Here is a 230,686-nt window from a genome sequence, read left to right as displayed (position 1 = left end):
GCGGCGTAGGCGCACGGTTTCGATGAGCGCGCCCGACCGCGCGCCGAACTCGCGACGCACCCGCTCCAGATCGCGCAGAAGCGTCGCCGGGGTCAACTCCAGCCGGTCCACCTCGGCCAGCGCGGCATTACCCGCCGCGCTGCCGAGGAAGGCGACATCCTCGCGGCCGAAGGAATAGCCCACTACTTCAGCGGCCCGGTTATTTGGCTGCGGAGCCCGGCTTCACACCGGTGATCATGGCGTTGTAGAAGAACCGACGCGGCACCACCCGGCGCATGACGTTCTCGTCCAGCCAGCTCAGCCGCAGCCACGCGCGGTACATCGCCATCCGGTAGCCCATGGTCAGCTTCTCGTCCGGCACGGCCGCCTCGAAGGTGCGCACCGGCCAGCCCCACAACGCCGCGGCGAACTCCTCGGTGCTCGCCTTGACCTCGGCGGCGCCCGCGCGACGAGCCATCGCCTCGAGCTCGCTGGGATCGAAGGTGTGCAGGTCCACGACCGCCTCCAGCGCCGCGGCGCGCGAGGATTCGTCCAATTCGGCCTGCGGACGCCGCCACCCCGACAGTGCGGGCAGCTTGGTCACGGTGGTGGTGGCCTTCCAGGTGATGCGGCCCAGCCAGCGAGCGTAGAAATTGCCCGCAGTGGTCGGTTCACCGGCGAAAACGAAACGCCCACCCGGCTTGAGCACGCGCAGGCACTCCTTGACCGCCAACTCCACATCCGGGATGTGGTGCAGCACCGCGTGGCCGACGACGAGGTCGAAGGTGTCGTCCTCGTACGGGATGGTCTCGGCGTCGGCCACCCGACCGTCGACATCGAGCCCGAGGTGCTCGGCATTGCGCAGTGCGACTTTCACCATGCCCGGCGACAGGTCGGTGACCGAACCGGACTTCGCGACGCCGCCCTGCATGAGGTTCAGCAGGAAGAAGCCGGTACCACAGCCCAGTTCCAGCGCACGCGCGTACGGCAGCGGCGCGGGACCGACCGCGGCGTCGAACCGGCCGCGGGCATAGTCGATACAGCGCTCGTCATACGAAATCGACCATTTGTCGTCATAGGTCTCGGCTTCCCAGTCGTGGTAGAGCACCTGGGCGAGCTTCGTATCCTTCAGCGCAGCTTCGACCTCGGCCTCAGTGGCATGCGGGTTCGGCGCCGGGTCATCGGGGTGGACCGTCATGGTGGGCAAGCCTAGCCAACCCGCCGCCGCGCGTCTGCAGCGGACCAGTGAGTACGGCCTAATTTCGGATTGCCACCCGTCCCCCGAGACTCGTTCTGGTTCTGAACCTGCCCGATGATCTACCGACCCGCCGCCGCGATCACTGGATGCGTCCATCGAGCTGCGGTTCGAGCGGCGCTCGTGATCGTTGAACGACGCCGGAGCCGCACGGCCCAGGCGACAGGAACGTGTTCCCGTTTATGGTCTCCGGTAACGCTCAGAACCGGGCGCGAGCCGTTCGGACCGTGTCAGCGCCCGACGAATGCCGCCGAACCTGGACCGTCGGCCAGGTATGACTCGGTGCCGATGCGGCGGTCCTCGGTGCCGAACAGCGCGGTCCATTCGGTGCGGGCTCGGTCGAGGCCGTGCGGGCCTGCTTCGAAGACCGCCTTGGCGGCAGCGAGGGCGCGGGCGGGGCCGTCGGTGAACTGCTCGGCCCAGCGCATGGCGGCGGTGTAGACGTCGTCGGGGGCGACGACCTCATCGACCAAGCCGAGGGTGCGCGCCTCGTCGGGTCCGACGAAGCGGCCGGTATAGACGAGATCCTTGGCGGGACCCGGACCGATCAGCAATGCCAGGCGGCGGATGCCCGCGAGCGGAATGAGACCCGCCTTGATCTGGGGCAGACCGAGTTTGACATTGTCACCGATGACGCGTCGGTCGGCGGCGAGGGCCAGCTCCAGACCCCCGCCGAGGCAGTAGCCGCTGATCGCGGCGACGGTGGGCTGAGGCACCTTGGCCAGGCAGCCGAGCGCAGCCTGCAGATCCGCGGCCATCGCGTCGGCCTGGTCCTGGGTGCGGCCGGAGAGTTCGGCGAGATCGTCACCCGCCGAGAAGACCCGCTCGTCGCCGTAGACGACCAGCGCCGCGACCCCGGGATGCGCGGCGACGACCGCGGCCGCCTCGGCTACCTCCAGCACCACCTGCGCATTCAACAGGTTCAGCGGCGGGCGATCGATCCGGAGGACGGCGACGCCGCGCACAGCGGAATCCTCGGGCAGCTCAAGGGTGACGAATTCGGCCATGGCAGGAAACCTACTGCCTCACGGCCGCACGGATCCCTTGAGCCTGCTGGCATCCGGAAGATCGGCGAAGTACCGCTGGTTGTTCGGGAATTCGAGCACCTGCTGCCCGTCGGGGCCGGAGAGCACCGGCATGATCGGTTCGACCACCTTGTCGAGGGCCAGAATCTCCGCGGTGGAACCGAATTCGCCGATGGCGTCCAGCTGCGCCCAGGTCGGCGGCAACAGAATGTCGGTGCCTGCGCGCCAGCGTGCCAGCGCCTCCGCCGCGGTGCGCCACTGCACCTCGGCCGCCTCCGAGGTCGCGCCGTCGGCCAACTGCCCATGCGGCAGCACCGCGACGAAGAACCGGGTGTCATAACGCCGCGGCTCGATCACCGGGGTGATCCAATTCGCCCACGGCCGAAGCAGGTCCGCGCGCAGCACCAACTTCTCCTCGGCGAGGAACGCCGCGAGTGATACCTCGCGCCGCTCCAGTCTGCCTCGGGCATCGTGGTAACCGGTGGTGTCGGAGACGACGGTATCGGCGGTCGGACCGGCCAGCAGCACACCGCATTCCTCGAAGGTTTCGCGCACGGCGGCGGCGACCAGCGCCTTGGCCCGTGGTTCGGTGGTGCCGAATTTCTCGGCCCACCAAGCGGGTTCGGGTCCGGCCCACTCGATATCGGCGGTCCCGTCCGAGGGGTCGACCCCGCCGCCCGGGAAAACGGTCATACCGGCGGCGAAGGCCATCGCCCCGACCCGGCGCTGCAGGAACACCTCCGGCCCGGCGGCACCGTCGCGCACCAACATCACCGTCGACGCATCCTTGGGCGACGGCATTGTCGGCGAGTCGGCCTGCGCGTTTGTCTCACTCACCCCTGCACCCTAACGCTCGCTTGTTTTACGGCGTAATCCCACACCCCACCGGCCCGCTGCTCGGTCACCCCGTCGACGAAGGTAGTCACAAGGCGGCTCGGCGATTCTGCGGGACCGCCGTATCACTACGCTCGGCGGATCGTCAGCGGGAGCGGTGCCGACCGAGGCGACGGGCGCGACGGGCGAAGTAGCGTCCGTCGACGCGGTCGAGTGCGATCGACTGACGGAAGGCCTCGCTCAGGTTCTCCGAGGTCAGCACGTCGGGCAGCAAACCCTGCGCGACCACCGCACCCTCGTTCAGCAGCAGACCGTGGGTGAACCCCGGCGGAATCTCCTCGACATGGTGGGTCACCAGCACTGTCGCGGGCGAATCGGGATCCGCGGCCAGATCGCCGAGGCGTTCCACCAATTCCTCACGCCCGCCGAGATCCAAACCGGCGGCGGGCTCATCGAGCAGCAGCAGCTCCGGATCGGTCATCATCGCGCGGGCGATCAGGACCCGCTTGCGCTCACCCTCGGACAGTGTCCCGTAGGTGCGATCGGAAAGATGTTCGGCGCCCAGGCTCTCCAGCATGTCGATCGCGCGGTCGGTATCGACATCGTCGTAGCGCTCCCGCCAGCGGCCGAGCACCGCATAGCCCGCGGAGACCACCAGATCGCTGACCTTCTCGTCGCGCGGAATCCGGCTGGCCACCGCGGCCGAGGACAATCCGATGCGCGGGCGTAGCTCGCTGACATCGGTTTTGCCGATCACCTCACCGAGCAGATGGGCAATGCCCGAGGTCGGATGCACTTCAGCGGCGGCCATGCGGAGCAGCGAGGTCTTGCCCGCGCCGTTGGGTCCGAGGACCACCCAGCGTTCGTCGAGCTCGACCTGCCAGGTGACCGGGCCGACGAGGGTGTGACCCGAGCGTCGGATGGTCACGTCGGTGAAATCAATGAGCAGATCGGGATCCGGTTGCGGCACGGGCTCCATCTTGGCTCAAATGTGCTGCGTTCGTACGACCGGCCCATGCCGGTCGGCACGACGGGGCCGCTCGACCGTGCGGCGACGCGAGGACGCGGACGGCGCGCGCACCGCACCCGGCGGATTGTTCGGGGGCTCATCGGTGGAGCGGAACATCCGCGCGACGATCAGGGCCAATGGAATCGAGCACCCTACCCAAACGGCGAGTATCACCAACAGCGTCGTCATCATCATGGCCTCCGGCGAGTTGCGTGCGGGCGGTCCTGTTCCGTCGAACGTACCCAGATCGGCCCTGGGCGAATCCCCTAACGCCGAACAGCGAAATATCTACGAAATGCAATCGATTGTGGAGCCTGGAATGTGAATCGTGTGCGAGGCGATTCACCGCGGCGGATCAGTGGATCAGTCTTGTCCGGAGTGTCCGGGTACCGCGATCACCGTTATCGAGCCCGGCGCGACCTCGGTGAAACCGGCATCGCGCACTGCGACGGCATTGCCGCGAGACACCTGCTCGCACAGTGCCGCCCAGTGCTCCGGTCCGGATTCGCGTACCGCGCAGCGGAACTCGCGCTCCGACCACAACCGGGCCTGGTCCACCGTGAGCGCACCGGCGAGCAACATGCTGGCGTGACCGACCTGTGCGGCGGCCTTGCCGAGGGTCATACCGAGCTTCGCGTTCACCCACAGCACCGGCAGTTCGGGATCCACGGGCCCGGGATCGTCGTGCTCGAGGTCGGTGCCATTGATCTGCAGTCGATTGATCCGCGGATCAATCGCGCCCACCGGCCCTGGCACGAATGCCCGCGCCTGCGCACCGTCCACCTCGACAGTCACTCCGTCGACCTCGTTGGCGGCCAGCCATTGTGCACCGCGCGCCCGCCGCGCCACCTTGCGGATCCGCGAGCGCTTCCAGGCCAGGAACCGTTGCGCCCACTCCCCCTCGGGCCCGACCCGCTCGTCCAGGCACAGCGCCACCGTGGCCGCCGCTGCGGCCGCCAGCAGCGCACTGCGCTGCGGCGGGTCGGCCTTGGGGATGTGCAGCACCATCTGCATGGCCTGCACCAAGGCGGGATCCGCTGGATCGCCGAGACCGCCGTAGCCGCGCGCCAGTTCCGCGTGCCGGATGCGGAAACCCTCGATGCCCGTGGACAATTCGGTCTCCGCCGTACCACCGTCCCGAACTCCGGCGGTGCTCTCCGGGATACTCGACATCACTCCACCTCGATCGTCAACGACAACTCCCGTGCGGACGGCGACACCGGCCTCGCCGCACGTCCTCGAGTGCAAGCTTCGTAACGCCCGCCGCATTCCCGCGACGTGGCTCAGGTGCCGATGAGTGGCACGCGGCGGATGCCGCCATCACGGGCATCAGCGGCCTCCACCTCGTCTCGGGTGACGCCGAGGATGAACAGCACCGCGTCGAGATAGGGGTGGGACAGGGCCGCATCGGCGACCTCGCGCAGCGCGGGCTTGGCGTTGAAGGCGACGCCGAGTCCGGCCGCATTGAGCATATCGATGTCATTGGCGCCGTCCCCGACGGCGACGGTCTGCTCCATCGGCACCCCCGCCTCCGCCGCGAACTTCCGCAGCGCGGTGGCCTTGAACGCCCGGTCGACGATCTCGCCGACCACTCGGCCGGTCAACTTGCCGTCCTCGACCTCGAGGGTGTTGGCCTGGACGAAGTCCAGCTCCAGTTCATGCGCGAGCGGCTCGATCACCTGACGGAATCCGCCCGACACCACGCCACATCGGAATCCGATGCGCCGCAGCGTCCGAATCGTGGTGCGCGCACCAGGGGTCAGTTCGATCCGGTCGGCGACCTCCTCGATCACCGACTCGTCCAGGCCCTGCAGGGTCGCCACCCGCTGGCGCAGCGATTCGGCGAAGTCGATCTCGCCGCGCATGGCCGCCTCGGTAACCTCACGGACCTGATCCTCCACCCCGGCGTGCGCGGCCAACATCTCGATGACCTCGCCCTGGATCAGTGTCGAGTCGACGTCGAAGACGATGAGCCGCTTGGCCCGCCGAGCCAGCCCGGCCCGTTCCACCGCGACATCCACCTGTTCGGCGACGGCTACCTCGGCCAGCGCTGTGCGCAGTCGGGCATCCGAATCGGGTCCGGTATCGGTCGCGGTGACCGAGAGCTCCATACCGGTCACCGGGTAGTCGGCGATGCCGCGGATGGTGTCGATATTGGCGCCGAGCGCGGCGAGCTGACGTGAGACCGCACTGAAGGCGCGCGCGGTCACCGGGGCGCCGAGGATGACCACCGCGTGGGTGGACATCGGCTGCCTGCCGATCTGCGCGCCGACCTCCACGTCGACGTGCATGCCGACGGTGTTCATCGCCTCTTCGAGCTCATCCTGCAGCGCCTCGGGATCGCTCGGGCAGGTGACCAGCACGCCGAGGGTCAGTCGGCCGCGGATGACCACCTGCTCCACATCCAGCAGGCTCACGTGGTGCCGCGACATCGCCGCGAGCAGCACGGACGTCACACCGGGCCGGTCGGGTCCGGTGACGGTGACGAGGACGGTGGTGTCGGCCAACTGAGGTGCTCCAAAGTTAGTTGAGTGCCGAGGCTGTGCTGGACCCCGATGTCGCAACACTTCGGTCGATGTTCCGCTGCACAAACGAGTGTGCACCCGCTGATGACCAGCAGGTGCACACTCGTCGATCGAAACGCTAGTGCTTTGCCAAGGCGCCTTCATGCACCTCGGTGGCATGTTTGCCCGAGCCCCAGCCCACGTGCGCCTCGGCCCGCATTCGCTCGACCATATGCGGGTAGTGCAGCTCGAAAGCGGGACGCTCGGACCGGATCCGCGGCAACTCGTAGAAGTTGTGCCGCGGCGGCGGGCAGGAGGTGGCCCATTCCAGCGAATTGCCGTAACCCCACGGATCGTCCACGGTGACGACCTCACCGTAGCGGTAACTCTTGAAGACGTTCCAGATGAACGGCAGCATCGACGCGCCGAGGATGAAAGCACCGATCGTGGAAATGGTATTCAGCGTGGTGAATCCGTCAGAGGGCAGGTAGTCGGCGTAACGACGCGGCATACCCTCGGCGCCCAGCCAATGCTGCACCAGGAAGGTGGTGTGGAAGCCGACGAAGGTGGTCCAGAAGTGCCACTTGCCGAGGCGCTCGTCCATCATGCGGCCGGTCATCTTCGGGAACCAGAAGTAGATACCGGCGTAGGTGGCGAACACGATTGTGCCGAAGAGCACGTAGTGGAAGTGCGCCACGACGAAGTACGAGTCGGTGACCTGGAAGTCCAGCGGCGGCGAGGCCAGGATGACACCCGACAGACCACCGAAGAGGAAGGTGACGAGGAAGCCGATCGAGAACAGCATGGGCGTTTCGAAGGTCAGCTGGCCGCGCCACATGGTGCCGATCCAGTTGAAGAACTTCACACCGGTCGGGACCGCGATCAGGAAGGTCATGAACGAGAAGTAGGGCAGCAGCACGGCGCCGGTGGCGTACATGTGGTGCGCCCACACCGCGATCGACAGCGCCGCGATACCGAGGGTCGCGTAGACCAGCGTGGTGTAACCGAAGATCGGCTTACGCGAGAAGACCGGGAAGATTTCGGACACGATGCCGAAGAACGGCAGCGCGATGATGTACACCTCGGGGTGGCCGAAGAACCAGAACAGGTGCTGGTAGAGCAGGATGCCGCCGGTGGCCGGGTCGTAGATGTGGCCGCCGAGGTGGCGGTCGTAGGCCAGGCCGAACAGCGCGGCGGTCAGCAGCGGGAAGGCAAGCAGCACGAGGACGCTGGTGACGGCGATATTCCAGGTGAAGATCGGCATCCGGAACATGGTCATACCCGGCGCACGCAGGCAGACGACGGTGGTCAGCATGTTGACGCCACCGAGGATGGTGCCCAGACCCGAAACCGCGAGGCCCAGGATCCAGAGGTCGGTGCCGACGCCAGGCGAATGCAGGATGTCGGTCAGCGGCACGTACGCCGTCCAGCCGAAGTCCGCGGCGCCGCCGGGGGTGATGAAGCCCGCGGTCGCCATGGTCGCGCCGAATGCGTACAGCCAGTAGCTGAAGGCGTTCAGTCGCGGGAAGGCGACGTCGGGGGCGCCGATCTGCAGCGGCAGAATGATGTTGGCGAAGCCGAACACGATCGCGGTCGCGTAGAACAGCAGCATGATCGTGCCGTGCATGGTGAACAGTTGGTTGAACTGCTCCGTAGACAGGAACTGCAGACCGGGACGGGCCAGCTCACCACGCATCAGCAGGGCCATCAGACCACCGATGAGGAAGAACGCCATCGAGGTGGTCAGGTACATGACACCGAGGACCTTGGGGTCGGTGGTGGTGACCATCTTGACGATGAACGAGCCCTTCGGCCCGGTCCGAGCCGGATACGGCCGAGTCGCTTCCAACTGAGGGACTGGCTTTGGCTCTACGGCAGTCACTGATCCTCCTGAAAGGTGCCTTTAGGTCGCTCCGCAGGCTCCGCTGCTCGCATCCGTCCCACTACCGGGAGCAGACGAGGAGTTCGCTTGCGCTCCTGAGATCGTAAACGTTGCTGCCGCAGCATTCCGCACGGGTCCTACTCTGTGTCGTATTTCGTCGTCCGGTCCAGTTGCCCGCACAACTAGCCGACCTTTTGGTTGTGACCTGCAAGCAGTCACTACCGATGACTTTCCAGAGCGGCCGACGTCTCAATCGGTGACAGTGTTCCACCCGTGCTATCTCCGAGGAGACCATTCATGACCGCACCGAAGATCGGCGACCCCTGCTGGGTCGACCTCTACACCTCTGATCCCGATCGGGCCATCGACTTCTACGGCCGGCTGTTCGGCTGGACCGCCGAGCGCGCGGGCGAGGAGTTCGGCGGCTATATCACCTTCCGCAAGGACGGCAAGGCCGTCGCGGGCGGCATGGGCAAGACGGCCGACAGTGCCGAAGGACCCGATCAATGGACCGTGTACCTCGCCGCACCCGATGCCAAGGCCACCGCCGACGCGGCCGTCGCACACGGCGGCGCGGTCGTCGTGGCGCCGATGGATGTCGGCGATCTCGGCGCAATGGCGGTGCTCGGTGATGTCGGCGGCGCCGGCGTCGGCATTTGGCAGGCGGGCGAATTCAGCGGTTTCGAGAGCATCGGCACGGTCTCGGGCGGCGCGTGGAGCGACCATGCGGGCACCCCGTCCTGGTTCGAACTGCACACCCGCGACTACGCGGGCTCACTCGCCTTCTACCGCGACGTCTTCGGCTGGAGCGATACCTTCACCATCGCCGACACTCCGGAGTTCCGCTACACCACCATTCATGCCACCACCCCGATGCTCGGCGGTGTCATGGACGCCTCCGCCTTCCTGCCCGAGGGGGTACCGGCGGGTTGGACCGTTTATTTCGGCGCCGATGATGTCGACGCGGCCGCGGCCGCGGTTGTCGAGTTGGGCGGTACGGTGCTGTCCCCGCCGGAGGACACACCGTACGGCCGGATGGCTCAGGTCGCCGATCCCACCGGTGCTCGGTTCAGCATCGGTGGCAATGCCGACGTCAAGTGAGCCAGGGGCGGCCGACCGCGCGGAATCATCTGTCCGATAGCGAGATTCCGTGCGGTCACGGCCGAATGTCCGGACGTGACGGGTGCGCCATGGTGGCCTCGCGTCCCGGACCCCGTGGCACGCGGTACCCTCACCCGCATGCCGGTGAGCGCCCTTGTTCGCACCCGAAACCGCACCCCTGACGACTGCTTGCCGGTCGCTGGAAGCCGATACGGCACCGCCTGGAATCGCGTGGTCCGGCACCGGGGGACCGCGGTCGCCCTACTCTGCGCCGCACTGCTCGTCGCGGGCTGCAGTCAGCAGGACGACGCCAGTTCGATCGTGCGCACCACGACGAATATCGCGGGTGCCGGCGTGGTCGGACTGGACCGCGACACCTCGCAGGCGTGCCCGTTGCCGAGCGCGCCCGATCCGTCGAGCGGCAAGACCCGCACCGTCACTCACGCCGCGGGTACCTCCGAGGTGCCCGCCGATCCGCAGCGCGTTGTGGTGCTGTCCACCTCGGCACTGGACGCCACCTGCGCGGTCGGTCTGTGGGAGCGCGTGGTCGGCGCGGCCCCGATCGACGGACCGCGCCCGCAACCGACGTATCTCGGATACGGCGTGCTGAAGATTACCGCGGTCGGTTCGGCCGCACAGCCCGATCTCGGACAGATCACCGCCCTGCATCCCGATCTCATCATCGGCGATACGTCCGCTGGCCCAGGCGGTTTCGCCGCACTGCAGGCGATCGCACCCACCGTGCTCGCCGATCCCGGTAGCGGCTGGCAAGCCGAATTCACCACGCTCGCAGCGGGTCTCGGCCGCCGCGGAGCCGCGGCCACCGCATTGGAGAACTACCGCGCCGAGGCCAAGGAAACGGGTAATGCGCTGGCCGCCAGCCAGACTCAGGCCTCGGTGGTCCGCTTCACCGCCGATCGGAATCAGGTCCAGGGCAGTAACAGCTTCGCGGGCCAGATCCTCGCCGACGTGGGTGTGCAACGCCCGACCATGCAGCGCGGTACCTCCTTCGACGTGACCGAACAAGACCTGATCAAGGCCGAGGGCGACATCATCTATGTCATCTTCGCTGGCGAGTCGGGCGAGCAGCACGGCAAGACGGTGCTGCGCGGCGATGCCTGGAAGGACCTCGGCGCCGCCACCGATAAGCGGGTCTTCGCGGTCGAGGACACCATTTGGCACGGCAACGGCCTCACCGCGGCCCGCGCCCTGCTCGCCGATCTGCGCGGCAGCCTCAACGGGTTCGTCACCGACTGAGGCTCTGTTATTGGCCGCGCGGGCGCGGCGGGTTCGCGGCCCCCTTGGTCTCGCGTCCGAGCCGTCGAGACTCGCGCCTTCGGCGCATCGCTTCGACGACTCGGACGCGAGACGGGCCGCGAACGGTCGCTCGTAAGACTCGCTCCGTGGTGGTCGCTGATGGACGGATCATTCGGCACTGGATGTATACCGGCCCAGCGGTCGAGACTCGTGCCTGCGGCGCATCGCTTCGACAACTCGCACACGAGACGGCCGCGAACGGGTCGCTCACAAGACTCGCTCCGTGATGGTCGCTGATGGACGGATCATTCGGCACTGGATGTATACCGGCCCAGCGGTCGAGACTCGTGCCTGCGGCGCATCGCTTCGACAACTCGCACACGAGACGGCCACAAACCCCCCGCTCACAAGACTCGCTCCGTGATCGTTGCGAGTAGCTTCGTCGGTCCGATCAAGCGCACACACCTTGGGTGGGTATTCGATCACCCTCGGTGTGCGCCGACCAGCGCTTGGGTAGCTGTCGCCAATCCCTCCCGACAGCGAGATTAGAGAGGTACCTAGAGCACCTCCGACAGAACCTGCGAGGGACACACAATGAGCACACTGATCGAATCGCCCGCCGACAACGTCATCCAGATGCAGCTGCGCCTGCGGACCGTGGTCAAGTTCGATCGGAATGCGGTCTCCACCAACTCCGGGGCGCTCGCCGATGTCGAGGCCGATCGCTGGGCGAACCGGCTGGCCCGGGTGCTGATCGCCCGCGGCGCGGCCGCGAACACACGGATCGCACTGGCGATCGAGCCCGAGATCGAAGCGACGGTTGCCGCATCCGCTGTCGTGAAGCTCGGCGCCACTCCGATAACGCTGGCCGACGATGCGGCCGCGGTTCCCGGCGCACACCTCGGCGTCACCACCAAGGCCCGCCGTCCCGAGCTCACCGACACCATCGACTGGCTGATCCTGGACGACCGCTCGACGCTGCAGCGCTACCTGGTCAGCTCGGACGCACCGATCACCGATGCCGATCGGCTGGCTGCACGCAAGTCCGCCTGACCTGGTATTCAGCCTGCGCGCCCGAACCGGCAGAGTTCGGGCGCGCAGCGGCGTGCGCGACCGGCCCGGAGGCGGTAGCGCAGCGTAACCACGCAGGGACTCGGGAGCGCCGCGGATCGAACAACAGTGTTGTGAATACGCCTCGGTGGGCTCGGCACCAGTCCAAAATGAACTTGCTACTACGCGACGGTCGGGACCAGCGGTGCAAAACCGCGCCAGACGTCAGAACGCAGGTGTGCTGATGCATCAACCATCTTCTTCGAACGCCGAGACAGATACCGCAGCGCCCGACAGCGCGTTCCCGCTGTCGGCAGCCCAGCGCGGCATCTGGTTCGCCCAGCACATCGCGGGCGATACGCCCATCTCGATCGCGCAGTACGTCGAACTGGTCGGCGCACTCGATCTCGATACCCTCGCCGAAGCCGCCCGCCGGACCGGACGTGAACTCGGGACCGGATACATCCGGCTGCTCGATATCGACGGTCAGCCGTACCAGTTCGTCGACACCACCCTGGTCGACGAAATCACCCTCATCGACCTGCGCGATCAGCCCGATCCGGAGGCGGCGGCGCATGCCTGGATGCGCAAGGAGTATTCCGCGCCGCTCGATCTGACGCGCGACCGGTTGGTCGCGGTGGTCATGCTGCGGCTGGCCGAGGACCGCTGGTTCTGGTATTCGCGCATGCACCACATCGTGTTGGACGGCATGGGCGCGCTGGCCCTGGTGCAGCGCACCGGCGAGCTCTATAACGCGGTCATCGAGGGCCGGGAGCCACCCGTATCCAAGGCCGAACCGCTGCGGAAGATCGTCGATGCCGATCTGGCGTACCGCAGCTCGGACCGATTCGCGGCGGACCGCGAGTACTGGCGCGAACATCTGGCCGGGATGGCCGATCCGGTCAATCTCGCGGGTCGCGCGGCCGATGTCGACGCGCATCCGAACCGGGTCTCGGGTGCGCTGCCCGCCGAAACGGCCGAATTGCTCGATGCCGTTGCGAAGGCGGCGGGCTCGGGTGCCGCGCCGACCATCGTCGCCGCGTTCGGGGCCTATCTCGCCGCGATGACCGGTGCGCCCGAAGTCGTACTGAGCCTTCCGGTCTCGGCGCGCACCACGGCAGCGCTGCGCCGCTCCGGCGGCATGGTCGCCAATGTCGTTCCGCTGCGTCTGACTTTGACACCCACCACCACCGTCGGCGATGTGATCCGAGCCGCGCAAAGCGAGCTGACCGGGGCGCTGCGCAGGCAGCGCTACCGGCAAGAGGATATTGTCCGCGATCTCGGCTGGTCGATGGACGAGGCGGTGTCCTTCGGTCCTGCCGTCAATTTGATGATGGTGGACACCAGGATTCAGCTCGGCTCGGTCACCGGACGTCTGCACGTGCTGACCTCCGGGTTGATCGATGATCTGTTCGTCAACCTGTATCCGGGGGTGGGCGGGGAGAGCACCCACATCGATCTGCAGGGCAACGGGAACCTTTACAGCACAGATGAGTTGGCGGCACACCATGCCCGCTTCTTGATGTTCCTGCACGGGTTCCTCGCCGCAGGTCCGGATGCGCCGCTCGCTACCGTCCGGGTCATCTCCGCGGACGAGCAGGATCGACTGGTACCCGCACACGGACCCGCGGCAGTAGCACCGCGCACACTTCCCGAAATCATCGCGGGTGGTGCGGCACTCGCCCCGGAGGCGATGGCGCTGCTGTGCGGCGATACCCATATGACCTACCGTCAGGTCGACGAATACACCAACCGCCTGGCCCGCGTACTGATCGCCGCGGGCGCCGGACCCGAACGCACCGTGGCGATTTCGATTCCGCGCTCGGCCGAATCGGTCCTCGCGACGCTCGCGGTGGCGAAATCCGGAGCGGCATTCGTCCCCATCGACCCCACCTATCCCGCCGATCGGATCGAGCATATGGTCGGCGACAGCGGTGTCGTCGCGGGTGTAACCGTGCACGCAGCGCGAAAGTCACTGCCGGACCGGGTGAATTGGCTGGTGCTCGACGATGACGCGACCGGCGACGCCGTGGACGCGCAGGATTCGGCGGCGATCACCGATGCCGAACGCCACCGGCCGGTGCACCTGGATCAGATCGCGTACATCATCTACACCTCCGGATCGACGGGGCTGCCCAAGGGTGTGCTCGTATCGCATCGCGGCCTGGCGAATCTGGTCACCGGTTCCGGCGCCGGATTCGGTGTCACTGCCGATTCCGTAGTCGCACATGCGGTTTCGCCCAGTTTCGATATCTCGGTCGAGGAGATCTTCGTCACCTTCGCGGCGGGTGCGACACTCGCCGTTGTGCCGCCGTCGGCGTATGCGGGCGAGGAGATGGCGGAAGTCCTGCGCGCGCATCGGGTCACCCATCTCAATGTCACGCCGACGGTGGTGGGATCGCTGGATCCGGCGGCGCTGCCGGATCTGCACACGATCATCGTCGGTGGGGATGCGTGCCCGCCGGAACTGGCCGCCACCTGGTCCGGGCGGGTGCTGTTGAACGGCTACGGGCCCACCGAAACCACCGTCACCGTGACCTTGAGCGGACCACTGAGCCCCGGCGGGCCGGTCACCATCGGCAGAATCGTACGAGGCGTCACCGCAGTCGTGCTCGACCCGTGGTTGCGGCCGGTCGCGCGCGGCGCGGTCGGTGAGCTGTACCTCGCCGGCGCGGGCGTCGCGCGCGGCTATCACCAGCGCAACGGACTGACCGCCAGCCGTTTCGTCGCCAACCCGTACGCACCGGGCGAGCGGATGTACCGCACCGGCGATCTCGTGCGCTGGACCGCACATGACGAACTGGAGTACCAGGGCCGCAGCGACTTCCAGGTCAAGGTCCGCGGGTTCCGCATCGAACTCGGCGAGATCGATGCTGCACTGCAACGGCATCCGGATGTCGACTTCGCACTTACCATCGGCGCCGAGACCGCCACCGGTGCGACCGCGCTGGTGGCATACGTTCTGGCCGAGCCAGGCACCGAGATTCACCCCGAGGCGCTGAAAGCCGCTGCCGGTGAAACACTTCCGGCCTACATGGTCCCCTCGGTCATCATGGTGCTCGACAGCATTCCGCTGACGCCGCTCGGCAAGGTGGACCGCAGGGCACTGCCCGCACCGGATTTCAGCGTCCGAACCGTCGTGAGCCGGCCTCCGTCGACGCCGCGCGAGGAGGCGCTGGCCGCCTTGTTCGCCGACGTTCTCGGACTCGATACGGTCGGTGTCGACGAGAGCTTCTTCGCACTCGGCGGCGACAGCATCATCTCCATTCAGCTGGTATCGCGCGCGAAGGCCGCCGGGATCGGCTTCAGCGCACGAGATGTATTCGAGCGCAAAACCGTTGCCGCGCTGGCGGCGATCGCGACCGAGGTGCGGGCGCAAACGGTGACCGAACTGCCCGGTGGCGGGGTCGGACCCGTGGAGCTCACACCGATCGTGCACGCCATGGTGGAGCAGGGGCCGACCTGGGACCGCTTCGGTCAGGCCGTTTTGATCGGTCTGCCAGGGGGTTTCGACCGCGACCAGCTCAGCGCCGCGGTCCGAGCGCTCATCGACCATCACGATGTACTGCGCTCCACCCTGCGGCACACCGAACAAGGCTGGGAATGGGTTGTCGCCGAGCCGGGTTCGATCGATACTGACCGCTTGGTCGATGTAGTCACCGCCGACGCCGACCCGGACGACACCTACGATCGCGAATTGCAGCAAGCGGCGGATCTGCTCGATCCCGAGGCGGGCGTCCTCGCACGCTTCGTGCTGATCGAGCGGGCGGGGGCCGATCCACTGTGCTGGTTGGTGCTGCATCATCTGGTGACCGACGGCGTCTCCTGGCGAATTCTGCTGCCCGACCTGGCGATCGCGGCAGCGGGCGGCGCCCTCGCGCCCGTCGGCACCTCCTTCCGGCGGTGGGCACACGGCCAGGCGGAGCAGGCGGCCGAACGGACCGCCGAACTGCCACTGTGGCAACGAATTCTGGCCACCCCGGATCCGATCATCGGCTCGGCGGCGCAGGATCCCGCAGTCGACGTCGTTGCGTCCATGGGTCAGTGCCGGACCACCGTTGCCCCGGATATCGCGAACACCGTACTGGCCAGCCTGCCGGACCAATTCCATTGCGGCGCAGACGATGTACTGCTCGCCGGACTCGCCCTTGCGATGCGCCGCTGGCGTGATCGCGGCACGGCGCTGCTCACCCTGGAAGGCCACGGCCGCTCCGAGACGATCCTGCCCGGTGCCGATATCGCCCGCACGGTCGGCTGGTTCACCAGCATCTATCCGGTGGCCCTCGATGTGAGCGGCATCGACATCGACGACGCCTTCGCCGGTGGTGACGCGGCGGGCACCGCGATCAAGACGATCAAGGAGCAACTGCGGGCGGTGCCGGATAAGGGCATCGGCTACGGCATGCTGCGCTATCAGCATCCGCAGACCGCGGCCGCCCTGGCGGATGCGCCGATTCCGCAACTCAGCTTCAACTATCTCGGCCGCGCGCTCACCGGCGGGCACGCGGGAGCCTGGCTGCCACAGCGTTTCGCGGCGACGCACAACGAGTCGGCGCCGCTCGCCGCGGTCGTCGATATCAACGCCGTGCTCACCGATATCGGCCTGGAAGTCACCTGGGCCTATGCCTCGCGGCTGCTCGACGAAGCGGATGTCCGCGAACTCGCCGAGCTGTGGTCGCAGGCACTGCGGGCACTCGCGACATATGCCAGCACGCCGGGCGCGGGCGGACGCACCCCGTCCGACTTCGAACTCATCGCGGTGTCGCAACAACAGATCGAGAGCTGGGAAGACGCCTACCCGAATCTCGCCGACGTCTGGCCGCTTTCGCCGCTGCAATACGGCCTGCTCTTCCACGCGCTCTACGACTCCGATACCGCCGACGGCTACACCGTCCAATCACTGCTCACCCTGGCGGGCACCGTCGACGCCGCCCGATTGCGCAGTGCGGCACAAGCTTTGCTGGAACGGCACGAGAATCTGCGCGTCGCTTTCGTCGAGACCGACGACGGTCCGCGCCAGCTCGTCCTCGCCGATGCCGAAATCCGTTGGCACGATGTGGATCTCACCGATATCGCCGATGCCGCAGAACGCGACCGCGAACTGGACCGCCTGATCGCCCTCGATGCCCGCACCCGATTCGAACTCGCCCGCCCACCGCTGGTCCGCTTCACCCTCATCCGCACCGCGGCCGATACCTATCGGCTGGTCATGACCAATCACCATCTGGTGCTCGACGGCTGGTCGACGCCGCTGCTGGTGCGCGAACTGCTGACGCTCTACGTCATGGCGGGCGATACCTCCGTACTGCCGCCCGCGCACTCGTACCGGGAGTTCCTGACGTGGCTCGACGAGCAGGACAACGACGCCTCACTCGCGGCCTGGACGCAGTCGCTGGCTGGCGTGGATACGCCCACGCGCGCGGTGCCGACGCTGGCCGGGATCGAATCGACCGAGACCGGGATGATCTCGCACGACCTGACCCGCGCGACGGTCGAGCGGCTGGAGGCCACGGCCCGCGAATCCGGCGCGACGGTGAATACGATGGTGCAGGCCGGATGGGCAATGCTGCTCGCCATGCTGACCGGGCGCACGGATGTGATGTTCGGCGGCACGGTATCCGGTAGGCCACCGGAGCTGCCCGGCGTCGAAGAGATGGTCGGGCTGTTCATCAATACGCTCCCGGTGCGGATTCAGCTCGACCCCGCAGAGAAGATCGCCGACCTGCTGGCCCGCATCCAGGCCGAGCAGGCGCGCCTGATGGATCACCAGCATGTCGGACTGGCCGCCATCCACCGGGCCGTCGGCCTCGCCGAACTCTTCGACACGCTCACCGTATTCGAGTCCTATCCGATCGACCGGGAGGCGCTGTCGCAGGCGCTCGATATCGCGGGCATGCGGGTACTCGATATCGAGGGCACCGACGCGACGCCCTACCCGTTGAACCTCATGGTCATTCCGCTGCGCGGCGACGACGGGCACGACACGCTGCGCATCACCTTGAAATTCATGGCCGACCAGCTCGATCCCACTGCGGCACAACCACTGCTGGATCGCTTCGTCCGGCTGCTGACCCAACTCGCCGACAATCCGAATGCCCTTGTCTCCCAGTTGCAATACTGCGATGACTCCGAACTCGCCACCCTACTTCCGGTGCGCGGCGCGGAATCGGTTCCGCCGCAGACACTTCCGGAACTGCTCTCGGCGGGCGCGCGCATCGATCCGGATGCCATCGCGATCACCGCGGGCGATCTCTCCATGAGCTACGGCGAACTCGACGCCTGGTCCAACCGCTTCGCCCGGGTACTGCTCGGGCGCGGTGTCGGCCGGGAGATCTTCGTCGTGCTCGCACTCACCCGATCACTGGAATCTGTGGTGGCCGTCTGGGCGCTCGCCAAGACCGGTGCGGCCTTCGCACCGCTGGATCCGAGCTATCCGGTGGACCGGATCGAGCACATGCTCACCGATTCCAAGGCCCCGATCGGGGTGACGGTTACCGCGACCGGTGAAACGCTGCCCGGCAGCATCGACTGGCTACTGCTCGACGACCTGAACACGATTCGACGGGTCATGCTCGTCTCCGACGCACCCATCACCGACGAAGAGCGCGGCGGCCCCATCGATCTCGACCAGACCGCCTATCTGATCTACACCTCGGGTTCCACCGGTAAGCCGAAGGCCGTCCTGCTCAGCCACCGCGGCATCGCGAATGTGACCACCTCTCAGCGGGAGACCCTCGACCTCGATCCCACGATCAGTGCGCTGCAGGTCGCTTCGCCGAGTTTCGACGCATCGGTCTTCGAGCTGCTGATGGCGCATTCGGCGGGTGGTCGCCTGGTGGTGTCGCCGCCGGATGTCTACGGCGGCAGCGATCTCGAGGATCTGCTGCGCAGCGAACGGGTCACCCATGCCATCATCACGCCGTCGGCGCTGGCCACCATGGAACCGACCGACCTCCCCGACCTGCGTGTGCTCTCGGTCGGGGGCGAGGCCGCAACCCCCGAACTGATCGACCGCTGGGCGCTCGAGCGGCGGATGGTGAATCTGTACGGCCCCACCGAATTCAGCATCTGGGCGACCGGCGCCGACCTGCTGCCGGGTGAACCGGTCAGCATCGGTGGGCCGATCCGCGGTACCTCGAATCTGGTGCTCGACACCTGGCTGCGCCCGGTTCCGGTGGGCATCGCGGGTGAGCTGTACCTGGCCGGTCCCGGGCTGGCCCGCGGCTACTTCAATCGGTTCGAGATGACCGCGGCACGTTTCATCGCGAATCCGTACGGCCCGGCCGGGGAAAGGATGTATCGAACCGGCGATATGGTCCGCTGGATGATCGGAGCGAACGATACGCTCGAACTGGAGTACCTGGGCCGCAGCGACTTCCAGGTCAAGATCCGTGGGCTGCGTATCGAACTCGGCGAGATCGATGCGGTGCTCTCCCACGACGAGCAGGTCGAATACGCGGTGACCATCGGCCTACCGGGACCGGCTGGCGCGACCGTGCTGGTCTCCTATGTGCTGCCCACCGCGGGCACCGAACTGGACACCGAGCGGCTGCGGGTTCAGGTGGCGGCCGAACTGCCCGGCTATATGGTGCCCGGCTATCTCGTCGTGCTCGACGAGATTCCGCTCACGCCGGTCGGCAAGCTGGATCGCAAAGCCCTTCCGGTGCCGGACTTCTCGGCCGAGCAACGACCGTATCTCGCCCCGCGCACATCCGTCGAACGAGCCGTCGCCGAGGTATTCGCCGACGTACTCGGCAGTGAACAGGTGAGCGTCGATCAGTCGTTCTTCGAACTCGGCGGCAACTCGCTCAGCGCCACCAAGGTTGTCGCACGGATCAATTCGGCCCTCGGCTCGACCATCGCGCTGCGCGATCTGTTCGATGCGCCCACCGTCGCGCTGCTGTCCGCGCGGGTGATCCCGGCCACGGACGGCAAACCGGGCCGGTTCGCCCTGGCACCACGGATCAGGCCGGACCGAATTCCATTGTCCCCGGCCCAGCAACGTATGTGGGTGCTCAATCGAATGGATCCGACCTCATCCGCCTACAACATCGCGGTCGCTTTGCGACTCACCGGCGACCTGGATATCGATGCGATGCGCCGGGCGATGGCCGATGTGATCGGCAGACACGAGAGCTTGCGCACGCTGTATCCGGTCGACGCCGAGGGGCCACGCCAGGTGGTCGTCGGCGCGGAGGTGGCCGCGCCGACCATGCCGGTGCTCGACACCGAAGACGGTGCGCCATTGCGTGCTCGGATCAACGAGCTGGCAGCCACGGGATTCGATCTCGCCACCGAACCGCCGGTGCGGGTCGGACTGTTCCGGATCGTGGCACCGGGCGCTGCCGCATCGAGCTATTCCGCCAGCGGTGTGCCGGAGGCGGCGGATCACTCCGCCGGGATCGCTCCGGTCCACTCGAGCCCGTCCGTTGGCGTCCCACCGGTGTCATCGAGTGCCTCCGCGCGGTTGGCTCCGGTGTCTTCCAGCTACACCGCCACGGATGCGTCGGTCTCGGATTCCGTCGTCGCGATATCGGATGCCGCCGGTGACACACCGGCCGACGTGCACGTCGTCGTGCTCGTGGTGCACCACATCAGCGCCGATGGCGCCTCGATGGCCCCACTGGCGGCCGATCTGGTTGCCGCGTACTCCGAGCGAACCAGCGGGGCCGACACGGCCCGGGTGCCGCTCGGCGTGCAATACGCCGACTTCGCCCTCTGGCATCGGGAACTGCTCGGCAACGAATCAGATCCGGAATCGATGGCGGCACACCAGATCCGGTACTGGACCGACACTCTCGTCGGTGCACCGGATCTACTGGAGTTGCCCGCCGACCGCCCGCGCCCAGCCGTACAGTCGATGCGCAGCGCCGACGTCGATTTCACCCTCGACGCGCCATTGCACAGCGCCATCGTCGAATTCGCGGCCGCGAACAATGTGAGCGTATTCATGGTCGTGCACGCCGCGCTCGCGGTGCTGCTTGCGCGGCTCGGCGGCACCGACGATGTCGTGATCGGCACGCCGGTCGCCGGTCGCGGCGAGGAAGCACTCGATGAACTCGTCGGCATGTTCGTCAACACCCTCGCGCTGCGCACCCCGGTCGACCCGGGGACCGGGTTCCGTCAGTTCCTCGCTACCGTGCGGGCCGCGGATCTGGATGCGTTCGGCAATACCGACGTGCCCTTCGAGCGACTCGTCCAGGTGCTCAACCCCACCCGGTCGACCGCGCACCACCCGATCTTCCAGGTATCGCTGTCACTGCAGAACTTCGTCGAACCGGTCCTGGAACTGCCCGGATTGCGGTTCGAGATCGAGGATTTCGATCGCGGTGCCTCGCAGTTCGACCTGACGCTCGATTTGCGTGAGCGTTTCAGCGCCGACGGCCCCGACGGTGTCGACGGCGTAGTGACCTATGCGACAGATCTTTTCGATGCGAGCACGGTGGCGACCTTCGCCGCGCGGTGGCGTCGCGTGCTCGCCGCGGTCGTCTCGGATATCGATCTGCGCCTCGCCGATATCGATATTCTCGACGAATCCGAACGCGCACAGCTGGTTCCGGTACGTGGCCCGCGGACCGTGGGGACGACGACGCTCGCCCGAACACTCGCCGCATCCGCCATGTCGTATCCGGACCGCCCGGCAGTGGTCGCCGACGGTCGAACGACGACCTACCGAGAGCTCGACGCCCAGTCGAACCAGCTGGCCCGACTCCTGCTCGAGGCCGACATCGGCCCGGAAACCGTAGTCGCACTCGGTCTTCCCCGCTCCGCGGAACTGCTCACCGGCATGTGGGCCGCCGCGAAGGTCGGCGCGGCATTCCTGCCGGTCGATCCGAAACATCCGGTGGATCGAATCGATCACATGCTCACGGATTCGGGTGCACGGGTCGGACTCACACTCAGCGCCTATCGGCCGTTGCTGCCCGACAGCACCGAATGGCTGGTCCTCGACGACGCCGCATTCAGTGCACGCCAGCAGGCGGCAAGTGATACGGCCCTGTCACCGAAGCCGATCCGTCCCGACAACGCGGCCTGGATGATCTACACCTCCGGTTCCACCGGAACACCGAAGGGCGTTACCGTCTCCCATCGCGGCATCGCCGATCTCATCGCGGCACAACGGGAGTCACTCGGTGTCGACGCCGACTCCCGGGTATTGCAGGTCGCCTCACCGAGTTTCGATGCATCGATCTTCGAGGCGCTCATGGCATTCGGATCCGGTGGCGCGTCGGTGGTCGCACCGCCGGAGGTCTTCGGCGGCACCGCACTCGCCGAACTGATCGCCGCCGAACAGGTCACACATATGGTGATCACGCCGTCGGCCTTGGCCACGATCGATCCCGCCGAGGTGTCGAGTGTGCGGGTGCTCTCGGTCGCGGGCGAGGCAGTCGGCGCCGAACTTGTCGAGCGCTGGTGCACCGACCGGATCATGGTGAATCTGTACGGTCCCACCGAATTCACCATCTGGACAACCGGTTCCGCGCCGCTGGTCGCGAGCACACCGGTCACCATCGGTGCGCCCATTCGCGGCGCCGCCGTACTGGTCCTCGACGACCGGCTGCGCCCGGTGCCCGTCGGCGTCGCCGGCGAGCTGTACCTCGCCGGACCCGCACTCGGCCGCTGCTATCACGCCCGGCCGAGCCTGACCGCGGCGCGGTTCATGGCCAACCCCTTCGGCGAGCCCGGCGAAGTCATGTATCGCACGGGCGATCTGGTGCGCTGGACCCGCGCGACCAGGCACGACCTGGAGCTGGAGTACATCGGCCGTACCGACTTCCAGGTCAAGGTGCGCGGCCAGCGCATCGAACTGGGTGAGATCGATGCAGTGCTCGGCCGCGCGGACGGGGTCGACTTCGCCGTGACGCTCGGCGTTCCCGGTCCCACCGGATCGACCGCGCTGGCGGCCTATCTCGTCCACAAGCCCGGTGCCGAACTCGATATCGCGCGCGTGCGCGCGGCCGCCGCCGATGCCCTGCCCGCGTATATGGTGCCCGCCGCCTTCGTCATTCTCGATGCCATTCCACTCAACGCCGTCGGCAAGCTCGACCGAAAAGCCCTGCCGGAACCCGTATTCGTCGTCGAGGAGACCGAATACCGCGCGCCTTCGACAGCGACCGAGGAAGTCTTGGCGCAGATCTACGCCGAACTCCTCCACCGCGAGAAGGTCGGCGTCGATGATTCGTTCTTCGCGCTCGGCGGCGACAGCATTCTCGCGATCCAGCTGGTATCTCGCGCGAAACTGCGCGGCATCCACTGCACGCCGCTGCAGATCTTCGAACATCGCACCGTGGCCGCGTTGGCCGCCGCCGTCGATGCCGCTGGCGCGGTCGTCACACTCGATGAACTGCCCGGCGGTGGTATCGGCGAACTGCCGCTCACCCCGAATGTGCACCATCTGGTCGACCGTGGCGGTAACTTCGACCGCTGCGCGCAGACCGCGGTGCTGGAACTTCCGGTCGGTATCGAGCGCGGCCAGCTGGTCGCCACCCTCGCCGCGGTGGTCGACCGGCACGACGTGCTGCGCTCGCGGCTGTGGCAGGCCGAGGACGGCTGGCAATTTCGGATCGACGAACCCGGCTCGGTCGACGTCGACGCGCTGGTGCACCGCATCGAATTCGATGCCGCTGCCGACTCACTCGATCTGCGCGAATACGCCGTGACCGAGTTGGATTCCGCGGCGGACCGGCTCTCCCTCGCGAATGGCATTGTGCTGCAGTGTGTCTGGCTCGATCCGGTCGGCGATGCCGGGGCCAGAACGAGATCGGGCCGTCTGCTCGTGGTGGTGCACCGGCTCGCCATCGACACCGCGTCCTGGCGAATTCTGGTGCAGGACTTGATCGCCGCATGGGCGCAGGTGTCGGTCGGGAGTACACCGGTGCTGGCCGAGAACGGCACGTCGATGCGCCGGTGGTCCTACGCCCTCGTCGAGGACGCGCAGACCGACCGCCGTATCACCGAACTCGACCATTGGCACCGGGTGATCTCCGGTCCCGATCCGCTGGTCGGCTCCCGCGAACTCGATCCGGCGATCGACCGGGCGCACACACTGCGCTCGGTCGAACTCGAACTCTCCGCCGAGCCAACCGCGGCGCTGCTCACCACCCTGCCTCGGCTGCTGCACGGCGCTGGCACCGATACCCTGCTCGCCACGTTGGCCTTGGCGCTGGTTCGGTGGCGCGCAGGCCGGAATGTGGACGAACTGACGGCCGTGCTGCGCTTGGCAGACGATCGCAGACCGGGGAACGCGATTCCGGGCGCCGACCTGAATCGGACTCTGGGCTGGCTCACCCCCGTCTATCCGGTGCGGCTGGATCTGGCCGAGATCGATATCGACGACGCCTGCGCGGGTGGCGCGGCCATGGGCGCGGCGCTGCGCGCGATCAAACATCAGCTGCTGGAGGTACCGGACCGGGGCATCGGATTCGGCGAGCTGCGCTACCTCAATGATGCCGTGGTAGAACAGCTTCCATCCCGACCGCCGGGCCAGATCAGCTTCGAATACCTGGGTCGGCGCTCGGCTGGCGATATTCCGGCCGGACTCGAAGGGCTCGGCTGGTCGCCCACCGACGAATTCGGTGAGCTGCGCGCCGATGAGTACCCCGACGTCCCGGTCACATCCGCTATCGAGGTGACCGCCGTCGTCATCGACGATCGGTTGCACGCGAATCTCCGCTTCCCCGAAACACTCCTGGGCCGCGCCGAGGTCGCCGAGTTGGCGACCCTATGGGCCGATGTACTCGGTGCGGCAGCCCATTTCGCGCAGACTCCCGCGGCGCAGCGGGCCGCCGCGGACGAAACCGCGGCCTTGGCCGCGCAGGCAGCGGCACGCGAAACTACCACCGCCCCAGCTGGACTCGGCCTCGACGTGCTGCTTGCGATCCGACTCGGCGGCAGCGATCCGGCACTGTTCTGTATCCACTCTTCCTCCGGCATGTCGTGGAGCTACCTGGGATTGGCGGAGCGGCTGCGACCGGGGCGCCCGATCTACGGTCTGCAAGCACCGGATCTCAGTGGCCGCGAACCGTCGCCGCGCTCCATCGAGGAATTCGCCGACCGGTACATTCGCGAAATCCGCGCTGTCCAGCCGACCGGGCCGTACCACCTGCTCGGCTGGTCCTTCGGCGGTATCATCGCCCACGCGATGGCGGCGAAACTGCAGGCGGCGGGCGAAACCGTCGGCGTCGTAGCGCTCTTGGACACCGACCACGCCGATATCGATAGCGACACCATCGAACGGCTCTCCGCGGGCGCCTTTGTCAATACCTTCGGCTCGATCTTCGGCATCGACGATATCCCCGCCGAGGCGACCGCGCAGGAAGCGGCCGACCTCATCGAGGCCCGGTTGGGTATGGAGTTCATCGATGCCGAGATCATCGAGCGCATGGCGGGTTCCTACAACGCGGCCGCGAGTACCCGCACCGGATACCACCGCCCGGTCTACGACGGCGACCTGCTCTATTTCAGCGCCACCGTCGACACCTCCGATATGGTCGGCCCGGACGGCTGGCGTCCCTATGCCACCGGCCGCGTCATCAACCACGACATCGAACTGACCCACAACGAACTGACCTCACCCCACGCGCTCTCGATCATCGCACCCGTCCTGGACGACCAATTGAGAACCGCCACAACCGATTGAACGCCGTATCCGAATCAATCGAATTGCCGCCCGAAGACCGATCGACCAGAATTCGAATCGGTGCCTCGTGCCGACTTCTACAACCGGCTGGCGTTATTCGATGCCCACAGCGATTTAAAGAACTGGAATACCAGGATCACGGGCAGGATGAATGCTTTGAAGACGAGGAAATAGGTGCCGCCTTCGAAGAAGAAGGCCAGGTAGAAGCCGTATCCGAAAAATAGGACGCCGACGATCGCGTCGAATGCGCGCATGCCCGCGCTCTGCGTCTTGAAGTAACTCATGGCGATCAACGCGATTCCGCTGACGAGCAGCAGAATCACGTACCACGAGAACAACGGGTCGGCACTGAAATCCAGGTTCATGGATATCCCCAATCATGTACGGAAACAACAGAGTTGGGTGATACCCCCGATGAGAACCCCCCGAACTGCGATGAAGAATGCCACAGCGGGGGAATCCACGCAAACGATAGGCGGAGACACCACTCACAGCGCATACATAGCCAGCCCCCATACGGCCCCTAGCCCCCATCCATAACGTCACCGTGGACAGAGCAATCCCGACAACGGTAAGGACAACGCAGTGAGCGCACATCCCGCACACCGCGGCGACGGCGAGGTACACGAACACGATCTCGGCCTCGCCCACGACTTGAAGGTGATGTCACGCCGCCGCGCCCTGTACTTCTTCGGCGCCGCGGGGGCGGCGACTGTCGCGGCGGGCTGCTCGTCGGCGCCGACCACCAGCGCGAACACCACCGCGCAGCAGACGAGCACCGCACCGAGCAGCACGGTCACCGCCGCACCACCCGAGACCGCGGGCCCCTACCCGGGCGACGGCTCCAACGGCCCCAATGTACTGATCGAATCCGGCGTGGTCCGATCCGATATCACCACCAGCTTCGGCTCGTATTCCGGTGTCGCACAGGGTGTTCCGATGACGCTGAAGCTCTCGTTGCGCGACCTCGCGAACAGCGGCGCCGCGGCCGAGGGCATGGCCGTATACATATGGCACTGTGACCGCTCGGGCGAATACTCGCTCTACGGCAAGGGCATCACCGACCAGAACTACTTGCGCGGCGTCCAGGTCGCCGATGCCAAGGGCGAGGTGAGCTTCACTTCGATCTTCCCGGCCTGCTATTCCGGCCGCTGGCCGCATATCCACTTCGAGGTCTACGACTCGCTGAGCACCGCCGTCGCCGGGCAGAACGCACGACTCACCTCACAGATCGCACTGCCGCAGGACGCCTGCAACACCGTTTTCGCCGCCGACTCCGGATACGCGCAGAGCATCAGCAACCTGTCCCAGATTTCGCTGTCCTCGGACAATGTCTTCGGTGACGGCTGGGACGCCGAAATGGCCACCGTCACAGGCACTCCGGCCTCGGGTATGGCCGTATCGATCACCGTCGGCGTTGCGGAGAAGTCACAGAACACCCAGTCCGGCGGCGGTGCCGGGATGCCGCCGAGCCAGGGCGGCACCGGCGGGCCGGGCGGACCACCTCCGCGCGCTGAGTGAGCAAGCGCTCGGCCCCCGTTCCGTACCTGACGGATCGGGGGCCGATAACGCGAAACCCATTGCGCAACTATACGTTTTCGGATGCTATCTGCCGCGCCAGCGCCCAGATGATCACCACATCGAGGGCAATCATGACCAACGACCAGAACGGGTAGATCGGCGCGAACACGAAGTTGTCCAGGAGGCTGATCGAGGCCATCACGATGCCCGCCAGATAGCCCCACTTCTGTCCGGTGACAATGGCGATGCCCGCGATGATGATCAGCACCGCGATGATCAGGTGGACCCATCCCCACGTCGCGACGTTGACCTGGAAGACCTGGTCTTCGGTCAGCACGAAGAAATTTCGCTTGCCAATGGCCGCGACGGCGGCGAGCAGATGCAGAATGCCGGTGATCAGGATCAGAACGCCCGCGAAGATCGTCATGTCATTGAGCGCGGGTCCGGTCTTCGCCGGGCCGGAACTGGTCATAACACACACTCCTTCCGAAACGCGTGGTAATCGACGGCCCCAAGGTAACCCCCAGCATGCTCGAAACGACGGAGCGCATCGGCGGGTCACTTGGCCAGACTGGCCTCCGGTTCGGGAGCCGCCACCGCACGGGGTCGGGCCAGCGCACCCGGCCACCAGATCCGATCGCCGATATCCAGGGTCAGGGCGGTGACCAGGATCGAACGCACGATCACCGTATCGAGCAGCACGCCGACCGCGATGACAATGCCCATCTCGGCGAAGGTCACCACCGGCAGCGTCGAGAAGACCGCGAAGGTGCCCGCCAGCACCAGTCCGGCCGAGGTGATCACCCCGCCGGTGGCGGCCAGGCCGATGAGCGCGCCCGCCTTGGTGCGATGCTTGTCCGCCTCCTCGTGCACCCGCGACATCAGGAAGATGTTGTAGTCGATGCCCAGCGCCACCAGGAAGACGAACGCCAGCAGCGGCAGTCCCGCGTCGGCACCCTGGAATCCGGCCAGATCGAAGATCCAGCGGCTGAGCCCGAGCGCGGCGAAGTATGACAGCACCACGGTCGCGGTGAGCAGAATCGGCGCGAGCACCGCGCGCAGCAGCACCATCAGGATCGCCATCACGATGACGAGCACCACCGGCACAATGATCCGATTGTCGTGTGCCACAGCGCGTTTGATATCCAATACGACGGCAGTCTGGCCGCCGACCCTGGCTTGCGGATCCACCGCGTGCACGGCGGCACGCACCCGATCGATGGTGGCGTCGGCGGCCCTGCTGTCCGGCGGATCCGAGAGCGTGCCCTCCAGATAGACCAGATCGTCGTTGCTGATCGGCCGCGTCGGCGCGGTAATGCCCGGTGTCGATCCCAATGCCGCTGCGACGGCATCGGCATGGGCGGAGGTAGCGACGACCATGACCGGCGTACCGGTACCCGCTTCGAAATGTCGTTCCAGCACTTCGGTTCCGGTGACCGCATCGGAGGAGCCGACGAAGGCGTCTTTATTCGCGATGCCGTTCGCCTCCAACCCGGCGACGCCGAGCGCGAGCGCGCCCAGTGCCAGTGCCGTGCCGATCCAGACGGTGCGCGGGCGTCGGTTGATCGCGAATCCGACGCGCGCCCAGATACCGGATTCGGTCTCGTTGACAGTGCCGAAGTTCGGGTGACGCGGCCAGAATATCCACCGGTCGACGATCACCAGCAGCGCGGGCAGCAGCGTCGACATCGCCAGCAGCGCCACCGCGATCCCGATGGCGCAGACCGGCCCGATGCCCTTGGTGGAGTTCATCTCCGCCACCAACAGTGCCAGCATCGACACGATCACAGTGGAGCCGCTGGCCAGGACGGCGGGCCCGGCGCGGTGCAGTGCGACCGCCATCGCCTCGTGTCTATCGGGATGGCGGCGCAGTTCCTCTCGATAGCGCGCCACCAGCAGCAGTGCATAGTCGGTGCCCGCGCCGAAGACCAGCACGGTGAGGATGGCCTGGCTCTGCGCATTGACCGTCAGCCCCAGTTTGGTCGCGCCGAATACCGCCGCCTGCGAAATCGCCAATGCGAAGCCGACGGTGAGCAACGGCAGCGCCCACAGCATCGGACCATAGGTGGCCAGCAGGATGACGATGACGACCGCGGCGGCCGCGTACAGCAGCAAACCATCGATACCCTTGAACGCCTTGCCGAATTCGGCCGCGTAACCGGCCGGTCCGGTGGCGTAGAAGGACAATCCGTCGGGTCGCTCGCCCGCCGCGTCATTGATCGCGCCGACCACATTCATCAGTCGGCTCCAGCCCTCGGACCCCATCGAGATCGGCACCAGAATCTCCAGCGCCTGACCGTCCCTGGACGGAATCGGGCCGAGCACCTTATCGGCCACCACATGCTCGATCTGCCGGAACCGGGTGGCGTCGGCGCCGACCGCGAGCCGGTCGGCGTCGGTGACCCCGCTGCTGCGCTCGTACACCAGCACCACCGGCACCTGGTCGCTATTGCCGAACTTCTCGGCCAGCTTGAACGCCTGCGTGGATTCGGCACTGTCGGGCAGCCAGGTGACATTGTCGTTCTTCTGCGCGCCGGTGAGCTTTCCGGCGAAGGTGCCGAGTGCGAGCAGCGCGATGATCCACACGCCGAGCACCACCCATTTGCTCCGGCGGCCACACGGCATGCGCGAAAGTCTGCCGAGCAGATCGGTCATATCCGGATCGGTCGGTGCGGACATCGGGTCCCCTCGGTCACCACACTGTGCTAGCGACCTGCTAGCAGGCGCTAGCGGCTGGCACCGATGCTACTGCCGGGTTCTGACATCCGCGAGCGAAAATGTGACGCTGCGCCCACTCCGCACGGTAGCCGACCGGGCCGGGTTCACAGCGGGACTCCCCCAGCGGCGACAGCAATCCCGATACCGGCGCGAGGACCACGGTGTCCTCGGCGAACCCGGCCTCGGCGTGCCGATCGGCAAACGGTCGGCGACCACGATGGCGGCGCCGGTATCGATGCGCGGATTTCGCGCCGCGTGCCGCACAATGGGTGCCGCACGCGGTGGTCACCGGCCTTTCTGCGCCATGGTGACAGATACCGCTGCGACACAAGGTGTTGTGCTGCATGGACTTGTCACCCCCAAGGAGTAGTGTTCAGGGGTAGGCAATTCCGTGACGGCAGCGTGCTCGGGAAGGGTGTGGAGGCAGGATGAAACTGATCGATCGGGTGTCGGCGATCAACTGGAATCGGGTGCCCGACGAGAAGGATGCCGAGGTCTGGGATCGCCTGACCGGCAACTTCTGGCTGCCCGAGAAGGTGCCGGTGTCCAACGATATTCCGTCGTGGAACACCCTCACCACCGATGAGAAGCAATTGACCATGCGGGTATTCACTGGCCTGACGCTGCTGGACACCATCCAGGGCACGGTCGGCGCGGTGAGCCTGATCCCGGATGCCGTGACTCCGCATGAGGAGGCGGTGCTCACCAATATCGCGTTCATGGAGTCGGTGCACGCCAAGAGCTACAGCTCGATCTTTTCGACACTCTGCTCCACCCGCGAGATAGATGACGCGTTCCGCTGGTCGGAGGAAAACCGAAATCTGCAGCGCAAGGCCGAGATCGTGCTCGAGTACTACCGCGGCGACGATCCGCTCAAGCGCAAGGTGGCCTCCACCCTGCTGGAGAGCTTCCTGTTCTACTCCGGCTTCTACCTGCCGATGTACTGGTCCTCGCGAGCCAAGCTCACCAACACCGCCGATCTGATCCGCCTGATCATCCGTGACGAGGCGGTGCACGGGTACTACATCGGCTACAAGTACCAGAAGGGTCTGGAACTGCTCGGCCAGGCCGAACGCGACGACCTCAAGAACTACACCTTCGAGCTGCTTTTCGAGCTCTACGACAACGAGGTCGAATACACCCAGGACCTCTACGACGAGGTCGGCCTCACCGAGGACGTCAAGAAGTTCCTGCGCTACAACGCCAACAAGGCCCTGATGAACCTCGGCTACGAAGGCCTGTTCCCCAAGGACGAAACCGACGTCAACCCGGCCATCCTCTCGGCACTGTCCCCCAACGCCGACGAAAACCACGACTTCTTCTCCGGCTCCGGCTCCAGCTACGTCATCGGCAAGGCCGTCAACACCGAAGACGAAGACTGGGAGTTCTGACGCCCGCCACAACGAAATCCGGCTCGATCCCCAGATCGAGCCGGATTTCTCATATCTCGAACTACTTGTCGCCCTTGGGCTCCCGCAGAATCCGCAGGATCTGAGCGACATCGGACTTCAGGGTCCCGACATCAGACTCCAGCGATCCCAGTCGACCATCCATCACATCTTGATGCGACGCCACGTTGCCGATGTCGACACTCATCGAGATCAGGCGCGACGCAACCGATCTCCCATCCAGATCGCCGATACTCGCACGAACGTCGGCCATGCCGAGGTGCAGCGCGGCTAGTTGCTCGTGGATTTGCGTCACCGTCACAGTATCCCGGGTGATCTGGTGATCTCGCCAGAGTTCGAGTTCATATACCCGCTGCCCAAGAGATTTCTCGTTGCCACTCATAGGTCGAGCCCTCCCCTTGTCCGCCGCAATATCGAAAGCGTGTTCGACAATAGCGGTCGGCTCTGACAACGGCTGCACTTTGAGCCCGCGGCAGCGGACACGCCGAACGGCGCGCCGCTGGTGCTTCGCGATCAGATGCCGAGGACGAGTTTGGCGGTGGTGAAGTAGATGATGAGGCCGGTGGCGTCGACCAAGGTGGTCACCATGGGTGCGGAGACGACCGCCGGGTCGATGCGGAAGCGCTTGGCCAGCAAGGGCATGGTGCCGCCGATGGTGGCGGCCCAGCCGCAGATGATGACCAGGGTGATGCCGACGACCAGGGCGGTGCCCGGATCGACGAACAGCGCACCGATGGCAACGCCAGCGGTGGCCAGCATGGTGCCGAGTACCAGGCCGACGCGGCATTCGCGCCAGATCACCGTGAACAGGTCCGAGCCGCGCACCTCCCCGACGGCGAGTGCGCGTACACAGGCGGTCGCCGCTTGGGCGCCCGCATTGCCGCCCGCGCCGATGAGCAGCGGGATGAACAGCGCCAGGTGCGCCGCCTGCTGCAGAGTGCCCTCGAAGAAATCGGTGACACTGACCGTCAAAGTGGCCGCGAACAGCAACAGCAGCAACCACAGCGCACGGTAGCGGGCCAGCTGGAAGACCTTGGCCGCCATGTAGTGGCCCTCCCACGGCGCGGAGCCCGCCTGCTTGGCGACATCCTCGCTATCGGCGGCCTCGATGACCTCGACCGCATCATCGATGGTGAGCAACCCGACGAGCCGGTCCTCACTGTCGACAACCGGCAGGTTGATGACATTGGTCTCGCGCATCAGCCGCGCCGCCTGCTCCGCGGAGTCGGTGGCACGCACGAACGTCGGTTCGGTGACGACCAGATCCGACACCATGGTGTCGGGCCGGCTCAGCACCAGTTCGCGCAATTCGACAATGCCGGTGAGGCGGCGGCCGGAGTCGACGACGGGCAGCGTGTACACCGTCTCGGCATTGATGCCTTTGATCCGCACCGTCTGCAACGCGTCGGGGACGCTCAAATTACGGGGCAGCGCAACGACTTCCGGCGTCATATAGAGCCCGACCGAGCCCTCCGGATAGCCGAGCAACGCCGCGGTCATCCGCCGTTCGCGCGCGCTCAGTCCGGCCAGCACCTTCTTGGCGACCTTGGCGGGTGCCTCGCGCAGCATCCTGGCCCGGTCGTCGGGGTCCATGCCCTCGACCAGCTCGCGGAAGCTCTGATCGCGCAGACCCTCCAGAATCTGTTGCTGGTCAACGGGTTCGAGCTCCTCGAAGACGGCGAGCGCCAGATCCTTGTCGAGCAGACGGAAGGCAACGCCAGCCTGGACGGCGTCCATGCGTGCGAGTTCGTCCGCGATGACATGCGGCGGATGGTCGTCGAGCCAGTCGAGCGCGGCGTCGACACGATGGGTATCCGCGACGTCGCGCAGGGATGCGGACAGCGTCGGACGTGCTTCGATGAGATCGGTCTGCGACATGGGAGGTCCTCAGCACATAACGGCGAGTAAGGCGGTGAATCGAAAACGAAGTAACACCGCGGGCACCAACCCGAAGACCGGCGATCAGGGGAAGCTATTGCTCCCGAGAGCTGACGACAGTACGAAGGGCGGCGCCGCGCGGCCTTCGACTGGGAGGTTCGCTGCGCATGGCAACCCCACCTCCTTCTCGTCACTGCGTGGTCCACACCAGCGCAGATCTACCGTATGCGCCGCCAGGACAAGGCGAAACGCAAAGCTTCCTCGTGCAGGATACACGCGCATCGGGGGGCGATCACATTCGAAGAGCGTAAGGATCGGCGACAATTCGGCCAACAATGGCCCGGATCACATCCGATCGATTCCGATGTCAGGAACCGAATGTCGCGGCGACGGCGACCTCGACCTCGGACCAGGTCGCGGTATGCCGCACCCAGTCCGGTACGTCCGCGCCCTGTACACCGAAAAGATAGCGGTTGGGCACCACATCTCGCAGCGCCCGGTGCACGTCGAGCCGGTCGTCGATCATATGCGTGATCCCCAACTCGGCGCAGTGGATCGCCTTGTCCGCACGCTTGCGGCAGAACCGCACGTTGTCGCTCGGTACCCCGGTCCGCTGGTAGAACCCTTGGTGGTCGAGCCACTGCAGGGTCCGTTCCTGAACGCGAGGGCCGCATTTGGAGATCACCCAGGCCTGCCCGTCGAACCGTGCGACCAGGCGGGCCAATACTTCGAACGCACCGTCCGTCGGCGGCGTGGCCAATGCCGCTTCGATGCCGCCGGAGAGAAAGACCGTATCGTCGCCGCCGTCCGGCAGGGCGGCCCCCTGAATGACTCGACCGAAATCCACCCCGAGTCGAGGTTGTCCATAACTATTCATCACTATCGTGATCCAGCTTGACCCGAATTCTGTTCCGGCGCCAGCGATTTTCGGCTCGCGCTGGCTCACCCGGCGCATCGAGCGGTGTCCGCCGCACTGCATACTGGGTCCGAAGATGTGTAGAGCCTGTGTGGCGTGCACAGACTGGGTAGGGGGAATCCGCAAATGTATCCGGGCAATTCGTCGACCAACGGTCACCACGACGCCGCGCCGCACCTGAGTGCACAGCGAACCGCTCCGCCCAGCCCCGCATATTCGGCGATCGGCGATCCGGAGGACACGCGGGGTCGGGAGCTCCCGGGTAACGGACCGGTGGCAGGTATCGAAGCACCGGCATCGAAGGCCCGATTCGAACGCGACCCGAACGGGAAGCTGCGCTACACCGACTCCACGCAAAGGCCCGCCGACGATACGTTTCTGACTGTCGGCAGGCGTAACCCGGACGGTTCCATCGAAGAGTCCGGCGGCTACGCAGCAGTTGGCTTCCTCATCGACTTGATTCTGCATATCGGTATCGGCACGGGCGTGTGGCTGGCCCTCGACCAGTACGCCCACCAGCCACAACGTGCAGTTTTCCTGGGCGTACTCGCCGGGGTCACGGCGTCGTTCGTGCATCGGGTCTGCATTCAGCGGATCAGCCAGACCACTCTCGGCAAGGCGATCTTCGGGCTCCGGACCACACACCGCGACGGCTCCTCGGTGACGCTGTGGGAATTGGTCGTGCAGTGGTTCACCGGAGCGTTCGCCGTCATCGTCACCCCACTGTCCTTCCTGGGCTGACACACCTACCAGTTCGGCGCAGGCAGCGCGGAACGGTTGCCCGCAAGCCGCGGACACGGAACAGTGGAGGCGGGTAGTGGCTCCGGCCGGGCGTCCCCCGCGGCGTTCGGCCGGAATCGTGCTGCCGCCACACCGCGGCTGAGATCCCGTCCTGGAGCAGTTCGCGGCCAGGTTCGGGTATATACGTGAAGGAGAGATCTGTGCGCTTCGGCATCTTCATTCCGCAGGGTTGGCGGCTCGATCTGGTCGGTATCGAACCGGCGGCGCAGTGGGGGGCGATGCGCGATCTGGCCCAGCGGATCGATAGTGGCGATACCTGGGAGTCGCTCTGGGTGTACGACCACTTCCACACGGTGCCGGTGCCGACCGAGGAGGCCACGCATGAGGCCTGGACATTGATGGCGGCGTTCGCGGCCAGTACCTCGCGGGTGCGGTTGGGGCAGATGTGTACCGCGATCAGCTACCGCAATCCGGCCTATCTGGCGAAGGTCGCGGCCACCACGGATCTGATCTCGGGCGGCCGGGTCGAGATGGGCATCGGCGGCGGCTGGTACGAGCACGAATGGCGCGCTTACGGTTACGGATTCCCGTCGGCGGGTGAGCGGCTCGGCCGCCTCGACGAAGGTGTGCAGATCTTCAAACAGGCGTGGACCGAAGGCAAGGCCACCCTCGACGGCAAGTACTACCAGGTCGACGGTGCCATCGTGCGCCCACTTCCATTGCAAGAGGGCGGAATTCCGCTGTGGATCGCGGGCGGCGGCGAGAAGAAGACACTGCGGATCGCGGCGAAATACGCGCAGTACACCAATTTCAGCGGTGTTCCGGACGAGTTCACCCGCAAGTCGGAAATCCTGCGCGCCCACTGCGCCGACGTCGGAACCGATTTCGAGGCCATCGTGCGCTCATCGAACTTCAACACGGTGATCGCATCCACGCAAGCCGAAGTGGAAGAACGTCTTTCGACGTTGCAGGCCAAGCTGGCCGCCGTCATCGGCGACGACCGGGCCAAGGCCTTCATCGACGGTATGTTCCGTTCCTCCGCCACCGTCGGCACTCCCGAGCAGGTCATCGAAAACCTCACGAAGGTGCGCGATCTCGGCCTCGGCTATGCCATCTTCAACTTCCCCGAGGCCGCCTACGATACGACCGGAATCGAACTCTTCGAGCGCGAAGTAGCCCCCGCCCTACACTGACCCCCGTTCGCCCCCTCGTCCGCGGGCTGTCGCAGTCAGCCAGTCCGAGCGCCCCGACATCTATACAACTCTAGTCAGGCGGTATGCGCCCGGAAAGCCGAAAGGGGCGGCCTCCGATGGAGACCGCCCCTTTTCGGAAACGACTACAGCATGCAGCTGACGCAACCCTCGACTTCGGTTCCCTCCAAAGCCATTTGGCGCAACCGAATGTAGTACAGCGTCTTGATGCCCTTGCGCCACGCGTAGATCTGCGCGCGGTTCAGGTCGCGAGTGGTCGCGGTGTCCTTGAAGAACAGCGTCAGCGACAGGCCCTGGTCCACGTGCTGGGTGGCGGCGGCGTAGGTGTCGATGATCTTCTCGTAGCCGATTTCGTAGGCGTCGTCGTAGTACTCGAGGTTGTCGTTGTCGAGGTAGGGCGCCGGGTAGTAGACGCGGCCGATCTTGCCTTCCTTGCGGATCTCGATCTTCGACGCCACCGGGTGGATCGAGCTGGTGGAGTGGTTGATGTAGGAGATCGAGCCGGTCGGCGGGACGGCCTGCAGGTTCTGGTTGTAGATCCCGTGCTCCATGACCGAGGCCTCGAGCTGACGCCAATCGTCCTGGGTCGGAATGTGCACGCCCGCATCGGCGAACAGCTGCGCGACCCTCTCGGTCTTCGGCTCCCACGCCTGTTCGGTGTACTTGTCGAAGTACTCACCGGAGGCGTACTTGGATTCGGGGAAGCCGCCGAAATAGCTGCCGCGTTCCTTCGCGATCAGGTTCGAGGCCCGAATCGCGTGGTACACCACGGTGTAGAAGTAGATATTGGTGAAGTCGATACCCTCTTCGGACCCGTAGTGGACCCGCTCGCGGGCCAGGTACCCGTGCAGGTTCATCTGGCCGAGGCCGATCGCATGGGATTCGTTATTGCCCTGTTCGATCGAGGGCACCGAGTAGATGTGCGTCTGATCCGAGACCGCGGTCAGAGCCCGGATCGCCACCTCGATGGTCCGCGCGAAATCGGGTGAATCCATCGTCTTGGCGATATTCAGCGATCCGAGGTTGCACGAAATGTCCTTGCCCACCTCGGCATAGGACAGATCGTCGTTGAACAGCGACGGCGTCGACACCTGCAGGATCTCCGAGCACAGATTCGAGTGCGTGATCTTGCCCGCGATCGGGTTGGCCCGGTTCACCGTGTCCTCGAACATGATGTAGGGGTAGCCGGATTCGAACTGCAGCTCGGCGATGGTCTGGAAGAACTCGCGCGCCTTGATCTTCGACTTGCGGATCCGCTTGTCGTCGACCATCTCGTAGTACTTCTCGGTGACATCGATATCGGCGAACGGCTTGCCGTAGATGCGCTCCACGTCATACGGCGAGAAGAGGTACATATCCTCGTTCTTCTTCGCCAGCTCGAAGGTGATATCCGGGATCACGACGCCCAAGGACAGGGTCTTGATGCGGATCTTCTCATCCGCGTTCTCCCGCTTGGTATCCAGGAACCGGTAGATATCGGGATGGTGCGCGTGCAGGTACACCGCGCCCGCGCCCTGCCGCGCGCCGAGCTGGTTGGCGTAGGAGAACGAATCCTCGAGCAGCTTCATGATCGGGATGACGCCCGAGCTCTGGTTCTCGATCTTCTTGATCGGCGCACCGTGCTCACGAATATTGCTGAGCAGCAACGCGACACCGCCACCGCGCTTGGACAGCTGCAGTGCGGAGTTGATGGAGCGTCCGATGGACTCCATATTGTCCTCGATGCGCAGCAGGAAGCACGACACCGGCTCACCGCGCTGCTTCTTGCCCGAGTTGAGGAAGGTCGGGGTGGCGGGTTGGAAACGGCCGTCGATGATTTCGTCGACCAGCTTGCCCGCGAGTACCTCGTCACCGGCCGCGAGGGTCAGCGCGACCATGACAACGCGGTCCTCGAACCGCTCCAGGTAGCGCTTCCCGTCGAAGGTCTTCAGCGTGTACGAGGTGTAGTACTTGAACGCGCCGAGGAAGGTCGGGAACCGGAACTTCTTGGCGTAGGCCTGCTGGAACAGCGACTTGATGACGGGACGGCTGTACTGGTCGAGAACCTCTGCCTCGTAATAGTTCTCGTCGACCAGGTAGTCCAGCTTCTCGTCGAGGTTGTGGAAGAAGACGGTGTTCTGGTTGACATGCTGCAGGAAGTACTGGTGCGCGGCCTCGCGGTCCTTGTCGAACTGGATCTTGCCGTCGGCGCCGTACAGGTTCAGCATCGCGTTGAGGGCGTGGTAGTCCATCACCTCGCCCGCATCGGCGGAACGGACCGGGGGCTGCTCTAAGCGAGCCGTTTTGCCGGTCGGTGCTGTCGTTGCTGTTGCCAAAACAATCCCAATCCCTCTCGGACGCGTTCGACGTCCTCAGCGGTTCCCATGAGTTCGAAGCGATATAGGTAAGGCACCCCGCACTTGCGCGAGATCACCTCGCCCGCATAGCAATAGGTATCGCCGAAGTTCGTGTTTCCCGCCGCGACGACACCGCGCAGCAGCGCGCGGTTGTGCGGATCGTTGAGGAACTTGGCGACCTGCCGTGGCACGAAATCCTTATCGGATCTATTTCCCCCCAGGACGTGCCGACCGCCCCCGTAGGTGGGGACGATCAGCACGTACGGTTCGTCTACGCGCAGCGAGTCAGCGGTGTGCAGTGGTATGCGAGTCGCCGGGAGTCCCAGCTTCTCGACGAAGCGGTGCGTATTCTCCGAGGCACTGGAGAAGTAGACCAGCGCTGTCCCTGTAGACATGGCTACCTCCTCCCCTTCCCATCGGATGCACCGGAAAGCTGGAAGCGATCAGGCCGCCACGGTCGCGAGTGACTTGATCCGGTCGGGCCGGAAGCCGGACCAGTGGTCCTCACCGGCGACGACGACCGGCGCCTGCAGGTAACCCAGTGCCATGACGTAGTCGCGGGCATCGTCGTTCTCGGAGATATCGATGACTTCGTAGTCCACCCCGGCCTTGTCGAGCGCCTTGTAGGTGGCATTGCACTGGACGCAAGCGGGCTTGGTGTACACGGTGATGGTCATTGATGTCCCTCTCTCCTATGCCTGATCCACAGCCTGTGATCCGTATGCTGATCGTTTCGAGCGACCGGCAAGCGGTCGCTGGCGATGCGTGATCCGACCTACGCTGCGCAAACTCCTGGATCCGTCCTGAAATCCCTGCTCAGCCACTCGGGGCCGAAGCCGATCTCATTCCCGTCTTCCAGTACGGAAGACACTACACCTAGTGGCCGACAGATTCATCCAACACGACATGTTGCGAGTCACAAAGATGAAATTCCCAAGCGGTAAGTACCTGGACGCTCGATTCGCAACCCGACACGACAGTGGCGCAGATCACAATTTCGCACCATAGCGCCCTTTCAGCAAACTTCCTTCGGCGAACGAAAAAGGGGCCGCCCCCGACTCCGCGAACGGAGCCGGGGGCGGCCCTCCGATCAGGACTCGACGCTCAGGCGGACACCAGTTTGCCGGTCGCCTGGACCAGTTCGTGCACGGTGGCGCCGAGCTGGGTCAGCGCCTCGGCATCCTCGCGCGGATGCGCCTGCGCGAACCGTTCACCGAATCCGGCGAAGTGCAGGTGCGCGCCGTCGACGACCCGAGCGCCCGCGACGCCGAGCGCCTTGACCACATCGCCGTGCGCCCACTTGCCCGCGTTCTGGCTGATCGAACCGCTCACCACCGCAACCGGACGATCCGCGAGCGCACCGACGCCGTACGGCCGCGAGGCCCAGTCGATGGCGTTCTTCAGCACCGCGGGGATGCTGCCGTTGTATTCAGGCGTAACCAGCAGCAGTCCATCGGACTGGGCGACCGCGTCGCGCAGCGCCTGCGCGGCGGCGGGTACGGAGCCGGGTACGTCGAGGTCTTCGTTATAGAACGGGATATCGGCGAGGCCCTCGTAGATGGCGATCTCGACACCATCGGGCGCGGTCTGCACCGCGGCCTCGGCGAGCTGGCGATTGATCGAAGCGGCGCGAAGGCTGCCAACAAGAGCAAGGATCCGGGTCTGGCTCATGACAACTCCTGGTGTACTGAATGTGGTGTCCGAACTTCTGCCTACACTAACCGGACCATAGTCCGATTCCATTCCCGGGAGAACCGCGAGAGGCCTGTGAGCTACAGCACATCCATGCCGGACGGAATGATGCCCGAGCGGCCATTGCTCGGCGTCGGCGCGCCCCTGCCCGGCAGCACCGAACGCGCGGACGCGGCGCGCAACCGCCAACTACTCCTGGACGCGGCGCAGCAGCTGGTGCGTGAGCAAGGCGTGGACAGCCTGACCATGGACGCGCTCGCCAAGCGCGCCGGTGTCGGCAAGGGCACCGTCTTCCGCCGGTTCGGCAGCAGGTCAGGGCTGCTGCGCGCACTCTTGGATCACGCCGAGCGAAAGTTCCAGGAAGAGTTCATGTTCGGACCGCCGCCGCTGGGACCGGGTGCGGCGCCGGTGGATCGGCTCGTCGCCTTCGGCCGGGCCCGGCTACTCGATATCGAGGTCGCGGGCGAACTGCACCGCGCCGCGGAAATCGGCGAGGCCAGCGACCGCTATACCGGCCCGCCCTACGGCCTGCTCCGCGCGCACGTGACGATGCTGCTGCGGCAGGTACCGGTCGATGGCGATGTAGTACTGATCGCCGATGGACTGCTCGGCTTGCTCGGCGCCGCGCTGGTGATGCATCAGATGCATGTCCTCGGCTACGACCGCTGTCAGATCGGCGACAACTGGGAGGCCTTCGTTCGGCGGGTTGTCACCCCGTCGCGCCCAGTAGAGTGAGGCGTCATGGGGAACCTGCGTGAACAGATCATCGCCGAGTTGGGCGTCCAGTCGAATATCGAACCGAAGGTCGAAGTGCGGCGGCGGATCGATTTCCTCAAGGACTATCTGAGCGCAAGTCCAGCCCAGGGTTTCGTCCTCGGCATCAGCGGCGGCCAGGACAGCGCGCTGACCGGCCGACTGTGCCAGCTCGCCGCCGAGGAACTGCGCGCCGACGGCGCCGATGCCACCTTCATCGCGGTACGACTGCCCTATGGCGTACAGGCCGACGAAGTCGACGCCCGGATCGCGTTGCGGTTCATCCAGCCCGACCGCTCGGTGGTGGTGAATATCCGTCCCGGCGCCAATGCCGTTGCCGCCGAGGTGGCCTCGGCGCTGCACGTGGATAAGCTGCGCGACTTCGTACGCGGCAATGTCAAGGCCCGCGAACGCATGGTGATCCAATATGCCATCGCCGGTCAGGAGAACATGCTCGTCGTCGGCACCGACCATGCCGCCGAGGCGGTCACCGGCTTCTTCACCAAATTCGGCGACGGCGGCGTCGACATCACCCCGCTGACCGGACTCACCAAACGCCAAGGCGCGGCACTGCTGCAGGAGCTCGGCGCACCGTCGAGCATCTGGTCGAAGGTCCCCACCGCCGACCTCGAGGACGACCGCCCGGCACTGCCCGACGAGGAGGCATTGGGCCTGCGGTACAGCGAGATCGATGACTACTTGGAGGGCAAGGACGTCACGCCCGAGGTCGCCGAGAAGCTCGAAACGATCTTCGTGAACACCCGACACAAGCGCACCGTCCCGGTCACCCCGCTCGACACCTGGTGGCGCTGAGCCTGTTACCGGCCGAGCCCCCGGCCTACTTCACGTCCGCTTCCTCGATCAGCCTGCGGTGCAGTTCCTTGGTCATCGCATGAATGGACTTCGTCAGCTCCAGATCGCTCTTGAGCTGTAACTCCTGTTCGGTGAAGTCGTGGTCGGCCTTGATCTGCTGGAACTGCGCCTGCCGGTTCTGGCCGATCATCACAAAGGTCGACAGGAAGATCGCCTCCAACGAGACGACCAACGTGAGAGTCGGCCATGGACTCCGCTCCAACCACAGCATCCAGACCGCGAACAGCCCCGCATGGATGTACACGAACTGCATCGACCCGGCGAATCTGGTGATCTGGTCGGCGAGCCGCAACTGGAAGCTGGCCGCCCGCATCTCCTGCTGTTTCAGAACCGCAGGATGCAGCGACAACATCGGCGCCTTGATCATGACTCGGCCTCCTCCAACTGGCACAACGAAACCCGTTGGCGCACTGATGCTAACGCCCTCCCCCGCCCCGCCGACGCCCGTGACGTGTCCCAACCGGCTCGACTACGCACAAGCCGGCACGCCCGCCCCCGACGGTAGTCAAATGGTCGCACGGAGAACTCCCCTGAACCGCCTTATGACTCCGTCGCCATCCGGCCGCATGGGGGGTCAGCCGCCGGCGAAGGGGGGTAGGACGTCGACTCGGGGGGTGAGGGTGGCCGAGGGGTCGCGGGTGAGTTCGTCGCCGATCAGGTAGGCGCAGACTCGGAGCATCTTGTCCAGGTCGGGGCCGTAGGAGGCGGCGAGGGTGGTGCGCAGATCGGCGACCGTGGCATCGGCCGGGAATTCCAGGGTTTCCCGGTCCTTGCCGACGGCGTCGGCGATGGCTGCGAAGTAGCGGATCTCAACCACCGATGGCTCCCATCGTGCGTTCCGGGGGTACGAAACCCTCGGCGTCGATACCGTGCCCCGCCCACTTGTTCCACATGGCGCCGCGCCAGATGGTGGCGATCTCGTCGTCGTCGGCGCCTGCGCGCAGTGCCTGACGCACGTCGAATTCTTCATCGCTGAACAGACACGAACGCAGCATGCCGTCGGCGGTGAGCCGGGTCCGGTCGCAGGTATCGCAGAACTTGCGGGTCACCGTCGCGATGATGCCGACCGTCGCCGGACCGCCGTCGACGACCCACTTCTCCGCCGGAGCCGACGGATCGGACCGGCCTGCCTCGGTGAGGGTGAAACGCGTACCGAGGACATCGAGCAATTCCGCCGCGGTCACCATATTGGCGCGGGCCCATTCATGATCGGCGTCCAGCGGCATCTCCTCGATGAACCGCAGCTCGCAGCCTTCGTCCAGACACCACCGCAGCAGCTCCGACGCACCGGCGAGGGTGTCGCGCATCAGCACCGCGTTGATCTTGATCGGCGCCAGCCCGGCGTCTCTGGCCGCGCGGATGCCCGCGAAGACCGATTCGAGTCGGTCGCGGCGGGTCAGGCGGGCGAAGCCGAGCCGATCCACGGTATCCAGCGAGACATTCACCCGACTCAGCCCGGCGGCCGCGAGCGCGTTGACCCGATGGGCGAGTCCGACACCATTGGTCGTCATCGACAGCGGAACCTCGGGCACCCGCTCGTGGCAGCCCGCGATGATCCGCTCGAGATCGCGGCGCATCAGCGGTTCGCCGCCGGTGAACCTGACCTCGCGCACCCCCAACTCCCGCACCGCGAGCGCGACCAGCCGCACGATTTCCTCGACGGTCAACAGTTCGTCGTGCGGGATCGGCGGCAGGCCCTCCTCGGGCATGCAGTAGGTGCAGCGCAGCGAGCACTTCTCGGTGATCGATACGCGCAGATCGCGTGCGGTCCGCCCGAATCGATCCACCAGGTACGGCGTGTCGGGGCGTCCGTCGAGCGAGGGCAGCCTGGACCGCACGGCGGGAATCCCCATCTCGACCAGTGTCACACATCCATTATGACCGGTCGGCACGCTGGGCCCATGGGCAGACCGCACCATCGTGGCCTCACAAACTCCGAGTTCGGCAGGTGAGCGTTCGTGCGAAACGACAGGAGAACTCGCTACCGATCGGCGATTAGGCTGACCGCATGACCTCGCGCCACACCACCTCCGGTGGCCACCGACCGGGCCGCGCCGCGGCCCGGTCCGCCGACGCGTACCGCGACACCATCGAAGCACTGCTGCGACCGTTGGCACCGCGACCGGTCGAATCCGTCGCGGTGCCCGCGGCGCTGGGCCGACAGTTGGCCGAGGACATCCACGCCCCGGTGGACCTGCCGGTGTTCCGCAATTCGGCGATGGACGGATACGCGGTGCGTGCCGAATCGGTCGTGCTCACGCCGGTGACGCTGCCGCTGGCCGGTGTGGTCGCAGCGGGCGCAGCAGGACAAACCCCGCTACGGGCGGGCTACGCGATGAAGGTGATGACCGGTGCGCCCATTCCGCCCGGCGCCGATTGCGTGGTGCCGGTGGAGGATGTGCACAGCGACGGCGCGACGGTGACCGTCGAGCGGGGCCGCACCGCGGGCGAATTCGTGCGCGAACCTGGCACCGATGTGCGCACCGGCGAGTTGCTGGCGCGGGCGGGCACCACGGTCGCCCCGCGCCACATTGCCGCGCTCGCCGCGGTCGGGCTCCCGACGGTGCGGGTATGCCAGCCGATTCGCGCGGCGGTGATCACCACCGGTGACGAACTCGTCCCCGCCGGAACGCCATTGCGCCCCGGGCAGATCTACAACTCCAACGGCATCGCCCTCGCGGCCGCGCTCACCGCCAACGGCGTCACCGTCGTCTCGGTCGAGCACAGCACCGACGATCCCTCGGTATTCCGCGAATTACTTTCCGCCGCAACGGAATCCGCCGATATCGTCTTCACTTCCGGCGGGGTGTCCAAGGGCGACTTCGAGGTGGTCAAGGATGTGCTGCGGCCGATGGGCGGGGAATTCGGCTCGGTCGCGATACAACCCGGTGGGCCGCAGGGACTCACCGTCGTCAACGGTGTGCCGGTACTGAGCTTTCCGGGAAATCCGGTGAGCACCATGGTGTCCTTCGAGGTGTTCGCCCGGCCGATACTGCGCCGCCTGGCCGGGCTGCCCGAGGTCGAGATCTACGAAGTGCCGCTGCGCAATGCGGTGCGCTCGCCCGAGGGGCGACGTCAATTCCTCCGCGGACGGCTGGTCCGCGACGATAGCGTCGCGCCCGGATTGCACCGGAACCCGGAAGCCGTCGAGGTCGTCTCTGGACCCGGTTCCCATCTCATCGCAGGCATGGCCTGGGCGGATGTGCTGATCGATGTGCCAGCGGAGGTCGCCGCGCTGCCCGTCGGCGCGGCTGTGCGAGTGTGGTTGCTATGAGTGAGTTGTCCCATGTCGACCAGGAGGGTCGCGCCCGCATGGTCGATGTGAGCGCGAAATCCGACACCACCCGGATCGCGGTCGCGGCCGGTGAGCTGCGGACCACGGCCGAGGTGATCGCACTGGTACGGGCCGACGATATGCCGAAGGCCGATGTGCTCGCCACCGCCCGGATCGCCGGTATCGCGGGCGCGAAGAAGACCTCCGAGCTCATTCCCCTGTGCCATCAGCTGGCGCTGTCCTCGGTGAAGATCGAATTCGGGTTCACCGACACCGCGATCACGATCGAGGCGAGCGCAAAGACCAAGGGCCCCACCGGCGTCGAGATGGAGGCGCTCACCGCGGTCGCGGTGGCGGGACTCACCTTGCACGACATGGTGAAGGCGGTCGACCCGGCCGCGACGCTCAATGCCGTCCGGCTGCTCACCAAAGAGGGTGGCAAACACGGACATTGGGAACGCCCCGAAATGCCCGAGACAGCCGTTCAGTCGCTCGACAATGACACAGCGGCCACCGAATCCACCGAAGATGCTGCGGCGGTGGATATCTCGGATTCCGGCGAACGCTCGGCGGTGGTGCTGGTCGCCTCCACCGGCGCCGCGGTCGGCACCCGCGTGGACACCACCGGCCCGGTACTCGCGCAATGGCTTGCCGAACTCGGCTTCTCGGTGCGCGGACCGCTGGTATACGCGGATGCCGAGATCGATATCGGCCTCGCCGACGCCCTGCGCTTCGAACCGTCGCTGGTGATCAGCACCGGCGGCACCGGGGCCTCCCCCACCGATGCCACGCCCGAGGCGACGCTGGCCGTACTGGATCGCCAATTGCCCGGTGTCGCAGAGGCGATTCGGCACCGCGGCACCGCGAAGTTCCCGTTGGCCGCGCTCAGTCGCGGGGTGGCCGGACTGGCGGGCCGATCGGTGATCGTGAATCTGCCCGGCTCACCCGGCGGGGTCAAAGACGGTATGGCGGCGCTCGAGCCGCTACTGGATCATCTGCTCGCACAAGTGGCAGGAGGCGGCAGCCATGACAACAAGTGAATTCGCGGCCGTACGCCTGGCGGGTATCAGCGATCAGCCGCTGGATCCGGCGGTGGTCGAGGCCGCGGTGACCGGGCCGGAACACGGCGCGGTCGTGGTGTTCACCGGCAAGGTGCGCGATCACGATGGCGGACAGGCGGTTTCTGCGTTGGAGTATTCCGCGCATCCGGAAGCCGAACGGTTCCTGCGCAATTGCTGCGCCGCACTCGCCGAACGCTCCGGGCTGCCGGTGGCGGCCGTGCACCGGGTCGGTCAGCTGACCGTCGGTGATCTCGCGATCGTCGTCGCCGTCGCCGCCCCGCATCGCGCCGAAGCCTTTTCCACCTGTGCGGAATTGGTGGATCGGATCAAGCACGAGGTGCCGATCTGGAAGCGCCAACTGTTCGCCGATGGTCTCTCGGAGTGGGTCAACGCCTGCGGGTAAAGGGCCATTGCCAACGGACTACCTCATCGCGAGCGCCGGTTGTTGTTCCCCGAAACAACACTGTGACGCGATTTCAGTGACGATTCAATACCTGCGGGATAGCGTTCTCCCGCAGACGATCCGTCGATCCGCGGTAGGAGGGACGCATTGGGCACCGACCAGGTATTGCTGCACAGATTCGTCATCGCACAGCTCATTGCGGCGGGGGTGGACCGTGATCGGCTGATCCGCGAGACCGGACTACCCGAGTGGACCATGGTCGGCGAGGATGTGTACCTGCCGAGTCACATGTTCTCGCGGCTCTGGGAATTCGGCGAATTCGCGCTCGGCGAACCGAATGTCGCACTGCGCGTGGCCAGTCGCTACGAACTGACCAGCCTCGGCCTCTACGACTATCTGTTCGCCACCGCACCGACGCTCGGCGCCGGCCTGGCGACCTGTGGCCCCTACGTCGCCGCGGTGACCACCAACCACCGCTTCGACCTGGTCACCGAGAATGAACACGAGGTTTCGATCTACCTCGACATGATCAACGGCGAGGGCCGCGGCCGCGACCTCACCCAACTGTGGGGGCTGGCGGCGGTGCTCAGCCGGGCGCGGCGGGTGATCCGCGAACCGGTTATCCCGCTGCGGGTATCGCTGCGACAGCAGGCACCGGTCAGATTCGACACCTTCGTCGAGGTATTCGGTACGCCCGCCATCGAATTCGACGCACCGGTCGATGCCTTGACCTTCCGAGCCAGCGATATGGACCTGCCGCTGACCACCAGCGATCCGGTGCTCGCAACCGTGCTGCAGCCGCTGGCCGACGCGCTCCCGCCACCACCGCCCTTGGCGACCGCATGGCCAGAGCGGGTCGCCGCTGCGGTCGCCGATGCGCTGGCCGAGGGGGACGTATCGCTGGATCAGGTGGCCCGCCGACTCGCCACCAGCCCGCGCACGCTGCAGCGCAGGTTGATGGAGGCGGGTACCACCTGGCGGGTGGAATTGGAGCGGGGGCGCAATGCCCGCCTCGCCCGAGCGAATGCGGATGGGCCGCTGAGCCGAACTCGCCAAGCCGAACTACTCGGGTATGCGGACGTGAGGTCGATGCGGCGGGCGGCCCGCCGTCGGTCCATGACCCAGCTCATGCACCGATCGGACCTACCGGCCTGATCCGCCGCATCCCCCCGCGCCGAACCCTTGTTCCAGCACGGACGCGGTCACACCTTCAGGAAGGTTGCCGCGATACGCCAGAAGGTCGAATCCTCGATGGCACGAAAATCCCAGCTGTCGACGATATCGCGGGATGCGGCGACGATGGCGGGCACATCGAAATCGTCACGGGTGGCTGTGCCCTTGGCCTCCAGTGCGGCGACCACATATGCCGTTGCGCTCTCCCAGGTCTCTGACACGAACTCTCCCCTCGGTCGTAGAGACAAATACGGTCGATCACGGTTCTGGGCCGAACCGACACCACGCGCGGCACGTTCGCTCCGTTGCGCATATGCCGCGCGCGGCGGGGCAATGTGTCAGTTTTAAGACCGCGCAGTCGCCGGGCCAAGTGCCGAACGCGCCAACTTCGAGCACAACACGCCAACTTCGCCGAAGCGTCCGTAGCTGCCCGAGCGTCAGTGTGGGGTGTAGCGCCAGATGCCGAGCATGGCTGCAGGATCCAGCGGTTCGGCGTCGGTGTGCACAGTGTCGTGCAGCCGCCGCAGCGCCGCGTCGGCGGGTAGACCCGCGCCGATCAACACCAACTGAGTCGTGCGGGATTCGCCGCGCGACCAGGAGTCCGGTTCGAAGACGATGTGGCGACCGACCATATGCAGTACGAACTTGCGGCGTTCGGCCGCGACACCGAAGGCGGCGAATCCCTTGGCACGGAACAGGCCCGGCGGCGGGTCCTCGAGGAATTCGACCAGACGCCGCGGATCCAATTCCCGTTCGCTGGTGAAGGACACGCTGGTGTAGTCCTCGTGGAGATGCCGGTGCCCGGCATGGTCGTGGTGCTCGTCGTGCTCGTCGAGCAGTTCGTCGAAGCTCAATTGTTCGGCGACCCGCGGTATCTCGCGCAGCGGCTCGTCGAACAGCAGGCCCGGATCGATGCGCCCCTGGCTGGTCGCGTACACCGGCACCGGCCCGATCAGCTCGGTGATCTCCTGCCGCAACCGATCCAGCCGATCCCCCGGCACCCGATCGGCCTTGTTCAACACCACCAGATCCGCCAGTCGCAGATGCGTGGCGAGTTCGGGATGGCGCTCGCGACTGTCCGGAAACTGTTCGGCGTCCAGCACCTCGACCAATCCGCCGTAGCGAATGCGCGGATTCTCGCTGCCGACCACCATCCGGATCAGACTGCGCGGTTCGGCCAGACCACTGGCCTCCAGCACGATCACGTCGATCTTGGCGCGCGGCTGCGCCAGCTTGGTGAACAGCTCATCGAGTTCGCCGACATCCACCGCACAGCAGACACACCCGTTGCCGAGCGACACCATGGCGTCGACCTGCCCGGCCACCAGCATGGCATCGATATTGACGGCCCCGAAGTCGTTGACCACCACGCCGATCCGGGTACCCCGGTTATTGCGCAGCAGATGGTTGAGCAGCGTCGTCTTCCCGGATCCGAGGAACCCGGCGACGATCAGGACAGGAATCCGCTCAGCCACCCTGAGTATATTTGCAGCGCCTGCGGCGCTGCGTATTCGCGGGTTGTGTTTTTGGCCGCGCGGGCGCGGCGGGTTCGCGGCCCCCTTGGTCTCGCGTCCGAGCCGTCGAGACTCGCGCCTGCGGCGCATCGCTTCGACGACTCGGACACGAGACGGGCCACGAACGGGTCACTCGTAAGACTCGCTCCGCGGTGGTCACCTCGAGCGGACAGTTCGACACCGGATGTATCCACGCCGGGCGGCCGAGACTCGCGACTACGGCGCATGCACTTCGACGACTCGGACACGAGACGGGCCACGAACGGGTCACTCGTAAGACTCGCTCCGCGGTGGTCACCTCGAGCGGACAGTTCGACACCGGATGTATCCACGCCGGGCGGCCGAGACTCGCGACTACGGCGCATGCACTTCGACGACTCGGACACGAGACGGGCCACGAACGGATCGCTCATATGACTCGCTCCGCGGTGGTCACCTCGAGCGGACAGTTCGGCACCGGGTGTACATCACATGCCTAGTCGTCGAGACTCGCGCGTGCGGCGCGTGTGCTCGACGACTAGGACGCGAGACGGGTTGCCAGTACGAGCCCGTAGTGGTTACGGATGCGGATTACTCGCAACTATGTCCGCAGCTGGGCGGCTGCGCTATTTCGTCGGGCCGAGCAGGGTGCTGGCCAGGCTGTAGGCCAGGTTGATCAGCTGCGAGGTGACCACGGTGTTGTCCATACCGAGCGACGTGACCAGGGGCATCAGCATTTGCATGATCGCGTTGACGAGGGCGGGCAGCCCGCTGGTCGCATTCGGTGTGGTCTGATTCGGCGACAGTTGCGAACCGGGTGTCTGTGCCGTGCCGGGCGACTGCGGGGTGTTGGGCGAGAGTGCGTAGCCCGGCGACTGTGTACCCGCCTGCGGAGCGCTGGGTGCCTGCGACGAGCCGGGCGTCTGCTGCGCGTTCGGCGAACCGGGCAACTGTGTGTAACCCGGCGCCTCTGCGTAGCCGGATGGCGGATTCAGTGCCGCGGGCGCGGTCAGGGGCTGCGGGACAGCCTCTGTCGATGGCACGGACTGTGGCGCCGCCGCGGGCTGTGGCGCCGCCACCGGCTCAGGGAAAGCAGCCGGCTCAGGGAGGGCAGCGGGCTCGGGGAGGGCAGCGGGCTTCGGTGCGATCGGGGCCTGCGGTTCGGCATTGGCCTGGGGCGCGGACGGCACCGTGGGCACTGCTTGCGCCTGCGGCGCGCTCGAGGCCGGAGCCGAAGCGGGTTGTTCGGCCACCGCACTGCTGCCCGATGCCGCCGGCGGCGCCGGCTGCGGGTTGCCCAGCAGGAACCCGACCAGGCCGGTCGCGATGGCCACGGCATGTTTGACCTGTCCCTCTTGCCCCTCCAGCAGGGCGGCGTCCTCGACATTCGCGCCATTGCCCATTTCGATGAACACATCGGGCACGGTGGTCAGTGCCGGACCGGCCACATCCGCGCGGGTCTGCAGACCGTCCTGCGCGCCCGCATAGTTGGCCGCCGGGAAACCGGCCTGCAGATAGGCGTCGCGCACCGCCTTCGTCGCCGCGAGACCCGGCCCGGACTGCACCTGATCGACCTTCGCATCCGGGATCGGCAACTGCGGCAGGATCATGTGGAATCCGCGGTATTGCGCCGGAGCGCTATCGGCGTGGATGCTGACCGCGACGTCGGCCCCCGATGCGTTGGCGGCGGCCGCCCGTTCATCGACGCAGCCGCCCCAGCCGAAGTCGTCCTGACGGCTGAGCACCACCTTGGCGCCGAGATCTTCCAGGGTGGCCCGAACCAGCTCGGCCACCTTCCAGTTGATGGTGTGTTCCGGTACGCCGTTCACCGTGAGCATGCCGGTGGTCTGGCAGTCCTTGGTGCCGCCGCGCCCGTTGCTCACCTGCCTCGCCAGGTTCTCGGCGTGGTTGGGACCCTGATGACCAGGGTCGAGGAATATGGTCTTGCCCGCGAGTTTCGTGGCCATTTCCGGCGATGCCGGATCGGCGACCGCGACCGGGGCCAGCCCGGACAGCGTCACGACCACGGCGGCCGTGACGGCGCCGCAGATACCGGTCCTGATGATGCTTGGCTTCATGTGCGGTGTCGGCGCCCCGGGACGGAGCACCCCTCCCTTCCCACTAGTAACACCAAACCCAGTGGTTAACTCTCGCAACGCCAGCATCAGCAAAGCAAGCTACGTTATCGAAATGTTATCGATGTAGTTGGCCGCATTCTCGCTGATCAGATGACCAAAAGCCGGTCGCAGCGACGCGAAAACGGGGGTTGCCAGCCAGATGCGGATGCTGCGGCCGCCCAGACTCGACCGTCGGCGGGGTCAGGCCACGATCGGCAGGCGGCGCAATGAGCGCAGCGCGTAGTGGACCCGCGTCTTCACGGTGCCGACCGGAATGCCGAAGTCATCGGCGACCTCCTGGTAGGCCCGGTCCCGCAGGATCACTTCCACCACCGCGGCGCGCTGCGATTCGGGTAGCTGCGCGAGCAGGTCCGCGACGAGCAGACCGTCCACAAGCCCTTCGGCGAAGTCCGGGCTCGCGAACCGGACATCGCCGACTTCCCCGACCTCTTCCCATCCGGTATCCGCGGGCCGGGCGGCGCGGGCGCGGGCCATATCGATCATGACGTTGCGTTGAATCGCCAGCAGCCAAGTGCGCACCGTGCCCTTGCGCACGTCGAACATCGCGCAAGAGCGCCAGGCCCGTAGCAGCGTTTCCTGCACCGCCTGTTCGGCCAGCCCCGAATCGCCGAGTCCGCGCACGGCACGCCAATGCAACAGTGCCCAGTCGGCGGCCAGCACGGCGGCGATCCCATCGTCGGTGCACAGACCCGCGCACACCGTCCCACAGGTCGACCGCCTGCCCGCGACATCGACCACCGGACAAATACCACTCATACAACAGATATCGCGGGAACCCGCGCGAGTGGAATCACCGCCGACACAGTGAATTCGGATCCAAGTGATGCCTACTCGGTTGGATGTGTGACAGGAATCTCCGATTTCGCCGAAAACGACCGCAGAGTCTGGTAGACCTTTGCCCCGGAGACACGGGGATCTCCGCAGGTCAGCCGCCGGTGGCGGCATGAGAACGACTCTAGGAGCAAGCAGTATGCGTGCAAGCACGCTCGTGATCGCGGGGGCAATGGCGTCCACCGTGACACTGCTGGGCACCGGCACCGCGGCCGCCCAGCCCGCGAACACCATCACCGAGGACGGCGTCTACCTGGTGGGCGTCGATATCTTGCCCGGCACCTGGGAGGCCCCGGGCACCCCCGATCCGGCGGTCGGCTGCGACTGGCGACGGCTGCGCAAGGTCGAGGGCGATAACACCGATCAGCACTACATCATCAATAACGAATTCACCAGGAACCGTCCGGTCCGCGCCGAGATCGCGCCGACCGACGTGGCCTTCAAGACGGTCAACTGCGGCGCGTGGCATATGGTGCCGGCCGTGAGCACCGGCTCGTTCGGCGGCTGAGCCCACCGCTATCGTCGCGACCATGACCCGGAGCAAGATCTTGATCACCGGTGCGAGCGCCGGACTCGGTGCGGCGATGGCGCGGGATTTCGCCGCCAAGGGCCGCGACTTGGCCCTGTGCGCCCGTCGCCTGGACGCGCTCGAAGCGTTGCGCGACGAACTCAACGCCGCGCACCCGGGGATCAAGGTCGCGGTCCGGGCGCTCGACGTCGATGATCACGCGGCCGTGCCGCGGGTGTTCGCGGAATTACGCGATGAACTCGACGGACTGGATCGCGTGATCGTCAACGCGGGAATCGGCAAGGGCGCACCGATCGGCACCGGTCGCGCGGACGCCAATCTCGCCACGGCCACCACCAATTTCGTCAGCGCCCTGGCCCAGACCGAAGCGGCGCTGGAAATCTTCCGCGCCGCACAGGGCGGCCACCTGGTGCTGGTGTCCTCGATGAGCGCGGTCCGCGGGTTGCCGGGCACGAAGGCCGCCTACTCCGCGAGCAAAGCCGGGCTGGCCGCTTTGGGCGAGGCGCTGACGGTCGAATTCGCGCAGTCGCCGATCGCCGTCACGACGTTGCTACCGGGATTCATCGCCACCGACATGGCGGCGAAAGCCGGTGACGCGCGGATGGTCGCGCCGCTGGAGAAGGGCGTTGCAGCGATGGTGCGGGCAATCGAAGGGGAGCGGATTCGCGCATGCGTTCCGGGGTGGCCGTGGCGGCTCATCGATGTGGTGCTGCCACATCTGCCCCGCGCGGTTGTCGCCCGGCTCGGCTGACGCCTTTCGGCACGAGAAAATGTGCACGTGACGCGCGCCACGAATTTGCCAGAATTCCAGTTCTTCAGCTCGTAGCACCGAAGAACACTGATGCCCAGCGTCCGACGACTTCCCCGTCGCGCACCGGGCATCGGCGTATTCGCGGCGGAAACCCGCCGGAACTCGGCGGCGCGGATTGCTGAACTGGAGCACATGTCCATCGCTCTCGCGCCCTCCCCCACCCCGATCACCCGGCCACCACTGATCCGCTGGCTCGCCGTCGTCGCGGTGATGCTCGGCATCTTCTCGATCGTGACGACCGAGATTCTGCCGATCGGTCTGCTGACCTCGATCGGATCCGATTTCACGATCTCCGACGGCATGGCCGGGCTGATGATGACCCTGCCCGGTCTGCTCGCCGCGATCGCGGCCCCGCTGGTGACCGTCGCGGCCGCTCGCGTCGATCGCCGACTGCTGCTGTGCGGCTGCACGCTGCTGCTGGTGATCGCCAATGTGGTGGCCGCGACCGCGCCGGAGTTCTGGGTGGTGCTGGCTTCCCGCGTGCTGATCGGGATCACCGTCGGCGGCTACTGGTCGATCGCGGCCGGACTGGCCGGACGGCTGGTGCCGCCGGAGTCGGCGAACCGGGCCACCGCGGTGATCTTCTCCTCGGTCCCGCTGGGTTCGGTGCTCGGTGTGCCCGCAGGCACCTTCATCGGCCATCTCGCGGGCTGGCGAACCGCATTCGTCGTCCTGGCCGTACTGTCCGCGGTGGTGCTGGCACTGCTGGCATCCGCGCTGCCATCGCTGCCCGCCGAACAGGCCATGAGCGTAACCTCGCTGCGCATCGGACTCGGCGGCACGGCCGTCCGAATCGCCCTGCTGGCAACCTTTTTCGTGGTGCTCGCACAGTTCGGCACCTATACCTATGTCACCCCGTTCCTGGAGCAGGTCACCGATGTGAGCGCTGGGACGATCACAGTGCTGCTGCTGATCTACGGCGTGGCGGGCATTGCCGGCAACTTCCTGGGCGGCACTCTGCTGGGCCGTCCCCGGACCGCGCTCGGCTGCGCGGCGACCGCGATGGCGGCCGCGATGCTGTCGCTGCCGCTGCTGGGCCGCTGGGAGTTGGGCGCAGTCGCGCTGCTGATCGTCTGGGGTATCGGGTACGGCGGCATCCCGGTCGTCCTGCAGACCTGGTTCGCCGACGCGCTGCCCGACGCTCCCGAGGTGGCGTCGGTGCTGTTCACGGCGTCGTTCCAGGCGACATTCTGTGCGGGCGCGCTGGTCGGCGGCGTACTCGTGGACCGGACCTCCCCCTCGACCGTGCTGTTGTGCGGCGGTGCGACCGCACTGCTCGTACTGCTGATTACCTCAGGGGTAATCGACGCGCGCCGGGTCCGTCGGGCAGGCTGAGTTCATGATCGATGAGGTGGGTACCAAGATCTTTCACCAGTCCATGCCGTTCACCGAGCGCCTCGGGGTCGAGGTGCTCGAACACGGCACCGCACTGGTGCGCAGCCGGATCGCCTGGGACGAATCGCTGTGCACGCTGGGTGGAGTGCTGCACGGCGGTGTGCTGATGTCACTCGCGGACGCGACCGCCGCGGTGTGCGCGTTCCTGAATCTGCCCGAGGGCAAACAGGGCACGACGACGGTCGAATCCAAGTCGAATTTCCTGCGGGCCGTGCGTTCCGGTCATGCGATCGCCTCGTCGCGGCCGCTGCACGCCGGGCGGTCGTTCATCGTCGTGGAAACCGAAATCCGAGATGACGCGGACAAACTCGTCGCCAAGGTGACCCAGACCCAAGCCGTGCTCTGATCCGATGCCCGGCGTTGCGCGCCGGGCTCACTTCACCAATGTGAACTGCATGACATCGATGTGCCCGCTGCGGAAGTGGTCGGCACATCCGGTGAGGTACTTCAGGTATCTGGCGTAGACCTCTTCGGACGCGACCCGAACCGCCTCGTTGTGACGGTTCACCAAGGCCTGCGCCCACTCATCCAGCGTGCGTGCGTAATGCAGGCGCAACGGCTGAATCTGCTCGGTGCCGAGTCCGGCCTGCCCGGCCAGCCGGGTGACCTCCGCGGGTTGCGGCAGCTGACCGCCCGGGAAGATCTGGCGCTTGATGAAAATGTGGAACAGCGCGTTCTCCCGGGTCACCGGAATATTCATGCGCCGCAGGTCGTTGAGCGTGTGACCGATGATCGTATGCAGCAGCATCCGACCGTCGGGGGGCAGCATCCGATAGCAACGGTCGAAGAAGGCCGCGTATCGCTCCCGCCGAAAGTGTTCGAAGGCGCCGATGCTGACGATCCGGTCCGCGTTGCCGTCGAATTCCTCCCAGCCCTGCAGCCGGATCTCGGCGCCGGCAGCCCCGCGCCGATCGATCTCCGCGCGGACGTGCTCGTATTGGTTGCGGCTCAGGGTGAGTCCGACGACCTTGACGCCGTAATGCTGGACCGCGCGGAACATGGTTGCGCCCCAGCCACATCCGATGTCGAGCAGGGTCATTCCCGGCCGCAGATCCAACTTGCCGAGCGCGAGGTCGATTTTGGCGAGCTGGGCCTGTTCCAGGGTCATGTCATCGCGCTCGAAGTAGGCACAACTGTAGGTCATCGAGGGGTCGAGGAACAACCGGTAGAAGTCGTCGGAGACGTCGTAGTGCGACTGAACTTGCTGGTAGAACGGTGCGAGGTCGGCCATTGGGTATCTCCTGCCTTCGCCGTGTCTCGGCCGGATACGGACTGATGCGAGACACGCCGTGGAGTCGTTAACCGCAGGCGGTGACCGATACCAAAACGTGCCCGATCACCGGCCCTGTCGCCTAGCTGTGATCCGAGCCATTGCGCACAACCGTTCGAAGATGTAATCTCGGCGCTGTCCTTGTGGATGTTGGTCACCCTGGCCGATCGGAACAGCCGATCAGAGCGGGGCTTCCCACAAGATCTCCCTCCCTTCCTCACGACGGTTCTGCACCTTCGTGAATCCGCTTCCGTAGCGCACAGGGACATTCACCGCAGCGAGCGCATCGCCGCTGCCTCCAACGGCCGTTTGCCGTACCAATTTGAAGGAAACACCATGAAAGACAACACTTTTCCCGCACCAACCGACGGGGAAGCAACGGCCGAGGCCGTGGCGAACCCCGGGCGATCCGTCGGCGGCATACTCGAAATTCCCGACAACCGCGCCGCCGCCCTGCGCGTCGAGGGCTATCTCCCCGGCCCGCATGACGTGCACGTGCCACCCCGGCTGATCCGCGAATACGGTTTGCGCCGTGGTGATTTTATCACCGGCACCGCCGAACCCGCACGCGGCGACAAACTCGACCCACTGGTCCGGATCGAATCCGTCAACGGAGCGGATCCGCGCCGCGCCGCGACCCGGCCGAAGTTCGACGACCTCGTCCCCATCTACCCGAACCAGCGGCTGCGCCTGGAGACCGAACCGCATGCCATGACCACCCGGGTCACCGATCTGGTCATGCCCATCGGCAAGGGGCAGCGCGCACTCGTCGTCGCACCGCCCAAGGCGGGCAAAACCACTGTGCTGCAGGCGATCGCGCACGGTATCGCGAAGAACCATCCGGAGTGTGAGCTGATGCTCGTACTGGTCGGCGAGCGACCCGAGGAGGTCACGGATCTGGCCAGATCGGTACCCGCCGACGTCGCCGCGGCCACCTTCGACCGGGCGCCCCGCGAACATATCGCACTGGCCGAACTCGCCATCGAACATGCCAAACGCCTGGTCGAAATGGGCCGAGACGTGGTCGTCCTGCTCGATTCGCTGACCCGTCTGGCCCGCGCCTACAACAATGCCGCCCCGGCCTCCGGTCGTGTGCTCTCCGGTGGCGTCGACGCCACTGCCCTCGCGCCGCCCAAGAAGTTCCTCGGTGCCGCACGAAATATCGAGCACGGCGGCTCACTCACCGTCATCGCCACCGCCCTGGTCGAGACCGGGTCACTGGCCGACACCGTGATCTTCGAGGAGTACAAGGGCACCGGCAATGCCGAGTTGAAACTCGATCGCGCCACTGCGGGTCGCCGGGTCTTCCCGGCCATCGATATCGCGCAGTCCAGCACCCGCAAGGACGAATTACTGCTCGCCCCAGACGAATTGGCGGCCAACCACCTGCTGCGCCGCACCCTCGCCGCCGTGGACGGTCCGCAGGCCATCGACCTGCTGCTGGAGGGATTGCGCAAGTCCCCGACCAACGCCGAATTCCTGGCCCAGCTGGGCGGCAAGCGAACCTGATCTTCTCGATGCGTCTCCCTTAAGTCTGCTTTAAGGGCCTGTCAAGCCTTCCGAGGCATCTTTATTACAAGCCCGATCGGGCCTGTCTTCGGAGGGGGAGACAGGGCCGGTCGGGCCCGCGTATATCCGGCTCGAAATCAGCCCAGTTCGGCGGCGAACAACGCCGACGCCCGCCGCCACGAATCCTCGGCGGCCGCCTCGTCGTAGGGCTCTCGACCCGGGAAGAAGAAGGCGTGCTTCGCGCCGGGGTAGACCACCAACTCATGTCGCACACCGGCCTCGTTCAGCGCCGCACCGATCTGCTGGCGCTGTTCGGCATCGATGACGTGATCGAGTTCGGCGAAGAACATCAGCAGCCGCACATCCCCCTTGGCGATGACATCCCCCTTGGCGATGCCCTCGGTCGCGGCCAGCATCGGGTCCGGCCGACTCAGCGCGGTGCCCGCCGTGCTCAGCCAGCCGGGGTAGAAGATCGCCGCCGCATCCAGGTCGAGCCGGGTGGCGGCGAAGTAGGCCAGATGCCCGCCGAGGCTGAAGCCGAGCACACCGGTCTTATCGGAGGCATCGCCGTGCTCGCGGGCATAGGCAATGGCGGCTCGGAAGTCGGCCTCGACGCCGTCGCGGGTCAGCTCGCCGAGCAGCCCGAAGGCACGCGTCCGGTTTTCGTCGCTCTCGACCAGGCCAGCGGCGGTCTCCGGACCGGAACGGTGATAGACGTTCACCACGAAGGCCACATAGCCGAGCGCCGCGACCCGATCGACGATCTGCCGCACGTCCTCGGTCAGACCCCACAGTTCGGCCCCGACGAGCACCGCGGGAAACTTCCCCGTGCCCTCCGGCCGAGCCAGATAACCGGTCATGGGTGCGCCATCAACGTCGAGGTCGAACTGCCGAGAAACGATCGTGTACGTCATGGGGTACAGCCTAGGGCGCGACGTGATCGCCTGCGCGCGTAGTGAATTGGCTCATCCCACCGCCGTCTTGGCCTGCGGCCAGACGCGGGCCAGACCGAGTAGATGGTGGAGCTCGGCATCGAAGTCGTGCGCGACCAGAGGCAGTCGCGGTGCGGCCCCGACGACGGCTGGCGCCCTACCCGCCTTTCGAGCGCGGGCCGCATAGGCGATCCGGTGGGCGTAATCGGCTATCTCCCAGGCAGATTCGGTCCCTGGATGTGGTTCGGCCGGGAGATAGGAGCCGAGGTGGAGCAGGGAGTCGCGGATCTCGACGGTCATCCGAAATAGGCGGGTGGCCGGATCCGCACCGCGGCGGGCGTCGGCGGGCAGCACGATCTCGGGGACCGCCGCGGTGAGGTCGCGCCACAATGGCCGCAATCGGCGACAGATTCGGCCGTCCCGATCCCATCCCGCCAGCGCGAGCAGTGCGCTGAGCAGCGGGATGGCGAGCAGTGTCCCGTCGAGGACCAGGCAGAGTACGAAATCGAGCTCCCCGCGCGGCAAATGCGGGCCGAGATCGGGCCGACCGGTCAGCACTTGCGCCAGGGACAGTGCCTGACTGACCAAGACGAAGCCGCCGCTGATACCGAGCAGCCAGCAGACCAACCGCGTCTTGGCGCTGAGGTCGCCGATGCGAAGCTCGCGGATACCCACGAGCAGGAAGACGCCCATATTGATCGCCAGCGGCGCGGCATAGGCGAATCCGAAAATCGCGGCGGGCCCGTGCGCGCCCAGATCGACCGGTCGCCCGTTATCGTCGGCCGCCATCCCGGAAAGCACCATGACGACGGTCGCCACCGCGGCGACGAGACCACACCGACGGTGCCGACGCCATACCGCGGCGGGCTCGGTCTCGGCCACGATGTATCGCGCAATGACATAGAGGTACATCGTCGTCATGACCACGCAGCCCAGTGCGAGAGCGACGGGCAGACTGGTGATGCTCGGCGTCGAAGTGGATCGGTAGAGCAGCATGGCGGCGATGCTCCACAGCAGCATCCGATTGATGAGCCGATCGATGATCGTGTCCCGCAACAGCATCAGCCGCCCGGCCGCAATGGCACCGAGGTAGCCGATCACCAGCCAGGCGACGGCCCCGGGAATCAGCGACGACATCGATACCCTCTCGGCCGCGGAACTCGTGCCCGTCAGAGGATACTGCCCTCGGGCCATCCGGCGGCCACTGCGAGAGCGAGAGCGCCTGCGCAACCCAGATAACCGCGGTGCTGCCGATCAAGCCGCAACACACGATCCGTCTTCGCCGGGCAGGAAAGCGCCAGCACACCGGAATTCGGTGTGCTGGCACTGGTTTCGGGATCAGCCGAGCAGCACGAGCGCTGCTGCGCCGAGGAAGATGACCTGTACGACAGTGCGCAGTGGCAGCGGCATGGTCTTGATGCCGATATCGCTGCGCGCCGCACGGATATTCGCCGGGAACATCACGATCAGCAGCAGGATCAGGCCCACGGCGGCCAATTCGGCGATGGGCGGGATCAAAAGACCCATCGCGCCGCCGATTTCGAGCAGGCCGGTGAAAGTGACCCAGCCCGCCGGGTTGGGCAGCCGAGGCGGCACCATCGCGACCAGTGCACCGCGCTTCGGCTCGAGGAAGTGCGCGCTCGAGGTGAGCGCGAACATCGCGGCCAGCCCGAGCGCGACGGCGTGCGGCCAGGAGTCGAGCCAGCCGAGGTTGCCGAGCCAGCCGATGAACCGAGCGAGTCCGGCGATGACGATGAGTACGACCAGCGGTGCCATCAGAGTCTCCTGTGGGTCGAGCATCTAATCTTGACAGTGACTAGATTAGGTTCGAACCGGAAACTTGTCAATGGCTAGATTTTGGGTCACCATCGAGATATGGCGAAGAGCGGCTACCACCACGGCGATCTGCGGGCCACCATCCTGGCCGCGGCCGCCGCCCAGATCGCGACCGACGGCGTCGACGCGGTATCCCTGCGCGGACTGGCCCGCCGGGCCGAGGTCTCGCACGCGGCACCCGCACACCACTTCGGTGATCGTGCGGGGCTACTGACCGCGCTGGCCATCGAGGGCTTCGACCTGCTCGCCGAGCAGCTGGCCGCGGCCGGACCGGACTTCCGCGAGGTCGCGGTCGCCTACATTCGCTTCGCGCGCGAACATCCGGGTCACTTCGACGTCATGTTCCGGCGCGAACTCCTGCACGCCGACGACGAGCGCCTGGTCGCCGCCCGCACCGAGGCAGGCGTGGCGCTGCGTTCCGGTGTCGCGATGTTGCAGCCCGAGAACACCGTTGAGCAGCAACAAGCCAGCCGTCTCGCTGCCTGGTCACTGGTCCACGGCTTCGCGGCGCTCTGGCGGGAAGGGGCACTACAGAATTCGGCGCTCGGTGACAGCTCGGACCCGGAAACCCTGGCCCGCCGCATGGTCGCCACGGTCCATTTCGAATGAGTACGGCCCGTTGGCTTTTGGCCGTAAGTTCATAGGCATGGACATCCATGCCTTCCCCACCGAGGCCGACACCCCGGTGGATCTCGCCGAGGCACAACGCATCGCCGACCACTACCTGTCCACCGATGGCGACGCCGACCTCGACATCCGCAACCTGCTCACCGAATTCGACGCCGGCTTCGTCGTCGTCGCCATCTTCCCGCCGCCCCCCGGCGTCGACCCGCACGCACCGCCACATCCCCCCGCCATCGGCGGCTCCGTCTGCGTCATCGACAAACCCACCGGAGCCGTCTCCTACTGGCCCACCTACCCCACCGCTCTGGTCGCCGAACAGTACACGCAGGCAATGCAATCCGGCCGCCTGATCATCGAGGACAGCTGGCCGGAGGATTCGGCCGAGGAGGGCGCGGCGGCGGACTAGGTGTACTGACCATGGGTGGAGGTGACGGCGGTGCGGTCCGCCTCGGTGGCTGGAAGTTGCAGTACCAGAAAGAGATCCGCACTTTCGACCCGGCGGAGTTGGAATAGTCCCAGGTTCATCGAGCCCGCTTCGGGGTGGTCGATGCCGATGGTGGCGGCGCGGAAACCCTGGACCGGATTTCCGACCACCAGGTGCGGAATTCGGGCCTGGTCTCGGTCAGCGCGGTGATGCGTGGGTCGTCGGGGCGGCGGCCGGCGAGGGTGCGGAATTGACCGAGGACCGCATGGCCCACTGACTCCCGATTGCGCATGGCGGCGCGGTTTCCCTTGTGGGTGAACATCATCCAGAGCATGTTGCGATGGAGCAGACGTGTTCGGCGGGCCGGAGCAGTCCGGCCCGCCGGGCGTTACGCCGAGTGGTTCAGCAGATCGGCTTCCTGGTCGTCCGGTTCGTTCGCGGGTGTGTGAGTGGGTTGTTGGGGTCCTCGGATCAGGACGTAGACGAATAGGGCGGTCATGATGGCAATGCCTGCCCACATGGCGTGTTGCCAGCCGGTGACGAACGATTCCTGAGCGGCGCGGATCAGGGCCTGCGTCTGGGTGCCGGCCTGGTTCGCGACGTCGAGGGCGTTGGCGATGCCTTCGCGCGCGGCGCCGGCGGTATCGCGGGGGACGTCGGTGAGCTGGGGGTCGATGGCGGTGCGGTAGCCCGAGGACACCAGTGCGCCGAGCAGGGCGACGCCGAGTGCGGTGCCGAATTCGCGGGTGACATCGTTGAGCGCGGACGCGACACCTTGATGCTCTGGTGGCAGCGAGCTGGTGATGGCTTCGGTGGCCGGTGTCATCGACAAGCCCATGCCCAGACCCATGGCGAGCATGCCCGGGAGTACGGAGAGGTAGCCGCCGTCGACGGAGACGATGACGGCCATGAGTGCCGAACCCGCACCGGCAAGCAGGATTCCAGCAGCCATAGTGGCTCGGGCACCGATGCGCTCGGCCAGTTTGGGGGCGAGGCCGGAGGCCGCCATCATCAGCACGGCCATCGGCATCAAGGCCAGGGTGGACCGCAGCCCCGACCAACCGAGAACGGCCTGGAAGAACGGGAACAGGACCACGAAAATGCCGGCCTGCACACCGAATACGGCCAGCAGCGTCAGCGAGCCACCGGCCAGGGACCGCTCGCCGAACAGGCGGACGTCCAGCAGCGCGGCATCACGGCGACGCAGTTCCCAGACCACGAAACCGGCGGTGGCGAGGACGCCGACGCCCAAGCCGGTCAGTGTCGCGGGATCGGTCCAGCCGCGCTCAGGACCTTCCTGCAGCACGAAGACGAGCCCGACCACCGCGACGACGGAGGCCAGCGCGCCGACGGTGTCGAAGGCGTGTCCGGACCGCTCCCGGGAATTGGGAACCGATCGCAGCGTCATCGCGACCGCCACGATCACCAGCACGACGGGCAGCACGAACAACCACCGCCAGCTCGCCACGTCCACCAGGGCGGCGGACAGGAACATGCCCAGGATGCCACCGCCACCGGCGACGCCGGTCCACACGCCGATCGCCTTGCCGCGTTCATGCTCGGGGAAGGTGGAGGTGATGACGGCGAGGGTGATGGGCATGATCATCGCCGCGCCCACGCCGCTGAGCACGCGTGCTATGAGCATGACCTCGGCCGTAGGGGCCAGGCCCGCGACCGCGCTGGCGATGCCGAAGACGCCCAGGCCGGTGAGCAGCATGGGTTTACGGCCGAGCCGGTCACCGAGGGCACCCAGTGGCAGCAGGAGTGCGGCCAGGGTGAGGGTGTAGATGTTGATGATCCACAGGATGGTGGCCTGGGAGGCGTCGAAGGCTACGGCGAGATCGGGCTGTGCGACGTTGAGGCCGGACACCGAGGCGATGACGGCCATCAGTGCGATACAGACCGCGATCAGAATCGTGCGAAGCTGGCGCGAATCTGCTTCGCCACCAGGAGGATTGGTTGTCGGTTCCCCGGCGGTTGCCGCCGGGGTGGGCTGGTTCGTGATCATGGATTCCTCTCGGAGGGCAGGCGGGAGCGCGGCACCGCAGTGCAGGCGGTCGCCGGAGTCGGGGTGGGAGTTCCGCGGTAACCGTCGAGTCGCGTGCCGCGGAGTGTTGGATTACGTCCGGTGTGGTGTCAGACGGCGGCGCCGCGTTGTACCGCGGTGAGGGCGGCGTCGGTGTCGGCGGTCGCCAGGTCGGCGTTGATGTGGGCACCGGCCAGGGCTCCGGCGGCGGCTGAGGCGCCGACCTGGGCTGTCGGGTCAGTGGCGTTTCCGGCGACCCACACCCCCGGCACATCGGTGGTACCGGCCATGCCGGAGGCGAAGCGGCGGCCCATGCCGGCGGGCAGGTCCTCCATCGGCAAGCCCAAACCGTCCAGGCCGTCGGTGCGAGCCTGCATCCGGGTGGCGACTGCGAGCACGCGTCGGGGCACGAGTTGCCCATTGGTGAGGTGCACTGCGGCGATGCCGCCTTGGTCGTCGGCCACGACCTCGGCGACCGGGGTGTCGACGACGCCGATGTTGCGCGCGGCGAAGCGTGCACGGGTGTCGGCGTCGAGCTCGGTGCTGCGGGTGAAGTAGATCAGGTCGTCGGTCAGCTGCCGGAACAGCAGCGCGTGATGAACCGAGGCGGGCCCGACAGCGAGGATGCCGATCGGTTCGTCGCGCACCTCCCAGCCGTGGCAGTACGGGCAGTGCACCACACCGTGACCCCAATGCTGTTGCAGCCCAGGAATATCGGGCAGCACGTCACGCAGGCCCGTGGCCACCAGCAGCCGCCGCGCCGTGATCGTACGGCCCTCGGAGAGGGTGACAGCGAAGCGCCGATCGCCGTCGGTCGATGGGCCGATCGGCGCGGCGGCGGCGACGTCACCGGCCACGACCAGGCCGCCGTAGCCGCGTATCTCCGCACGCCCGCGTGCGTACAGCTCTGCGGGCGGGGTGCCGTCGAGGCCGAGCAGGGCGTGCACGCCCTCGGCGGGCGCGTTGCGCGGGGTGCCGCTGTCGATCACGACGACCGAGCGGCGGGAACGGGCCAGCATCAGCGCACCATTCAAACCGGCGGCACCGCCTCCGATCACCACGACATCGACGGTCTCGCCCGGCAGTGCATCGGTGGCAAACCCGGCGGTCAGAGCAGACATATCGCGTTGTCCTTTCCTTGTGTGTGCACTCGACGCTAACCCCGTCTTGCGCTTCAGGCATACACTTATGCCTATGACGCAAGAAGATGGCGATCTGGATAGCCTGGTACGCAAACGCATCCGCGCGCTGCGGGTCGCGCAGGGCTGGTCGCTCGAGGAACTGGCCCGCCGCGCCCGGCTCAGCCAATCCACCCTCAGTCGCATCGAGAACGGCCAGCGCCGCATCGCGCTCGACACCCTTGTCGCACTCGCCCGCGCCCTGGACACCACCCTGGACCAGCTCGTCGAGACCGACGCCGAGGACGTCGTCATCAGCCCGATGATCGACGGCGCGCACGGGCTCATGCGCTGGCCCATCAAAGCCGACCCGGGCATGACCGTTGTGCGTCAGCGCATGACCGAACCGCCGCCCGACAACCCCGCACGCATGCGCGCGCACCCGGGCCGCGAATGGCTCGTCGTCCTGTCCGGCACCGCACTCCTCATGCTGGGCCACCGCCGCTTCCGCGTCGAAACCAACCAGGCCGCAGAGTTCCCCACCATGCTGCCCCACGCCATCGGGACCGCGGGCGGCCCCTGCGAGATCATCGGCATCTTCGACCGCGACGCCCGCACCGGCCACCAACGCGGCGACAGCGAACCCCACACCTGACCCGTCGGCGCTCCACCGGTTCACCAGCTCGCCAGGCTTGCGCGATCGACACCCCACACCACCTTCTTCTTGCCAAAACCGGAAGGGCCCGTGCCATAGGCGCATGATCGACCTACCGTGACGATATGACCCACACGCCGACGCACCCTCTCCAGCACGCCGCACAACACGGTCACCAGCATCTCGGAGATGGCCAAGGCGAGATCCTCGACCTCGACGCCGAAGTCCTCGCCGAGTACATCGCGGCCATCACCGAATGGCTGCCCATTCAGACCGCGCCTCGCCAGATCATCGATCTCGGCTGCGGGACCGGAGCCGGGACCTTCGCCCTGCTGGACCGTTTCCCCGAGGCGCAGGTAACTGCAGTCGACGCCTCCGCCGCGCACCTGCAGCGCCTGCGCGAGAAGGCATGCGAGCGCGGGGTGGCCGAGCGGGTACGCACCGTGCTCGCCGACCTCGACGACCCGAGTTGGCCCGACCTCGGCACCCCGGAGCTGGTGTGGGCGTCGGCCGCGATGCACCACATGGCCCACCCGGACCGGGCGCTGCGCGCCGTCCACGAAATCGTCACACCCGGAGGGCTTTTCGCTGTCGTCGAGCTGGTCGGCTTCCCCCGCTTCCTGCCCGAGAACGCCCCTGAGGGCCGCCCCGGCCTCGAGGAACGCTGCCATGCCATCAGCGACCACCACCACGCCGAGCACGTGCCACACCGCGGCGCCGACTGGGGACCGAAACTGACCGCCGCCGGATTCACCCTCGAAGACCACCGCACCCGCGCCGTCGACATCGAAGGTTCCCGCAACCCGACCGTCGGCGCCTACGCCCTGGCCAGCCTGCGACGGCTCCGCAACAGCGTCGCCGACGCACTCACCGCCGAGGACCTCACCGCACTGAACCAGCTGCTCGATACCGACAGCCCCCACAGCATCCTGCGCCGCAAGGACCTGGCGATGCGCACCGAACGCACCGTGTGGGCTGCCCGCCGCCGGTAAGTAGTGCCGACGACGCAGGACCCGACGAAATCGCGATGCCGACGCAGCGAGGGCCGAGCGAAGAGATCAACTGCGCCGCAGCGGATGCCGGTGCATACCCGAGCGCTCGCAGCTTCCACGTGCCGATCGAACAGGTCCGCACTTTCGACGAGCAGGTGGGGACGATGCTCGGCTACTTCAACCAGCGGCCCGAGGAGCCGCTGGACCTCGCGGCTCTGCGTGCGGGCCATCCGAAGCTGATGGATCTGCGGATCTGGCTGCGCGAGACGAACTGGCGGCCGTGAAATCGGCTGTCCGCGTGGCGATGTCGAGGACACCGAACAGCCACGGGGTAAAGGAGTCGGGCGCCGCCGAGATATGTCCGAGTAACTCGACGGGGTCGACCCAGGCGCATTCGGAGACCTCGGCCGGGTCGGGTCGGGGAGCGCCGCCGGATAGGACGCCGACCAGCACGTGGTCCCATTCGTGCTCCACCTGATCCCCGCGCGGATCGGCGGCCCGATAGCGGTAGATGCCCGCCTCGGTCAACTCTGGGGCGGTCAGGCTCAGTTCCTCTTTCAGCCGGATCACCGCTGCGTCGGCCGGGTCCTGACCCGGCGCGGGATGTCCACAGCAGGTATTCGACCATCGTTGCGGGAAGCGGGTTTTGACGGCCGCCCGCCGCTGCAGCAGGACCCGTCCCGACAGGTCGTACAGCAGCACCGAAAAGGCGCGGTGCAGCTGCCCCGGCGGGCGGTGTGCCTCGGCCACGGAACGTGCTCCGATCGCGAGGCCGTGCTCATCGACCAGTTCGACGAGCAGAGCCTCACGATCGGCGCGGATTTCGGTGGTCATGATCGTGACTCCATGGTCTCTGGGGATTCGCTCACCGTTGGCAGAACACCGCGGCCGCGGGCACGACCGCCGCCCAGGCGACGAGCGCGACCATATAGACGAACAGTTTCGCCTGCGACCGGACCAGTGGCATGGCGTCGTCGAGCGGCTTGCCCCAGGTGCCGAGCTGGGTCCGGCCCAGATAGCCGATAACGATCGACACCCCAACGGCGTACACGATCAGTGTCCAGGTGAATCCCACCGTGGCGACGACGGAACCGGCTACGAGTGCGGCGCCGACGGCCACCCGCGTCATCGATTCGAACAGCGAGACGCGCAGGCCGAGCGCCACCACCGATGTCCGGAATCCGTGCTCGGTGTCTTCCGGAATGTCTTCGGCGGTGTTCGCTACGAAAACCCCGGTGGTCGTCAGACCAAGGCCGAGAATGGCGATGAGTGCAGGCATTTCGATCGGTCGGTCGTACAGCCGGAGCACAACCACGCCGGGGAAGACCATGGTCATGAGGTAGGTCCAGGGAATCTGCCATAATCCTGCGGCCTTGAAATGCCATGGCGGCAGCGAATATTCGAGCAGTAGCAGGGTGCCGATGGGGATGATCAGCAGCAGATCGAGATGTCCGGTCGCCACAGCGAGGTAGACCGCCGCGACACCGATACCCGCCGTGGTGAGGTAGATCTGCCACGCCACGAATCGCACGCCGAGATCTCGAACCATGCGGGAGAACTTGGATTTGTATTCGACGTCCACCCAGCGATCGGCCAGGCAGTTGGCGACGTGCAGCAGTTGAATGGCGGCGGCCAGCATCACCGCGGCCACGATCATCGGCGCCGACCAGATCTCGGCTCCGGTGTGTGCGCTGAACAGGACATCGGCCACCATGACCGCACCGGACATCGGCGCGATTTCCGGCCGGGTCAGCCACAGCGCGTAGTTGATCTTCGTGCGCAGCGGCAGCGGGCGGCCCTCCTCGCCGGGGCCCGCGGTGAAGATGTGGCGTAGCTGCGTGCGCAGCGCGGCGGCCCCGCCGCTGACTGTGGTGGACATCAGGTCAGCTCCTGGTGCGCACGTCGACGTGCCCGGGAAATACTGCGGCGGAAGAACGGCCGCGACAGATCCTCCGGGAGATTGGCCCACCGCAGGAAGAAGGTGGTGAGCGGATCCATCGTGATGTGATGACGGCCCCGCTCCAGCCCGCGCACCGCCGCGTCGCCGACCTTATCGGCGGGCATCGGTTTGATCGAACCGGTGATGGCCTTGGTCTCGACCGGTTTGCGCAGGTTCTCCCTGGCCAGTCCCGGCGTGTCGGTATCGGCCGGGTACAGCACCGATACGGTCACCCCGGCGGGCTCGACCTCGTAGCGCAGACAGAGGCCGAGCTGACGGACGGACGCCTTGGTCGGACCGTAGCTCGAGTATCCGGGGATGCCGAGGAAGGCCGCTGTCGAACTGAGCAGCAGGATATGCCCACTGCCGCGTTCGACCATGCCGGGCAGGACACACCGAATGGCATGCACCGAACCCAGATAGTTCGCGTCGCTCTGGATGCCGAACTCGTCGCCGTCGACGTCGAGGAACAGGCCGGGCAGCGTGAGACCCGCGCAACAGGCGATCACCGCGCAGGCGCCGTTACGTTGCTCGAGTTCCTTGATGGCGCTCGCCAGACCCGGCCGGTCGGTGACATCGGCGGCGCACCAGTCGGCCCCGATCCGCTCGGCGGTCGCGCGCAGTGGCGCCTCCCGCCGCGCGATGATCGAGGCCCGCGCGCCGCGCTGGGCGAAGGCGTTGGCGACGGCCGCCCCGATGCCCTCCGAGCCGCCGGTGACGATCACATGCTTATCGGTCCAGTTCATGACTCAGCTCTCGCCCGCGGCGGCGAGTTCACCGAGCCGGTCCCGCCAGGCGTGGTAGCTGGCAGCGGTGCCGTCCTCCGGTATTCCGACGAACGCCTTGTCGATCAGGGCGGCGGCCTCGTCGATCGATCGGCCGGTGTAGGTCCGCACGGCGACCTCGGTATGCACGGTGGCGCTATCGGCCTGCTGGCGGATCTTCGCGACCATGGTCGAACCCGCCGCCAACTGCTGGCGGAACTGCGGCACCAGGGCCAGGATCGCTTCCAGGTCACCGACTTCCACGCCGCCGGCGAAGGTGGTCGCGATGCCGATGCCGTTCCACAGATCGGCGTGCCTGCTCGGATCGAACTCGGCGATCCGGGCGGCGACACCGTCGACCGAACCGCCGCCGATGAACCAGAGCGCGCGACCGATCCCCTGATCGGCCGCGCGTTTCAACGGTGCGCTATCCCCCATCCAGGACGGGTACCGGTTGTCGACATGGTGGCGGGCGATGTACTTCTCGGTTCGGAAGAAGGCGTTGTAGAAGCCGTATCCATCGATGGCGAGCCAGCGGTACACCGGATGCTTCGGAAAGACCTTCCTCCAAATGGGTTTCGGTATCTTGCCCATCGCCAGCCCGACACCGACATACATCGTCAGGTCGTGTTTGGCGGCCGGGCCGGTGAACAGATCCGCGGCGCGGTGGCTGAACGGGGTGATCGAGTCGACGGCGGCCAGACCCGTCGCGGCGCCTTCGAAGGCGAATCCCTGGTACTGCTCGGGCAGCTGCTGGATGTGCTCGATCAACTCGTCATTGTTCTTGGTGCACACGGCGAAATGGATACTGCTGGACAGGTGGGTGGCGACCCGCTGGAGTTCGGCGGCGGTCGCCGGGTTCGGCATCGCGAAGCCGGGGCGATCCAGCGGGTTCTCCTCGATCCGGGTACCGAGCAGGGTGGAGCGCAACGGTCCGATCAGTGACGGCATATTTCCTCGATTCTGTTGCGGTGCTGCGGGTTCCGGCGATCAGGATCGGACGACTTCCTTCTCCGGCTCGGGCAACGCCGGTTCCTCGGCCGCGGGCGGCGCGACCTCACCGATCACCGCCGCACGGCCGTCCAGCCATTCACGAATGTTGCGGTACCACCAGAACAGTCCGCGGCTCGCGCAGACGATCACCAGTGCGAAGAACAACCCGAATGAAACGTGCAGGGTCATCAGCACCCCGTACAGCACGCCCACCGAGGCGCCGAAGATAATCTGATCCCGCTTCTTGAACGGAGTCGTCGCCGGGTCGGTGATCATGTAGTTGGTGTAGAGCACGAAGGCGATGCCGGTCATCGGCAGTAGGGCCGCGATGATCGAGATCTGGTCGTCCAGCAGCCCGCGCACCACCGCCTGCAGCACGAACGCACCCAGCCAGGCCAGGATCAGCGGCGTCTTCTTGGTCAGCTTGGCGTTCAACATGGTTCCCGCGCCCAGTAGCCCGAGCACGATCAGCGCGTCGGCCGGTCCCGAGATGTTCTCCACGAAGTGATAGGGACCCACGACGGCGATCGCGGGGAAGGCCAGCAGCGCGACCACGATGCCGAAGTTCGACGGGTTCATGAAGTGCTTCACCTTCCCGTTGATCTTCGCGCGCAGTATCCATTTGGTGCCGACCGCGACCGTGATCCCGAACATGATCGGCAGGAACTGATCTGCCGCGTACATGAGGAAGTTGAAGGCCACACCGGTGATGTGCGCGGGCAACAGGAACACGATCAGGCCGCGAAGTCCGTTGCCGCGGTAACCCGCCGGTCGGCGATAGGCCCACGCCGCCAGCGTTTCCAGGACCAACTCCACCGTGTACGCGGTGGCCGCGCCGAGGAATGGCCACAGCCACGGCTGCTCGAATCCGAGCCACAGGAAGCCCAGAATATTGAAGAAGGTCAGCGAGGCCGCGAAGTTGCGCAGGGCGAGATAGCGCGGATCACGTCCTTCCTTGTTGATGCCCAACCACTTTCGCCGCAAGGCCTGTGCTGGTGTCGGCGGCGGAACCGTCTCCTCGGCGGGCGACGATCCGTTGCCGTTCATGCCCTCGGTGACATCGGTTTTCCCGTTGGACGGATGGCCGTTTTCTTGAACACTCACTGGTGCACCTCCCGGGCATCGGAGTCGAGAACGAGGGTGTGCTGCCCGGCCGGCAGTTGCCGCTGTTGGGTGTGGGTGGCGCCGTGGTTGTCGCGCCACGCGATCTGCACCGTCAGCGGCGCCGTGGGATCGATATCACCGAGCCCGATATGGATATCGGTGGAGCGCTTTCCGGCGTGCCCGCTACCGCCGTCGACCTGCGCCACATGCGGTTTGCCGTCCGGCGTCGTCACCGTGACCTCGGCGCCGAGCGCGGGAGAACCGAGTACCGGCTTGCCCGCCACCGTCGTATCGCCGGAGGCGGCGTTGGTCGGCGGAGTCAACAGCCGCAGACCGAGGTATTGCCCGCGGTGCGGTGCGTCGTTGCGGTAGTAGACCGGAGCCGCCCACTGCCGGGCCACCGCGAAGCTCAGCGCCCCCGTCCCGGTCGCGTCACCGACCGCGATGCCCCGGGTCGGCGTCGGCGCGAAGATATCGAGCGCCGGGGAGATATTGGTGAACTTGCCGCTGTCGTCCTGGGCGAGAAAGCCGATTCGGTTGCTGCCCGCCAGGTCGGATTCCTCGGTGAACTTCGGCCAGGCCCAGGGGTATTTGGTGAAGTCGTCGTTCATCGTGGCCAATTCCTGCACCTGCGGCCAGCGCGTGCTCTCACCCTTGAACATGCCGTTCGTCTGCACGATCTGCGGCCGGCCGCTGTTGTCGAAGTCCGCGATCTTGGTGTCCCAGCACCAGCCGTCCCAGGCGACGCCCTTGCGCACCGCCCGGTTCTCGAAGGGTGCTACGCCCGCATCGAGCTGGGCCGCTGCCTGTTTCGTATCGCCCGCGGTGTTGTAGAACGCGAAGTTGGATTCGACGATGCCCCAGCGTTGGGCGATATTGCTGACAAACAGGTCGGGCAGGCCGTCGCCGTCCAGATCAGCGAAGTCGGCTCCCATCCCCTTGAACGAATCATGGCCGAGCACAAAGGATTTCGGATCAGTCGGGCCGCGCTCACCTTCGGCGAGGCCGAACTCGATATGTCCCGGCCTGGACTTGTTGACGAACAGGCGATCGGGCCCCATATCGTTGGCGACGTACAGCTCGGGCAGCTGGTCGCCGGTGAGGTCCTGGGTGGCCGTGGCCAATGCCCAGCCGTTGTACTTGCCTTCCGGGAGCGCATTGGAGACCTCGCGGTACATGGCGGTCGGCTCGGCGCCGCCCGTACTCTGCTGGAAGGTGAGGATGCGGTCGGTCGCGCCATTGGTCGCGGTGGAGAACGATTCGTTGAGCGTCAGGCTGTGCTCGCCGTCGGGACCGATGAAATCGCTGTCGGGGAAGTAGTTTCCGAGGTAGACGTCCGGATTGCCGTCGCCGTCGAAATCGGCGACGGAGGCAGCCAGGGTGAACCACCGCGCGCCCTGATAGCCGCCGTCTTTGGTCGCCGGTGGTTCAACCATTTCGACCGGCCGGAACGCCTTATTGTCCAGATGGTTGGCACCCGCGCGCGGCAGGAACAGGATCGGCGTGCGGCCGCCGTAGTAGACCAGCAGACCGATCCGCCCGGAATGGTCGAAATCGCCGGGGATACAGCCGGTCGGCGCCATCCGGTCATCGGTCGGCAGCGGTGCGGGGTCGAGCACGAACGGTGCGTAGCGGCTGGTGTCGCTGTCCGGGGTCGGCGTCACGATCACCGTATCGGATCGGGAATCGACCAGGCACAGATCATCGGCGCGGCCGTTGCCGTCGATATCGTTGATGGCGGCCGCGGAATTGACCGAGGACAGCCACGCCACGACATGTTCATAGCGCGGCTCGATATGGCGAATCTTGTGCTCCGGCAGACCCGGCGGCAGCGCGATCGGCATCTCGGTGAAATGGAACCGGCTCGCCAGCGGACTGTTGGGATCGGTCTCGACCGGAGCGATCATGGCCGAGCGCGCCGGGACGAACAGGACCGCCATGAGTGTGACCGATGCCAACGGCACCAACGCTTTTCGCAACAGCGAAGAACTGATCGGCAACTTCACGAGTGATGACTCTCTTCCGTGGTGAGACCGTCGAACACCTGACGCAGGGTGTCCAACGCATGATCGAGCTGCGCCTCGGTGTGCCGGCAGTTGATGAAGAACCGCAGTCGCGCCTCGCCGTCGGGGACCACCGGATGCCCGATGGCGTTGGCCATCACATTGCGCTCCAGCAGTTCCATCGAGGCACGCACCGCGGGTTCGCTCGCTCCGGTCATGATCGGGGTGATCGGGGTGCCCTGTCCGTTGCCGGTGTCGAAGCCGAGTTCACGTGCCCGGCGATAGAAGTACTGCGCGTTGTGCCGCAGTGCCGCAACACGTTCCGGCTCGTCGTGTAGCACGGCCAGCCCCTCGAGCGCGGCCGCCGCCGCGGATGGTGCGGGAGATGCGGTGTACATGCTCAGGCCCGCGGCGGAGTACTTGAACCCTTCGACGAGCTCTCGGTTGGCCGCGAGGTATCCGCCGACGCTGCCGAGCGACTTGGACAGCGTGCCCATCCAGACATCGACCGCATCACCCGGCAGATCGAACAGCTCGCGCACGCCGAGCCCGCGTTCGCCTAGGACACCGAAGGAATGCGCTTCGTCGATCATGATGGAACAGTCGTATTTCCTTGCCACCTCGATGATTTCGGGCAGCCGCACCACATCGCCATCCATGCTGTAGACGCCCTCGATCAGTACCAGCGCCCGCTCGAAGCTGCGCCGCGACATCGAGAGGATCGCTTCCAGCGATTCGGGATCGTTGTGCCGGAAGGTGACTCGTTGACAACCGGCCCACTCGGTGCCGGAGACGATGCTGTTGTGGATCAGCGAATCGCAGATCGCGATATCGCGTTTGCCGAGCAGGAATGCGACCGCCGCGGCATTGGTGAGGAAGCCGCTCGACGTCACGATGGCGGCGTCGGTGTCGTAGATCCGGGCGATCTCGCGTTCCAGCTCGCCGTAGAGCGGCAACTCCCCCGCCACCATTCGGACCGCCGCCGCGGAGGTACCGTAGCGGCCGATCGCGGCGGTCGCGGCGGCGTGCACGCGTGGTTCGGCGGCCAAGTCGAGGTAGCCGAAACTGCTGAAGTTCACCATATCTCGGTCCGCGAATCGGGTCACCGGCCCACTGATGCCCTCGTGCGGCAGGTAGTAGGGGTTGAGCACCCCGGTCTGGCGGGTCCAGGTGTCGAAGGCGGTCCACTTCTCGGTGGCCGCCAGCACGCCCGGGTGGTCGCGGAAGCTCGTCTGCCGGGTCGAACTGTGGGTTATCCGCCCGTTCGACGCACTGCGGTCGGGTGTGGTCGGCACCGTCGCGGTGCCGGAGTCCGCATTCGCGCCGTTGCCCGAACTGTGCTGGGCCATCAGGGCGCGTGCCAGCGCACGGGGATCGATGCTCTCAGTGGTCATCCACACTTCCTCACGCTGGGGTCTGTTCGGTATTTGCTTCTTCGTGCGCGATCTGCGCGGCGATCTTGACGCCGAGCCCGGCCAGCGAGAGTCCGGCCCCGATCGAGAGGACCGACATCTTGACGCCGAGGCTTTTCACCACGCGCGCACCGAATTCCATGGCCATCAGCGAATCCAGCCCCAGCTCCATCGTCGGAGTCGCCAGATCCACGGTGTCGGCGTCGACGGCGAGCACGATCGCGAGCTGTTCGGCGAGCAGGCAGGCGACCACTTCGCCGCGGTGTTCGGAGTCCAGCGCCAGGATCGCGGCACGCAGGGCACCGGCGCCGGCTGCCCCGCCGCCCGCGGCGGTGACCAGATCGACGAATCGCGGTGCCCGCGCGGAGGATCGGTGCGCGAGCGCCCACTGTGCCCAGTCGATATCGAGCAATGCGACCTGCGGCACATCGAAACGCAGACATTCGCGCAGTAGCAGGGTGGCGAAATCCATATCGAGGGAGCCGTATCCGGTCATCTCGGCATACCGCGATACCGCGCGGGAGTCGGCCATACCACCGTCGCCGCGCATGAATCCCCAGTCCACCGACAGCGCGGGCCTGCCCTGTGCGCGCCGCGTCCAGGCGAGTGCGTCGAGCGCGGAATTGGCTGCGGCATAACCCAACTGCGGTGACAGTCCAGCGATACCGCTGGCGGAGGAATACAGCACGAACATGTCGAGATCGACACCGGCAGCGGTAGTAGCCCGATCGAGGTTGATCGCCCCGATCACCTTCGGCTCGAAGATCTCGCGCAGCGATTCGGCGGTGATCTCGGGTATCTCGGTGTTGTTCACCACCCCGGCGGCGTGGATGACGCCGCGCAGCGGCGCTGCGCCGGCCTGGATGCGTGCGATGAGGTCGGCGACCGCATCGTAATCGGAGACGTCGAGGCGTTCCGCACGCACCTCGACACCGTCGCGGGCGAATTGCGCCAGCTGTTCCCGAGCCGCCTGGGTGGCGGCGCCACTACGCCCGACGAGTACCAGATGGCGCACTCCGGCTCGGACCAGCTGACGCGCGGTCGCCAGCCCGAACGCGCCGAACCCGCCGGTCACCACATAGCTGGCGTGCGAATCGAATTCGACCTCTCGCGGAATATGGCGCACCGCCGGGTGCTCCTCGCGCAGGTCGAGCACCACTCGGCCGATCTGTGCGGAGCGCGCGACCGTTTCGAATGCACCGGTCAGATCGTCCAGTGGGAATGCGGTATTCGGCAGGGCGGCGTACTCGCCGCGGTACATCACATCGACCACTCGGCGGGCGGCCCGGCGGACCTGCTCGGGACGTCGCGCCAGGATGCGGTCGATATCGACGGCGAAGAACGCCAGGTTCCGATCGAAGGGGCGCAGGTCGATGGTGCCCGAACCGTAGATGTCGGCCTTGCCGATATCCACGATGCGACCGAATTCGCCTGCGACACGGAAGTTCTGCTGCAGGATCTCCCCCGGCGCTGAGCTGTAGACGACGTCGACACCCGCACCGTCGGTCAGGCGCAGCACCTCGTCGACGAAGCCGATCGACCGCGAACCCAGTACCTCGTGCGCGCCGAGCGCACGCACCTGGGCGCGGCGTTCCTCGGTGCCAGCGGTGGCGATCACCCGAGCCCCGATCCGCAATGCGACCTGGACGGCGGCCATGCCCATACCGCCCGCCGCACCGTGGATCAGCACGGTTTCGCCGGGCTGCACCCTGGCCAGCTCGACCAGCCCGATTTCGGCGGTGAACAGCGGCATCACCGAGGTGCAGTGCAGCGGATCGAAGGCGCCGGGTGGGAAGATGTCCATCGGGGTGGTCGCGCCCGCATCCGGCCGGATCGTGGCATACCGCCGCACGATTCCGGGCGCGACAACCGAAATCTCGTCTCCGGGTGCGATATCGGTGATGTTGCTGCCGATCCGTGCCACGACGCCGTAGCCGTCCATGCCGATCTCGGTGCCGTAAAAGGTTCCGTCCAGCTCCTTTTCGGTGAGCACACCGAGCACCTTCAAGGTGTCCTTGTAGTTCAGGCCGACCGCCTGCATCCGGATCTCGATCTCGTCGGGTCCCGGTGCGATCCGGTCGGTGGTGCGCAGCGCGAGTTCCGGAAGTAGCCGGGAGCGTGGGATATCCAGTTCGAAGGACTGTTCGGCATCGGTCAGCGGTTGCGCGACATCCCAGCGGGCCCGATGAGTCGCGAGGGTATGCCGCCAGCGGATCGTCCAACTCGCACCGGCCCGCAGCGCCACCTCGTCGATGGCGGTGTCGGCGTAGACGTGCTCGAGGATGTCGGCCGCGGCGGAGTCGGGCTCGGTATCCACCAGCCGCCACTGACCGGCGGGCAGTTCGTTGAGCAGTTCGCGGCGCGCGCCGGTCAGGGCCGAGTGCTCCAACCGGGCGAAACGATCGATCGGCAGGCACAGTGCCTGTTCGGTGACCACGACCGCGTGGATCACGACCGGCAGCTCCGTGACACCGGGCTCCCGTGGTGCGGAATCATCGGACAGCAGTCCCTTGATCGCTTGGGCGACCTGGGCCAGGCCGTACACGTTGCGCATGGCGTCGAGTTCCGCCCCGGCGACGACCACGACCCGGAGCCGCTCGACCTCGGGCTGACCGTATACGGCGTGGAGCAGCTCGACCAACTGCGCGCTGTCGGCGGCCGAGGCATGCTCTCCCACCGTCACCAATTCGGCATGCACACCCGCATTGGCGATTTCCTTGGCCCGCTGCGAGATCTCCGCACCGAGGTTGACGACGAGTAGGAATTCCTCGACGCCGGGCACGGCGGGCGGTGTCGATTCGCCCGTATCGGCCACGATTTCCCACACTGGTTCGTAGAACAGCTGGTCGAGCTGATCGGAGAGCGCGGGCCGAGGCGTGAGCGCGCGGAACTGCACTCCCGACATCGTCAGCGCGACCACACCGTTCGCCGATGCGATCCGGATATCGGCGCGCAGCGGATCGCCGGGGTCGCGCCTGACGATCACGACCGGGTCTGCCGGAATGGGTCCGTTCCAGCGAATCCCGGCGATTGCGGCAGGCACCACGACCTCGGCTTTGTCGCCCGAGTTCGACTGTGCGGCCATCGATCTCGCGTACAGCGCGGCGAAGCACTGTAGGGCCGAATCGACGACGGCCGGATGCGCGAGATGCCGCGCTGTCCGCGGTTCGGATATCGGTGAATCGAGCTGCGCGACAACACTGTCCGAACCGACCCGGACTTCACGCAGCAACCGGAACCGCGGACCGTAGGCGAGTCCGTGCTCGACCATGCTCTCGTAGAGTTCGTCCACCGCGACCTCGACCGAATCCGCCTGCGGCGCAATATCGACGGTAGTGGCGTCGGTATCGGCCTCGATGAGTCGTCCGTGCGCGTTGACGGTCCATGCCCCGCCGGTGGCGGGCCGGGAGCGGATGACGAACCGGTGTGTGTTCTCTTCCACGCTGATCCGAACGACCGGCACATCGTGCTCGTCGACGACGAGCGGGGCAACGAACTCGACGGATTCGAGCCCGAAGGTATCGCGCCGCGTGCGCTGCGCGGCGGCACTGAGGGCGGCGTCGAGGTAGGCCGCCCCGGGCAGCACCACCGCATCGGCCACGACGTGATCGCGCAGCCATGGCAGATTCGATACCGACAGTTGGAGTTCCCACTCCGGCGCCACCGATGCGGTGCGATCGCCCAACATGGCGAATCCGCCGGGGGTGCCGATCCGATCCAGCTCGGTTTCCGGTTCCTGGGTCCAGGCGAACCGACGCTGCCACGGATACCGGGGCAGCTCGATATGCTCGATGGCCGGATCAATCGTGCTGGGCAAGCGGTCGCCGTCCAATGAACCCGCGCGGTACAGCTCGCCGACCGCGGTCAGGATGTGCTCGTGATCGTCACCGCCGCGTACCAGCGTGCTGATCGCCGCGCCGGAAATGCCCTGCTGCACCAGAATTTCCCGAATACTGCCGCCCAGCACCGGATGCGGCCCCAGTTCGAGAAAGACCCGGTGTCCGGCCGCCAGCAACTCGCCGATGGTGTCCGCGAACCGGACCTGATCGCGGACATTGCGGCACCAGTACTCCGCATCCCAATCCTGTGGTGTGACCGGCCCGCCGGTCACCGTCGAGTAGGCGGGGACGGTGCTGACGCCCGGCGCGAGCGACGCCAGCGCGGTACGGAGGTCGTCGAGGATCGGGTCCATCAGATGGCTGTGATAGGGCACTTCGACGCGCAGTGCCTTGGCGAAAACGCCTTCGGCAGTGAGGCGTTCGGTGATCGCCGCGAGCACCGGTTCCTCGCCTGCGAGGGTTACCGCCGAGGAGCTGTTGACCGCGGCGATGCACACGCCGTCCACATCGGCGATCAGTTCGCGGGCGTCGGCCTCGGCCAGACCCACCGCGAGCATGCCCCCGGTCCCCGCGGTGGTCGCCTGCAGGCGGGACCGGTGATAGCTGACCGACACCGCCTCCGCGAGCGACAGCGATCCGGACACATAGGCCGCAGTCACCTCGCCGACGCTGTGCCCCACTACGACAGCGGGCCGGATACCGAGTTCGGCAAGTTCCGCGGTGAGCGCGGCCTGCAGCAGAAAGTTGGCGGGTTGCGCGATTTCGGTGCGCGAGATTCGGGAGTCCGACTCATCGCGGCCCATCTCCTCGAGGATCGACCAGCCCGCGAGTTGGGTGAATTCCCGGTCGATTTCGCGCGCCAGCTCGGCTGCCGGACCTGCCGCGGCCAGCAGGCTGCGGCCCATGGCCCACCACTGCGGCCCCATTCCGCTGTAGACGAACACCGGATCGGTGTGCCCCTCGGCGAGGGCACGGCCCGGAGCCGGACCGCCGCCCGCTGCGAATTCCGCTAGCTGGGAACGTAATTCGATATTGTCGTCGGTGCGGAAGATGCTGCGCAGTGGATGATGCGCACGCCGCACCCAGGCCGCCTCGACTACCTTCTCGATCGGCTCGGTATCGATCGCCGCCATCAGCTCCGCGGCCAGCGTGCGCAATGCCTGTTCACTGCGCGCCGACAGCGGCAGGATCGGCAGTGTCGCCGCACGACCGCCGCGCTCGTTCGCCGCGCCGGAACGGGCTTCGCCGACCGCGGCCGGATCGGGCGCGGGACCGATGAGCGCGTGCGCGTTGGTTCCGCCGTAGCCGAAGCTATTGACCGCGACCACCGGCCGGACCAGCGGTTCGGTCGCCATCGGCACGCGCAATCGCAGTTCGTCGAACGGGATCTCGGGATTGAGCTGGTCCAACCAGGCCTGCGGCGCGATCGTCCGGTGGTGCACGGTCAGCGCGGCCTTGATGACCCCGGCCACCCCGGCCGCCGCCTCGGTATGCCCGATATTGGCCTTGACCGACCCAACCGGCAGCGGCTCGGTCCGACCCTCGACCGCGCCGTACACCGCGCCCAGGGCCGCCATTTCAGCGGGATCGCCGACCGGTGTTCCGGTGCCGTGTGCCTCGACGTAGCCGATCTCCTGCGGTGCGATGCCCGCCTTGGTGTGTACCCGCCGGGCAAGTTCTTCCTGCGCAACGGGATTGGGGACGGGCACGGCCAAGGTGCGGCCATCCTGGTTCACTCCGCTGCCGCGGACCACCGCATAGATGCGGTCACCATCGCGGACCGCCGCGTCGAGTGGTTTGAGGATCACCGCGCCCGCACCCTCACCACGGCCGTAGCCGTCGGCGGATGCGTCGAATGACTTGCAGCGCCCGTCGACTGACAGGAAACGGCCCTTGCACATGGAGATGAAGGTCTCCGGCTGGAGCATGGCGTTGGCGCCGCCGACAATGGCGGAACTGCATTCGCCGAGCGCCAGGGATTGGACTGCCTGGTGCAGTGCCACCAGCGAGGATGAGCAGGCGGTGTCGATGGTCATGGTCGGACCGCGCAGGTCCAGCAGAAAGGCGATGCGCGCCGAGAGCAGGGTGTGCGACGAACTGGTCGGGGTATGGCTGTTGATCGCAGACCGGACGACATTGCGGCCCACCGCATTGTCGTTCATGAAGCCGCCGACGAAGACACCGATATCACGGCCCGCGATCCGCCCGGCCATACCGCCGTCGTCGAGCGCCTCCCACGCGACCTCCAGCAGCAGCCGTTGCTGCGGGTCCATGATCGACGCCTCACGCTGGGAGATGCCGAAGAAATCGGCATCGAACTCCCACAGCGACTGGGTCAGAAACCCGCCGCGGCGGGTGTACATCCGGCCGGGTGCTTCCGGATCCGGGTCGTAGAACTTGTCCAGGCTCCAGCGATCCGCGGGCACCTCCACGATGCCGTCGCCCTTGCGGACCAGGAAATCCCAAAAGGTACCCGGGCTATCGATTCCACCCGGAAATCGACACCCGATACCGACGATTGCCGCATCGGACATTGCGTGGTCCTCTGATTTCTACCCTGAGCGATGAAGATGTCCGCCCTGCGCGATGAACGATTATCTATGAACGATAGGCAGCATACTTTCAATGCTCAACCGATAACTCACAACAATCGAAAGCTGTTGTGACACAAGGGATTCAGGTGTCGCCTCGGGCAATTACAGTGTTATACGACCGGCCCGGAAGATGGGGCTGACATTGTTATGCGACCCCTAACAGTGTTATTTCACAGTCGGCCGACTCCAATAACAATGTCATCGACTCCGATGACATTGTTATTCGAACCGATGACATTGTTATCCAGGTACCGTGACGCCATGAACTCTGGTGAATTCGCGCTCGATCCGGCCGCCGAACCCATCTCGGACGCCGATTGGTTGCGCGCCTTCGTGGACCGCTACATCGCCGGGTGGAATACCGGCGACGGCGCCGCGGTGGCGGCCTGCGTCACCGAGGACACGCGCTGGCTCGACCCGTCCGAGGGCGAGCTGATCACCGGACGTGCCGGCGTGGCAGAGTTCGTCCACGGCACCAAGCGCGCATTCCCAGATGTCCACTACACCACTGTCTTCGAGCCCGTCATCACGCCGGACGCACTGGCCGCGATCGTGCCGTGGCGGATGACCGGCACCCATCTCGGCCTGATCGACCCGCCCGGATTCGCGGGCACCGGCAAGAAGTTCGACCTGTTCGTGGTCGACATCTGGCAGTTCCGCTCTGGACTCATCTGGCGCAGCAAGGCCACCTGGGATCTGAACGAACTCCTACTGCAACTCGAATTGCTGCCCAAACGTAACGGTTTCGCCGAGCGTGCCATGGCCCGCGCTCAGCGCATCGCCGTCAAGCTCCGCCCGTGATCACGCCCAGACGCCGGTCGGCGACATGACCAAATCGAGGGCGTGGACCACCGATCGCTCGACCGTCGCGCGTTCGGCGCCCATACCGATCAGAATGTTGACGATCGAGGGCAACAGCACCTCGGACAGGCCGTCGTCGCCATAGAGGCCCGCCATATCCAGTTGGACGAACCCGTATAGCCCGGTCCAGAACTGGGCGGCCGCCGCGCGGGCATTGGTGCCGCGCAGCAGATCCGCGTCCAGTGCTCGCTGCGTCGCGCGCACCACGTAATCGAAGCTCTCCGCGAAATTCTCGAAGTCGGAATCGCTGCCACCGGAGAGCACATTGCCCCGGCGCACCTTCACCTCTGCCTTCGGCGACTCGGTGGCGAACATCAGCCGGAACAGCTCGGGTTTCCGCAGCGCCTCGTCTCGAAAGACGAAGCCGAGTACCAATATTTCGGCGATCGGGTCGTCGGCGACCTGGCATTGCGCCAGCCGCGCGACCAACTGGGTGAACCCTTCCGAGCCGACCGCCTGGATCAGGCCGGGCATACCGCTGAAGTTCGAATAGATGGCCATGGTGGAAACCCCGCAGATCCGCGCCACGCGTCGCACGGTCAGCGAGGTCAATCCTTCCGTCGAAATGAGCTGAACTGTTGCCTCGATCAGGCGATCACGCATCGAACCGACTAGTGCGGGCTCCGCTACCGTTGCAGTGTTCGTCATCATGCCGCCTGTAGCCCCAACTCATCGGCGGTGATCTGCTCCAGCGGTTTACGCCGGGTCTCGACGATGAACCCGACGGCCACCATCGCCGCCAGTGCGATCGGCACCGCGCTGATCAAGGCGGTCACCGCGATCGACGGTGTGGTCACGGCAAGCACCACCAGTGCGATGACCAGGACGCCGCCCGCCTTGGTCATGCCTGCCGCGACGCCGCTGCCGCGGGAGCGGATCCGGGTCGGGTAGACCTCCGCGCCGTAGGCGACGACGACAGCGACCACCGAGCTGGAACCCCAGATCGGCACCACGAGAAGGGCATACAGCAGCGCGGTGTTGTCGGCGACGTGGTCACCGAGGATCACGAAGCCACCGAGCGCGACGGCGAGCAGCGCGCTGAGCGTGATCAGCGTCCATTTGGTGGAGCGGTGGTAGCAGTAGGCAACCAGGAAATTCAGCGGGAAGCCGATCAGCGCAGAGTCACGCAGGATCTTGTCCGCGGTGACGCCGGTGAATCCGAGGCTGCGCAGGTTCGTCGGCAGCCAGAGCTGGAAACCGTAGGTGACCAGTCCGACCCCGAGTCCCAACAGGGCCAGCACGATGGTCATCCCTGCGAAGGGGCGGCGTAGCAGCTGACCGAACCCGCCGTGCAGATCATCCTCGATGGCGGCGTGCGGCTGTTCGACCGTGGTGACCTCGGCATGGTATGTGCGCAGCACCTTTTCGGCCTCGCGGTGGCGGCCGATCGCCATCAGGAACCGCGGCGACTCCGGAATCCAGCGGACCAGCAGCACGAGCAACAATCCGGTGGGCAAACCGATCAGCCACATGCTGCGCCAGCCGTAGGTCTGGCCGATCGTCGAGGACAGCCAGCTGGTGATGACATAGGCACCCGCGATATCGCCGCCGATCAGCACCAGCAGCCAACCGCGGTGGCGGGCCGGGATCGTCTCCGACAGCAGTGTGAAGGCGATCGGCAGCATCCCGCCCGCGCTCAAGCCCATGATGAAGCACATCGCGACGTTCAGCTCGAAGCTGGGCATCGTGCCGCAGATGGCAGTGCCGACGAAGAAGATCCCGGCCAACAGGATCGCCGCCTTGCGGCCGATGCGGTCGCCGAGCCAGCCCCACAGGAACGACCCGAGCACGGTGCCGGTGATACCGGATAGTGGCAGCAGCGCCACCGGAAGTGCGTCCAGGTGTGGACTCGCGGGCGTGCGGAGGTGATACTCGGCGCCCACCCCCGGTACGACGAAGGCCAGCGTGGTCGGCTTCATCACGTCGATGGTGATCGCGGCGGCCATGATCAGCAGCAGCACCACGTGCACCCGGCTGATCGGCGCGTCGTCGAGTGCTCGGACCCGCAGCCCGGACACCGTGTCCTGCAGCGCGCGCTGCGGGAACAGTCCGTATGTGGTGACGGCCAAGCCGATCACGATCAGGATCATCCCGGTGATCATGGCGCCGTCCATGGGCATGCCCGCCAACCGATAGCCCATATCCCGGGCCATGAGATACATCGGAAGATGAAGGACGGTGCCGAGCACCGTCATTCCGAGGCCGAACCAGAAAGCTCCGGTACGGCGGCGGTTGATCGGATCGTCCAACCGCTGCGCAGTATCGACGGCGTTCACATATATCACCGAACCCTCATCAGCCCCCAGCTCACCGTTACCGATCGGTATTACACACCAGTTCTGTTCCGGTGTGGTCTTTTTAATCTGTTCGGCATCAATAAGTCTGGGGGCGTGGCTGATTCGCCTAGAAAAGGGTTACGACCAAGGCCAGCTGGGTATTCTTCGGCGCCTTTGTTGCAAGCTATTCCCTCCAATGGGAATAGCGCCGATGTTGTCTATAATTCGGCGCGCAGGTACCGGATGGATTCGCCGCCCTTGGTGTGATGCAGGCGGCCGAAGCGGCTGTCGAGCAGATGGGCCATGGCGTCGGCGGCGCCAGTGTAGGCGTCCACGACCGTGGCCGCACGATGGGTGACGGCGACCGGAGGCTGACCGGATATCCGGGCCTCCAGCACACACTGCTTATCGTCCGGGCCGCCCTTATCGGCATTCAGGTCGGTCAGGTGGACTTCCAACCGGGTGACCTGATCGCCGAAGCGGTCGAGTACCGAGGAGATCGTCGACTCCACGCGCTCGGCCAGCGATGCGCCGCCGTGGATATTGCTGCCGGTGTTGACCTGAATCTGCACGAGCGTCTCCAATCCGATAAGTGCGGACAGCACTGTCTGCGTACCGTCGCCAACGGTCGCCGACCCGGCTCGTCGAGCCGAATCAGCAATCCATCGGCAATAGCGACACTACTCGCGCGGATGCGTACTCAGCAGATTCCCAGGTTCATACGGCGGGCTGCGCCGCAACCGGCGGCGTGCGGTGCCCCGCATCGGGAACGGCGGTGCCGCGCAACGAAGTTCCCGCTGTCTCGCGCAGGAACGACCAGGCGACGAGCCCGATCAGGCTGGCGCCGACCATATATGCGGCGGGAAACAGCGACCAGCCGGTCGATTCGATCGCGGCCTCGTTGACCAGCGGGGCGGTACCGCCGAATACGGCCGTCGAGACGTTGTAGCCGAGGGCGAATCCCGCATAGCGCACATGCGTCGGGAAAATCGCGGGAAAAGTCGAGCTGATCGTCGCCAGCTGGGGGACGTACAGCAGGCCGAGCACAATGAATCCCGTGATGGCCCAACCGGTTCCCTGACCCATCAGCCAATACATGGGCAAGGCGAGCACCGTGAGACCGACCAGCGAGACCAGCCACAGTGGGCGGCGGCCCACCCGATCGGACAGCCTGCCGAAGAACGGCAGCACGATCATCATCACCAGCTGCCCGATCAGCATCATCGCGGTGGTGGTCGACTCGCCGACGCCGATGGTGTTCTGCAGGTAGGTCGGTTGATAGGTGAGCAGGGTGTAGTTCACCACGTTCAGGGCGACCACCAGCCCGACCAGCGTCAGGGTCTCGCGGCGATAGGTGGTCACCACCTCGCGCAGGCCGCCCGGCGGGTGCGGCTGATCGGCCACCTCGGTGAACACCGGCGACTCGGCCAGATGCGAGCGTAGGTACCAGCCGATCAGGCCGAGCGGCACCGCGAACAGGAACGGCAGGCGCCAACCCCAGTCGTGCATCACATCCGAACCGACAATGAGCTGACACAGCAGCACGACCGCCGAGCCGCCGACGAATCCGCCGAGGGTGCCGAATTCCAGGAAGCTGCCGAGGAATCCGCGCCTGCGGTCGTTCGCGCATTCGGCCAGATATGTTGCGGCGCCACCATATTCGCCGCCCGTCGAGAAGCCCTGTACGACGCGCAACGCGATGAGCAGAACCGGTGCCAGCCAACCGACCTGGGCGTGGGTCGGCAGCAGGCCGATACATCCGGTCGCACCGGCCATCAAAAGAATCGTGGTGGCCAGCACGACTTTTCGGCCGAGCCGGTCGCCGAGCGGTCCCCAGACCATGCCGCCGAGCGGACGCAGGACGAAGGAGACGGCGAAGCCGAGCATGGTGCCGAGGGTGCCGAGATCGCCAGGGAAGAACGCGTCGGTGAGGTAGGTGGCGGTTGCGGCGTATACGCCGTAGTCGAACCATTCGGTGGCATTGCCCATCGCTGATGCGGCGACTGATCGGCGCAGGGGTATGCCCTCCGGTGTGCGATCGGTCATGCGCGCCTCCTCATGAGCCCCGGTCGGGGGCCTCGATTCGTTCGTCCGGCCCGTCCCGTTTTTCGGGTGCAGGGCACGAAAGCAACCGATACCCAGGTTCCGAGCGAGGCAAACAAGCACCCATCCCGTGCACCCACGAACGGGCCCGCCGCCACCTGCGACATCGGCGGCAAATGTGATCGTCACCACATTGATGCCGCTGGACGCCGAACACCGTTCGCCCGAAGCGGGCTGTAGCGACCGACCGGCTACCGTTGCAGACGCCTCAGGTGGGTGCCTGCTGCGAGTAGCTGACGGCCGCTGCTCGGGACCGCCACGGGGCAGGCGCGGTCCGTGATCGCCGCCCGATCGAGCCGACGGCTGCCACGGCGAACAGTACGACCGACAGCCAGCCGAACCAGTCGCCGAACCGGGCATAGATCGTCGTGTCCGAAGACAGTGGGATCGAGGCGAGCACCGAACGGGTCACCGTGATATCGGTCGGTGCCGACGCCAGGATATGGCCGCGGGAGTCGCTGGCCACGAGTTCGCCGAGTTGCGGCGCGCGGGCGATGCCGACACCCGATTCGATGCCGCGCATGACGGCCATCCGACTGTGCAGCCAACGGTCTTTGGTGAAGTCCAGTGCCGGGACCAGCAATAGGGTCGCGCCACGCCGCCGGTTCTCGCGCACCAGGCCCGGCCCATCCAGGTCGAAACACACCGCCAAGGCCCAAGGTTCACCGGGAACACGCTGCCAGCCGGTCCCCGGTTCGAGATCGTCTTCCAGGCCGGGAATCAACCGATGTTTGGCGTACTCCACGCCCGATGGGTAGTCGATGGCGGCGTTCACGCTGGTTCCGCCCTTGGTGAGTACGAGTCCGGCGACGACGTGAATATTGCGCCGGGTGGCGACCTCGGTCAGCGGTCCGGACAGCAGCGGCAACGTCGATTCTTCTGCGGTCCACGCCTTTTCGGGCAATACCACCACTTGCGCGCCCTGGTCCGCGATCCGACCGATCTCCGCCACCGCTCGTGCGACCATATCGCGACCGTCGGGCGAGTCCACCGGAACATATTCCGGCGGCTGGGAAAGCGCGAGCAGACCGACACGCACAATATCCCGCTCCGGTGCCACGGCCAGATGCCACCAGCCGAACGCGACGACCACTGCGAGTAGCACAGCGGTCGCGCTTGCCACCCGAAGACGTTGAGCGACAGTCACTTCGGATACCAGCACCGCGACAGTCGCTGGCACCAGCAGGATGAGGAAGGTGATTCCCCACGGACCGGTCAGTGCCGCAAGCTGAATCATTGGTAGCAGGTCGAATTGGGTATATGCGATGCTCCACCACGCCCCGAACGACCCGGCGAGCGACACCGCGAACTCGAATGTCACCCAACCGACTGGCAGTGCGAGCACCGCGAACCCGGGTCGACCCCGCAGCAGCAATGCACGCGTCATCACCACCAATCCGCCGAATACCGCTGCGGTTCCGCCCAGCAGTAGCACCGTGACGGGTACGGGTTGCTCGATCGTATCGATGAAGTACGGCCAATACCGCAGCCCGCTTCCACACCACGCCAGGAATCCCGCAAGAAAAGCCTGACCCGCGCCAACGCGCGAAGCGATCAACAGCACCGGCAGTGGTGCGAGAAAGACCAGGCCGGGCAACGGATGTAGACCGGTACCGAAATACCACAGCGCCCCAGAAACCAGGATGGCTGTCGGGGCCAGAAAACGCTTCATCGAGTGCTCCACCATTCGATCGGATACTCTGCGATGCTTCCCGCGCGCACGGCTCCCCACATCGCCCTCACGGGCGAACCCCATCTCACTCCTCAGCAGGACCGGGGTCCCACCTGACTCCCGGGATACGACCTACCCGTTGTCCTGTTCGAGCTGGCGCACCTGCTCGAAGTCGGGCGAGTGGTGAAGCGCTCCACACATCCGGTCCGTCGAGACAACGCTCGCCGATGCCGGGATGTGGCCGACCGGATGACCGCACGAGGCACCCGACCAGCCTCTGACTGTGGCTGAAGCCCACTGGACTATGCAGCGGCACAGGGGATGTCGCGCAGATGAGTGCCCACGTAAGGCAGCGGCTCGGCAGTCGTTGATAGATGCGCGTCACATGAAGCCGGACACTTCACGGGAGTACCGGTGACAGCCGTGAGCTTCAGTCGCGACCGGGGATCACCAGGCCCGCCTCGTAGGCGAAGACCACGGCCTGAACACGGTCACGCAGCCCCAACTTTGTGAGGACCGAACTGATATGGGATTTCACCGTGTGCTCGCTGACGACGAGGGCGGCGGCTAGTTCGGCATTGGAGAGGCCGCGGGCGAGGTTGCGGAGGATGTCGCGTTCGCGTTCGGTCAGTTCGTCTAGTTGGCGCATCAGGTCGGGGCGGGGCTGACCGCGGTGGGCCAGGTCGGCGATGAGGCGGCGGGTCACCGCCGGCGCGAGCAGTGCCTCCCCTGCGGCGACCACGCGCACGGCCTCGACCAATTGTTCGCGGCGGACATCCTTGAGCAGGAAGCCGCTGGCTCCGGCGCGCAGCGCGTCGTAAACGTACTCGTCCAGGTGGAACATGGTCAGTACCAACACCTTTGCGCTGGTCTGTGCACAGATGCGGGCGGTCGCGGCGACACCGTCCATACGTGGCATCCGTACGTCCATGACCACGATATCGGGCTGGAGTTCGACCGCATGCTCGACGGCTTCCAGTCCGTCGGCAGCCTCACCGACCACGGTGATATCGGGCTGCGCCTGCAGGATCAGTCGGAATCCAGCACGGAACAGGTCCTGGTCATCGACGACGAGTACCCGCATGCTCAATTCCCCTGTGCGATGGGCAGTTCGGCGATGATCTCGAAGCCATCGGTGGCAGAGCTTTCGCCCGACCGACCGGGAACCGGGGTCCCGTAACGAAGCCACCCGCCCACACTGCTGACGCGCTCCCGCATGCCGATCAACCCGTGCCCGGTCGAACGGCCGACGATAGGCCGACTGTCGACCGCACCCGCGCCGATGACCGAAGCCCCCGCGCCGATCACTGTCGATCGATCGACCACAACCCCACTGCCGAGTGCACCGCCGGTGCCGATCGCACTGCCACCGGCGGAGAATGCCGAACCGACCGCGGCTGCCGGGTCGCCGAGGATCGACGCCGACTGCATCCCCCGCCCATCGTCGGTCACTCGCACGATCAATCGATCCTCCGACCACCGCAGAGACACCCGAGCACAGTTGCCTCCGGCGTGCTTCATCGTATTCGTCAGCGCCTCCTGGACCACCCGGTACGCGGTGACCCCGACATCACCGGAAACCGCACGGCGCTCGCCGATTTCGTCGAACGACGCGCCGAGCCCGCTGCGCCGCGACATCTCCACCAGATCGGGTATCGCCTCGATTCCGGGTTGATGCGGTGGGTCGGCCGCGCCGCGCAACGCGACCAGACTGCGCCGAAGCTGTTGCACCGCTTCGCGACCCGTATCGGCGATGCCTGCGAAGGTCGCATCGGCCCGGTCCGGATCCGTGCGGGTCAGCAGGGGTCCGGTCTCGGCTTGGACGATCATCAGACCGACCGAATGCGTGACGATATCGTGCATATCCCGCGCGATGCGCAGCCGTTCCCGATCAACGGCGGCGACCCGCTCCTCGTCGAGTCGGCGCGCCCGCTCCCGCAGCATCTCGATCTGGGCCCGGCGCGCCCGCACGCCGGTGCCGAGGGCCCATGCGGTGACGAAGGACATGGCCGCGTAGCCGTAGGAGTCGGGACTTTCGTTCGGGATGATCAGCGAGAGCAGGATTCCGATGCTCACGGTGACCAGCGCGAACCGCCGCGGCCTCGGCAGACTGTAGGCGGCGATCGTGTAGACGCAGATGATGGTGCCGTACGGCAATGCGGGCATGGCGTGCAGGCAGGCCAGCACCGTGATCGCGGGCCCGACCACGAGCAATACCAGAATCGGCGCGCGCCGCCGCCACAGCACAGGCGCGGATGCCAGCACACAGCAGGCAATCACCCACCACGGCGCCCGCGTCACCATCGATGGCCCCGCGCTGGCCACGGTCACCGCGACGGCGAGCACGATATCGACCGCACTCGACGGCAACGTGCGCAGCCGCTGCGACACCCGGGACACCGCACCATCGACGATGCTCATGGTGCGAGCGAGCACACTGGGAGGACTCATAGTGAACCCAGTGTCTCCCGCGCCCGAACCCGCTCGCCTCCCGCGTGCGGATGACGCGGCCGTCATTCTCGCGAGCGACACGGATTACAGCGAGCGCGCGTCGATCATCCAGATCTGGATTCCGGACGGCCCGGCGTTCTCGCCGATCCGGTCGATCAGCCGGACCAGATCGGCGACATCGTCATTCTTGGCCAGCAGTTCGATGCGCAGGCCCGCCTCGACATCGCTGACGAACTGCTGCCCCCGATAGCGTTCGACCCGGCTGCCCCGGTCGTCCACCCGGTAGACCTGGCAGACGACCATCCGCCGCACGCCGAACATGGCCAGTGCCTGTTTGATCTGGTCGAAGAGGGCCGCGGGGAGCACCAACGTGATGAGCTTCGCGTCGACGCCGTCACCTGGGCTCATCGGGTCATCGATGCCGTACCCGACACTGCCCTGAAGGTGGATGGTGGCATTCACGTGGTCGCCTGATTCCCGGGCGCCTCACCCGATGGTTTGTCCGGCGCCGGCTTGGGCAGGGCGGGCGCTGCGGGGAGCGTCCCCACATGGGCGGAGACCAGGGTCTCGTCCGGGTAGGCCTCTTCCTCATGGGCCGCGACGTCACCGGTCTCCAGTACATCGTCCGGCATGCGCAGACTCATGAACAACCCCAAGAACTTCAGGATCACCACGGTAACGAACGCATCCCATACGATCACCGTCGCCGCCGCACCCGCTTGCCAGAGCAGCTGTTTCGGGTGATGTCCGTACAGCCAACCCGAAAACGCCACGTCGGCAACGTCTTTGCCGTTGCCCAGGTACACGATGATGTGCGGATCGGCGAGCACACCGACCAGCAGACCACCGGCAAGACCGGCGACGCCGTGGGTGTGGAAAACCCCGAGGGTGTCATCGACCTTGCGGAACAATCTGGTGCGCCCCACCTTGTTCCAGGAAAGCCAAACCAACGTCGAGGCGACTACGCCGATGATCATCGCGCCGAAGCTGTTGACGAAACCGGCCGCCGGTGTAATGGCGACAAGTCCGGCGATCATGCCATTGATCGCGCCGAGGAAGTTGGGTTTGCGCTGCGGGCCGGCGACCATATCCCAGAACACCCAGACCAGCACGGCTACCGCGGTGCACAGATTGGTATTCAGCACGGCGAGCGAAGCGTTCGCGCCGCCGAAGTACATATCACCGCCGTTGAATCCGTTCCAGCCGAGCCACAGAATGCCCGCACCCGCCGCGGCCATCGGCAGGTTGTTCGGAACGGCCCGTTCCCGGTCCCTGGCCAAGCGCGGGCCGATAACCGCCGCCGCTACGAAACCGGTTGTGCCAGCGGCCAAGTGGATGACGTAACCACCGCTGTAATCCAGGGCGCCCATCGAGGCCCACCAGCCGCCGCCCCACAGCAGGAAGGCGTTCACCGTGTAGGCGAAGGTCGTCCACAGCGGGACGAACAGCAGCCACACCTTGAAGTTGATCCGGCCGATAACGCTACCGAGGAACAACAGCGGGGTTATGGCGGCGAACGCGAAATGGAAATAGGCCAAGGTGGTTTCGGAGAATCGGAGCTTGGGCATCAGACCGTCCAGCAGCGGAATGACCGCCTGGTTCTGGTTATCGCTGCCGAGGATCGTATGCGGTACGCCGACCGCGGCCCGCAGGATTCCGGGCCCGAGCTTCAGCGGTTCACCGAAACCCATCTTGAAGCCCCACAGCACCCAGACCACCAGGACCGCAGAGAAAGCGGTGAAGGCCATCAGGATGGTATTGACAGCCCATTTCCGTTGCACGATACCGCCGTAGAGGATGGCGATACCCGGAATGCTCATCAGAGCGACGAGTGTTGCGGCGACCAACTGCCAGGTGTTGTCCCCGGCGTTGAGCCAATCAGGGTACGGTGACATGATTCTGCGCTACCTCATCTGCACGCACGCAGGCAGGCGCGACCGGTCCCGCCCTAGCGCTCGAGTGTCTGTGGCGTAAGGTGTCTCGCGTCACACTGCTTCACCTAGTGTCATCACACGAGGTTTCGCTCCGGTTACGCTCCGTTAAATCTAGGTCTCGCGACGGGCGCGGCCCGAGGTATTCGGCGCGAGCATGGTGGCAATGCTGGTCGTGACATCTTTCGCAAGTGCGGCGTTCACCGGCGCGTGATGACCGAGCAGTCGGTACCACATCGCACCGAATGCGAAATCGACGACGAGATCCAGCGGGACCGATGCGGTCAGTGTTCCCGCGTCGACACCGCGCTGGAGCAGTGCGCGCAGTGCCGCTCGGCGCGGGCCGATCACGGTCTCCTGGAGTCGAAGCGACAGGTTTCGATCGCGCTGCGCGTCCGCCATCAGGCCGACCAGCGCCTGGCCCGTCACCTTCCGCGCGAGTTCGAAAGTGGCCGTCAGCAGCCGCTCGAGCGCGTCGAGTACATCCGCAGTCTCATCCGGAACCCGCAGTGCCGCATGCTCATCGGCCAACCCGATCAGCGCCTCGATCAAAATCGACGCCTTGTCCGGCCACCAGCGGTAGACCGTCTGCCTGCCCACCCCGGCCCCGTCCGCAATGGCCTTGATCGTCAGATCTTGGTAGCCGTCCCGCTCGCAGAGTTCCAGCGCCGTATGCAGGATCGCGCGCCTGGCGTCCTCGCTGCGGGGTCGCCCCCGGGTTCCTGTCATACACGTCACTTTACAAGACACGATGCCTCGAATATATTAACGAGGCACGGTGATTCGTAAATCATCGTGGTTCGAACTTCAGGAGGATGTTGTGGACAACAAAGTCGTCATCGTGGGCGGAACCTCTGGAATCGGCCTGGCGACCGCACACCGACTGGCCGAGAACGGCGCCGAAGTCGTCATCGCCGGACGCAACGAGGAACGACTCGCCGCCGCACTGGCGGAACTGGGCCCCGAAATCACCGGCAAGGTGGTGGACGCGCGGAACGAAAAGGAACTGGCTCAACTATTTTCGGAGGTCGGCCCCGTCGACCATGTCGTCGTGACGGTCACCGGACCGTCCGGCACTACCCCGTTCCGCGAACTCGGCCTGGATCACCTGCAGACCCACGTCGCCGGCAAACTGCTGCCGCACGTCGCCACAATTCAGGCGGCGCTGCCGCATCTCGCACCCGGCGGCTCCATCACACTGGTCTCCGCGGCCTCCGCGGGCGGCTCGATGCCGACAACCGCGGCCCTGGCCGCCGTCAACGCCGGTGTCGAGGCCCTCGTCCCGGTGCTCGCGGTCGAACTGGCCCCCGTCCGCGTGAACGCCGTATCCCCCGGTGTCATCGACACCGAATGGTGGAACTTCCTGCCCGAGGATGCCCGCACCGGTGTCTTCGCCGACATCGCCGCCGCCACCCCGGTAGGCCGCGTCGGCACCGCCGACGATATCGCCAAGGCCATCGAATTCCTCACCGACAACACCTTCACCACCGGCATCGTGGTCCGTGTCGACGGCGGCGCCCGCCTCGGCTCCCCCAAGTAATCACCCCACACGGCTTTTCGTCACGACACCTGCCGATCCACCATCACCGGGTGGACCGCACGTGTGCGGCGACGAAAAGCCGTGTGCGATGAATCAGTAAGCGATGAACAGAATCTCGTCCCGGGAATAGTCGTGCCCCGGGTGGTTCTCGGCCAGATGCGCCTTGGTCTTCTCGACCAGATCGTCCTCATCCGTCCCGACGATCCGTTCGCCACAGGGGCAGTTCAGATTTCGCTTCATCAACGGTCCTTCCTTCTCGCCCGCCAGTCTAGGCATGCGGCCCTGCGTCGGCGGCCACCGCGGCATCGGAGGTAAGCGGTTCAGGTTGTTTGGGCGCAGCAGGCACCCAGCCGCGCAACGGCTGCACCACCGATCCGTAGAAGGCATCGGTCGCCGAGGTCACGCTGGCGATGAAGCTCGCCGCTGTACCAGATCGCCGGTTGCCCATTGGAAACCCCTGCTCGAGGGAGAAATACACGATCGCACCAGCACGGCCCGCCGTCAGCACCTTCGGATCTGCGCGTACCCGATCGAGGTGTTCGCATACCTCGTTGCCCCGCTCCGAGAACACCGCTTCGACCTGGACATCGCCCGGAGCGTCCGCGAGTTGTCTGAGCAACCAGGACAACCGACGACCCGTGGTGCCCTCATTCGGCGCGTCGAGAGTGGTGCGGCAGCGAATCCTGTTGGTGCGAGTTGGTGCGCAGATCCGCGACCACGACCAGATCCCCCGCGGTATCCGGGATCCGCAGCATTGCCTCGAATGTTCCATCGGCCGCCAATCGCTCCACGAAGGCAGCGCTTCGGGCGGCCGGATCGCAGTGGTGCCGACGCGGCAGGATGTGCTTGACGGTTACGCCGAGTTCGGCGGTAAGCCGCAGCGCGAGGTGCCGCGACAGCGACGCCCATTTATCGGCGACGGACAGGGCCTTCTGATCCCCCGCGCGCAAAATACCAGCGGTCACCGCGTCGCGAACGGCTACCCAATGTCGACCCATATCAACGAACTCCGTGGCACCGGATCGTGGGTGATCGAGGTAGCGTACGAACTCGCTCAGGAGCCATGCCTGCAGGTCGTTGTCGATACCGCCGTGTGCAAGCAACATTCGCGCCTCGTGCGCCACCTCCGACCAGGACAGGTGCCGCAGCGCGACCTTTGCAAGCTTGCGACGGTCGACCTCGACGGGCAGTTCCCCTGGACCGGCAGGGACATCGTTCGACAGGCTGACCACCGCGTCGTACTTCTTCTTGCGTGCCACATCGAGATAGCTTTCGAGCTGGTCACGCCGCAGCTTGCCGTTGCCGGTCTTGACCTCGAGCAGCGCGGTCCAGACCCGGCCGCCCCGCGCCATCTCGAGGACCGCGTCCGGAACGACCTTCGAATCACCCCGCTCGTATTGCACCTCGACGTACCCCTCGAAGGCGCCTGCCGGCGCGCCCATCCGCGCACACACTGCCCGCGCGAAGGGACGCACGGCCTGCATCGTGGCGATAAGGGCCGAGGTCGCGCGCCGCTCCTGCTCCTCCCCGGTCCCGACCACCGAAAACAGCGGCGCGGGCTGCCAGGTTTCGCTTTCGGCGAGCTTGAACTCGATCGGCTTGGCCTTCTTCAACACCCGCTTGGCTGTGCGCACACCCCGGTTCGGGACGATGGGACGCACGGCCGCGCCGACTCGCTTTTCGCGCACGGAATCCGGCGGTGCGACGCTTTCGGACTCGACCTGAACAGGAGTGGCCGGTTCATCATCGCTCGGTCCAGCATCGAGTTGCCCGTCGGCGGTTTCGGGTTCGGCATCGTCGTCGTCCACCTCGACACCGAAATCTGTTGCCAGACCTGCCAGACCGGACTCCCAGCCCTGCCCGACCGCCCGAATTTTCCACGCACTGCCGCGGCGGTAGACCTCCCCGAAGACGAACGCCGACTCCGTGGTGGCATCCGCGGTGACATACTCCGCCAGCGAATGCCCCGCTGCGTCGACCACGCGCAGCGCCAGTTTGCCGAGGTCCCCAAAGGTTCTGGTGCCGACACTGCCGACGAGCGCCACGGTGTGCACATTGTGCGGTACCTCTGACAGTTCGATCGCGATCCGGGCCTGAGTGCCCTCCCCCGTCGCGCTCGTCCCCAGAAACCGCACCGATCCGTCCGGCGATTCCGGCTGGTTGTAGAAGACGAAATCACCGTCGGAGGCGACCTTTCCATCAGCCCCGAGTAACAACGCGGACGCATCGACCTCGATATCCGACTCGGTCCACCCGATCACCACGTCGATGCGGACCACATCATCCGGCAGCGGCACGTTCTGGCCCTTGGCCAGCATCGGAGACGTCACAGCACTCACCCTTCAGGTGTTCAGCACGCACAGAGACACGAAGATCCGGGTTCAGCCGGTTCGGATGCCGACCCCCAACGCATCGCCGCTACCCATCCAGCGGCGATGCAGGGGTAGTCGACCAAGACGATCCCGCTGTTACACACGTCACATAGGCGCCCGGTCGTGCGCAACACTTTTGAGTGCCGAACGACTTCGGTTCCCGCGTTCGAGGCGGCATTACGTGTTCGTGCTGTTGTCGTGGGCAGCCACGGCGGCGGCGAACTTCGGGTGCCCGCGGATGATCACCGTTGCCTCACTCACGATGGGGTCGGAGCCGCACATACCTCGTCCCGCGGCTGTATGCAGAGGTGGCCACCATGAGGGCTCCGGAGAGCCAGCCGGGGAAGAGGACCAGCACCCCGGATGCCGGGACTATTCGGAGTCGTCGGCGGCCTGCCTCGACCAACCCTGGCTGGTGATGGCGTAGAAGACTGCCACCAGCAGATAGAGGATCAGAGCGGCTACCGGCCAGAAGAGGCCGACGGCTATGCAGACGGCGTAGATCAGGATGCCCGGGTAGGCGCGGGTGGTTTCGCGGCGGGCGAAGGCGGCGTCGTAGCCGGGTTCGAAGAGTTCGGGGCGGTGGACCAGGCGCCACCAGAGTGGGGCCCAAGGGACGGTCATCATGACGCCCGCGATGCCGTACGCGGCGGCGGCCGCGGCGGCATCGCGTTGTTCACCGTGCACCACGTACTCGGCGAGCAGTCCGGTGGGGAACGGCAATACGGAGACGCCGAGCAGCAACATCAAGTTCCACCAGCGGATGACGTGATCGAGGTGGCGCAGGCGGCCGAAGAACGCGTGGTGGTTCATCCAGATGATGCCGATGGTCAGGAATGAGGCCAGATATGCCACGTAGAACGGCCAGATGTGGCCGAGCGCTTCGGGGAGGTGGCCCGGTTCATGCTCGGGTACCCGAATCTCCAGGATCAGCAAAGTGATGGCGATGGCCATTACGCCGTCGCTGAACGCTTCCACCCGGGCGGTGCCCGATAGTTGCGCGCTCGGGATCTGCCCGTCGACCATGAGTGCAGGGTAACGCCCGAAGCGCTACCCATGCCTCGGCTATCGCTCAGGGCGTAGCGCCGTCTTCGATCCGGCGCTACGCGTCCTCAGTTCCCTTGCTCCGGCTGCGGATACGATCCGGGCGCACTGCCGTCGGAGCGGCTGAACACGGGGCGGAAATCCGCCCCGCCGGTCTCGGTTTGCACCGACGGTTCCGTCGGCAGGGCGTCGTGACTGAACAGCCCGGGCGATCGCCCATCTTCCGTACTCATCTCACGAGCCTCTCTCTGATCGGCGACGAATGGCGAATCCTGGCTTTCTGCTCAGGACCCCGCCCGAGTCAACCGTACCTTCACAACGGCGTGACGTATGCGCCGGAGATGCCGCCGTCCACCAGGAACTGCGATGCGGTGATGAACGAGGAGTCGTCGCTGGCGAGAAATGCGACGGCGGCGGCGATCTCCTCCGGCTCGGCGAAGCGGCCGACCGGGATGTGCACCAGGCGGCGCGCGGCACGTTCGGGATCCTTGGCGAACAGCTCCTGCAGCAGCGGGGTGTTCACCGGTCCTGGGCACAGCGCGTTGACCCGAATTCCATTGCGGGCGAACTGCACTCCGAGTTCGCGGCTCATCGCCAGCACACCGCCCTTGGATGCGGTGTAGGAGACCTGCGAGGTCGCGGCCCCCATAACGGCGACGAAGGACGCGGTATTGATCACCGAGCCCTTCCCGCGCTCGAGCATATGGTTGATGGCGTACTTGCTGCACAGATATACCGAGGTCAGATTGACCTCCTGCACCCGGCGCCAGGCCTCGATGCCGGTGGTGAGGATCGAATCGTCTTCCGGCGGTGAGATTCCCGCGTTGTTGAAGGCGATATCGAGTCCGCCGTAGGTATCGACGGCAGTCTGGAACAGGTCCTGCACCTGGGCTTCGTCGGTGACATCGACCTTCACGAACAAGCCGCCTACCTCGCTGGCCGCGGCCTGCCCAGCGGCCGCGTCGATATCTGCCACGACCACCTTCGCACCCTCGGCGGCGAACCGGCGTACCGTGGCGAGGCCGATACCGCTCCCGCCACCGGTGACGACGGCGACTCGATCCTGTAAGCGCTGCAACACATCTCCTTAATCAGGTGGCGATGAACACGTTCTTGGTCTCGGTAAAGGCCAGTGCCGCATCGGGCCCGAGTTCGCGCCCCAGCCCGGACTGTTTGAATCCGCCGAACGGCGTCCAATACCGCACCGAGGAATGCGAATTCACCGACAGGTTCCCCGCCTCGACACCGCGGGACACCCGCAGTGCCCGGCCGACGTCATTGGTCCAGATGGAGCCGGACAGCCCGTATTCGGTGTCATTGGCAATGCGGACGGCATCGGCCTCGTCCTCGAACGCGACCACTGCGACCACCGGGCCGAACACCTCCTCGGTGAGCAGGCGGTCCGAGGGCGCATCGGGCAGCACAACGGTTGGCGGATACCAGAATCCGGGACCATCGGGCTGTGTACCGGTGAAGGCGACCTTGGTCGACGGCTCGATGAACGAGGCGACCCTGGCACGATGCGAAGCCGAAATCAGCGGCCCCATTTCGGTGGCCTCATCCGCCGGATCGCCCACTCGCACACCGCGCACGGCCGGTTCCAGCAGCTCGAGGAATCGGTCGAAGACACTGCGCTGCACCAGAATTCGCGACCGCGCACAGCAATCCTGCCCGGCATTGTCGAAGACACCGTAGGGCGCGGTCGCCGCCGCGCGCTCCAGATCGGCATCGGCGAATACGATATTCGCGCTCTTACCACCCAGTTCGAGGGTCACCCGCTTCACCTGCCGGGCACATCCGGCCATGATCTGCTTGCCCACCTCGGTGGAACCGGTGAACACCACCTTCCGCACGGCGGGATGGGTCACGAACCGCTGCCCGACCACCGACCCCTTACCGGGCAGAACCTGAAAGACGCCCTCCGGCACACCGGCTTCCAACGCCAGCTCGCCCAGCCGGATCGCGGTGAGCGGGGTCAGTTCCGCGGGTTTGAGCACCACCGCATTCCCGGCGGCCAGCGCGGGTCCGAAGCCCCATGCGGCGATCGGCATCGGGAAGTTCCACGGCACGATCACCCCGACGACGCCGAGCGGTTCGTGGAAGGTGATATCCACCCCGCCAGCGACCGGAATCTGGTTGCCCAGCAGGCGTTCCGGGATTCCGGCGGCGAAATGCAGTACATCGCGGACATTGCCCGCCTCCCAGCGCGCATTCCCGATGGTGTGCCCGGCGTTGGCGACCTCCAACCGGGCCAGCTGCTCGAGATTCGCGTCGACGGCTTCGGCGAACCGGCGCAGCAACCGAGCCCGGTCACCCGGCGCGACCTCGCGCCAACCGGCCGCTGCCCGCTGCGCGCGCTCGATGGCCGCATCGGTCTCGGCCGCGCCGAGCAGTTCGAGCGTCGTGACGACCTGCTCGGTCGCCGGGTTGACCACCTGCGTTGTCGTCACGAATTCCGTTCCCTTCGATAGGTTGCCGCCGCCTCGACCAATGCCCGCATCAAGCGGATATCGGTGCCGTCCGCCTCCGGATGCCACTGCACACCCACCAGGAACGGACCGTCCGTCGTCTCCGCCGCCTCGATGGTGCCGTCCGGCGCGTGCGCGGTGGCGACCAGACCATCGGCCAGGATGGCGACGGCCTGGTGATGGTGACAGCTCGCCTTCACATCCGGGCCGGCAATGGCGGCGATCCGGCTGCCGGGCACGGTCGACACCTGGGTCGTGTGGAAGCCGCCCGGCGTACCGGAATGGTCGTCGCTGCCGAGCAGATCCGGCAGGTGCTGGATCAGGGTGCCGCCGAATGCGACATTGACCACTTGCAGGCCGCGGCAGATCGCGAGAATCGGCAGACCCGCATCCCGTGCCAGCGCGAGCAGCCCGAATTCGGACTCGTCACGGTCGGCTTTGACCGGGCCGAGGGCGATATCGGGTGGTGCACCATAGCGCGCCGGATCGACATCGGCGCCGCCGGTCAGCACCATACCGTCGAGCCGATCCACCAGCTCCGGGCGCGCCACTCCGGCGGGCGGCAGCAGCACCGGGATCCCGCCCGCGCGCTGCACCATCCGCACATAACTGTGCGCCAGCACCGCGCTCTCCACATCCCAGGTACCGAACCGAGCCTGTTCCACGTAGGTCGGCAGGCCGATGACCGGACGGATCTCCTCAGAGCCGCTCGAAACCACGGATTCGCTCCCAATCGGTGACCGCGGCGTCGAAGGCGTCCAACTCGACCTGTGCCGCATTCCGATAATGGTCCACCACGTCGTCGCCGAACGCTGTCCGTGCCACCTTGCTCTCGCCGAACAATTGCGCCGCCTCCCGCAGGGTACGCGGCACCCGCGGACGCTGGGACAGGTAGGCGTTCCCGTGGAACTCCGGCTCGAGCGCAAGCCCGTGCTCGATCCCGTGCAGTCCGGCCGCGATGGTGGCCGCGACAGCCAGATACGGATTCACATCGCCGCCCGGGATCCGGTTCTCCATCCGCAACGACTGCCCCGCGCCGACCACCCGCAGCGCACAGGTCCGGTTGTCGCGTCCCCACGCCAAGGCGGTGGGCGCGAAGCTTCCTGGCGCAAACCGCTTATAGGAATTGATATTCGGCGCGAGCAGATAGGTGAACTCGCGCAGGCAGTCCAGCTGGCCCGCGAGGAAGTGCCGCATGAGCGAGGAGGTGCCGTCCGGACCGTCACCCGCGAAAACCGCCGCCCCCGAATCGGCCCGCAGACTGATATGAATGTGGCACGAATTGCCTTCGCGCTCATTGTATTTCGCCATGAAACTGAGACTGCGCCCGTCCTGGGCGGCGATCTCCTTGGCGCCGTTCTTATAGATGCTGTGGTTGTCACAGGTCACCAGCGCCTCGTCATAGCGGAACGCGATCTCGTGCTGGCCCGGATTGCATTCCCCCTTGGCCGACTCGACATACATACCCGCACCGGCCATTTCGTTGCGAATGCGGCGCAGCAGTGGTTCGATGCGCGCGGTCCCCAGCATCGAATAGTCGACGTTGTACTGGTTCGCGGGCCGCAGGTCGCGATAACCGGAGTTCCACGCCTCCTCGTAGCTGTCGTCGAAGACCAGGAATTCGAGTTCGGTCCCGACGTAGGCCCGTAGCCCGTGCCCGGCCAGCCGCTCCAGTTGCGCCCGCAATATCTGCCGCGGCGATACCGTGACCGGCTTATTCGCCGGTTCCACCTGCTCGACATCGCACAGCACGAGCGCAGTCCCCGGCTGCCACGGCACCAGCCGCAGGGTGCTCAGATCCGGGCGCAATACGAAGTCGCCGTATCCGGTGTCCCACGATGACATCGCATAGCCATCGACGGTCGTCATATCGACGTCGACGGCGAGCAGGTAGTTGCACGCCTCGGTCGCGTGGCCGACCACCTCGTCCAGAAAAAACGTTGCCGCACAACGCTTTCCCTGCAACCGACCCTGCATATCGGTCATCGCGACCAGCACCGTGTCGATCTCCCCCGCCTCGACGAGCCCGCGCAACTGCACCAACTCCAGCATCCCGCTACGCATCCAACGACCCCTCTCGGCAGCAACCGTGCCAACGCTAGAGCAAAAGGATCGACCGTGTGACCCGACACACAAAACCTGATGGTCGGTTGGTGTTGAACGGACTGTTGGAGGACGTGCCATTCGCCCCCGCACCATCCGGTGCCGACGCCGCCGCAGCGGCGGGTCGCGGAGCGGACGCCCTCGGCCGGTTCGGCGGTGAGCGTACGGACCGTATCGAGGCGCGGGACTGGACACTTCGCCTACCGCGAGGGCTTCTTGCAGAACTGATCACCCCGGATGTGCTCGAGCTGGACTCCGAGCAGCATCGGACAGACTGCGGTCACTGCCGATCAGCTGGATGTCGCCGTGGTGCGCGGGATGCGCTCCGCCCATTTCGGTATCCAGACCTCGGTATCGGGTGCGCTCACTCGTCTGGAGTCGAGGTAGTCGCGGCGTCGAGATCCACGCAGCAAAGCGTACTCGGCACAACATATGGTTGTGGCTCGCCGCCAGCGCGGTTGTTTGATCCAGCCTTCTCGGGCTTGCTTTGATCACAAGCGATCATCAGCGAGTTGTTCGAACCGGGAGGTACGGAGTTTTGGTGGCCAGCGGATCCCTGGGCCGGCAGTTCGGATGGCTGTGGGCGTCCTACGCCGTCAGCGCCTATGGCTCCGGGCTGGGGTTCGGTGCGTTACCGCTGATCGCCGTGCTGGTGTTGCACGCCAGCCCCGCTCAGGTGTCCGCGCTGTCAGCGGTGGGGCCGGCAGTGGGTGCGCTGATCGCGTTGCCGCTCGGGCCGTGGGTGGAGTTTCGCCGCAAGCGACCGGTGATGATCACCATGGACCTGGCGCGGTTCGCGGTCATGATGTCGATCCCGGTCGCCTACGCCTTCGGCCGGCTCAGTTTCGTCCTGTTGATGGTCGTCTCGGCCGTGGTCGCCGCGGCCAAGATCGCCTTCAATGCGGCGAGCGGCGCCTACCTCGCGGCCCTCGTCCAGCCGAACGACCTGCTCGTGGCCAACGCGCGGTTCGAGTCGACGACGTGGAGTTCCATCGCTGTCGGGCCACCACTGGGCGGGGCGGCGATCGGGCTGTTCGGGCCGGTCGCCACCGTGGTGGCCGACGCGCTGAGCTACCTGTTCTCCGCGCTGGCGGTCACGGCGATTCGCGGCCGAGAACAACACCCGCAGCGGACCGGCAAGCGCGGGGTCCGGGCCGGTGAGTTGCTCGACGGCTGGCGTCACCTTCTGGCTCATCCCGGCCTACGGGCGCTCTACCTCAACCAGCTGCTCGTGGGCGGACTGATCATGGCCACCGAGCCGCTGTTGGCCGTGCTTCTGCTGCGCCAGCTCGGATTCCCGCCCTGGCAGTATGGTCTCGCCTTCGCCGCCCCCTGCGTCGGCGGGCTGATCGGCTCACGCCTTGCCAGCCGTGTCGTGGCACGGTATGGCCAGCACCGGATCCTCCGTACGGTCGGCACGCTGCGCGCCGTCTGGTTGATCGGCCTCGCCTTTATCCAGCCCGGTGTCGTCGGCCTTGCGACTGTGATCGCTGTCGAGCTCGCGATCATCATCAGCATGAGCCTGTACAACCCGGTACTGGCCACCTATCGACTCGAGCACACACCCAAAGACCGCATCGCTCGCACCCTGTCGGCCTGGTCGATCAGCAGCAGCGCCTCCATCGCCATCCTCAGCGCGCTCGGTGGACTGCTCGCCGACGCGACCAGCCCACGCACGGCTATCACGGTCGCAGGACTGCTGATCCTCGCCAGCCCGCTGCTGCTACCCCGCCGCCAGGATTCCCCACCTACACCCGACCTTGCGGTGGCAACAGCCTCTGCCCAACCACAGCCAGCCGGCGGCTCGCATGAAGCCAAATAGCGGGGCCGCCAACTGCTTTCAGATGCCAAGCCACGCGACAACAGCAAGAACTGGCCCCGAGCCACACGTCAGACACCGCGGCTGAGCCGCCGAGACAGGAAAGGCACAATTCATGACTGTCACCGCACTCGACTCGTCCAGCGCGCTGGTCATCATCGACTTGCAGAACGCCATCATCGACGCTCCCACGGTCCCCTATACCGGCCCCGAGGTGGTGGCTCGGGCGGTCGAATTGGCCCGCGCCTTCCACGAACTCAGCGCCCCGGTCGTCCTGGTGCGGGTCACGGCCCGTGCGGATGGATCGGATGCCGCTCCAGGTCGCAGCGAGATCCCGAGCCGACCAGGTTCCTTGCCCGAAGGCTGGGATGTCATCGTCGATGACCTCGCCGGCCACCCTGACGACATCACAGTCACCAAGCGCACCTGGGGTGCTTTCTACGGAACCGAACTCGACCTGCAACTGCGCCGCCGCGGCGTCACACAGATCGTGCTGGCCGGGCTCACCACCAGCATCGGCGTGGAATCGACCGCCCGTGCCGCCTACGAACACGGCTACCACATCACGCTCGCGACGGACGCCATGGCCGATCTGGATGTGGAGGCGCACCGCAACAGCATTGAACGGATCTTCCCTCTCCTCGGCGAGACGGGTTGCACCACAGAGATCGTCGAAATGCTCGCCAAGACTCGCAGCTGACGCCCGGACGCCGGAAGCAGTCGTCCTTGTCAGGGTCGGTGTGGTCGGGGACCCGCGTAACGGGCGCCAAGTGCCGCCCAGGTCGGGCGGCCGGAACGAGTAAGGGCCGTGGACATTGATATGTGAATCGTGCCGTCGTTCACCGAAGCTGCCCGCGCAAGCACGAACTCGGCGAGAACGTCGACTTCGAAATCGGCCAACTCCTCTTCGGTCACCGGTCCTCGCGGCTCCTGAAGCGGCCATATGGCACCACGACAGTCATAGGTCCAGTTCGTCGGAACTGGCCCACGACAGCGGCCGGGCACCGTCTCTAGGGTCGATGAATGGATCCGATACTCGCCGGTGACCTCGCCGACCTGCCCGAACTGCTCGACGAGACGCGCCATGCGGCGGCACAGGTGTTGGCGGGGCTGAACGACCGGCCGGTGGCACGGCCGAGTGATGGGAACGGCGCGGACAGTACGGTTCCGGCGGTCGGTGTCGGACTGCGGGGCGCGCTGCGGGAGTTCCAGCAGCGGTGGGAGCCGAAGCTCTCGGGTAGCGCGGGGCCGCGCTTTCTCGGATTCGTCACCGGCGGAACGACTCCCGCATCCATCGCAGGTGACTGGCTGACCAGTGTGTTCGACCAGAACGCCTTCACCACGATGGATTCCGGGGCGGCGGAACTCGAACGGGAGACCGTGGGTTGGTTGGGGCAGCTGTTCGGGCTGACCGAGCACACGGGCGCCTTCGTCTCCGGAGCCACCATGTCGAATTTCGTCGGATTGGCCACGGCCCGTGAGTGGTTGGGCGAACGTATGGGGATTTCGGTGGCGCAGTCCGGTGTCGGCGCGCTCGGGCAGGTGCACATCTTGTCGGGTGCGCCGCATGCGAGCATCTACAAGGGACTGGCCATGCTCGGCATCGGCCGCGACCAATTGCGGCTGGTACCAACGCAATCGGGGCGCGAGGCCATTGACATCCGGCGGCTCACCGACGCGTTGGACGCACTCGACGGCCATCCGTCGATCGTGGTGGCCAATGCGGGCACCGTGAATACAGTGGATTTCGACGATCTGCGGGCGATCGCGGAGTTGAAGCAGCGCTATCCGTTCTGGCTGCACGTAGACGGGGCCTTCGGCGCCTTCGCCGCGCTCGCGCCCGAGCACGCGCGGTTGGTCGACGGGCTGGCGGCAGCCGATTCGGTCTGTGTCGACCTGCACAAGTGGTTGAATGTGCCCTACGACGCCGCGGTGCAATTCACGCGACGCCGTGACCTGCAGGTCCAGGTCTTCCAGAACACCGCCGCCTACCTCGGAATACCCACCGGCGCTCCGGATTTCGTACATCTGGTCCCGGAGAGCTCCCGCCGCCTTCGAGCGCTGGCGGCTTGGTTCACCCTGACCGCGTACGGCAGGGCGGGCCATCGAGAGATCGTGCAGCGCAACGTCGCCATGGCCCGTCGACTCGGCGAACGGCTGACCGCAAGCGGTCTCGTCCAACTGCTCGCGCCGGTCCGACTCAATGTCGTCTGCTTCACCCTCGCCGACCGGCCGACCGCCGAGCGGGTGCAGGCCCTCACCCACGCAGTCGCCGAGAGCGGCGAAACCTTCCTCACGCCAACCGTTTACGACGGGAAGCCGGGATTGCGCGCCGCCTTCAGCAACTGGCGGACCACCGACACCGACCTGGACCGGATCTACGACGCGATCACCGCCGCCTGTATCGGTCTGGACCAGGAGAGCTGACAAGTCCAGATGGAACGACCGACCCCTATCGCCCCCTATCGGCGGTCATGCACAACGGCTACAACTCTCGTGCAGCATCATGGGTCCGAATTCGGCACGCACGTGCTGATCTGCATGATCGATCGATAGCCCGCGTCAGCCAGGACTTTCGCATACATCGGGCAACCCGTCATGGGCGGCGCGCGAGCGGAATTCGGCCCCGCGAGCGCTGGCAGGGTGATCGGGCATGAAGACGATCCTGATTACGGGGGCCACCTCGGGCATCGGTCTCGAGGCCGCGCAACAGCTCGCCGCAGGGGGCGATCGCCTGGTGTTGGTCGGCCGGAATCCGCAGAAGCTCGCCGACAGTGCGGATTTGGTGCGTGCCGCGGGGGCAGGGGCGGTCGTTACGTTGGAATGCGATATCTCGTCGCAGTCGTCGGTGCGCCAGCTCGCCAAAGTTGTCGAGGCCACCTACGACCGCATCGATGTGCTGGCCAATAATGCGGGCGGCTATCACCAGACGCGCACCGAAACCGCGGACGGTATCGAGGCGACCTTCGCCACCAACCATCTCGGCGGCTTTCTGCTCACCGAACTGCTCACCGATCTGCTGGTGCACAGTGCTCCGGCGCGCATTCTGTTCACGTCCTCGGTAATGCACTACGGCGCGACGCTCGACTTCGACGATCTCGGATTCCGCGAAGGCTATTCGGGCGAAAAGGCTTACAGCCGCTCCAAACTGGCCAACGTCCTCTATGCCCGTGCGCTGGCGCAACGTCTCGACGGCACCCGGGTGACGGTCAATGCCTTTCATCCCGGCGCGGTCGCGACCGGCATCTGGAATTCGCTGCCGTGGTTCGGGCGACCGGTCGTCGCGCTCGCCGAACGCATCTTCTTCATCTCCGCGGCCGAGGGCGCCGCCGCGCTCACCTACTTGGCGACCGATCCGAGCGTCGGCGCGGTCACCGGCGCCTATTTCCGCAAGACCCGCGAGCGCGAACCGTCGCGCCTGGCCCGCGACGACCGGCTCGCCCGGCAATTGTGCGAGGTGAGCGCGTCTTTGGTCGGACTGCCCGGGTAGCAACCACGCAATCTACGACAGCGCCGTCGAAACTCCTGGCAACACAGGGAAATTCACGCGACAGAAGAAAGCAGGGGTCATGCTGCGCACGCGTTTCGAGTCCATCGGCTCGTACACACCATCCACCGTCCGTTCCACCGAGGAGATCATCGCAGGACTTGCCGTTCCCAGATCGCTCGACCTGGAGCGGATCACCGGCATCAAGAATCGGCGGGTCTACGATTCCAGCGACGAGGGCTACGAATCCTCCTTCGATCTGGCCCTGCGCGCGATCGAGGACTGCCTGGCGCATTCCGATTACGCGGCCGAGGATATCGATGTTGTCATCTCGGCCTCCATCACCCGCACCCGCGGCAGGGAAATCTTCTGCTACGCACCGTCATTCGCGACCATGCTCGGTAAGGAGATCGGGACGGTCAATGCCCGCCATTTCGATGTCTCGAATGCCTGCGCGGGCATGATGACCGGTGTGCTGGTGCTGGATCGGATGATCAAGGCCGGTGTGGTCCGCAACGGACTGGTGGTCAGCGGTGAACAGATCACCCCGATCGCCGAGACGGCGGCTCGTGAGATCAGCAAGCCCTACGATCCACAGTTCGCGGCGCTGACCGTCGGCGATGCGGCGGTCGCGGTGGTGCTCGACGACCGTGGCGACGATGACGACGAGATCCACTACGTCGAGTTGATGACCTCGGCCGACGGCGCCGAACACTGCATCGGCATGCCGAGTGACCAATCCTCGGGCATCGCGCTCTACACCGATAACCGTGCGATGCAGAACGATGGCCGTTACCTACAGGGCATCAGTCGCATCGCCACCTTCCTGGAGGAGACCGGGCGCAACTGGGAGGGCGAAAAGTACGACTACTGGATCCACCACCAATTCAGCGCGCCCGCCATCGAATACATCACACATCTGACCGAACGACACTTCGGCACCCCCATGCCGCAATCGCTCAATGTGCTGCACGAATTCGGCAATACCGCGTCGACCTCGCATTTCGTGGTCCTGCACGAATATCTCGCGCAGCAGAAGATTCCCAAGGGGTCCAAGGTGCTGATGATTCCGGCGGCTTCCGGAATCGTCTCCGGATACCTGGCCGCGACCATCTCCCGTCTGGAGGCCTGAACCATGCCGACCACCATCCTCGCCGCCGCCGTGAATGCCGATCTCGATACCGGCAGCTACTTCGACCTCGCGACCCGCGCGGCCACCGCCTGCCTGGAACAGGCGGACGTCGCCGCGGACCAGGTCGGAATGCTGATCAACGCCGGGGTTTTCCGTGATCAGAACATCTCCGAACCCGCGGTATCGGCGCTCATCCAGAAGCGCGTCGGCGTCGGCCTCGAATACGCCCCTGGCCGCGTACCCGCCTTCTCCTTCGATCTGATGAACGGCGCGAGCGGACTACTGCACGCGATCTCGACCGCCGAATGCTTCCTGGCCACCGGCGAAGTCGAGTACGCGCTGCTCGTGGCCGGGGACACCCATCCGTCGACCGAACGTCACGTCGACGGATTCCCCTACAGCACAAGCGGTGCCGCGATCCTGCTCAGCAGCTTCGGCACCGCGGGCGGATTCGGCACTCTGCACTGCACCGACACCGCAGGGCCCGCCGACCCGACCGCCTGGGTCGCGATGGGGGCGGCGGGTGCGAACGGTCGAAGGGCCATGAGCACCCGACCCGGTAACGCCGACCCGGTCGAGTTGGCTGCCGTGGCCGTTCGCGACTGCCTCACGGCCGAAGGGCTCGAGGCCGCCGATATCACCGATGGGCGCACCCTCCTGCTCGCCCCTACCTGGACCCTGGATTTCCGTGCCCGCCTGGCCAACGCGCTCGGGTTCACCCCGGAGTCGATCGTCGGCGTCGATCCCTCCGTGGACAATCCGTACTCCGCGGCTCCGGTGCACGCGTATCTGAGCGCACGCGATAGCGGCGTGCTCACCAGGGCACACACGGTGCTGTTCCTGACCGCCGACGACACCTCGGCCACCTGCCTCTCCTACTACCAGCAGTCGCTCGCCATCGTCAGGTAGTTGATGACACGAAAGGTGTTGAAACAACTCATATTACGAAGGAATCACCTGTTGCCGTGACAGGATCGGGCAGGCGAATTAACCTGTCCTCACCGGCTGGATCATCGGGCGCGTCGCCGCGCCCTTCCCGCTGCGACGATGCCGCATCCTCAGTGCACCCGAGCTGCTCGTTTTCGATGGTGCTCTCCCACAGTCGGGCACACCACCTCGACGAAGGGCTCCGAGTATGTGTCAGCCTGTCCTACCGCACCGCGAACCCCTACTGCACCGCCATCACTGGGCCGACTTCGCCAAATCCCGAGTCGGTCAGGCCATGGCCGTGCTCGGGCCCGCGAGTACGGTCGGCTTGGTCGCCGAACTGCTCGATGCCGATGCGGACGCGGTAGGGGCGGTGGTCCAGCAGCTCACCGACACCACGAGGGCGCGCTTCGAGCATCCGGAGGTCGGCGAGCGGATCTTGCGCAGCACCCCCGAGCAGGTCCGACAGAAGTTGCACAGCCGGGCCGCGGAACTGCTGCACCACCGGGGTTTTCCGGTGTGCACCGTCGCTGACCACCTGGTCGAGGCCGGTGCCGCCGGATACCCGTGGGCGGTCGAAGTTCTGCTCGGCGCCGCCGAGGACGCGATGATCAATGACCAGATCGATCTGGCCGTCGATCGGCTGGAGTTGGCCTACCGTGCCACCCGCGACGCGGGCGAGCGCGCCTCGATCGCGATTCGGCTCGTCTGTCTCGAATGGCGGATCAATCCGTCGACCCGCTCGCGCCAGTTCACCCGATTGAAGGCGGCGCTGCGCGCGGGCCGGGTGCCGCACCGCGAATTGCCCGCCGCCATCATGTACCTGCTGTGGCACGGGCAGGTGCAGCAGGCCGATCACGCACTCGACCAACTCAACAGCGGCAATCCGGACGAAGCGACACCCGAGATCGACTTCCTGCGCGCCTGGCTGCGGTACTCCTATCCGCCACATGTGCCACGGCACCCACGACTCTTCGCGGCACCAACGCGGCCGCCACGGGTGCGCACCGATCAACACTCGCCGCATCGGCACGGCGCCGATCTGCTGTCCGGATTGTTCACCCACCCGCTCGACGAAATCGCCACGCTCGCACAGCGTTTGCTCACCAGTCACCGCCTCACCTCGACCACCATCGAAACCCTGGTCGCGGCGGTGCACTGCCTCATCTACAGCAATCGGCTCGATACCGCGGCGGCGTGGTGCGAATCGCTGCTGGCCGAGGCCGACGCCCGCCGTGCACCGACCTGGCAGTCGATCTTCGCTGGTCTGCGCGCGGAAACGATGCTGCGCAAGGGCAGTATTCGCGATGCGACCACCGATGCAGCGCTCGCTCTGAATTACGTACCGGCCGAACACCTCGGCCTGTGGATCGGTACGCCGATCGCCGCGACAGTGCACGCGCTGACCCTGTCCGGTCGCCATGCCGAGGCCGCGGCACAGCTCGAAAGACCGGTGCCACGAACGATTTTCGACTCCCGTTTCGGTCTGTCATATCTGCAGGCACAAGGTCATCATCACCTCGCCGTCGGGCGTGCCGACGAGGCGCTGCGCAGTTTCCGCCGCTGCGGCTATCTCATGGAACGGTGGAATATGGACTTCCCCTGGCTGGTGCCGTGGCGCAATGACATGGCCGCCGCCCATCTCGTACTCGGCGAGCATCGCCAGGTGCGCGAGTTCGCGACCAGACATCTGGAGCTACTCGGCGCCGCCGATCGGCACCGCTCCGGTGGCGTCGCGCTGCGCCTGCTCGCCGCCACCAGCGATCGATATCAAGGTTTCCGATTACTCCGCGAATCCGTCGCCATCGCCCGCACCGGCGGCGACGACGTCGAATTGGCGACGGTACTCGGCGAACTCGGCAAGGCGCACCGCGCCGTCGGCGACCACGACCGATCCCGTGCGCTGCTCCGCGACGCCGCACGTATCGCCGAAACCTGCGGCGCCGAGGTGCTGCTGCGCGATCTACTCGACGGCAAACCCCAAACAGCTACGCAACCAACCCAACCCATGCCAGCACTCGGCCCGATCCAGGGCGGACTCGCGACACTGAGCCCCGCCGAACGCCGCGTCGCGGAGTTGGCGGCCCGCGGTAAGGCCAATCGCGAGATCGCCGACAAACTCGCCATCACCACCAGCACCGTCGAACAACACCTCACCCGGGTGTACCGCAAACTCGGCGTCGCCCGCCGCGGCGAGTTGTCCTTCGTCCTCCCGACCGGCCGCACCAGATCGACCGACACTGCTATCTCAGCCACTGGCTAGCGTCTCCATCAACAGCACAACGACCAGCCCTTACTGGCATCTGGGCGCAGTTTCCGATAGATCAGCCATTATCGAGCTACATTCGTTTCACGCACGCCTGCGCCTCGCTGGCGTCGGCTTCGGCATGGAGTTCTGGACACTGCGCTGGACGAAGGAAGCGAGTGGGTCGCCATGGTAGTCAACGAAGGATCGCCGACCAGCGGCGAAGCATTGGTCGAATTGGATGTCTTCCCGCCGCAACAACACCGTCGCTGGACCGTACTGCTGCGGCTGCTGTTGGCCATACCGCAGCTCATCGTGTTGTGGGCGCTGAGTATCGCCGCGTTCGTTGTGGTGGTTTGCGGCTGGTTCGGCGCACTGGTGCTCGGCCGATTGCCGGACTGGTGCGGCGAGTTCCTGCGCGGGTATTTCGGCTACACCGCGCGGGTGTACGGCTATCTGATGCTGCTGGTCGACGACTATCCGCCCTTCGCGTGGACCGCACCGGATTATCCGGTCCGCCTGCTCTTCCCGGCACCGACGCCGTTGAACCGGGCGGCGGTGCTGTTCCGGCTCATCCTGGCCATTCCGATCCTGGTGCTGTCGAGCTGGTTCACCACTGGCTGGACCATCGTCGCGTTCATTCTGTGGCTGATCGTCCTGATCACCGGACGGATGCCCGGTGCGGTCTTCGAGGCCACCTCGGCGGTGCTGCGCACGGAAATGCGGGTGTCGACCTACGTGTATCTGCTGACGCCCGCCTACCTGAAGGGCGTCTTCGGCGATAAGGCAGCGGCACCCACGACGACGCCCGGTGCGCCGATTCCCGGTGCACCCGTCCCCGGCGCACCCGTCCCAGGCGCACCCATTCCCGGTACGCCCATGCCCGGTGCCGCACTCACCGGGCCGCCGCCGCAATCCCCGACTCGCCCGCTGCTGCTCTCCAGCGGCGGCCGTGCCTTGCTGATCGTCATGCTCATCCTCGGCATCATCGGCAGCGCCTTTCAGACCACGACGAGCCGGGACGACGATGGCAATGACACCGACTCGATCTCCAGCTCACAGCTCGCCGCACAGGTCGCCATCGACTACATCGACCGCACCGGGCACACACCTCAGCACGTGAGCTGCCCCAGCGCCCTGAACGCCGATATCGGCGCGACCGAAACCTGCACGGTCACCGATAACGGCCTCGAGTTCCGCGCCGTGGTCACCGTCGACGCGATCACCGACGGCGCCGCGCACTTCCGCACCGTCATCGAACACCAGCACTGAAGCGCTAGGTCTGCCTGCGGGCCCGGGCCCGACGCTTGCCCTCGTGCATGGCCTGGACCCGGGCCACCGGAATGGTGTGGCCTTCGGCGATGAGATCGGCGGGCAGGGACTGCGGCGACGGCATCTCTCGCGTCCACGGGTCGTGCTCGCCCAGGAGTTTCGGTGCGGTGCGCACGGTGAAATCGCCCGGACCGATATCGGCCAGTTGGCTCCATTCGATGGGGAACGACACCGGCACGCCGGGACGCACGCGCGGGCTGTAGGCGGCGACCACGGTCGCACCACCCGCGCGCGTCGAATCCAGGAAGACCTTGCCAGCGCGGTCCTCGCGGATGAACGCGGTGGTAGCAAGGTCCGGGTCGATACGTTCGGCTCTGGCCGCGATCGCTCGGGTGGCGGCCGCGACATCCTCGATCGGGATGCGGGGTTCGATCGGCACGAAGATATGAACGCCCTTGGCGCCGCTGGTTTTCACCGCGCCCGCGAGTCCGTCGTTCGCCAGCGCCTGCCTGATCAGTTCGGCGGCCAGCACGACCTGCCGGAACGGTCCGCCCTCCGGCGGATCGAGATCGAGGATGAGATGCGTGGGCCCCTCGGCATGATCGGCGAGCAGCAGCGTCGGGTGATATTCGACCGCGCGCTGATTGCCGAACCACAGCAGTGTGCGCACGTCATCGCAGAGTGCGTAGGTCACTTCACGTTTGGAGGTCTCGGCCCACACCGTCACCCGGCGCACCCAGTCCGGGGTGTATTTCGGCAGGTTCTTCTGCATGAACGGCTCCTGCCCCGGCCGGATGCGCACCACCGAGAGCGGGCGGTCCCGCAGCTGCCGAACCAGCCGATCACCGGCGAATTCGAGATAGTCGATCAGATCGCGCTTGGTCGCCTGCGCACCGTCGAACAGCGGTGCGTCGAGATTGGTCAGCTCGACACCCGCACGGACCTCTGCTCCGCGCCCACCTGCCACCCGGCCACCACCCCTCATCGAATCGCTGCGCGATGCCGCACTCATCGGCCAACCTTGCCTGGCGACCTGGGCACGGTCAACCATCGAGGCCGTCGCCGTTCTCGGCGAGGTCGGCCGAATCGCGTAGGGATTCGGATGCGCGGTGGTAGCCGAACACGGCGAAAGCCAGCGCACAGGCCGCCACGATGCTCGACGGATCAGCCGGTACGCGCCCTGAGCCCGCGCCAGCATTCGGACACGCGGTGGTTAGCCGAACACGACGCAGGCGAGCGCACAGGCCGTCGCTATACACGGCAAACCGGCCGAATCGCGCCCTGAGCCCGCGTCAGGATTCGGACACGCGGTGGTAGCCGAACACGACGAAGACGACCGCACAGGCCGTCGCTATACACGGCAAACCGGCCGAATCGCGCCCTGAGCCCGCGTCAGGATTCGGACACGCGGTGGTAGCCGAAGACGGCGAAAGCCAGCGCACACGCAGCGGCGGAGGCCAGCAGTGCCCAGCCGACGCCCGGGGTGACGAGCGCGCCCATGATCGCAACTCCCAGCGTTGCGCCGACTTGGCGGACGGCGTTGAGTAGGCCGCCGACCGCACCGGCGGTACCCGGCGGGGCCGCATTGACGATGGCGGTGACCAACGCCGGAAGGGCGAAGGCGACACCGAATCCCGATAACAACAGGCCCAGCGCAAGCATCGGATAGGCGAGGCTGGCGAAGACCGCGACGGCCAGCACCGAACCACCGGCCGCGAGCAGGCCGAGTCCGGCCAGGATCGGGCGGCGCGCGCCGATGCGGGCGACGATCTTGCCGGCCAGCGGTGGGATGACGGCGAACGGAACAGTGAGCGGCAGGAAGGCGAGTCCGGTCAGCAGCGGGCTCAGGTGGCGCTGCTGTTGCAGTAGCAGCGGCAGAACGAACAGTGCGCCGGTGAGCGCGAAGTTGACCGCCGCGCCCGCGAACAGCCCGGCCCGCACCCGGCCCGCGCGCAGCAGGTCGCGATTCAATACCGGTGCGGCACTGCGTCGTTCGAGGAATACGAAGACAACCGTCGCGAGCGCGGTGCCACCGAGCGACCATGCGGTGTGCCGCAACGCCTGCGCGCCCGCCGCGATCAGCGCATCGGTGCACAGTGCCAGGGCGACGGCCGCGGTCAACTGCGCCAGCCAGTCGATCCGCCGCTCACCACGGGCACAGTGCACGGCCGAACCCGTGCTCAGCGCCAGCACAACAATCGCGATGGGCACATTGACGACGAAAATCGAACGCCAACCGGCCAGCCCGACCAGTGCGCCGCCCGCGATCGGCCCCGCCGCTACCGCCGCGCCGCTGATCGCCGCCCAGGTCGAGATCGCCCTGGCGCGCCGCGCCGGATCCGGGTAGAGCTGGCTGATCATCGCCATCGACGCGGGCACACACGCCGCAGCGGCCGCACCGAGCAGCGCCCGCAGCGCGACCAGGATCCACAGGCTCGGGGCGAACGCGCTCAGCAGCGAGACCACACCGAAAGCCGCTGTGCCGAAACGGAATACCCGATGCGCGCCATAACGATCGGCGACTGCGCCCGCGGAGAGCAACAGTGCGGCGAAGGCGACGGTATAGCCGGTTGTCGCCCATTGCAGCCCGGCGACCGAGGTGTGCAGCGACGCCGCCAGATCCGGTTCGGCGACCGAGAGCACCGTCATATCCAACAACACCATGAAGTACCCGAGGGATATTCCGAGCAGGGCGCGGGTCCGCCCGCTCGACGCGGCGGACGTGTCCGCCCGCGATTGCAGAATGCTCATCTGGTGCAACAGCTCCCGAACTGATCGACTCGAGTGGTGACGCCAACGACTCTGGTCGGGCGGATACGGCTACTCCACCGGCGGCAGCGCATGTGGCATTCGGAATATCCGAATGCTCCGGCGCTGTTGGCCAAGCCATGGAGTTACGTCAGCTGCGGACCTTCGAGGCCGTGGTGCGTCACCGCACCGTCACCGATGCAGCGGTGGCGCTCGACCTCGCGCCGTCATCGGTGTCCCAGCAGATCCGCACGCTGGAGACCGCGCTCGGGGTCACGCTTTTCGTGCGCGATCCCAAGGGCATGCGACTCACCCCCGCGGGTCAGCGCCTCACCGGGTGGGCGCGGCGGCTGCTCGACCAAGCCGAGCAGGCCATCCGCGACGTGCGGGAAGAACGGCCCCTGCTGCGGCTCGGCGCACTGGAAACCCTCGCGGGCACCTATGTGCCGCGGGTGCTGGCGCGGCTGGCCGAGCGACGGCCCGATCTCGAGGTCGAGGTGCGCTCCGATCGGGCCCGCGACGGACTGCTCGCCGATGTGGTCGGTGGCGAACTCGATGCGGCACTGCTGCTGGATTCCGGGGGAGCAGTGGGAGACCTGGGCTTTCCTGCTCCGCCCGAACCACTGGCCTTCCTCGACCTGGACCCGGTTCCGCTGGCCCTGGTCGCGGCACCCACCCATCCGCTGACGGACAGATCCGCCCTGACACCGGCCGATCTGATCGATGAGCGGCTGCTGGTCAATGTGCCGGAATGCTCGTTCTGGATGGCCGGGGAACGGATTCTCGGCGCGGGTCCGCGACGCGTCAGGGCCGGTGCGGTTCCGGTCATGCGGGCCTGGGCCGAGCACGGACTCGGCATTTCCCTGCTCCCGGAATTCGCGGTCGCCGACGGTCTCGCACACGCCACGCTCGTCCGATTGGACTTTCCGCTGCCCGATCTCAGTCTCCGGCTGGTGTGGCGGGCGGATCAGGAAGCCCTGCCCGGTATGCGCGAGATCCTCTATGCCGCCGCACTGTCATGATCGCGGCGTTCCCGGCAAATCGGCCGCAACGATTGTCCGAGTAGTTAGGCTGACTACAAAGACCCAGGTCTCGACAGCGGAGGTCGATCGAGAGGAGTCACCGATGAGCGTGCGGCAGCCCGCTTGGCCGGCCTCAGCCCTGACGGGCGATCTATCCGGCATTGTCGGCAAACACCTGATCTACGCCTATGACAACGGCTGGAAATACGAGCTGTACATACGCGATTGGCACACCATCGATTCACGCTGCCTGATGGGACCGATGTTCGGGCGCTGGTCCAAGAATCAGACCGCCAAGCTGGTCCAGATCAGCGACGACATGTACAAACTCGCCTGGGTAGACCTGACCGGCACCACCACCGTGATCATCATCTGGCTCGGCGACCGCCGCGTGCATACCACCATCTCCTATCCGCAGTGGATGCTCGACTACCCCGATAGCATCCTCACCCGCTACGAGGAAAATCTCGACGCGATCATCGCCGACCGTGACCGCGGACCGACCTATCCGCTGACGCTGGTCTCCGCGACCGGGTGCATCACCTTCCTGGAATCCAGGGATATCGACGACGACACGGTGATCAACTGTCCACCGGACAAACTGCCGCTGGGATACGCCGCGCGAACCAACTGACCGCCGGTCGAGGTATACCAGGAAAGCGGCCAGGTCGTTCTGGGTGACTACCGGCAGGTTGCGAATTTCCTCGACCGGCACCGCCGGCAATGACCACGCCCTCCCCCTTCGCGATCACTGTGTCACCGACGGTGATGTCTTCGGTGGCGAAGCGCATGAGCAGATGGGTCACCGGGGGTATCCCGGCGCAGTATGGACATGCGGACACGATTGCTGCAAGGAATACCCCCTCCGACCTGTCCGGCTCCTCAAATCCGAAGCCCGTCAAGTGGTTTCGATCTCCGAACGGCCTCAGTCGCCCGAACCGGGGAAGGGAACACCTGAGCATTCGGCGGCGCGGGCACTGCTTGCCGACTGATGCCAGCGGTCGGGAGCCCAGGTTATCGACTGGGCGAAACGCACCGACCTGCGCGAGCTGGCGTTCCGCTGATTCACCCACGACCGGATGGGTACCGCTGCGATGAGGAGGAACGCACATGACTCGTCCAGTGCCACCGAATCCGAGCCCTATTCCACCGACCCCGATCCCCGACCCGGTCCCGCCACTGCCGATCCCGGATCCGGTCCCACCGAAACCCGGCCCCGAGCCGTTTCCGCAGCCGGAGCCCGTACCCGGCCCCGAGCCGTTTCCGCAGCCAGAGCCTGCGCCCGGCCCCGATCCCGTCCCTCGGCCGGAGCCTGCGCCCAGCCCCGATCCACAGCCCGTACCACCGCTGGAACCGGGCCCCACACCGGTACCGCCGATCCCCGATCCGACACCACACCCGGATCCGAACCGACCGCCACCGATCCCGAATCCCGGCGGTCCGATCGATCCGATGGATCCAGCACTGCCGGATCCGCGTTGACGTCCGGACGCTCTGAACGCCAGCAGCAGGGTCAGCGCCAGATCAATGCGGCGACCGCCTTGGGCGCGGCAAGCCACTCGCGGATATTGTTGCGCACCTTGGTTTTTCGCTTGCATTCGCAGTATGCGATGACACCGTCGGCGTCGATTCCCGCGGCGCGGCAGAGGGCGATGGCCCGTGGCAGATGCTGATATTGGGTCACGATGAGCGCGCGGTCGATGCCGAACAAAGTCTTGGCGCGCTCGCAAGTCGCCCGGGTCGACAATCCTTCGCCATCCGTGCGCACGACCGCCGGGTCGATCCCATGGTCGACGAGATACTTTGTCATCGAGGCGATTTCGTCCCCCGGAGGTGCCCCCCGCATCACCGGATACCAGGATTTCGCGCGCCTTTGCGGCCCGCAGCAGTTCGATCGCGACATCGAGTCGCCCGCGCAGATAGGCCATCGGCGCACCGTCCGGCGCGACCTTCGCCCCGGGCACGATCACCACCGGAACAGTCGGCGCGACCGCGGGTCCGGACCGATGTCCGGACGACACCACCCACAACCGGATATTGGCCCCGGCGACGACCAGCGCCGCTCCGGCGACCAGCCCGACCCCTACCCACAAGGCCCGGCGCACCCGACCCCGACGCGTCCGCGCCTGTTCACCCTGCTCTACCACGCCGAACTCTTCCGGTCGGTTATGCGCTGCACGTGCCCGACCCTACTGGCGCGCCATCACGCGATGCGCACACCACTGTCGAGATCACCGTCGAGCAGTGCGATGCCGAGCGTCGTCGCCTGGTGCCGCATCGCATTGCGGTGCCGCCAGCTCTCGATCAGCCCGGCCTCGCGCAGGATCGATGCGTGTTCGCTGGCCGTGGCGGCCGAAACACCGAGTCGGCGGGCCAGTTCGGTCGTCGTGCAGCCTTCGGCGATCACCTGTAGCGCGGCGGCGCGGGTCCGGCCGAGCAGCGCGGTCAACGCCTCGTTGGTCGCGCGCGGACCCCACGCGGTGGCGAAATCGGCGATATCGCGCAATACCGGGACCACCAGTGTCATCGGCGCGTCCTTGTCGACGGTCGATTTCAGCAGCAGCGGTCCCGGCCAGGCGAACACCGAGGGAATGATGATCAATCCCCGTCCGTCGAGGTATTCGTCGTGACACCCGGTCGGCGTGAGCACCTCCAGGATCGGCGAACGCCACCGTGCGAAGGGCCGCAGATCGGCGAAGAGTCGTTCGACGCCCTCGGTGGCCATCGTCCGGGCCATCCGCTCGGCCGCGACCTCGAGATAGGACTGCACATGCGCCCATCGACCGGCGAACGCCACCGAATGGAAGGATTCGATGGCGACCGCGAACTCGCGCCGCGCACCACCATCGCGGTCGGACAGCTTGCGCGCCCACGCCGGCAGCGGACGCCCGGTCTCGGATCGCTGGCGAATCGTGCACTCCACCTCCAGGCGGAGTTCATCGCGTGAGACCAGGTGCAGCGCCTCGATCCCGGCGGACATCGTGCGCGCTGCGCGGGTGGGCGTGATCAGGTCGACGAAGTGATCGACGCCAGGGACGATATCGGCGAGCACCCCGAAGTCATCCGGTATCGCGCCCCGCACCTGGCTGCGCCACCCGTCGAACAGTGGCGCGTCGGTGCGCTGCACCACGCGACTGGCCAACATCGTTTCGGCCATGGCACCGAGCGGCGCCCCGATCCGGATGCGCGTCAGATCCTCGGGTGTGCAGTAGATCCGCTTCATAGGCTGCCCCGCATCGCCGTGCTCCGGTATCGCATCACGGTACCCGCGATCACCGTGGACCTCGCACCATTACCGCGAGGACCGGATCCAGTTCGAACAACTGATCACGGGCCGAGGGCAGCGACCGCGTCACCGGCCATCGCAACCACATCGGCCACAACCGTTTCCGCTGCCCTACCACCACCCTGTCGGCCACCCGACCGATCACCAGTGCGATACCTCGATCGGGCCGCACCGCTACATCCTTCAACATCTCCGACTCCTGAATCCGCACTGGTCAGCAGCCTAGGAATGAGTGGGCGGTAACCACACCATGTTTCGGCCGTGGCCTAAACACCGTCGAGCAGGCGCTACCGCGCCTCCTCATTCCCGGACACGCCGAAGCAGCTGCAGCACAGTCACGGTAACTAGTGCTTTGCTGACTTTTGCGCTACCTGTCCCGGATGTGGAGGGAGTTGATCGTCGATGTCACGTGTCATCAGCGCCGTATTGGCCACTATCTGCCTGTCATTCGTCTGCGTGGCTTCCGCAGCCGCGACCACCGACGATGAGATCTCCGGTTCGTCGGCCGTGCTCGCGCTCTCGGTGATCCGCGCGGGCACCAAGGTCCTGGCATTGACAGTTGTCCCCGCTTACCAGTTCCAATCGTTCGATAACGTCATCACACACGAAAGCGGTTGGGACGTCTTCGCCACCAACCCGAGCACCGGCGCCTACGGCCTCGGCCAGGCCCTGCCGCCGGAAAAGATGGCCACCCATGGCATGGACTGGCGGTTCAACCCGCTCACCCAGATCCGCTGGACCTACGACTACATGATCCAGCGCTACGGCAGCCCCGAAAGCGCATGGAGGTTCTGGCAGGAACACCACTGGTACTGAATCGCCGCCTCGACGCGCCCCGATAATTGGGGGCACATTTCCCCGCCTGCCAGCCCATACCCCTGTAACGCCGGTCGCAATTCATCCGATTTTCTATCTGTGCGCAAATTATTTGCGGCACAGGGAAATTCGCGTTGTCGATCAGTTTTCGAGGGGAGCCCATGAGTATCGGATCATCGGCGTTCGTCATGCTCGCGGCGAGCATCGCGATCGGCACTACCGGGTGTGGCACGAGCTCGTCGCCAACTGTTGCCACCGCGACGTCTGTCCCGTCGGCGAGTTCGCCGAGCACTGTGCAGGCAGGCGCCAGCACCGACCGCTCACAACCCGCGGCGGATCCGAAACCCGCCGCGACACCGGCAGCTTCGGCACCAGAGCCTGCGGTGAGTCCGAATCCCGCAGCGACACAGGAGACTTCGGCCGCACCCGAGCCTGCGACCAGCCCGCAAACGGAAACAACGTCCGCGCCCGCCGAATCCGGGCCCCACGGCAGCGGACACGGTCTGTGTTTCGATGTGAACTCGGCGCTCGCCGCCTCCGCGGTCGCCCAATTGGCGCCGCCCCCGGCCGGTAACGGCTGGGTCGTACAAGGCGGAAGCGGTGATCCGATTCAGGCGGGATGCTCAGGCGTCCTGTCGTGGATGAGGGTGGAATGGCAGGGAATTCATCCCGGAACCCACATCCTGTTCTTCACCAACGGCACCTACCTCGGCACCGCCACGTCGAAGCCCTACGGCTACACCGAAATTCTCGGCAAGACCAAGGACACCGTCTCGGTCCAGTACCGATGGGCCAAGCCCGAGGATGCGCTGTGCTGCCCGCAAGGCGGACCCAGCGTGGTGACCTTCAGCTCGAACGGAACCTCGGTCCAAGCAAAAGGCCAATTCCCGCCGGACAACTGAATCGGCTCGTCATACGCAGTACTGGCAGGTCCCGCTGGCGGGCAGCTGAATGAAGCATTGGGCGCACACCGCCGGTCGGGTCGGCTGTGGTTTGGCCTCCTGTGCGGTCGCGCCCGCCGCTCGACGGCGTCCCGCCACCTTCGGAGTCAGCGGCGGGACGGCCAGATCGGCGGGCATGGTGGCCCCGTGGTGCTCGTAGCACTGCCATCGGGCGTAGGACGCATGCAACTCGAGGTCGTTCGGAATCGGTAGCCTCGCGAGTTCGAGTACGTACTTGTAGGTGTCGCCGACAGTATGGTTCTCCTGCACACACAGCGAGGTCAGCGGCGGCTCGCCCGCATGGTGGCACCGCCGCGCGACCTTGCGCAGAATGGCCTCCATCCAGGTCCGCGTCGGCGCCCCGGTCTGCACCCCCGACACCTCCTGCACCCGCTCGGCCAACTCTGCGACCGTGATGAAATGCCCGTACCCCGTGGCAATCTCGGACAGCTCAGCATGCGCGGCAACCGCCCACGCCACCGTCGCCTCCCGCAACGACACCGGGACGCCATCACCTACCCGCCACGCCCCCACCGTCGTGGATACAGAACTCTCGATCACCCGATCAAGTTATCGCGCCACCCCCCGATCCACCGAATGCCCCCGCCCCATGTCCGGTAGTCCGGTTGCTCCCGACATGAAGCCTTTGACGGGACACCGCCACAGATGTAACTTGTTAGCCAACAAGTAAGTTTTATCCGATGCCAGCGGAGCCCGCTGACCTGCGGGGACGCCTTGCATCAATCGAGTGGCATAGCGAATGGAGAAGAACACCGATGGCGACAATGAGTGCACTTGTCGGCGGGGCCGGGCCCGATTGGGAGGTTCGTGAGCTCGACGTCCCCACTGCGGGCCCAGGTCAGATCCTTGTCCGGGTCCGTGCGGCCGGGGTCAACCGCGCCGACCTGTACATGCTCGACGGCAGTTACAACCCGAATACGAAGACCAGCACTGTCTTCACCGCCGGCCTGGAGATGGCCGGTGAGGTCGAGGCCGTGGGCGCGGATGTGCGGAATATCGCCGTCGGCGACCGGGTCGGGGGCGCGGGGTTGGGTGCGTTCGCCACCTACGCACTGCTCGACCATCGGCATGCGATCGCGATGCCCGCCGACCTGGCGTGGACGGATGCGGCAGCGCTTCCCGTCGGGCTGGCGACCGAACACGATGCCCTGGTCACCCAGGGCGGCTTCACCGCAGGGCAGCGCGTGCTCATACTGGGCGGCACCTCGGCGATCGGACTGCTGGCTGTGCAACTCGCCAAGGCCCTTGGTGCGAGTCTTGTCGTCACGACCACCACGTCCGACGAGAAGGCCGGTGCACTCACCGCAGTCGGCGCCGACGTGGTCATCAACACCAAGACCGAGAACATCGCCGAAGTCGTCAGTCGGGTCACCCATGGCGCCGGGGTCGATCTCGCCCTCGACCACCTCGGCGGACAGGTACTGGCGGATTCGCTGGCCGCCACCCGGCTCGGCGGCACCATCATCAATATCGGCCGCCTTGCGGGTAAGCAGTCCACCCTCGATCTCGACCAACTCTCATTCCGGCGACTTCGGCTGCAAGGGACCACATTCAGCGTCCGCACTCCGGAGGAGTTGGGTGCGGTCTGCGCCGCACTCGTCCCCGACGTCCTGCCCGCGCTCGCCGCCGGACGCATCCGACCGGTCGTGGATCGCATCTTCCATTTCGACGAGGCGAAAGCCATCGCGGAATTCATGCGCTCCTATCAGGCCGTCGGCAAGGTCGTCCTCGAAATCCCTTAGTTTCCGTACAGCACCGAAGAAGGCATATGTCTTGAAGGTCCATCACCTCAATTGCGGCACCATGAATCTGCCGACCACACAACTGATCTGCCATGTCCTGCTCGTGGAAACCGACAACGGACTCGTCCTCGTCGACACCGGCTACGGCCTGCAGGACATCGCGAATCCGGCGCGGCGCATCGGGGCGATGCGGCATTTCCTGCACCCCGCGTTCGCCACGGACGAGACCGCCGCGTATCAGGTCGAACGGCTCGGCTTCCGCCGCGAGGATGTACGCCACATCGTGCTCACCCATATGGATCTCGACCATATCGGCGGTCTCTGCGACTTCCCGGACGCCGAAATCCATATCACCGCAGCGGAAGTACTCGGGGCGATGACATCACCGACCCCATTCGACAGACAGCGCTTCCGCTCGTCCCAGTGGGCGCACGGCCCGAAGATCGTGCAGCACACCCCCGATGGTGAGCAATGGCGAGGCTTCGCTGCAGCCAAGGAACTCACCGATATCGCACCGGGCATCGCGCTCATCGCACTGCCCGGCCATACCCGCGGCCACGCCGCCGTCGCCGTCGATGCCGGGCATCGGTGGATCGTGCACTGCGGTGACGCCTTCTACCACCCCGGCACCGTCGACGGCCATTCCCAGGTCCCGTTCGTCCTGCGGGCAATGGAAACCACCGCCGCCTACGATCGAAAGATGGTGCGCGAGAATCATGCTCGCCTCACCGAGCTCTACCACCGCGGCGAACCCGACCTCTTGATGGTCTGCTCACACGATCCGAGCATGCTCGAACTCGCCAAGGGGACCGCATAGGAACAATGCCGGGGCCCGGGTCGAAATCGACCCGGGCCCTGACATTTTCGGTGAGTACCTCAGGCTTCGCCGTCGGTGGTGACGTCGAAGGTATTGAGGAAGTTGCACACCAGTTGATAGAAGCCAACGGTGAGCACGAAATCGGCCAGCTGCGTCACGCTGAAGAGTTCCAGAGCTTGCTTGCGTTCGGCCTCGCCGAGAGTGTGCTCGGCGAGCAGTTGATCGGTCCAGGACAGGATCGACGCCTCTTCGGCGGACAAACCCGCGCCCATACCCGTGGCAGCCGCGGCGATAGCGTTCTCGCTGAGACCGACCGCGCGCGCGAACCTTTCGTGATGGTGCAGCTCGTAGGGCGATTCGTAGACATGTCCGATGCGCAGAATCGCCAACTCCCGCAACGGGAACGGCACCGAATTGGTCTGCAACATCGCACCGGCCATATCCAGGAAGCTGAGCCCCATGCCGTGTGAATGCGCCACCATCCGATAGATATTCGCATTGTGGGTGGTCAGCGCCTCCCGCAGCTCGGCGGGCAGGGTGGCGGGATCGGGATATTCCATTGCGGTTCCTCGGAAGTCGTCGTAGTGCGCAGGGTCAGAGGTTGCCGACATCCCCGCGGATGGGATCGGTGCCGTCCCAGGTGGCGGCGGCTTCCCGGATGTATTTGAAGACTTCCCCTTTGGGCCCGCTGATATCGGAAATCTCGATGATCGTGCCCTGGGTGTGCTCGGTGTCGAGGTAGGCGAAGCGACCCTGATCGCCCCCGATCGAACCTTCCTGCCCGACCACGTATCCGAGCGACAGCGCCTTGTCGTAGAGGGTCTGGAAATCCGTGGTCCAGTAGGCGATGTGCTGCGCGCCTTCGCGACCGGAGTCGAGGAAGTCCTTGTAGAGCGACGGAGCGTCGTTGCGCTGCTGGATCAATTCGATCTGCACATCACCGGAATTGGCCAAGGCGACGCTCATTTCCAGCGGCGAGTCGACGCCGCGGTAGGTGAAGTAATCGGTCTCCACCTTATGGACGTAAAACCAAGGGCCAATGCCATTTTGGATGAAGTGGTCCATCGCGGCGCGGATATCGCGGACAACGTAACCGATCTGTGTGATCTGACCGAAGACTCGACTCATTACACGGGTTCTTTCTATTCGGGTGGCACCTCGTGCTCCGTTGGGCGAAGACGAGTGAGAAATAGTTGCTCGACTTCGCGGCGGCAGGCGTCGAGGTCGACCTCCGGGTCGAGCAGTTTTTGTAGTGCGATGCCGCGCAGCATGCCGACGGTGGTGGTGGCGAGCCCTTCCACGTCGATATGGCGGGAGAATTCCCCGGCGGCCTGACCCTGCGCGATGCGCTCGGCGAGTTCGTCACGGAATTCGCGATCGGCGGCGACAATGGCCGGACGCAGCTCCGACGGTGTGGCCACCGCATCCGCCCACAGCACCAACCGGGCCCGATTCATCGGCGGAATATCGGACACGATGCCGAAGTAGGTCCGCACGAAGCCGATCATCTGGTCCATTGGCGATTCGGACACGGTCGAAGAGATGAGGTCATCCTGGAACCGTTCGCCGACGACGCCGACGAGCCGCTCCATCATCGCGCCCTTGGAGCCGAAGTGGTGGGTGACCAGACCGCGACTGTAGCCCGCGCGATCACCGATGGCGGCCAAAGTCACTTTGGACGGGCCGATCTCGCCGACCAGCTCAGCGGCCGATTCCAGCAGCCGCCGCTCGGCCTCGCTGCGGCGTTCCTCCTGGGACCGACGCGATATGGCGTCACCTCGACTCATGACCATTCCTCCCGTGCGGCGACCTGTCGTCATGACGGTATCTCGCAGGCTGGAGTGGCCGATGGCGGCGCGGCGCGGGCATCAATCATGCACTCCCCTTCGCGCCGCCGCGGTGGGTGATGCGCTGATGCGTGAAGGTCGGGGCGGTGCCCGGATTCGTCCACCGGCGCGTCAGCTCACTGGAGGGGAAGAACTGCGGAAAGCGGCTGTCCCGCTCGCAGACATCAACGATCGACCGTTCCAGGATCAGCGAGTTGTACTGGGCGGCAATCGTTTCGACGGTATTGGCGTTCACCACGACCCCCTGCTGCCACTGCTCCGACCAGCGGCGTACGCCGGGCAGTTTCGAATACCGCGGGACCAGGCATTCCGCGGCGATCGCGTTCTCACTGCTGGCCCAGATGCCGCTGCTGGTGTTCAGCACCAGGGTCTGGTTGCCGGTGGTGTGGCCGGGCGTGGCCACGATGGCGACACCGGGGCCGAGCAGGATGTCACCGTCGATCGGGACGATCGCCTCGGTGCGCAGATCCCGATAGGTGTCCGGCTGATACCACGGTCGCTGCTGCGGATGTAGGTGATCCAGCGCGATCAACTCCGAACGCTGCACCAGCAGACGGGCATTGGGGAAGATCGGCTCCAGCGGCACCGGTGCACCCAGATCGGGCTGGGGCGTCGTGGTGCCGAGCCAGCGCCGGACATCCTGGGTGTGCAAGTGGTCGAAGACCAGGTAGTCGACCTCCGCCGGATCGATGCCCGCACTGCGCAGATGGGTGAGCACATCATCGTGTCGCTGGATCAGCAGATCGGCGAGCCGACTGGGCGTGCGCTTGGTGAGGGCGGCGAAATACGGAGTGTTGGTTCCCAATTCGACGTCACTGGGTTCGAACAGCAGCGTACGGCGGCGACCGTCGAGTTCGGTCCAGCGCACGACCAGCATCCGGTTCGTGATCGATACGAACGGCGCGGGAGCCATCGACGCCCGCCAGAGGCCGAACCGCGTCGGATACGGAAGCGTGATCAGGTCGTAGGTGTCAACCGAGTCGGGAGTGCCGCTCGCGCGCAGTTCAGGTCGGAAATCTGTTGCACACGACGGGATTCGGTCCAAGACCGCACCGGGGTCCAACCCCCACTCGTGCAGCGGAGCCAGCCATTCGATCCGCGTGCCAACCTCCGGCGCAACCTTCGCCGCGCTCATCTCGCTCCCCCAGCAGCGGGCATTCCCGCTGTGCGCACTGAGTGGCTCCGCTCGTCGGCGACCATAGATCCTCCTAGAAACTTCCTTGTTGACTAACAAGTTACTGCCCGGAGCTCGACCCGTCAAGGCTCACCACCACGAGACGTGACACTAGCTTGCTAGAATGCTAGCATCGGGGCGTGGGTGACGAGGATGTGAAGCAGTTCAACGTGTACCTGCCGGTCGAGCTGATCAAGCAGGTGAAGTTCCGTGCGATCGAGTCGGGCATGTCACTGTCGGCATTGGTCGCGCAGGCACTGCGCGCCTATCTCGACGACGCCCACGACCAGCAACCGTGACCACGAGAGGGAGATTCGATATGACGACAGAGGGCATTCAAGGCGTCTTCGTCGAAACGCATAACTGGGGCAAGTCGGCGCGATTCTTCATGGCGCTCGGCTTCGAGCCCGAATTCACCACCGACCACAACTCCGGACTGTTCCGCAATGGCGACGGCCCCTACGTCTTCATCGCCGAGATTCCGGCCAGTGAGACGCCATCGACTCAGCTCGTGCTGACGGTCACCGATCCCGACTCGTTCCGGCCGGACAGCGATGTCGAGGTGGTCACGCCGTTCGAGGAAACCCATTACGGGACAAAGGAAATGACGGTCCGCGACCCCGACGGACGGATCTGGAATCTGCAGGTCGGAAAGCTCGGCTGAAGGAGTACGCGATGCAGCAGATCATCGGCCCCGAGAGCACCGCGGTGCGGGTCGCGCTGTGGCGCGCTCTGCACATCGAGCTCGATTCACCACCACATGTGCTCGAGGACGAGGTCGGTTTGCGGTTGGTGGCCCCGGACCCGGGGTGGCGCGATCGACAGGATATGCATCCCGAAGCGACCGCGCTCTCCCGCGCCTGCGTCACGGCGCGTGCCCGCTTCGTCGAGGATCTGGTGACCGAACAGGCCGCCCATGGTGTCGACCAGTACGTCATCCTCGGGGCCGGACTCGACACCTTCGCCCAGCGCCGACCCGAAATCGCCTCCCGCCTCACGGTATTCGAGGTAGACCAAGCCGGACCGCAGGCATGGAAGCGGCAGCGACTACTCGAACTCGGTTTCGGAATCCCGGAGTGGCTGCGCCTGGTGCCGGTCGATTTCGAGACCGAATCCTGGTGGGACCGGCTCATTTCCGCGGGCTTCGATCCGCAGCGTCGCGCGGTGGTCGTCTCGACGGGTGTCTCCATGTACCTCACCCGAGAGGCGAATATCCAGACGCTGCACCATCTCGCGGCGCTGGCCCCCGGCTCGACCTTCGCGACCACATTCCAGCTGCCGCTGGATCTGCTCGACGCCGAGGAGCGCCCGATGCGCCGAGCGGTCGAAGACGCCGCGCGCGCGAGCGGAGTCCCCTTCCTCAGCCTGTTCAGCCCCTACGAGCTGATCGAGCTGGCCAAGGAGACGGGTTTCCCATCGGCTCGACATATTTCAACGTCCACCCTCACCGAGCGCTACTTCGCGGGACGAGCAGACGGGCTTCGGCCCCCGAGCGCCGAACAGATCCTGGTGGCGACCACATAGCCGCCGGTCAGGCCGGGGACGAAACCTTACGCGCGAACGCCGCCCAGAGCAGGAGCCCGAGAATTGTTGCGGTAAGCCCGATTCCGCATACCAGTGACCACCCACCGGACTGGTATGCAACTCCGGCCGAGACCGAACCCGCAACGCCGCCGAGGAAGAAGCTCACCATATAGGCGGTGGTCAACCTGCTGCGGGCGGCGGGATCGAGGGCATAGATAGCGCTCTGATTGGACAGTTGGATGCCCTGGATCCCGAGATCGAACACCAATAGGGCGGCAATCAACGCCACCACACTGTGCCCACCCCATGCCAGCAGCGCCCAGCTGACGAGCACTGTCGCCCAGACCGCCGTGGTGACCGCACGCTGGTACCCGCGATCGGCCAATCGGCCGACTACCGGCGCACCGAGCGCACCGGCCACCCCGGCGAGTCCGAACAGGCCGATGGTGAATTCCGAGTAGTGGTACGGACTCGCCTGCATCCCGGCGAGCAGAAAGACGATCGCGGTCCACACCAGCGAAAAGCACGCCATGGCAAGGAACCCCAGCACCATACGCTGCCGCAACACCGGATAGTTTCGGATGAGCGCGAAGATCGAGGCGAGCACCTCGGGATAGCGCTCACCCGCCGCGGCCGAGCCCGTGGTCGGTACCAGCACATAAACGCTCACCGACATGGCCAACTGCAGACCCGCCGCGACCAGCAGCACGGTCCGCCAACCACCCACTTCGGCGACGGCGCCGGACAGCACGCGCGACAGCAGGATGCCGAGCAGCAATCCGCTCATCACCGTGCCGACAATCTCGCCACGTCGTTCCGGATCGGCCAGCGCCGACGACCACGGCACCACGATCTGTGCCGCGGACGCGGTGACACCGGTGACGAATACCGCGGGGAGCAATACCGCGAAGTTCGGTGCCGCTGCCGAAACCGCAAGGGCTACAAACGAAGCCAACAGCAGTGCCGGAACCATGCGGCGGCGCTCCAGGAAGTCACCCAGCGGAACCAGCAGCGCGATCCCGGACAGATAACCGATCTGCGCCGCGCTCACCAGCAGGGCCGCGGTCGCGATCGAGATATCCAACTCCCCCGCGACCGTGTGCAGCAGCGGCTGTAGGTAGTAGAGACAACCTGCGGAAGAGCCCGCCGTGAGGGCGAATACGAGCACAACCAGCCGGGTCAGCTTCACACCGGCGGTCTCGGTGAGCGAGATAGTCACAGTCGTATCGTCCAGCATCGCACCGATCAATAAAAGCGATGAATTTTGATGGAGCCATCTATCACATAGATATATTCTCGGCCGATGGAGATGCGCCAGATCGAATGCTTCCTCGCCTGCCTGGAACATCGCTCCTTCACCGCCGCCGCCCGATCGCTGAATCTGGTGCAGTCCGCGGTGTCGACGAGTGTGGCGAAGTTGGAGCGCGAACTCGGCACCCGCCTGTTCGACCGGACACCGCGGACCCTCGAACTCACCGAGGCGGGCCGCGCCATGATCGAACCGGCCAGGGCGATGCTGCGGGCCCGGCGTGAAATCGTCGACGCGATCGATGCGGCACAGGGCCAGGTGCGCGGTGAGGTGGTCATCGGCAATCTCATGAACGTGCACACCCTCGATCTGGCCACCGTGATCGGCGAGATGCACCGGCGGTACCCGTCGATCACACTGCAAATGCGTCAGAGCACCTCGGGCGTGGCAGGCAATATCGCCGGACTGCGTGACGGCAGTCTCGACATCGCCCTGGTGGCAGGCATGTTCGACGATCTTTCCGGTATCACGCTGCACCCGATCCACTGGGAAACCCTCGTCCTGTGCACCGCAGTGGCCCATCCCCTTGCCGGCCGTCGCTTCCGCGCCACCGACCTCGACAACGTCAGATTTATCGACCTCCCGCCGGGCTGGGGCATCCGCGCCATCGCGGACTCACTGTTCCCGCAACGCCGTCCCGTCATCGAGGTCGCCGACCAGATCTTCGCATTGGAACTGGCCGCCAACGATTTCGGCGTCACCCTCTTGCCCCGATCCGTCGCCGAACGAGCCCCCGATATCGCCTATTCCGAAGCCGCCGAACCGATCCCGTGGAAACTGGCCATCGCCTACCACGCCGATCGCACCCCGTCCAACGCTGCCCGCACCGTCATCGACGCGCTGCGCCGCCGCGCCTGATCGCGATCCGCGGTTATCCCACGGGCAGCCGGGAGCCCTGCCGGATTCCGGCCGCTGGAGCGGCACCGTGATAGAAGTATCGGCCCAAGCCGATGGTGAAAATGAGCATTCCGTATACCGAATGCTCCACGGAAGCGGTGAACAGTGACTGTGTCCGCAAATACCGCGTTGCGAAGATCCAGCCGCCGACACCGCTCATAACCACCGAGATCCAACTGCCGAACAGGATGTGCACATATCCGAAGGCGACCGCGCTCGCGGCCACCAACCCGGCACCCTCACCGAAGACCGGCGCGTACCGGTGGAAGAGAAAGGAACGGAAGATCAGCTCCTGCGGGTACACACTCAGCACGGGATACAGCACCATCACCGCCAGCCACAGCCAAGGATTTCGCCGAGGTAGGTCGAATAGGTCATTGCGCCGCGATAGCGCAACCACCGCGGTGAGTGCTACCGCATTCCCGCCCGCCAGCGCGGCCATCGAGCGCGCCTGCGGCCGCAGCGCCTCGGTGCGCCACAATGCGGCCCGATCGAAATCGGGCGAGCGCCGCAGGTAGCCGGAGACACCGACCGCAAGCGCGAGCAATGCAGGAATCGGGGGCCGGCCGCGCAATACCGCGTTGTATGCGGTCGCCCCGCCAAAGAACAGTGCCGCATACTCGGCGCCCAGGTACACCCGCCGCCACCGTCGAATCCGCACGACCACACCATAGTTCGTCCGCCAGCACGCCGCCCACATCGAAAACCGGATTCGGCACGAGAAAAGCCCTATGTCCTTGCAGGACATAGGGCTGCGGTCTCAGATCACTGTGCGGGCGGCTGGCATCCGGGCGGCGGACCTTGGTTATCACCGGGCGGCGGGCCCTGGTGGTCACCGGGCGGCGGGCCCTGGTGGTCACCGGGAGGCGGACCCTGGTGGTCACCGGGCGGCGGACCCTGGTGGTCACCGGGCGGCGGCGGACACTGCTGCCCGGACTCCGGTCCCTGGGGCTGGTCGGCGCTCGCGATACCAGCGCCGACACCCAGTGCGCCGAATACCACGACACCCGCCGCGACAGCCGTCACCAGCTTCGACTTAACTCCCATACATTCCTCCTGAGGGGTGGATCTCGTTGCGAAACCGTCGGCCGATATCTGCCGTACCGACGCGAGAATCGTTGCGCCCCAACCTCTGCCCGGAATGTGAGCAACATTTGTGCCAGCTGTGAGCGCAGGATCCGGGTTTCGGTCCTGATCGACAGGGAGCCGGTGAAATGCAGTTGAAACTTCCCCGAGACGGCCATCTCACAGAGTTACCGGCGATGGTCGGTGCCAAAGAGCCGGCCACGCCTTCCCGACCGAATGCCCCGATAGCTCTCAGATGAGCAGGAGGAGTTCGAGATGCCCGCAGCAAATGCCGAGGTGGAAGTATTGATCTTCGGCGGTGGACCCGTGGGGCTCACCGCCCGAGCGCTACTGGAACGCTGGGGCGTGCGGGCAGCCCTCGGCCCCGACATCAGCGGAAGAGTCGACGTGTTGCGGGTTCAGCACTGGGTGATGAACGCGTTCGTGGCCGAACGGTTCCGCCACGGCCGGATCTTGCTGACCGGCGATGCCGCGCACGCGGTCCCCATCGCCGGTGGCCTGGGCATGAACGCTGGCATCGCCGATGTGCACAACCTGTGCTGGAAACTGGCGGGTGTGCTGCGCGGGTGGGCCCGACCAACCTGTTGGCAACCTACGAGACGGAACGACAACCCGTCGCCCACGAGACTCTCCGCCAAGCTGTCGCCAACACCCAACTCATGCTCCAAGCCCAAAATAGGCGCCACGACCAATTGCACAACGGTGCGACAGCGCAGGCGCAGATCGAACTGCCCTGGTCGGACCGGTACTTCGCCCAACTCGGTCTCGTGCTCGGGGTCACCTACCACTCCGACGCCGTCCGCACCGAGCACCACACCCGACCCGCGCCGTCCGGCACAGGCACAGGCACAGGCACAGGCACAGGCACAGATTATGTGCCTACCGCCGAACCAGGCCACCGTATGCCACACCTGTGGCTCACTCCCGACCGCTCAGCGCTCGATGCCATCGGCGAATGGTTCACCCTGCTCACCCCGGACCCCGACCACTGGAAGCACCAGGCCACCGCGCCGTGGCCACTACACATCGAGCCCCTCCCCGAGGAGCACGCCGACCGCTACCGCCTCGGCCCCCACGGAGCACTGCTCATCCGACCCGACGGCCACATCGGAGCCCGCTGGTCCGATCACCCACCCGGCGACGCCACCCTCCCCCACGCCCTCACCACGATCACCGGCTGAATCAGATCCTCGAACCCCTTCGGCGGGCGAGCCGAGCGCGGCGCGAATCGTTTCGCGTAGCCAGCGCGGCGCCGGGTCGGCATCGCGCCGTACATGCCAGGAGTTCCGGCAGGCCGCGGCGATGCAGTGCGCCGAACTCGACCGCCGCGCCGTGGCACTCGGGCAAGAATGGATCGCGGCGGTCGACCTACCTCCGTCGAGGGCAAGCACACGGAAGTCTGCACCGGATAGGTGGCGCGGTCGAGTGGGTGGTCGCGCAGGACTGTGACGCGCAGGGGGCGCTACCCGACTCGCGCCGCCTCGCGGGCGAGGATGCGGGCGCGTTGTTCTTCGAACCGGATGACGTCGCGACCGAGCTTGTCGAGGTACTCGGCGAGTTCTTCGCGGCTGCGTTCGCCGCGTGCGGTGAAGTCGGTGCGATCGAAGACGTCCCAGATTCGCAGGACCGGCATCAACACGTCGTCCAGGTGCTGACGCAGGTCGTAGATCCCGTGCTTGACCATCAACACGCCATTGCGACGCCAGTTCGGCATACCGGTGCCCGGCATGGCGAACGTCTTCGCGATGGTGGTCACAGACTCCATCGTCTGATCAGGAGCGATATCGAACGCGGCGCCGGTGACGTTGCGATAGAACATCATGTGCAGATTCTCGTCAGCCGCTATGCGCTGCAGCATCCGTTCGGCGATCGGGTCATCGCAGACCCGTCCTGTGCTGCGATGGCTGACCCGGGTGGCCAACTCCTGGAACGTCACATACGCGACCTGATCGAGCACACCGCCGAAGCCCTCCGGCGCGTGCACACCGCGGGTCAAATGCACCATCCGGTCGCTCTCCAGGGCAACCGGATCGACAGCGCGGGTGCAAACGAGGTAGTCACGCATGGCGATGGAGTGGCGGTTTTCCTCAGCGGTCCAGCGGCCGACCCAGGTGCCCCACGCGCCGTCGCGAGTGAAGTTCTCGGCGATCACGCGGTGGTAGGAAGGCAAGTTGTCCTCGGTCAGCAGATTCGTGACCATCGCGACCTTGGCGACCTCCGACAGCCGTGATTGCTCGGGTTTCCAATCCTCGCCACCCATTGCTGCGAAGTTGCGGCCCTCGTCCCAGGGAACATAATCATGCGGGCACCAGTCCTTGACCGTGGCCAAATGCCGGTCGATATTGGCCGCGACAACCGGCTCCAACTCCGTCAGTAGCTCGATTTGCGTCAAATCCATTGCTATGCAGCGCCTTTCGATTCGGTGGAAATAACCACGGAACGTACCGCTGTTCACGCATCATTGACTGCGACCTCGCACCCACACCCTAGACGAGCCCGATCGGGCTCGGGGCGCATTAGGGCCAGGCCCCATCAGCTGGGCGGCCGACCGAAGGGAACCGCGATAGCGGGACGATTGCCCGAGATCGCAGTCCCGCCCGGTCACCATGTCGCGTCGACCGGCGATGCACGACTCGTCCGGCACCCGCATCCGCTGATCCGGCAAGGCGCTCATCGCCGCGCCGGATCGGCGCATCCCGCCCTTTCCGGATCGGGGGACGTCTGACCGGTCGGCGGACGGCGGTGTCGACCCACACCGTCTGCACCATTCCCGCGTCCCGCCACGGTCGCTCGTGGGTGTGGGGGCACTGCGGCCCGGTGACTGGTTTCGTTCGGTCGAACACGGCCCGGCCCACAATCGGGCTGCCGCGATGGTGATACAGATCGTGGAACATCTGGTGGTGCGGCTGGCCGCCGATCAGGTCACTCGCGACCCGGTCCCGCTGGCTTACCGCCGACCGGCCGGGAGGTTCGGGGTGGCAAGGCCTGGGTGACGCGCCACAGGCGGCGGGGGAGTTCGCCCTCTTCGAACGAGTGGACCTCGGTCAGATCCCACCCGTCGGCGACGGCATCGACCAGCGCGCGCGAAAAGAAGTGGACCGCGAACCCACCCTGTTCGTAGATGTCGTCACCGTGGGCGATGCCCGTCTTGTAGTGCGCGTCGCCGACATGGCGGACGGTGTAGACGAAGACGCCGCCGGGTCGCAGCACCCGCTTGATGTCGCTGGCCAAGGCGAGGATCTGCTCAGCGGACAGAGCCATGCACAACAGCATGTGCGCGAAAACGCCGTCGAATGCGTTGTCGGGCAAAGGGATCAGCGTGCGGGCATCGTGTTCGAGTGTCCGCACCCGGTCGTCGATACCTGCCGTCGCGGCGGCGTGCTGAAGCTGAGCCAAGCCGACCGCGCTGAAGTCGGTGGCGGTGACCTGAAAGCCGACTCCTGAGTCCGTGATGCGACAGTCGAAAGAGGTCCATCACACCGCGTCCCGTGCGAGGTCGGGCGAGCGGCTGAGGCGTGTGCTTCGCACGAGCATGACGGCCAGTACCGCGGCGATCGCGAACGCGCCGGAAGCGATAGCGATACAGCTGAACACGCCCGTGGCCGAGTTCGTTGTTTCCCCGTCGACGACTACGACGGTCGACTCGAGCACGGCTGCGCCCACGAAGTTCAGCACCACCGACCCGATCGAGACCATCACCATGACCAGGCTGGACACGATGCCCTGCCGCTCGGCGGACGCCACGCTGCCCGCCATGTTGAAGCCGGCTGTCCCGAGCGCTCCTACCGTCACACCCAGCAGGAATGCGCAGCAGAGCGCGGCGGGAAGCTGGGAAGCCCCGAGGAACATCCCGATGGTCACCACCGTTCCGAGCATGACTGCACCGGCCAAGGTCGAGGCCGGTCCGATACGTGCGGCAAGCCATCCGGCCCCCGGACCTCCGAGCATGACTCCGAGTCCCGGCGCCGCGAGCAGCAGCGCCACCGATCCCTGGTCGGCCAGGCCGTACCCGAGTTGCTGATCGGCCGAGACGTCACCGATGAGAGGAATGAGCTGCAGCATGCTCTGGTACGAACCGGCTCCGAGGAATACGACCAAGAGCGTGAGCACCAACGGCCCACCGAGGTCCCTGACGTCGATCAGCGGGTCGGGCTTTCGACTCGAGACCAGAAGCCACCTGGCCAATGCCGCGACGCCACCGACGAGGAGAGCCAGCGGACCGACGGCGAGCCAGCCGAGGTCCGAACCCAGACTGACATAGCTGATCACCCCGGCGATGCCTCCGCCGAGGAGAAGAGCACCGCCGACGTCGATCTTGCCTGGTGTCTTGATCAAGGATTCGGGAACGACATTGCGCACGCAGATCGCCATCGCGGCCGCGACGACCGCCGATACGAGGAACAAGATCTGGAAGCCGAACTCCATGGCCAACTTCTCGATGAGGAAACGGGACGCGATGTTGAGCACCGCGGAGCCGGAGGTCACGATGCCCACGATGATCATCGCGATGCGGGGCGCGCAGACACCTCGAACGATTGCGACGGAGAGGAATACGGCGGCCAGAGCCGCTCCCTGCAACATGCGCCCCGCCACGAATACCCAGAGGATGGGGGCCACGGCGCACACGAGGGCGCCGGCGCCGCTAATGAGCAACGTCAGCACGAGCACCCTGCGCTTGCCGTAGATGTCGGCACACTTTCCGAGCAGGGGCGCCCACATCACTCCCGCCAGCATCGCGGTGGCGTTGAGCCACGCCGCCTGGTTGGTTCCGAAATGGTCGAGCATCTCCGGGAGGACGAGCAACGGCGCGGTGATAGCCGAGTCGACCACGAAGTTCACCAGGACCAGGACAGCCACCAGGCCGATGAGCGCCTCGTTCCATCTCGTGTGCAGTCCGGCGTCTGTGCTTCCGGTCCTGCTCTGCTGCATTAGGACTCCTTAGTACGGGCTCGCGGCGGCGCTGGCGCGGCCTGAGGTGTTATCGACTGTGGGGCAAGGCGATTCATGCGATCCATCCCGCGGACAGTCGCCAGGCGAGCGGCGATGTTGTCTTGACTTAAGATACGATTCAGTTTCTTATAGACCAACGTAGGGTATGGCGATATGAAACGTCAAAGGTTCTAAGGAGTGCTGTGGGACGACGGCGCGGCGAAGCACTCGAGGCGGCAATCCTCGAAGCGGCCTGGGACGAGTTGAGCGAGCGGGGGTATGCGAACCTGACCGTCGACTCCGTCGCGCAGCGAGCCGGCACCAGCAAACCGGTGCTCTATCGGCGCTGGGCGGACAAGCAGAAGCTGGTCGAGGCGGCAGTCGTGCGGCGCAATGTGATTCAGCCGATCACCCCGGCCGACACCGGATCCCTGCGTGGCGACCTGATCACCACCCTGACCGAGTTGAGCGAGAAGCGGAGCGCGTTCCTCACCCAACTCAGCCTGCTGCTCGCCGGCTACTTCGCCGAGACCGAAAGCAGCTTCGCCGAGCTACGCGAGATGATCCTCGCCGGGCGCCGCTCCGGACGCGACGAGATCATGCAGCGCGCCATCGAGCGCGGCGAGCTCGATCCAGCCAAGCTCACGCCACGGATCGCCGCACTCCCCTTCGACCTGCTTCGAGGTGAGGCGATGATGACGCTACGGCCGGTAGCACCCGAGGTGATCGAGGAGATCGTCGACACGATCTTCCTCCCGCTGGTCCGCTAGACCGGATTCCCGTTCGCCGCATCAGGTTCCGAGGCCGAAATCGAGTTTGTGGTGTAGTGCCTGACCGGCCAACCGCTACCGCACTGTCATGCCGCGTTCCGGTCGTTCGGCCGCGCACAGTCATTGGCCAGCAGTCGATCTCGCGAACGTCCGCATCAACCGATGTGCGGGCATTTTCCCAGCCGTCACGGCGGCTTTCTCGGGTCCCGACTGCGGTTGAGCGGGCCAGCCGGAGGATTCGCCCGCAGCACCCCGAGGCTCGTGCCGAAAAGCCTCGAGCCGCTACCCTGCCCGCAGAGACGCGTCGGGATCGATCCCCTACATCGCGCGGCGAGCGACGGTAGCGTCAAGCGGCACGACACGAAGGAGGAGTCGTGCCCGAATCGAATGATCCCGATGGCCCGCAGCTGCCGTCTGAGATCGAAACGTCGGCTGCCAAAGCACATCTCGGGAATCCCGTCGCGACGTACCCGTGGCGGATGCCACCGATTCCCTGGCGCGGCTACGCAATGTGGGGCACCCTCACGATCATCCTTTGCGGCACGTGGGGATATCTGGCCGGAGCCGCCGCAGGCGTGGTGTGGGCGGCATTGTGGTTCCTCATGCTGGGTATTCCGCTCGTATTTCGCCGCTGGTCGCGGTTTATCGACATGAATGCGCAGTTGGCGCTCTATGAGCACGGCCTCGTGGTGGTGGCTGCGAACGGGATCATCCGAGTCGCACGCTACGACATCACGCTCGCCTACCTGTACGTCTTCGAGTATCCGGCCGATGCCTTCCGGCGCAGAGCCGGTCGGCCGAAGGATTACGCCGGCACCCTCACCGACATTGCGGGACAGAGCTTTCCGCTCGCCGGGTACTTCGAGACCGACTTCTGGCAACGCGGCGGGTACACAGACCCACAGTATTGGGCTTCAACAATCCACGATGGCATCGTCAAAGCCCGTTTCGCCTCCGCCACAGCAGAACTCGACGCAGGCGGAACCCTCGACTTCGGCCCGATCCGCATCTCCGCGACCGACATTTCCGCCGACGGCCCGGCCACCCCCTGGCCCGGTATCCAGGAGGTAAGTGCCGATGTCGGGCGAGTCGGCATAACTGTCGACGGAAAATGGAAGCCACTGAAAGGCGCAGCGCTTGAATTGATTCCGAACTTCCGGCTGTTCATCGCGCTCACGGACCACCGACGCCACCAAGCGAAGCCGGATGAACAAGAGCCCGACAACAACGGCGAGCCGCAAACCGACTGATCAGCCGAACGTCGCTCGCCTGCACCGAATACCGTGAACGGCGGTGGCCAGGTTCGCCGGTAGCCGACTGTGGATTCGTCAGGTGAGCGATCGGGGGCCGAAGAATCCGTGTCGTGTCGCGCCGCAGTCCATCCGGCTGAGCCGATTGTCATGGTGTCCATCTCCTGCCCGCGAGCGGACACTTGACGGTGAACCGGCACCACCCGTACGCGGTTTCGTGGCAGCTCAGGCGGTGAGGGAGACCGGTAGCCGGGAATGTCCGTTGGCGATGAAGCTGCCCATCGGCCGCAGCTCGCTCGGCTCGGCTGCCAGACTCAGCCTTGGGAAGCGAGCGAAAAGGGCAGGCAACGCGATCTGCGCCTCGAGCCGGGCAAGTGGTGCACCCAGGCAGTGGTGGGCGCCGTGCCCGAAGGCGACGTGTTGATCTCTGGTGCCGCGGTGCACATCGAAATCGTCGGCGTTGGGCCCGTGGACCTTGGGGTCGCGGCCGACCACGGCGTAGGACGCGAGGATCGCGTCGCCTTTCGGGATGAGTAGGCCGTCGATGTCGAGATCTTCGACCGCGAACCGCAGCGGCAGATGCGCGATGGGTGCTTGGTACCGCAAAGTTTCCTCCACCACGTCGGTCCAGCTCGACCGCCCTTCGAGCACGTCGGCACGCTGCTGCGGGTGGGTCAGCAGCGCGAAAATCGCGTGATCGAGCAGGTTCACGGTGGTCTCATGTCCGGCGCTGATGATCAGCATGAGGGTGTCGACCAGTTCCTTCTCGGTCAGCGGCGTGCCGTCTTCGTCGTAGGTGGCAGTCAGCACGCTGGTGATGTCGTCGCCGGGCGCATCTCTGCGGCAGTCGACGAGTTCGCCGACCAGCCGGTACATTTCGAGATAGTTGGCCGACGGATCTTTGCGGGTGCCCGAGGTGTTGAAGAACCTGTCGACGCAGGCGTGCAGCGCGGCGGCCAGATGATCTGGGACGCCTATCAATTCGCTGATCACGCGGATCGGTACCGGATACGCGAAGCACTGCCGCAGATCGACCACGACACCGGGCGGGATCGCCGACAACCGGTCCAGCAGGTCGGCGGTGATCGCTTCGATACGTGGGCTCATCGCCATTGTCCGGCGGTGGGTGAACGCCGGTGAGACGAGCTTGCGCAGTCGTCGATGCTCGGACCCGTAGGCGGTGAACATATTGTCGACGGCGACCCACGAGCGCAGCGGCCAATCCTTGGGGATGTCCCCTTTCTCGAATGCCGGCCAGTGCCGGCCGGCGTCCTTGGATACTCGAGAGTCGGTCAGCAGGCGGCGCAGCACGGCGGTGTCGGTCACCGACCACGCGGGAACGCCGCCGGGCAGCATGACCCGGGTGATCGGCCCATTCCGGCGGATCCGGGCCGACTCGGCGTGGATGTCGGCACCTGTGGTGTCCAGAACGATTGGTTCGTGTTGCATGTGATGGCTCCTCAGTCCCTGGTCCTGTACAAGTCGCTCCGGCCGGACGCCCGTCGAGCACCCCCGCTCACGGGGACTGCCGGGACCAAGAGACTTGGCGGACAACACACCTCGTGCTCCGCTGGCGTCGGCGACCCCCACGCAGGTGCGACCGCGAAAGATCCCGAGTTCATAATCCACGGAGTCATCGCCGAAAGCGCGGATGAGCACACCGATCTCGTAGTCGCCCGGATAGGTGACTTCGCCGAGGTAGTCGATTCGATACGACGACGGTGACAGGTCCGGCACCAGCCCGTTCTCGCCGAGCGCCGCTGCGGTGAACACCGCGACCGCCTCGTCGTACCAGGAGGCCATGGCGAGGTAATTGACATGCTGATTGGAATCGACATCGCCTATCCGGGCACGCAGCGGCACGAAGAACGGGTAGCGGTCCCGTTGCCTGCGCTCGGTACCCGGACGGGGCGCCGCCGTCTCGCTCGAATCCGGTAGGGCCAAGTCGGTGAGATCCGCGATCAACTCGTCCGGGAGCGCGAGCGGCCCCGTGGGACCGAGATGCAGCACCGTGGCCCCGCCGCCGCCTACCCGCCTGCCGCCGGCGAACACCGCTTGCTCGTAAGTGAACGATGACCGCCCGATGTGCCGAATCCCGGTGTGCACCTGTACATCGGCATCGGTGTGGAAGACGCAGGCCAGCCGTTCGACCCTTTGGCTGACCAAAATGATCTGGTGGGGACCGAACTCACCGGCCCCGGCGAGCCGTTCGAATCGGGGCAGTTTCACCCGTATCCGAGCGTCCTCCAGCCAGCGAGCAATCCCGATCGTGCTCACGGCGCCGTTCCGGCCGAGATCGCCCTGCCGCACTCGAATGTCGCACTGGGCCGGAAACGCGGAGGCGCTGAGGGAATCCATGAAAACACCGTAGGAAAACCACCCCGGCGCACGCTTGAACAAGCGCGCCACCGGGATGGAACGTTTTCACCACATGCACGGGCGTGACCGGCATCGCCGCCGCTCCGGGCCGTTTGACTCGGCCTCAACCGCGGGAGAACATGGGCGCAAAGAGATCCGGAAAACGAACGCGGAGTGGATCGGTCGGCGATGAACAAACCTGCAGCGGAGGTCGCCGCCACGCGCGGGGGGTTCTCGCTGGATTCCACCGTCCCTGGCGCGGGATCGCGCGGTTTCGATGTGTTCCGGCGCGGGTGGCTGACGCAGGTCGGCGATGGGTTCCCGCTGCCGACCTTCAGCGCGGTCACGACCGGTGATTTCCGGGTCAGGAGCCGCGTGGCGAAGGTGCTCGACGTGGCGGTCACCGACCTCGACAGCGCGACCGTCATCCGAACGGGGGGTACTCCGCTCGGCTATGAAGATCAGGCACGGATCTACGTAGTGCGGCGCGGCACATGGTTTTTGGGCGGCTCGCCCGATCGCGCCGAATACACTGTGGCCGCCGGGCAGTTCCTCTTGCGGCACGGACCGCCGTTGCACTTCGGGGCAGCGCCGGACACCACGGTGCAGATTCTCACGCTGCCCTCTGCGATGCTCGAGCCGCGGCTCAGAAACCGGAGCATCGCCGAGTCGGCGGACTCGGCCGAGATGCGTCTGCTGACGGCGCACGCGAACATGGTCCACACCACCGTGGCAGCCCTCGGCCCGGCCGGCGTGCACGCTGCGCACGGCGCTCTGATCGAGCTGGCCAAGGCGGTGGTGGCGGGGCGTTTCGACGGTACGGAGCCCGGGCTCAGGCCCGCGCTCGTCCAGGCAGCGAAGGTCCTGGCGGACCGTTATCTTGCCGACCACGAGCTGTCCCCGGCGATGCTGGCACGTGAGCTCAACGTCTCCACGCGCACCCTGCAACGGGCGTTCACCGCGGCGGGAGAGTCGGTGACCACCTACATCCGCCACCGCCGATTGGAACAGGCCCGGCATGCCCTCGCCGCCCCGTCCCGTCGGCCGAACGTCTCCGAACTCGCCGCGCACTGGCAATTCTCCGACAGCAGCCACTTCATTCGCGCCTTCAAAAAACGCTACGGCCAGACGCCTATCGAGTACGCCCGCTCGACGCGGACTGCCGGGAGCCGATGACCAGGCCGGCACAACGAGCTTGCGAGCTGGACCGGGACCCAGGATCTGCAAACGTCGTGGGTGACCAGCGGCGAATCGCTTGCAACAATCGAAGTTTCAATCCGTGGCGATACCTGGGGCCCCGGAGTCCCGAAGCTGTTGGCGTGCCGGGTGCGGCGAACGTGCGGTAGCACTGTCAGCTCGGCGATGCTGGTTTCTCGCCTGGGAAAAGGATCGGGCTGATCAAGTACGGTCTGCGGGCTGGCCCGGGCTGGTTCGCCGCGAGGGGTGCGACGAGGTCGCGGAAGCCGGTGAGCATGGTGTCGAGCTCCTCGGGGCTGAGCCACAGGGTGGCTTGGCGGTAGCCGACCGCGTCGGCGACGGGGTCGGCGTCGGCTCGATCGAGGTAGGCGTTGAACTCGGCGAGCAGGACGGCCATGGCCGCCGCGAACCCTTGGCGGTGATCGTGCGGGGTCATCGCGCTGCTCGCCTCAGGGGAGACGGTCGGACGGTCGGGTCGCAATCGGTAGGAGCGTTCCACCGCGCCGCGCACGCGCCGCTCATCACCGACCTCGAGCATTCCGCCCTCCGTGAGCAGGCCGAGCTGCCGGTAGACGCTGGTCCGGGGCACATCGGGCATGCGGTCGCACAACTCCCCGGCGCTACGCAACCGGCCGCCGGACAGCGCGTGGATGATGCGCAATCGTACCGGGTGGAGCAGCAACTCGGTCGGGTCCATTTCGCTACTATCCCATATTTGGTACCGTTCCCAAAGTTGGTATTGGTTGAAAGGATGACCGTGATGCGGAATGTTCCTGGGCGTCGAATGATGGTGAACGGCACCGAGATCTACTTCGAAGAGACCGGCGTCGGGGACACCTGGGTGGTGTTCGAATCCGGTGGGGGCGCCAGTCGAATGCTCTGGGATCGAGTGGTGCCGTTGCTGGGGGATGTCGCGCATACCGTCGCGTACGACAGGGCCGGTCGCGGCCGCAGCGGCAGGCCCGCCGAGCCACAGACCATCACGGACATGGCGGCCACTCTGGTGGCGTTGGTCCAGGCGCTCACACCGGGGCGGGTGATCCTGGTGGGGCACAGCATGGGTGGGCTGATCGTGCGTCGCGCCGCCGAAACGCTGTCGCCTGCCGGTCTCGTCCTCATCGACCCGACACCGGAAGCCGCTCCGAATTACGACAATTGGGCGCCGACCGTCAAGAAGACCGACCGCATCCTCGCCGTGCAGCAGGCACTGAGCCACTACCCGCCACTCATGCGGATGCTGACCCGCTCCTACGGGCGCAAGTTCCCCGCCGACAGCTACGCGACCATGCTGGCCGAGGACTTCACCCCCGCCGGACTCGCCACCACCCGGCATGAAATAGCGGCCGTCGCGGGGGCGATAGACGAATTCCGCCGCCGTCCACCACAACCGCCGAAATCCGGCGTCATCGTCATCTCGGCGATCCACGCCGCCCGCTACCAGGCCCGCAATCTCGACCTCATGCGCGAATACCAGCGCCGATACGCCGAACAGGTCGGCGCGCGATACGAGGATGCAGACTCCGAGCACATCATCCCCGCCGAACGACCCGAGCAAGTCGCCGCCGCGGTTCGCCGACTGGTCAACGCTTAGCATCTCGGGAGCAGTTATGAAGCAATCCGGCAAAGCCGAGGACCCGCAACAACACTCACCTGAGGTCGAGAGCGAAACACCCCTTCCGAGCTACATGACCGGTCCCTACGCGCCGGTTGATGGCGAGATCGATGCGATCGAATTGGACGTGGCCGGTGCGCTGCCCGCCGAGCTGGATGGGCGGTACTTCCGCAACGGGCCGAATCCGTTGCCGGGCGTCATAAGCCCGCACTGGTTCGTCGGTGACGGCATGTTGCACGGCGTGCGGCTGCGCAATGGACGGGCGCACTGGTACCGCAACCGGTGGGTACGCACGCTGAAGTTCGACGGGGGTTCGCCGCTGTGCGAGGACGGCGGCGTCAATCGGGCCTACAGCACGGCCAACACGTCGATCATTCGCCACGGCGGACGACTGTTTGCACTGGTGGAGGGCAGCTTCCCGATCGAAGTCACACCAGATCTGGACACCGTCGGAGCGTTCGACTTCGCGGGCGAATTGACCACCACCATGACCGCGCATCCGAAGCAGGACCCGATCACCGGGGAGTTACACTTCTTCGGCTGCGACGCGCGGGCACCGTTCGTCACCTACCACCGGCTTTCCGCCGCTGGTGAATTGGTGTTCAGCACCCCGGTCGACGTGCCCGGCCCGACCATGATGCACGACTTCGCGATCACCGAGAACCACATAATCTGGCTGGATCTCCCAGTCACACTGCAGTTCTCGGGAAAGGGCCTGCCTTTCCAGTGGAGCGACGACTACGGCGCGCGCCTCGGTGTGATGAGCAAGAACGGCGGCCCGGTGCGCTGGTTCGAGGTGGAACCCTGCTATGTCTTCCACGTCGGCAACGCCTGTGAAGACGGCTCGGGCCGCATCATTCTGGATGCGATTCGATACGACGCGAGGGCATGGAACTCCACATGGCCCGCTTTGGCGGGAGAAACCCCCTCGCCGGGTACCGGCCGCGGTCAGCAGCTCTACCGCTGGGCGCTCGACCCCGCGACCGGCCGGGTCGCCGAACAGCCGCTCGACGATCGGTCGGTGGAGTTCCCGACCGTCCACGCCCGCCACGTGGGCCGCCCGAACCGGCACCTCTACGCGGTCGACCGGGAAACCATCGTCAAGTACGACGTCGATACCGGCAAATCCACTGTGCATCAGCTCGGTTCGGGCTGGAACGCGGGCGAAGCGGTATTCATCCCCGCGGCCGACGCGCGCAGCGAGGACGAGGGCTGGCTGATGTCCCTCGTTATCCACGACGACACGAATGTGCCCTCGCAGCTGCAGATTCTCGACGCCACCGCCGTCGAAGCCGGGCCGGTAGCCGCCGTGTGTCTGCCCCGGCGGGTGCCGATCGGATTCCACGGTAACTGGATCACCGAGGAGTAGTCCGCAGGCGGTACCGGGCTCGCTCGACTCGGCATGAGCGAGCGTTTACCACCCCGCCTGCCCGGAGTGCGTCGGGCATTCAAGGCCCTGGATGGCTCGGAACAAAAAGCGACGCTGAATCACCGCGATGTGTTCGCGCAATGCCACACAATAGTGAAGCCGCAGGTCGATGACCTGCGGCTTCACTATTCAGTGGAGCTAAGGGGACTCGAACCCCTGACCCCCACACTGCCAGTGTGGTGCGCTACCAGCTGCGCCATAGCCCCGAATGGGTTGCTTTCAGGTTTCCCTGACTGCCTGAACGAAGTTACACCACTGGCGTGTCGGCAACCAAATCGCCTTGATTCAGGGGTAGCGGAGGGCGTTCCGCGGACGTAGAATCGAACATATGTTCGATAGCGATGATCTCTCATCCGTGGACTTCGGGGCCATGAGTGACGAGGGGCTGATCGAGGCCCTGCGGGCGGCGCATGGGCGGGCGGCGGTGGCGCAGGCCGCCGAGGTGTTCGCGGTGCGGGAGTTGTATCGGCGGCATCGGGCCGAGAGTGCGGACCCGGGGCCCGGTGGGGTGCGGGCCGGGGAGTTCGCGGCCAGCGAGGCGGCCGTGGCACTGCAGGTCGACGAGGGCACTGCGGTGGCGTTGATCGATATCGGTCTGGCACTGGAGGATTCGTTGCCACGAACACGGGTGGCATTCGCTGCGGGGCGGATCGATCTGGCGAAGGTGCGGGTGATCGTGGACAGCACCCGGGCGGTGGCCAGGGAGGTGTTGGACGTGCTGGAGCTGCGGCTGCTCGAGGCGGCGGGGCGGAACAATTCGCTGCGGCTGCGGCAGACGGCGCGGCGGTGGGCGGCGCGATTGGATCCCGGTGGGACGCAGCGGCGGCGGGAGTTGCGGCAGGACGAGCGGGAGGTTCGGCTGCGGGCGGTGCAGGACGGTATGGCGGTGTTCGACGGGCTGCTACCCGCGCCGGGTGCGCAGACCGTGGCGATGCGGCTGCGGGAGATGAGTCTGCAGGTGTGCGGGTCGGATCCGCGCAGTATGCCGCAGCGGCGGGCCGATGCCTTGGTGGCGCTGGCGGACGGGTCGGGGCGGTTGCAATGCCATTGCGGGCGCGGCGCGCGGTGTCCGAAGTTCGGGGTGCCGTTCGAGAAGCCGCGCAGGCCTTTGATTCAGATCGGGATTCCGGCGGACACCTTGCTCGGTATTCAGGATGCACCGGCTTTCCTGGCCGGGTATGGGCCGATCGATGCGGCACTCGCCCGGATTCTGGCCGAACACGCACGCTTCCAAATGATTGCGGAACGCTCGAGCGCCGACGATGACCTGGCCGCCGCTGGGGAGGTGGCGCAATGGCGGCCGTCGCCGCGACTGGAACGTGAGGTGCGGGCAGTAGACGGCATGTGCCGTTTTCCGGGTTGCGTCATGCCCGCCGCGGAATCCGAACTGGACCACAATCACCCCCTCCACCACCAACTGCGCGAGCCCGGTGGACGAACGATCCGCACGAACCTGACCGTGCTGTGCACCCGCCACCATCGCCTGAAGACGTTGGCGGACAACGAAAGACTCCCCTGGCGCACCTGGCGCGCCGATCTCGATCGCCTGCAATGGACCGCGCCGACCGGCGATATCCACACCACGGTCCGCGAGGGCGCCCGATACCTGTTCCCACGCACCGACACCGACGCACCCGTCGCCCCGTATACCGGCCACCACCGATCCGAGCCGATCGAGGCACCCGCGACGATCCCGATCCGCCCCGCCGATCGCCCGACCGCCGAAGACATCGCCTACCCCCTCGACGGCTACATCGTCGTACACGGCCAGCTGCGCCGAATCCGCCCGGAGGACGAGATCCCCGACGACAAGCCGCAGCCAGCCCGGTCGCCCAGCGACTGACCGCGCCGGCCGCCATCACGGTCCGACCACAACCTCCACCACACCGGTCATCACCGGATCCGCCGGGCACCACAACCCGCCCCAACCACCGCTCCAGCCCACAGACAAGAGCGATCCCCCACCACCAGCCACAACCAACCCGGTCCCCCCAGGCAACCGACCGCGCCGGCCGCCATCACGGTCCGACGACAACCTCCACCACAGCGGTCATCACCCGGTCGGCCAGAGCACTACCAACCGCCCTGACCTTCGCCGTTGCACCCCACAGACGAAATCCCCCACGACCGGCCGTAACCACCAGTTCGCCCAGCGACTGACCGGACCTACGGTCATCACGGTCCAGGACATCACCACGGCAGCGGCTATCACCGGGTCGGCCAGGGCATCGCAACCCGCCCTAACCTTCGCCGTTCCAGCCCGCGGACGAGATCCCCCACGACCAGCCCCCACCCAGCCACTCCCTGGAGCTACCGCAATCAACTCCGGCGCACACCGGGTCATCACCGTGTCGTCCCAACCCGATCTGATCTCTGCCGTTCCCACCCACCGATGAGACCCGTACGACCCAGCCACAACAAGCCTCAGGCCACTGGCTGGGCTACCGCAATCCGACGGCAATCAGCGCCGACACACAGTGGTCATCACCGGATTCGACGATGAATACGCGACTCGGCGCTGTATCACCGGATAGCGGCGGGGATCGGACGACGGCGAGGCGAACTGCGGTGGCACAGCTCGCAGAGCATGCCAACCGCCCTGGGTTCCGCTGTTTCTACGCGCGGATGAGACCCACTAGGACCAGGCACAACGGGCCAGTGCCCGAGATGCCGCGATCCGACGGCACCGCGAATGCGCCGGCAGGCCCGACCTCACATGGCTCTGGTGACGACACACGCCCGATCGCACGCGTGTCGCCACCAAGTGCCATGTGGCGTCGGCATCGCCCGCCCATTCAGGCATCCGGGGCCCCTCGAAACCCGCCTTGGACGCGATTCCCGTATCGCGTTGACCGAGATCCGCCGCTCTCGGGCGTCGCCGGACCAGCTGCCAGGCCGTATTTGCTCGATTCCGTTGAACAGGTGAATTGGAGTCAGCTGGATTCACAATTAACCCAGCAGACCACAACTTCACCATTCGTAACGGCAGGGACCTGCACCGCAGCCACCACCGAACCGGACATTCATCCCAGGATTCGCCAGCAGAACGCGACCCGGGTCACCATTTCGTAGTGATCCCGAACACATAACGTAACTATCACGGTGCGTAGTAGATATACGTTTTTGCGCATTCGAACTGCGCGAATATCGAAACTCTGACTCATCGGTTCAGGCAATTCGGACGTTATTCCAGCGTGATCTGTGGCGAATTCTTCGCTACCGTCGTCGACAGCCCCGATCAACGAGACGGGCTCGAACGCGAACCGCCGAACGCCGGTAACCCTGCCCCGCGGTTCCGAGGATCCCCGACATCGCTGGGGGCAGGGACACGGCGGAATGTTCGCCGGGGCCGAGCGGGCGCAGCCAGGAACTCCACATGACTCAGAACCGCAAGTTCACCCGTGCCCTTGGCCTCGCCGCCGTCGCCGGAGCCATCGCCGCTGTTCCGTTCGGTCTCTCGACCGCCACAGCCTCGGCTTCGGGCCACAACTGGGACGCCGTCGCGCAGTGCGAGAGCGGCGGCAACTGGGGCACCTCGACCGGTAACGGCTTCTCCGGCGGCCTGCAGTTCACGCAGAGCACGTGGTCCGCCAACGGCGGCGCGGGCGACCCGAGCAGCGCCAGCCGCGACGAGCAGATCCGCGTCGCGGAGAATGTGCTCGCCACCCAGGGCCCGGGCGCGTGGCCCGTGTGCGGCGCTTACCTGTAAGCCCAGATCCATCGAACGGGGTCCGTGCCATCGGCGCGGACCCCGTTGTCGTCGATATTCGACTTCGCTCGACAGCGCCCGAGTATCACCGAAATCAACAGCGTCGGAATCACTTTTAGCAACCAATCGGCTGAACGTCGAACTTCCGCGCCGACGCCGCTGACCACCCGCCGCGCAAAACCCCTCCGCAACCGCTGAATTTGCGACTCGCGCACCCGCGCACGGCCGCCGGCAGGGTCAACTGTCAGTCCCACTCACCGGTACCGCCCATTTCAATTGCGCAATCAATCGCTCTCATGGTCCGAAACACCTGCGGTCAGTGATCCATATCACTACCCTGTTTCCACCCGGCAACTCGTCCTGACCCGCGGACGGCTCAGGTCCTTTACGAAATGCCGTGGCTAGAAAGGCATCTCGACCATGAGCTCGACCCAGACCGCAGACTCGCCGACCTTGCTCACGGGGCTGTGGCAGCGCAAGCTACCGCACTATCCCGATACGCCCGCCCGCTCCTGGTATCTGGCCCTGGTGGTCATCACGTCAGTGGCGCTGTACTACCAGCTATTCGTCACCGGAGCGGTGGGCAATGAGCTGATCGCCTACTTCCACCTGTCCTTCCGGTACTTCGTCGGGATCTTCATCGCGGGCGCCGCCTTTGGTGCGGCAGCCTCGGTGCTCGCCGGTCTGCTCGACCGCTGGGGACGAGCCAATATCGTCGCGTACGGCGTGGTGATCTGCTCACTGCTCACTTTGTTCGCCGTACCCGCGACCACGAGCAAGGAGGCCTACCTCGTCGTCTACTGCGTGGTGAGCATTGTCGAGGGCGCGGTGCTGGTGGCAACTCCGGCGTTGATTCGTGACTTCTCCCCGCAGTTGGGCCGGGCTTCGGCCATGGGCTTCTGGACCCTCGGCCCGGTGCTCGGCGCCTTGATCACCACCGAAATCTCCACGCATACCCTCGGTGCCCATCCCGATTGGCAGTACCACTATCGGCTGTGCGGTGTGATCAGCATCGTCATCGCGGTATTCGCGGTGATCGGGCTGCGTGAATTGAGTCCGGCGCTGCGCGACCAGATCATGGTGTCGCTACGCGATCGCGCACTGATCGAGGCGCGGGCGCGCGGGTTGGATGTCAGCACGCTGGAGCAGGGGCAATGGCGGCAGATGCTGCGTGTCAATATCGTCGGATCGGCACTGGCGATCAGCCTGTTCCTCGCGTTCTTCTACACGATCGTGTCATTCCTACCGGTTTATATGGCAACCATTTTCGGGTTCAGCTCGGCCAAGGCCAATGCCCTGGGTAACTGGTATTGGATCGCCAACGCGATCGCGCTCGTGCTGGCGGGCATCGTCTCGGACTACCTCAAGGTGCGCAAGCCGTTCATGATCGTCGGCGCGCTCATCAGCATTGTCGGGTTGTTCGTATTCCTCGGCTATACCGACAAGCCCGACACCGGGTACTACACCTTCGCATTGTGGTTGAGCGTCATCGCGGTCGGCGCGGGCATCGCCTACGCGACCTGGATGGCCAGCTTCACCGAGACCGTGGAGAACCGGAATCCGGCGGCGACCGCGGTAGGTCTCGCGGTCTGGGGCGGCACGCTGCGCGGTGTCGTCACCATCGTGCTATTCGGCTTGCTGATCGTGATCAATACCGCTGGCACGCTGGTCAACTATGGTCCGCGGCTCGCTGAGATCCAGCACAACTACGGTCCACAACTCGCGACCATTCAGACAGTCGGCACCGACACCCTCGCGGCACTGCAGAAGAACCCCAATGATCCGGCCGCTCAGGTCGCCGCGCTGACGAAGCTGACCGGCGCGACACCTGCCGAGATCCAGGCGACCATCGGACTGAACACCCGCTACCCGCAGGAGTTGGCGACGCTGCAAGCCATCGATTCGGCCACCTTGGCGACACTGTCCGCCAACCCCGCCGATGCGAACGCGGGTCTGGCGGCGGTCGGACAGGTCGCCAAGAAGTTCGGCATACCGGTGGATCAGGCGATCGCACGCCTGCAGGCCACCCAGCAGATCCCGGCCGCCGAACTCGCGGTGGCGGCCACGGTGGGCCCCAAGTTGGCACAGGCGACCGCGCAGCTGCAGTCGGTCGGCACCATCCCGGCCGATGACCAGGCCTATTTGGCCGCCCACGGCACCGAGGTGCAGCAGGCTGCGAAGGATTCGCCAGCACAGTGGAAGCGCTGGTGGTGGATCTGCCTGATCGCGCAGATCGTATTCCTGCCCTTCGTCTTCCTGATGTCCGGAAATTGGAACCCGAAGAAGGCCGCCGCGGAGGCGAAGGCGCACGACGAACTCGTCGAGCATGAACTCGCCGCGATCACCAAGGAAGAACCGGAACCAGCCGAGTAGTACGTCGTGCCGGGCGGTGCGATGGCATCGCCCGGCACGAACCGGTCACTTGGTGAGGTCGACGACCCATTCGTGGTTGTTCACGTCGACCTTGTTCTTGCCATCGAAGACGGCGGGCGTAGCGACCTCACCGTTCGCATCGGTCAGCGCGGCGCGTGCCATCTGGGCATGGATCTTCGCCGCGTCGAGCTTCGCGCCGGAGCTGATGCACTGCACCGCCTCCAGCGACGCGCCCGACTCCTTGGCGGCATTGGCCAGATCCTCATTGCTGAGATCCGCGCCGCCTTCCTTGGGCTGTTTCGAGGTGAACAGCGACGTGTGGAACTTCGAGTACACCGGACCCGAACCGGTCGCGGCGACGCATTCGTTGGCGGCTACCGCGCGGGTCGAGTAGTCCTTGCTCTTGGACTTGGTGTCGAGGAATGTCACCAGGTGATAGCGCACGGCGAGCCTGCCCTCGTCGATCTTCTGCGCGACCTCCTGACCGTAGAGCCGCTCCAGCGCACCACAGGACGGGCACAGCGGATCCTCGTACACGTCGATGGTCTTCGACGCGTCGGGGCGACCGAGGAGAATCGTGCCGTTGTTCTGGTCCAGTACCGCGAGCACGGTCGCATCGTGCACCGAGCCGTATCCGTCATTGCGGATCGTGGCATCGTCGCGCCCCCACCGGAACGCGAGGATCACGATCAACACGATGAGCACGAGCGCCACGCCACCCAGGGCATACGTGGTCATGTTGGACACCGGTCGCGGAGTGTAGTTCGAACGCGATTCGCTCACCTCTCACACTCTGCCGCACCCCAGCCCCCGCGCCGCCGCCGGGACCGCCTTCCCGAGTCCAGTGGCCAGCTGGGTCGCGTCGTCCGTCGCCAGGGATCGGACATGGAGCCGATCAGGGGCGGGAGGCGTACCTGTCGCCCCGCTCATCGGCGGAATCGGCGGAATCAGTGGGCGCACCATCGGCGACCTTGTCGAGCAATAGGTGCTCGGCCCCGTCCGGTCCGCAGATGTGGTCGGGCGGGCACTCCGGCACCACGTCGATCTGTTCGGCAGTCACGGCCGGAACTCGCCTGCGCAGCGGTTCCGGAACCACCGCCCAGACCACGGCCGCGACAGCGAGCAGCGCCCCGGTCAGCGCGAGCGCCGGCCCATAGGAAAAGTGTTGTGCCACAGCACCTACCGCGACCGGACCGATGACGGTGCCGAGATCCGCGGCCATCTGGAACCCGGCGAGCACCGGCCCGCCACGCGCCTTCGGTCCGATGACATCGGCAACGGCCGCCTGCTGCGCGGGGGTGAACATGCCCGATCCCAGCCCCGCCACGAACGAGGTCGCCAACAACCATGGCAGACCCGACGCGATACCCAATCCGGCGGTGCCGACCGCGCAGATCAGGGATCCGGTGATCAGGAACGGCTTGCGTCCGAAGCGGTCCGAGAGCCTCCCGGAGGCGAACAGCACCGCCACATTGCCCGCCGCGAATACCGTCAATGTCACACCGGCCATACCCGGTTTCTGATGCAGTACTTCGACAACGAGCAGCGGCACCAACGCCATCCGCACCCCGAATACCGCCGCGCCATTGGCGAAGTTCGACAGCAGCACCGCGCGATACTCCGGCCGGGCCAGCCCCTCGCGGAACGACATCAGCCGCAGTCCGCCGACCGGTTCAGGTGCGGCCAGGGTCGAATGCCGCAGGTTCACATAGACCACCGCGGTGGCGAGCAGCAGCGCCGCCGCATAGATCAGGAATGGCGCACGCAACCCGAGCCCGGCGAGCGCACCGCCGACCAGCGGCCCGCTCACCGATCCAATGAGAAAGCTCGTCGACCACAGCCCCGACACCCGGCCGCGCTGTCCGGGCGGTGACATCCGGATCACCAGCGCCAGCGACGATACGGTGAACATGGTCGACCCGACACCGCCAGCCGATCGCAAAACCAGCAGCTGCCAATAGCTCTGTGCGAACGCACTCGCCCCGGTGGACACCGCGACGATCAACAGTCCACCCAGATAGACCGACCGCTCCCCGAGCCGCTGCACCAATCGCCCGCTGACCGGCGCGAACAGCAGCCGCATCAACGCGAACGCACTGACGATCGCCGATGCGGCGGCGACACCGACCCCGAATCCACGTGCGAATTGCGGCAGCACCGGTGCCACCAGACCGAATCCGACGGCGATGACGAACGACGCGCCGACCAAGACCCAGATCTCGACCGGTAGCGCCCTGATAGACCTATCACTCACCGGACAGCGCCTGCCCCACCACTTCCTCCGCGGCCGCCTGCACCTGTGCCAAATGCGCGGGCCCCTCGAACGACTCCGCGTAGATCTTGTACTTGTCCTCGGTTCCCGACGGCCGCGCCGCGAACCACGCATTCTCGGTGGTGACCTTCAATCCGCCGAGCGGCGCGCCGTTGCCGCGCGCCCTGGTGAGCACCGCCGTGATCGGCTCACCGGCGATCTCCTTTGTGGTGATCATGTCCGGTGTCAACCTCGCGAGCAGCGCTTTCTGTTCCGGGGTCGCGGCGGCATCGATCCGCGCATAGGCCGGACTGCCGTAGCGCTTCTCGAGTTCGACGTAGCGCGCCGACGGACTTTGCCCCGTGACCGCGGCGACCTCGGTGGCCAGCAATGCGAGCAGGATGCCGTCCTTATCGGTGGTCCACACGGTGCCGTCCATCCGCAGGAACGACGCGCCCGCGCTCTCCTCACCGCCGAAAGCCAGGCTGCCGCTGAACAATCCGGGTACGAAGAATTTGAAGCCGACCGGCACCTCGTACACGTCGCGCCCGAGCACGCTGACCACCCGGTCGATCATCGACGAACTCACCGCCGTCTTGCCGATCTTGGTCAGCGCGTCCCAGCCCATCCGGTTCGCGACGAGATATTCGATGGCGACCGCGAGGAAGTGGTTCGGATTCATCAGGCCACCGTCGGGGGTGACGATGCCGTGCCGGTCCGCGTCGGCGTCGTTGCCGGTGGAAATGTCGTAATCGTCCTTGATGGCGATCAGCGAGGCCATCGCGTAGCGCGAGGACGGATCCATCCGGATCTTGCCGTCGGCATCCAGGGTCATGAACCGCCAGGTCGGATCGACGAACGGGTTGACCACCTCGAGCTCGAGGTCGTAGCGCTGCCCGATCTCCTCCCAATAGTCGACGCTGGCACCGCCCATCGGATCCGCGCCGAGCCGGATCCCGGCACCCCGAATGGCGTCCAGGTTCAACACATTCGGCAGATCGGCGATGTAGTGGTCGAGGTAGTCGTAGCGCTCGACGCCGTTCTCCAGCGCATGCCGCAGCGTGGTGCGCCGCACACCGGCCAGCCCGTTGTACAACAGTTCGTTGGCCCTGGTGGCGATGGCGTCGGTGGCCTTGGTATCGGCCGGACCACCGTGTGGCGGGTTGTATTTGAAGCCGCCGTCGCGCGGCGGATTGTGCGAGGGCGTGACGACGATGCCATCGGCCTGATGCCTGGCGCCGCCGCGATTGTGACGCAGCACGGCATGGCTCAGCGCGGGCGTCGGGGTGTAGCGGTCGCGGGCATCGATCATCGCGGTCACGTCGTTGGCGGCGAGCACCTCCAGCGCGGTGGTCCACGCTGGTTCCGAGAGTGCGTGGGTGTCGCGGGCCAGATAAACCGGACCGGTAATCCCGCGCGTGGCACGGTATTCCACGATCGACTGGGTGATGGCCAGGATGTGCGCCTCGTTGAACGCGCTGTCCAGACTCGAACCCCGATGTCCCGAGGTGCCGAAGGCCACCTGCTGCGCGGGATCGGCCGGATCCGGGATACGACTGTAGTAGGCCGTCACCAGACGCGCGATGTCCTCGAGGTCGGTGGGACGCGCGGGTCGCCCGGCTCGATCATGGGCCATGCTCGGGTCTCCCTTCCGTGTCGGCTGCGCCCGGCTCGTCATCAAAATCATGGCCACGACCACTGGGTCGTGGCCGCGGCGACGAACGCCGCGGCCAGGCCGGCCGCGACGCTGAGCACCACATTGCCCGTCGCATAGGCGTTGGCGCCTCCGGCGGCGAGCCCGATCGTCTCGTAGCCGAACGTGCTGAATGTGGTGAGCGCACCACACAAGCCCGTTCCCGCGGCAGCCGACAGCCAGCTGTTCGCACCGGCGCCGATCAGTCCCCCGAGCAACGCCGAACCGACAATGTTAACGGTCGAAGTGCCCAGCGGCAGCAGAGATTCGAATCGCGCGGCAATCGCGCGGTCGATGAGGTACCTCGTGGGTGCGCCCAACATGCCACCCCGCACGACGATCAGGACGGTCATCGGGCAACCCCTAGAGTCGGATGCCAGATCTCGACTTCGGATAGCGTGACATTCACCCCGGCGAGCACCTCGGAATTCTGTTGGACGAAGGCCCGCAGCCGCTGCGCCTCGTCTACGACCATCACCTGCACAGGTAGGTGTTCGGCCAGATCCAGGATGCGGCTGGTGTGGATGCGCGAAGAAGCGCCGTAGCCCTCCACGCCGCGCCACACGCTGGCACCGGCCAATCCGGCGTCGCGGGCGCGGCGCACGATCTCGTGGTACAGGGGCCCGTGCCGCCACTTGTCGTCCTCGTCGAGCAGCACCGTCAGCCGCGCGGCCGACTGCCACTGTCCCGCCGCCGGACCAGTGCCCGCCGGTGAATCAATCATCGCCTGACCCCCTTCCGTCGTGCTCTCCACTGTTCAACTCGTCTGTCGTGCCCGTACCAGCCGCCCATCGCGCCACACTCATGCCGAGCACGGCCGCCCCCAATGCCGCAACCATCGTCCCCCGAGATAGCCGAGCGCCTCGATCGCAGCACATGATTCGAGCAGTCTACGAACCTCGAGGCTGTACGTGGAAAAAGTGGTGAAGCCGCCGAGCAAGCCGATGCCGAGTAAGGGGCGGAGCAGTCTGTGGGCTACCCATACTCCGGTGATCAGAACCATCAGAATTCCGATCGCAAAGCATCCCATGATGTTGATCACGAAGGCCGACCAGGGGACCTGGTGCGGTTGCGGCGGCAACCATACGCCGATGGCATAGCGCGGCAGCGCGCCGGGACCACCGCCGAGGGAGATCACCATGAGCACCACCGCCGCAATGCTAACGGTCACTGGGCGACCCGAACATCCGGGACAGACCTTTCGAGTGACCTGCGAGCAGTCACTACGTCAGGGCGCGCACCACGAACAGCGCCGTTCGTTGACATGGTGGCCCGTAGCACGTACGAATGCCTGGAAGGTTTGGCCGAAGTTCCCACCTAACCCCTACGGACACAGGTCGGGAGCGATGATGGCGGCACGATGGGCTGTACCCAACGCACTTCGGAATACGGAGCGGGGCCGCCGAATCGGGTACCAGCAACTGTTCGCCAGATCGATGCGCCGCATCCGGCAACCTTCGGTCCGGCGATTCGGCGTCGCGATCTTGGCGGCCGCGCTGGCCGGACTCGGCCACGTACCGCCCGCCATGGCGCAGCCGATCTATCCGATTCCGGATCCGGACGGTTTCTATTGGGCGCCACCGGATGTGGGCAACTTCCAGCCCGGCGATGTGATCCGCAGCAGGCCGGTGGCCGCGGTGGGCTTTCCGGGCGCGACGGCATGGCAACTGCTGTACCGATCGACCAATTCGGCGGGCGATCCGATCGCGGCCGTTACCACGGTGTTGCTACCGGTGGGCGGCGGACTCAATCGGCCGCTGGTGTCATATCAGCCGTTCATCAATTCGCTCGGCCTGCAATGCGCGCCCTCGCACAGCCTCTTCGACGGCGGCATGCAGGAGGCGCCCGCGCTCAACGTGCTGCTGGCCCGCGGCTGGGCGGTGGCCGTTCCGGACCATTTCGGTCCGACCAGCGCCTACGGCGCGGCCCGCCTCGGCGGCCGGCTGACCCTCGACGGCATCCGGGCCGTAAAGCGGTTCCCCCCAGCCGATCTCGCGGACAGCCCGGTCGGCATGGCCGGATACTCCAGCGGCGCCATGGCGACCGGATTCGCGGCCGCACTCGCCCCGGAGTACGCGCCGGAACTGCCGATCGTCGGGGTGGCGCAGGGCGGCGTCCCGGTGAGTATCGGCGAACTCGCCCGCGAGGTCGGCCAGCAGCCGAATCGGCTGTTCGGCCTCGGTTTCGCGGCCGGTATCGGGCTGGAGCGCGAATATCCGGGCCAGTTGACGATGGAGCGGTTCCTCAATCCGGCGGGCTGGGCATTGCGCGCGCAGGTCGCCAACGCCTGCACCACCGAGATCATCGACGCGGGCGCGTACAAAGATTTCGACGATGTCTTCACCGGCTCGGTGTTCGACGCGGACGCCGCCGCGATCGGGGTAATGCACGAGAACAGCTTGGCGAACTATCCCGGCATACCGCGCGCGCCGATATACGAATGGCACGGCACCGACGACGAGGTCGACCCCTGGCTGGCTCGTGAGGTGATGGGCCGCTACTGCGCGGCGGGCACCCCGGTACTGCTCGATATGATCCCGGGCGCCGACCACGTCGCGGCGATCTACGCGGGCGCACCACGGGCATTCAGCTATCTCTCGGATCGTTTCGCAGGCCTTCCGGCACCGAGCAACTGCTGACGCACGGAAACGACACAACGCCCGCGGCATCATTGACGCGGGCGTTGTGCCATTCGGACAGAACGTAAATGAACCACTCACCAGGCCACCACAGAGCGAGTCTGACGAGCGAGGAGTTCGCGGCCCGTCCCGCGTCCGAGCCGTCGAACCGCATGCGATGAAGTCTCGACAGCTGGGCCGGTGTACGCCGGATATTGACGATCCGCACCTCGGCGACCACCACGGAGCGAGTCTTACGAGCGACCGTTCGCGGCCCGTCTCGCGTCCGAGTCGTCGAAGCGATGCGCCGCAGGCGCGAGTCTCGACGGCTCGGACGCGAGACCAAGGGGGCCGCGAACCCGCCGCGCCGAAGGCGCGGCCAACAACTCAGTGCACGATCACCGGCTCGCCTTCGGAGGGAGCCGGAACCGTATTCGGCATCAGGAATGCGGTGATGACCGCACCTGCCACGAATATCGCGGTGGCCCACCAGAAGCTGGTGGTGTAGCTCTCGATCTGCGCCTGCGCGACTGCCAACGGGCCCGGGGTATGCGAGGACAGGTAGTCCGTCGCGGCCGAGGCGGCGATGGTGCTCAGCAGCGCCGTGCCGATCGAACCGCCGACCTGCTGGCTGGTGTTGATCATCGCCGAGGCGACACCCGCGTCCTCATGGTGCACACCGGCGGTCGCGCCCTGGAAGGCGGTCGACATCGCGCCACCGAGGCCGAGGCCCATCAGGATCAGCGCGGGCAGGATGTTCGTGACATAGCTGCTGTCCAGGCTGATCTGGGTCAGCCAGGCCATACCGAGCGCGGCGACCAGGAAGCCACCGGCGACCACCATCTTCGGACCGACCCTGGGCAACAGCAACGAGGGCACCGTGGTCGAGGAGGCGACCATGCCCGCCACCATCGGCAGGAAGGCCAGACCGGTCTTGATCGGCGAGTATCCCATGCTCAGTTGCATGTAATAGGTCAGGAACAGGAAGATCGCGAACATCCCGATACCCATGACGAACACCGTCAGGAACGAACCGCCGCGGGTGCGGTCCAATACGATGCGCAGCGGCAGCAGCGGATGCGCGACCCGGGTCTCGATCGCCACGAACACCGCGAGCAGTGCCGCGCCGCCGAGCAGGAAGCCGAGGGTGACCGGGTTGGTCCAGCTGGTCGATTCGGCGTGTGAGAAACCGTAGACGATGCCGAACAGCGCGCCGGTCACCACGATGGTGCCGGGAATATCGAGCTTGGGCCGCTCGGTCACCACATGCTTGGCCAGCAGCAGCACCGCACCGACCAGCGCGACCGCGGCGAAACCGAGGTTGACGAACATCACCCAGCGCCACGACGCCCATTCGGTGAGCATGCCGCCGAGCAGCAGGCCGATGGCACCACCGGCACCGGCGACCGCACCGAAGATGCCGAAGGCCTTGGCCCGCTCGGACGGTTCGGTGAAGGTGACGGTCAGCAGCGACAACGCGGCGGGTGCCAGCAACGCGCCGAACAGGCCCTGCCCGACTCGGGCCGCGACCAGCATTTCGAAGCTCGTCGCCGCGCCGCCGACCGCGGAGGCGACGGCGAAGCCGACCAGGCCGATAATGAAGGTGTTGCGTCGGCCGAACAGGTCACTGAGTCGGCCACCGAGCAGCAGCAGGCTGCCGAAGGCAAGTGCGTAACCGGTGACGACCCACTGGCGGTCGCCATCGCTGAAACCGAGGTCGAGTTGCGCTGCGGGCAGCGCGATATTCACGACGGTCGCGTCGAGCACGACCATGAGCTGAGCCACGCCGAGTACGGCGAGCACCCACCAGCGCAAGGCATGCGAGCCACGGCGGCCCGAGTCGGTTTTTTCGGGGGCGGGTGCCCCACGGTCCAACGTGGTAGTCATGTGTCCCCTTTGTCTCGAGGCTTTATCCGGAGGAGTCATCTCCGCTTACCGAGTTAAGCTAACACAATAACGGAGACAACACCTCCACTTAATCCCGCTTATTGCTAGGATGTTCCTGTGAATCACGCCACTACCGTGCCTCCACCTCGGCGCCTACGTGCCGACGCTGCCCGCAATCAGCAGCGCATCGTCGAGGCAGCCCGCCAGCTCTTCGCCGATCACGGACTCGAGATCACCCTCGATGACGTGGCCGAACGTGCCGGAGTCGGCGTCGGCACCGTCTACCGGCGTTTCGCCAACAAGAGGGAGTTGATCGCCGAGGTCTTCGAACAGAACGTCGGCGAGTTCGCCGTCGCCGCGGAGACCGCCGCCAAACATCCCGACCCCTGGCTGGGACTGGTCCAGTTCTTCGAGTACGCGTGCACCCATCTGGCTACCAATCGCGGCTTCAGCGAGGTCATGCTCGAACTGGAGGAGGACGTGGACCGCTTCGCTCAGGTGCGCGACCAGATCAAGCCGACGGTCGCGGCGGTCATCGATCGCGCGCGCGACGCGGGCGCACTGCAGCCCGATATCGAGCCATCGGACTTCTTCGCACTGATCCATATGGTCGACGCCATCGCCGAATTCTCCAAGCCGGTGAATCCGAATGCCTGGCAGCGCTATATGGCCATCGCACTCAACGGCGTACGCAGCGATGCCGCGCCACGTCGACCGCTACCGGCACCCCCATTGACGGACGAGGAAGTCGAACAGGCGAAGTCTTTCGCCTGCGCGGGCCGAAAGCGCTAGCGCAAAAAGTCGGACACATCTAGCGCGTATGTCGCCGGTCCCTTAAAGTTGGACGCATGACCAACTCGTGGCGGAACTGGGCCGGAGATCAGCAGTGCACACCGGCAGCTATCGCCACTCCTCGCAACACTGAAGAACTGGCCGCGATCATCGGCCGCGCCGCCACGACCGGACAGACTGTACGCGTCGCCGGAGCAGGGCATTCCTTCACCGAAGCCGTACTCACCGACGGCATCCTGCTGAACCTCGCCGAGATGAACCGTATCCTCACCGTGGACCGGGAGACCGGCCGCGTCCGAGTCGAGGCGGGCATCACCCTCAATGCCGCGAGCACCGCACTGCATCCGCTCGGTCTGGCGTTCCCCAATCTGGGCGATATCGACGTACAGACCATCGCTGGCGCCACCGCCACCGCCACCCATGGCACCGGCGCGACCCTGCAAAACCTCTCGGCCGCACTGCAATCCATCGAACTGGTGCTCGCCGACGGCAGCCGGGTCGAGGTGAACGAGCAGACCGATCCGGACGGCTGGCGCGCGGCGCGGGTCAGCGTCGGCGCGCTCGGCGTGGTCAGCGCGGTCACGCTGCAGTTGGTGCCGTCGTTCGTACTCGAGGGGATCGAGCGGCCGGTGCCGGTCGAGGAGGTCCTCGCCGATCTGGACGCCCATATCGACGGCAACGAGCACTTCGAGTTCTACTTGTTCGGGCACAGTCCGCTGGCGATGACCAAGCGCAACAACCCCGTCGACCTGCCGGAGCAGCCGCGCGGTAAGGCCGCCGACTGGTTCGCCGACATCCTGATGTCCAACTACGCCTTCGACGCACTGTGTCGGCTCGGCAAGCGGCGGCCGGGGCTGGTGCCGTGGATCCATCGCGGCGCGGCGTACGCGGGCAGCTACCGTCGCCAAGTCGACCGCTCCTATCGAGTCTTCGCCTCGCCCCGCCTGATTCGCTTCACCGAGATGGAGTACGCGATCCCGCGCGAGCATTCCGTCGCCGCCATCCGCGAGATCAAGGAGCTATCGGCGAAGTTCGATACGCCCATGCCGATCGAGGTGCGCTGGGTCGCCCCCGATAACGCATTCCTGTCCCCCGCCGGTGGCCGCGACACCTGCTACATCGCCGTGCACCAATATCGCGGGATGGACTTCGAACCGTATTTCCGCGCCTGCGAAGCGGTTTTCGACAAGTACAACGGTCGCCCGCACTGGGGTAAGCGCCACTTCCAGACCGCCGAAACGCTGCGGCCGCGGTATCCGGACTGGGATCGTTTCGCCGAGGTGCGCCGCCGCTTCGACCCGAAGGGCCGCTTCACCAACGCTTACATCGAGCGCGTACTGGGCTGTGTCTGATTGCCGCGCCTTCGGCGCGGCGGGTTCGCGGCCCCCTTGGTCTCGCGTCCGAGCCGTCGAGACTCGCGCCTTCGGCGCATCGCTTCGACGACTCGGACGCGAGACGGGCCGCGAACGGTCACTCGTAAGACTCGCTCCGTGGTGGTCGCCGAGGTGCGGATCGTTCGGCACCGGATGTACACCCGCACCATGGCCGAGACTCGCGCCTTCGGCGTATCGCTTCGACCCCTCGGACCCGAGACGGGCCGCGAACGGTCACTCGTAAGACTCGCTCCGTCGGGGTCGAGTCGCGTGGTCAGCTAAGCGAGTATTTCGGACACCAGGCGCGGGAGGGCGGTGCCGATGGGTTCGCGGATGACCTCGGTGGCGATGCCGTCGTAGGGCGTCGGCTCGGCATTGACGATGACCAGATCGGCGCCGCTGTCGACGGCGATCGCGCACATCGACGCCGCGGGCTCCACTTGGAGCGAGGAGCCGATGGCCAGGAAGATATCGCTGGCCTCGGCGGTCAGCGCGGCCTTGGTCATGGTGCGCCGGTCCATCTGCTGGCCGAACATGATGGTCGCGGATTTCAGGATGCCGCCACATGCCGGGCACGGCGGATCCGCCTCACCCGCGGCCACGCGAACCAGCGTGGCGGCCATCGTCGTCTGGTAATCGCAACCGACGCAGACGACTTCGAACATATTGCCGTGGATCTCGATGACCCGACCCGGCGAGGATCCGGCACGCTGGTGCAGCCGGTCGATGTTCTGGGTGATGATCGTGATGGTGCGTCCGGCGCGCTCCAGGTCGGCGAGTGCGGTGTGCGCGGCATTCGGCTCGGCCTGCCAGGCCGGGTTGTCGCGCCGGGCCAGCCAGGACCGTTTGCGCAGCTCCGGATCGGCGAGGTAGGCGTCATAGGTCGACAGCAGTTCGGCGATGGGATCCTTCGTCCACACGCCTCGCGGGCCACGGAAGTCCGGAATGCCGGAATCAGTGGATATGCCCGCGCCGGTGAGCACGCCGATCCGTCCGTCACGTTTGCGCCAGTCGGTCGTCATATCGGATCAGCCTAGGGCGCTGCGCCATCTCTGCCCACCGCGATCGGTCGGCCACGACGACAAGCCAACTCTATGAGAGATTATTACACTAAGTCTCTCAAGCTCTTGAAATGGCCGATCAAAGGAGATCGCAATGACCGCCGCCGCGCTCGATACCAGTTCACCGACCGCGCCGGAGCGCCGACCGTTCGCACCGGGTACGCGGATGTGGGACGAGACCGGGTTGATTACCTTCTCCTTGACGGCCGGATCAGCGTTCCTGCTGCAGACCATGGAGCCGACCATCTCCGCCGTGGTCGATGAGCACTCCACCTTCCGGACCGATCCGCTCGGACGCGCGGTACGCAGTATCGGTTCGGTGATGATGTGGATCTACGGCGGCGACGAAGCGATCGCCGAGGCGGATCGGCTGCGCAAGATGCACGCGTCGCTCAACACCACCGCGGACGGCGTACGACACAAGGCGCTGGCCTCCGGACCGTGGGCCTGGGTCCTGCATACCGGCACCTTCGCGTTCACCGAGAACGCCGAGTACTTCTCCCGCCGCCCGCTCACCGCGGCCGATAAGGAGGCGTACTACCAGGAGACGGTGCAACTCATGCGCAATTTCTCGGTGGCACCCAAGGAGATTCCGGCGAATTACGCAGAATTCGAGAAGTTCTTCACGGATGTGGTGGAGAACCATCTACAGGAGACCGGCACCGCACACGACTACCTGCGGGTGATCCGGTCGATCGCCCCGCCGAGCCAGTTGCCGCGGGTACTGCGCCCGTTCTGGAAGCGTGCCGTCGCGCCTGTCGGCTGGCTGCAGTACTTCGTCACCGTCGGCACCACCCCGGAGGTCGCGCGTCGCAAGCTCGGACTGACCTGGACCGAATCCGATGAACGCAAGCTGAAGGCACTGGGCTGGTTCATCGCTCGCACGGTACCGCTGTTGCCGGAGCGGCTGCGCTACTTCCCGATCGCGTACGAAGCGCGTCGGCTGGAGCGCGATCGCGCGCGACTGCGCAAGGTCATTGATCTGCGCCCCATGTGAGGGCGGCGCGCTCGACTGCGACGAGCGTCACGACGAAAGGGCCCGCGGTTGCCGATTCGGCACCGCGGGCCCGTTGTGTGCAGGCAAAATACAGAATTCATGACCGACCGGTTTCTTCTCGGTCGATATCTCGCGCGCGGCAACAACTCTCGAGCGACCGGCTTCGAGATGTCTTGGTGGGCAAAGTCGGCCCCCTCGTCGCGAAACACTTTCCCCCCGCCCTGGTATACGTATCACGCACGCACCCTACGACGCGGACCCCGTACACCTTGCCCGACATTTCCGACATCGCGCCCAGCACAGCTCCGATTCACCAGCCCGAAAGGTTTTCCCGCACATGGCTCACAAGCCCAGCGTGCTGTTCGTCTGCGTCCACAATGCTGGCCGGTCGCAAATGGCCGCCGCATTGCTCGACACGCTCGCCGGTGACCGCATCGATGTGCGTTCCGCGGGCAGCGTGCCCGCCGACGAACTCAACCCGGCAGCCGTCGCGGTCATGGCCGAGCTCGATATCGACATCTCCGCACAGGTGCCGAAAGCGCTGACCGTCGATGCGGTGGCGATGTCCGATGTTGTCGTCACCATGGGATGCGGCGACGTATGTCCGTTCTTCCCCGGCATCAGCTATCGCGACTGGATGCTGCCCGATCCGACCGGCGAGGACATCGCGATCGTGCGCTCGATCCGCGATCGGATCCGCATCCTGGTGGAGAACCTGATCGCCGAGCTGATTCCGGCCACCGCCTGCTGAGTCCGATTTGTTCAATACGCCTGCCGATATGCGGCATACGCTGCGGATATGACTCCACAACTCAACGTCATCGGCATTGTCGTCAGCGATATGGCCGCCTCGCTCGCCTTCTACCGATGCCTGGGTCTCGCGTTCCCGGAGGGTGCGGACGGCGAGGGCCACATCGAAGCCACGCTGCCCGGCGGCGTGCGCGTCGCGCTGGATACCGAGGCGGTCGTCAAGTCCTTCCACGCCGACTGGCAGCGACCGACGGCCGCGGGCCGGATCGGATTGGCGTTCCAGTGCGCGGACCCAGCCGAAGTCGATGCGGTCTACAGCGAACTCGTCGACGCGGGCTACCACGGCGAACTGAAGCCATGGGACGCCTTCTGGGGCCAGCGCTACGCCACGATCCTGGATCCGGACGGCAACGGCGTCGATTTGTACGCACCACTGCCCGGTTGATCCCGGTCACCGCGCTATGAGCGAGCCAGCAACTCGCTCAACGGCATTCCGGCCAGTTCGCGCACGTCGCGCGCCAGATGGGCTTGGTCGGCGAATCCCGTGCGAAATGCGGTGTCCGCAAGCGGCACTCCGCTGCGCGCCACCGCGAGTGCCCGCTGCAGCCGCAGGATGCGGGCCAATGTTTTGGGCCCGTAGCCGAATGCCGCGAGCGATCGCCGATGCAGCACCCGCGCACCGAGTCCGGCTGCTTCGGCGGTCGCCGCGACCGACCATCCGGCATCCAGTGCACCGACGATCCGCCGTAACACCGGATCCGGCGGCTCGGTGTCGTACGCCCGTCGCAATGCGATCGCCTCCAGCGCGGCGGGCTGGTCCCGCGCCGCCCCAACCTGTTCGGCGAACCGCCGCGCCGTCGCCGCCGGCCACAGTTCCGCCAATTCCACACGCCTATTGCGCAATTCGTGCGCGGGTACGCCGAGCAGCGCGGGGGCATACCCCGGCGCGAACCGAATCCCGACCCACCGCGTCCCGACCCGACCATCGGCCGGATACGCCCGCGTATCCGGCCCGGCGACCAGCAATCTGCCATCACTCCACAGCAGATCCATACAGCCATCCGGCAGCACCGGCAACGCCGTCGTCCCGGTGATGTTGGTGTTCGTCCACACCACGGCATCCGCGAGCCGCGACCGCCGCTCCCGATACCCCGACACCACCTCTGCCACGAGTCCGAGGCTACTCTCGGCGCCGCTGCGAAACGTCGCGCCTCAATCGAGGAATGTCAGTAGCCGGTCGGCCAACCATTGCGGCTGTTCCTCCGGCACGAAGTGACCGCACTCCGGGATCAATTCGAGGCGCATATCGTCGGCGTAATCGCGATAGCTGTTCGGCACGCCTTCGGAGAGTGGATCGCTGGCACCGTTGAGGTGCAGGGTCGGCACTCGCAGTCGGATCATCCGATAGTGCCGCGCGAAATGCGGGATCTCGTGCAAGACCACGTTGCGATTGAAATCGATGGTCGCCGCGTGCGCGCCCGGCGTCCGCATCCGGGCCAGATAGACCGCGGCCTCCGCGTCGCTGAATCGCCCGTGGTGCCGCCATGCACGCAGACTCCGGGCGGCCAGCGTGGCCTGCAACGATCGCGAACGCCCTAGTGCGGCAAGCGTATAGACGTGCCACGGCCTGGTGAATACCGCTGGCCGCACGCCATCGACCGTCCACGGATGCACACCGGCCAGTGCGACGAACTGCCCGAACCGCTCGGGCCAGTTCAAACATGCGCGATATCCGACGACCAATCCCCAATCGCGGCCGATCACTCGCGCCCGATGCACGCCGAGCCGATCCATCAATTCGACGAGGTCACGTGCCAATCGTTCGAATGTGTACCCGCCACCGGATCCTTCGGACCACCCGAGGCCGCGGATATCCGGGCAGATCACCCGCCCGCGGATATGCGCGCGACGATCCAGTTCCACATCGAGGGCTCCGCGGCGGCCATCACGATCAACGATGGGCGCACGACCGTGACCCCGGCGAGCTCGACGGCGCGGCCGCCACCGTCACCACCGATCTGCACACGCTGGGCCGCCTCGGCACCGGCCGGATCGATCCGACAGACGCGGAGATCCTCGACCAGGTGCGGGTCAGCGGCGATACCGAACTCGCCCTGCGCCAACTGGGTTTGGTCACCGACCGACGGTGAGGTCAATGCGGAGTGATACCGCGCGGGACGACCCGAATCGCCGGATCGGCGCCCGCGGCGATCTTCGACTCCGGATCCTTGCATCCGACGGTGACCTCGGCGCCCGCTGGGGAGGAAAAGGTCCACAGGGTCATCCACTGTTTGCCGTCGATTGTTTCCGGCTTCTTGATGTCGGTCGAACGGAGGTCTTCGTTGCGGCCGGTGCTGTCGGTCACCGTGCAGCGCAGGCTCATGGTGCCGGCGCCCCAGTCGACGGGCACCTTGATATCCATGACGGCGTCGGCGGGAATGGGCACTTTCTTGGTCTCCCCCAGCGGAATTCGCATGCCACTGCCGGGTTCCTCGTTTTCGGTCGCGGCGGGCATCGCGCTCACCGAACTCGATTCCGACGCGGCCGAGGATGCCGACGCGGCCGTCGTGGACTTGTCATCGGAACACCCCGCCACAGCGACAGCCAATGCTGCCGCCACCGTCATCCAGATCAGTTTCACAGGTCAACCTCTCTTCGACAGAGCATGACTACAACTTCCAGATGGACGCAGACTACATGGCGCGAAAATTGGCAATTCGTTCGCAAATAAGAGGACTCGGCCGATATCGAAAATCCGGAGGGCGCGATACTTGTCGGCGTCGCTCTCGCCGCTATTCGTCTCGAAGGAACTCCATGACGATGCCCGTCGCATTCAGCACGCTCGATGTCCGCACCGCCGACGGCAGTGCCGACTCCTACCTGGCCCGACCCGATGACGGCGCAACCCATCCCGGCGTGCTGTTCTATATGGATGCCTACGGCCTGCGCCCGTGTCTGCGCGAAATGATGGAAGCCATCGCGGGTAATGGGTTCATTGTCTTGGCGCCCAATGTTTTCTACCGAACCGGGCGCGCCCCGGTGCTGCCGATGCCCGAATCCGCCGACCCGGCGGCGCACGCGAAATTCTTTGCCGCACTTGGCCCGGTGCGGGCAGCGTTCACACCCGAGAAAGCGATGCAGGACGCGCAAACCTATCTCGAATGGCTCAACGCCGCCGGGTTCGTCAGGCCGGGTCCGGTGGCCGTAACCGGATACTGCATGGGCGGCAAACTCGCCTTGCGCACCGCTGGCGCGTTCGGGAATCGCATTGCCGCGGCGGCGAGTTTCCACGGCGGCCGCCTGGCCGTGGACGAGCAACCCGACAGTCCGCACCACGGCGCCGCAGGTATCACCGCCGAACTGTTGATCGCGCACGCGAGCCAGGATGATTCGATGCCACCGGAGCAGATCACCCGCCTCGACAAGACCCTCGACGCCGCGCATGTGCACTACACCTCGGTGGTCTACCCGAATACCCGCCACGGCTTCACCATGCGTGACACCCCCGTCTTCGGTCAGGCGGCCTACGACCGCCACCTGACCGACCTGCTCGCCCTGCTGCGCGAGCCTTCCCGAGCCCGTAGTTTGCGAATAGCCACGGGTACGCACCGCCCGGGGCCCATTGCGGGGCAAGATGATCTACCGGGCCGAAGTATGAGGAGCACAGATGGAGTTGACCTACGGCGACGTCAAGGCCGCGAGCGATCGAATCACCGGACACGTGCGGCCGGTCGCGTTGGCACCAGGTGACGCGGTCCCGACAATCGGCTCCGACCCCTACGAGTTGTGGCTGGCGCTGGAGTTCATGCAGCACACCGGTTCGTTCAAAGCCCGTGGGGCACAGAACTTCATCCAAGCGCACCGCGATGCCGGGACGCTGCCCGATGCGGGCGTGACCATCGCCTCGGGCGGGAACGCGGGGCTCGCGTGCGCGTGGGCGGCGCGCGGGCAGGGCGTTCGGGCGACGGTATTCCTGCCCACCACCGCACCGGCCGTGAAGGTCGAGCGGCTGCGCAGCTACGGCGCGCAGGTGCGCCTGGTCGGTACCGAGTACGCCGACGCGCTCGCCGCCTGTCACGAATATGGCGACACCAGTGGCGCACTGCTCTCCCACGCCTACGACAACCCCTATATCGCGGCCGGTGCGGGCACCTTGATGATGGAGATCCACCGGCAGCTGCCCCGCCTGGACACCGTCGTCGTCGCGGTCGGCGGCGGCGGTCTGTTCGCCGGAATCGCCACCGCCGCGGATCACTATGGCGTACGGACGATCGCGGTGGAACCGGAGAACTGCCGGGCACTGCACGCCGCTATCGAGGCCGGGCAGATCGTCGACGCACCGGTGGACTCGGTCGCCGCCGACTCCCTCGGCGCCCGCCGCGCCACCGAATTGGCGCTGCATGCGGCCCAGAACTACGACGTGACCTCGATCCTGGTCCCCGACCAGGACATCATCGTGGCCCGCAGAAATCTGTGGCACGACCGCCGCCTGGCCGTGGAACACGCTGCCGCGACGGCTCTCGCGGCCCTGACCGCCACTGACAGTGGCTACCGCCCCGAATCCGGTGAGCGGATCTGTGTCGTACTGTGCGGCGCGAATACCGATCCCGCGGACCTGGTGCAGTAATTCGGGCGGAGCTCGGGCCGGGCGCACTAAGCTCGACATCGACTCGGATGGAGGCACCTCATGTCGGTTCAATCCCTCATGGTCCCGGTCGGAACGCCCGCTCCGGACTTCACACTGCCCGATCTCGACGGTCGCACCCATGCCAGGGCCGACTACACGGCCGGACCCGGGCTCCTGGTCATCTTCGGCTGCAACCACTGCCCCTATGTGCGGCACATCGAGTCGAAACTCGGTGACGTACTCGCCACGCTGGCAATCCCGACGGTCGCGATCTGCACCAATGACGCCGACGCCTACCCGGACGACGCACCGGATCAGCTGCGGGTCCAAGCCGACCGCGCCGGTTGGAAATTCCCCTACCTGATCGACGCATCCCAGCAGGTGGGTCGGGCCTTCCGCGCCGCATGCACGCCGGACTTCTTCCTCTACGACGCGCGCCTCGAACTCGCCTACCGCGGAGCGTTCGACGAATCCACGCCGGGCAACGGTAAACCGGTGACCGGCAACGAATTACGCGCCGCGATCGAGGATGTACTCACCGGAGCACCCGTGCCCGAGCCACATCGGCCGAGCATGGGTTGCTCCATCAAATGGCGAGACTAGGTGCCGATCACCGCGTTCATGATCGTGCCCGCGCTGGTCGCGACGACGCCGCCGATCATGGCTCCCGCCACCATCTTCGGCGACTGCAGGCCGCCACCGGACCACTTCTCCCAGGCGAACCGACCGCCCGCGTAGGTGATGGCGGTGACGCCGGCCAGCAGAATGAACCAGGTGAAATAGCGCACCATCTGCAGGATCTTGTCCGCGACGGGTGGCGCCTGCGGTGTCGGGTTGCCGATTTGGGCCAGGACTGCTCCATAGGTGTCATGTGCCGCGGCGAGAATCATGCTCACAGTCGTACCCCTCTTCTGATGTCGGCGACGCCGTAGAGCGCCTAGCCAGATGATAGCGTTTCAGCTCGAGACAGATTGTGCAGCAATCAGATTCAACGACATACCGGTCAGCTGGATTCGAGCACGTGCTCGCGATCACGCCGCAGCATATGCAGCGCAAGCAGCAAGCCCGTCACCGTGAGGACGGCGGCGATCGGATAGATCGAACGCAGGCCGGGTCCGTCATCGATGACCCAGCCGCCGATCCGGCCCGCGAAAGCCGCGGCGAGTTGGAAGCCGGAGGCATTGACCGCGACGGCCAGCGTCGGGGCCGCGCCCGCCGCGCCGACGACCCGCGTCTGCATACCGGGAATGATCGCGAAGGCCAGCGCACCCAGCACGAAAATCAGTACCACCGCGAGTAATTGGATGTCAGCGGCCACCCAGAACAGCGCCAGTGTGCCCGCAAGGGCGGCGAGCAGCCCCGCCAACGATGACATCGGGACCTTATCCGCCAGCCGACCACCGAGGTAATTGCCGAGCACCGCGCCCGCGCCGTACACCAGCAGCAGCACCGGAACCACACCCGTGGCGAAGCCGCCGACCTCGGTGAGCAGCGGGGTGAAGTACGTAAAGACCGTCACCACACCGACATTGCCGAGTGCGGTGAGCGCGATCGCCAATTGCACACCGCGATCGGTGAATACGCGCAGCTCCCCCAACACCGATCCGCTCGAAGCCACCGGCATCGTCGGCAGGAAGCGCAGCACCAGCCCCAGCGCGACAGTCGCGCAGAGCGCCACTGACACGAATGTCGCACGCCAGCCGAGGTGTTGGCCGATGACGGTGCCGATCGGCGTGCCGCCGATAATGCCCAGATTCATACCGAGCGCCACCCGCGCCACCGCGGACGCTTCCCGGCCGGGCTCGGCAATCGAGACGACCGTGGCGATCGCGACGGCGAAAAACGTTGCGACGACGAGTCCGGCGACGAACCTGGCCAGCAGCAAGGTCGAATAGTTCGGCGCGAGAGCCGAACCCAGATTCCCGATGACGGCCACCGCAACCAAGCCGACGACGAGCGTCTTGCGCGGCAGCCGCGCGGTCGCCACGGTAACCACCGGCCCGCCGACGATCATGCCGAGCGCGTATGCACTCACCAGCAGACCCGCCGCAGGCACCGAGACGGTGAGATCACCCGCCACGTCCGGCAGGATTCCGGCGATCACGAACTCACCGGTCGTCAGGCTGAACACCACCAACATGAGCGAAAAGACAGTCACACGCACTCCAGATAGTTCTAACTCAAATGATTTGAACTAGAACTATCACAGTTCGAAGCATGACACTAGACTCGACGGCATGAACGACCAGCCGGACTCGTCGGCGCATCTCACTGTGGATACCGAGATCGACCGCGATGTCTGCAAGCTGGTCCATCAGTTCACCCACCGCCTCGACGTGCATGTGCGTCGCGTCGCCGAGGAACTCGACCTGACGCCGTCACAGGTCATCGCCCTGCGCGAACTCTCGGATCCGATCACCGCGCGCGAGCTGGCCACCAGGATGTCGTGCGAGCCCTCCAATGCAACCTTCGTCCTGGACCGGCTGGAACAGCAGCAGTTGATTCGGCGGCAACCGCATCCGACCGACCGCCGGGCCAAGCAGATCGTTCTCACGGCCGCCGGGGAGCGGCGGCGGGCCGGGGTCCTCGATCTGCTCGGCGCGCGGTCACCACTGACCTCACTCACCGCGGCCCAGCAGGAGACCCTGCGCGATCTGCTGCACGCGATGGTGCCAACCGATCCCCTTGTTTAAATATACGATCGAACGTATTCTTTTATTCATGACGACGGCGATGCTCCCGACCACCGAGGAAACCGATCCGTTCTGCCTGCCCCCGCTGGACGCGGCCGCGCTGCTCTTCGACGCACCGTGGCGCCGGTTCGCGGTGATCGGCGACAGTCTCTCGGCCGGGACCGGCGACCCGAGTCCCGGCTACGCCAGCCTGGGCTGGGCCGATCGCGTCGCGGATACGCTGCGCCGAGTCCACCCCGACCTGGTCTACCTCAACACCGCACAGAATGGGGCGACCACTGCCCAGGCGCTGCGGCAACAAACGGATCAGCTGGCCGACTTCGCACCCGACCTGGTCCATGTGCCGTCCGGCGCGAACGATATCGTGCGGCGCACACCGGATTTCGCCGAAATCGAGGAGACACTGCGCACGATGTACCGATTCGCCGCCGGGACCGGGGCCCAGCTGCTGACCTTCACCTTGGGCAAAGCCTATGTCGTGCCGGTCTTTCCGGATTGGCGCGAGCGGGTGCGCATGGTCAACGACATCACCCGCCGCCTCGCCGCCGAACACGGCGCGCTGGTCGTCGACATGTGGGATCACCCGATCAACGACCGCGCGAACCTGTTGAGCGCGGACCGCATCCACTTCGCTGCCTCGGGACAGGCGGTCTTGGCGGCCGAGGTCGTCAAATCCCTTGCGCACCAACTCGGTAAGCGAGTGCCAGCATGAGGGCAGCATCGCGCGGTGATTCGATAAGTGGTGGTGGTCGGGTCGCGGGTGGGCCCGAGGACAAGCGTCTGCTGCGCGGCGCGCGCAGTCGCCAGCTCGTGCTCCGCCAGGCCGTCGACACCGCCTCCCTCGATGGCCTCGACGGCTTGAGCTTCGGCAAACTGGCGACCGATACCGGCCTCAGCAAGGCGGGGGTGCAGACGCTGTTCAAGACGAAGGAAACCCTGCAACTCGCGGCACTCGACCTGGCCCGCGAGATGTTCATCGACGCCGTCATTCGCCCCGCACGCGCGCAACCCCAAGGCGTACAACGCCTTCGCGCGCTGATCGAACACTGGATCAACTACGCCGAAACACCGCTGTTCGCGGGCGGGTGCTACCGCGTCGCCAATATGGCGGACTTCGACAGCCGTCCGGGACCGGTCCGCGATGCCCTCGTCCGCGACCAGCAGGACTGGATGTCGACCATCGCCCGCGAACTCCGACGCGCCGTCGATGCGGGCGATATCGCGGACCTGGATACCGATCTCGCCGCTTTCCAGATCGACGCCGTCCTGTGCTCGGCCAATACTGCCCTGCGGCTCGGTGATACCGACGCGGCGCACAAGGTCCGCCGGGTGGTCGAAAGCTTTCTCACCCAGCCGGAATGACCCACCGACCGGAATGACCCACCGCTCAGGGGCGGTCCGCGGTTTGCTCCAGCTCGATGCGGGTTCGATCGTCGGTGAGGATGAGCGTGCCGTTGATCGTGGTCCAGGCAGGGGCCAGCAGGAGGAATTCGGTCAACCAGATGTCCTGGTCGGTGAGTTCCCGCGGGTAGGACAGGACGGTGCTGAAGGGTGATCGGGTTTTCAGGACACCGCTGTCGGCATCCACCTCGAACAGCACGGTGTTGGCGCCCGCATGGGCGGAGAGGCGCTGGGTTTCGTAGACGAACCACAGGGTGATCCGGGTGCCGCGGACCAGGAATCGTGGTCGGCCGTCCTCGCTTATGGATGAGGAGACATAGCGGTTGCCCCAAAGATCCGAGTCTTGGCCACTCGTCACCCGACCACCACCCCTCATCGAATCGCTACGCGATGCTCGCCCACCCGTCACCCGACCACCGCCCCTTATCGAATCGCTACGCGATGCTCTCATTAATGGATCAGCTCTCACTCACGGCGTACGACGGCCCACCCATCCTGATTCCCGCCCCCACCGGGCAGATACGACCCGGTCCATTGAGCGAACCGATCAGCGCAGATTCTTCTCGATTTCACGCGCCGCATGTGCGACCAGCCCGGGCAGATTCGGCGGAAACTGTTGCGACAGTGACATACAAGCGATGGCGGCCGCATCGCATGCGTCAGGTCGGCGAATTGCGGCTGCGGCACAACAGATTCCGGCGATCAGTTCGTGGTGGTCGACGGAAATCATTCCGGCATCGGCGATTCCGGTGCGCACGCGATGCCATTCGGCGGGCGAATAGGTAGGTGGTGGTACGGAGTTGTCGGCACGTCCCGCATAGAGCACCTGTGCCATCGCGGTCCGATACACCACCTCGGGGTCCGCGGTGGTGTTGAGAAAGAATTCCGCGCCCTTGATCCCGGACACCAGCCGGATCTCGCCCGCATCGAGAACACAGACCGCGACCGTCGAATTGGTCAGTGCCGCCAGTACCCGGGCGGGTCGTTGCGCGGCCCGGCGCAGCGTCGGCGCCGCCTGCCAGCGCCGCCCCAACTCCGCCATCCGCTCACCGACGAAATACCGCTGCTCCACCCGCTGCACCGCGCCGAGCACCACCAACTGCTCGGCCAACCGATACGCGGTGGCCTTCGCCAGCCCGGTGGACCGGGCCAGTTGCGATAGACCACAGCCCTCCGGCGCCGCCGAAATCGCCTCCAGGATCTGGAAACCGGCATCGAGCACCCCCCGGCCCGTTCCGTCAGCCGATGGACTCCCGGCCATCGCGCCCCGCCTTCCTCCGCACCGCGGCCCCAGGTCGGCACAACACGGCAAGAAGAGATGCTACGCCCATTGTCGTTCGCAACAAGGCGTTCTGAGACGGTCAGCTCACGGTGAGTACGACCTTGCCTGGGCCGCGACCCTTTTCGCTCTCCTCCTGTGCGGCCGCCGCCCGCTCGAGCCGAAACGTCCGCGCCGGCCCGGGCAGCCGGAATGCACCACTGGCGACACGCTCGGCGACCTGATGCAGGAGTTCGACGGGCCGCGGGCCGCCGGTGAGGAAGGTGACGCCGAGCTCGCGCGCGGCCGGATCTACGATCGTCACGATTCGGTCGGTACCGCCGCGAAGTTCGATCGCAGCGGGCAGCACACCGTGCCCGGCCGCGTCGAACACCGCGTCGACGCCATCCGGGGCGAGTGCGCGGACGCGATCGGCCACACCGTCACCATAGGTGGTCGCAGTCGCGCCGAGTTCCCGGACGATGTCCTGATTGGCCGCCGAGGCCGTACCGATCACGGTGACTCCATCCGCCACCGCCAATTGCACGCCCATCGATCCCACCGCACCGGCGGCACCGTTGATCAGCAGCGTCTCGCCCGGCTGCAACTTCAATGCCGCCAACGCTTTCGCCGCGGTCGAGACCGAGACCGGGAGCGATGCGGCATCGACCCAGGACAATTCCGCCGGTTTCCTGGCGACGGCATTGCTGATCGCGTATTCGGCGTAAGCCGCGACGGCCCAGCCCAGAACCTCGTCACCGACCGCCATCTCGGTCACATCGGGGCCGAGCGCATCGACCACGCCCGCGATTTCACCACCCGGATACTGCGGGAAGACCGGCTCACCGAACGACAATGCGCCGGAACGAATCTTCCAATCCGCCGGATTCACCGCGGAAGCCCGCACCGCTACCCGGACCTGACCAGCGCCCGGTTCCGGAATCGGGATGTCGACAACCTGCAGTACGTCCGGCCCGCCGTAGTCGTAGTACGCAATCGCCCGCATCGCACCAGCGTAGGCCGAGAACCCGGGCAGCGGGTTTCTCAGCAGACTCTCATCGAACACCTAGCCGTGGTCTCAGGAGTATTCCGTTCAATGTCCGGTAGCTGCCCCGCCCGGTCCCAGTCTCAGCCGGGCGGTAGGCAGCGCCAATGTTCGCGCGAATGCGAAACGACCTCGAACCGAATCGGCGGCTATCCCGTAACACCTAGGACAATGTGTCGAGAACGCCGAGGTCGCGATGAGTGTAGAACACTTCAACCGTCGAGCAATCGTCATCGGAGCAGGGGCCGCGGCATTTGTCGCGGCCTGCTCGACGGGCGAGCGCTCGTCAACGCCGACAACCACTTCCACCGCAGCGCCCGCGACGACATCGGGTTCGGTCACCGCAGCTCCCACCGCCGAACCACCGCCGCCACCGCCGACCGAGCAGGTGCAGGCTGGCCCCGAACCGACGCCGGGCACCGCGCTCACCCGCACCTCCGATGTGCCGATCGGCTCCGGGGTGCTGCTCGGCGATACTGTCGTCACCCAACCGAGTCCCGGTAATTACCAGGCTTTTTCGGTGATCTGCACGCATGCGGGGTGTGTTGTCGACACGATCAGCGGCGGCACCATCAATTGTCCGTGCCACGGCAGCAGATTCAACCTCGACGGATCTGTCGCCACCGGTCCTGCCACCCAGCCGCTGGCCGCGCGCACCATCTCGGTACAGGGGGACTGGATCGTCGCCGGTGCGTTCGCCCCACTACCCGCCGCCCAGCAGCAGGTCCAAGAACAACCCGCTCCGACCCCGCAGATCACCGAGGAGGGCGCACCCGAGAACGCCCTGGCCCGCGCCTCCGACGTACCGGTCGGCTCCGGACTCATTCTCGGCGATACCGTGCTGACGCAACCGAATCCCGGTAATTACCAGGGCTTCTCGGTGATCTGCACACATCAGGGCTGTGCACTCAACGAAATCGCGGGCGGCACCATCAACTGCCCTTGCCACGGCAGCAAATTCAACCTCGACGGATCCGTCGCCACCGGCCCCGCCAACGAACCGCTGTCCCGTCGCGAGGTATCGGTACAGGGCGACTGGATCGTCGCGGGCGCACCGGCGACGCCGCCGGTGATCAAACCGTGGTGGTGTGAGATCCCGATCTTCGCCCCCGGTAGCGCGGACTGTTGACCGCTACTGTCGCCGAGCGGTTCGGGTCGCTCCGATGGAGGCCGCCACCACACAGATGACGCCCGCCCATTGCCCCGGATTCATGATCTGACCGAGGACGATCAGTCCGGCGAGTGCTGCGGCCGCGGGTTCCATGCTCATCAGTACGCCGAACACGGGCGGTGGAATGCGCCGCAGCGCTTCGAGTTCCACCGAATACGGCAGCACCGACGACAGCATCGCGACCGCGAATCCGGCGGCGAGGACGGAGGGATGGAACAGCATGCTACCCGCTTCGGCGATGCCGACCGGGACCATGAGCGCGCCGCCGAAGGCCATCGCGATGGCCAGCCCGCCACCGCCGCTGGTGCGGTCACCCAGTGCGGCACTGAGCAGAATGTAGCCGGCCCAGCAGGCTCCGGCGGCCAAGGCGAACAATACTCCGGACCACCCCACCTGCCCGCCCGCCTTGGTCAGCAGCAATACTCCGCCACCGGCGAGCACGGCCCACACCGGATCGGCCCACCGACGCGAACCCGCCAGTGCGACGCTGAGCGGACCGAGGAATTCGAGGGTGACCGCCATACCGAGCGGAATCCGGTCGATGGCCTGATAGAAGCACAGATTCATGCAGGCGAGCACCACACCGTACCCGAGCACCACCGGCAGGGCGCGCCGCTCGATCCGCAGCCCGGACCGCCAGACGACCAACAGTACGATCCCCGCGAAGAACAGGCGCAGGGTGACCGCGCCGGCGGCCCCGGTGGCGCTGAACAACTGCTTGGCCAGCGCCGCGCCGACCTGCACGCTCACAATCCCGATCAGCACCAGCGCCGTCGGCGGCACCCCGCCGAGCCCACGCTGGCTCACCGCGCGCACGGCCGTCAGCGGCCACGCCGACTTCGCATTCCGCTCGAAATCGATCGCGACCATCCGACACCCTCCATCCGGCAACCCCCAACCATCATCCGCACGCTGTCAACGGATATGCCCCCGCGTTGGTATCAGGCGGCGGGGCGAGGACCTGCCAGATCGACGAGATCGCCATCGTGAGGTACGGAATCCGCCTCGGTCGCAAGCGACTTCGCGCGCCTACTACCCACGAGATACACCACGACCAGCAGCACACTCAACCACACGTAGGTGTTACCCCACAGGTGTTGCCAAGGCGTCCAGGACAATTCGCGTCGATTGTCACCGGGCATCCAGTTCTGCGGCCCGTATACGAACGCCGCCGCGGTCACCACGATGGCCACATACCACCCGATCGCCCGACTCCGCGGCACCGTGGTGGCACAACAGACCATCGCGAACAGCGCGGGCGCGATCATCACCCAGTGATGCGACCAGGAGATCGGGGATACCAGCAACGTGAAGACCGCGTTGATCGCCAACGCCAGCGCGGGCGCCTGCGCCGCCTGTCGCATGGCCGCGACCACCAGCACGAGCAGTGCCGCGCTCAGCAGTAGCCAGAGCACGGTGAACAGCGGCTTCTCCACGCCGAACCGGGCGAGCACGGCCTGAATCGACTGGTTGGTATGGAAGGACGAGCCGCTCAACCCGGAAACATTACCGAGTCCGCCGAACCAGTAATTGACCGATTCCTTGGGCAGCACCGCGAAGCTGAGCGCCGTCGCCACCGCGCCGGTAACGGCCGCGGTGACCGCGGCGCGATAGTCCCGGCGCACCAGGAAGTACAGCACGAACGCGGCCGGGGTCAGCTTGATCGCGGCCGCCAATCCGACCAGCATGCCGCGCCGCCACTTCGGCTTCTCGGTCAGCGCGTCGGCGGCGACCAGCACCATCAGCAGCAGGTTGACCTGCCCGAAGTCCAGCGTCGAACGGATCGGCTCCAGCAGCATGGCCAGCGGCGTCGCACACGAGGTGGCCAGCAGTGCGAGCCGCAACCCACCGTGTTCGGGCCAGCGCCGCCGCGCGACCAGATACAGCGTGACGGCCAGCGCGAGCGTGGAGGAGATGAAGAAGGTGAACGCCGCGGCATCCCAGGGCAGCAGCGCGAAGGGGCTCAGCACCAGCGCCGCGAACGGTGGATAGATGAACGGCAGGCCGATACCGATGGTGGTCTGCGGGAGCTGGCCGTACATATCCGCGCCATCACGCAGCGCCTCGATGCCGAGCCGGTACACCTGCAGGTCGATGAAGCCGCCGGTGATCCGATGGAACGGCCACAGCGGTCTGGTCAGGCACCACGTGGTGAAGGCAATGAGTAGCACCGGCACTAGCCACACCACGCGCCCGAATCGTCGGTTCACGGGCTTCGGCCTATCTCGGGTGGTGACACTGCTCATCCGCGGCGACTATACCGACCCGCGCGAAGGCGTCCGAATCGGCGTTCCAGCCAGTGACAATTCGGCGACTCAGGACGCCTCGAACAGGCTCAGCAGATCGTTCTTGCCGAACATGGCGGCCGCGGCGCGCGCGGACGGGGTTCCGGCATCCGGATCGGCGCCCGCGGCCAGCAGGGCGCGCAGGATCTCGGTCTCGCCCTTGAACACCGCGCCCGCCAGCGGAGTCTGCCCCTTGTCATTGGCCCGATTCGGATCGGCGTCACGCGCCAGCAGAACCTGCACGGCGTCCTGATGACCGTGATAGGCGGCCAGCATGAGCAGGCTGTCGCCGTGATCGTTGGTGAGGTTCACCGGGACACCGGCATCGAGGTACGCCGTGAGCTGCTCGGCATTGCCATGCCGAGCGAGTTCGAAGATCTTGGTGGCGAGTTCGACCAGTTCCGCGTCCGTGTTGTCAGTGCCCATCTGCCCAGTACTACCACCTGAGATCGGCCGGAGACGGCAGTTGCGGCCGAATACCCGCATCGGTCTGCGCGTGGGCGGTCGATGTCGATAACAGTTTCATAACTCGAGGATCGGGTACCCCTACTTCATGACAGCGACGCGCAAGCGACTGCACCGCCCAGCCGGTGTCGATCGCGGAACCGCGCTGCTGGCCTCGATCACATGCCTGATTTTCGTGGCTGGCATCGCCACCATCACCCGATCCTTCTCGACCACCGCCGCCGCGGCCGCATGCATCGCGGCCGGACTGGCAATGACTCTCGGCATCCTGCCGCACAGTCGCTAGCGGCCATCGACAGCACACCGCCATGACACCCACTGCCGCAATCGAATTCCTACTCGCCCATGCGACTTCGGCCCAGCCGGTAGCGCATTAGAGCTCAGCGGCCCGGCTATACCGCCAAAGCCGGTGGCGCCGAGGTAGTTCGGCTCGGTGGGTGGTAGGCGTGCCATGCGCTGGCAAGGCGATCGATGGCCTCGGTGAGCGTCTGTGGTGGATGCCGGAAGTGGATGCGGAGGTATTCCTCGCTGCGCCCCGACACGTCGAGGCCGCTGCCGGCCAGTACCGCGACACCATGCCGTAGCGCCGTCTGCGCGAAGGAACTGCCATCGCCGTATGGCAAGCGGATCCACAGGGTCTGGCCGCCGCGGACGGGGGCCACCGACCAATCGGGCAACGTCCGGGACAGGGCGGCCAGCACGAGATCGTGACACGCCTCGCGTTGCGCGGCACGCTCGGCGCACAGGGCATCGATCCGCGGCACCAAGTGGGCGGCGGCCAGCTGAGCCGGGAGGTTGCCGCCGAGGTCGTGCACGGCCCGCAGGCGCGTCAGCCGGGCGATGGTCGCTGCGGACGCACGCACCCAGCCGACCCGCAACCCACCCCAGATGTTCTTACTCAGCGAACCGATCGAGATGACGGTGGCGGCATCGGCGGCCAGCGGCTGCGGTAGGTCTTCGCCCGGAAAGCCCAGATCGGCCACGATTTCATCGGCGACCAACGGAATATCCACGGCGCCGGCGACTTCCACCAGCCGCCGCCGTACCAGCGTGGAAAGTACTGCGCCCGTCGGGTTCTGGAATGTCGGGGTCACATAGGCGAGTGCGGGCCGATGGGTGCGGGCGGCCGCTTCGAATCCGTCGAGCCCGATCGGCAGCGGATGCAGTAGCGCACCCGCCTCGCGAAACGCCTCCACAGCGCCCGGGTACGTCGGGGTTTCCAACAACACCCGATCACCGGGCCGCAGGAATGCGCGGGCGAGCAGCGACAGTGCCTGCTGACCGCCATTGGTGACCAGCACCTCCTCCGGCCGCGTCGGCACACCCTGGCGCAGGTAGCGGTCGGCGATGGCCTCGCGCAGGGTCGGATGGCCGCCCGGGTAGTAACCGATATCGGCTGTGGTCGAGGACAATTCGGGCAGGATCCGCGCGTACGCCTCGGCCACCTCCGGTGGCGGGCGATCCGGCGCGGCGCAGGCCAGCGATATCACATCGGGTCGCGGCTCGAGCAGATGCAGGAACATGGGCGCACCGGTCGTCTCCGGCGTGGACGCCGTGGTCGCACCGGCCACCCGAGTACCGCTGCCCCGACGCCGGACGATGCGCCCGTCCGACTCCAACAGGTCATAGGCCGCGACCACCGTGCTTCGTCCCACGGCCAGTTGCGCGGCGAACACCCGGTCCGGCGGCAGCGCGGCGCCCGGCGGCAGCTCACCGTCGTCGATCAGCTGTCGCAGCCGGGCCGCAAGCAGCACATACAGCGGTCCGCGACCCGACGACCAGCGGCCGAGTCGTTCCGTCACAGCAATTGGCTCCATCTCCAAACCAATTCTGCCGGATTGGCTCTGTCCGCGCGCATCGGCCCCGCCGAGGATCGTTCCCATGACCGAAGAAACGATCACCGCGCAGGCGGTCTCCATCGATCGCGCCGTCGCGGCACTGCCCGGCCCTTTTCAGCAATCGCTGCTGGCGCAGGTCAACGACACCGTCGTCAAGGTCGCCCGCCTCGAGGGTGAATTCCCGTGGCATCACCACGACGAGGACGAACTGTTCCTCTGTTGGGACGGCACCTTCCGCATCGAACTCGAAGGACGCACACCGGTGATCCTCGACGCCGGTGATATCTACGTGGTGCCCAGGGGAATCCGGCATCGCCCGGTTGCCGACACACCAGCCCACGTCGTATTGGTCGAGCGACCCGAGACGAAGCAGTACGGCAACTGACGCCTACTTCTCGAAATCGACCGCTACGGATGCAGATTCGGAAATCTCACCCGCCACGATCATGCCGAGCAGGGCAAGTGCGCGTTCGGCCATCGACCCCGGCTCGGCATGGTAGGCGATGAGTATCTGCCCCGGAGCGCCGTTGACGGTGAAGGTTTCGTAGGACAGGGCGAGATCGCCGACGAGTGGATTTCGAAACTCTTTGACACCAGCGGTTTTCGCGCGAACGTCATGGCGCGCCCACAGCCGCCGGAATTCCTCGCTCTTCAACGACAATTCGCCGACCAGCTCGGTCAAGCGCGGATCGTCGAGGTCCGTGCCCGCGGTGGCGCGCAGACTGGCGACGGTATCGGCGGCAATGGTCGGCCAGTCGCGATAGCAGTCACGCGCCGCCGGATCGAGAAAGATGGCCCGCACCATATTGACCCCCTGGGCGGAACAGGAATTGACCGCGGTCGCCAAGGGATTTGCGACAAGCACGTCCATATAGCGGCCGAGCACCAGCGCTGGCGTATTCGGCCAGGCAGCCAGCAGCCGGAGCAGGCCGGGTGCGACCCGCTCGGGGCGTCGCGGCGCCCGCTTGCGCCGCGCGGTCGGTCGCGCCAACTCCCGCAGGTGCGCGACCCCCTCCTCATCGAGCGCGAAAACCCGGGCCAATGCCTCGACGACCTGTTCGGACGGATGCTTATCGCGCCCCTGTTCCAGCCGCACGTAATAGTCGGCGCTCATACCGGCGAGCATCGCCACTTCCTCACGGCGCAGCCCGGCCACCCGTCGCTGTCCGCCGCTGGGAATCCCGAACTCCTCCGGACGCGCCAGCTCGCGGCGAGCGCGCAGGAACACGCCCAATCGGTTCTCGGAGTCCATCCACCCGAGGGTAGGCCAGCGGCGGCGCGCCTGGGGGGCCCTGCCGCTACCAGGAAGTCCGCAGCCTGGTGGGTCGCGCCGACGGCAACGAACGTAGTGGTCATGACAAACAACCTCGAAGGCCGCACCGCCATAGTCACCGGAGCATCGAGCGGCATCGGTGCCGCCACCGCTCGACAGCTCGCACACCAGGGCGCCCGGGTCGCGCTGCTCGGCAGACGCAAGGATCGAATCGAAGAGCTGGCGGCCGAGATCGGCGGATCCGCACTCGCGGTGGTCGCCGACGTGGTCGATCAGCAGTCGGTGCGCGACGCCGCGGCGACAGTACGCGCCGCATTCGGTCCGGTCGATGTCGTGGTCGCGAACGCGGGCGTCATGCTCGCCGCACCGTTCGAATCCGCGCACACCGAGGAATGGGAACAGATGGTCGGCACCAATATCAACGGATTGCTCTACACCGGGAGAGCTTTCATCGATGACCTGCTCGCGGCGGCGCGCGCGGGCCGGCCCGCGGATCTGGTGCATGTCGGCTCGATCGGCGGGCACAGCATCTTCCCCAACTACGGCGTCTACACCGCGACGAAGGCCGCGGTCGCCCACCTGACCCGCAATCTGCGCGCGGAATTCGGCCCGCGCGGAGTCCGGGTGAAGAATATCGAACCCGGTTTCGTCGGAACCGAACTCGGTGCGGACATGCACGATGAGCAGCAGCGCGCCGGGCTCGCCCAGTGGCGCAGCGAACTGGAAATCCTGCTTCCCGAAGATATCGCCGATGCGATCGCCTATGCCGTCGCGGCGCCGCCGCGGGTGAACGTGGCAGAGCTGATCGTCGTGCCAACGCAACAGGGCTGAATACCGTTGCGGCGGGCGCCCTTTCGGGTGCCCGCCGCAGGCCGGTTCGGAGCTACTTCTCGATGCCCTCGAAATCGAATAGGCCGTTCCACGCGAGATCGGCCTTTTTCACCTTCTCGGATCGACCGGCCGCGGCTACGTAGTCGAACAGCGGAATATCGGCCATATCCTTCAACAGCAACGCCTGCGCTTGTCCCACGATTTTGTACGACTCCTCCAGCGTCGGTGCGGCGAGCGCGGCGTCGAGCAGGTGGTCGAGTTCGGGGTTGTTGTAATTGACGTTGTTGGTCTCGGAGAAGCTGTAGTACTGCGAGGTCAAGAATTGCAGCATGGTCGGGTAATCACCCTGCCAGCCGTACCGGAACGCCTTACCGATCGTCTTGGCGTTGATCAGATCGCGGATGTTCTTGAAGGTCGGGTACGGCACACCGACCGCATCGATGCCGAGCACGTTCTTCACGCTATTGGCCACGGCCTCGACCCAGCCCTGATGGCCGCCGTCGGAGTTGTAGGCGATCTCGTAGCGACCCGACCACGATGAGATGGCGTCGGCCTGCGCCCAGAGCTTCTTGGCCTCCTCCGGGTTGTAGTTCAAAACCTCGACGCCGGGCAGGTTTTCATTGAATCCGGGCAGCGTGCGCGCGGTGAAGTCGCGGGCAGGCTTGCGGATGCCGTGGAAGATGTTCTCGCAGATCTGTTCCCGGTTGATCGCCATCGACAGCGCCCGGCGCCGGAGCAGTCCTTCCGCACCGCCGAAGTGCGGAACATTGGTCTGGATGCCGACGGCCTGCTTGTAGGCGATCGGCTTGGTGATCGCCCGGTCACCCAGATCCTTCTTATAGGTCGACATGGCGCTGTCGGGCACGATATCGAGGGTATCGAGATTGCCCGCCTGCAGATCCGAGTAGGCGGTGTCGAACGACTGGTACATCACGAAGCGCACGCCCTTGTTCTTCGGCGGGCGTCCACCCTTGTAGTCCGGATTGGGCACCAGATCGATCTTGACGTTGTGCTCCCACGCGCCCGTGCGCGCGAACTTGTACGGACCATTGCCGATCGGGTTCTCGCCGAACGCCTTCATATCCTTGAACGCGGCCTCGGGCAGCGGATAGAACGGCATGAAGCCCAGCTCGGTCTCGAAATCGATGGACGGCTGCTTCAATGCCACGGTAAAGGTCCGGTCGTCGACCACCCGCAGCCCCGACATCGTCTGCGCCGTCGGCTTTTCCGCCGACACCTCGTCGAAGCCGATGACGGGCGCGAACACATAGCTCTGCAACTGCGCATTGGTGCCGAGCGCGCCGTAATTCCAGGCGTCGACGAACGACCTCGCCGTCACCGTGGTGCCGTCGGAGAATTTCCAGTCCGGCTTGATGGTGATCGTGTAGGTCTTGCGGTCGGTCGTCTTGATCGACTCGGCCATCTCGTCGTGCGCGATACCGTTCGCGTCGTAGTACTTCAGACCCGCGAACAGCCGGTCCACGACGCGGCCACCCATATTCTCATTGGTATTGGTCGGCACCAGCGGGTTCTGCGGCTCCCCCCCGTTGGTGGTGACGATGTCGGCATCGGCACTGTCACTCGACGAACATGCGGTCAATCCTAAGCTTGTGGCCAGCAATACCGCCGCGGTCAACGCTGTAGCTCTGTTGAATCTCAATGCATTCTCCCGTGTTCCACTATGGAATGCCTTCGGACAGTAGCCATTCGAACCCGGTGTTGTCCGGAATCCACCGATCACCGGATGTTTTACGCCAGCGCCGTCCAGCCGTCCCACGGCCGCGGGCCGATATCGCCACGGACGCAGGCCGATCGGAGATCCACCTGCTCCTGGTAGGCCGGATTCGCGGCGGCCGCCTGCGCCACCATCGTGGCCATCCGGAACTCCCGAATATCGCGCAGCAGATAGAACCGTCCCAGCCCATCACATCGCTAAAGTGGCTGTGCGGGTTGTTCGGTCGGCGACCAGGCTGTTCGGATCGGCTCGAGGTCTGCTCGAGGTCCGCGCCCAGGTGCACGAGTCAGAGTCGACCCATGAGAGCCGAAGATCTTCCGGCCGTGGTCATCACGTCCGCCGCGGACGCGATCGGCCTGGAGCGGAACCCGATTCGTCCAGAGTCGACACCGATCGGCGATCTCGGCGCCGAATCGGTCGAGGTGCCGGACATGTGGTTCCGCATCCACCGGGACTCCGGCCTCGAGATCTCCGGCGCCGATGTAGCCGCGCTGTCGCCACAGCACGTGTCGCCAATCCACCCCTGGCCATCCTGGCCTGATCCACCGCACCGTCCCCATCGGCATCGAGATGGCCGAAGCTCTGGTGCCGGACCGCCCGCCGCATATGTGATGTCCGGGCCATGTGTTCAGCGGAACGTCGATTTCAGGTAGTTGGTGACGTCCGCACCGCCCGCCGTGCGCCGCGCGAATCCTAGATAGCCGTCGGGCCGGATGACGAACACCGAGCCGTGCCGCGCCCGGTAGCTGCGCGCGAAGCTTCCAGCGGTATCGCGTACGAGCGGCAGCATCGTCTCGCCGACATCGGCTTGCGGGGTGACGATGAGATATGCGTCGAGATGGCCGTGCGCCGCACCGGTCGCGGCGGCGGCCAGTTGCTCCAGTTCGCGCAGGTCGGTCGCGGTGGTGGTGTCGTCCGCGTAGATCAGGATGGTGTGATTGATCCGGCCGAGCAATGCGAACAGCCGAACGTCGAAAGTGACGACATCGCGGGTCAGCCCGGGAACATCGGGCGCGCGGCTGCCCGCCTTCGGCTGCGGCTCGTCGGAGCCGGTCTTGGCGACGATCGGGCTGTCGCGGTAGTCGATCAGCAACTGGGCTTCGCGCCGGATCACGTAGTCCGGATCCGTCGAATCCGCACCGATGCCTTCGCGGGCACTGCGCACAGTCCGGCCGACCACCTCTTCGCCGACGGGCCTGCGTTCGGCGTCGTAGCTGTCCAGCAGACCCGCTGCCGCATCGCCCTGTACGGCCAGCGCAAGCTTCCATGCGAGGTTGTGGGCGTCCTGGATTCCGGTGTTCATTCCCTGCGCGCCCGTCGGCGGATGAATATGCGCGGCATCGCCAGCGACGAAAACCGTTCCACGGCTGTAGGAATCGACGATGCGGTGGCTGATCCGGAATGCCGACGACCACCGCAGCTCCGACGCCTGGGTCGGCTCGGGCGCAAGCCGGTCCAGCACTGCCTGCAGCTGTGACAGCTCGGGCTTTCGCCCGGATTCGAAACCGTGCTCGATACTGTCCTCACTCGCCGCAGCGCTCGCGAGTGCGTCGGGGACGAGCATCGAGATGCGGTACCGGCGTCTGCCGGGCAACGGAATACACACCAGCAGATCGTCGGTGACGCCGTCGGTCTGGTGCATCGAACGGACGCCGTACCCATGAGGAAGCGACCAGTCGAGTTCGACGTCACCGAGCATGTACTGCTCGTCGAATGCCGCACCTTCGAACGTGAGGCCGAGCTTCTTGCGGACAACACTGTGCGCGCCGTCGCAGCCGACGAGATAGCGCGCCCGCACCGTCTCTTCCCCGTCGGCGCGCGACAACACCGCGCGGACACCGTCGTCGTTCTGCTCGAATGTCACCAGTCGCGTGCCGCGTTCGATCGTGGTGCCCAGCGAGGTGAGGTGGTCCCGCAGGATCCGCTCGGTCTCGTACTGGGGAAGCCCGACGAATTCGAACGGCACGTCCGGCGGCATCGACAGCTCGATGCGTGCGACCTCCGCACCGTTGATATAGAGGATTTGGCCGCGCAATCGGATCGCCGCGTCCAGCACCTGACGCAGTAGCCCCATCCCCTCGAAGACTTCGAGCGTACGGGGTTGGATACCAACGGCTTTCGCGTACTGGGGCGGTTCCAGTAGTGGGTCGACGACCCGGCACGACACTCCCCTGCGCCGCAACTCGATCGCTGCGGTCAGGCCGATCGGCCCGGCGCCCGCGACGACTACCTCGGTGTCGTTCATCCGGCATCACCTCATGGATTCCTGGCCGAGCCAGTCGTTCGATCCGTCGCTGCGGATGTCATCGACCGGGGGTCGGCGTTTCGGCGGAACTGGCCGGCGCCGCTGGCGTGCTCGCGGTTGTGTTCGCCGCGGCCGGATCTCGTCCCAGCGCATCGGCACTATAGAAGAGCGGCAGCACGGCTTTGAGCAGTACCAGGGCCGATCCCTCACCCGACGGCACCGTCGCGAGGTTTGTGCAGATCACGATTGTCAGGTCCGATGCCGGGTCGTAGCCCATGAACGTCATGAATCCCGGGATCTGACCGTCGTGTCCGATGACATGCGGACCGAATCGTGCGATGCCGAGACCGTATCCGGCGTGCTCGGGATCGGCCGGATCGATCGGCTGGATGCTGTCCAAGCGAGTCTTCTGCATCTTGTCGTCCAGCAGACCGCCGCCGACGAGCGCCTTCACATATGTGGCCAGATCCTCGGCCGTCGAAATCGCGCCGCCAGCGGTCCACGCCCACGACGGGCTCGAATTCGTCTCGTTATTCGGTTTCAGGGTGCCCGCGACGGCTGCTGCTTGTTCCGCGGCGGGAAGTGCGAACGTTTCGATGGTGGAGACGTTGGTGCCGAAGGAATAGCCCTGCGGGTGCGGATCGGGGATCGAGGAGTCCGTTGCCGCGGGGAGAGAGGTGTGCTTCAGCCCGAGCGGTTCGAAGATGTGCTGCCGAAAGCTCTCGGCGACCGTCATTTTCGTGATCTTCTCGATGACCAGGCCGAGCAAGATGATGTTGGTATTGCTGTACTCGAATTTCTCCCCGGGTTGGAAGTTCACCGGATGCGCGAATGCGATCCCCAGCAACTCCTCCGGCGTCCACACCTTCTGTGGATCGTTGTCGAGCGTGGCATTGAACTGCGGATCGAAGGTGTAACTGTATAGCCCGCTTCGCATTTCGGACAGCTGCGCTATGGAGATCCGATCACCGTTCGGCACGCCCGGCCAGTATTCGGCGATCGGGTCGTCGAGTGCGAGCTTGCCATCCTGCGCCAACTGCAGGATCACCGTCGACGTCATAGTTTTGGTGTTACTACCGACGCGGAAATAGTCGTCCACCGACATGGGCTCGCTCGTGTCGATGGTCCGGGTACCGAATGCCGCGGTCCAATTGCCTTGCTTACCCGATTTGACGACCACCACTGCGCCGGGGATGACGTTGTCCTTCATCAGCGTGGTTATCGCCGGTCCGAGGACGGCGGCATATGCGGGAGCGGTTCCCGAGGTGGCCGATTGCGCACTTACCGAATTTCCGCTGGAATCCGTCGACGTCCCGCAGCCCGTCGCGATCAACAGACCGGCGGCCGCGACACACGCAGCGATACTCGTCCTATGTCGCATAACGCTCCATCCAAGGTTTGCTGGAACGTGGCTGTGTAGCGCGCTGACACCATAACTCCGCGCTCCACAGTTTCGGGGAGAAATGCCAGCCAACCCGTCAGCCGGTGTGCGTCATTCGTCTACCAGCCATAGACCGAGAAAGACGCGCCGTCTGCGACATGCCGTATGGCCACCCGGCAGTAGTCGATCATGTGCTCCGGCAGGGCGTCCACCGCGAACCAGGCGAGGTCGCTGCACTTCTCGGGTTCGCGGTTGACGGGCTCGCCCTGCCAGTCCGTCACGGTGAAGAAGAAGGCCACCCGCCCACCGGAAGCCGAGTTGTGCATGACATGGCTGAACCGCACGTCCTCCGGTTTCAGCGTCACGCCGATCTCCTCATCGGCCTCACGGATCAGCGCTGCGAGAACGGATTCACCCGCCTCCAGATGACCAGCGGGAAGGTGCCACGCGCCATCCTCGAACCCGGTGTTCCGACGCTGACCGAACAGCACGCTCCCACCGCGACGGAGCAGAAGGTGAACATCACCGGTTACCTTGTGCCGCTGAGGTTTTGCCGCGTGCACTGGGTCGGATGCCGTCATGGACGTCTCCTCTCGTGGCCGCTCAACGAGTTTCCACTCGCACGGCCCGCACCTGCAGCCTTTCCCGGGATTCTCGGCGCGGCCTACACCGATGTGATCCACGTCTCAGGTACCGTGCGACCACCTATGCCGGGTCACGAGCAGCCCGGTCGGCACAGCGAAAGGCGGGCATGATGGGCGGACTCTCGCGCGGCGCGGCCGGTGTGGCGCTTGCGGCGGCGTGGCTGGCAGTACCGACAACTGTGGCACCTCAGGCGAGTGCGGCGATCGCCCCGACCCTGTCGGTGGCGATGACCGGCTCGGCCCTCGGTGCCGCCAATTCCGCGGCGGTCGGCTGTGGGCAGACCGCGCAGGCGACCGTGCGGCGCCCCGATGGCACCCCGGTGCAACGCGGTGTCGTCGAATTCAGCAGCCGCTTGCCCGGACTCGGCGGCAATATCGTCGGGACCGTGCCGGTCACCGACGGTACCGCGAGCATCTTCTGGATCCCCGACATCGCGGGCCAGCACATCGTCAGCGCCGTCTACTACGACGGTCTGCCCGACTACGAACCGACAGCCGGATACACCACAGTCATCGCATTCAACCTCGGCGGATTCTGCATCTAGATCCGAACGACCCTCCGAAACGACGACGGCCCGGTCCAAGTGGACCGGGCCTTTTCGTGGGCCTAGCGCTTCACAACCCGAACACCCTGACGGCGATGGGGCCTGAGATCCGGATCAAGCCGGTGGGTACCCGCTGCATGGCTTCGGGCGGTGATCGGTGATGGCCACCAGCAACCACGATCAGCAGATGCTCCGGCTGAATCGTTCAGTCTCGGTATCGGACGAAACCGACTGCCGAGCAAAAGATGTGGGCGCACTTCAAGCGACGATACCGACCGCGATCAACAGGGCTCGTTCCCACCTGCGCCACCCGCCACATTCGCCTCCGCTGCGCCGCATCGGTCGGCAGCCAGGGCCCCTTACCGCTGCGGCCAGCCAATCGGATTGCTGACCGGACGGTCGATATCCACCGGGGCCACCGGGCGTCCCTCGTACTGGGTGGACAGCACGATATGGGTCTCGATCGCGCCGTGTTCGCCGATGCGCTCCACAAGCCCCTCGAAGTGCTGCAGGGATGCTGCACGAACCTCGAGAAGGGTGCAGTGGCTCCCACTGAGTTTGTGTACCTCGGCAACCTCGGGATAGTCCTCGGCGGTGCTGGTTTTGAGCAGGCATTTGCCCAAGGTGCACCGCAAGTGGATGAACGCCGTGATCGGCAGCCCGGCGCGGCGCGGATCGACCAGCGCCTGATAACCGGCAATTACGCCAGCCTCCTCCAGGCGGCGAACTCGATCGGCGACCGCGGGCGCGGACAGGTTGACCCTGCGAGCGAGCTGGTTGTAGGAGAGTCGACCATCCGCCTGCAGCTCTGCGAGGATCCGCCAGTCGATCTCATCCAGCGGTTTGTTCAACTGCAAGGCGAAACCTCTCGGACGCATTTTGTTCGGCAACCCCAGCGGCCGAATCTCCCCGATTGTCTCATTCATTCGAACCTTGTTAGCTTCTAGCGTTTTTCGCATGACCGAGATCGAGACCGAGCCGGTGATGCAACACCGGTGGATGGCAGCGTTGTTCATCGGTGCCGCGGCGATGAGCCTGGCCATGGTGACGGCGAGCACGATGAGCACCCTGGCCGCTGCCGAGTCGTTCGGACCGACATGGTCCGGGGTGCCCAGTGCCGCTGGTGTCGTCGGCACCGCACTCGGCGCGGCAGTGCTGACAATGGTCATGGAGCGCTGGGGGCGGCGCGCGGGGCTGGTCGCAGGCTATGCAGTCGGAGCGATCGGCGGCATCCTCGCCGTCCTGTCATCCGCCGCGGCCGCCATGTTGGTAGCGGGCATGCTGCTGCTCGGCTTCGGCAATTCGGCCGCGCAGTTGTCCCGTTACGCGGCAACCGATCTCAATTCCGGGCGCCCCGGCAGGGCCTTGGCCACCGTTGTGTGGGCGGGGACCATCGGCGCCGTGGGCGGTCCGCTCCTACTCGCTCCGGTGTCCGATGCGGCGACGGCGGCGGGACGACCTGCTGCGACAGGGGTATTCCTGCTGGTCATCGCCGCCGTCGCGGTATCGGCCTTGACCGCAACGACATTGCCGCCGGGCACCCGGGTCATCCGATCGGATACGAATCCCCCGAAGCCACCGATGCGGCTGGCCTTGACAGCAATGCTCGTCGCCCAGATCGTGATGGCTGCGATCATGACGGCGGCCCCACTGGACATCCACCAGCGTGGCCACGGACTTCACATGACGGGGGCCATGGTGTCCGTGCACACCTTCGGCATGTTCGCGCTCGCGCCGCTGACCGGAATGCTGTGCGACCGCTTCGGCGGCCGGATGCTCATCACCGCCGGACTGGTTCTGCTGACAATCGCGGCCGCCGGGTCCACCGTGGCATCGGCATTGGGCGTCCCGGTGCTCGCCCTCGTCCTGTTTCTACTCGGGTACGGCTGGAATCTCGCCTACATCGGCGGGAGCAGCCTCATCTCGAGCGACCTGCCCGACGTGGACCAGATGCGACAACAGGGCGCGGTGGAATCGAAGGTGTGGGGCGGATCGGCCCTGGCCACCCTGCTCTCCACGGTCGGTTTCGCGGCCGGTGGTTACGGCCTGCTCGCGGCACTGTCACTCGGACTGCTGGTGGTCCCTGCCGCACTGCTGCTGGGACCACGCCGATGACGGTGATGCCAGATACGTTCCAAGCCGCACTGCCGCCGAGCACACACGGATCGACCATCCGCGGCATCGTCAGCAAGCAGGTCTGGGACGCCTCGAGGATTCCAATTTGCTCCGCCGCCGGTGACCGGTGCGAGATCTGCGGTGCACAGGCTATCCGCGCCCCAGTCGGCCTATATGGGGACAGTTGATGCGCCGACACCAGCGAAGCTCACTTTCCACTGCCGGGAATCATCAACATAGGCTGCGGCGATAGGGTTCGTGCTCAGGGCAGTCCATCGAGGAAGCGGCGGACCCGCGCGACTTCGTTGCTTCCGGTGGTCGCCAAACGCAACAGTAGGAAGTCATAGCGACCGCAGATCTCGTCCTTCAGCGCATCGCGGGCGAGCTGCTTCGGGTCCGCCTCATGGGTACGGAAGCCGTCCACCTCGATCGCGCACATGTTCGCGTTGGTGATCCGGTTGTATAGGACGAAATCGAACGACGCTCGGCGCTGCACGAACTCGCGGTGCTGAACGTCGAGCCGGTCCAGACTCCGTGGGAAAACATGCTGCAGGTAAACCTGTGGGTGTATCGCCAGGTGGCTATAGCGAGGTTCGGCGAGCACCGCCTCCAACATCGTGAGTGCGACGTCCTCCGACGGAAACCCGGTACGCCCCCAACCGATATGCGGGTGTATGCGCTGCCGCTCCTCGCGGTCGGTGTACAGCAGGTCGAAGATCGACACCACATCGCTGTCGACGACGGCGTTGTCCGGGTCCCGGTATCGGATGTAGCCGATCAGATCGCGCAGGTGTCGACTCTTCGGCAGCTCTGACGGGTGAGTGACCAGGACGAACAAGCGCATCGCCCGAGAGACGGCCACATTGATCAATTTGGGATCGTCGGCAAACTCCAGAGCTTTCCGGCTGCTCGGGGTATCGTCCAGCACTGTGGTCATGACGACCGCGTCCTTTTCCCTGCCTTGGAACTTGTGCACGGTATCGGATTCGATCGAATCGATCAGGGCGTCGGTTACCTTGTTTGCCTGACGGCGGTACGGGGTCGTGACTCCGACCTCGTGCGGCGGCATTTCGGCGGATATCCAGGGAAGGACCTCGTGCTGGATCACGTCGATCTCGCGCTCGTTGCTTCGTCCCTTCGACGTCGGGTCGTCGTCGCCGTAGACATAGCGCATGTGGTTACCGGGAGCGGTCCGCACCACTGTCATCGGAGAGAACTTTGCTGCGCTACGGGTATATGGAATCAGCTCGCCCCCGTAGAACTTTCGATTACAAAACTCGATGATGTCCGGATCGCACCGATAGTGTTCACGCAGCATCACCCGAGGCACATGATCGCCGTACCGGTCGATGATCGAGGACAGGACGCTGCGCCGGTAATCGAAGACCGGATCGGGTGCCGGAGGCGCATCGGTGAGGTCCTCCGTGACCGGCGGGAGCTGTTCCAGATCACCGACAACGATGAGGTTCCGCGCACATGCCAGGACCGGGCTCACCGTCACCAGATCCACCTGTGATGCTTCATCGATGATCAGATAGTCCAGCAGGGCTGAACGTCCGGTGCTGTTCTGGAGCGAATGACAGGTGCTCAGGATGAGCGGGTAGTCGTGGGTGAACTGCCCGAAATTCTGCCGATACCGCGAGTCGTAGACCGTGCGGGACACTGAGCCATACCTGGCACACAGCGCGTCCTGGAGCAGTTGTTTGGACAGCTGCGCCTGGTCGGCCGACAGTACGTCGAACTTCTTGTCATCCAATGTTTTGCTCAGATGTGTGACTTGCCGTTCGAGTTCGGCGATCTTCTTCGCGTAGTACAGGCGCTCGATCCGCAGCACGACGTCGATGTCGCCGGCGTCGACCTTGCGGAGCGCCCGATACCTGAAGTAGCGGTTCATCGTGTCGACCATCCGACCCCAGCCGCTGTCGCGGATCCACCGCGGATCGGTATCGGCGATGAAATCGAGCAGTTTGCCCGCGCTGTAGCGGCGCAGTAGCGGCAGGTCGTCGACGTTCGGTACCTCGTGGCGGTCGAAGAACGACTGGAAATGCCGCTGTTCCAGCCGGTATGCATGCAGTCGATGCCGCAGTTGAGCGCGCAGCCGATCCTGTTCCTGCAGCGCGGCGAGGCGCCGGTTCACCTTGCCCAGTTGGTCCGCAACGTCCGCGCCAGGCACGAGACCAGCACGCAGCATCGCATCGACCGCCCCGTTACGCAGTCCCTGGCCGGCGAAGAACTCCTCCCGTTTCTCGGCGCGCCCCAGATTGGCCGCAACCATCCCGAAGCCTTCTTTGGTCAGCTTCTCGAAAACGTTGTCGACTGCGGAGTTGCTGAACGACACGACCCCAACCGTCGCGCCGGGACGGCAGATCACCGAGGCGATGATGTTGAGAATCGTCTGCGTCTTCCCGGTCCCGGGTGGGCCGTCGATCACCGAGATCGGATACCGCAGCGCATTGAGCACCGCCGCGCTCTGACTGATGTTGGTGCGGAACGGATATACCGGTAGCGGGACGTCATCGTCTGGGCTTGGATCGATCGGGGTCTGCTCGAGGACGCGAGTCAACACGCTTTCGGCGTGAATGAAGTCCAGGCGCTGATGGTTTCGGAGCAGGACACCGGAATCGCCGGTCAGCTTCTCCGCCACGGCGCGCCAGTACGTCAGCACATCACGGGTGCTGGGGGCGATGACGGTATTCGGCAGCACCGCCACCCGATCCGCTCTGTAAGCGTTCCATCTGCCCGCACCGGTCAGCACATGCCACCACGATCCGACCTCCGGCGGGCCGGTGAACAAGTACGCCTCGGTCGCGTTCGTGGCAAATCCGTCCACGAACAACTGCATGTTCGACCCCAGCAGCACCGGCGTCGGCCGTTCGAGAATCGTTACTCGCTCCCACCCGTACGAGTAATCCTTGTGCGTCCCGAACCGCACCCGAACCCGCCCCGTTAGCCGTTCGAAGTCAGTGATCTCCAGGGTCTTGTCCTCGGGGACCCGATCCTCCTTCCGGCGGATAACAACGGCCATACCCCGTGGATCGAGCATTGCATCCCCTCACTGCCACTGCCGACGCACCGAGCGTACAGTCCACAGAATTTCTTCGTCTTCCGTTGCCGCACTTTGCTTTAGAACAACGAGATGAACCAGGTCCGCTACTCGCCAACCACGGCGCTCGCCAGCAAAGAGACTGCAGGCAAGGATAATTCGTGCATTCTCGACGTGGCCGACATGATGCGGAGACAGATCGGGATGCGCGTGCTGCTGGATCGTCCGGTCATCCACATCGAGACACGGCGATCACACGCCACGGCCAGCAAAGTAGCAGGCCGACGTCTCGAGTCGACGCCACAGTAAGTCTTGTAGAGCATGGGCCGAACCCTGACGCGTCGATGTAGCGACCACCGCGACGACCGTCGCCAGGTACGCGGCTGCCGTGTCTCCGAATCGACCGGTCGAGAGCACCATCCGCGAGGCATTGGCCGACAGCGGTAGGCCGCCAAGACTCGAAAGATGATGCGCCACTTACATAGTAGGAATTTCGCCTACTCGATATCACCGAGTAAGTCGATGTAATCGAAATACGCTACGTCCTCGCATTCCTCGCGTTCCTCGCGTTCGAGTTCGTCCAGATAGCTCAGGTGCTCAAAATGGCTCAATTCTGAGGTGGCGGTATGCAGTTCGCTGTACAGGCGGTCCACGGCGTCGCCATCGCCGATGCACTCTGCTGCCGCGAGCGCCGGCACATGTTCCCATCGCGTGGGTCGGAGATAGGGTGTCGGCGTTCGAAGACTCGTCGTTAGGAGAGCTGATGGGGCACCGGGATATTGCTCAGGTGATTGCGGAACTGCGTAGCACCGCGGACGCATCCGGCGGGCTGATGGTGCTCGATCCCGGGGTCGACGACGACACCATGGATTCGTGGCCCGTGCGGGTACCCGAGGACATTCGCACTCTGTTGCGCGCGATCGGCGGGGTTCGTATCACCGATAGCTGCTCCACGAAGAACGGGCACCGAAGCTACGACGAGTTCGACTTCGGCGCCAGGTTCAATCACCTCGACGAGGTCGCGAATTGGTATGTGGCGCGGGCCGGTGGGCGTGGTACGCACTGGTTCGTGCGTGAGGGGTTCGATGGCAGTTTCATATATGTCGACGTCGATCCCGACAGCGGCGCGTGGGGTCCGGTGTTCATCTTCTGGGACTCCAGCGACACCGTGCGCCTCGCCGAGTCGCTGCCGGACCTGCTCATGGAACTCGCCGGTGACGTATTGGTGGCGTTGACTGAGTCGGGTGGTGACGCGGGCGAGTTCGCCGATGTCTATGCCGGTCGGGCGGGTATACGACACGATCACGAATACGATATGGAGCCGGTGGCTGCCGCCGCGTTGCGGTCCGGGGCGGACGCGGCACTGGCGGCCCTTGCTGCGGGGCTGCCGAATGATGCGATGGTGGCCGATCTGCGCGGTGTGGCTGGGAAGGCCCGCGTTGATGTTGACCCACTCGGCTCATACTTCGAGTTTCGGCGTGCAGCGTTGGGGCGGGTGCTGATGGGCGTGCCCTGGGACGCGCGAACCATCCGTACCCTCGAGGGCGAGTAAGCGTCGCCCGTTCGGGTCCGTTTCTGCCCGATACCTGAAGCGGGCGGCGTGGTCGGCGGCCGGACACTTCAACCAGCAGCCATTCCGGTCGTGACTAGCAGAAAACGCTCGATCGGCGCATCATCTCTCACTCTTTTAAACCAGAGTTAGCTCTAGGTTCGGGTCGACCAGGCCGCGTGATCAGCCATGTGCGGATGATCTTGGTGACGGATATGAAGTGCGCGGGTCGTGGATTGTTTCGGACCGGGCGTCGTTACCTGCATCGGACCAGCACGAGGATGTCGCTGGACACCGCTGCGATTATTTCGGTATTCGGGCCGATCGCCAGAGCCGCCACCCTTGAGGGGCAGTCGAGGCGGTCGATCGCTGTAGCGGTGTCCAGGTCCCAGACCCATACCTCGTGGTCCCATCTGCTGCCGGTGACGGCTACCGAGTGACCGTCGAGCGTCGTGCACGCCACCGCACTCACCGTGGCCGTGTGACCGGTGAGGGTCGCACGGAGCGTGCCAGTGTCCAAGTCCCAGACCCGCACCGCGCGGTCCGTACTGCCGGTGATGGCCACCGGGCGGCAATCGATGGTCGTGCACGCCACCGCCCTCACATCGTCCCTGTGGCCTGTGAGAGTGACGCGCAGTGTGGCGGCACCCAGGTCCCACACCCGCGCCGTGTCGCCCCAGTCGCAGGTGACGGCGACCGTCGAGCACCGTGCAAGTCACCGCGTACACAATCTCTGTGTGGCCGGTGAGAGTGGCGTGGAGTGCGCCGGTTTGCAGGTCCCAGAGCCGCACCGTACGGTCCCAGCTGCCGGTGACGGCGACCGGGCGACCGTCGAGCACCACACACGCCACCGACTCCACCCAACTCATCGCCGTTCGACTCCTGGAGTCCGGCCGCCCCGTCTGCGGCCCCCGATACTCGGCATGACCGCGGTGGCAGGATGCGGGTGTGGGTGATTATTTCGAACGAATCGTCGACCTCGACGTGACCTCGGCCGACGCGAGCACGCTGGCCGGGCACATGGTGGACTGGATGGTGTCGCAGCGATGGCTGCTTCGGAAGACTTCGTGCGACGCGATGTACAGCCTCCAGGTCGACGAAGGCTATGTGCCCGGCCCCGACTGGCCGCAGATCACCCATGAATGGGGCGCCGACTGGATCCCCGGCCCCGTCGCCGTCATCGTCGGCCGCCACGACCACTATCCCGGCCAGGGCGGCATCGAACCGGCCTCCGCGGTATGCCCACGCTGCCAGGCCACCACCGTGATCATCGACTACCCGCAACAATGGGAAGCCGATCCCGCCGTATGGCAGCCGTTCTCGGACGCGATCGACGCCTGGAAACAAACAGGCACCGGCTCGGCGATCTGCCCCTCCTGCACCACATCGAGCCCCATCACCATCTGGCAATGGGCAGACGACTTCGCCCTGGGCACCCTCGCCTTCGACTTCTGGGGTTGGCCGCCCCTCACCGAGGACTTCATCACCGAATTTGCCACCCGACTCGGGCACCGAATCGAACACCACACCGGCAAGTTCTGAACCGAGGCTCCATCCGCCACTCGACGAGCCGATCGCCCAACGGGCGGACATCACATAATCGGCATGAGCGCTCACTCGTCGCAGGTGTAGCCAGTGCGCGAGGACGAGCATGTAGGTTCTGACCGGCCCCCGACGACGCAGTTGCACCAGCACCCCTCCACGCCGGTTGCGCCGACGCCGACATCATCGATAGCGAGCAGACAGCCACGAGCACGTCTGGAAGCGGTACGCGACATGCCGCTCTGCCCCGGTCCGTGCACACTACGCAGGTGATCGCTTCGTCAACGGGCTTACGCGGCCGCGCCGCGTGTCTCTGTCCGAGGGGGACGAGCCAATTGCGCGGCATTCGGCAGATCAGTGCGTTCGTCCGGTCGAGATGAGCTCGGCTCGTTGATCTTTCAGTCCTGCCGCATGGCCGCTTCGAACCGCCCGCCTCCGGTGGTACAGCGCCTTTCGGAACGAGCCACAGTGGACGCGGCCCGTGCTGGCGCTTACACGGTGAACGTGCAGTCGGTCCTCGCGGCCCTCCGAACAGAGGTCGAGGCAGCGGGCTCGGCCTCAGCTTGCTGCCGCCAGCACCCTCCATACCTTTCTGGAACGCGAGCGGGCCTGCGGAGCCGCGTATTCGATTCGCTGGCGCGCTTCGTGGGCACTGATCCGCAGCAGATCAGTCAATAGCTCCACGGTGTCCCGATAGCCGGTGTCTGCGGCGAGGCCACGACGCTCGGCTTCGGCGACGGCCGCACGCATGGCAGCATCCAGTCGCCTCCGACGGCGTTCGGTTTCGACGAGGGTGCGCAGCAAATCGACATCGGCCAGTTCCGGCCATCCCGGTGTTGAAGCATCCGGCGCCGCCGCGATCGAATGTATGTTCACCCGAACCAGCCTACCTCAGTGTCGAACATATGTTCGACAATTCAGCTTGCTGGATATGCCCGAGCCTGGCGTCACTGTCGGTGCGCTGGTGGCGGCCTGGCGGCGCGGCGCATTCGCACGGCATTACCGCTCACTCGTTGCAGGTATAGCCAGTGCGCGAGGACGAGCATGTACGGCCCGACCGCCCCCGACGACGCAGTTGCACCAGCACCCCTCTGCACTGGTTGCGCCGACGGCGACACCATCGAGACAGCCACAAGCCCATCCGGAAGCTCTACACGACATGCCGCTCTGCCCCGGGCCGTGCCCGCTGCAGACCCGAAATGGTTCGGATTACTACACAAACGCAAAGAATCCGCAGGCCGTTGACCTGCGAATTTGTCATTCAGTGGACATAGCGGGAATCGAACCGAAGTCGGTGCAAATCCGCAGGTACAAGCACCGTTCACCCTGCGACTCGATCCAGTCACCGGAAAAAAAGGGAACCCGCAGGTCCTTGACCTGCGGGTTCCCGTGAAGTGGAGCTGCCGGGAATCGAACCCGGGTCCTCCGCCGCGTCTTCAGGGCTTCTCCGTGTGCAGTTCGCTAGGTCTCTACTCGGATCTCCGGGTCTCGCGAACAAGCTCGGATGACGATCCCAGTCGCTGTTGAATGTCCCGTCCGGCTCCGCGACCGAGTCGGACGGTAATTCCCTCTAGCTGATGCCAGTACCCGGGTCGAGGGACGAACCCGGACTGACAGAGACGACCTGCTACTTAGGCAGCGAGGGCGTACTCGCGCTGATTGGAATCGGCGCTTAATTGGTTGCAGCGACGCTTACGGTGGTCTCTTGCCTGCACCGACACGCTTCCCCTAAATCTACGTACGCAGTCGAAACCGTTCAGCCCCGTACGTCCCGACACCTTGCCGGGCTAGTTACTCTAACACTCGGCGACGCCTGGTTCATTCCATTATCCACGCGTCCCGAATCATGCGCCCGACCTGCACGTATGCCGTCGTATCGCAATCCGTGCAGCAGCCGCTACCCGAGCCGGACCAAGATCGAGGGGAAGCGATGGCGACATCGGTCCGAGAACCCGCCGCCACGAATTCGTCTTGATCTTGGTCCGCGACGAGCCGCGGCCCGTGCGGGGGGACGGACAGTGATCAGGCCGCCGCGATCAACCCGACCGAGGCCAACGCCAGCACCATCCCGACCTGCTGTAGACGCCCGACCCGCTCACCGAGCAGCACCATCGCCAGCAGAACGGTCGCCGCGGGATATAGCGAGCCGATCACGCTGACCAGCGACAGCATCGACCCGTGGAATGCATACAGCAGTGCGGCATTCGCGATGACGTCGAGTACTGCGATGTAGGCGGCCAACCGCAGCGGTTCACCGTGCAACAGCCGAAACTCACCGGCCGACAATGCGATCAACCACACCATCGGGCTCGCCGCCCCGCGCTGGGCCAGCAACGGCCACACCCCGGCGCTCGCCCGCGTCTCGTGCAGGAAGACGAACGCGAGGCCGAAGGCCGCACCCGATCCGATAGTGAGCAGCGCCACCTTCCTGGTGAAGCGCAGCTCGCGGCCACCGGTGATCTCCTCGGTGACGTCATCGGGTGATTCCCGGCTCACCAGATACACCGCGCCGAGCGCGAAGGCGATGCCCGCGAAAGCGAGCGGGCCGGGACGTTCACCGATCACCAAACCGACCAGCACCGGAATGCCCGCAACCAATATCGCGGTCAGCGGCGAAACCACCGCCATCGGACCGCTGGCCAACGCGGCATAGAACCACCAGACCGCCAGGCCGCTCGCCACGCCGGCGGCCAGGCCCCAGAGCATCGATGCGGTGTCCGGGGTGCCGCCGACCAGCGGAACCAGGATGAGGATCAGCAGCGCAGAGATCGGATAGGAGACGATAACGACCCGCAGGGCGGTTACCCGCCGTGACGCGACACCACCGAAGAAATCACTCACGCCGTAGCCGAACGCGGCCACCAGCGCCAGTAGCACAGCGGTCAACGCATACCTTTTATGCGCCGCCCCAGCTCGCGGGTGACCTCGCGCTCTGCGGTGCGCTTGGCCAGATCCTGTCGCTTGTCGTAGTCCTGCTTACCCTTGGCGAGCGCCAGCTCGACCTTGACCTTGCCGTCGGAGAAGTACATCGATAGCGGCACCAGCGTCTGGTTGCCTTCGCGCGATTTGCCGACCAGTCGCTCGATTTCGCGCTTGTGGAGCAGCAGCTTGCGCACCCGCCGCGGCGAGTGGTTGGTCCAGGTGCCGTGACTGAACTCGGGAATGTGCAGGCCCCGCAGCCACACCTCGCCGTTGTCTACGGTCGCGAAGGCGTCCACCAGCGAGGCTTTACTCTCGCGCAGACTCTTGACCTCGGTACCGACCAGCGCGATCCCGGCCTCGTAGGTGTCCAGGATCGTGTAGTTGTGCCGCGCCCGGCGGTTGGTCGCGATGACCTTGCGCCCTGTCTCCTTCATAACGGTCAACTTTAAGTGACTCGGCAAACGGATTATTCCGCGCCTACTCCCACTAGCCTCCGGGCCGGACCACAAGGTAGAGCACGAGCACCGCGACGAAGGCCGCGATCAGCAATACCGTGGTCAGGCGCGGCACGCCGCGCGGCCGCGGTGGCGGCGGCGGGCGGTGGCGCAGCCAGACCGAATCCACCACGGGGTCGTGCGTGCCGCGCTGATACGGCGGCGTATCGCCGGGGTCGCTCGGCGGCGAGCCGCCGAGGTCGGGCCCGTCGTCGGCGGGGCGATCACCGGTTGCCATAGTGTGCACGGTATCCGCCGGAACGGCCCGATGCCGGGCAATTCCGTTGCGATTCAAGCAAGTCGGCGCGCGAACGCCTCGGTGGCGCCGCCGCCGGCGAGATCGACGGTGACAACGGTCAGGTCGACGCTGCTCGCGGTGAGGTCCATGATCATGAAGCCGAGTTCGTGATAGTTCTCGAAGAGTGCGGCGTTACCGGAGCCGCCGGGATTCAGCTTCGGTTCGGCGGCCACGGTTTTGGCAGCCGCGCCGCAGACGAGCTGGCGGGTGCCCTTCGATGCCGCGGTCGGCTCGAGGACCTGTAGGGAGTGATCGTGTCCGGAGAGGATGAAGTGGCAGTTGCCGACAATATGGTCGTCGAAGAACTGCTTCGCGTGGATGCCATTGATGGGTGCCACCGACAGCCCCTCGTAGCGGCCCGCGTCACCGTGCGGACCGTTGTTAAGGTACGGGTGGTGGGTGCAGGCGATCTTCCACGTGGCCGGTGATTCGGCGACGGCACGATCGAGCCAGGCACGCTGCTCGCTCATGAACTGGCCGTCGACCTCCCAGTACGGGGCGAAGATCGGCGGCACGTAGGAAGCAAGCGGATTCACGTCGAGGACGAAGAATTCGACCACCGGATGCTGCTCGGGCACCCGAACCGAGTAGTACCGGCTCGGCATCCACCAGCGCGGCGAATTCGCGTGGTACTCGACCTCGTTGTTGCCGCGCAGCAGCCAGCCACCATCGCCGCCGAGGACCGAACTGTTGTCGTGATTGCCGAGCACCATCAGCCACGGAAAATCCAGTCCCGCATTGGGGCTTTCGAATTTTTCGGCGAACTGGACGTCGACCGCGCTGTTCGGGCCGCTCTCGTAGATATTGTCGCCGAGCCCCACGGCAAGCGAGAACGGTTCGCGGCGATGGTAATCCCGCATAGTGTCGGCGACGGCCCATTGGGTGCGGGTGCCGGTGCCAGCGTCGCCGGTGATCAGCAATCGCACGCTACGGTCGGTCGGGAAGTCGAACTTGGTGAGGCCAGCAGCAACCGGGACCGCCTCGGCCGGCGATAGGCCGACCAATGAGGCACCGGCCGCGACGGTGGCCGCGCCCGCGAGAAATCCACGCCGCCCGATCGTGCTGTCGTTGTTCACGCGCTGTCCTCCATAGTGATCCACCGAGGGTGCTCAGCCACACCCATAGGAGCGAGCGACGGCTCGCCTGCCCCCGCTTTGCTCGAAACTCCTCGAAACCCGCCGCCCAGGGTCACTTTCTGGTGAGTACCTCCAGCACTCCTTCGCCGTACTTGGCCAGCTTGTTCTCACCGACGCCGCCGACCGTCCCGAGTTCGGACAGGTTCGCGGGCTTGCGTGCGGCGATCTCCCGCAGCGTCGCGTCATGGAATACGACGTAGGCGGGCACCCCCTGTTCCTTGGCCGTCACCGCCCGCCATTCGCGCAGCTTCTCGAAGACCGGCACGTCGGCAGGGGCCAGATCGGCAGCCGCGGCCTTGCCCACCTTCGCGGTACGAGCCGCCCTGGCCGGTTTCACCGCGCGTTCGGGTTCGCGGCGCAGCAGCACTTCCCTACCCTCGAACAGGACCTCGTTACTGGCCTCGGTGAGGATGAGCACCCCGTAGTCACCGTGCACGGCCAGTAGACCCTGTGCGAGCAATTGCCTGACGACACCTCGCCATTCGACATCGCGCAGATCGGTGCCGATCCCGAATACCTTCAGCTCGTGGTGATCATGTTGCAGCACTTTAGGATTCGATTTGCCGAGCAGAATGTCGACGATATGCCCCGCGCCGAAGCTCTGTCCGCGTTCACGTTTCAGTCGCAGCACCGTGGACAGCACCTTCTGCGCGGGCACCGTACCGTCCCATGACTCCGGCGGAGTCAGGCAGGTGTCGCAGTTGCCGCAGGCCTGGCCCGGCTGCCCGAAGTAGGCCAGCAGCTGAGTCCGCCTGCAGGACACCGTTTCACACAGCGCGAGCATCGCGTCCAGATGCAGCTGGAGCTGCCTGCGATGCGCGGCGTCGCCGTCGGAGGAGTCGATCATCTTGCGCTGCTGCACCACATCGGCGAGTCCGTAGACCATCCACGCGGTCGATGGCAGTCCGTCACGACCCGCTCGCCCGGTCTCCTGGTAATAGCCCTCCACCGACTTCGGCAGATCGAGATGGGCGACGAAGCGCACGTCCGGCTTGTCGATGCCCATGCCGAAGGCGATGGTGGCGACCACGATCAGGCCGTCCTCGCGCAGGAATCGCGACTGGTTGGCGGCGCGGGTGCGCGAATCCAACCCCGCGTGATACGGAACGGCGGCGACGCCGTTCTCGGTGAGGAAGGCCGCGGTCTTCTCCACCGAATTGCGCGATAGGCAGTAGACGATGCCCGCATCCCCGGCATGCTCGGCCTTGATGAACTCCAGCAACTGCCGATCCGGCCGGTTCTTGGGTTCGATCCGATACTGGATGTTCGGCCGGTCGAAGCTGGCGACGAATTGCCTGGCGGAGCCGAGGTCGAGCCGCTCGACGATCTCATCGCTGGTTTTGGCCGTTGCGGTCGCGGTGAGCGCGATGCGCGGCACCTCCGGCCAGCGCTCGTGCAGCATCGACAGGGCGAGATAGTCGGGGCGGAAGTCGTGACCCCACTGGGAGACGCAGTGCGCCTCGTCGATCGCGAACAACGCCACCTTGCCGCGGTCCAGCAGAGCGGCCGTCGATTCCAGGCGCAGCCGCTCCGGCGCGAGGTAGAGCAGGTCCAACTCGCCCGCGACGAATTGCGCCTCCACCATTCGGCGCTCATCCGGGAACTGGGTGGAGTTCAGGAATCCGGCGCGCACGCCGAGCGCACTGAGCGCGTCCACCTGATCCTGCATCAATGCGATCAGCGGCGACACCACCACACCGACACCGGGACGCACCAGCGCAGGCACCTGGTAGCACAGCGACTTACCGCCACCGGTCGGCATCAGCACCAGCGCATCCCCGCCGCCGACCACATGCTCCACGATCTCCCGCTGATCGCCACGGAAGCTGTCGTAGCCGAACACGCGGCGTAGAACCTCTTGTGCCGCACCGGATTCGGCGACGGGGGCGCCATCGGTCAGAACAGCCGCGAAAGCATCGGAGGATTCCACCCGGCCCATCCTACGAGCGCGGTCGGACAGCGGAACCCCTACACCGGCGTGGATCACAGGTGACGCGCCGAGTACTCCTCATGTGGATAACCTGAACTCGGCCTAGTCGCGGACGTAGTACCGCAGGGTGCCGTAGGCCGTTATCGCGGCGAAGACGATGCCGAGTGGCGCGATGGTCAGCGAGACCAAGGCGATGTCCTCACCGGTGAGGTGCGGAAAGACGTTGCTGCTGAACAACGCGCCCAACCCACGATTCACCACCAGCGGCTGTGCCAGGAACAAGCCAGCGACCGCCAGAATCGACCCCGCCAATGCCGCGACCACGGCCTCCAACAGGAATGGCAACTGGGTATACCAGCGCGTCGCGCCGACCATCCGCATGATTCCGACCTCTTCCCGCCTGCTGAAGGCCGCGATCTGCACCATATTCGCGATCAACAACAGCGCGGCCAATGCCTGCAGCCCCGCCAACCCGAACGCGGCATTCCGCAGTCCGTCGAACACCCCGACCAGCCGGTCCACGGTGTCCTTATCGTTCAGCACGCTCTGGATGCCGGGCTTATCGCGGAACGTCTGGTAGATCCGCGGATACTGGTCGGCATCGGTCATCTTCACGCGCAACGACGCGGGCAGCCGGGTGTCCTTGATCATGTCCAGCATTTCGGGCTGATCCTTGAAGGTCACCTCGGTGGCTTCCTTCATCGCCTCGTCGCTGTTGACGAACTGGACCGAGACCACGCCGTCGGTCTTCTTCAGATCCGACATCAGCAGCTGACACGGTTGCTGGGAACAGTCCGTATCGGTCGCCGAGACCAGGTCGCTGAGGTAGAGCCGGATCTCGACCCGATCCATGAAGTAGTTCTGGGTCTTGTCCGCGATCCGCAAGGCGAGCAGACCGCCGCCGAGCATGGTCAGCGACACCGCGGTGGTCAGGATCATCGCGATGGTCATGGTGACATTGCGACGCAGGCCGGTGAGGACCTCGTTGAGCAGGAATCCAGCGCGCATTACCGGCCCACCCCGTAGACGCCGATCGCATCATCGCGAATCAGACGGCCGCGGTCCAACTCCACCACCCGCTTGCGCATCGCGTCGACGATGTGATTGTCGTGTGTCGCCATCACCACGGTGGTGCCGATGCGGTTGATCCGCTCCAGCAACAGCATGATGTCGCCACTGGTGTCCGGATCGAGGTTGCCGGTCGGCTCATCGGCGAGCAGGACCAGCGGCCGGTTCACAAAGGCCCTGGCGATCGCGACGCGCTGCTGCTCACCACCGGACAGTTCATGTGGCAACCGGTCGGCCTTGCCGCCGAGCCCGACCATATCGAGCACCTCGGGCACGGTCCGGTGGATGAACTGGCGCCGCTTACCGATCACCTCCAGCGCGAACGCGACGTTCTGTGCGACGGTCTTCTGCTGCAGCAGCCGGAAGTCCTGGAAGACGCACCCCATGCGCTGGCGCAACTTCGGCACCTTCCGCCCGGGTAGCCGGTCGACTCGGAAGTCGGCGACCCGAATCTCGCCCGCGGTCGGGGCCTCTTCTTTCAGCAGTAGTCGCATGAAGGTCGACTTGCCCGAACCGGACGGGCCGATGATGAAGACGAACTCGCCTTTACCCACATCGACGGTGATGTTGTCCAGCGCGGGTCGCGTCGAGGTCTGATACGACTTGGTCACGTTCCGCATAGCGATCACGGCTAGCCAGTGTAACCAGCAACCGCCGCGCAGCCAGTAGCTACATCTGGTCAATGCCCGGGTGTAGCGGTATTCACTGCTGCCGGAACGATGTTGACTTTCTCCGGCGATTGCACGATCGGTTGATCGGGCTTGACGAACAGATACAACACGAACGTGGCGATCCATGTTGCCAGCAGGATCGCCGTGGATCTACGTGGTCTCACTGATTCCCTCCCGGCGCAGCGCTGCGGCGACTCGCACCCGCAACTCGCGACCGACCTCGAATTGTTTACCCGGCAACGTTCGGGCAACCATTCGGATGTTCATCTGGTCCACTGTCAGGTCTTCGACACCCATCACGGTGGGCTCGTCGAGCAACAGCGGCTTCAACCTTGGGTCCTCGTACGCCCTTGTACCGACCTCGTGCAAGATCTCGTTGACCCTGGTGATATCGGCGCTGGCCGCAACCGGCACATCGATGGCGGCACGCGCCCAATCCTTGGACAGATTCGTGACTTTCACGATCTGGCCGTTGGGCACGGTGATCACCTCACCATCGGCATTGCGCAGTGTGGTGATCCGCAACGTGACGTCCTCGACCGTACCCTCGGCCTGCTCCGCAGATCCAGTGACGGCGATGCGAACCACATCACCAAATCCGTACTGCCGCTCGGTGATCAAGAAGAATCCGGCGAGAATGTCCTGCACAATGCGTTGCGCGCCGAAACCGAGCGCGGCGCCGAGTACAGCGGCTGGCGCAACCAGGCCAGTGACACCGAAGCCGAACCGGCGCAGCACCTCGATGCCCACCAGGACATAGACGATCGTCAGCACCACCCAGGTGACCACTTGGGCCAGCGCATGGCGATGTTTGGCCGCCTCGGAGCGCACCAGCGCATCGCTGCTGCGGAAGCTCGCGTCGATCCTGCGGGTGATCCGGTTTCTGATGAAGGTGGCGAACCGGCTGAACAGCATCGCCCCAAGGATGTACAGGACGATCTCGAGACCAGAGGACCGCAACCAAGTGGTGAAGTCGGTGGACGTGGAGAAAGCCTGGGGTACGTCCAACTAGCTCGCCTGCTCTCGCATTCGCCAACGAATTCCGGATTCGATGAAACCATCGATATCGCCGTCGAGCACGGCACTCGGATTGTTGACTTCGTAGTTGGTGCGCAGATCCTTGACCATCTGGTACGGGTGCAGCACATAGGAGCGCATCTGGTTGCCCCAGGACGCGCCCTCGTTGGTCTTGAGCGCGTCCATCTCGGCGCGCTCCTCCAGTCGCTTGCGCTCGAGCAGTTTGGCCTGCAACACGCGCATGGCCGAAATCTTGTTCTGCAGTTGGGACTTCTCGTTCTGACAGGTGACCACGATGCCGGTGGGGATATGGGTGAGGCGCACAGCCGAGTCAGTGGTGTTGACGCTCTGACCGCCCGGACCCGACGAGCGGTACACGTCCACGCGGACCTCGCCCTCCGGAATCTCGATGTGGTCGGTGGTCTCGACCACCGGCAGCACCTCGACCTCGGCGAAGGAGGTCTGGCGGCGGCCCTGGTTGTCGAACGGGCTGATCCGGACCAGCCGGTGCGTGCCCATCTCCACCGAGAGGGTGCCATAGGCGTAGGGCGATTTCACCGCGAAGGTAGTGCTCTTGATGCCCGCCTCTTCGGCGTAAGAGGTGTCGTAGACCTCGACGGCGTACTTGTGCCGGTCCGCCCAGCGGATGTACATGCGCATCAGCATCTCGGCCCAGTCGGCGGCGTCCACGCCACCCGCGCCGGAGCGAATATTGACCAGCGCCTCGCGCTTGTCGTACTCGCCCGAGAGCAGCGTGCGGACCTCCATGGCCTCCACATCACCGTGCAGCGTGGCCCGTTCGCCATCGGCGTCGGCGAGCGCGACCACCCTGGCCTCGCCCTCTTCTTCCTCGGCCAATTCATAGAGCACCGATAGATCGTCGAGCCGCTGCCGCAGCTCCTCGACCCGGCGCAACTCGCTCTGGGCATGCGACAGCTCACTGGTGACCCGCTGTGCGTGCTCCTGGTTGTTCCACAGATCGGGATCGGCGGCCTGGTGCTCGAGCTCATCGATCCGTCGACGCAGCTCCTCGACATCGAGGACCGACTCGACGGTCTTGAGAGTGGCGTCGAGTTCGGCGATATCAGCGGAAACGTCAGGATGCACGATGCTCAAGCCTACTGGGCGCGGTTGAGACGGTGAAATACACGGGCACATGGCGGCGGTGCTCAGGTACTGGTGGCGCTCTCGACACCTACCCGGCCGACGCCCCGAATATGCGCTTTTCCGCACGAAGCCCGGCAGAGATGGCCCGATACGACGGGAAAGTGCATGCTCAGAGCCATCGATTCCGGGCTTACGGAACCGTCGTCAGCCGGAAACGGCACGGAGCCCACCTGGGCGGCGACCGGCGAGGGAATCCAGCGCGGCGGCGGTGGCGTCGTCGGCGGGGAGGTAGACGATCAGTTGCTGGTCGTCGTCGGCGGAGAGTTCGAGGGTTTCGTAGGTGAGGCGAAGCGCGCCCGCCTCGGGATGGCTCAGGCGGGTGGTGCCGGTGGCCGCGGCGAGGCTGGGGACGGATTCGACGCGGCGGGTGAACTCGGTACCGGCGGCGACGGTGAGTTCATCGGCCAGGGCCGCGATATGCGGATCGGCGCGGAACGGGCCCTGCTTCAGCGCGGCGACCAGTTCGTCGGCGATGTGGTCCCAGTCCGGATAGGCGGTTCGGGCGCGCGGGTCGGTGAAGACGAATAGTGCGAGGTTGGCGCGGTACGCATCGTCGAGTAGTCCGATCGGCGCCATCAGGCGCTCATAGCCCTCGGTCCAAGCGAGCACTTCCCGCAGCCGGTTGACGACCAGCGCGGGCGCGGGTTCGAGCCGATCGAGGATGGCGCGCACCGCGGGGCGCACCTCGCGCGGCGGCTGCGCGCCGCCCATGCAGCTGAAACCGGCGTCGGCCGACTTCGTGAGCCGGTGCAGGTGGATGCGTTCGCTCGGCGCCAAGGCGAGTGCGTCGGCGAGTGCGGACAGCACCGGCGGCGAGGGTCGACGATCGCGGCCCTGTTCCAGCCGCGTGATGTATTCGACACTCACTCCGGCCAGCGTGGCCAGTTCGGCGCGACGCAGGCCCGGGGTGCGGCGGCGCGGTCCGGTGGGCAGCCCGACCTGGGCCGGCGTCACCGCTTCACGGCGAGTGCGCAGGAACAAGCCCAACTCGTTATCGCTCACTCCTCGACGGTACAAGCGCGGTCGCCGCGGAGGGTGTCCCTGCCACTACCACTCTCAGCGCGGCCTTCCTGGTCGCGATGCCGGGCAGCAGATTTGAACCAACGGCGACCACCCGGTCGCGTCGGATACCGAAGGAGAACACCATGTCCACCTTGAAGCTCGCGGTGATCATCGGCAGTGTCCGGGAGGGACGCTTCGCCCCGGCCGTCGCCTCCTGGTTCGTCGAGCAGGCCACCCGCCACGGCGGGTTCGAGATCGACCTCATCGACTTGGCCGAGGTCGAACTGCCATTGGCATTGCCCGCGGTCTCCCCGATGCTAGATCCCGATCCGGAACGCCCGGCCGGGATGACCGATCTCACCAGGCGGCTCGGGGAAGCCGACGCGTTCGTCATCCTCACCCCCGACTACAACCGCAGCTACCCGGCCTCACTGAAGGCGGCCATCGACTGGCATTTCACCCAATGGGACCGCAAGGCAATCGGTTTCGTCGGCTACAGCGGCGCGAGCGGCGGTCTGCTCGCCATCGAACACCTGCGCCAGGTCTTCAACGAACTCAACGCCCACACCATCCGCAACTACGTCACCTTCCCCCGCTACTACCTGCTCTTCGACGCCGAAGGCGGACTCCTCGAACCGGACGAACCCGCCGCCGCCGCAACGGCGATGCTCGACCAATTGCACTGGTGGGCAACCGCCCTCACCGCCGCCCGCTCCATCCCCGCCGCCTGACCGACCCGCCGCGGACGTGCCGACCCGGCGTTATCGCATATCTCGTGGCTTCCTCGCACACAGACGTACGACCTATGCGAGGTAGTCAAGGGTATGCGGCAAGTGCCGAGGTGTGGGGTGGCCGAGTGACCGAGGGGTCGCGGAAGTGCTGCTCGATGTCCTCGGGTGCCTGTGGTTCGCGCCCGCGTGACGTCCTGTCAGGAGGGGTTTCGGTCTGGGGTTAGGGTTCGGAGGTGGCTGACTACTCCTCTGATCTCGAACTTGCTCTGCGCTTGGCCGACGTAGCCGATGTCATTACCCGGGGGCGGTTCGGTGCGTTGGATCTGAAGGTGGATTCGAAGCCGGATCTGACGCCGGTTTCGGATGCGGATCTGGCGGTGGAGCAGGCGATCCGGCAGGTGCTGGGGCAGGAGCGGCCGGGGGATTCGGTGCTCGGTGAGGAGTTCGGTGGTGACGTCGAGTTCAGCGGGCGGCAGTGGGTGATCGATCCGATCGATGGCACCAAGAACTTCGTGCGGGGCGTGCCGATTTGGGCGACATTGATCGCACTGCTCGAGGATGGTGTGCCGGTGGTCGGTGTGGTGAGCGCGCCCGCGCTGACCCGGCGGTGGTGGGCCGCGGCCGGTTCCGGCGCCTTGGCCAGTTTCGATTCCGATGCGCCGAAACCGATTTCGGTCTCCGCCGTAGGTGAACTCGGCTCGTCCAGCCTGGCCTTTTCCAGCCTGTCCGGCTGGCGCGAGCGCGGTCTGCGCGATAAGTTCCTCGACCTCACCGACAAAGTGTGGCGCGTGCGCGGCTACGGCGACTTCCTCAGCTACTGCCTGCTCGCCGAGGGCGCGGTCGATATCGCCACCGAACCCGAAGTATCCCTGTGGGATCTGGCCGCGCTCGACATCCTGGTCCGCGAGGCGGGCGGCCGCTTCACCGCGCTCAGCGGTGAAGCGGGCCCGCACGGCGGTGACGCCATCGCCACCAACGGCCTACTGCACGACGAGGTACTCGCGCGGCTGCACCCCTGACCCAGCCGCTGCTTTTCTAGCGTCGCGGATCGGCCGGGGTCAGGTCGATTCCTGACGGTGGACGCAGCCGACGCAAGATTCCGTCCATGCTCGTGACATACAGCGCCCAGCCGTCACCGTCGCGCGCGATCCGCACGGAGGTCGCGCCGTCCGGTGGATTGCGCATCGGGCCGGGTTTGATCAGGCCGGTGATGATCGTGCATGCGGCGCCGGTGGCCGGATCGATCTGGTAGACGGCGCCCTGGATGTGGTCGGCGACAAAGAGTTGGCCAGCGCGGGTGGCTTCCATATCGTCGGGCAGCGCGAGCAAGTTGGGGGGGCCGGCAACAACGGTCGGGTTGTTGGGGTCATCGAGCGGGACGCGGAAGACGCGCATGGTCATATTGTCGGTGTAGATCGACGTCCCGTCGGGGGCGAGCGCCAGCCCATTCGTCCACGGCAGGCTGGACCAGCTCCGCGTGTACTCACCGGTCGCCGGCCGATACCGCGAGATACCGGTCGCCGGGCCGGAGATCTCGATCGTGGCGAAGAGGAGGTCTCCATCGGGCAGCTCGAGCAGTCCGTTGGGACCGGGGAGGTCCGTGAGCAGAATCGTCACGGCACCGGTGTCGATGTCATAGCGCCGCAAGGTGCCCGGCGCTTCGGCCAGGCCGTCGCCGGTGACGAAGTAGACGGACCGGCCGACGACGCGCACTCCGGCCGGATGGTCCAGTCCGGTTACGAGCGTCTCGAACTCGCCTGCGGCGTCGATATGGGCCAGGTACCCGTCGACTATTCCGGTGACGTAGAAACCGCCGACACCATCGGTATCGAGATTCTCCAGATTCCCGACTCCGCCGACGATCGTCGATACGTCCCAGCCATCCGCACACGATCCGGCGGGCGTCTGCGCCGCGGCCGTCGCTCCGGTAATGATGCCCGCCGTAACTGCCGCTGTGAGCAGCGTTGCCCTTAGTCGCCGCCGCCGCGGCCGTCTTGCCATGCGGCACAACCTAACAGCCGCGCTGGTTTGTTGCCCGGGACGGAGGTCCGCCCCGGGCAACCCGGTTCACGGAATGATCAGCATGCCTATCAAATTGATGATCGCGGAGACGAACTGATCGAAAATCCGAGTAACCATGACATCTCCTTCTTGTGGAGCGGAAAGCAGTCTCGGCGGAAGAGCGTGACCGAGCGCCCTGGACGGCACCATGTCGACAGGCGTCGATTGTTCTTCGTAGCCGCGAGACGCGCGGATGGCCCTGAGTCGCACCAATTTTCTTGGCAACCAAGATCATTCGATCTGATCGGTCAGCCAAGATATTTCGCCTGTGGCCACAGTTCGGACCAGAGTGCTCGCGGTTTGCGGCAGACGAACAGCGGTTGGCCTTGTTCGTCATTGTCGATACCGAGACCATTGTCGATGCGGCCGACAGGATCGACCTCGGCGAAAAATCGCGTCAGGTGATCGCGGTCGAGACCGACAGCGATGATCTCGGTGGCCGTATCACTGGGTGGGCCCCACCACCAATAGGAGTTGTGGCCGCTGTGCGGCGTGGGTAGTTCGTATTCGCCGCCGAAGTGTTCGATAGCGCCCGCCTCGCCCGAATTGGCGGTAAGGATGGCGATATCGGGGCCGAGCGTAGCCCGCACCTCGGCGATCCGACGCACGAATTGCGGCCAGCCGATGGTTTCGCCGGCGTCGTAGTTGATCGCGAGCACCGGCGAATCCTTCAGCACCGCGATGGGGAGCACTGGCAGGAACAGCACCGCCGAGCCGACCGTGTTCACCGCGATCACCGAACCCACTGCCGCCCAACGGATTCGCCGACTGCCCAGCCAGTCCGCGACCGGTATCGCACCGGCGGCCAACAGGATCGGATACATCCCACCCAGGTAGTACGCCTTGCCACCGCTGACCGCGAACACCATGAACAGCACCGCATACGCGACCGGGAAGGCGCGCCAACGCGGATCCCGCCACAATCGCCGGAGCCCACATGCCCACAGCGGCACCAGCAATGGCCCCATCAGCCCGAATTGCAACAGCACGAACGCCACCGGAGAATCCGAGGTTCCAGAGGATCCGCCCGCGATCGCCCGACTCATCCCCCACTGCGGCCAGCCATTGTGCGCCTGCCACAGCAGATACGGCAGCCAGATGACTACAGCCAGCCCGACCGCCATCGGAAAGTATCTGGTAGCGAATACCTTTCGCGAACCGACGAGCAACAGCGCCAGCACCAGTGCCGCCACGGGGAAGATCAGCAGCACCTTGTTCTGCAACCCGATCCCGACGACCAGGCCCACCCCGAGCCAGAGCCGCGGATCCGCTGGTGGGTCGCGCAGCAGTTTCAGTACCAGCAGACAGACCAACGCCAACGCCGCCATATCGAAGGACGTGGTGGTGAGCAGATGACCGACGCCAAGGACCATCGCCGCACTCGCGACCGTGGCCGAAGCCAGCACCTGCGCCGCGCGACCACCACCGAGTTCACGCGCCATCAGCCCGGCGGCAACGACAACGAACGTCGCCGCCACGATCGACGGAAGACGCAGCAGCAGTAACGAATTGGCATCGATTGCCGCCATCGCGCGGGCGAGCAGCGGGGTCAGCGGCGGCTGATCCGGGTAGCCCCAATCAAGATGTCGACCCGCCGCGAGAAAGTACAGCTCGTCCCGGTGATAGCCATAGCGCTCGGCGAAGGCGGTGAGTAGTGCGGCAAAGAGCACAGCGATGGCGGATAGCTGTCGCCCCGCGAATTTGGGCACTCGACCAGCCTGACACAATTCGGCGGCGTATGCTGCACCTCGACGTACTTCTTACTCCGGAGTAAGATAGCCTTACTCAGGAGTAAGATAGCTGGGACAAGACCTCACCCCACCCACCCGAGAAAACAGGTGATGATGAGCACTCGAGACAGCGCAACGACGCGACGTCCAGACACGTCCGCGGTCGGCTTGAACCACCCCAAGCGGGACTGGATGGGCGCGGCCATGCGGGTGATGACGACCATTACCGGTTCGGAACTCGCCGAGAAGTACAACCTGCGCAAGCCGATCGAGCGAGTCACCTACGAAGGCACCAAGACCGGATTCCGCACCCTGGGTGCCGCGACTCGCGTATTCGGCAAGGTTGCCGGTGGTGGCGCTCCGAAGCGCCTGGCCGCCAACGAGTCCAAGAAGAAGGACTTCTTCGACCTGACCCCCAGCGACGAGCAGCAGATGATCGTCGAGACGGTGCGGGAATTCGCCGCCGAGATCCTGCGCCCGGCCGCCTACGAGGCCGATAACGCCGCGAAGGCGCCGCGCGACCTGCTCGAGCGTGCCGCCGAACTCGGCATCACCCTGATCAACGTGCCCGAGGAGTTGGAAGGCGCGGCCGCCGAGCGCGGCGCGGTCACCAACTCGCTGGTCGCCGAGGCGCTCGCACACGGCGATATGGGCCTGGCGCTGCCGATTCTCGCGCCGAGCGGTGTCGCGGTCGCCCTGTCCCAGTGGGGTACCGATGCGCAGCAGCAGACCTACCTGCCCGCCTTCACCGGCGAGAATGTGCCGCAGGCCGCGGTCGTGATCAGCGAGCCGCGCGCCCTGTTCGACCCGTTCGCCCTGCAGACCAAAGCGACCCGTTCGCCCAGCGGCTACCGCCTCAACGGCGTGAAGAGCCTGGTCCCGGCCGCCGGTGATGCCGAACTGTTCATTGTGGCCGCCGAACTCGACGGCCGCCCGGCCCTGTTCATCGTGCCGTCCGACAGCCAGGGTCTGGTCGTGGAGGCCGATCCGAGCATGGGTCTGCGCGCCGCTGGCCTCGGTCGTCTGCTGCTCAACAATGTCGCGGTCGGCGCGGACGCCGTCCTCGGCGAGGACGACGCCAAGATCCGCGCCGAGGAATATGCCGATGCGGTGCGCCTGGCTCGCCTCGGCTGGGCCTCGCTCGCCATCGGCACCGGTCAGGCCGTGCTGGACTACGTGATTCCGTATGTGAACGAGCGCGAGGCGTTCGGCGAGCCGATCTCGCACCGCCAGGCGGTCGCATTCATGGTCGCGAATATGGCGATCGAACTGGACGGCCTGCGGCTGGTGACCCTGCGGGGTGCCTCACGCGCGGAGCAGGGGCTGTCCTATGCCCGCGAGGCAGCGCTGGCCCGCAAGCTCGCCACCGATAAGGGCATGCAGATCGGTCTCGACGGTGTGCAGCTGCTCGGCGGCCACGGCTTCACCAAGGAACACCCGGTCGAGCGCTGGTACCGCGATCTGCGGGCCATCGGCGTCGCCGAAGGTGTCGTGCTCATCTGACCGGCTGGTTCCTCGACTTCCAGGAGATATTCCATGATCAATCTCGAACTCCCCAAGAAGCTGCGGGCCAGCGCCAACCAAGCCCATCAGGTCGCCAAGGAGATCTTCCGGCCGATCTCGCGCAAATACGACCTCGGCGAACACGACTACCCGGTCGAGCTGGACACCATGGCCGCCATGGTCGAGGGGCTCGCCGACTCCGGCACCCAGAAGATCGGCGGCGCGGCCGGTGGCCGCTCCGATGGGGACCAGCACGCCACCGAACTGCTCGGCAACACCAACGGCGGCAACATGTCCGCGCTGCTGAACGCGCTGGAGACCTCCTGGGGCGACGTCGGCCTGATGCTCTCGATCCCCTACCAGGGTCTCGGCAACGCGGCCATCGCGGCCGTCGCCACCGATGAGCAGCTCGAGCGTTTCGGCAAGGTGTGGGCCTCGATGGCGATCACCGAGCCGTCCTTCGGCTCCGACTCGGCCGCCGTCACCACCACCGCCGTGCTCGATGGCGACGAGTGGGTGCTCAACGGCGAGAAGATCTTCGTGACCGCGGGCCAGCGCTCCACCCACATCGTGGTGTGGGCGTCGGTGGACCGCAGCCTCGGCCGCGCCGCGATCAAGTCGTTCGTGGTGCCTCGGGACGCTCCGGGTCTTTCGGTTGCCCGGCTCGAGCACAAACTCGGCATCAAGGCCTCCGATACCGCGGTACTGCTGTTGCAGGACTGTCGGATTCCGAAGGACAACATCCTCGGCAGCCCGGAAGTCAACGTGGAGAAGGGCTTTGCCGGGGTCATGCAGACCTTCGACAACACCCGTCCCCTCGTCGCGGCGATGGCGGTAGGTGTCGCGCGGGCAGCGCTCGAGGAGCTGCGTGCCATCTTGACCGAAGCAGGTGTCGAGATCTCCTATGACATCCCGGCCAACAATCAGCACGCCGCGGCCGCCGAATTCCTGCGCATGGAAGCCGATTACGAGTCCGCCTACCTGCTCGCCCTGCGCGCGGCATGGATGGCCGACAACAAGAAGCCGAATTCGCTCGAGGCCTCCATGTCCAAGGCCAAGGCGGGCCGCACCGGCACCGACGTCACCCTGAAGGCCGTCGAATTGGCCGGTGCCATCGGCTACTCCCAGCGCACCCTGCTCGAAAAGTGGGGCCGCGACTCGAAGATCCTCGACATCTTCGAGGGCACCCAGCAGATCCAGCAGCTCATCGTGGCGCGCCGAGTCCTCGGCAAGACCAGCGCCGAGCTGAAATAGCAAGTGCCACAACAGAAATCCGGTGCGCGTCGACTGCATGACCCGCACCGGATTTTTGTTTGCTGGGTCAGCATCCACTTCCCTCGCGGAGTCTCGGGCCGTCACCAGGCCGATAGAACCCGCGCCGCCGCTGCGTCATCCACGGCCTGATGGACGCGCCCATTGCTGGACGAGACCCTGATCCGGCGCCGCGTGGTAGTGCGGCCCAGGCGGCAGTATCCTCCGACGGGCACGAGTTCCGCCGGACCAAGAGGATGCATCGATGTCGTCACCGATACCGGGAGTCGTGGCCTGGGCGGTGATCGGCTACGTCACGGTTCTCCTGTCGGGTCGGATATGGCTCGGCGGCGGCGCTGTTATCGATCGGCTCATAAACCACATGGGCCTGTGGAGCATCGCGACCCTGCTGATCTACCGGTGCGCATCGACGCCGACCATCGATGACCCGGCGAATCAGCTTGCCCTGGGCTGCGTTCTCATGACCACCACATACCTGAACAGCATCGGTCGGCTTGCCAGCGCCGATTCCGAGCCGGATACCGTATGGCGCCACCAGCGCAACACCGCTCTCCTCGCCTTGGCCGCGACGGCCTCGATAGTCCTGGCCGCGGCATCGGCGCGATACTCGGGACGATCGGTCGACCTGCGCCTCGCGGGGGATGGACTGGCCATCGGTTGTGCCTTCGCCCTACCACTCACCTACAACACGTTCGTGTTCACTCGCAGCTGCCTCGGCGCACTCCGCGATCTCGATACGCCGCGCGCGGCGCGGATCGTGTGTATCGGACTGATCGGCAGCAATACCGTTATCTGGGGTGCGCAGGCACTCTCGGTTTCCCAGCTGGCCACTGGATGGCCCGACAGACCACAACTGTCGTTGGTTCAGGCTGCGTTCACCCTGTGGGTTGCGTTCGATTCGACACTGCTCGCGATACCACTCGTCGCGGAGTTGGTGCTGCGAGCGGGTATGGATCGCGCCACCAGAACCTGCCGTCGGCTATTGCCGCTGTGGCGTGATCTCACCGCGGCGGTCCCGGAGATCGTCATGCCCGCCGATGCGCGGCACGGCTCGGATCCAGCCACCCGCCTACTGCGAATGACTGTGGAGATCCGCGACGCAATACTCCACCTGGGCACTTACCTCCCGGCCGAAACCGGTGAAATGCAACGCAATACTGTGCGAGAGCCCGAATCGGACCGGGGTATTACCGATTACGCCCATCGGCTGATACAGGCGGCGCAGGCCAGAAAGGCGGGCCTACCGCCCGCTGGCACCGGCGCACCACCGCCATTGCCCGTGGTCGCACACGATTTCGACGCCGAGCTTGCGCACCTGATCGACCTGGCCCGCATCTGGCCGCAGGCCAAGGCCGCGGTGGAATGAGCCGATCGCGCAGCGCGCGGTGGATCGCCGGTCGCCAGAGGGTGTATCCCATCGCGTTTCAGATCATTTCGCGACAGTTCGACCTAGGACGTGTTTAAGAAGTAGGTTCGCGTTGGTCGCGCGGGTGTGAAAGCGCTTGTCGGGCATGGTGTGTCGTTTACTGGGAATGGGCGAGGTCTCCGGTAAATGGTTTGTTTACCAAGACGAACCAGAACACCGGAGACCTCGTGATCAGCGTAGCAACGAGGCGGGCGGACTTGACCGAGGAGCAGTGGGTGGCGATCGAGCCGTTGCTGCCCGTCGGGAAGAAGTCCGGTCGCCCGCCGAAGTGGACGAAACGGCAGCTCATTGACGGGATTCGGTGGCGAGTCCGGGTCGGGTCGCCATGGCGGGATGTGCCGGCGTGCTACGGATCGTGGGAATCGGTGTACGGGCTGTTTCGACGGTGGCAGCGCGCCGGGGTGTGGACCCGGATTCTGTCGGCGTTGCAAGCGCTCGCCGACTCCGAAGGCCGGATCGCCTGGGATGTCAGCGTCGATTCCACGATCGCGCGAGCGCACCAGCATGCCGCTGGTGCGCGGAAAAGGGGACCTACAGACCGAACCGCCGTGCACCGGGGATGATCCCGAGCCCGACGATCACGGGTTGGGCCGCTCGCGTGGCGGATGGACCACCAAGACACATCTGGCGTGCGAGCAGGGACGAAAGCCGTTGGCGGTGGTGATCACCGCTGGTCAGCGTGGTGACAGTCCACAGTTCGAGGTCGTGCTCGAGCAGATCAGCGTGCCGCGCGTCGGCTCGGGGCGGGCGCGGACCCGCCCCGACCGGGTCTTGGCGGACAAGGCATACAGCTCCCGTGGCAACCGGGCCTACTTGCGGCGGCGCGGTATCAAGGCGACTATCCCGGTGAAGGTCGACCAGGCCGCCAACCGCCGCAAGAAAGGCTCGGCCGGTGGGCGAGCGCCGGCCTTCGACAAGGACACCTACAAACAGCGCCATGCCGTCGAATGCGGCATCAACCTGCTCAAACAGAACCGTGCCGTCGCAACACGATTCGACAAGCTCGCGGTCCGATACAAAGCAACCGTCGAAATCGCCGCCATCAACATCTGGCTCTCAACTTCTTAAACACGGCCTAGACGCCGAATGGCCGGATTCATCGCGACGTCCGGATCGCGTGAGTGCTTTCGCACTGCCCCAACGGTTCAGGCGCAGACGCGGTTGAGTTCGTCCGTGGCGGGGTCCAGGTCGGTGATGTTTTCATCGACCAAGGCGTTGGCGTAGCCGGTGATGGCATCCTTTTCTACGCCAACGGCCAGGGCGGCAAGGCCCGACAGTCTGTCGGACAAAGCTCGCGTGGTGGCATCGTCCATGGTGCCGCCGCTCATGTCGATCGCGGCGTTGATCAGCTCGATGGCTTTGGCACAGCTGGGGGACTGCGCTTGTGCGGGCGCGGCGGGCAGGAGCTGCAGGGTGGCGGCCGCCGTCGCGATCAGCAAAGCAGCAGAGACGAGCTTGATCATTATGTCCTCGAGTAGCTTCCAACATGAAGGTCTGCGACTCACCTGAGCGGACCTCTCGGTCTCAAACCATACCTTGGTCACCGTTCGATACCGGCAACACGGTTGTTGGCTCCTCTCCCGTGCGGACGGCCTGGTACATCCTCGCTTGCAGGAGTTCTGGGCCGACGACGCCATCCTCAGCGACGAACGAAATCCGCTACGCATCAGCTGGGTGGCAACTACGGATCAGACGCTCACCAGGCCGTCTACCGGCCGTCACATGTCCGGAACGGGCAGGAATCAACGAGCAGTAGCGAGACGAATCAGCACAGCTCACAGCCTATTCGGCGTCCAACACGCAGATGGCTCAGAACCGGCTGCAAGATCCTCGACATCTCCGAGGGCACCCAGCAGCTCATCGTCGCTCGCCGCGTACTCGGCAAGACCTGTGCTGAGCTGAAATAACAAGTCGCACAAGGGACAACCGGTGTCGGTCCACTGCTGGACCGGCACCGGTTTTGTTGCCGGGGCATCAAGTATGTTTGCGATGCCGAATGACCAATGGGGTACTGGGTTTTCAGCCTGCGGCGTAGCGGAGGGCGAGTTGGGTCCGGGTGGTGCAGGCGGTTTCGGCGAGGACCCGGGTCAGGTGTTTCTTGACGGTGTCGACGCCGATGAAGAGGCGGTCGGCTATTTGGCGGTTGGTCATGCCTTGGGCGGCCAAGTCGGCTACATCCCATTCTCGGGGTGTCAGTTGCCAATTCGCCCGGGTGGCTCGGTGGGCGCGGTCGCGGGTGAGCTGGTCGATGGCGAGCGGGGCGAGGTGGCGGCGGAGGGTTCGCAGTACCGCGATGTCGCGGTCGGGGACGCGGGGTACGTCACGGACCGCGACGCCCACATAGAGGACTCCCGCAGAGCCCGCCTCGACGACCATACCTGCCTTGTCGGTAATGCCGTGTGGTCTGAGGAACTGGTCGACAAACGCTGTGTCCGTGTCGATTTCGCCCAATCTGACAACGCCGCGGGAGCCGAGCAGGTCGGCGGCGCTCGCGCTGCGGAACGGGTCCGATTCTGCCCAGCGGGCGGTGTATTCGTCCATGAATTCCGGTGTGTAGCCGCCTTGGACGCCGCAGCCCGCGCGGATGGTTTCGGCGAGCGTATTGCCGTGCAGTACCGCGACACCGACGAAGCCGAACCAGGTTTGTAGCGCTCGCACCAGACGTTCGCGGAACTCCGCGAGATCGGCGGCGTGGTCGACGGACTCGAGCACGCCGATGAGTCGCCGGTGATCTTCCGCCGAGAGCGGTTCGCCCTCGGGAAGCGGCCGGGGCTGGCGGATCGGGTCGGTCAATGCATCGATCACGGGTCAATATTCCACCTTCGGGCCATACCGGCGCGACCGCATCGGCTGGCAGGGTTGTCGAAGTCACTACCGAGATAGAAGGAAGACCATGAGTGCAGAGACCACTTCGCGCCGCTGGCTGATCACCGGAGCCAATAGCGGATTCGGCGCATCGTTCGTGCGGGCGGCGCTCGCGGCGGGCGACGAGGTCATTGCCGCGGTGCGGCGGCCCGAGACGATGGACGATATGGTCGCCGCCCATCCGGGCCGGATCACGGTGGTCGCGTTGGACGTTCGGGATGCCGAGGCCGCCCGCCGCGCCGTCGAAGCCGCCGGGCGGATCGACGTACTGGTGAACAATGCGGGCTACGGCATTGTCGGTGCGATCGAGGAGACCAGCGATGCGGAGCTGCGCGATGTCATGGAGGTGATGTTCCACGGTCCGCTGAACCTGACCCGGCTGGTCCTGCCTCAGATGCGGGAACGTCGCAGCGGCGCAATCGTTCAGGTGAGCAGCATGGGCGGACTTCTGTCGTTCGCGGGTGTCGGCGCTTACAGCGCGGCCAAGGGTGCGCTCGAGCTGGCTTCGGAAGCTCTTGCCGCCGAGGTGAATTCGCTCGGCATCCAGGTGCTGATCGTCGAACCCGGTGCCTTCCGAACCTCATTCGCCGGACCAGCCCTGCGGATGAGCGCCGAGATCGCCGATTACACCGATACCGTCGGCGCCACCCGCGGCACCCTCGCCAGCAGCGACCAGCTGCAGGAGGGCGACCCGGACAAGGCAGCGGCGGCCGTCGTCGCCGCGCTCGGCATGGAGAAGCCACCGCTGCGGCTGGCTCTGGGCGCCGACGCGGTCGGCGCGATCCGCGGCAAGCTCGCCGCCGTCGCCGATGACCTGGACGCCACCGCGCACCTGGGGCTGTCAACCGCGCATTGAGGGTCTAACGCACCCACGAAGTAGCGACCGGTATCTTGGCTCCGAATCATCACCGGAACGAATTCCATCGAGCTGTACCAAGACCCCGCAAGGAGACTGGTTATGCACAGAGTGGGTTTGATACGTCGTTTCACCGCCGCGCTCGCGGCCGCCACCGCATTCGCTGCGATCTTCGCTGGTCATGCCGCCGCCGAACCGGCGGCGATCGACTGGAATGCGGCGACACAGCAGCTGCGGGCAGCGGCCAGCGGGAATCCCACGGCCGAGCAGGCCGTGGACCGGCTGCTGGCCTCCGGACAGGTCGCCGAACAGGTGGCACTGCCCGCGCAGCCGTTCCAGATCCCAGCGCAATCCGATATCGGACGCGGTGACGGGCCGGGCGTCTACGGGTCCGGTATCGCCCTCGGGTACGACGGGTTCCGAGTCGGATTCTTCGGTGGACCGGGCACGATCTCGCCGAATCAGACCGGAGCCAGACTGCAGGTGCTGTGGATCAACCTGTCCAACGGCCGCAGCGGCACCGAGACGCTCTCCGAGCACGACGACACCACGGTGGACACCACCATCCGCACGCGCGCCCTCGACATCGGCGGCGGGCTCGTCGCCGCAGCGGTCTACGGAACACTGTGGCACCGTTGGCCCGTCCCGGTCAGCGATGCCAACCCGGACGGTTTCCAGTACCGACTCGCCACCATCTCGGTCCCGTCGTTCGGGACCTTCTACAACTGACTATCCGGCACACGAGCCCGGCACGGACTTCCGTGCCGGGTTTTTGCATCACATCAGTCGATGCTGAGCCATTGCCGCAATTACGCCAGTCCGTTAGTTTGCGTTCGTGAGCGTGGAAGACCGACTAGCAAAGCTCGAACGCCGACTCGCGGCCAAGGATCTCATCAAGGATGGCAACGGGAGAGCGAATGGATCCGCCCCGCAGGGAGGGTGGGCGCTGCGGCGGCTTCATGAGGAGTTCGCGAATGCGGACCAGCGCAACGGGGGGGTGATGTTCGCCGGTTCGGGCTCACTGCCCAGCGCGGAGCAGTTCGACTGGCAGGTCCAGTTCAGCACCGATGACATCGTCGCCTACGACTGGGGCGATGCCGCCGAATGCCTCGCCGCCCTTGGCAGTCCGGTCCGCCTGCGCATTCTGCGGGAGATCTTTCGGGGCAGCAGAACCGCCGCCGAACTCACCGACATCGCTGAGGTGGGCACCTCCGGCGAGGTCTACAACCACCTCCGTCAACTCGCAGCTACCGGCTGGCTCCACACCGTGGGCCAGGGCCGCTTCGAAGTACCCCCGAACCGAGTGGTACCCCTGCTGGTCGCGCTGGCCACCGCGCGTCGGTGACGCTCGAGATCGGGCAAAACCATGGCCTCCATCGCGCGGGCCACGCGACGGGATGGCAAAGTGTGATCCACGCCATACCCGCTGATACGGTGGGTGAGACAGACAAGCCCGTTCGATATCGCTAGGTCGAGGGCCGACGCGAGTTCCTGGTGGAGGTGTTCGACGATGAAGTTGGCGCATGCGCTGGAGGTTGTGAAGGCACTGGGGGTGCTGCGGGCAAAAGGAGTCAGCGACCCCAAGAAGCCGCTGGAGGCCCTGCGGACCATAAAGGAATCGCAGGTCTACGGGCCGCAGGCGACGTTGATCCGGCATTCGGCCCGGGTCGCGCCCAACTCCCCCGCATTGGTGGACGAGCGCGGCGAACTGACTTATCGGCAGCTGGACGAACTGTCGACCGCGATCGCGCGGGGGCTGCGGCAGGCGAATCTGACCGAGGGGTCCGTGGTCGGAGTGCTGGCGCGCGACCACCGCGGCCTCATCCTGGCCATGGCCGCCGCGGGCAAACTCGGCGTGCGGGTCGCGCTGATGAACACCGGATTCGCCAAGCCGCAGTTCGCCGAGGTCTGCGAGCGCGAGAAGGTCAAGGCCGTGCTGCACGACAGCGAGTTCCTCGGACTACTCGACGCACTGCCCACCGACCTTCCGCGCTATCTCACCTGGGTCGACGAGGGCACCGAATTGCCCGAGGGCGCACAGACTCTCGACGATCTGATCGCCGCCAACTCGACCGAGGAACTGCCCGCGCCGTCCAAACCGGGCGGCTTCGTCATCCTCACCAGCGGGACCACCGGCCTGCCGAAGGGCGCACCGCGCAGTAAGGTCACCCCGCTGGCCACCGCGCAGATGGTGGACCGAATCCCGTTCCCGGTCAAGGGAACTCAGGTCATCGTGTCACCGATCTTCCACAGCACCGGGCTCGGCACCTACCTGGTCGGCTCCGCGATGGGCAACAAAGTGGTGGTGCGCCGTCGCTTCGACGCCGAGGCGACACTGAAGATGGTGGCCGATCACCAGGCCGAGATGCTGGTCGCGGTGCCGACCATGCTGCACCGGATGACGGAGCTGGCACCGGAGATCCGGGCGAAATACGACACCACCTCGCTGAAATGCATTCTGATCGCGGGCTCCGCGCTCGCGCCGGAGCTGTGCATCAAGGCCACGCAGGTGTTCGGGCCGGTCCTGTACAACCTGTACGGATCCACCGAATGCGCCGTCGCCACCGTCGCGAATCCGGACGATCTGGCCATCGCCCCCGGCACCGCCGGACGCGCGCCGATCACGTGCGAGGTCCGGCTCTACGACGACAACGACAAGCACGTCACCGCGATCAACACCACCGCGCGCATCTTCATCCGCAGCGGCGCACCGTTCGAGGGCTACACCGACGGCAGGCATAAGCAGATCATCGACGGCTACATGTCCAGCGGCGATGTCGGGCACTTCGACCAGCACGGCCTGCTGATGGTGGACGGCCGCGATGACGACATGATCGTCTCCGGCGGTGAGAACGTCTTCCCGCAGGAGGTGGAGAACCTGCTGCTGGAGCGTCCGGACGTCTTCGACGCGGCGGTGGTCGGCGTCGACGATGTCGAGTTCGGTAAGCGCCTGCGCGCCTTCGTGGTCCCCGAGCCCGGTCACTCCCCCGACGGCGAAGAACTCAAGACCTACGTCAAGGAGAACCTGGCCCGCTACAAGGTCCCGCGCGAAATCGTCTTCCTCGACGATCTGCCGCGCAACCCCACCGGAAAACTGCTGCGCCGCGTGCTCGTCGAGTACGACGTCACGGCGTAGTCGAATGCACTCGCCCCGGTGACCGGGGCGTACCAGCGTATTCAACCCCTTCTCACGGATGGCGGGCTCGGGCGAGCCAGAGCAACTGAGATACATGACACACCGAGTCACAGACGCTTGCTATTGTTAGCGCCAGCACTGGATCTCGAAGTTGCGGTCCACACCACCCCCGGTCCCGGTGGGTGGACTGCGGAAGGCGTTGTCGAATGTCTCTAACCCTGCCTGCGTTGCATGGCTCCGTCCAGAAAGCGGGCGATTTCGCCCAGGGCGTGAATGTCATGGTCAAGCGACGGCTGTTCAATCCGCTCCGACCCGATCACGCGGTCCGGTCCGCGTTCAACGTGCTCAAGTTCGGCCCCTTCGCGGGGGTCGTCATGCACGCGGCGCAGACCAGGCCGGGCGCGGGCGCCATCGTCGATGAGCGCGGCGAGGTGAGCTTCGGCCAGCTCAACGAGCAGTCGAGTGCGCTGGCGCGTGGCCTCGAAGCGCAGGGCCTCGAGCCCGGCGACGTAGTCGCCCTGTTGGCGCGCGACCATCGCGGCATGGTGCTGAGCCTGCTCGCGACCGGCAAACTCGGTGTGCGCACGGTTCTGATGAACACCGGCTTCGCGAAACCGCAGTTCGCCGACGTGGCCGAGCGCGAGAGCGTCAAGGCCGTCCTGCACGACAGCGAATTCCTCGACCTGATGAGCGCGATCTCTGCCGAGATCCCCCGCGTGCTCACCTGGGTCGACGAGAAGGACAATGTCGATCCGTCGGTGCCGACCATCGAATCGCTGATCGCGGGCCGTTCGACCGAACCGCTGCCCGCGCCCGCGAAGCCGGGTGGCATGGTCATCCTGACCAGTGGCACCACCGGCACCCCCAAGGGCGCACCGCGCGACCGGGTCAGCCCCTTCGCCTCGGCCCAGTTCGTCGACCGGGTGCCACTGCCCAATAACGGCACCATGATCATGGCCGCGCCGATCTTCCACGGCACCGGCCTCTCGCAGTTCACCCTCGGCCTGGCCCTCGGCAATCGGGTCATCTTCCAGCAGCGCCGGTTCGATCCGGAGCAGACTCTCGCCAATATCGCTCGGTACAAGGCGGATTCGCTGGTCGTGGTCCCGACCATGCTGCAGCGCATCCTCGATCTCGGCGACGAGGTGCTGGCCAAGTACGACCCGAGCACCATCGAGGTGATCTTCGCGGCGGGCTCGGCCATCGCGCCCGATGTCGTCACCCGCACCCTGGACTACTTCGGTGACAGCCTCTACAACCTGTACGGCTCCACCGAATGCGCGGTCATGACCGTCGCGACACCGGAGGATCTGCGCAAGGCCCCGACCACCGCGGGCAAGGCGCCGGTCGGCATCCGGATCGTGCTGCTCGACGAGAACCGCAAGCCGATCACCGACCCCAATGTGACCGGCACCATCTTCGTGGACAATGGTTTCGCCTTCACCGGCTACACCGACGGCCGCACCAAGGAGATGGTGGACGGCATGATGTCCAGCGGTGACGTCGGGCATTTCGATGCCGAGGGCCTGCTCTACATCGACGGCCGCGACGACGACATGATCGTCTCCGGCGGCGAGAACGTCTTCCCACTCGAAGTGGAGAACCTCATCGCGGGCCGCGACGATATCTTCGAGGCGGCGGTGGTCGGCGTTGACGACCGCGAATTCGGAAAGCGGTTGCGGGCCTTCGTCGTTCCCGGTCCGGACTCCAAGCGCGACGCGCAGGAGATCAAGGATTACGTCAGGGCGAATCTCGCGCGCTACAAGGTGCCGCGCGAGGTGATCTTCCTCGACGAACTGCCGCGCAATGCGACCGGCAAGCTGCTGCGCAAGCCGTTGATCGAAATGGAAATCGACGCAAGCTGATTCGCACTCGGGGCCGCACACCTTCGATTCCCGGCTACGGAATTCGTACGGAAATCCGGAGGTGTGCGGCATTTGCATTTCTTCCACCTGGAAACTCGAGGCATCCCATGAATTCCGGCTGCCGCCCGGGGTGGCGATCGGCTGGTAATTCGTCGGCTATCATCAGCGCGTGAGTATCGAGTTCGGCCCGGCCGCTGCGGGGCAACGCAGCGCCGTCGCGCGAGTGCGCGGCGCATGTGCCGGTTCGATCTCCGCGGCCATATCCGTTGCCGCACATGGGTGGGCGTCCGGCGGTATGGCGCCGAGCGGTACCACCCTCGTACTGCTCGCTGCCGCCTCGGCCGTCGTCGGTGCGCTGGTCGCCGGTATCGCATCGCTGCGCGACAGCTCGATCGGGCTGGTCGTGGTGCTCATCACCGGTCAACTGCACGGCCACCTCACCATGGGCTGGAGCTCGGGGCATATGCATCACGGCGATGCCCAGCTCAGTCCCGGTATGGTTGCCGCGCACCTCCTCGCGGCCATGTGCGCGGCGATGGTGATCCGAGGCGCGGAAGCCGCGTACCGGATCGGCTGTTCAGTGCTCTCCCGGGTGGTGCCGATGCGCTATCACCCGCCCGCAATTCCGGGGCCGGTGCCGCTGCGCCTGACGCATCGCGATCGCGTCATTCTGCGAGTTTTCGCCGCGGAATCGCTGCGCACACGTGGTCCGCCGCTGGTGTTCGGTCACTGATTCTCCTTTACCCGGTGCACGGGCTCTGCTCGTGCGTCGCCGTCACCGCGCATATGCCTTTCCAGGGACGAGATTTCACCTCACCGTCTGATATCGATTCCCTGGATCGACGGTTCGCCGATCAGCGCTGCTGTCGATCACGAACTCGCCTTGTTCGCGCGGCGTTACCCGCGCCCGGCGAATGCCGGAATCCGCTGTTCGTCACAAATTCCGGCGTTTCGCCGCGATGATGGCGCCCGGATTCCCACGGCCCTCGCCGATGACGACGATTCCGGGTTCTTCCGAACTCCAGAAACGAATCACCATGAGCATTACCGACATCAGTCCACCGGATGCCGAATCACCGGCACCGGCAGCGGAAACGACCAATCGGCCACGCAATGGCCTCTATCCCCTGGCAATGCGGCTGCATTTCTACGCGGGCATCTTCATCGCACCGTTCATCCTCATCGCCGCGGTCACCGGAGCGCTCTATGCGATCTCCCCCACCCTGGAATCGATAACCTCGCACGACCTTTTGACGGTCGAGCCGAACGGCGCTATGCGGCCGCTGTCCGAACAGGTCAGCGCGGCTGTTGCCACCCAGCCGACGTTGCAGCTGGTCGCAGTGGCTCCGGCACCCGAGGCCGACGACACCACCCGCGTGCTGTTCGATGACCCGTCCCTCGGCGAGTCCGAACGACGCGCAGTCTTCGTGAATCCGTATACCGCGCAACCGGTCGGCACCGATGTCGTCTACGGCAGCTCGGGTGCGCTGCCGATGCGCACCTGGATCGATAGGCTGCACCGGGATCTGCACCTCGGCGAGCCGGGACGGCTCTACAGCGAGCTCGCCGCCTCCTGGCTGTGGGTTGTCGCGCTGGCCGGATTGGTGCTATGGATCCGCCGGGTCCGCAGCCGTCGCGCCCGGAACTCGGCGGCCTGGCTGCTGGCACCGGACGGCACCCACAAGGGCCGCGGCCGATCGATGAATTGGCATGGAGCCGTTGGCGTTTGGATCATGCCGGTGATCCTGCTGCTGTCGGCGACCGGGATGACGTGGTCGACCTATGCGGGCGAGAACATCACCGAGTTGCGTGCGCAGTTGAGTTGGACCACACCTGCGGTGAGCACCGCACTGCCCGGTGCGACTGCGCAGGACCACGCGGGAGGCGAGCACCATGGTGGCGGCGACCATACGCCCGTACCGGTCGATCTGCCGACCCGGATCGCGCAGCTCGACGGGGTCTATGCGGCGGCCCGCGCCAATGGCATCACCCAGGGTGCCGAGATCACCATTCCCGCCAAGCCCGGCAGCGCATTCGCGGTGAAGGAGCGGCGCATGCCCGGCACCTACACTGTCGACTCGGTCGCCGTCGACGGCGCGACCGGCACGGTCACCGACACGCTGGCCTATGCCGACTGGCCGATCATGGCCAAGCTCACCAACTGGGGCATCCAATTCCACATGGGCCTGATGTTCGGGCTGCTCAACCAGTTGCTGCTGCTCATGGCGATGATCGGACTGATCGTCGTGCTCGTGCTCGGCTACCTGATGTGGTGGAAGCGGCGGCCGACCCGCGGTGCTTCGCGGTTCGCCATCGGGCGCGCACCTCGTCGCGGTGCATTGCGCCAGACCTCGCCGTGGCTGGCGGCGCCCATCGTGGCGGCCGCGCTGGTTGTCGGTTGGTTCGTGCCGCTGGTCGGGCTGAGTCTGCTCGCCTTCCTGGTTGTCGACATCATCGTCGGCCTCATCGGGCGCACGCGCGCCACGACCTAGTGCCGCGTCCGCCGCGCGGACGCACCTACTGGAACCGCCGGGGCGTGAGGGGCTCCGGCAGTTACCAATTCGACCTACCGAACGTCAGAGGTATGGCCGTTGTATCGCCATGCCTCGAACAGACAGGATTCACCAATCTCATGAAGATCAACAAGTTCGCCCTGGCCGCTGCATTCATGACGACCGCGGTGGGAATTGCCGCCGGTGCGAGCTCCGCCGAACCGATCGAGGCCGCCGACCCGATCAACTTCACCGCCCTGGCCACCGACACCCAGTCGATCATCACCACAGATTCCGGATCGCTGGTCGTCGAGGACGGCGCACTGAAGATCAAGGCCGCCAACGGAACAACCGTCGCGGGCACCCCGCTGACCCTCCGTGTGGACGACTTCGAATTCCCTGTCGTGGCCGATATCGCCGACCACACCGCGACTCTCACCCCACAGTTCGATACGGCGCACGCGACCTACAAACCGGTCGCGCTGCCGTACGAGGACAAGGCCCCGTGGAAGACCGAGTACGACCGTGAGCAGGCCGCTTGGTCCCGCATGACCAGCACCATCGGCATGGGTGCCACCATCGGCACCCTGGTCGGTGGTCTCGGCGGCGGCGCCGTCGGCTGTGTGCTCGGTGGTATCGCCGGTGCGACGG

At 65.8% G+C, this 230,686-nt stretch carries 209 protein-coding genes, 1 tRNA gene, 1 other RNA gene and 3 pseudogenes (2 of these 214 running past the window's edge); 90 read left to right on the top strand and 124 right to left on the bottom strand.

Features of this window, described 5'->3' with window-relative positions; genetic code table 11:
• The 5 genes from ACQP1G_RS10290 to ACQP1G_RS10270 form a co-directional block, all read right to left on the bottom strand.
• Positions 1-183, bottom strand: partial view of a THUMP-like domain-containing protein gene (locus tag ACQP1G_RS10290; RefSeq protein WP_433201420.1) — the beginning only. The gene continues 981 nt to the left of window position 1, outside the view; only the first 183 of its 1,164 coding nucleotides appear in the window; its start codon is at positions 181-183; the stop codon falls past the left edge of the window.
• A gap of 16 nt (positions 184-199) precedes the next feature.
• Positions 200-1,177 (bottom strand): class I SAM-dependent methyltransferase, encoded by a 978-nt coding sequence (locus ACQP1G_RS10285; RefSeq protein WP_433201417.1) that lies wholly within the window; start codon positions 1,175-1,177, stop codon positions 200-202.
• Positions 1,178-1,464: 287 nt separating this feature from the next.
• Positions 1,465-2,241 carry an enoyl-CoA hydratase-related protein gene (locus ACQP1G_RS10280; protein ID WP_433201415.1) on the bottom strand — a complete coding sequence of 259 codons (777 nt, stop codon included), beginning with the start codon at positions 2,239-2,241 and terminating at the stop codon, positions 1,465-1,467.
• 18 nt (positions 2,242-2,259) lie between these two features.
• Positions 2,260-3,060 carry an NUDIX hydrolase gene (locus ACQP1G_RS10275; RefSeq protein ID WP_433208362.1) on the bottom strand — a complete coding sequence of 267 codons (801 nt, stop codon included), beginning with the start codon at positions 3,058-3,060 and terminating at the stop codon, positions 2,260-2,262.
• A gap of 178 nt (positions 3,061-3,238) precedes the next feature.
• A complete protein-coding gene (locus tag ACQP1G_RS10270; RefSeq protein ID WP_433201413.1) occupies positions 3,239-4,072 on the bottom strand; it encodes an ABC transporter ATP-binding protein in 834 nt (277 codons plus the stop codon).
• A gap of 133 nt (positions 4,073-4,205) precedes the next feature.
• Here ACQP1G_RS10270 and ACQP1G_RS10265 point away from each other — a divergent pair, with 133 nt between their 5' ends.
• On the top strand, positions 4,206-4,427 hold the full coding sequence (locus ACQP1G_RS10265; protein WP_433201410.1) for a hypothetical protein: 222 nt from the start codon (positions 4,206-4,208) through the stop codon (positions 4,425-4,427).
• A 38-nt stretch (positions 4,428-4,465) separates the two neighbouring features.
• Here the strand turns inward: ACQP1G_RS10265 and ACQP1G_RS10260 are convergent, their stop codons facing one another.
• The 3 genes from ACQP1G_RS10260 to ctaD all read right to left on the bottom strand — a co-directional run bounded on the left by ACQP1G_RS10260 (position 4,466) and on the right by ctaD (position 8,488).
• The gene (locus tag ACQP1G_RS10260; RefSeq protein WP_433201407.1) at positions 4,466-5,275 is read right to left on the bottom strand and encodes a peptidyl-tRNA hydrolase; all 810 of its coding nucleotides are present in this window, start codon (positions 5,273-5,275) and stop codon (positions 4,466-4,468) included.
• Between the two features lie 110 nt (positions 5,276-5,385).
• Positions 5,386-6,609: a phosphoserine phosphatase SerB gene (gene serB / locus ACQP1G_RS10255; RefSeq protein ID WP_433201404.1), complete on the bottom strand. Its 1,224-nt coding sequence runs from the start codon at positions 6,607-6,609 to the stop codon at positions 5,386-5,388.
• A 136-nt stretch (positions 6,610-6,745) separates the two neighbouring features.
• Positions 6,746-8,488, bottom strand: a complete 1,743-nt coding sequence (ctaD, locus tag ACQP1G_RS10250; protein WP_433201401.1) for an aa3-type cytochrome oxidase subunit I — start codon at positions 8,486-8,488, stop codon at positions 6,746-6,748.
• Between the two features lie 297 nt (positions 8,489-8,785).
• Between ctaD and ACQP1G_RS10245 the strand changes: the two genes are divergently transcribed.
• The 4 genes from ACQP1G_RS10245 to ACQP1G_RS10230 all read left to right on the top strand — a co-directional run bounded on the left by ACQP1G_RS10245 (position 8,786) and on the right by ACQP1G_RS10230 (position 25,535).
• A complete protein-coding gene (locus ACQP1G_RS10245; RefSeq protein ID WP_433201398.1) occupies positions 8,786-9,589 on the top strand; it encodes a VOC family protein in 804 nt (267 codons plus the stop codon).
• Positions 9,590-9,727: 138 nt separating this feature from the next.
• Positions 9,728-10,846 (top strand): ABC transporter substrate-binding protein, encoded by a 1,119-nt coding sequence (locus ACQP1G_RS10240; RefSeq protein WP_433201395.1) that lies wholly within the window; start codon positions 9,728-9,730, stop codon positions 10,844-10,846.
• Between the two features lie 594 nt (positions 10,847-11,440).
• Positions 11,441-11,899 (top strand): AMP-binding protein, encoded by a 459-nt coding sequence (locus ACQP1G_RS10235; RefSeq protein WP_433201392.1) that lies wholly within the window; start codon positions 11,441-11,443, stop codon positions 11,897-11,899.
• A gap of 241 nt (positions 11,900-12,140) precedes the next feature.
• Complete coding sequence (locus tag ACQP1G_RS10230; protein WP_433201389.1) at positions 12,141-25,535, top strand: amino acid adenylation domain-containing protein; 13,395 nt, start codon at positions 12,141-12,143, stop codon at positions 25,533-25,535.
• Positions 25,536-25,612: 77 nt separating this feature from the next.
• Here ACQP1G_RS10230 and ACQP1G_RS10225 read toward each other — a convergent pair whose 3' ends face one another.
• Positions 25,613-25,900 (bottom strand): hypothetical protein, encoded by a 288-nt coding sequence (locus tag ACQP1G_RS10225; RefSeq protein WP_433201386.1) that lies wholly within the window; start codon positions 25,898-25,900, stop codon positions 25,613-25,615.
• A 220-nt stretch (positions 25,901-26,120) separates the two neighbouring features.
• On the opposite strand from ACQP1G_RS10225, the gene ACQP1G_RS10220 reads away from it, so the two are divergent.
• Entirely contained in the window at positions 26,121-27,056 is a 936-nt protein-coding gene (locus tag ACQP1G_RS10220; RefSeq protein WP_433201383.1) for a dioxygenase, read from the top strand.
• A 67-nt stretch (positions 27,057-27,123) separates the two neighbouring features.
• On the opposite strand, the gene ACQP1G_RS10215 is transcribed toward ACQP1G_RS10220, so the two are convergent.
• The gene (locus tag ACQP1G_RS10215; protein WP_433201380.1) at positions 27,124-27,528 is read right to left on the bottom strand and encodes a DUF7144 family membrane protein; all 405 of its coding nucleotides are present in this window, start codon (positions 27,526-27,528) and stop codon (positions 27,124-27,126) included.
• 86 nt (positions 27,529-27,614) lie between these two features.
• Entirely contained in the window at positions 27,615-29,735 is a 2,121-nt protein-coding gene (locus tag ACQP1G_RS10210) for an MMPL family transporter (protein WP_433201377.1), read from the bottom strand.
• A gap of 467 nt (positions 29,736-30,202) precedes the next feature.
• Between ACQP1G_RS10210 and nrdF the strand changes: the two genes are divergently transcribed.
• Positions 30,203-31,165: a class 1b ribonucleoside-diphosphate reductase subunit beta gene (nrdF, locus tag ACQP1G_RS10205; RefSeq protein ID WP_433201374.1), complete on the top strand. Its 963-nt coding sequence runs from the start codon at positions 30,203-30,205 to the stop codon at positions 31,163-31,165.
• A 61-nt stretch (positions 31,166-31,226) separates the two neighbouring features.
• Here nrdF and ACQP1G_RS10200 read toward each other — a convergent pair whose 3' ends face one another.
• From ACQP1G_RS10200 to ACQP1G_RS10190, 3 genes are all read right to left on the bottom strand, one after another.
• Positions 31,227-31,634 (bottom strand): hypothetical protein, encoded by a 408-nt coding sequence (locus ACQP1G_RS10200; protein WP_433201371.1) that lies wholly within the window; start codon positions 31,632-31,634, stop codon positions 31,227-31,229.
• A 62-nt stretch (positions 31,635-31,696) separates the two neighbouring features.
• Positions 31,697-33,061, bottom strand: coding sequence for a magnesium transporter (mgtE, locus tag ACQP1G_RS10195; protein ID WP_433201368.1), 1,365 nt, complete (start codon positions 33,059-33,061; stop codon positions 31,697-31,699).
• Between the two features lie 367 nt (positions 33,062-33,428).
• Positions 33,429-33,938 carry a hypothetical protein gene (locus ACQP1G_RS10190; RefSeq protein ID WP_433201365.1) on the bottom strand — a complete coding sequence of 170 codons (510 nt, stop codon included), beginning with the start codon at positions 33,936-33,938 and terminating at the stop codon, positions 33,429-33,431.
• A gap of 135 nt (positions 33,939-34,073) precedes the next feature.
• Between ACQP1G_RS10190 and ACQP1G_RS10185 the strand changes: the two genes are divergently transcribed.
• Positions 34,074-34,718 carry an RDD family protein gene (locus tag ACQP1G_RS10185; protein ID WP_433201362.1) on the top strand — a complete coding sequence of 215 codons (645 nt, stop codon included), beginning with the start codon at positions 34,074-34,076 and terminating at the stop codon, positions 34,716-34,718.
• Between the two features lie 200 nt (positions 34,719-34,918).
• Positions 34,919-35,911 (top strand): LLM class F420-dependent oxidoreductase, encoded by a 993-nt coding sequence (locus ACQP1G_RS10180; protein ID WP_433201359.1) that lies wholly within the window; start codon positions 34,919-34,921, stop codon positions 35,909-35,911.
• A gap of 143 nt (positions 35,912-36,054) precedes the next feature.
• Here ACQP1G_RS10180 and nrdE read toward each other — a convergent pair whose 3' ends face one another.
• The 4 genes from nrdE to ACQP1G_RS10160 all read right to left on the bottom strand — a co-directional run bounded on the left by nrdE (position 36,055) and on the right by ACQP1G_RS10160 (position 39,936).
• Positions 36,055-38,160: a class 1b ribonucleoside-diphosphate reductase subunit alpha gene (nrdE, locus tag ACQP1G_RS10175; protein ID WP_433208359.1), complete on the bottom strand. Its 2,106-nt coding sequence runs from the start codon at positions 38,158-38,160 to the stop codon at positions 36,055-36,057.
• 38 nt (positions 38,161-38,198) lie between these two features.
• A complete protein-coding gene (nrdI, locus tag ACQP1G_RS10170; protein ID WP_433201356.1) occupies positions 38,199-38,660 on the bottom strand; it encodes a class Ib ribonucleoside-diphosphate reductase assembly flavoprotein NrdI in 462 nt (153 codons plus the stop codon).
• Between the two features lie 48 nt (positions 38,661-38,708).
• Positions 38,709-38,942 carry a glutaredoxin-like protein NrdH gene (gene nrdH / locus ACQP1G_RS10165; protein ID WP_062985026.1) on the bottom strand — a complete coding sequence of 78 codons (234 nt, stop codon included), beginning with the start codon at positions 38,940-38,942 and terminating at the stop codon, positions 38,709-38,711.
• Between the two features lie 427 nt (positions 38,943-39,369).
• Positions 39,370-39,936, bottom strand: coding sequence for an NAD(P)H-dependent oxidoreductase (locus ACQP1G_RS10160; protein ID WP_433201353.1), 567 nt, complete (start codon positions 39,934-39,936; stop codon positions 39,370-39,372).
• A gap of 114 nt (positions 39,937-40,050) precedes the next feature.
• On the opposite strand from ACQP1G_RS10160, the gene ACQP1G_RS10155 reads away from it, so the two are divergent.
• Both ACQP1G_RS10155 and nadE read left to right on the top strand, forming a co-directional pair.
• Complete coding sequence (locus tag ACQP1G_RS10155) at positions 40,051-40,692, top strand: TetR/AcrR family transcriptional regulator (RefSeq protein WP_433201350.1); 642 nt, start codon at positions 40,051-40,053, stop codon at positions 40,690-40,692.
• A 6-nt stretch (positions 40,693-40,698) separates the two neighbouring features.
• Positions 40,699-41,523: an ammonia-dependent NAD(+) synthetase gene (gene nadE / locus ACQP1G_RS10150; protein ID WP_433201347.1), complete on the top strand. Its 825-nt coding sequence runs from the start codon at positions 40,699-40,701 to the stop codon at positions 41,521-41,523.
• 25 nt (positions 41,524-41,548) lie between these two features.
• Here the strand turns inward: nadE and ACQP1G_RS10145 are convergent, their stop codons facing one another.
• The 3 genes from ACQP1G_RS10145 to moaA form a co-directional block, all read right to left on the bottom strand.
• A complete protein-coding gene (locus tag ACQP1G_RS10145) occupies positions 41,549-41,950 on the bottom strand; it encodes a DUF1003 domain-containing protein (RefSeq protein ID WP_433201344.1) in 402 nt (133 codons plus the stop codon).
• Positions 41,951-42,157: 207 nt separating this feature from the next.
• Positions 42,158-42,400, bottom strand: a complete 243-nt coding sequence (locus ACQP1G_RS10140) for a MoaD/ThiS family protein (protein ID WP_433201341.1) — start codon at positions 42,398-42,400, stop codon at positions 42,158-42,160.
• Entirely contained in the window at positions 42,393-43,451 is a 1,059-nt protein-coding gene (moaA, locus tag ACQP1G_RS10135) for a GTP 3',8-cyclase MoaA (protein ID WP_433201338.1), read from the bottom strand. Before moaA ends, ACQP1G_RS10140 begins: the two co-directional genes overlap by 8 nt.
• Positions 43,452-43,591: 140 nt before the next feature.
• Here moaA and ACQP1G_RS10130 point away from each other — a divergent pair, with 140 nt between their 5' ends.
• From ACQP1G_RS10130 to ACQP1G_RS10115, 4 genes are all read left to right on the top strand, one after another.
• Positions 43,592-44,857, top strand: coding sequence for a molybdopterin molybdotransferase MoeA (locus tag ACQP1G_RS10130; RefSeq protein ID WP_433201333.1), 1,266 nt, complete (start codon positions 43,592-43,594; stop codon positions 44,855-44,857).
• A complete protein-coding gene (moaCB, locus tag ACQP1G_RS10125) occupies positions 44,854-45,897 on the top strand; it encodes a bifunctional molybdenum cofactor biosynthesis protein MoaC/MoaB (RefSeq protein WP_433201330.1) in 1,044 nt (347 codons plus the stop codon). Before ACQP1G_RS10130 ends, moaCB begins: the two co-directional genes overlap by 4 nt.
• The gene (locus tag ACQP1G_RS10120) at positions 45,884-46,321 is read left to right on the top strand and encodes a molybdenum cofactor biosynthesis protein MoaE (protein WP_433201328.1); all 438 of its coding nucleotides are present in this window, start codon (positions 45,884-45,886) and stop codon (positions 46,319-46,321) included. The genes moaCB and ACQP1G_RS10120 overlap by 14 nt, the downstream gene beginning before the upstream one ends.
• A gap of 147 nt (positions 46,322-46,468) precedes the next feature.
• The gene (locus ACQP1G_RS10115; protein WP_433201325.1) at positions 46,469-47,476 is read left to right on the top strand and encodes an AraC family transcriptional regulator ligand-binding domain-containing protein; all 1,008 of its coding nucleotides are present in this window, start codon (positions 46,469-46,471) and stop codon (positions 47,474-47,476) included.
• A 47-nt stretch (positions 47,477-47,523) separates the two neighbouring features.
• Here the strand turns inward: ACQP1G_RS10115 and ACQP1G_RS10110 are convergent, their stop codons facing one another.
• The 4 genes from ACQP1G_RS10110 to ACQP1G_RS10095 all read right to left on the bottom strand — a co-directional run bounded on the left by ACQP1G_RS10110 (position 47,524) and on the right by ACQP1G_RS10095 (position 51,881).
• A complete protein-coding gene (locus ACQP1G_RS10110; protein ID WP_433201322.1) occupies positions 47,524-47,715 on the bottom strand; it encodes a hypothetical protein in 192 nt (63 codons plus the stop codon).
• Positions 47,716-47,931: 216 nt separating this feature from the next.
• Positions 47,932-48,969: a CobW family GTP-binding protein gene (locus ACQP1G_RS10105; protein WP_433201319.1), complete on the bottom strand. Its 1,038-nt coding sequence runs from the start codon at positions 48,967-48,969 to the stop codon at positions 47,932-47,934.
• A 644-nt stretch (positions 48,970-49,613) separates the two neighbouring features.
• The gene (locus tag ACQP1G_RS10100; protein WP_433201316.1) at positions 49,614-51,065 is read right to left on the bottom strand and encodes an N-acetylmuramoyl-L-alanine amidase; all 1,452 of its coding nucleotides are present in this window, start codon (positions 51,063-51,065) and stop codon (positions 49,614-49,616) included.
• A 240-nt stretch (positions 51,066-51,305) separates the two neighbouring features.
• A complete protein-coding gene (locus ACQP1G_RS10095) occupies positions 51,306-51,881 on the bottom strand; it encodes a sigma-70 family RNA polymerase sigma factor (RefSeq protein ID WP_433201313.1) in 576 nt (191 codons plus the stop codon).
• A 214-nt stretch (positions 51,882-52,095) separates the two neighbouring features.
• On the opposite strand from ACQP1G_RS10095, the gene ACQP1G_RS10090 reads away from it, so the two are divergent.
• The 4 genes from ACQP1G_RS10090 to ACQP1G_RS10075 all read left to right on the top strand — a co-directional run bounded on the left by ACQP1G_RS10090 (position 52,096) and on the right by ACQP1G_RS10075 (position 55,037).
• Entirely contained in the window at positions 52,096-52,464 is a 369-nt protein-coding gene (locus tag ACQP1G_RS10090; protein ID WP_433201311.1) for a hypothetical protein, read from the top strand.
• 22 nt (positions 52,465-52,486) lie between these two features.
• Positions 52,487-53,236, top strand: a complete 750-nt coding sequence (locus tag ACQP1G_RS10085) for an SDR family oxidoreductase (protein ID WP_433201308.1) — start codon at positions 52,487-52,489, stop codon at positions 53,234-53,236.
• Positions 53,237-53,326: 90 nt separating this feature from the next.
• On the top strand, positions 53,327-54,631 hold the full coding sequence (locus ACQP1G_RS10080) for an MFS transporter (RefSeq protein WP_433201305.1): 1,305 nt from the start codon (positions 53,327-53,329) through the stop codon (positions 54,629-54,631).
• 4 nt (positions 54,632-54,635) lie between these two features.
• Positions 54,636-55,037 carry a PaaI family thioesterase gene (locus ACQP1G_RS10075; protein WP_433201302.1) on the top strand — a complete coding sequence of 134 codons (402 nt, stop codon included), beginning with the start codon at positions 54,636-54,638 and terminating at the stop codon, positions 55,035-55,037.
• A 27-nt stretch (positions 55,038-55,064) separates the two neighbouring features.
• Here the strand turns inward: ACQP1G_RS10075 and ACQP1G_RS10070 are convergent, their stop codons facing one another.
• Positions 55,065-55,922 (bottom strand): cyclopropane mycolic acid synthase family methyltransferase, encoded by an 858-nt coding sequence (locus ACQP1G_RS10070; protein WP_433201299.1) that lies wholly within the window; start codon positions 55,920-55,922, stop codon positions 55,065-55,067.
• Between the two features lie 312 nt (positions 55,923-56,234).
• Here ACQP1G_RS10070 and ACQP1G_RS10065 point away from each other — a divergent pair.
• Positions 56,235-57,470: pseudogene (locus ACQP1G_RS10065) on the top strand (transcription termination factor Rho, short form); the annotation flags it as partial.
• Positions 57,471-57,607: 137 nt separating this feature from the next.
• Here ACQP1G_RS10065 and ACQP1G_RS10060 read toward each other — a convergent pair.
• From ACQP1G_RS10060 to ACQP1G_RS10050, 3 genes are all read right to left on the bottom strand, one after another.
• Entirely contained in the window at positions 57,608-58,384 is a 777-nt protein-coding gene (locus tag ACQP1G_RS10060) for a dienelactone hydrolase family protein (protein WP_433201297.1), read from the bottom strand.
• Between the two features lie 51 nt (positions 58,385-58,435).
• The gene (locus ACQP1G_RS10055; protein WP_433201294.1) at positions 58,436-59,539 is read right to left on the bottom strand and encodes an MAB_1171c family putative transporter; all 1,104 of its coding nucleotides are present in this window, start codon (positions 59,537-59,539) and stop codon (positions 58,436-58,438) included.
• Positions 59,540-59,740: 201 nt separating this feature from the next.
• Positions 59,741-60,178, bottom strand: a complete 438-nt coding sequence (locus ACQP1G_RS10050; protein ID WP_433201291.1) for a DoxX family protein — start codon at positions 60,176-60,178, stop codon at positions 59,741-59,743.
• 99 nt (positions 60,179-60,277) lie between these two features.
• On the opposite strand from ACQP1G_RS10050, the gene ACQP1G_RS10045 reads away from it, so the two are divergent.
• Together ACQP1G_RS10045 and ACQP1G_RS10040 are read left to right on the top strand one after the other, a co-directional pair.
• Positions 60,278-60,847 carry a TetR/AcrR family transcriptional regulator gene (locus ACQP1G_RS10045; RefSeq protein WP_433201288.1) on the top strand — a complete coding sequence of 190 codons (570 nt, stop codon included), beginning with the start codon at positions 60,278-60,280 and terminating at the stop codon, positions 60,845-60,847.
• A gap of 37 nt (positions 60,848-60,884) precedes the next feature.
• Positions 60,885-61,268 (top strand): hypothetical protein, encoded by a 384-nt coding sequence (locus tag ACQP1G_RS10040; RefSeq protein WP_433201285.1) that lies wholly within the window; start codon positions 60,885-60,887, stop codon positions 61,266-61,268.
• A 115-nt stretch (positions 61,269-61,383) separates the two neighbouring features.
• Here ACQP1G_RS10040 and ACQP1G_RS10035 read toward each other — a convergent pair whose 3' ends face one another.
• From ACQP1G_RS10035 to ACQP1G_RS10025, 3 genes are all read right to left on the bottom strand, one after another.
• Positions 61,384-61,620, bottom strand: coding sequence for a hypothetical protein (locus ACQP1G_RS10035; RefSeq protein ID WP_433201282.1), 237 nt, complete (start codon positions 61,618-61,620; stop codon positions 61,384-61,386).
• A gap of 54 nt (positions 61,621-61,674) precedes the next feature.
• Complete coding sequence (locus ACQP1G_RS10030) at positions 61,675-63,294, bottom strand: MFS transporter (protein WP_433201279.1); 1,620 nt, start codon at positions 63,292-63,294, stop codon at positions 61,675-61,677.
• 128 nt (positions 63,295-63,422) lie between these two features.
• Entirely contained in the window at positions 63,423-64,433 is a 1,011-nt protein-coding gene (locus ACQP1G_RS10025; protein ID WP_433201276.1) for an NAD(P)/FAD-dependent oxidoreductase, read from the bottom strand.
• 73 nt (positions 64,434-64,506) lie between these two features.
• Here ACQP1G_RS10025 and ACQP1G_RS10020 point away from each other — a divergent pair, with 73 nt between their 5' ends.
• Positions 64,507-65,085, top strand: a complete 579-nt coding sequence (locus ACQP1G_RS10020; RefSeq protein ID WP_433201274.1) for a helix-turn-helix domain-containing protein — start codon at positions 64,507-64,509, stop codon at positions 65,083-65,085.
• Between the two features lie 125 nt (positions 65,086-65,210).
• The gene (locus ACQP1G_RS10015) at positions 65,211-66,077 is read left to right on the top strand and encodes a class I SAM-dependent methyltransferase (protein WP_433201271.1); all 867 of its coding nucleotides are present in this window, start codon (positions 65,211-65,213) and stop codon (positions 66,075-66,077) included.
• A 177-nt stretch (positions 66,078-66,254) separates the two neighbouring features.
• Here the strand turns inward: ACQP1G_RS10015 and idi are convergent, their stop codons facing one another.
• The 8 genes from idi to ACQP1G_RS09975 are packed head-to-tail and all read right to left on the bottom strand — an operon-like array spanning position 66,255 to position 80,665.
• The gene (gene idi, locus ACQP1G_RS10010; RefSeq protein WP_433201268.1) at positions 66,255-66,911 is read right to left on the bottom strand and encodes an isopentenyl-diphosphate Delta-isomerase; all 657 of its coding nucleotides are present in this window, start codon (positions 66,909-66,911) and stop codon (positions 66,255-66,257) included.
• A 31-nt stretch (positions 66,912-66,942) separates the two neighbouring features.
• Positions 66,943-67,956, bottom strand: a complete 1,014-nt coding sequence (locus tag ACQP1G_RS10005; RefSeq protein ID WP_433201265.1) for a UbiA family prenyltransferase — start codon at positions 67,954-67,956, stop codon at positions 66,943-66,945.
• Positions 67,956-68,762, bottom strand: a complete 807-nt coding sequence (locus tag ACQP1G_RS10000; protein WP_433201262.1) for an SDR family oxidoreductase — start codon at positions 68,760-68,762, stop codon at positions 67,956-67,958. Before ACQP1G_RS10000 ends, ACQP1G_RS10005 begins: the two co-directional genes overlap by 1 nt.
• A 3-nt stretch (positions 68,763-68,765) precedes the next feature.
• A complete protein-coding gene (locus ACQP1G_RS09995; protein ID WP_433201259.1) occupies positions 68,766-69,731 on the bottom strand; it encodes a DUF1702 family protein in 966 nt (321 codons plus the stop codon).
• A 39-nt stretch (positions 69,732-69,770) separates the two neighbouring features.
• Positions 69,771-70,877 (bottom strand): RnfABCDGE type electron transport complex subunit D, encoded by a 1,107-nt coding sequence (locus tag ACQP1G_RS09990; RefSeq protein WP_433201256.1) that lies wholly within the window; start codon positions 70,875-70,877, stop codon positions 69,771-69,773.
• On the bottom strand, positions 70,874-72,883 hold the full coding sequence (locus ACQP1G_RS09985) for a CRTAC1 family protein (protein ID WP_433201253.1): 2,010 nt from the start codon (positions 72,881-72,883) through the stop codon (positions 70,874-70,876). The genes ACQP1G_RS09990 and ACQP1G_RS09985 overlap by 4 nt, the downstream gene beginning before the upstream one ends.
• A complete protein-coding gene (locus tag ACQP1G_RS09980) occupies positions 72,880-74,274 on the bottom strand; it encodes an aminotransferase class I/II-fold pyridoxal phosphate-dependent enzyme (protein WP_433201250.1) in 1,395 nt (464 codons plus the stop codon). Before ACQP1G_RS09980 ends, ACQP1G_RS09985 begins: the two co-directional genes overlap by 4 nt.
• A 10-nt stretch (positions 74,275-74,284) precedes the next feature.
• Positions 74,285-80,665: a type I polyketide synthase gene (locus tag ACQP1G_RS09975; RefSeq protein ID WP_433201247.1), complete on the bottom strand. Its 6,381-nt coding sequence runs from the start codon at positions 80,663-80,665 to the stop codon at positions 74,285-74,287.
• Between the two features lie 321 nt (positions 80,666-80,986).
• Here ACQP1G_RS09975 and ACQP1G_RS09970 point away from each other — a divergent pair, with 321 nt between their 5' ends.
• Positions 80,987-81,526 (top strand): ester cyclase, encoded by a 540-nt coding sequence (locus ACQP1G_RS09970; RefSeq protein WP_433201244.1) that lies wholly within the window; start codon positions 80,987-80,989, stop codon positions 81,524-81,526.
• Here ACQP1G_RS09970 and ACQP1G_RS09965 read toward each other — a convergent pair whose 3' ends face one another.
• From ACQP1G_RS09965 to ACQP1G_RS09920, 10 genes are all read right to left on the bottom strand, one after another.
• Positions 81,527-82,189 carry a TetR/AcrR family transcriptional regulator gene (locus ACQP1G_RS09965; protein WP_433201241.1) on the bottom strand — a complete coding sequence of 221 codons (663 nt, stop codon included), beginning with the start codon at positions 82,187-82,189 and terminating at the stop codon, positions 81,527-81,529.
• Positions 82,190-82,233: 44 nt separating this feature from the next.
• Positions 82,234-83,862 carry an MFS transporter gene (locus tag ACQP1G_RS09960; protein WP_433201238.1) on the bottom strand — a complete coding sequence of 543 codons (1,629 nt, stop codon included), beginning with the start codon at positions 83,860-83,862 and terminating at the stop codon, positions 82,234-82,236.
• A 218-nt stretch (positions 83,863-84,080) separates the two neighbouring features.
• A complete protein-coding gene (locus tag ACQP1G_RS09955) occupies positions 84,081-84,467 on the bottom strand; it encodes a ribosomal subunit interface protein (protein ID WP_433201235.1) in 387 nt (128 codons plus the stop codon).
• Positions 84,468-84,579: 112 nt separating this feature from the next.
• Positions 84,580-85,908: an MFS transporter gene (locus ACQP1G_RS09950; protein ID WP_433201233.1), complete on the bottom strand. Its 1,329-nt coding sequence runs from the start codon at positions 85,906-85,908 to the stop codon at positions 84,580-84,582.
• 265 nt (positions 85,909-86,173) lie between these two features.
• A complete protein-coding gene (locus ACQP1G_RS09945; protein WP_433201230.1) occupies positions 86,174-87,637 on the bottom strand; it encodes a nitrilase-related carbon-nitrogen hydrolase in 1,464 nt (487 codons plus the stop codon).
• A gap of 430 nt (positions 87,638-88,067) precedes the next feature.
• Positions 88,068-88,727: a response regulator gene (locus ACQP1G_RS09940; RefSeq protein WP_433201227.1), complete on the bottom strand. Its 660-nt coding sequence runs from the start codon at positions 88,725-88,727 to the stop codon at positions 88,068-88,070.
• Positions 88,724-90,058: a sensor histidine kinase gene (locus tag ACQP1G_RS09935; protein WP_433201224.1), complete on the bottom strand. Its 1,335-nt coding sequence runs from the start codon at positions 90,056-90,058 to the stop codon at positions 88,724-88,726. The genes ACQP1G_RS09940 and ACQP1G_RS09935 overlap by 4 nt, the downstream gene beginning before the upstream one ends.
• Positions 90,059-90,172: 114 nt before the next feature.
• Positions 90,173-90,550 carry a hypothetical protein gene (locus ACQP1G_RS09930; protein ID WP_433201221.1) on the bottom strand — a complete coding sequence of 126 codons (378 nt, stop codon included), beginning with the start codon at positions 90,548-90,550 and terminating at the stop codon, positions 90,173-90,175.
• Positions 90,547-91,983, bottom strand: coding sequence for an ammonium transporter (locus ACQP1G_RS09925; RefSeq protein WP_433201218.1), 1,437 nt, complete (start codon positions 91,981-91,983; stop codon positions 90,547-90,549). The genes ACQP1G_RS09930 and ACQP1G_RS09925 overlap by 4 nt, the downstream gene beginning before the upstream one ends.
• A 150-nt stretch (positions 91,984-92,133) precedes the next feature.
• Positions 92,134-92,748, bottom strand: a complete 615-nt coding sequence (locus ACQP1G_RS09920; protein WP_433201215.1) for a TetR/AcrR family transcriptional regulator — start codon at positions 92,746-92,748, stop codon at positions 92,134-92,136.
• A 91-nt stretch (positions 92,749-92,839) separates the two neighbouring features.
• On the opposite strand from ACQP1G_RS09920, the gene ACQP1G_RS09915 reads away from it, so the two are divergent.
• Entirely contained in the window at positions 92,840-93,559 is a 720-nt protein-coding gene (locus ACQP1G_RS09915; protein WP_433201212.1) for an SDR family oxidoreductase, read from the top strand.
• 93 nt (positions 93,560-93,652) lie between these two features.
• On the opposite strand, the gene ACQP1G_RS09910 is transcribed toward ACQP1G_RS09915, so the two are convergent.
• The 8 genes from ACQP1G_RS09910 to ACQP1G_RS09875 form a co-directional block, all read right to left on the bottom strand.
• Positions 93,653-93,799, bottom strand: a complete 147-nt coding sequence (locus tag ACQP1G_RS09910) for a DUF1059 domain-containing protein (protein ID WP_397035317.1) — start codon at positions 93,797-93,799, stop codon at positions 93,653-93,655.
• Between the two features lie 28 nt (positions 93,800-93,827).
• Complete coding sequence (locus tag ACQP1G_RS09905; RefSeq protein WP_433201209.1) at positions 93,828-94,178, bottom strand: hypothetical protein; 351 nt, start codon at positions 94,176-94,178, stop codon at positions 93,828-93,830.
• 28 nt (positions 94,179-94,206) lie between these two features.
• The gene (locus tag ACQP1G_RS09900) at positions 94,207-95,889 is read right to left on the bottom strand and encodes a TerD family protein (protein WP_433201206.1); all 1,683 of its coding nucleotides are present in this window, start codon (positions 95,887-95,889) and stop codon (positions 94,207-94,209) included.
• A gap of 414 nt (positions 95,890-96,303) precedes the next feature.
• Complete coding sequence (locus ACQP1G_RS09895; protein ID WP_433201203.1) at positions 96,304-96,957, bottom strand: TMEM175 family protein; 654 nt, start codon at positions 96,955-96,957, stop codon at positions 96,304-96,306.
• 331 nt (positions 96,958-97,288) lie between these two features.
• Positions 97,289-98,056: a 3-oxoacyl-ACP reductase gene (locus tag ACQP1G_RS09890; RefSeq protein WP_433201200.1), complete on the bottom strand. Its 768-nt coding sequence runs from the start codon at positions 98,054-98,056 to the stop codon at positions 97,289-97,291.
• A gap of 10 nt (positions 98,057-98,066) precedes the next feature.
• A complete protein-coding gene (locus ACQP1G_RS09885; protein ID WP_433201197.1) occupies positions 98,067-99,425 on the bottom strand; it encodes an aldehyde dehydrogenase family protein in 1,359 nt (452 codons plus the stop codon).
• The gene (locus tag ACQP1G_RS09880; RefSeq protein ID WP_433201194.1) at positions 99,422-100,162 is read right to left on the bottom strand and encodes a gamma-glutamyl-gamma-aminobutyrate hydrolase family protein; all 741 of its coding nucleotides are present in this window, start codon (positions 100,160-100,162) and stop codon (positions 99,422-99,424) included. Before ACQP1G_RS09880 ends, ACQP1G_RS09885 begins: the two co-directional genes overlap by 4 nt.
• Positions 100,143-101,507 carry a glutamine synthetase family protein gene (locus tag ACQP1G_RS09875; RefSeq protein WP_433201191.1) on the bottom strand — a complete coding sequence of 455 codons (1,365 nt, stop codon included), beginning with the start codon at positions 101,505-101,507 and terminating at the stop codon, positions 100,143-100,145. The genes ACQP1G_RS09880 and ACQP1G_RS09875 overlap by 20 nt, the downstream gene beginning before the upstream one ends.
• 580 nt (positions 101,508-102,087) lie before the next feature.
• Here ACQP1G_RS09875 and ACQP1G_RS09870 point away from each other — a divergent pair.
• The 8 genes from ACQP1G_RS09870 to ACQP1G_RS09835 all read left to right on the top strand — a co-directional run bounded on the left by ACQP1G_RS09870 (position 102,088) and on the right by ACQP1G_RS09835 (position 112,428).
• Positions 102,088-103,368, top strand: coding sequence for an MFS transporter (locus ACQP1G_RS09870; RefSeq protein WP_433201188.1), 1,281 nt, complete (start codon positions 102,088-102,090; stop codon positions 103,366-103,368).
• A 112-nt stretch (positions 103,369-103,480) separates the two neighbouring features.
• A complete protein-coding gene (locus ACQP1G_RS09865; RefSeq protein WP_433201185.1) occupies positions 103,481-104,065 on the top strand; it encodes an isochorismatase family protein in 585 nt (194 codons plus the stop codon).
• A 323-nt stretch (positions 104,066-104,388) separates the two neighbouring features.
• Complete coding sequence (locus ACQP1G_RS09860) at positions 104,389-105,792, top strand: pyridoxal phosphate-dependent decarboxylase family protein (RefSeq protein ID WP_433201182.1); 1,404 nt, start codon at positions 104,389-104,391, stop codon at positions 105,790-105,792.
• Positions 105,793-106,018: 226 nt separating this feature from the next.
• On the top strand, positions 106,019-106,855 hold the full coding sequence (locus ACQP1G_RS09855; protein WP_433201179.1) for an SDR family oxidoreductase: 837 nt from the start codon (positions 106,019-106,021) through the stop codon (positions 106,853-106,855).
• A 79-nt stretch (positions 106,856-106,934) separates the two neighbouring features.
• The gene (locus tag ACQP1G_RS09850) at positions 106,935-107,984 is read left to right on the top strand and encodes a 3-oxoacyl-ACP synthase III family protein (RefSeq protein WP_433201176.1); all 1,050 of its coding nucleotides are present in this window, start codon (positions 106,935-106,937) and stop codon (positions 107,982-107,984) included.
• 3 nt (positions 107,985-107,987) lie between these two features.
• The gene (locus tag ACQP1G_RS09845; RefSeq protein WP_433201173.1) at positions 107,988-108,893 is read left to right on the top strand and encodes a hypothetical protein; all 906 of its coding nucleotides are present in this window, start codon (positions 107,988-107,990) and stop codon (positions 108,891-108,893) included.
• Between the two features lie 226 nt (positions 108,894-109,119).
• Positions 109,120-111,174 carry a helix-turn-helix transcriptional regulator gene (locus tag ACQP1G_RS09840; protein WP_433201170.1) on the top strand — a complete coding sequence of 685 codons (2,055 nt, stop codon included), beginning with the start codon at positions 109,120-109,122 and terminating at the stop codon, positions 111,172-111,174.
• A gap of 171 nt (positions 111,175-111,345) precedes the next feature.
• On the top strand, positions 111,346-112,428 hold the full coding sequence (locus ACQP1G_RS09835; RefSeq protein ID WP_433201167.1) for a DUF4389 domain-containing protein: 1,083 nt from the start codon (positions 111,346-111,348) through the stop codon (positions 112,426-112,428).
• Positions 112,429-112,432: 4 nt separating this feature from the next.
• Here the strand turns inward: ACQP1G_RS09835 and ACQP1G_RS09830 are convergent, their stop codons facing one another.
• Together ACQP1G_RS09830 and ACQP1G_RS09825 are read right to left on the bottom strand one after the other, a co-directional pair.
• Positions 112,433-113,413, bottom strand: a complete 981-nt coding sequence (locus ACQP1G_RS09830; protein ID WP_433208356.1) for a DNA polymerase domain-containing protein — start codon at positions 113,411-113,413, stop codon at positions 112,433-112,435.
• A gap of 407 nt (positions 113,414-113,820) precedes the next feature.
• On the bottom strand, positions 113,821-115,179 hold the full coding sequence (locus ACQP1G_RS09825; RefSeq protein ID WP_433201164.1) for an MFS transporter: 1,359 nt from the start codon (positions 115,177-115,179) through the stop codon (positions 113,821-113,823).
• A 137-nt stretch (positions 115,180-115,316) separates the two neighbouring features.
• On the opposite strand from ACQP1G_RS09825, the gene ACQP1G_RS09820 reads away from it, so the two are divergent.
• From ACQP1G_RS09820 to ACQP1G_RS09810, 3 genes are all read left to right on the top strand, one after another.
• The gene (locus ACQP1G_RS09820) at positions 115,317-116,198 is read left to right on the top strand and encodes a LysR family transcriptional regulator (protein WP_433201161.1); all 882 of its coding nucleotides are present in this window, start codon (positions 115,317-115,319) and stop codon (positions 116,196-116,198) included.
• A 103-nt stretch (positions 116,199-116,301) separates the two neighbouring features.
• On the top strand, positions 116,302-116,832 hold the full coding sequence (locus ACQP1G_RS09815; RefSeq protein ID WP_433201158.1) for a phenolic acid decarboxylase: 531 nt from the start codon (positions 116,302-116,304) through the stop codon (positions 116,830-116,832).
• A gap of 476 nt (positions 116,833-117,308) precedes the next feature.
• Complete coding sequence (locus tag ACQP1G_RS09810) at positions 117,309-117,680, top strand: hypothetical protein (RefSeq protein ID WP_433201155.1); 372 nt, start codon at positions 117,309-117,311, stop codon at positions 117,678-117,680.
• Between the two features lie 31 nt (positions 117,681-117,711).
• Here the strand turns inward: ACQP1G_RS09810 and ACQP1G_RS09805 are convergent, their stop codons facing one another.
• From ACQP1G_RS09805 to ACQP1G_RS09795, 3 genes are all read right to left on the bottom strand, one after another.
• On the bottom strand, positions 117,712-118,008 hold the full coding sequence (locus tag ACQP1G_RS09805; protein WP_433201152.1) for an ElyC/SanA/YdcF family protein: 297 nt from the start codon (positions 118,006-118,008) through the stop codon (positions 117,712-117,714).
• Between the two features lie 393 nt (positions 118,009-118,401).
• Positions 118,402-119,421 (bottom strand): ArsR/SmtB family transcription factor, encoded by a 1,020-nt coding sequence (locus ACQP1G_RS09800; protein ID WP_433201149.1) that lies wholly within the window; start codon positions 119,419-119,421, stop codon positions 118,402-118,404.
• Positions 119,422-119,470: 49 nt separating this feature from the next.
• Positions 119,471-119,674: a hypothetical protein gene (locus tag ACQP1G_RS09795; protein ID WP_433201146.1), complete on the bottom strand. Its 204-nt coding sequence runs from the start codon at positions 119,672-119,674 to the stop codon at positions 119,471-119,473.
• A gap of 212 nt (positions 119,675-119,886) precedes the next feature.
• Between ACQP1G_RS09795 and ACQP1G_RS09790 the strand changes: the two genes are divergently transcribed.
• Both ACQP1G_RS09790 and ACQP1G_RS09785 read left to right on the top strand, forming a co-directional pair.
• Positions 119,887-120,300 (top strand): lytic transglycosylase domain-containing protein, encoded by a 414-nt coding sequence (locus ACQP1G_RS09790; RefSeq protein WP_433201143.1) that lies wholly within the window; start codon positions 119,887-119,889, stop codon positions 120,298-120,300.
• Between the two features lie 161 nt (positions 120,301-120,461).
• The gene (locus ACQP1G_RS09785; protein ID WP_433201140.1) at positions 120,462-121,202 is read left to right on the top strand and encodes an LppP/LprE family lipoprotein; all 741 of its coding nucleotides are present in this window, start codon (positions 120,462-120,464) and stop codon (positions 121,200-121,202) included.
• Between the two features lie 9 nt (positions 121,203-121,211).
• On the opposite strand, the gene ACQP1G_RS09780 is transcribed toward ACQP1G_RS09785, so the two are convergent.
• Complete coding sequence (locus tag ACQP1G_RS09780; RefSeq protein ID WP_433201137.1) at positions 121,212-121,802, bottom strand: hypothetical protein; 591 nt, start codon at positions 121,800-121,802, stop codon at positions 121,212-121,214.
• Between the two features lie 224 nt (positions 121,803-122,026).
• Between ACQP1G_RS09780 and ACQP1G_RS09775 the strand changes: the two genes are divergently transcribed.
• Together ACQP1G_RS09775 and ACQP1G_RS09770 are read left to right on the top strand one after the other, a co-directional pair.
• On the top strand, positions 122,027-123,004 hold the full coding sequence (locus tag ACQP1G_RS09775; protein WP_433201135.1) for a quinone oxidoreductase family protein: 978 nt from the start codon (positions 122,027-122,029) through the stop codon (positions 123,002-123,004).
• A gap of 31 nt (positions 123,005-123,035) precedes the next feature.
• Positions 123,036-123,821, top strand: a complete 786-nt coding sequence (locus tag ACQP1G_RS09770) for an MBL fold metallo-hydrolase (protein ID WP_433201132.1) — start codon at positions 123,036-123,038, stop codon at positions 123,819-123,821.
• 59 nt (positions 123,822-123,880) lie between these two features.
• On the opposite strand, the gene ACQP1G_RS09765 is transcribed toward ACQP1G_RS09770, so the two are convergent.
• From ACQP1G_RS09765 to ACQP1G_RS09750, 4 genes are all read right to left on the bottom strand, one after another.
• Positions 123,881-124,381, bottom strand: coding sequence for a carboxymuconolactone decarboxylase family protein (locus tag ACQP1G_RS09765; protein ID WP_433201129.1), 501 nt, complete (start codon positions 124,379-124,381; stop codon positions 123,881-123,883).
• 34 nt (positions 124,382-124,415) lie between these two features.
• Positions 124,416-124,949: a VOC family protein gene (locus ACQP1G_RS09760; RefSeq protein WP_433201126.1), complete on the bottom strand. Its 534-nt coding sequence runs from the start codon at positions 124,947-124,949 to the stop codon at positions 124,416-124,418.
• A gap of 14 nt (positions 124,950-124,963) precedes the next feature.
• Positions 124,964-125,608, bottom strand: coding sequence for a TetR/AcrR family transcriptional regulator (locus ACQP1G_RS09755; protein WP_433201123.1), 645 nt, complete (start codon positions 125,606-125,608; stop codon positions 124,964-124,966).
• Between the two features lie 85 nt (positions 125,609-125,693).
• Positions 125,694-126,803, bottom strand: coding sequence for a hypothetical protein (locus ACQP1G_RS09750; protein ID WP_433201120.1), 1,110 nt, complete (start codon positions 126,801-126,803; stop codon positions 125,694-125,696).
• Between the two features lie 179 nt (positions 126,804-126,982).
• On the opposite strand from ACQP1G_RS09750, the gene ACQP1G_RS09745 reads away from it, so the two are divergent.
• Genes ACQP1G_RS09745 through ACQP1G_RS09735 form a run of 3 tightly spaced genes read left to right on the top strand, consistent with a single transcriptional unit; the run spans position 126,983 to position 128,366 of the window.
• Positions 126,983-127,141, top strand: a complete 159-nt coding sequence (locus tag ACQP1G_RS09745) for a CopG family transcriptional regulator (RefSeq protein ID WP_433201117.1) — start codon at positions 126,983-126,985, stop codon at positions 127,139-127,141.
• Positions 127,142-127,161: 20 nt separating this feature from the next.
• The gene (locus ACQP1G_RS09740) at positions 127,162-127,506 is read left to right on the top strand and encodes a VOC family protein (RefSeq protein ID WP_433201114.1); all 345 of its coding nucleotides are present in this window, start codon (positions 127,162-127,164) and stop codon (positions 127,504-127,506) included.
• A gap of 11 nt (positions 127,507-127,517) precedes the next feature.
• The gene (locus ACQP1G_RS09735; protein WP_433201111.1) at positions 127,518-128,366 is read left to right on the top strand and encodes a class I SAM-dependent methyltransferase; all 849 of its coding nucleotides are present in this window, start codon (positions 127,518-127,520) and stop codon (positions 128,364-128,366) included.
• A gap of 7 nt (positions 128,367-128,373) precedes the next feature.
• Here the strand turns inward: ACQP1G_RS09735 and ACQP1G_RS09730 are convergent, their stop codons facing one another.
• Positions 128,374-129,585, bottom strand: a complete 1,212-nt coding sequence (locus ACQP1G_RS09730) for an MFS transporter (protein WP_433201108.1) — start codon at positions 129,583-129,585, stop codon at positions 128,374-128,376.
• Between the two features lie 84 nt (positions 129,586-129,669).
• On the opposite strand from ACQP1G_RS09730, the gene ACQP1G_RS09725 reads away from it, so the two are divergent.
• Complete coding sequence (locus ACQP1G_RS09725; protein ID WP_433201105.1) at positions 129,670-130,533, top strand: LysR family transcriptional regulator; 864 nt, start codon at positions 129,670-129,672, stop codon at positions 130,531-130,533.
• A gap of 13 nt (positions 130,534-130,546) precedes the next feature.
• Here ACQP1G_RS09725 and ACQP1G_RS09720 read toward each other — a convergent pair whose 3' ends face one another.
• Both ACQP1G_RS09720 and ACQP1G_RS09715 read right to left on the bottom strand, forming a co-directional pair.
• Positions 130,547-131,233: a CPBP family intramembrane glutamic endopeptidase gene (locus tag ACQP1G_RS09720; protein ID WP_433201102.1), complete on the bottom strand. Its 687-nt coding sequence runs from the start codon at positions 131,231-131,233 to the stop codon at positions 130,547-130,549.
• 104 nt (positions 131,234-131,337) lie between these two features.
• Positions 131,338-131,619, bottom strand: a complete 282-nt coding sequence (locus ACQP1G_RS09715) for a hypothetical protein (RefSeq protein WP_433201099.1) — start codon at positions 131,617-131,619, stop codon at positions 131,338-131,340.
• A 294-nt stretch (positions 131,620-131,913) separates the two neighbouring features.
• On the opposite strand from ACQP1G_RS09715, the pseudogene ACQP1G_RS09710 reads away from it, so the two are divergent.
• Positions 131,914-132,180: pseudogene (locus tag ACQP1G_RS09710) on the top strand (FAD-dependent monooxygenase); the annotation flags it as partial.
• A gap of 44 nt (positions 132,181-132,224) precedes the next feature.
• Positions 132,225-132,839: a hypothetical protein gene (locus ACQP1G_RS09705; protein WP_433201096.1), complete on the top strand. Its 615-nt coding sequence runs from the start codon at positions 132,225-132,227 to the stop codon at positions 132,837-132,839.
• Positions 132,840-133,120: 281 nt separating this feature from the next.
• Here ACQP1G_RS09705 and ACQP1G_RS09700 read toward each other — a convergent pair whose 3' ends face one another.
• The 3 genes from ACQP1G_RS09700 to ACQP1G_RS09690 all read right to left on the bottom strand — a co-directional run bounded on the left by ACQP1G_RS09700 (position 133,121) and on the right by ACQP1G_RS09690 (position 136,587).
• A complete protein-coding gene (locus ACQP1G_RS09700; RefSeq protein WP_433208353.1) occupies positions 133,121-134,062 on the bottom strand; it encodes an acyl-ACP desaturase in 942 nt (313 codons plus the stop codon).
• Positions 134,063-134,580: 518 nt separating this feature from the next.
• Positions 134,581-135,111 carry a class I SAM-dependent methyltransferase gene (locus tag ACQP1G_RS09695; protein ID WP_433208351.1) on the bottom strand — a complete coding sequence of 177 codons (531 nt, stop codon included), beginning with the start codon at positions 135,109-135,111 and terminating at the stop codon, positions 134,581-134,583.
• Positions 135,112-135,132: 21 nt separating this feature from the next.
• Positions 135,133-136,587, bottom strand: a complete 1,455-nt coding sequence (locus ACQP1G_RS09690; RefSeq protein WP_433201093.1) for an MFS transporter — start codon at positions 136,585-136,587, stop codon at positions 135,133-135,135.
• A 203-nt stretch (positions 136,588-136,790) separates the two neighbouring features.
• On the opposite strand from ACQP1G_RS09690, the gene ACQP1G_RS09685 reads away from it, so the two are divergent.
• On the top strand, positions 136,791-137,357 hold the full coding sequence (locus ACQP1G_RS09685; RefSeq protein WP_433201090.1) for a TetR/AcrR family transcriptional regulator: 567 nt from the start codon (positions 136,791-136,793) through the stop codon (positions 137,355-137,357).
• Between the two features lie 374 nt (positions 137,358-137,731).
• Positions 137,732-138,607 carry a DUF6585 family protein gene (locus ACQP1G_RS09680; RefSeq protein WP_433201087.1) on the top strand — a complete coding sequence of 292 codons (876 nt, stop codon included), beginning with the start codon at positions 137,732-137,734 and terminating at the stop codon, positions 138,605-138,607.
• 225 nt (positions 138,608-138,832) lie between these two features.
• Here ACQP1G_RS09680 and ACQP1G_RS09675 read toward each other — a convergent pair whose 3' ends face one another.
• Entirely contained in the window at positions 138,833-140,965 is a 2,133-nt protein-coding gene (locus ACQP1G_RS09675) for a cytochrome P450 (protein ID WP_433201084.1), read from the bottom strand.
• 189 nt (positions 140,966-141,154) lie between these two features.
• On the opposite strand from ACQP1G_RS09675, the gene ACQP1G_RS09670 reads away from it, so the two are divergent.
• Complete coding sequence (locus tag ACQP1G_RS09670; RefSeq protein WP_433201081.1) at positions 141,155-142,141, top strand: helix-turn-helix domain-containing protein; 987 nt, start codon at positions 141,155-141,157, stop codon at positions 142,139-142,141.
• A gap of 175 nt (positions 142,142-142,316) precedes the next feature.
• On the opposite strand, the gene ACQP1G_RS09665 is transcribed toward ACQP1G_RS09670, so the two are convergent.
• On the bottom strand, positions 142,317-142,859 hold the full coding sequence (locus tag ACQP1G_RS09665; protein ID WP_433201078.1) for a helix-turn-helix domain-containing protein: 543 nt from the start codon (positions 142,857-142,859) through the stop codon (positions 142,317-142,319).
• Between the two features lie 63 nt (positions 142,860-142,922).
• Between ACQP1G_RS09665 and ACQP1G_RS09660 the strand changes: the two genes are divergently transcribed.
• Complete coding sequence (locus ACQP1G_RS09660) at positions 142,923-143,753, top strand: alpha/beta fold hydrolase (protein WP_433201075.1); 831 nt, start codon at positions 142,923-142,925, stop codon at positions 143,751-143,753.
• 16 nt (positions 143,754-143,769) lie between these two features.
• Entirely contained in the window at positions 143,770-145,143 is a 1,374-nt protein-coding gene (locus tag ACQP1G_RS09655; protein ID WP_433201072.1) for a carotenoid oxygenase family protein, read from the top strand.
• Between the two features lie 193 nt (positions 145,144-145,336).
• Here ACQP1G_RS09655 and ACQP1G_RS09650 read toward each other — a convergent pair.
• Positions 145,337-145,409: transfer RNA gene (locus ACQP1G_RS09650), tRNA-Ala, on the bottom strand.
• 122 nt (positions 145,410-145,531) lie between these two features.
• Here ACQP1G_RS09650 and ACQP1G_RS09645 point away from each other — a divergent pair.
• From ACQP1G_RS09645 to ACQP1G_RS09635, 3 genes and pseudogenes are all read left to right on the top strand, one after another.
• On the top strand, positions 145,532-147,046 hold the full coding sequence (locus tag ACQP1G_RS09645; RefSeq protein ID WP_433201069.1) for a DUF222 domain-containing protein: 1,515 nt from the start codon (positions 145,532-145,534) through the stop codon (positions 147,044-147,046).
• A 1,533-nt stretch (positions 147,047-148,579) separates the two neighbouring features.
• Positions 148,580-148,909, top strand: a pseudogene (locus ACQP1G_RS09640) (transglycosylase family protein); the annotation flags it as partial.
• 423 nt (positions 148,910-149,332) lie between these two features.
• The gene (locus ACQP1G_RS09635; RefSeq protein ID WP_433201066.1) at positions 149,333-151,285 is read left to right on the top strand and encodes an MFS transporter; all 1,953 of its coding nucleotides are present in this window, start codon (positions 149,333-149,335) and stop codon (positions 151,283-151,285) included.
• A 45-nt stretch (positions 151,286-151,330) separates the two neighbouring features.
• On the opposite strand, the gene ACQP1G_RS09630 is transcribed toward ACQP1G_RS09635, so the two are convergent.
• The 6 genes from ACQP1G_RS09630 to crcB all read right to left on the bottom strand — a co-directional run bounded on the left by ACQP1G_RS09630 (position 151,331) and on the right by crcB (position 156,400).
• A complete protein-coding gene (locus ACQP1G_RS09630) occupies positions 151,331-152,023 on the bottom strand; it encodes a DsbA family protein (protein WP_433201063.1) in 693 nt (230 codons plus the stop codon).
• Positions 152,024-152,180: 157 nt separating this feature from the next.
• Positions 152,181-153,539: an MFS transporter gene (locus ACQP1G_RS09625; RefSeq protein WP_433201060.1), complete on the bottom strand. Its 1,359-nt coding sequence runs from the start codon at positions 153,537-153,539 to the stop codon at positions 152,181-152,183.
• Entirely contained in the window at positions 153,532-155,172 is a 1,641-nt protein-coding gene (pgm, locus tag ACQP1G_RS09620) for a phosphoglucomutase (alpha-D-glucose-1,6-bisphosphate-dependent) (protein WP_433201057.1), read from the bottom strand. Before pgm ends, ACQP1G_RS09625 begins: the two co-directional genes overlap by 8 nt.
• Positions 155,173-155,219: 47 nt before the next feature.
• Positions 155,220-155,582: a fluoride efflux transporter FluC gene (locus tag ACQP1G_RS09615; RefSeq protein WP_433201054.1), complete on the bottom strand. Its 363-nt coding sequence runs from the start codon at positions 155,580-155,582 to the stop codon at positions 155,220-155,222.
• Positions 155,579-155,953, bottom strand: a complete 375-nt coding sequence (locus ACQP1G_RS09610) for a DUF190 domain-containing protein (protein ID WP_433201051.1) — start codon at positions 155,951-155,953, stop codon at positions 155,579-155,581. The genes ACQP1G_RS09615 and ACQP1G_RS09610 overlap by 4 nt, the downstream gene beginning before the upstream one ends.
• Positions 155,954-156,031: 78 nt before the next feature.
• A complete protein-coding gene (crcB, locus tag ACQP1G_RS09605) occupies positions 156,032-156,400 on the bottom strand; it encodes a fluoride efflux transporter CrcB (RefSeq protein ID WP_433201048.1) in 369 nt (122 codons plus the stop codon).
• A gap of 265 nt (positions 156,401-156,665) precedes the next feature.
• Here crcB and ACQP1G_RS09600 point away from each other — a divergent pair, with 265 nt between their 5' ends.
• Positions 156,666-157,868: a lipase family protein gene (locus ACQP1G_RS09600; protein ID WP_433208348.1), complete on the top strand. Its 1,203-nt coding sequence runs from the start codon at positions 156,666-156,668 to the stop codon at positions 157,866-157,868.
• A 366-nt stretch (positions 157,869-158,234) separates the two neighbouring features.
• On the opposite strand, the gene ACQP1G_RS09595 is transcribed toward ACQP1G_RS09600, so the two are convergent.
• Positions 158,235-159,734 carry an MFS transporter gene (locus ACQP1G_RS09595; protein ID WP_433201045.1) on the bottom strand — a complete coding sequence of 500 codons (1,500 nt, stop codon included), beginning with the start codon at positions 159,732-159,734 and terminating at the stop codon, positions 158,235-158,237.
• 117 nt (positions 159,735-159,851) lie between these two features.
• Between ACQP1G_RS09595 and ACQP1G_RS09590 the strand changes: the two genes are divergently transcribed.
• Entirely contained in the window at positions 159,852-160,526 is a 675-nt protein-coding gene (locus ACQP1G_RS09590) for a TetR/AcrR family transcriptional regulator (protein WP_433201042.1), read from the top strand.
• A 56-nt stretch (positions 160,527-160,582) separates the two neighbouring features.
• Positions 160,583-161,878, top strand: a complete 1,296-nt coding sequence (locus ACQP1G_RS09585) for a D-arabinono-1,4-lactone oxidase (RefSeq protein ID WP_433201039.1) — start codon at positions 160,583-160,585, stop codon at positions 161,876-161,878.
• A gap of 299 nt (positions 161,879-162,177) precedes the next feature.
• Here the strand turns inward: ACQP1G_RS09585 and ACQP1G_RS09580 are convergent, their stop codons facing one another.
• A complete protein-coding gene (locus tag ACQP1G_RS09580; protein WP_433201036.1) occupies positions 162,178-162,921 on the bottom strand; it encodes an SIR2 family NAD-dependent protein deacylase in 744 nt (247 codons plus the stop codon).
• Between the two features lie 133 nt (positions 162,922-163,054).
• On the opposite strand from ACQP1G_RS09580, the gene ACQP1G_RS09575 reads away from it, so the two are divergent.
• The 3 genes from ACQP1G_RS09575 (at position 163,055) to ACQP1G_RS09565 (ending at position 165,152) form a co-directional block, all read left to right on the top strand.
• Positions 163,055-163,957, top strand: a complete 903-nt coding sequence (locus ACQP1G_RS09575) for an oxygenase MpaB family protein (protein ID WP_433201033.1) — start codon at positions 163,055-163,057, stop codon at positions 163,955-163,957.
• Between the two features lie 337 nt (positions 163,958-164,294).
• Positions 164,295-164,708, top strand: coding sequence for an arsenate reductase ArsC (locus tag ACQP1G_RS09570; protein ID WP_433201030.1), 414 nt, complete (start codon positions 164,295-164,297; stop codon positions 164,706-164,708).
• A 48-nt stretch (positions 164,709-164,756) separates the two neighbouring features.
• Complete coding sequence (locus tag ACQP1G_RS09565; protein ID WP_433201027.1) at positions 164,757-165,152, top strand: VOC family protein; 396 nt, start codon at positions 164,757-164,759, stop codon at positions 165,150-165,152.
• Between the two features lie 14 nt (positions 165,153-165,166).
• On the opposite strand, the gene ACQP1G_RS09560 is transcribed toward ACQP1G_RS09565, so the two are convergent.
• The 4 genes from ACQP1G_RS09560 to ACQP1G_RS09545 are packed head-to-tail and all read right to left on the bottom strand — an operon-like array spanning position 165,167 to position 167,348.
• A complete protein-coding gene (locus tag ACQP1G_RS09560) occupies positions 165,167-165,877 on the bottom strand; it encodes a helix-turn-helix domain-containing protein (protein WP_433201024.1) in 711 nt (236 codons plus the stop codon).
• Positions 165,878-165,919: 42 nt separating this feature from the next.
• Entirely contained in the window at positions 165,920-166,630 is a 711-nt protein-coding gene (locus ACQP1G_RS09555) for an alpha/beta fold hydrolase (protein WP_433201021.1), read from the bottom strand.
• On the bottom strand, positions 166,591-166,863 hold the full coding sequence (locus tag ACQP1G_RS09550; protein ID WP_433201018.1) for a hypothetical protein: 273 nt from the start codon (positions 166,861-166,863) through the stop codon (positions 166,591-166,593). The genes ACQP1G_RS09555 and ACQP1G_RS09550 overlap by 40 nt, the downstream gene beginning before the upstream one ends.
• Positions 166,860-167,348: a hypothetical protein gene (locus tag ACQP1G_RS09545; protein WP_433201015.1), complete on the bottom strand. Its 489-nt coding sequence runs from the start codon at positions 167,346-167,348 to the stop codon at positions 166,860-166,862. The genes ACQP1G_RS09550 and ACQP1G_RS09545 overlap by 4 nt, the downstream gene beginning before the upstream one ends.
• 173 nt (positions 167,349-167,521) lie before the next feature.
• Between ACQP1G_RS09545 and ACQP1G_RS09540 the strand changes: the two genes are divergently transcribed.
• The 3 genes from ACQP1G_RS09540 to ACQP1G_RS09530 are packed head-to-tail and all read left to right on the top strand — an operon-like array spanning position 167,522 to position 169,937.
• Positions 167,522-168,457 (top strand): dienelactone hydrolase family protein, encoded by a 936-nt coding sequence (locus tag ACQP1G_RS09540; RefSeq protein WP_433201012.1) that lies wholly within the window; start codon positions 167,522-167,524, stop codon positions 168,455-168,457.
• The gene (locus ACQP1G_RS09535) at positions 168,375-169,334 is read left to right on the top strand and encodes a threonine/serine dehydratase (RefSeq protein WP_433201009.1); all 960 of its coding nucleotides are present in this window, start codon (positions 168,375-168,377) and stop codon (positions 169,332-169,334) included. Before ACQP1G_RS09540 ends, ACQP1G_RS09535 begins: the two co-directional genes overlap by 83 nt.
• Positions 169,335-169,394: 60 nt before the next feature.
• Positions 169,395-169,937 carry a thioredoxin family protein gene (locus tag ACQP1G_RS09530; RefSeq protein ID WP_433201006.1) on the top strand — a complete coding sequence of 181 codons (543 nt, stop codon included), beginning with the start codon at positions 169,395-169,397 and terminating at the stop codon, positions 169,935-169,937.
• Here the strand turns inward: ACQP1G_RS09530 and ACQP1G_RS09525 are convergent.
• Both ACQP1G_RS09525 and ACQP1G_RS09520 read right to left on the bottom strand, forming a co-directional pair.
• Positions 169,934-170,224 carry a hypothetical protein gene (locus ACQP1G_RS09525; protein ID WP_433208345.1) on the bottom strand — a complete coding sequence of 97 codons (291 nt, stop codon included), beginning with the start codon at positions 170,222-170,224 and terminating at the stop codon, positions 169,934-169,936. The genes ACQP1G_RS09530 and ACQP1G_RS09525 overlap by 4 nt on opposite strands.
• Positions 170,225-170,337: 113 nt before the next feature.
• A complete protein-coding gene (locus ACQP1G_RS09520) occupies positions 170,338-171,492 on the bottom strand; it encodes an MFS transporter (RefSeq protein ID WP_433201003.1) in 1,155 nt (384 codons plus the stop codon).
• 79 nt (positions 171,493-171,571) lie between these two features.
• Here ACQP1G_RS09520 and ACQP1G_RS09515 point away from each other — a divergent pair, with 79 nt between their 5' ends.
• From ACQP1G_RS09515 to ACQP1G_RS09505, 3 genes are read left to right on the top strand one after another with little or no spacing between them, the layout of a single operon-like run.
• On the top strand, positions 171,572-172,027 hold the full coding sequence (locus ACQP1G_RS09515; protein ID WP_433201000.1) for a MarR family winged helix-turn-helix transcriptional regulator: 456 nt from the start codon (positions 171,572-171,574) through the stop codon (positions 172,025-172,027).
• Positions 172,028-172,055: 28 nt separating this feature from the next.
• Positions 172,056-172,739, top strand: coding sequence for an SGNH/GDSL hydrolase family protein (locus tag ACQP1G_RS09510; RefSeq protein WP_433200997.1), 684 nt, complete (start codon positions 172,056-172,058; stop codon positions 172,737-172,739).
• On the top strand, positions 172,736-173,389 hold the full coding sequence (locus ACQP1G_RS09505) for a TetR/AcrR family transcriptional regulator (RefSeq protein ID WP_433200994.1): 654 nt from the start codon (positions 172,736-172,738) through the stop codon (positions 173,387-173,389). Before ACQP1G_RS09510 ends, ACQP1G_RS09505 begins: the two co-directional genes overlap by 4 nt.
• A gap of 25 nt (positions 173,390-173,414) precedes the next feature.
• On the opposite strand, the gene ACQP1G_RS09500 is transcribed toward ACQP1G_RS09505, so the two are convergent.
• From ACQP1G_RS09500 to ACQP1G_RS09490, 3 genes are all read right to left on the bottom strand, one after another.
• A complete protein-coding gene (locus ACQP1G_RS09500; protein WP_433200991.1) occupies positions 173,415-173,786 on the bottom strand; it encodes a hypothetical protein in 372 nt (123 codons plus the stop codon).
• Between the two features lie 189 nt (positions 173,787-173,975).
• Positions 173,976-174,689: a helix-turn-helix domain-containing protein gene (locus ACQP1G_RS09495; protein WP_433200988.1), complete on the bottom strand. Its 714-nt coding sequence runs from the start codon at positions 174,687-174,689 to the stop codon at positions 173,976-173,978.
• Positions 174,690-174,789: 100 nt separating this feature from the next.
• Positions 174,790-175,692: an NADP-dependent oxidoreductase gene (locus ACQP1G_RS09490; protein ID WP_433200985.1), complete on the bottom strand. Its 903-nt coding sequence runs from the start codon at positions 175,690-175,692 to the stop codon at positions 174,790-174,792.
• 235 nt (positions 175,693-175,927) lie between these two features.
• Here ACQP1G_RS09490 and ACQP1G_RS09485 point away from each other — a divergent pair, with 235 nt between their 5' ends.
• Positions 175,928-176,860: a ubiquinol-cytochrome c reductase iron-sulfur subunit gene (locus ACQP1G_RS09485; protein WP_433200982.1), complete on the top strand. Its 933-nt coding sequence runs from the start codon at positions 175,928-175,930 to the stop codon at positions 176,858-176,860.
• A gap of 3 nt (positions 176,861-176,863) precedes the next feature.
• Here ACQP1G_RS09485 and ACQP1G_RS09480 read toward each other — a convergent pair whose 3' ends face one another.
• The 3 genes from ACQP1G_RS09480 to ACQP1G_RS09470 all read right to left on the bottom strand — a co-directional run bounded on the left by ACQP1G_RS09480 (position 176,864) and on the right by ACQP1G_RS09470 (position 179,613).
• The gene (locus ACQP1G_RS09480; protein WP_433200979.1) at positions 176,864-177,772 is read right to left on the bottom strand and encodes an EamA family transporter; all 909 of its coding nucleotides are present in this window, start codon (positions 177,770-177,772) and stop codon (positions 176,864-176,866) included.
• Between the two features lie 71 nt (positions 177,773-177,843).
• A complete protein-coding gene (locus tag ACQP1G_RS09475; RefSeq protein WP_433200976.1) occupies positions 177,844-179,091 on the bottom strand; it encodes a glycosyltransferase 87 family protein in 1,248 nt (415 codons plus the stop codon).
• 126 nt (positions 179,092-179,217) lie between these two features.
• Complete coding sequence (locus ACQP1G_RS09470) at positions 179,218-179,613, bottom strand: ankyrin repeat domain-containing protein (RefSeq protein WP_433200973.1); 396 nt, start codon at positions 179,611-179,613, stop codon at positions 179,218-179,220.
• A gap of 127 nt (positions 179,614-179,740) precedes the next feature.
• On the opposite strand from ACQP1G_RS09470, the gene ACQP1G_RS09465 reads away from it, so the two are divergent.
• A complete protein-coding gene (locus ACQP1G_RS09465; RefSeq protein ID WP_433200970.1) occupies positions 179,741-179,938 on the top strand; it encodes a hypothetical protein in 198 nt (65 codons plus the stop codon).
• A 106-nt stretch (positions 179,939-180,044) separates the two neighbouring features.
• Here ACQP1G_RS09465 and ACQP1G_RS09460 read toward each other — a convergent pair whose 3' ends face one another.
• Positions 180,045-181,454, bottom strand: coding sequence for a PLP-dependent aminotransferase family protein (locus tag ACQP1G_RS09460; protein ID WP_433200967.1), 1,410 nt, complete (start codon positions 181,452-181,454; stop codon positions 180,045-180,047).
• Between the two features lie 79 nt (positions 181,455-181,533).
• On the opposite strand from ACQP1G_RS09460, the gene ACQP1G_RS09455 reads away from it, so the two are divergent.
• Positions 181,534-181,875 (top strand): cupin domain-containing protein, encoded by a 342-nt coding sequence (locus ACQP1G_RS09455; RefSeq protein ID WP_433200964.1) that lies wholly within the window; start codon positions 181,534-181,536, stop codon positions 181,873-181,875.
• 3 nt (positions 181,876-181,878) lie between these two features.
• On the opposite strand, the gene ACQP1G_RS09450 is transcribed toward ACQP1G_RS09455, so the two are convergent.
• A complete protein-coding gene (locus ACQP1G_RS09450; protein WP_433200961.1) occupies positions 181,879-182,742 on the bottom strand; it encodes a helix-turn-helix transcriptional regulator in 864 nt (287 codons plus the stop codon).
• 102 nt (positions 182,743-182,844) lie between these two features.
• Between ACQP1G_RS09450 and ACQP1G_RS09445 the strand changes: the two genes are divergently transcribed.
• The gene (locus tag ACQP1G_RS09445; protein WP_433200958.1) at positions 182,845-183,594 is read left to right on the top strand and encodes an SDR family oxidoreductase; all 750 of its coding nucleotides are present in this window, start codon (positions 182,845-182,847) and stop codon (positions 183,592-183,594) included.
• A gap of 52 nt (positions 183,595-183,646) precedes the next feature.
• Here the strand turns inward: ACQP1G_RS09445 and ACQP1G_RS09440 are convergent, their stop codons facing one another.
• The 5 genes from ACQP1G_RS09440 to ACQP1G_RS09420 all read right to left on the bottom strand — a co-directional run bounded on the left by ACQP1G_RS09440 (position 183,647) and on the right by ACQP1G_RS09420 (position 189,536).
• A complete protein-coding gene (locus ACQP1G_RS09440) occupies positions 183,647-185,254 on the bottom strand; it encodes a peptide ABC transporter substrate-binding protein (protein WP_433200955.1) in 1,608 nt (535 codons plus the stop codon).
• An 89-nt stretch (positions 185,255-185,343) separates the two neighbouring features.
• On the bottom strand, positions 185,344-185,472 hold the full coding sequence (locus tag ACQP1G_RS09435; protein WP_433200952.1) for a hypothetical protein: 129 nt from the start codon (positions 185,470-185,472) through the stop codon (positions 185,344-185,346).
• Positions 185,473-185,957: 485 nt separating this feature from the next.
• Positions 185,958-187,574 (bottom strand): FAD-dependent monooxygenase, encoded by a 1,617-nt coding sequence (locus ACQP1G_RS09430; RefSeq protein ID WP_433200949.1) that lies wholly within the window; start codon positions 187,572-187,574, stop codon positions 185,958-185,960.
• A gap of 58 nt (positions 187,575-187,632) precedes the next feature.
• The gene (locus ACQP1G_RS09425; protein WP_433200946.1) at positions 187,633-188,784 is read right to left on the bottom strand and encodes a serine hydrolase domain-containing protein; all 1,152 of its coding nucleotides are present in this window, start codon (positions 188,782-188,784) and stop codon (positions 187,633-187,635) included.
• A gap of 290 nt (positions 188,785-189,074) precedes the next feature.
• A complete protein-coding gene (locus ACQP1G_RS09420; RefSeq protein WP_433200943.1) occupies positions 189,075-189,536 on the bottom strand; it encodes an NUDIX hydrolase in 462 nt (153 codons plus the stop codon).
• A gap of 170 nt (positions 189,537-189,706) precedes the next feature.
• Here ACQP1G_RS09420 and ACQP1G_RS09415 point away from each other — a divergent pair, with 170 nt between their 5' ends.
• On the top strand, positions 189,707-190,144 hold the full coding sequence (locus ACQP1G_RS09415; RefSeq protein WP_433200940.1) for a hypothetical protein: 438 nt from the start codon (positions 189,707-189,709) through the stop codon (positions 190,142-190,144).
• Positions 190,145-190,503: 359 nt separating this feature from the next.
• Here the strand turns inward: ACQP1G_RS09415 and ACQP1G_RS09410 are convergent, their stop codons facing one another.
• Positions 190,504-191,202 (bottom strand): Lrp/AsnC family transcriptional regulator, encoded by a 699-nt coding sequence (locus ACQP1G_RS09410; RefSeq protein ID WP_433200937.1) that lies wholly within the window; start codon positions 191,200-191,202, stop codon positions 190,504-190,506.
• On the opposite strand from ACQP1G_RS09410, the gene ACQP1G_RS09405 reads away from it, so the two are divergent.
• Positions 191,186-192,259 carry an MFS transporter gene (locus ACQP1G_RS09405; RefSeq protein ID WP_433200934.1) on the top strand — a complete coding sequence of 358 codons (1,074 nt, stop codon included), beginning with the start codon at positions 191,186-191,188 and terminating at the stop codon, positions 192,257-192,259. The genes ACQP1G_RS09410 and ACQP1G_RS09405 overlap by 17 nt on opposite strands.
• A 262-nt stretch (positions 192,260-192,521) precedes the next feature.
• Here the strand turns inward: ACQP1G_RS09405 and ACQP1G_RS09400 are convergent, their stop codons facing one another.
• A complete protein-coding gene (locus ACQP1G_RS09400; RefSeq protein WP_433200931.1) occupies positions 192,522-195,302 on the bottom strand; it encodes an AAA domain-containing protein in 2,781 nt (926 codons plus the stop codon).
• A 93-nt stretch (positions 195,303-195,395) separates the two neighbouring features.
• Here ACQP1G_RS09400 and ACQP1G_RS09395 point away from each other — a divergent pair, with 93 nt between their 5' ends.
• Entirely contained in the window at positions 195,396-195,611 is a 216-nt protein-coding gene (locus ACQP1G_RS09395; protein ID WP_433200928.1) for a hypothetical protein, read from the top strand.
• 188 nt (positions 195,612-195,799) lie between these two features.
• Here ACQP1G_RS09395 and ACQP1G_RS09390 read toward each other — a convergent pair whose 3' ends face one another.
• Positions 195,800-196,000 carry a hypothetical protein gene (locus ACQP1G_RS09390; protein WP_433200925.1) on the bottom strand — a complete coding sequence of 67 codons (201 nt, stop codon included), beginning with the start codon at positions 195,998-196,000 and terminating at the stop codon, positions 195,800-195,802.
• 65 nt (positions 196,001-196,065) lie between these two features.
• Between ACQP1G_RS09390 and ACQP1G_RS09385 the strand changes: the two genes are divergently transcribed.
• The gene (locus ACQP1G_RS09385) at positions 196,066-196,854 is read left to right on the top strand and encodes an SMI1/KNR4 family protein (protein ID WP_433200922.1); all 789 of its coding nucleotides are present in this window, start codon (positions 196,066-196,068) and stop codon (positions 196,852-196,854) included.
• 253 nt (positions 196,855-197,107) lie between these two features.
• On the opposite strand, the gene ACQP1G_RS09380 is transcribed toward ACQP1G_RS09385, so the two are convergent.
• Positions 197,108-197,512 (bottom strand): hypothetical protein, encoded by a 405-nt coding sequence (locus tag ACQP1G_RS09380; RefSeq protein ID WP_433200919.1) that lies wholly within the window; start codon positions 197,510-197,512, stop codon positions 197,108-197,110.
• Positions 197,513-197,799: 287 nt separating this feature from the next.
• Between ACQP1G_RS09380 and ACQP1G_RS09375 the strand changes: the two genes are divergently transcribed.
• Positions 197,800-198,393: a hypothetical protein gene (locus tag ACQP1G_RS09375; protein WP_433200916.1), complete on the top strand. Its 594-nt coding sequence runs from the start codon at positions 197,800-197,802 to the stop codon at positions 198,391-198,393.
• Positions 198,394-198,951: 558 nt separating this feature from the next.
• Here the strand turns inward: ACQP1G_RS09375 and ACQP1G_RS09370 are convergent.
• The 12 genes from ACQP1G_RS09370 to ACQP1G_RS09315 all read right to left on the bottom strand — a co-directional run bounded on the left by ACQP1G_RS09370 (position 198,952) and on the right by ACQP1G_RS09315 (position 210,098).
• A complete protein-coding gene (locus ACQP1G_RS09370) occupies positions 198,952-199,269 on the bottom strand; it encodes a DUF222 domain-containing protein (protein ID WP_433200914.1) in 318 nt (105 codons plus the stop codon).
• A 516-nt stretch (positions 199,270-199,785) separates the two neighbouring features.
• Positions 199,786-200,157, bottom strand: a transfer-messenger RNA (tmRNA) gene (ssrA, locus tag ACQP1G_RS09365).
• Between the two features lie 258 nt (positions 200,158-200,415).
• The gene (locus ACQP1G_RS09360; RefSeq protein WP_433200911.1) at positions 200,416-201,279 is read right to left on the bottom strand and encodes an EamA family transporter; all 864 of its coding nucleotides are present in this window, start codon (positions 201,277-201,279) and stop codon (positions 200,416-200,418) included.
• Positions 201,276-201,749 (bottom strand): SsrA-binding protein SmpB, encoded by a 474-nt coding sequence (gene smpB / locus ACQP1G_RS09355; protein ID WP_433200908.1) that lies wholly within the window; start codon positions 201,747-201,749, stop codon positions 201,276-201,278. The genes ACQP1G_RS09360 and smpB overlap by 4 nt, the downstream gene beginning before the upstream one ends.
• Positions 201,750-201,801: 52 nt before the next feature.
• Positions 201,802-202,047, bottom strand: a complete 246-nt coding sequence (locus ACQP1G_RS09350; RefSeq protein WP_433200905.1) for a hypothetical protein — start codon at positions 202,045-202,047, stop codon at positions 201,802-201,804.
• Between the two features lie 53 nt (positions 202,048-202,100).
• On the bottom strand, positions 202,101-203,183 hold the full coding sequence (locus ACQP1G_RS09345; protein ID WP_433200902.1) for a metallophosphoesterase: 1,083 nt from the start codon (positions 203,181-203,183) through the stop codon (positions 202,101-202,103).
• Between the two features lie 112 nt (positions 203,184-203,295).
• A complete protein-coding gene (recQ, locus tag ACQP1G_RS09340; protein WP_433200899.1) occupies positions 203,296-205,173 on the bottom strand; it encodes a DNA helicase RecQ in 1,878 nt (625 codons plus the stop codon).
• A 102-nt stretch (positions 205,174-205,275) separates the two neighbouring features.
• Positions 205,276-206,181 carry a permease-like cell division protein FtsX gene (gene ftsX / locus ACQP1G_RS09335; protein ID WP_433200896.1) on the bottom strand — a complete coding sequence of 302 codons (906 nt, stop codon included), beginning with the start codon at positions 206,179-206,181 and terminating at the stop codon, positions 205,276-205,278.
• Complete coding sequence (gene ftsE / locus ACQP1G_RS09330) at positions 206,181-206,861, bottom strand: cell division ATP-binding protein FtsE (RefSeq protein ID WP_433208342.1); 681 nt, start codon at positions 206,859-206,861, stop codon at positions 206,181-206,183. Before ftsE ends, ftsX begins: the two co-directional genes overlap by 1 nt.
• Positions 206,862-207,062: 201 nt before the next feature.
• Entirely contained in the window at positions 207,063-207,920 is an 858-nt protein-coding gene (locus ACQP1G_RS09325) for a mechanosensitive ion channel family protein (protein ID WP_433200893.1), read from the bottom strand.
• Positions 207,921-209,036 (bottom strand): peptide chain release factor 2, encoded by a 1,116-nt coding sequence (prfB, locus tag ACQP1G_RS09320; RefSeq protein WP_433200890.1) that lies wholly within the window; start codon positions 209,034-209,036, stop codon positions 207,921-207,923.
• 204 nt (positions 209,037-209,240) lie between these two features.
• The gene (locus ACQP1G_RS09315) at positions 209,241-210,098 is read right to left on the bottom strand and encodes a helix-turn-helix transcriptional regulator (RefSeq protein WP_433200887.1); all 858 of its coding nucleotides are present in this window, start codon (positions 210,096-210,098) and stop codon (positions 209,241-209,243) included.
• Between the two features lie 143 nt (positions 210,099-210,241).
• Between ACQP1G_RS09315 and ACQP1G_RS09310 the strand changes: the two genes are divergently transcribed.
• Positions 210,242-210,829, top strand: a complete 588-nt coding sequence (locus tag ACQP1G_RS09310; protein ID WP_433200884.1) for an NADPH-dependent FMN reductase — start codon at positions 210,242-210,244, stop codon at positions 210,827-210,829.
• A gap of 233 nt (positions 210,830-211,062) precedes the next feature.
• Positions 211,063-211,848, top strand: coding sequence for a histidinol-phosphatase (gene hisN, locus ACQP1G_RS09305; protein ID WP_433200881.1), 786 nt, complete (start codon positions 211,063-211,065; stop codon positions 211,846-211,848).
• Positions 211,849-211,864: 16 nt separating this feature from the next.
• Here hisN and ACQP1G_RS09300 read toward each other — a convergent pair whose 3' ends face one another.
• On the bottom strand, positions 211,865-212,830 hold the full coding sequence (locus ACQP1G_RS09300; RefSeq protein WP_433200878.1) for an SMP-30/gluconolactonase/LRE family protein: 966 nt from the start codon (positions 212,828-212,830) through the stop codon (positions 211,865-211,867).
• Between the two features lie 308 nt (positions 212,831-213,138).
• Entirely contained in the window at positions 213,139-214,599 is a 1,461-nt protein-coding gene (locus ACQP1G_RS09295) for an ArnT family glycosyltransferase (RefSeq protein ID WP_433200875.1), read from the bottom strand.
• 129 nt (positions 214,600-214,728) lie between these two features.
• Between ACQP1G_RS09295 and ACQP1G_RS09290 the strand changes: the two genes are divergently transcribed.
• From ACQP1G_RS09290 to ACQP1G_RS09275, 4 genes are all read left to right on the top strand, one after another.
• The gene (locus ACQP1G_RS09290; protein ID WP_433200872.1) at positions 214,729-216,123 is read left to right on the top strand and encodes an acyl-CoA dehydrogenase family protein; all 1,395 of its coding nucleotides are present in this window, start codon (positions 214,729-214,731) and stop codon (positions 216,121-216,123) included.
• A 33-nt stretch (positions 216,124-216,156) separates the two neighbouring features.
• Positions 216,157-217,377, top strand: coding sequence for an acyl-CoA dehydrogenase family protein (locus tag ACQP1G_RS09285; protein WP_433200869.1), 1,221 nt, complete (start codon positions 216,157-216,159; stop codon positions 217,375-217,377).
• 262 nt (positions 217,378-217,639) lie between these two features.
• Positions 217,640-218,761 (top strand): MAB_1171c family putative transporter, encoded by a 1,122-nt coding sequence (locus ACQP1G_RS09280; protein WP_433200866.1) that lies wholly within the window; start codon positions 217,640-217,642, stop codon positions 218,759-218,761.
• A 227-nt stretch (positions 218,762-218,988) separates the two neighbouring features.
• Positions 218,989-219,889 (top strand): IS5 family transposase gene (locus ACQP1G_RS09275; RefSeq protein WP_433193824.1). Its coding sequence is split into 2 segments (ribosomal slippage): positions 218,989-219,354 and positions 219,356-219,889, totalling 900 coding nucleotides; the frame shifts between segments, so codons are not numbered across the junction.
• 77 nt (positions 219,890-219,966) lie between these two features.
• Here the strand turns inward: ACQP1G_RS09275 and ACQP1G_RS09270 are convergent.
• Positions 219,967-220,284, bottom strand: coding sequence for a hypothetical protein (locus ACQP1G_RS09270; protein WP_433200863.1), 318 nt, complete (start codon positions 220,282-220,284; stop codon positions 219,967-219,969).
• Positions 220,285-220,840: 556 nt separating this feature from the next.
• The gene (locus tag ACQP1G_RS09265; protein WP_433200860.1) at positions 220,841-221,626 is read right to left on the bottom strand and encodes a helix-turn-helix transcriptional regulator; all 786 of its coding nucleotides are present in this window, start codon (positions 221,624-221,626) and stop codon (positions 220,841-220,843) included.
• An 88-nt stretch (positions 221,627-221,714) separates the two neighbouring features.
• Here ACQP1G_RS09265 and ACQP1G_RS09260 point away from each other — a divergent pair, with 88 nt between their 5' ends.
• The 8 genes from ACQP1G_RS09260 to ACQP1G_RS09225 all read left to right on the top strand — a co-directional run.
• A complete protein-coding gene (locus ACQP1G_RS09260; protein ID WP_433200857.1) occupies positions 221,715-222,542 on the top strand; it encodes an SDR family NAD(P)-dependent oxidoreductase in 828 nt (275 codons plus the stop codon).
• Positions 222,543-222,644: 102 nt separating this feature from the next.
• Positions 222,645-223,271 (top strand): hypothetical protein, encoded by a 627-nt coding sequence (locus tag ACQP1G_RS09255; RefSeq protein WP_433200854.1) that lies wholly within the window; start codon positions 222,645-222,647, stop codon positions 223,269-223,271.
• 106 nt (positions 223,272-223,377) lie between these two features.
• A complete protein-coding gene (locus ACQP1G_RS09250; RefSeq protein WP_433200851.1) occupies positions 223,378-223,887 on the top strand; it encodes an ArsR/SmtB family transcription factor in 510 nt (169 codons plus the stop codon).
• Positions 223,888-224,052: 165 nt separating this feature from the next.
• Entirely contained in the window at positions 224,053-225,678 is a 1,626-nt protein-coding gene (locus tag ACQP1G_RS09245; protein ID WP_433200847.1) for an acyl-CoA synthetase, read from the top strand.
• 206 nt (positions 225,679-225,884) lie between these two features.
• The gene (locus ACQP1G_RS09240; RefSeq protein WP_433200844.1) at positions 225,885-227,543 is read left to right on the top strand and encodes an acyl-CoA synthetase; all 1,659 of its coding nucleotides are present in this window, start codon (positions 225,885-225,887) and stop codon (positions 227,541-227,543) included.
• Positions 227,544-227,712: 169 nt separating this feature from the next.
• On the top strand, positions 227,713-228,276 hold the full coding sequence (locus ACQP1G_RS09235; protein ID WP_433200841.1) for a hypothetical protein: 564 nt from the start codon (positions 227,713-227,715) through the stop codon (positions 228,274-228,276).
• Positions 228,277-228,580: 304 nt separating this feature from the next.
• Positions 228,581-230,035, top strand: a complete 1,455-nt coding sequence (locus ACQP1G_RS09230) for a PepSY-associated TM helix domain-containing protein (RefSeq protein WP_433200838.1) — start codon at positions 228,581-228,583, stop codon at positions 230,033-230,035.
• Between the two features lie 140 nt (positions 230,036-230,175).
• On the top strand, positions 230,176-230,686 hold the 5' portion of the coding sequence (locus tag ACQP1G_RS09225; protein ID WP_433200835.1) for a hypothetical protein. The gene runs 191 nt beyond the window's last position; the window shows 511 of its 702 coding nt (coding positions 1-511); the start codon lies at positions 230,176-230,178; its stop codon lies off the right edge, out of view.

It is taken from the genome of Nocardia sp. CA-107356, from assembly GCF_050946365.1.
Classification (GTDB): domain Bacteria; phylum Actinomycetota; class Actinomycetes; order Mycobacteriales; family Mycobacteriaceae; genus Nocardia.
This window is presented reverse-complemented; position numbering and strand designations above follow the sequence as displayed.

What these genes read in the sequence shown, in the direction of transcription:
- ACQP1G_RS10285 (WP_433201417.1), bottom strand. Translation starts at nt 1,177, where the DNA reads ATGACGGTCCACCCCGATGACCCGGCGCCGAACCCGCATGCCACTGAG.
- ACQP1G_RS10280 (WP_433201415.1), bottom strand. Translation starts at nt 2,241, where the DNA reads ATGGCCGAATTCGTCACCCTTGAGCTGCCCGAGGATTCCGCTGTGCGC.
- ACQP1G_RS10275 (WP_433208362.1), bottom strand. Translation starts at nt 3,060, where the DNA reads ATGCCGTCGCCCAAGGATGCGTCGACGGTGATGTTGGTGCGCGACGGT.
- ACQP1G_RS10270 (WP_433201413.1), bottom strand. Translation starts at nt 4,072, where the DNA reads ATGGAGCCCGTGCCGCAACCGGATCCCGATCTGCTCATTGATTTCACC.
- ACQP1G_RS10260 (WP_433201407.1), bottom strand. Translation starts at nt 5,275, where the DNA reads ATGTCGAGTATCCCGGAGAGCACCGCCGGAGTTCGGGACGGTGGTACG.
- ACQP1G_RS10245 (WP_433201398.1), top strand. Translation starts at nt 8,786, where the DNA reads ATGACCGCACCGAAGATCGGCGACCCCTGCTGGGTCGACCTCTACACC.
- ACQP1G_RS10240 (WP_433201395.1), top strand. Translation starts at nt 9,728, where the DNA reads ATGCCGGTGAGCGCCCTTGTTCGCACCCGAAACCGCACCCCTGACGAC.
- ACQP1G_RS10235 (WP_433201392.1), top strand. Translation starts at nt 11,441, where the DNA reads ATGAGCACACTGATCGAATCGCCCGCCGACAACGTCATCCAGATGCAG.
- ACQP1G_RS10230 (WP_433201389.1), top strand. Translation starts at nt 12,141, where the DNA reads ATGCATCAACCATCTTCTTCGAACGCCGAGACAGATACCGCAGCGCCC.
- ACQP1G_RS10225 (WP_433201386.1), bottom strand. Translation starts at nt 25,900, where the DNA reads ATGAACCTGGATTTCAGTGCCGACCCGTTGTTCTCGTGGTACGTGATT.
- ACQP1G_RS10215 (WP_433201380.1), bottom strand. Translation starts at nt 27,528, where the DNA reads ATGACCAGTTCCGGCCCGGCGAAGACCGGACCCGCGCTCAATGACATG.
- ACQP1G_RS10210 (WP_433201377.1), bottom strand. Translation starts at nt 29,735, where the DNA reads ATGTCCGCACCGACCGATCCGGATATGACCGATCTGCTCGGCAGACTT.
- nrdF (WP_433201374.1), top strand. Translation starts at nt 30,203, where the DNA reads ATGAAACTGATCGATCGGGTGTCGGCGATCAACTGGAATCGGGTGCCC.
- mgtE (WP_433201368.1), bottom strand. Translation starts at nt 33,061, where the DNA reads ATGTCGCAGACCGATCTCATCGAAGCACGTCCGACGCTGTCCGCATCC.
- ACQP1G_RS10190 (WP_433201365.1), bottom strand. Translation starts at nt 33,938, where the DNA reads ATGAATAGTTATGGACAACCTCGACTCGGGGTGGATTTCGGTCGAGTC.
- nrdE (WP_433208359.1), bottom strand. Translation starts at nt 38,160, where the DNA reads ATGGACTACCACGCCCTCAACGCGATGCTGAACCTGTACGGCGCCGAC.
- nrdI (WP_433201356.1), bottom strand. Translation starts at nt 38,660, where the DNA reads ATGTCTACAGGGACAGCGCTGGTCTACTTCTCCAGTGCCTCGGAGAAT.
- nrdH (WP_062985026.1), bottom strand. Translation starts at nt 38,942, where the DNA reads ATGACCATCACCGTGTACACCAAGCCCGCTTGCGTCCAGTGCAATGCC.
- ACQP1G_RS10160 (WP_433201353.1), bottom strand. Translation starts at nt 39,936, where the DNA reads ATGAGCCAGACCCGGATCCTTGCTCTTGTTGGCAGCCTTCGCGCCGCT.
- ACQP1G_RS10155 (WP_433201350.1), top strand. Translation starts at nt 40,051, where the DNA reads ATGCCGGACGGAATGATGCCCGAGCGGCCATTGCTCGGCGTCGGCGCG.
- nadE (WP_433201347.1), top strand. Translation starts at nt 40,699, where the DNA reads ATGGGGAACCTGCGTGAACAGATCATCGCCGAGTTGGGCGTCCAGTCG.
- ACQP1G_RS10145 (WP_433201344.1), bottom strand. Translation starts at nt 41,950, where the DNA reads ATGATCAAGGCGCCGATGTTGTCGCTGCATCCTGCGGTTCTGAAACAG.
- ACQP1G_RS10130 (WP_433201333.1), top strand. Translation starts at nt 43,592, where the DNA reads ATGACCTCGCGCCACACCACCTCCGGTGGCCACCGACCGGGCCGCGCC.
- moaCB (WP_433201330.1), top strand. Translation starts at nt 44,854, where the DNA reads ATGAGTGAGTTGTCCCATGTCGACCAGGAGGGTCGCGCCCGCATGGTC.
- ACQP1G_RS10120 (WP_433201328.1), top strand. Translation starts at nt 45,884, where the DNA reads ATGACAACAAGTGAATTCGCGGCCGTACGCCTGGCGGGTATCAGCGAT.
- ACQP1G_RS10100 (WP_433201316.1), bottom strand. Translation starts at nt 51,065, where the DNA reads ATGAAGCCAAGCATCATCAGGACCGGTATCTGCGGCGCCGTCACGGCC.
- ACQP1G_RS10095 (WP_433201313.1), bottom strand. Translation starts at nt 51,881, where the DNA reads ATGAGTGGTATTTGTCCGGTGGTCGATGTCGCGGGCAGGCGGTCGACC.
- ACQP1G_RS10090 (WP_433201311.1), top strand. Translation starts at nt 52,096, where the DNA reads ATGCGTGCAAGCACGCTCGTGATCGCGGGGGCAATGGCGTCCACCGTG.
- ACQP1G_RS10085 (WP_433201308.1), top strand. Translation starts at nt 52,487, where the DNA reads ATGACCCGGAGCAAGATCTTGATCACCGGTGCGAGCGCCGGACTCGGT.
- ACQP1G_RS10080 (WP_433201305.1), top strand. Translation starts at nt 53,327, where the DNA reads ATGCCCAGCGTCCGACGACTTCCCCGTCGCGCACCGGGCATCGGCGTA.
- ACQP1G_RS10075 (WP_433201302.1), top strand. Translation starts at nt 54,636, where the DNA reads ATGATCGATGAGGTGGGTACCAAGATCTTTCACCAGTCCATGCCGTTC.
- ACQP1G_RS10070 (WP_433201299.1), bottom strand. Translation starts at nt 55,922, where the DNA reads ATGGCCGACCTCGCACCGTTCTACCAGCAAGTTCAGTCGCACTACGAC.
- ACQP1G_RS10060 (WP_433201297.1), bottom strand. Translation starts at nt 58,384, where the DNA reads ATGACGTACACGATCGTTTCTCGGCAGTTCGACCTCGACGTTGATGGC.
- ACQP1G_RS10055 (WP_433201294.1), bottom strand. Translation starts at nt 59,539, where the DNA reads ATGTCGTCGCTGATTCCCGGGGCCGTCGCCTGGCTGGTGATCGGCTAC.
- ACQP1G_RS10050 (WP_433201291.1), bottom strand. Translation starts at nt 60,178, where the DNA reads ATGGCACCGCTGGTCGTACTCATCGTCATCGCCGGACTCGCTCGGTTC.
- ACQP1G_RS10045 (WP_433201288.1), top strand. Translation starts at nt 60,278, where the DNA reads ATGGCGAAGAGCGGCTACCACCACGGCGATCTGCGGGCCACCATCCTG.
- ACQP1G_RS10040 (WP_433201285.1), top strand. Translation starts at nt 60,885, where the DNA reads ATGGACATCCATGCCTTCCCCACCGAGGCCGACACCCCGGTGGATCTC.
- ACQP1G_RS10035 (WP_433201282.1), bottom strand. Translation starts at nt 61,620, where the DNA reads ATGCTCTGGATGATGTTCACCCACAAGGGAAACCGCGCCGCCATGCGC.
- ACQP1G_RS10030 (WP_433201279.1), bottom strand. Translation starts at nt 63,294, where the DNA reads ATGATCACGAACCAGCCCACCCCGGCGGCAACCGCCGGGGAACCGACA.
- ACQP1G_RS10025 (WP_433201276.1), bottom strand. Translation starts at nt 64,433, where the DNA reads ATGTCTGCTCTGACCGCCGGGTTTGCCACCGATGCACTGCCGGGCGAG.
- ACQP1G_RS10020 (WP_433201274.1), top strand. Translation starts at nt 64,507, where the DNA reads ATGACGCAAGAAGATGGCGATCTGGATAGCCTGGTACGCAAACGCATC.
- ACQP1G_RS10015 (WP_433201271.1), top strand. Translation starts at nt 65,211, where the DNA reads ATGACCCACACGCCGACGCACCCTCTCCAGCACGCCGCACAACACGGT.
- idi (WP_433201268.1), bottom strand. Translation starts at nt 66,911, where the DNA reads ATGACCACCGAAATCCGCGCCGATCGTGAGGCTCTGCTCGTCGAACTG.
- ACQP1G_RS10005 (WP_433201265.1), bottom strand. Translation starts at nt 67,956, where the DNA reads ATGTCCACCACAGTCAGCGGCGGGGCCGCCGCGCTGCGCACGCAGCTA.
- ACQP1G_RS10000 (WP_433201262.1), bottom strand. Translation starts at nt 68,762, where the DNA reads ATGAACTGGACCGATAAGCATGTGATCGTCACCGGCGGCTCGGAGGGC.
- ACQP1G_RS09995 (WP_433201259.1), bottom strand. Translation starts at nt 69,731, where the DNA reads ATGCCGTCACTGATCGGACCGTTGCGCTCCACCCTGCTCGGTACCCGG.
- ACQP1G_RS09980 (WP_433201250.1), bottom strand. Translation starts at nt 74,274, where the DNA reads ATGACCACTGAGAGCATCGATCCCCGTGCGCTGGCACGCGCCCTGATG.
- ACQP1G_RS09975 (WP_433201247.1), bottom strand. Translation starts at nt 80,665, where the DNA reads ATGTCCGATGCGGCAATCGTCGGTATCGGGTGTCGATTTCCGGGTGGA.
- ACQP1G_RS09970 (WP_433201244.1), top strand. Translation starts at nt 80,987, where the DNA reads ATGAACTCTGGTGAATTCGCGCTCGATCCGGCCGCCGAACCCATCTCG.
- ACQP1G_RS09965 (WP_433201241.1), bottom strand. Translation starts at nt 82,189, where the DNA reads ATGCGTGATCGCCTGATCGAGGCAACAGTTCAGCTCATTTCGACGGAA.
- ACQP1G_RS09950 (WP_433201233.1), bottom strand. Translation starts at nt 85,908, where the DNA reads ATGACCGATCGCACACCGGAGGGCATACCCCTGCGCCGATCAGTCGCC.
- ACQP1G_RS09945 (WP_433201230.1), bottom strand. Translation starts at nt 87,637, where the DNA reads ATGAAGCGTTTTCTGGCCCCGACAGCCATCCTGGTTTCTGGGGCGCTG.
- ACQP1G_RS09935 (WP_433201224.1), bottom strand. Translation starts at nt 90,058, where the DNA reads ATGAGCATCGTCGATGGTGCGGTGTCCCGGGTGTCGCAGCGGCTGCGC.
- ACQP1G_RS09925 (WP_433201218.1), bottom strand. Translation starts at nt 91,983, where the DNA reads ATGTCACCGTACCCTGATTGGCTCAACGCCGGGGACAACACCTGGCAG.
- ACQP1G_RS09920 (WP_433201215.1), bottom strand. Translation starts at nt 92,748, where the DNA reads ATGACAGGAACCCGGGGGCGACCCCGCAGCGAGGACGCCAGGCGCGCG.
- ACQP1G_RS09910 (WP_397035317.1), bottom strand. Translation starts at nt 93,799, where the DNA reads ATGAAGCGAAATCTGAACTGCCCCTGTGGCGAACGGATCGTCGGGACG.
- ACQP1G_RS09895 (WP_433201203.1), bottom strand. Translation starts at nt 96,957, where the DNA reads ATGGTCGACGGGCAGATCCCGAGCGCGCAACTATCGGGCACCGCCCGG.
- ACQP1G_RS09875 (WP_433201191.1), bottom strand. Translation starts at nt 101,507, where the DNA reads ATGCGTAGCGGGATGCTGGAGTTGGTGCAGTTGCGCGGGCTCGTCGAG.
- ACQP1G_RS09865 (WP_433201185.1), top strand. Translation starts at nt 103,481, where the DNA reads ATGACTGTCACCGCACTCGACTCGTCCAGCGCGCTGGTCATCATCGAC.
- ACQP1G_RS09860 (WP_433201182.1), top strand. Translation starts at nt 104,389, where the DNA reads ATGGATCCGATACTCGCCGGTGACCTCGCCGACCTGCCCGAACTGCTC.
- ACQP1G_RS09855 (WP_433201179.1), top strand. Translation starts at nt 106,019, where the DNA reads ATGAAGACGATCCTGATTACGGGGGCCACCTCGGGCATCGGTCTCGAG.
- ACQP1G_RS09850 (WP_433201176.1), top strand. Translation starts at nt 106,935, where the DNA reads ATGCTGCGCACGCGTTTCGAGTCCATCGGCTCGTACACACCATCCACC.
- ACQP1G_RS09845 (WP_433201173.1), top strand. Translation starts at nt 107,988, where the DNA reads ATGCCGACCACCATCCTCGCCGCCGCCGTGAATGCCGATCTCGATACC.
- ACQP1G_RS09840 (WP_433201170.1), top strand. Translation starts at nt 109,120, where the DNA reads ATGTGTCAGCCTGTCCTACCGCACCGCGAACCCCTACTGCACCGCCAT.
- ACQP1G_RS09835 (WP_433201167.1), top strand. Translation starts at nt 111,346, where the DNA reads ATGGTAGTCAACGAAGGATCGCCGACCAGCGGCGAAGCATTGGTCGAA.
- ACQP1G_RS09830 (WP_433208356.1), bottom strand. Translation starts at nt 113,413, where the DNA reads ATGAGGGGTGGTGGCCGGGTGGCAGGTGGGCGCGGAGCAGAGGTCCGT.
- ACQP1G_RS09825 (WP_433201164.1), bottom strand. Translation starts at nt 115,179, where the DNA reads ATGAGCATTCTGCAATCGCGGGCGGACACGTCCGCCGCGTCGAGCGGG.
- ACQP1G_RS09820 (WP_433201161.1), top strand. Translation starts at nt 115,317, where the DNA reads ATGGAGTTACGTCAGCTGCGGACCTTCGAGGCCGTGGTGCGTCACCGC.
- ACQP1G_RS09815 (WP_433201158.1), top strand. Translation starts at nt 116,302, where the DNA reads ATGAGCGTGCGGCAGCCCGCTTGGCCGGCCTCAGCCCTGACGGGCGAT.
- ACQP1G_RS09810 (WP_433201155.1), top strand. Translation starts at nt 117,309, where the DNA reads ATGACTCGTCCAGTGCCACCGAATCCGAGCCCTATTCCACCGACCCCG.
- ACQP1G_RS09805 (WP_433201152.1), bottom strand. Translation starts at nt 118,008, where the DNA reads ATGACAAAGTATCTCGTCGACCATGGGATCGACCCGGCGGTCGTGCGC.
- ACQP1G_RS09800 (WP_433201149.1), bottom strand. Translation starts at nt 119,421, where the DNA reads ATGAAGCGGATCTACTGCACACCCGAGGATCTGACGCGCATCCGGATC.
- ACQP1G_RS09795 (WP_433201146.1), bottom strand. Translation starts at nt 119,674, where the DNA reads ATGTTGAAGGATGTAGCGGTGCGGCCCGATCGAGGTATCGCACTGGTG.
- ACQP1G_RS09790 (WP_433201143.1), top strand. Translation starts at nt 119,887, where the DNA reads ATGTCACGTGTCATCAGCGCCGTATTGGCCACTATCTGCCTGTCATTC.
- ACQP1G_RS09785 (WP_433201140.1), top strand. Translation starts at nt 120,462, where the DNA reads ATGAGTATCGGATCATCGGCGTTCGTCATGCTCGCGGCGAGCATCGCG.
- ACQP1G_RS09775 (WP_433201135.1), top strand. Translation starts at nt 122,027, where the DNA reads ATGAGTGCACTTGTCGGCGGGGCCGGGCCCGATTGGGAGGTTCGTGAG.
- ACQP1G_RS09765 (WP_433201129.1), bottom strand. Translation starts at nt 124,381, where the DNA reads ATGGAATATCCCGATCCCGCCACCCTGCCCGCCGAGCTGCGGGAGGCG.
- ACQP1G_RS09760 (WP_433201126.1), bottom strand. Translation starts at nt 124,949, where the DNA reads ATGAGTCGAGTCTTCGGTCAGATCACACAGATCGGTTACGTTGTCCGC.
- ACQP1G_RS09755 (WP_433201123.1), bottom strand. Translation starts at nt 125,608, where the DNA reads ATGAGTCGAGGTGACGCCATATCGCGTCGGTCCCAGGAGGAACGCCGC.
- ACQP1G_RS09750 (WP_433201120.1), bottom strand. Translation starts at nt 126,803, where the DNA reads ATGAGCGCGGCGAAGGTTGCGCCGGAGGTTGGCACGCGGATCGAATGG.
- ACQP1G_RS09740 (WP_433201114.1), top strand. Translation starts at nt 127,162, where the DNA reads ATGACGACAGAGGGCATTCAAGGCGTCTTCGTCGAAACGCATAACTGG.
- ACQP1G_RS09735 (WP_433201111.1), top strand. Translation starts at nt 127,518, where the DNA reads ATGCAGCAGATCATCGGCCCCGAGAGCACCGCGGTGCGGGTCGCGCTG.
- ACQP1G_RS09725 (WP_433201105.1), top strand. Translation starts at nt 129,670, where the DNA reads ATGGAGATGCGCCAGATCGAATGCTTCCTCGCCTGCCTGGAACATCGC.
- ACQP1G_RS09715 (WP_433201099.1), bottom strand. Translation starts at nt 131,619, where the DNA reads ATGGGAGTTAAGTCGAAGCTGGTGACGGCTGTCGCGGCGGGTGTCGTG.
- ACQP1G_RS09690 (WP_433201093.1), bottom strand. Translation starts at nt 136,587, where the DNA reads ATGCAGCAGAGCAGGACCGGAAGCACAGACGCCGGACTGCACACGAGA.
- ACQP1G_RS09675 (WP_433201084.1), bottom strand. Translation starts at nt 140,965, where the DNA reads ATGGATTCCCTCAGCGCCTCCGCGTTTCCGGCCCAGTGCGACATTCGA.
- ACQP1G_RS09670 (WP_433201081.1), top strand. Translation starts at nt 141,155, where the DNA reads ATGAACAAACCTGCAGCGGAGGTCGCCGCCACGCGCGGGGGGTTCTCG.
- ACQP1G_RS09665 (WP_433201078.1), bottom strand. Translation starts at nt 142,859, where the DNA reads ATGGACCCGACCGAGTTGCTGCTCCACCCGGTACGATTGCGCATCATC.
- ACQP1G_RS09660 (WP_433201075.1), top strand. Translation starts at nt 142,923, where the DNA reads ATGCGGAATGTTCCTGGGCGTCGAATGATGGTGAACGGCACCGAGATC.
- ACQP1G_RS09655 (WP_433201072.1), top strand. Translation starts at nt 143,770, where the DNA reads ATGAAGCAATCCGGCAAAGCCGAGGACCCGCAACAACACTCACCTGAG.
- ACQP1G_RS09645 (WP_433201069.1), top strand. Translation starts at nt 145,532, where the DNA reads ATGTTCGATAGCGATGATCTCTCATCCGTGGACTTCGGGGCCATGAGT.
- ACQP1G_RS09635 (WP_433201066.1), top strand. Translation starts at nt 149,333, where the DNA reads ATGAGCTCGACCCAGACCGCAGACTCGCCGACCTTGCTCACGGGGCTG.
- ACQP1G_RS09630 (WP_433201063.1), bottom strand. Translation starts at nt 152,023, where the DNA reads ATGACCACGTATGCCCTGGGTGGCGTGGCGCTCGTGCTCATCGTGTTG.
- pgm (WP_433201057.1), bottom strand. Translation starts at nt 155,172, where the DNA reads ATGGCCCATGATCGAGCCGGGCGACCCGCGCGTCCCACCGACCTCGAG.
- ACQP1G_RS09615 (WP_433201054.1), bottom strand. Translation starts at nt 155,582, where the DNA reads ATGACCGTCCTGATCGTCGTGCGGGGTGGCATGTTGGGCGCACCCACG.
- ACQP1G_RS09610 (WP_433201051.1), bottom strand. Translation starts at nt 155,953, where the DNA reads ATGATTGATTCACCGGCGGGCACTGGTCCGGCGGCGGGACAGTGGCAG.
- ACQP1G_RS09600 (WP_433208348.1), top strand. Translation starts at nt 156,666, where the DNA reads ATGCGCCGCATCCGGCAACCTTCGGTCCGGCGATTCGGCGTCGCGATC.
- ACQP1G_RS09595 (WP_433201045.1), bottom strand. Translation starts at nt 159,734, where the DNA reads ATGACTACCACGTTGGACCGTGGGGCACCCGCCCCCGAAAAAACCGAC.
- ACQP1G_RS09585 (WP_433201039.1), top strand. Translation starts at nt 160,583, where the DNA reads ATGACCAACTCGTGGCGGAACTGGGCCGGAGATCAGCAGTGCACACCG.
- ACQP1G_RS09580 (WP_433201036.1), bottom strand. Translation starts at nt 162,921, where the DNA reads ATGACGACCGACTGGCGCAAACGTGACGGACGGATCGGCGTGCTCACC.
- ACQP1G_RS09575 (WP_433201033.1), top strand. Translation starts at nt 163,055, where the DNA reads ATGACCGCCGCCGCGCTCGATACCAGTTCACCGACCGCGCCGGAGCGC.
- ACQP1G_RS09570 (WP_433201030.1), top strand. Translation starts at nt 164,295, where the DNA reads ATGGCTCACAAGCCCAGCGTGCTGTTCGTCTGCGTCCACAATGCTGGC.
- ACQP1G_RS09565 (WP_433201027.1), top strand. Translation starts at nt 164,757, where the DNA reads ATGACTCCACAACTCAACGTCATCGGCATTGTCGTCAGCGATATGGCC.
- ACQP1G_RS09540 (WP_433201012.1), top strand. Translation starts at nt 167,522, where the DNA reads ATGACGATGCCCGTCGCATTCAGCACGCTCGATGTCCGCACCGCCGAC.
- ACQP1G_RS09535 (WP_433201009.1), top strand. Translation starts at nt 168,375, where the DNA reads ATGGAGTTGACCTACGGCGACGTCAAGGCCGCGAGCGATCGAATCACC.
- ACQP1G_RS09530 (WP_433201006.1), top strand. Translation starts at nt 169,395, where the DNA reads ATGTCGGTTCAATCCCTCATGGTCCCGGTCGGAACGCCCGCTCCGGAC.
- ACQP1G_RS09525 (WP_433208345.1), bottom strand. Translation starts at nt 170,224, where the DNA reads ATGATTCTCGCCGCGGCACATGACACCTATGGAGCAGTCCTGGCCCAA.
- ACQP1G_RS09515 (WP_433201000.1), top strand. Translation starts at nt 171,572, where the DNA reads ATGAACGACCAGCCGGACTCGTCGGCGCATCTCACTGTGGATACCGAG.
- ACQP1G_RS09510 (WP_433200997.1), top strand. Translation starts at nt 172,056, where the DNA reads ATGACGACGGCGATGCTCCCGACCACCGAGGAAACCGATCCGTTCTGC.
- ACQP1G_RS09505 (WP_433200994.1), top strand. Translation starts at nt 172,736, where the DNA reads ATGAGGGCAGCATCGCGCGGTGATTCGATAAGTGGTGGTGGTCGGGTC.
- ACQP1G_RS09495 (WP_433200988.1), bottom strand. Translation starts at nt 174,689, where the DNA reads ATGGCCGGGAGTCCATCGGCTGACGGAACGGGCCGGGGGGTGCTCGAT.
- ACQP1G_RS09490 (WP_433200985.1), bottom strand. Translation starts at nt 175,692, where the DNA reads ATGCGGGCGATTGCGTACTACGACTACGGCGGGCCGGACGTACTGCAG.
- ACQP1G_RS09485 (WP_433200982.1), top strand. Translation starts at nt 175,928, where the DNA reads ATGAGTGTAGAACACTTCAACCGTCGAGCAATCGTCATCGGAGCAGGG.
- ACQP1G_RS09480 (WP_433200979.1), bottom strand. Translation starts at nt 177,772, where the DNA reads ATGGTCGCGATCGATTTCGAGCGGAATGCGAAGTCGGCGTGGCCGCTG.
- ACQP1G_RS09470 (WP_433200973.1), bottom strand. Translation starts at nt 179,613, where the DNA reads ATGGGCACTGACAACACGGACGCGGAACTGGTCGAACTCGCCACCAAG.
- ACQP1G_RS09465 (WP_433200970.1), top strand. Translation starts at nt 179,741, where the DNA reads ATGACAGCGACGCGCAAGCGACTGCACCGCCCAGCCGGTGTCGATCGC.
- ACQP1G_RS09455 (WP_433200964.1), top strand. Translation starts at nt 181,534, where the DNA reads ATGACCGAAGAAACGATCACCGCGCAGGCGGTCTCCATCGATCGCGCC.
- ACQP1G_RS09450 (WP_433200961.1), bottom strand. Translation starts at nt 182,742, where the DNA reads ATGGACTCCGAGAACCGATTGGGCGTGTTCCTGCGCGCTCGCCGCGAG.
- ACQP1G_RS09445 (WP_433200958.1), top strand. Translation starts at nt 182,845, where the DNA reads ATGACAAACAACCTCGAAGGCCGCACCGCCATAGTCACCGGAGCATCG.
- ACQP1G_RS09435 (WP_433200952.1), bottom strand. Translation starts at nt 185,472, where the DNA reads ATGGCCACGATGGTGGCGCAGGCGGCCGCCGCGAATCCGGCCTACCAG.
- ACQP1G_RS09430 (WP_433200949.1), bottom strand. Translation starts at nt 187,574, where the DNA reads ATGAACGACACCGAGGTAGTCGTCGCGGGCGCCGGGCCGATCGGCCTG.
- ACQP1G_RS09425 (WP_433200946.1), bottom strand. Translation starts at nt 188,784, where the DNA reads ATGAAGGACAACGTCATCCCCGGCGCAGTGGTGGTCGTCAAATCGGGT.
- ACQP1G_RS09420 (WP_433200943.1), bottom strand. Translation starts at nt 189,536, where the DNA reads ATGACGGCATCCGACCCAGTGCACGCGGCAAAACCTCAGCGGCACAAG.
- ACQP1G_RS09415 (WP_433200940.1), top strand. Translation starts at nt 189,707, where the DNA reads ATGATGGGCGGACTCTCGCGCGGCGCGGCCGGTGTGGCGCTTGCGGCG.
- ACQP1G_RS09405 (WP_433200934.1), top strand. Translation starts at nt 191,186, where the DNA reads ATGGTGACGGCGAGCACGATGAGCACCCTGGCCGCTGCCGAGTCGTTC.
- ACQP1G_RS09400 (WP_433200931.1), bottom strand. Translation starts at nt 195,302, where the DNA reads ATGCTCGATCCACGGGGTATGGCCGTTGTTATCCGCCGGAAGGAGGAT.
- ACQP1G_RS09395 (WP_433200928.1), top strand. Translation starts at nt 195,396, where the DNA reads ATGAACCAGGTCCGCTACTCGCCAACCACGGCGCTCGCCAGCAAAGAG.
- ACQP1G_RS09385 (WP_433200922.1), top strand. Translation starts at nt 196,066, where the DNA reads ATGGGGCACCGGGATATTGCTCAGGTGATTGCGGAACTGCGTAGCACC.
- smpB (WP_433200908.1), bottom strand. Translation starts at nt 201,749, where the DNA reads ATGAAGGAGACAGGGCGCAAGGTCATCGCGACCAACCGCCGGGCGCGG.
- ACQP1G_RS09350 (WP_433200905.1), bottom strand. Translation starts at nt 202,047, where the DNA reads ATGGCAACCGGTGATCGCCCCGCCGACGACGGGCCCGACCTCGGCGGC.
- ftsX (WP_433200896.1), bottom strand. Translation starts at nt 206,181, where the DNA reads ATGCGCGCTGGATTCCTGCTCAACGAGGTCCTCACCGGCCTGCGTCGC.
- ftsE (WP_433208342.1), bottom strand. Translation starts at nt 206,861, where the DNA reads ATGCGGAACGTGACCAAGTCGTATCAGACCTCGACGCGACCCGCGCTG.
- ACQP1G_RS09310 (WP_433200884.1), top strand. Translation starts at nt 210,242, where the DNA reads ATGTCCACCTTGAAGCTCGCGGTGATCATCGGCAGTGTCCGGGAGGGA.
- ACQP1G_RS09300 (WP_433200878.1), bottom strand. Translation starts at nt 212,830, where the DNA reads ATGGCAAGACGGCCGCGGCGGCGGCGACTAAGGGCAACGCTGCTCACA.
- ACQP1G_RS09285 (WP_433200869.1), top strand. Translation starts at nt 216,157, where the DNA reads ATGATCAATCTCGAACTCCCCAAGAAGCTGCGGGCCAGCGCCAACCAA.
- ACQP1G_RS09280 (WP_433200866.1), top strand. Translation starts at nt 217,640, where the DNA reads ATGTCGTCACCGATACCGGGAGTCGTGGCCTGGGCGGTGATCGGCTAC.
- ACQP1G_RS09270 (WP_433200863.1), bottom strand. Translation starts at nt 220,284, where the DNA reads ATGATCAAGCTCGTCTCTGCTGCTTTGCTGATCGCGACGGCGGCCGCC.
- ACQP1G_RS09260 (WP_433200857.1), top strand. Translation starts at nt 221,715, where the DNA reads ATGAGTGCAGAGACCACTTCGCGCCGCTGGCTGATCACCGGAGCCAAT.
- ACQP1G_RS09255 (WP_433200854.1), top strand. Translation starts at nt 222,645, where the DNA reads ATGCACAGAGTGGGTTTGATACGTCGTTTCACCGCCGCGCTCGCGGCC.
- ACQP1G_RS09245 (WP_433200847.1), top strand. Translation starts at nt 224,053, where the DNA reads ATGAAGTTGGCGCATGCGCTGGAGGTTGTGAAGGCACTGGGGGTGCTG.
- ACQP1G_RS09240 (WP_433200844.1), top strand. Translation starts at nt 225,885, where the DNA reads ATGTCTCTAACCCTGCCTGCGTTGCATGGCTCCGTCCAGAAAGCGGGC.
- ACQP1G_RS09230 (WP_433200838.1), top strand. Translation starts at nt 228,581, where the DNA reads ATGAGCATTACCGACATCAGTCCACCGGATGCCGAATCACCGGCACCG.